The following is a 228969-nucleotide window of genomic DNA, read 5'->3' as shown; positions in this document are numbered from 1 at the left end:
CGAGTCCGTAGCGGCGGTCCCAGGTCCGCAGGGTGGCCGGCGCGACGCCGAGGCGGCGCGCGACGACGGCTACGGCGAGACCGGGAGACGTCGACCCGATTTCGGAGCCGTCGGCGGGCTCGTCGACTGGGCGCACATTCGTCATGCCTTGATTGTGCCGACCCGGCGGACGGAGTGCCACCTGGCCCCCCGTCGGGAGGGCTCCTTCTCCGTGCCGCGAGCAGTTCGACGGTTGTTCAGATAATCGCGGTACGTGCCGGATCGGGAGATCGCACCGTACGAGCTGGAGCGAAGCGATCGGCGGCTTCCGCGAAGAGCCGCGGATTGCTTGACCATTTGACGACTGCCGTCCAGTGAATCGCTCCAGGGCAACCGGTGCAGGACGAGGGTTGAACAACTGCTGAAACGGTTGTAGGTTAGCCACAGCGACGGACGCGGTCCCGGAAATCGGGTCTCACCTGCGGCCTCACAGTCTTGGAAGTACCTACGTGAAGATCAGCGGCGCTCCCCGCTCCGACCGAAGGATGGAACGACGATGACTGAACTCTCCCGACTCCCCGGCCCCGTCATGGACCTCTGGGAGTGGCAGTACCAGGGTGCGTGCCGCGACATCGACGACACCCTCTTCTTCCACCCCGAGGGCGAGCGTGGCGCAGCGCGTCGGCGCCGCGCGGAGGCCGCCAAGGCCATCTGCCAGTCCTGCCCCGTGATGATGGAGTGCCGCGAGCAGTCCCTCGCCGTCCGCGAGCCCTACGGCGTGTGGGGTGGACTGAGCGAGGACGAGCGCTCCGCGATCCTCGCGAACAGCGCCCGGTCCACGACCCGCAAGGTCGGCTGACACCCGAGCACCCGAACCGCCGACGAGGCCCCGCGCTGCGAGCGCGGGGCCTCGTCGCACGTCCGGCCCGGCTCCGCGGGGCCGACGAGGCCGGCCCTGCCGACGTCTTGGGAGGTCTCCGACAAGCCTCGAGTTCGGTACTTCCAGTCGAGTTCGGTACTTCGAGCAGCCGAACTCGACTGGAAGTACCGAACTCGACAAAGGGGGCGGGTCCCGAGTCGTGGAGAGGGAGCAGCGAGGTGCGGGGCACCGGGCTCCCGAGCGGGGCGACCGGCCTCGGGAGGTAGCGCCACGGAGCTGCCCGCCCGGAAGGACGACGAAGGCCCCGCACCCTTCCGGGTGCGGGGCCTTCGTCGAACGTGATCGGCTGGATCAGCCGATCACCGCGAGGACGTCGCGGGCGGAGAGGATGAGGTACTCCTCGCCGTCGTACTTGATCTCGGTGCCGCCGTACTTGCTGTAGATGACCTTGTCACCGACAGCGACGTCGACGGGGACGCGGTTGCCCTTGTCGTCGATGCGACCCGGGCCGACAGCCAGGACCTCGCCCTCCTGGGGCTTCTCCTTGGCGGTGTCAGGAATGACAAGACCGGACGGCGTCGTGAGCTCAGCATCGAGAGTCTTCACGACGATCCGGTCCTCGAGCGGCTTGATGGAGACCGACACGCGGACCTCCCCTTTCGCAGAGAGATGAAGGACAGTTCAGTGGTCTCGCGTCGCACGATCGCCGTCGCGGGGGTCGATCGAGTGCGGTGCGGAACCACCGCCAAATCTATGCCGTAGTTAGCACTCGGTCAAGGTGAGTGCCAGACGGCGGGCGGGTCGAGGCCTGCGGCACACTAGGGAGCGCACCGCTCCCCGTCGCTCCCGTGAGAAGAGACCGCACATGCCCGGCCCGTCCGACCCGCGCGTCGCCGTCTACATCGACTTCGACAACATCATCATCTCCCGCTACGACCAGCTCCACGGCCGGGGGTCCTTCCACAAGCACCGCGTCCGCAAGGCCGAGGTCACCGGTCCCGACGCCGACCGGGAGACACGCCAGCGGCTCGTCGACGCCACGGTCGACCTCGACGCCGTCCTCGACTTCGCCTCGTCCCTCGGGACCGTCGCCATCAGCCGTGCCTACGCCGACTGGTCGGTGCCCGTGAACGCGAGCTACCGCGGGCAGCTCGTCGACCGCGCCGTCGACCTCACGCAGATGTTCCCGACCGTGGCGTCCATGAAGAACGGTGCGGACATCCGGCTCGCCATCGACGTCGTCGAGGACCTCTTCAGCGTCCCGGACCTCACGCACGTGGTCATCGTCGCCGGCGACTCCGACTACATCGCGCTCGCCCAACGCAGCAAGCGCCTCGGCCGCTACGTCGTCGGCATCGGTGTCGCCGGGGCGACGAGCGCCTCGCTCGCCTCCGCGTGCGACGAGTTCGTCGACTACGACGCCCTCCCCGGCGTCATGACCGACGACCCCATCACCGAGGAGCCCACCGAGGCGCCGCGCACCTCGCGCCGCGCGGTCGCGCCACCGCGCGCACCCGAGCCCGCCCCGGCGCCGGTCACCGCCGGCACCACCGCCGGAGCCGACCAGAGCAGCACCGCCGACGACTCCCCCACCACCGCACAGGGGGCGACCGCGGCGGACACCGACGACGCCACCGCACCGGACGAGCCCACCGTCGTCGCCCCCAAGAAGGGACCCAGCGGGCTCCTCGTCCGGGCCCTGCGCCTCGGCCATGCGAAGGACGACGCCGAGTGGTTGCACAGCGCCGCGGTGAAGAACCACATGCTGCGCATGGACCCCACCTTCAACGAGAAGGCCCTCGGGTACCGGACTTTCACGGAGTTCGTGAAGTCGCGCGGCTCCTTCGTGGAGGTCGACGAGACCGGCCCCATCCGCAAGATCCGCCTGCGCTCGGCGTTCCACCCCGAGTGACCCGGCGAGGAGGCAGGTCCGTGCTGCCACCCACCCCACGCGCGACCGCCCGCCCGGCGGTCCGCGTGAAAGGATCGCGGCATGGACCACGCCTCGCTCGCCAAGCTCCTCACCCCTGACGGCTGGGCGCTGCTCAACGCCCTGCCGCCCTACGACGAGAAGCTCGCGATGGCCGTCTCGGAACGCCTGCGGGCCAAGGGCTTCGAGCAGGACATGGTCGCGGCCGCCCTCACCCAGTCGCGCCTGCGCGGCAAGGCGGCCGCGAAGTTCGGCCCGTTCGTCGAGGGCATGCTCTTCACGCAGGCCGGCCTCGAGCAGGCCACCCGCCTCGTCGTGGGAGCGCGGCACGCCCAGCGCTACCTCGCGGCCGGGGTGGACCGCGTCGTCGACCTCACGTGCGGCGTCGGGGCCGACGCCATGGCCTTCGCCGGCGTCGACCTGCGCGTCCTGGCCACCGAGATCGACGAGGTCACCGCGGCCGTCGCGACCGTCAACCTCCGGGCGTTCCCCGAGGCGACCGTCCGGCACGCCGACGGCCTCGCCCTCGACCTCGCCGCCGAGGGGTTCACCGGGCCCGGCGCCGGGATCTACGCCGACCCGGCCCGCCGCACCCGCTCTGGCAAGCGGATCGTCGACCCGAAGGCGTACGCACCTGCGCTCGACGACGTGTGGGACCTGCGGTCCCAGGTCCCCGCGGTCGGCATCAAGGTGGGACCCGGGATCTCCCACAACGGCCTGCCCGACGACTGCGAGGCGCAGTGGGTCTCCGTCGACGGCGACGTCGTCGAGGCGGGACTGTGGTTCGGACCCCTCGCCCCCGACGGCCACGGGCGCACCGCCCTCCTCCTGCGGACCGTCGACGAGCGCACCGACGCGAGGACGTTCCGCGCCGACGAGCACACCGAGGCGCCGCCGCGAGCGGTCGAGAGGGTCGCCGACATCGGTTCCTACCTCTACGAGCCCGACGGCGCCGTCATCCGCGCGGGTCTCGTCGCCGACGCGTCACGGCTCCTCGACGGCCGGCTCCTCGACCGCACCATCGCGTACGTGACGACTGACACACCACATGCCGAGACGTCCACCGTGCCGATCGCCACCGGCTACCGCATCCTGGACTCCATGCCGTTCGGCCTGAAGAAGCTCCGCGGGTACCTCCGCGAGCGCGACGTGGGGAGGGTGACCATCAAGAAGCGTGGCACCGCCGTCACCCCCGAGCACCTGCGCTCGCAGCTCGCGCTGCGCGGGTCGGCCGAGGCGACCATCGTCCTCACGAGGGTGGCGGGCTCGCAGCAGATCCTCGTCGTGGAGCCGCTGGACCGCACGGCACGGTCCCACCCCCCAGCACCTGACGTCACGGAGTGACCATGCACCTGCCCTTCGCCACGTCGGAGCGCTCGACCATCGGGATCGAGTGGGAGCTGGCGCTCGTCGACAAGGACTCCGGTGACCTGCGGCAGGTCGCGCAGACGGTCCTCGACGGCCTCGCCCCCGCGGACGGGTCGCAGCACCCGAACGTGCGGCAGGAGCTGCTGCTCAACACGGTGGAGATCGTCTCCGACGTGCGGCGGACGGTGCGGGACGCCGGTGCGGACCTCGAGCGGAGCATCGAGCAGATCCGTGAGCTCACCGACCCGTTGCGGGTGGAGCTCATGTGCGCCGGGACGCACCCGTTCGCCCGGTGGGCGCAGCAGAAGGTCACGGACAAGGAGCGGTACGCGACGCTCATCGACCGGACGCAGTGGTGGGGCCGGCAGATGCTCATCTACGGCGTCCACGTGCACGTGGGGATCGAGGACCGGGACAAGGTCCTGCCGATCTCGCGGGCCATGCTGGCGTACTTCGGGCACCTCCAGTCGCTCAGCGCGTCGTCCCCGTTCTGGGGCGGCAAGGACACCGGGTACGCGTCGAACCGTGCGCTGATGTTCCAGCAGCTGCCCACGGCGGGGCTGGGGTTCCAGTTCGAGCAGTGGGAGCAGCTCGAGGCGTACGTCGCGGACATGCTGCACACGGGGGTCATCGACCAGTTCGACGAGGTCCGCTGGGACCTGCGCCCCTCCCCCCGGTTCGGCACCCTGGAGACCCGGATCTGCGACGGTGCGTCGAACCTCACCGAGGTCATGGCGTTCGCGGCGCTCAACCACTGCCTCGTGGAGCACTTCTCGACCCTCCTCGACCAGGGCGCCGAGCTGCCCACCGTGCCGCCGTGGTTCGCCCAGGAGAACAAGTGGCGCTCGGCCCGGTACGGCATGGACGCGATCCTCATCCTCGACAAGGAGGGCAACGAGGAGCTCGTCACGGACGGCCTGTCCCGCCTCCTGGTCGAGCTCGAGCCGGTCGCCGACCGGCTGGGGTGCCTCGAGGAGCTCGACGGGGTGCGGACGATCCTGCGGCGTGGCGCCGGCTACCAGCGGCAGCGTGCCGTGGCGAGGCGCAACGGCGGTGAGCTGGACGCGGTGGTCGCGTCGCTCGTCGCGGAGATGCGCGCCGGCAAGCCGCTCTGACCTGCACCGCCCGGCGACACGACCGCGGTCGCGTGCCTGCTGAGCGCCTGGGTACCTCAGGGCATACGGTGGCATACATGGACATGACGGCCGCTTTCCCTTTCCGTGACCATGACCACCGCCGCGCGACGCCGACCGCACCCCGAGGCCGGACCGTGCCGGGCCGCGTCGTCTCGGGGGTCCTCGCCGGCACCCTCGTGCTCGCGGGGTGCGCGAGCACCGCCGACGACGAGCCTGCTGCCGCGACGACCGACCCGACGGTGCCCGCGACGTCGGCCCCGCCCACCGAGACCGCAGATCCCGCACCCGAACCGGAGCCGACGGCGTCCGCCCCGGCGCCCGACCCGGTCGCGGTCCTCACCGACGCCATGGCCGCGTCGGAGGCCGCCCCGACCGTCACGCTGGTCCGCCTCGACGAGACCCTTCCCGACGGCGGCTCCGACTTCACCGGCACCGGGTGGTGCCGGGTCACACGCGTCGACGGGCCGGACCACCGGGGCCGGTCGACGGGGCACGACGGTGGTACCGCCGCCCCCTCGGCCTGCACCGGCGGCACGGTCGTCGCGGACGCCGTCGCCCTCGGCACCGAGGTCCGCACGCTCCAGGACGGCGTCTACCTCGTGGCGCACGCCGCGCAGGAGGACGTCGACCAGGCGATCGGCTACTACCACCAGATGGGCATCCTGCGGTCGGTGCTCGACGTCGCGACGGAGGTCCGGGCCGTGGACGCCACCACCATCGAGATCACCGCACCGGGCACGAGGATCTCGCTCGCCACGAGCGAGGCGTCCCGGTTGACGCCCTTCGGCAGCGACCCGGAGTCGGAGGCGACCATCACCGTGCGCATCGACCCCGAGGGGCGCGTCTCGTCCTACGGGTACGAGGTCGTCGACTACGAGACGAGCCTCGAGCCCGGCGGGGAGAGCGAGTTCGAGGAGCCGTACACGTCGTACGACGGCACCTCGTGGTCCAAGCAGTGGGAGCTCACCTACGGGCCCGTCACCGTGGAGGCACCCGACGCCCCCACGCGACCGTGGGACGGGTACCCCCTGGGCGACGAGACGGCGGTCCGGAGCTTCTTCGGGTTCATCGTCTGACCGCGGGGGGCTTCATCGGTCCCGCGACCGCCTGGTGTCGGGTCAGCACCCGGTGCCGACGGGGTGCCTGCCGACCGCGACCGGCAGGCTCCCCTGCGCGGACTGCCGTCCGGTGAGGACGGCGAGCGTCGCGTCGAACGTCTGCCGCGTCCTGCCGTAGGTCGCGACCTGCACGGGTGCCGTCGACGAGGCGAGGACCGTGGGCCATCCCAGGGCCACGTCGACGTCGGCGCGCACGGTCGACTCCCCCGGCAGGAGGCGGACCGTCGTGTCGGCCGGCTCGGTGAGCGGCACGACGGCGAGCCCGGCCCGCCCTGCCGCAGCCGCGAACGCGTCCCAGTCCTCCTGGTTCCCGCCCCGGACGTGGAGCCGCTGACCCACGAGCGGAGCCGCGCACCGACCGGCCACCACCGTCACCGAGGCATCCCCGAGCGCCCGGGCGCTGTCGGACGCCGTCCCGACCGCGTCCGGCCCCGCGGCCAGGGTCATGTCCGCACGGTCGGCGAGCTTCTGCTGCCAGCGCATCATCGCGACGACACGACCGAGGGCCTCGTCGAGGCGCTCGCGTGGCAGCGTCCCGTCCTGGACGGCCGCGACGATGCCGTCGCGCGCGGCGACGACGTCCGTGGGGGTGAGCAGCAGGTCCGCGCCCGCCCCGAGGGCCTGGACCGCGACCTGCTCGGGCGTCCTCCCGTCGGCCACCCCGCCCATGTCGAGGCTGTCGGTGACAGCGACCCCGGTGAAGCCGAGGTCCGTGCGGAGGCGGTCGTACGCGGCTGCGGACAGCGACGCCGGCACGCCCGGGTCCCACGCCGTCACGGACACGTGGGAGACCATGATCATCGGGGCGCCCGAGTTCACGGCCTCGACGAACGGGACGAGGTCGCGCGCCGCGAGCTCCGCGGCCGTCGCCCCCTGGACGGGCAGCGCGACGTGGGAGTCCGTGGTCACGGACCCGTGGCCCGGGAAGTGCTTGACGCCGGGCAGCACACCTCCTTCGAGGAGCCCCTCGGCGGCCGCGGTCGCCGCCGTCGCGACGGTCTGCGGGTCGGACCCGGCGGAGCGCGTGCCCACGGTGACGTCGGCGGGCCCGACGGTGACGTCGGCGACCGGCGCGAAGTTCACCGTGAAGCCGCTGCCCCTCAGCTCGGCAGCACCCGCCCGGGCGGCGTCCCGCACGACGGCGGCGCCCGCCGCGGGATCGTCGGTGACCGCCGCACCCGCGGCGAGGAACGACGGCATCTGCGTCCACGGCTCGCCGAGCCGCTGCACCACGCCGCCCTCCTGGTCCACGCCGACCACGACGGGCCACGACCGCCCGTCGGACGCCCCCGCCTCCTTGACGAGGTCCGTGGACGCCCGGACCTGCTCGGGCGAGACGACGTTGTCCCCGAAGAGGAGCACGCCGGCGAGACCGAGCTCGGCGACCTGGGCGGCGGCCGCCGTCGCGTCGGAGCCCTGGTAGCGCGACACGAGGACGCCGCCGGCCGCCCTCTCGAGCGGGAGAGCGGCCGCCTCGGCCGTCGCCTCCCGGAGGTCGGCCACCGTCGGCCCCCAGGCGAGAGCCACGACGTCCGGGTCCTGTGCGGCCCCGGACGTCGCCGTGCCCGACGCGTCCTGCGAGGTCTCCGGCGTCCCCTGGTCCGTCGACGACGTCGCTCCCCCGACCGGCAGCACGGCGGAGCGAACCAGCACCACGCCCGTCACCACGAGGAGCGCCACGACGACGAGCCCCGCTGCCAACCTCCCGCGTCCTGCTCGTGCCACCACCGCTGCTCGCCCTCCGCTCAGACGGTCACGGTGGTCAGCGGCATGGACGAGTCCACCGGGATGTCGAGGCGGGAGGGCTGGACGCCTGCCGCGACGACGGCCGAGCCGAGCGCCGCGATCATCGCACCGTTGTCCGTGCAGTATCGGATCGGTGGGATGCGGAGCGTGATCCCCGCCTCCGCGCACCGCTGGGCGGCCAGCTCGCGCAGCTGGGAGTTCGCCGAGAAGCCGCCGCCGACGACGAGGGTGTCGATGCCGTGGCGCTCGCAGGCGGCGATGGTCTTGGCGGTGAGCACGTCGGCGACCGCCGCCGCGAACGACGCGGCGACGTCCGCCACGGGCACGGGCTCGCCCGCGTCACGCCGGGCCTCGATCCATCGCGCCACGGCGGTCTTCAGGCCGGAGAACGAGAAGTCGTCCTTGTGCGCGGCCTGGTCCTTGGCGGCGGTGAGCCCTCGGGGGAATCGGATGGCCCCCGGGTCGCCCTCGCGTGCGAGGCGGTCCACGTGCGGGCCGCCGGGGTACGGCAGCCCGAGGAGCCGCCCGACCTTGTCGAAGGCCTCTCCGGCGGCGTCGTCGAGGGTCGACCCGAGCTCGGTGACGTCGGTGGCGATGTCGTCGACGAGGAGCAGCGACGAGTGCCCGCCCGACACGACGAGCGCCAGGAGCCGCTCGGGGAACGGCCCGTGGACCAGCTGGTCGACGGCGGCGTGGCCCACCACGTGGTTGACGCCGTGGAGCGGCTTGCGCAGGGCGACCGCGAGCGCCTTCGCGGCCGACGCGCCGACGGTGAGGGGGCCGACGAGGCCGGGGCCTGCGGTGACCGCGACGGCGTCGATCTCCGAGAGGTCGACGTCCGCCTCGCCGAGGGCCCGCTCGAGGGTGGGGATCATCGCCTCGAGGTGGGCGCGGGACGCCACCTCGGGGATGATCCCGCCGAACCGGGCGTGCTCGTCGACGGAGCTCGCGACCGCGTCGACGAGGAGCTCGTCGCCCCGGACGAGCGCGACGCCCGTCTCGTCGCAGGAGCTCTCGATGCCGAGGACGAGTGGAGCAGACATGGCCCCAACCCTAGGGCACCGGGCGGGCGTCGTGGAGCCGCCCGGGTGCCCCGCCCAAGGCCGCCCTCGACGGTCCGGGGATCCCGCTCAGGGACCGACGACCACCGGGCGGTCGGGGTCGGCGGACCACTGCGACCAGGACCCGGGGTACAGGGCGGCATCGATCCCGAGGCTCGCGAGGACCGCCACCCCGAGCGACGCGGTGACGCCCGACCCGCAGTAGACGCCCGTGCGCGGAGCGGCGCGGGACGCGCGGGCGGCGACCACGTCCACCCCGGCGGCACGGAGCACCTCGACGAGCTCGGCGGCCGGACGCAGCCGACCGTCGGGGCCGAGGGTGTCCGCGGCCGGGACGCTCCGGGCACCCGGCACGTGCCCGGCGCGGGGGTCGACCGGCTCGACCTCCCCGCGGTACCGCTCGCCCGCACGGGCGTCGAGGAGGACACCGTCCTCCGCCAGCGCCGCGGCGCCGTCCGCGTCGACCACCGGGAGGCAGCCGCCACGCAGGACGACGTCACCCTCCGGGGCGACGACGTCGCCCCGGTCGAGGGACCCGCCGCGACGGACCCATCCGTCGAGCCCGCCGTCGAGGATCCGCACGTCCTCGTGACCGCCCCACCGCAGGAGCCACCAGGCGCGTGCCGCCGACAGACCACCGAGGGTGTCGTAGACCACCACGGGGACGCCCCGGCGCACCCCCCAGCTGCGGGCGGCGTCCTGGAGAGCGACGACGGACGGCAGCGGGTGTCGACCGGTGGCCGAGGTCGCCAGGCCGGAGAGCTCGGTCTCGAGGTCGACGTATACGGCACCGGGGAGGTGGCCCTCCTCGTACCGGGCCCGGCCGTCCGTCCTGCCGAGCGCCCAGCGCACGTCGAGGAGCGTGACGCCCTTGCCCGCGTCGAGGATGCCCTGCAGCTCCGCGGGGCCCGCGAGCACGCGGCCCCTGCGCTCACCCAGGTCGAGGTCGTGGTCGTTCATGCGGTCTCCGGTCCGTCGGTGGGCACGGCCTCCGGCGCGGAGGCGTGGGCCAGGTCCAGCCGCATGGTGTGCGCGTCCGTCCCCTCGGGCTGGTAGTAGCGGCGCCGGAGCCCGAACCGCACGAACCCGGACCGCTCGTAGAGCGCCACGGCGGCGTCGTTGTCGACGGCCACCTCGAGGAGGACCGACCGTGCGCCGAGCGCCAGCGCCCTGCCGACGAGCGCCCGGAGCATCAGCGCACCCACCCCGCGACGGCGCGCGCCCGGAGCGACGCCGAGGGTCATCACCTGGGCGTCGTCGCCGTCGAACCACAGACCGGCGTACCCCACGAGGACAGGCGGGTCCGACGCGTCGTCCACGGCCGCGACGTACCAGCGACCCGGCGCGCGGAGCTCCTCCTCGAGCATCGCCGGCGACCACGCTCCCCGACCGAAGAGCTCCACCTCGAGGCGTGCGACGACGTCGAGGTCCTCCGTGCTGAGCGGCCTGAGGAGGGCCGGCGCCCGTCCACCCGTGGTGGGTGCGGTCATCCCGAGGCCCGCTTGGCGCCGGCGGGGACCTGGGCGTCCGGGCGCCGCAGGTACAGCGGCTCGCTGGGGAGCACCTCGCCCGTGGCCGCGCGGGCGAGCGCGAGGCGCGCGAGGACGGCAGGGTCGGGCAGGGTCGGGGCGTCGTCGGGCACCTGGTCGTCCCGGAAGGCGTCCGGGTAGAGCGCGGTCCCCTGGCCGACGACGACCGCCTCCACCGCGTGGCCGGCGGCCACCACGTCCAGCGCTGCACCCACGTCGGGCCCGGACGTCGTCGTCACGGCCGTGGCGCCGAAGGCGCCCGTCTCCCCCACGGCGTAGCGCGCGTGGTAGACCTCGCGGCGCCGCGCGTCGGTGACGACGAGGACGCTCGACCCGGGGGGCAGGTCGAGACGGTCAGCTGCCTCGGACGCCACCGCGTCGAGGCTCGCCACCCCGTGGAGGGGGACGCCGAGCGCGAAGGCCAGCGTGCGCCCCGTGACGAGTCCCACGCGCAGCCCGGTGAACGGGGCCGGACCGGTGCCCACCACGACGGCCCCCAGGTCCTGGGGCGCGAGGCCCGCCTCGGCGAGCACCTCCTCGACCATGGGTGCGAGGAGCTCGGCGTGCCGCCGCTGCTCGACGACGCGGCGCGACGCGAGGAGCGTGCCGAGGTCGTCGAGGAGGGCGACGGCGACCGCCGCTGACGTATCGATCGCGAGGACTGCCACCGCGTCAGCCTACTGAACCCGGTCCGGCTGCGGCACCGCCGGACGCGAGCGCGACGACGTCGAGCCCGGCCCAGCGCTCGCCGTGGGCGGTCACCGTGACGGAGCGGACGCCCACCTCGGCGTTCTCGAGGAAGTCGCTGCCACCACTCTCCGACGCACCCCGGGGGCGTTCCAGGGTGATCTCGAGGCGTGCGCCCGCGATGGACTCCACGAGTCCCTGCCCCCACTCGACGACCGTCACGGACTCCTCGAGGCTCGCGTCGAGGTCGAGGGCGTCCACCTCGTCGAGCGTCCCGAGGCGGTAGGCGTCGACGTGGACGAGGGCCGGCCCGTCCGACAGGGACGGGTGGACACGGGCGATGACGAAGGTCGGCGACGCGACCTGCCCCCGGACCCCCAGGCCCGCACCGATGCCCTGGGTGAGGGTGGTCTTCCCCGCACCGAGGTCACCGGTGAGCATGACGAGGTCGCCCGCCCGGAGGCGGGCGGCGAGGGCGCGCCCGAAGGCCCGTGTCGCGTCCGCGTCGACGAGCTCGACCGTCACCGCACCCTGCACGTCGTCCTCCATGTCAGTCCTCCCCGTCCACGTACGCCCTGGGCACCCTGGCCCCGAGCCGCGTGGTGATCTCGTAGCTGATGGTCCCGGCGGCCCGGGCCCAGTCCTCGGCCGTCGGCCCGCCGTCCTCCCCCGACCCGAAGAGCACCACGCGGTCGCCCGCGGCCTCGCGCGCGTCCGGGCCGAGGTCGACCATCACCTGGTCCATGCAGACGCGCCCCGCGACGGCGAGCGTCCGGGCCGACGCGCCGCTCCCCACCTGGACCGGCCCTCCGGGGCGCTCGGGCAGGTCGCCGGAGGCGTGCCGCGGCAGGCCGTCGGAGTAGCCGATCGGCACCACGCCGAGCACCGTCGAGGTGGGCGTGCGGTAGGCGTGCGCGTACGACACACCGTGGTCCGCCGGCACGCGCTTGACGGTCGCCAACGACGCCTCGAGGGTCATGGCGGGCACGAGCCCGTAGTCGGCGGGGGCGCCGAGGTGCGGGACGGGTGAGAGCCCGTAGACCGCAAGTCCCGGGCGCACGAGGTCGTGGTGCACGCCCGGGGACGTGAGGGTCGCGGCCGAGTTGGCGAGGTGGCGCACCTCGAGGTGCGCACCGGCCTCCTCGACGAGACGCACCGCGTGCGCGAACACGTCGGCCTGCCCGACGACCGTGGGATGGTCCGGCTGGTCGGCGAGCGCCAGGTGCGACCAGACGCCCACGACCTCGACCGCGCCCGACGCCTGCGCCTCGACCGCGCGGGCGAGGAGCTCCGGGAGGTCGTCCGGCATGACGCCGTTGCGCCCGAGGCCGGTGTCGACCTTCACGTGGACACGTGCGGTGCGTCCGGTGGCGCGCGCGGCGACGACGACCTCGTCGAGCGCCCACCCGGCGGCGACGGACACGTCGACGTCGGCGGCGACCGCCTCCGCCAGGGGCGCCCCGGGCGCGTAGAGCCAGGTGAGGACGCGCCCACCGATGCCCGCCGCACGCAGAGCGAGCGCCTCGGCGACCTGTGCGGCGCCCAACCACGTCGCACCGCCCTCGACGGCCGCCCGGGCGCAGGGCACGAGCCCGTGGCCGTAGGCGTCGGCCTTGACCACGGCCATGACCTCCGCGCCGCCGCTCGCGTGCTCCCGCAACGCACGCACGTTCGACCGGACGGCACCGAGGTCGACCACGGCCCGGGCGGGGTAGTAGCTGTTCACGGGTGAGATTCTCTCACCGCCCACGGACCACGAGGTCGGCGCGTCCCCGCGTCCCGGCGACCACGCGGGCGTTCGCCTCGTCGGACCGCGCGACCCACGCCCGCGCCTCGTCGCGCGGACGACCGTGGGCGACGTGCCGGGCCACGAGCCGCTCGACCCGGAGCGCGTCGTCGACCTCGAGGAACCACGTCTCGTCGAGCAGGGCCCGGACCCCGGCCCAGGGACCGTGGTCGAGGAGAAGGTAGTTGCCCTCGGTGACGACCACCTCGACGTCCGGTCCGACGGGCACCGCCCCGGCGACGGGCTCCTCGACCTCGCGGCGGAACTCCGGCGCGTAGACGGTGCGCTGCCCCGGGGCGCGGAGCCGCCCGAGCAGCGCCACGAACCCGTCCGCGTCGAACGTGTCCGGCGCCCCCTTGCGGTCTGCCCGGCCGAGCCGCACGAGCTCACGGCCCGCCAGGTGGAACCCGTCCATCGGGACGAGCGCGGCCCGCACCCCGAGGCCCTCCAGCGCGACGAGGACCTCGCCGGCGAGCGTCGACTTCCCCGCACCCGGTGCGCCCGCGAGGCCCACGAGGGCGCGGCCGTCGCGCACCAGGTCCGCCGCGCGGCGGGCAAGTGCTCCGGGGTCGACGTCGACGGTGCGGGGCGCGCCACCCACGGGGGCCGGCCCGCGGGTCACGCGCGCCCTGCGAGGAGGTCGGCCACGACTCCCGGCACCGCCTCGGCGACGTCGAGGGCCGAGACCGGCCCCCCGGGGTTCGCCCGGTGCGCCGCCCGACCGTGGACGAGAGCCGCGGCAGCCGCCACGAGAGAAGGCACCGCCGGGTCCTTGAGGGCGGCCTCGGAGTGCGCGGCCAGGAGCGCACCGAGGATCCCCGTGAGCACGTCACCTGCACCTGCCGTCGACAACCACGCGGGCCCGTCCGCCTGGGACAGGACGGTGTCCGGGCCTGCCACGAGCGTGACACCCCCCTTGAGCAGCACGGTCGCGCCGGTGAGGTCACGGGCGCGACGCACCCAGCGGACAGGCTCCGCCTCGACGTCGGCCCGCTCCACACGCTCGCCTCTCGACCGCAGGAGCTCGGCGAGCTCGCCGGCGTGGGGCGTGAGGACCACCCACGGCGGGCACCGCTCCGGCAGGAGCGCCAACGCACCCGCGTCGACGACCGCGGGCACAGGCCCTCCCGCGACGTCGGACACCGCCTCTCCGACGGCCTGCGCCAGCGCGTGCCGCACCCGGTCCTGCTGCGAGCGCGTCGCGTCGTCGTCCGCCGTGGGGGCGCTCGCGACGCCCGGTCCCACCGCCCAGGCCTGGACCCTGCCCGACGCGGGCACGACCTCCGGCCGCGCGGCCAGCACCGACGCCGTCACGTCGCGCCCACCCAGGTACCGCACCATGCCGGTCCCCGTCCGTACGGCGGCCGAGACCGTGAGGACCGCGGCCCCCGGGTACTGGCGGGTCCCCGCCACCACCCCGAGGACACCGCGCGTGTACTTGTGCGCCGAGGCGTCCGGCGTCCGGAGGATCCCCAGGCCCACGACGTCGGCCGGGGTGAGGCGCTGCACGCTCGCGCGCCCGTGCCGCCCCTCCGAGAGCGGCAGCGCCAGCCCGAGGTCCACGACCTCGACGCGACCGGCGAGGTCTGCCGCGGGCGGCAGGAGCAGTCCGGGCTTCAGCGCACCGAAGGACACGGTGACGTCCGCGCGCAGCACCGGACCGCAGACCGTGCCGTCGTCCACGCCGATCCCGCTCGGCAGGTCGACGGCGACGACCACCGGGCCCCCGCCGTCGACGGACGCGGCCGCGCGCGCGACCTCCGTCACGAGGGACCGCGCCGGCTCCCGCAGGCCTCCCGAGGCGCCGTTCCCGAGGATCCCGTCGAGGACGACGTCCGCTCCCGCGACCGCACGGACCAGGCCCTGGTCCCACGGTCCGTCGGCGTCCCCGAGCGCTCGCCCACCTGCGGCGAGGACCGCCCTCAGCCCCTCCTCGTGGACCGCGCCCGCCGCACGGACGACCGCGACAGCCACTCCCCGCCCGGCCAGCCGGGCTCCCGCGAGGAGCGCGTCGCCCCCGTTGTTCCCCGCGCCCGCGAGGACCACGACACGACCTCCGGCGACCGCCCCGCGTCGGGCGCGCAGCTCGCGCGCGACGACCTCCGCGAGCGCGAACGCCGCCCGCTCCATCAAGGGCTCGCCCCGGGCGAGCAACGGCTCCTCGGCGGCACGGACGGACCTGGCGTCGTAGGCGTCGATCATGGGGCCATCATGCCGCGCGGGCCACCGCCCGCACCTTCTGCGCCCTCCCGCGGGGCGGACGTACTGTGGCACCATGCGATTCGGACTCTTCATCCCCCAGGGCTGGCGCCAGGACCTCACCGGCATCGACGCCGCTGACCACTGGTCCGTCATGAACGGCCTCCTCCAGCACGCCGACCAGGGCACCACCTTCGACTCCGTGTGGGTCTACGACCACTTCCACACCGTCCCCGAACCCACGCAGGAGGCGACCCACGAGGCGTGGGCGCTCATGGCCGCGTTCGCCGCCGCGAGCCACCGCGTCAAGCTCGGCCAGATGTGCACCTGCATGTCCTACCGCAACCCCGCGTACCTCGCGAAGGTCGCCGCGACCACCGACATCATCAGCGGCGGACGCGTGCAGATGGGCATCGGCGCCGGGTGGTACGAACACGAGTGGCGCGCCTACGGGTACGGGTTCCCCCGCGCCGGCGAGCGCCTCGCGATGCTCGACGAGGGCGTGCAGATCATGCGGCAGATGTGGTCCGAGGGCTCCGCGACCCTCGCCGGGACGCACTACCAGGTGGACGGCGCCCTCTGCTACCCGCTGCCCCTGCAGCACGGGGGGCCGCCTCTGTGGATCGCGGGTGGCGGTGAGAAGAAGACGCTGCGCATCGCCGCGGAGCACGCCCAGTACACGAACTTCGACGGCACGCCCGAGACGTTCGCCCACAAGTCGGCGATCCTCGCCGAGCACTGCGCCGCGGTCGGCCGCGACGTCGGCGCGATCACCCGGTCCGCGAACTACAACGTGGTCGTCGGCGAGACGGAGAAGGACGTCGCCGACCGTCTCGCGTGGATCGAGGACCACTACTCGAGGACCGTCCCGTCGAAGGCCGCGGAGGCGACGGAGCAGCTCCGCACCGGGCCCCTGGTCGGGACGCCCGAGCAGATCGTCGAGAGGCTCGAGCAGCTCGAGGGCATCGGCATGACGTACGCCATCACGTACTTCGCGGAGGCCGCCTACGACCGCACGGGGATCGAGCTCTTCGAGACGCAGGTGGCGCCCGCCTTCGGCTGACCCGTCAGCCCTCGGCGACGACCATCGCGGTGGCCATGCCGCCGTCGTGGGACAAGGACAGGTGGAACCGCTCGACACCGAGCTCGGCGGCCCGTGCCGCGACGGTCCCACGCACCTCGAGGACGGGTGGCGCCCCGGGGACCCTCGGCACCGTCACGTCGTGCCACCGCAGGTCTCCCGGGGCGCCGAGCGCCTTGGCGACGGCCTCCTTCGCCGCGAACCGGGCAGCGAGCGACGACGGTGGCAGGTCACGCTCGGGCTCGGTGAAGAGCTTCTCCCGCAGCCGCGGGGTCCGCTCGAGCGCCGCCATGAAGCGACCGATCTCGACGACGTCGACCCCGATGCCGACGATCACGCGTGCACGCCGCCGCGCGCGCGGGTCACTCGACCGTGACGGACTTCGCGAGGTTGCGCGGCTGGTCCACGTCCAGGCCGCGAGCCGTCGCGAGCTCGCACGCGAAGATCTGCAGCGGGACCACCGTGAGGAGCGGCGAGAGCAGCGTCGGGCACTGCGGCACCCAGAACACCTCGTCGGCGAACGGCAGCACCGCGTCGTCGCCGTCCTCCGCGATGACGAGCGTGCGCGCGCCACGGGCACGGATCTCCTGGATGTTCGAGATGACCTTGGAATGGAGGGAGTCGCGCCCGCGCGGCGACGGCACGACGACGAACACCGGCTGCCCGGGCTCGATGAGGGCGATGGGCCCGTGCTTGAGCTCGCCGGCCGCGAACCCCTCGGCGTGGATGTACGCGAGCTCCTTGAGCTTGAGCGCACCCTCCATGGCGACCGGGAAGCCGACGTGCCGTCCGAGGAACAGCACCGACGACGTGTCCGCCATCCAGCGGGCGATCTCCCGGACCCGCCCGCCCCGGTCGATGACCTCCTGGATCTTCGCCGGCATGGCCCGCAGGGCCTCGTAGATCTCCGCGATCTCGTCGGGGAACTTGTTCCCGCGCAGCTGCGCCAGGTAGAGGCCGAGGAGGTAGGCGGCGGTGATCTGCGAGAGGAACGCCTTGGTGGACGCCACCGCGATCTCCGGGCCGGCGTGCGTGTAGAGCACGGCGTCGGACTCGCGCGGGATGGTCGAGCCGTGCGTGTTGACGATGGAGATGACCTTGGCACCCTGCTCCCGCGCGTGGCGCACGGCCATGAGCGTGTCCATGGTCTCGCCGGACTGCGTGATCGCCACCACGAGGGTCTTCTCGTTGACCACGGGGTCCCGGTAGCGGAACTCGTGCGCCAGCTCGACCTCGACGGGGATGCGGCACCAGTGCTCGATGGCGTACTTCGCGACGTGACCGGCGTAGGCCGCCGTCCCGCAGGCGATGACGACGATCTTGTCGACCGTGCGCAGGACGGCCTCGTCGATCCTCAGGTCGTCCAGGACGAGGTCGCCCTGGAGGTCGGTGCGGCCCAGCAGCGTGTCGCCGACGGCCTGCGGCTGGTCGTGGATCTCCTTGTCCATGAAGGAGCCGAACCCGCCCTTCTCGGCGGCGGCGGCGTCCCAGTCGACGGTGAACCGCTTGGGCTCGACGGGGTTCCCGTCGAAGTCCATCACGGTCACCTCGTGCGGGGTGATCGTGGCGATCTGGTCCTGCCCGAGCTCGAGCGCCTCCTTGGTGTGCGCGATGAACGCGGCGACGTCGGAGCCGAGGAAGTTCTCCCCGTCGCCGAGGCCCACGACGAGCGGCGAGTCGTGGCGGGCGCCGACGACGGTCCCGGGAGAGTCCGCGTGGACCGCGAGCAGCGTGAACGTCCCGTCGAGACGCTGGGCGACCTGCCGCATGGCCTCCGTGAGGTCGCCCGTGGCGTCGTGGGCGCGGGCGAGCAGGTGCGCGGCGACCTCGGTGTCCGTCTCGGAGAGGAAGGTCACGCCCGCGGCGAGGAGCTCCTCCTTGAGGAGCGCGAAGTTCTCCACGATGCCGTTGTGGATGAGCGCCAGGCGCCCGTCCTCCGAGAGGTGCGGGTGCGCGTTGACGTCGTTGGGCGCCCCGTGGGTGGCCCACCGCGTGTGCCCGATCGCGGCGGTCGAGGCCGCCAGGGGGTGCGCCTCGAGCTCGTCGACGAGGTTGACGAGCTTGCCCGACTTCTTCGCGGCCGTCACGTGGTCCAGGTCCGGCGAGACGAGGGCCACCCCCGCCGAGTCGTACCCCCGGTACTCGAGGCGCCTCAGGCCCTCGACGACGACGTCCACGGGACGGGCTGACGGGGTCTGCGGGCCGACATAGCCAACGATTCCACACATGGTCGTGAGTCTAGTGGACGAACTCCGGGCGCAGATCAGGCAGAATCAGGCGGTGGCCGCCTCGCACATCGTCCCCTCCTCGCCGTACGTCGACCTCGACCGGTCGGCCTGGTACCGGCTCTCGGAGTCGACACCGCTGCCGCTCACCGACGCGGACGTCGCCCGGCTGCGCGGCCTCGGGGACCCCATCGACCTCGCCGAGGTCGACGCCGTCTACCGCCCGCTCTCCCGCCTCCTCAACCTCTACGTCGCGGCCGCGACCAAGCTGCACAGGGCGACGTCGACGTTCCTCCGCGAGGACTCCAGCCGGACCCCCTACGTCATCGGTGTCGCCGGATCCGTGGCCGTCGGGAAGTCGACGACCGCCCGCATCCTCCGCGAGATGATGGCCCGCTGGCCCGACACGCCCCGGGTGGAGCTCATCACGACCGACGGGTTCCTCCTGCCCAACGCCGAGCTCGAGCGGCGCGGGCTCATGGAGCGCAAGGGCTTCCCGGAGTCCTACGACCGCCGGGCCCTCATCCGCTTCCTCACGAAGATCAAGGCCGGGCGGCCCGAGGTCCGCGCCCCCGTCTACGACCACCTGACCTACGACATCGTCGCGGGCGCCGAGGCCGTGGTCCGCCGCCCCGACGTGCTCATCGTGGAAGGTCTCAACGTCCTCCAGCCCGCTCGGGCCACCGAGGCCGCCCGGACGTCCCCGACGACGTCGAACCTCGCGGTGAGCGACTTCTTCGACTTCTCGATCTACGTCGACGCGCGCACCTCCGACATCCGCCAGTGGTACGTCGACCGCTTCCTGTCGCTCCGGGAGACGGCGTTCGCCCAGCCGGAGTCGTTCTTCCACCGGTACGCGTCGTACTCAGACGACGACGCCGTCGCCCGCGCCGAGAGCATCTGGGACGCCATCAACGCCCCCAACCTCGAGGCGAACATCCTGCCGACCCGCAGCCGTGCCACGCTCGTCCTCACCAAGGGCGCGGACCACTCCGTCGAACGTGTGCGGCTCCGCAAGCTCTGACCCGCCGCGCCGCTCCCGGCAGACCGGTCAGGTCCGCTCGCGCACCGACTCGTGCGCCGCGTCCGCGGAGCCGGCGGTCAGCCCCACGGAGTGCTCCGGCAGTGCCGGGGGCGCCGACTCGCGCCGCGCGTCGTCACGCGCGGCCCTCGCCCGGACGAACCGGCCGAGGGCCCAGTCGATGACGAAGCCGATGGCGCTCCCGCCGACGACGCCGACGACCACCGCCAGGCCCGGCCGGCCCTCGAGCCACGCCCCCGCGGTGTAGCCGATGAGCGTCGAGTAGGCGGACCACGTGACGGCCGCGACGGCAGCGAGCCCGACGAACCTGCGCCACGGGTAGCCGAGGGACCCGGCCGTCATGTTCACGGCCACGCGCCCCACGGGGATGTAGCGCGCGGCGATGATGAACGGGGCGGGGCGCGACCGCAGGGCACGGTCCGCCCAGACGAACGCCGCCTGCGCGCGGCGCGCCCGGAAGATGCGGAGGCGGTGCACCTCGAACCTCCGACCGAGGGCATAGGCGATGAGGTCCCCCGTGAACGCCCCGAGCGCGGCGACGACGGCGAGCGGCCAGAGGTCGGGAGACCCGGTGGAGAGGGAGATCGCCGCCAGCGCGATGACCAGGGACTCGCTGGGCACCGGTGGGAAGAAGGCGTCGATCGTCACGAAGGCGAACAGCACGACGAAGACCCAGGGCGACGCCGCGAAACCCTCAGCCCACAACTCCAACCCGTCGAGCACGTCGTCCGTCCCTCTCCTCGGTGGTGGGACGCTCCTGCGGCCCGTCGACAGCCTACGTACCAACTCCCCCGGACGGCCATCGCCCGGGGTGTGTGCACCGTCCCTGCACGATGCCTGCACGGCGAGGACGACGATGCCCGTCCGGGCGACGGGTGCTGTGCGTCCCGTCAGTCCAGAGGGAAGCCCAGCCGTGCCGCGGCCTCACGGGGCACCGGGTCCGCGGCCCACAGTCGGGCGAGCGTGTCGTCGGAGGTCAGCGAGCGCGTGTGGGCGTGGTCGACGTAGAGCTCGCCCCGCAGGTGGTCGGTCTCGTGCTGGACGATCCGGGCCGGCCATCCCGTGACCACCTCGTCGAGCGGGCGTCCGGTCTCGTCCTCACCCGTGAGCCGCACGGAGCGCGCCCGTGGGACGACGGCCTGGTACCCGGGCACGCTCAGGCAGCCCTCGTAGAACGACACCGACGCGTCTCCGTGCCGCTCGTACGAGGGGTTGACGAGGACCCGGAAGTCGAGCGGGGAGCGCTCGCGCGGATCCGCGCCGCCCTCGGGCGAACCTGCGTCCTGGAGGACGGCGACGGCGATCCCGATGCCCACCTGCGGGGCGGCGAGCCCTACGCCTGGGGCAGCGATCATCGTGAGGCGCATCGCTTCCACGAGGCGAGGGAACAGGTCCCCCAGCTGCCCGTCGTACGGTGCGGCGACCTGCCGGAGGACCGGGTGACCGGCGCGGACGATCGGCAGGATCCCGTCGTCGTGCGCGCCGAGGAACGCCTCGACCGCGTCGCGGAGGGCCGGATCGGTGCTCACAGGGCGGCGCTCACTGTCCGGCGCTCACAGGGCGAGCCGCTCCTCGACCACCGTCGCGAGCGAGCGGGCCACGCTGTCGGCCTGCTCCTGCGTCACCGCCTCGACCATGACCCGCACGAGCGCCTCGGTGCCGGACGGGCGCAGGAGCACGCGCCCGGTCTCACCAAGGAGCGCCTCGGCGTCACGGACCGCAGCGAGGACACCCTCGTCGGTGCTCGCCCGGGCCTTGTCGACGCCCTTGACGTTGATCATGATCTGTGGGAGACGGACGATCCCCGAGGCGAGCTGCGACATCGCGACCTTGCTCTCCGCGAGCCGGCTCAGGAGGTGCAGCGCGGTGAGGACCCCGTCGCCCGTGGTCGCGAAGTCCGTGAGGAGCACGTGGCCGGACTGCTCGCCGCCCACGGAGTACCCGCCGCGATGCATCTCCTCGAGCACGTACCGGTCACCGACGCTCGTCTGAACGGTCCGGATGCCTGCCTTCTCCATCGCGAGCTTGAGGCCGAGGTTGGACATGACGGTCGTGACGAGGGTGCCGTTGGCCAGGGTGCCGCGGTCCGCGTGCGCCAGGGCGAGGATCCCCATGATCTGGTCCCCGTCGACGATCTGCCCGTCCTCGTCGGAGGCGATGCAGCGGTCGGCGTCACCGTCGAACGACACGCCGGCGTGCGCCCAGTGTCCCACCGTCGCTGCGGCCATGCGCCGCGGGCTCGTTGCCCCGTAGCCCTCGTTGATGTTCTCGCCGTCCGGGTACGAGCCGATGACGACGACCTCCGCGCCGGCGCGCCTGAGCGCCTCCGGGCCCACCTCGCTGGCAGAGCCGTTCGCGCTGTCGACGACCACCTTGAGGCCGTCGAGCCGGTGCGGCACCGTGGAGACGATGTGCTCGACGTAGCGCCAGACGGCGTCGTAGTCCTGGGACATGCGGCCGACCTCGGCGCCGACGGGCCGCTCCCAGTCCTCACGGAGCCGGGCCTCGATCTGGTCCTCGACGTCGTCGTCGAGCTTGAAGCCGGAGCGGTTGAAGAACTTGATGCCGTTGTCGGCCATCGGGTTGTGCGACGCGGAGATCATCACCCCGAGGTCGAGGTTCATGTCGCCCGTGAGATAGGCGACCGCGGGGGTGGGGACCACCCCGACGTCGATGACGTCGATGCCTGCGCTGGCGAGACCCGCGCAGACCGCGGCCGAGAGGAACTCGCCCGACGCGCGGGGGTCGCGCCCGACGACGGCGCGTGGCCGGTGGCCAGAGAACACGCCGCGCTGCCCGAGGACGTGGGCGGCCGCGACGGCGAGGTCGAGGGCGAGCTCGGCGGTGACGTCGCGGTTCGCGAGCCCTCTGACGCCGTCGGTTCCGAACAGTCGACCCATGGTCTGCCTAACTCTCCGTGCTGATGAGGACTTCTCCGAGGACAACGCGCACCGCACCCAACGAACGACGGCCCCGATGGCGAACCATCGGAGCCGTCGAACAGGGCTGGGATCAGCGCTTCGAGTACTGAGGCGCCTTGCGAGCCTTCTTGAGACCGGCCTTCTTGCGCTCCACCACGCGGGCGTCACGCGTGAGGAAGCCTGCCTTCTTCAGCGTCGCGCGGTTGTGCTCCTCGTCGATCTCGTTGAGGGCACGGGCGATGCCGAGGCGCAGGGCGCCTGCCTGACCCGAGGAACCGCCGCCGTTGATGCGCGCGACAACGTCGAAGCGACCCTCGACGTCCACGAGCTTCAGCGGGGAGTTCACGAGCTGCTGGTGGACCTTGTTGGGGAAGTACTCCTCGAGCGTGCGCCCGTTGATCTTCCACTGCCCGGTCCCGGGGACGAGGCGCACGCGCGCGATCGCCTCCTTGCGACGGCCCAGTGCCTGGCCCGGCGCGGTGATGCTCTGACCCTGCCCCGTGGGGGCGGAGGTCTCAGAGGTGTAGCTGCTGGGAGTCTCTTCGTCCAGCGTGTCGATGTCGACGGTGGTCTCGGCCACTGTGTCCTCGCGTCCTTGTATGTCGGCTCAGCAGGCGGGGCCTACTGGGCGACCTGGGTGATCTCGAACGGCTTCGGCTGCTGCGCAGCGTGGGGGTGCTCAGAGCCTGCGTAGACCTTGAGCTTTCCCAGCTGGTTGCGACCGAGGGTGGTCTTGGGGAGCATGCCGCGGACGGCCTTCTCCACTGCGCGCTCCGGGCGCTTCTCGAGCAGCTCGGAGTAGGCGACCGCACGGAGACCACCCGGGTAACCGGAGTGGGTGTACGCCAGCTTCTGCTCACGCTTGTTGCCGGTGAGGGCGACCTTGTCCGCGTTGATGACGATGACGAAGTCACCGCCGTCGACGTGCGGAGCGAAGGTGGCCTTGTGCTTTCCACGGAGCAGGGTAGCGACGTGGGTGGCGAGGCGGCCCAGGACGACGTCGGTCGCGTCGATGACGTACCAGTCGTTCTGAACGTCGCCGGGCTTCGGGGTATACGTGCGCACGGTCCTAGCCTTCGTTTCGTAATCGTGTCGTCTCCGGCGCAGGATTCTGCGGCCGGCGAGGTCGGTGAGCGCTTCGTCTTAGACCTAGCGAGTGGGCGCACCGGTCACGTGTGGAAGCACAACGACTCGCCACGATATCCGTTCAGGTACCACTCGGTCAAAGCGAGTGCGTCACAGCACCCGGGTGAGGTGAAGCTCCACGACCGGCCCGCTGGTGGGCGGCGTGGTCCTCGGGCGTCCGGGTGCGGCCCTGACGATGTCGTGCGCAAGCCGCCCGGCCACCCTACCCGACACCGCCCGCCGCCACCCGCGAGCCCTCGCACGCCGGGCAGACCGACACCCGTGCCGCAGGTGCGCAGCCCTCGCAGAAGAGCCGGAGGGTCGTGCACCCCGGGTCGCCGCAGTTCTCGTAGGAGGCGGTCACGGTCCCGCACGCCGTGCACCGCCCGAGGGGCGTGGTGCCTTCGTCGAACTCGACGTGCATCCGCTCGTCGAAGACGTACAACGACCCCTCCCACAGGCTCGTCGACCCGAAACGCTCCCCGTACCGGACGATCCCGCCGTCGAGCTGGTACACCTCCTCGAACCCGCGGGCCACCATGAGCGCGGACAGCACCTCGCAGCGCACCCCACCCGTGCAGTACGTGACCACGGGCCGCTTCTTCAGGTCGTCGTACCGTCCCGAGTCCAGCTCGGCGACGAACTCCCTCGTGGTCGTCACGTCGGGGACGATCGCACCACGAAACCGGCCGATCTCCGCCTCGAACGCGTTCCGTCCGTCGAAGAGGACGACCTCCTCGCCCCGTGCTGCGACGAGCGCGTCGACCTCCTCAGGCGACAGCCGCACCCCTCCTCCGACCACACCCCCCTCGTCCACGCGGACCTCGTCCGGCACACCGAAGCTCACCAGCTCGGGCCGCACCTTGACGCTGAGCCTCGGGAAGTCGTGCCCCGTGCCGTCCGACCACTTCACGTCGACCGACCGGAACGGCGGGTACCCGCGCGTCGTCTTCACGTACTGCTTGAGGTCCTCGACGGTGCCGCCCAGGGTGGCGTTGATCCCGTGCTCGGAGACGATCACCCGGCCCGTGAGGTTCCACCGTTCCGCGAGCGCGGACTGCCACAGGCGCACGGCCACGGGGTCGGCGAGCGGGGCGAAGGCGTAGAAGAGGACGATCTTGTGCACGGCCATGCCCACCAGGATATGGCTGCCCGCGCTACCCCTGGCGCACGCGATCCACCCGGCCGAGGTCCCACTCGGGCTCGTCCGTCCGGGCCACCGTCCCGTCGGCACGGAACACGAGGAACCGGTCGAACCCGCGCGCGAACCAGCGGTCGTGGGTGACCGCCACGACGGTCCCCTCGAACCGGGCCAGGCCCGCCTCGAGGGCCTCGGCCGAGTGCAGGTCGAGGTTGTCGGTCGGCTCGTCGAGGAGGAGCAGCGTCGCTCCCCCGAGCTCGAGCAGGAGGATCTGGAAGCGCGCCTGCTGCCCGCCCGACAACGTCTCGAAGCGTTGCTCGGCCTGTCCGGCGAGCTCGTACCGGTCGAGCGCCTTGCTCGCCGGCTCCCGGCTCATCCCGTCACGCGTCCCCTCGCCCCGGTGGAGGATGTCGAGGAGGGTGCGGCCCTCGAACTCCGGGTGCGCATGGTTCTGCGCGAACCATCCCGGGCGCACCCGCGACCCGAGGGTGACACGCCCGGAGTGCGCGACGGCCGCCGGCGTCCCGACGACGTCCGCGAGGGCGGGGTCGGGGTCGGAGCCGCCCGCGGCGAGCAGGCGCATGAAGTGCGACTTGCCCGAGCCGTTGGACCCGAGCACCGCCACCCGGTCGCCGAACCAGATCTCCGCGTCGAACGGCTTCATGAGGCCCGTGAGCTCGAGCCGCTCGGCGACGACGGCACGCTTGGCGGTCCGTCCGCCCGTGAGCCGGACCCGGACGTCCTGGTCCCTGGCCACGACCTCGGGAGGGCCCACGTCCTCGAACTTGCGGAGCCGCGTCTGGGCCGCCTGGTACCGGCTGGCCAACCCGTCGTTGAACGCAGCCTTGTTCTTCAGCGTGTTCACGAGGTCCTTGAGCTGGGCGTGCTCCTCGTCCCACCTGCGCCGCAGCTCCTCGAGCCGGCTCATCCTGTCCTCGCGCGCGGCGCCGTAGGACGCGAACCCGCCGCCATGGACCCAGATGCTGCCGCCCGCCGCACCCGGCTCCAGCGTCGCGACCTGGGTCGCCGTGCGGGCCAGGAGCTCCCGGTCGTGGCTGATGAAGAGCACCGTCTTGGGCGACGCCGCCAGCTGCTGCTCGAGCCACCGCTTGGTGGGGACGTCGAGGTAGTTGTCCGGCTCGTCCAGGAGGAGCACCTCCTCCGGCCCGCGCAGCAGGGCCGTGAGGACGAGCCGCTTCTGCTCGCCCCCGGACAACGTCCGCACCTCACGCCACTGCGCGGAGTCGAACGGCACCGAGAGGACCTCGTCGGTGACGTGGTCCCAGTCGTTCTCGGCCTCGTACCCGCGGGCGTCCGCCCAGTCGGCCAGCGCCTGGGCGTAGCGCATCTGCGTGGGCTCGTCGTCCGTGGTCATCATCGCGAGCTCGGCGGCCGCGAGCTCGCGCCCCGCTGCCCGGACCGCGGAAGGCGCGAGGTCGACGAGGAGGTCGCGGACGGTGCGCTCGTCGTCGATGCGCCCCACCATCTGCGGCATGACGCCCAGGCCCCCGCTCCGCGAGACCTTCCCGCCGTGCGGCGCCAGCTCGCCCGCGACGATCCGCACGAGGGTCGTCTTCCCGGCGCCGTTCGGGCCCACGAGGGCGACCTTCGCGCCTTCCCCCACCCGGAGGTCCACCCCCGCGAGGAGCGGCCTGCCGTCGGGCAGGAAGTAGCTGATGTCGTTGACGTCGATGTGACCCACAGGACCAGTGTGACGTGCTCCGCGCCTGATCGACGACCTCTTTACCCGTGCGGGTGCGCGACGCGGGCAGCGGTGCGACGGTAGGACGATGAGCGAAGACACACCCGCCACCAGCACCGACCCGGCCCTCGGCAGCGAGGGCGACTCGAACCAGATCCCCGGGGAGGACTCGATGTCCGGCGAGGACGTCGACGACCTCCTCGACCAGGGCTACTCACCCCCGGAGCGCCCGCGGCCCAACCACTACGGCGAGACGCCGTGGGAGGAGAGCCACGGGGAGCCGATGGACCTCAAGCTCGCGCAAGAGGAGCCCGAGGTCTGGGAGGCGCCGGAGAAGGGCCGGACCGAGCCCGACCGTGCGGGCCGCCTGACCGCCGACACGGACTCCACCCAGGGCAAGGACAACGACGTGTTCGCGGAGGACGTCGGCATCGACGGCGCCGCGGCGAGCGCCGAGGAGGCCGCAGTTCACGTCATCGACGAGCCCTGACCCTCCTGGGCGCCTGCAGGCTCCCACACGTCCTCGTCGGTCCGCCGGGCCCGGACGCGCTCCGCGCGCTCCGCGAGCTCGGCGTCCGGCGGGTAGACGACCTCCTCGAGGACCAGGGCGTGCGCCGCGACGACGCCCACCGCAGGGTCCCGCTCCCCACGAGCCAGGACCTCGGCGGGCCACGTCGTGCCCCGGCGCCCCTGGCCCACCGCGAGGGACGCACCGACGAGCGCACGCACCATGTTGTGGCAGAACGCGTCGGCCTGGACCCGGGCGACGACGAGGCCGGCGTCCGGACCGTGCGCCGGACGCTCCCAGGAGAGCTCCTGCAGGTGCCGGATGGTCGTGGCCCCCTCGCGCGGGCGGCAGAACGCCGCGAAGTCCCGCACCCCGAGCAGCGGCTGCGCCGCCGCATGCATGGCGTCCACGTCGAGCCGGTCCTTGACCCACAGCGTCCAGTCGTGCCGCAGCGGGTCGCGGAGCGCCGGAGCGTCGGCGACACGGTACGTGTACCGGCGAAGCAGCGCACCGAACCTCGCGTCGAACCCCGGAGGCGCGACGCGCGCGGAGCGGACGACGAGGTCGCCGGGCAGGATGCCCGCGAGGCGTGCGACGAGCGCGTCCTCCGGGGTCCGTGCGGACCGCCCGGACACACCTGACCACGCGTCCTCGGGGACGTCCACGTGGACCACCTGGCCCCGCGAGTGCACCCCGGCGTCGGTCCGGCCGGCGACGCTCACCCGCACCGGACCGCACCGCAGGACCGTGGCGAGCCCGTCCTCGAGAACTTCCTGCACCGTGCGAAGACCGGGTTGGGTGGCCCACCCGGAGAAGTCGGTACCGCGGTAGGACAGGTCGAGGCGGATCCGGATCACCGGTCCATCATCCCCCACGGCGACCGGTCCCCGCGGGTCCCACGGACCCCAGGGACCCCAGGGACGTCGCCTAGGGTGCTCCCTATGGCGCAGTCGACAGGTCACGGCCCCCTCACCCTCTCCGTCGACTGCGGTGGCGGCGGCATCAAGGCGTCCGTGCTCGACGCCGCCGGCACCGCGCACGCTCCTGCCGTGCGCGTGCCCACCCCGTACCCGCTGCCGCCCGAGCTCCTCGTCGACACCGTCGTCGCGCTCCGGGACGGTCTCCCCCGTCCTGACCGGGTCACCGTCGGCATGCCCGGGATGATCCGCCACGGCGTCGTCATCCACACCCCCCACTACATCACCCGTTCCGGGCCGCGCAGCCGCATCGACCCTGCGCTGCGCCTCGCGTGGTCGGGCTTCGACGTGCAGGCGGCGCTCTCGACGCGGCTGGGGATCCCCGCCCGCGTCCTCAACGACGCCGAGGTCCACGGCGCCGGGGTGATCGCCGGCTCCGGCCTCGAGCTCGTCCTCACCCTGGGGACGGGGCTCGGCTCCGCGCACTTCGACGGCGGCCGTGTCGCACCCCATCTCGAGCTCTCCCACGCGCCCGTGCGCCGATCCACCACGTACGACGAGTACGTCGGGGAGGTCGAGCGTCGCAGGCTCGGCGACGGCCTGTGGTCACGCCGCATAGGCCGCGTCGTGGAGGGACTCCGGCCCGTCTTCCTCTGGGACCGGCTCTACCTGGGTGGTGGGAACTCACGGCGCGTCAGCCAGGTGGTCCTCGACCGCCTCGGCGACGACGTGGTCGTCGTCCCGAACTCCGCGGCACTCGTGGGCGGCGTCCGCGCCTGGGACCTCCTCAGCTGAGACGACGCTCGGGAGGCGACGCCTCGGCGCCCGGGACCTGCACGTCCTCGAGCGCCTCGAGCACCACCCGGGAGAACGTGACCGGCGCGTCGAGGGCGACGAGGTGCTTCGCCCCGGGCACGACGACCAGCCGCACCGGACGCCCCGACGCGCGGGCGGCGCGCACGAACGCCCGCTCCTGGGTGCGGAAGTGGTCGAACCTGCCGTTCACGAGGTGGATCGGGCACCGGACGCGGGGCAGGAGCGCGATCGGGTCCACGGTGCCGATCTCCTCGAGCATCCCGGACACGACCGTCAGCGCGAACCCGCCCGCAGCGACGTCGTGCGCCGCCTGCACGTCGAGCGTCCTGCGCACCAGCTCCGCGTTGAGTCGCTCCCCCGAGTCCTCCCACGACTCGATCCACCGCGCGAGCCGACCCCACACGCCTCGCAGGGGCGTGGTCGGGGACGTGCAGCACCCGGCGGCCACGAGGACCGCCACCCGGTCTGGGCGGCGCGCGGCATACGCCACCGAGACGTACCCACCGAGCGAGAGGCCCACCAGGGCCGCGGTCCCGCCGAGGGACTCGACCGCCTCGTCGACCACCTCCAGGCACCTGTCGACCGTGAACGGCTCGTCGAGCCGCCGCCCGTGCCCGGGCAGGTCGACCGCGACGACGCGGTGCCCTGCCGCACGCAGCACCTCCTCCTGGGCCCGCCACATCGTCCGTGACGTCCGTACACCATGGACGAGCACCACCCCGGGAGTCTCCCACGCGTCACCCGCCCGGATCATCCGCACGCCTGGATCTCGTAGAGCGTCGCCGTCCCCGCGACGGCGACCACCTCGAACCCGTCGCTCGTGTCGACGTCGTGCAACCCCGGGGACTCCGGGTCCACCTTCGCCCCGTCCTCCACCGTCGCCGTGTCCTCGTAGAAGTGCGTCACCCCGCGCTCCCGGACGAGCTCGCACACCTTAGGGTCGACGTCGACGTCCCGGAAGTTCTCCCGGAGGTACGTCTGCGTGGCGTCCATGGCGCTCGTGCCCAGCTGGGGCAGCAGGACGTCCCGCCCGCCCACGCCGTAGAAGAACGCCGCACCGTTGTGCGGGTCACCGAGGACGAGCGCGTCCTCGGGCAGCAGGTCGCCCGCCGAGCGCACGAGCGCGAGCTCCTCGGCGCTGAGCATCGTGCCCCACATGATCTCCTCCGGGTCGTACGCCTCGGCGAACCTGTGCACCCGCTGCGGCGTCTGGAAGCCGGCCGACGTCACGAACGCGACGGCGAGGACCGCGACGACCGCGCTCCCCACCGGCCCGGGCGACGACCGGGCGGACCCGCCGCTCGGCCTCCGCCGCTCCCAGCGTGCGGCCGCCCTCTCGGCGATCGTCACCACGCCCACCGCACCGACCAGGCTCGCGACGACCGGGTAGAGGGCCTCGATCCTCGCCGCCTGCGTGTACCAGATCCCCGTGAGCGCACGGAGCGGGTTGTCCGGACCTGCCGCGAACGCCACGAACGCCACGACGAGGACGCCCGACGCCACGAGCCACCGCTCCTGCCTCCTCCGGAGGAGGACCACGGCGCCGACGACCACCGCGACGCTGAGGACGACGTTCCCCGGCGCAGGCCACAGCACCATGTCGAGCAGTGTGCGAGGCACCGACACCACGTAGGTCCGCTGCGGCAGCCTCTCGAAGTTCATCAGGACCTGGAGCACCGACGACCGCGAGAGGACGACGACGGCCACCACCATCACGGCTCCCAGGACGGCCGCCGGCACGACGACCCGGGCTCGCCTCCCCGAGGACCAGAGAGAACGCACACCGGTAGCGACCGCGGCCAGCACCAGCGGGCCCACGACCAGCAGACCCCCGAACACGCCGGAGCCGTGCGCTGCACCGACGCCCGCCACCGACGCGAGCGCTGCGGACGTGAGCAGCGCGCGGTGCGCAGCGGACCCGAGCCTCTGCCATCCGTGGACAGAAAGGACCACCAGCGCCGCCGCCCCCGGCACGAGCATCACGGACAGGCCGTTGGGCCACTGCGACAGCGTGCTCAGCTGGACCGTCGGGAACATCGAGAACGCCGAGCCCAGGGCGACGGCGACGAGGACGACACCCCTCCTCCCGGGGAAGACCGCCGTCGCGAACGCCCCGAGCCCGAGGAGCCACCCCACGGAGCCCATGACGAGCGTCGACGCGTTCGCGGCGACCACCGGGGGGGCGACGACCGGCGGGACGAGGGCGACCATCGAGTGCCACACGGCCGGGTAGTACACCGACCGCCCCTCGCCGTAGAGACCGTCCAACGAGCTCGCGACGCCCGTCTCCTGGACGAGCGCCACGCCGTTCAGGTGGAAGACGCCGTCCCACTGCTGGAGGGGCGCGTCGGGCGACCCCATCCCGAGGACGGTGGGGACCACGAAGACCGTCGTCGAGACCAGCACCGTCGCGACGAACGCCGTCCGCCAGGGCACTGTGCGACCGAGGATCGTCGCGGCGTGCGGAGTCAAGGCCTGCGGTGTCGGGACATGCAGCTCCCCGCGAGCCTGCACGCCGGTGCGACCTTCCGCGGCCGCGGCGGCATCCGAGGTGAGGCCGGTTTGCGGCAGGCGGTCGCGTCCTCCCGGTCGGCGCCTCAGCGTCACACACACCAGGGAGCCGATCGCGACGATCACCACGACCGCTGCCGTGACGGACACCAGGTTCCAAGGGACCCCCGAAGCAGCGAGGACAGGCGCGAGCACCGCGTAGACGAGGGCGGACAGGGGCGGTCCGGAACCGAGCGCGACGAGCCACCGCAGCCCCGCTGCGCGCAGCATGACGGCTCCCGGGACGATCAGCACGACGGCGAGGACGGCGCACGCGCACACCAGCTCGAGCCAGACCACTCCGGACCTCTTCCCCTGCTGTCGCCAGATGACCGGGACCGACGCTAGCAGGCCGGGTCGCGCCCCATCGTCACCGAGGGCCGGGTCTCGTCACGGACCTGGATCCCGACGAGCCGACACGGTCCAGGTCCAGACACGCGAGGGCCCGGACCGGGGATGTCCCACGGTCCGGGCCCTCGAGAGAGCGTCGCGCAGCGATCAGCCGCAGGTGCTCAGTCCTCCGAGGAGGACGACTTCTCGTCCGACGAGGTCTCGTCCACGGACGTCTCGTCCGCGGCGGTCTCGTCGGCGGGCTTCGCCTCGGCCTTCTCAACCTTCGGTGCGCTCTTCTTCGCTGCCTTCTCCGCCTCGCGGACAACAGCCTGCTTGGGGCTCACGGGCTCGAGGATGAGCTCGATGACGGCCATGGGGGCGTTGTCACCCTTGCGGTTCCCGACCTTCGTGATACGCGTGTAGCCACCCTGACGGTCGGCCATCGCCGGGGCGATCTCCGTGACGAGGCGGTGGAGGATGGTGTTGGCGTCACCGGGCTCGTCGGGGCGACGCGGCGTCTTGTTGTGGACGACCTTGGCGATCTGACGGACCGAGTGGAGGTCGCCACGCTTCGCCTTGCTGACGAGACGCTCGGCGAAGGGCTGGAGGCGCTTGGCCTTGGTCACCGTGGTGGTGATTCGGCCGTGCTCGAAAAGACTCGTGGCGAGGTTGCCGAGGATCAGGCGCTCGTGAGCCGGGCTGCCGCCGAGCCGCGCACCCTTGGGAGGGGTAGGCATTGTTCTTGCTCCTTAGAGGATTGGGCGGGGTCCCCGGACGTCCGGGGACCCCTGAAGATCAGTTGTACTGCTCGTCGTCCGTGTCTTCGCCGTCGTAGTAGTCGGCGGTCGACGGGTCGAAGTCGAGCGGTGAGTCCTTGAGCGACAGGCCGAGCTCCGCAAGCTTGTCCTTGACCTCGTTGATCGACTTCGCGCCGAAGTTACGGATGTCGAGGAGGTCCGCCTCGCTGCGCGCGACCAGCTCGCCGACCGCGTGGATGCCCTCACGCTTGAGGCAGTTGTAGGACCGGATCGTCAGCTGGAGCTCCTCGATCGGGAGAGCCAGGTCCGCCGCGAGAGCGGCGTCCGTCGGTGACGGGCCGATCTCGATGCCCTCGGCCTCGACGTTGAGCTCACGTGCGAGACCGAACAGCTCGACGAGCGTCTTTCCTGCCGAGGCGAGGGCGTCGCGCGGGCTGATGGCCTGCTTCGTCTCGACGTCGACGATGAGCTTGTCGAAGTCGGTGCGCTGCTCGACTCGCGTCGCCTCGACCTTATAGGTCACCTTGAGCACGGGCGAGTAGATGGAGTCGACGGGAACCCGACCGATCTCCGCGTCGAAGGCCTTGTTCTGCTGTGCGGAGACGTACCCGCGACCGCGCTCGACGGTGAGCTCGATCTCGAGCTTCCCCTTGTCGTTGAGGGTCGCGATGTGCAGATCGGGGTTGTGCACCTCGACGCCCGCCGGGGGCACGATGTCGGCTGCCGTGACCACGCCGGAACCCTGCTTGCGCAGGTACATCACGACGGGCTCGTCGTTCTCCGAGGAGACGACGAGGTTCTTGATGTTGAGGATGATCTCGGTGACGTCTTCCTTGACGCCCGGCACCGTCGTGAACTCGTGGAGGACACCGTCGATGCGGATGGACGTGACCGCTGCTCCGGGGATGGAGGACAGCAGGGTGCGGCGCAGCGAGTTGCCGAGCGTGTAACCGAAACCGGGCTCGAGCGGCTCGATGGAGAAGCGCGAACGGTTCTCCGAGATGACCTCTTCGGTCAGGGCGGGGCGTTGTGCAATGAGCACTGATGGTGTCCTTTCAGCATGCGTCCGCTATATGACGCATCACGAACCCGTCCGGTGTGTTCTCCCGGTCGGGACCTGCAGGTGGTACGTGCCGGACGCGGGCACACCCGCTCGAGGTGGGTGTGCCCGCGCCGGTGCGTCAGACGCGGCGGCGCTTCGGCGGACGGCAGCCGTTGTGGGCCTGCGGCGTCACGTCCTGGATCGATCCGACCTCGAGGCCGGCGGCCTGGAGCGAGCGGATGGCGGTCTCACGGCCGGAACCCGGACCCTTGACGAAGACGTCGACCTTCTTCATGCCGTGCTCCTGCGCACGGCGCGCTGCGGACTCCGCCGCGAGCTGCGCGGCGAAGGGCGTCGACTTGCGCGACCCCTTGAACCCGACCTGGCCGGACGACGCCCAGGAGATCACGGCACCGGAAGGGTCCGTGATCGAGACGATGGTGTTGTTGAACGTGCTCTTGATGTGCGCCTGGCCGACGGCGATGTTCTTCTTGTCCTTGCGGCGAGGCTTGCGGGCGCCCTGGGCACCGCGAGTCTTGGGAGGCATGTGCGTTTTCTCTCCTGGATTGAGGTCTTCGGATCGCTGGGGGTGCCGTCCGACCGCGTGGCGGTCCGGTCACGGCTCCCCCGCGAACTACTGCTGCTAGCGAGCCTTCTTCTTGCCGGCGACCGTACGCTTGGGACCCTTGCGGGTACGGGCGTTGGTCTTCGTGCGCTGTCCGCGCACGGGAAGGCCGCGGCGGTGGCGAAGGCCCTCGTAGCTGCCGATCTCAACCTTGCGGCGGATGTCCGCAGCGACCTCACGCCGGAGGTCACCCTCGAGCTTGAAGTTGCCTTCGAGGTAGTCACGCAGCGCGACGAGCTCGGCGTCGCCGAGGTCCTTGACGCGCAGGTCCGGGCTGATGCCGGTCGCGCCGAGGGTCTGCTGTGCACGGGTACGGCCGACGCCGTAGATGTAGGTGAGCGCAACCTCGAGCCGCTTGTCGCGGGGGAGGTCGACGCCGATAAGACGTGCCATGTGCCTTCCGGCTCCTGTACTGCCATCGGAGGTCTGCCGCGCCATCTCCCGCGTGTGCGAGCCCCGGCCTCCGACCGAGGGTTCACGTCCTGCGGTTGCCCGCTGGACGGTGATGGTGCGCTGGGGTGCTCGTCCGGTCAGTTCACCGGGCGGGCACGGGTCGATCTGTCCAACCTGTCGTGCAGATCGTCAGGGCTCAGCCCTGGCGCTGCTTGTGCCGCAGGTTCTCGCAGATGACCATGACGCGACCGTGCCGGCGGATCACCTTGCACTTGTCGCAGATCTTCTTGACGCTGGGCTTGACCTTCATCGTGGTTCCTCCGCCGCCGCGCGACGACACCGCGCGACACATGGGCCGGGCGGTGCGCAGGACGGCAGTTGATCGAGTGGTGGTTACTTGTAGCGGTAGACGATCCGGCCACGGGACAAGTCGTACGGGCTCAGCTCGACCACGACCCGGTCCTCGGGGAGGATCCGGATGTAGTGCTGCCGCATCTTGCCCGAGATGTGAGCGAGCACCTTGTGACCGTTGGCCAGCTCCACGCGGAACATCGCGTTCGGCAGTGCCTCGACCACGCTGCCCTCGATCTCGATGACACCGTCCTTCTTCGCCATATCCTCCGCTAACTCTCGTGACGAACTGCTGCCCACGATGACGCCGGCGCGACGGCTGACGCCGTGCGGCCGGTTCCTTCGCGGTTGTGATAGGAGCGAGCGACTGCGCACTACACACCCAACGAAGCATCCTACGGCATCCAGCGACTTCTGGTAAACCCGGGGTCGAGGTGGCCCTCCGGCAGGCACCGCCGACGGGCGGTCAGAGGGTCGCGATCCGGACGCCGAGCTCGCCGAGGCGCCGCTCGCCACCGTCGTCGGCGGTGAGGACGAACAGCCCGTCCTCGAGGACGGCGACGGTGTGCTCCCAGTGGGCTGCTCGGGATCCGTCGGCTGTGACGACCGTCCAGTCGTCCTCGCAGACACGGGTCGCCTGGTCGCCTCGCGTGAGCATCGGCTCCACCGCGACGCATAGACCTGGCCGCACCCGCGCACCGCGACCGTTGGTCCGGTAGTTCGGGACGTCGGGCGACTGATGCATCGCCGTGCCGATCCCGTGGCCGACGAAGTCCTCCACGATCCCGAAGGAGGAACCGCTCCGCCCCGCCTCCTGGTGGACCGCACGCTCGATGACCGTCCCGACCTCGTTGATCCTGCGGCTCTCGGCCAGAGCGGCGATGCCCGCCCACATCGCGCGCTCCGTCACGTCGACGAGAGCGCCGTCCTCCGCTGAGCCGCCTGGGACGACCACGGTGAACGCGGAGTCACCGTGCCATCCGTCGACGATCGCGCCGCAGTCGACCGACACCACGTCGCCCGCGTGGAGCACACGAGATCCGGGGATGCCGTGGACGACCTCGTCGTTCACGGACACGCAGATGGTCGCCGGGAAGCCGTCGTAGCCGAGGAAGGACGCACGCGCACCGGCATCCCCGATGGCACGCGCGGCGACGTCGTCGAGAGCTCGTGTGGTGACACCGGGCTGGATGGTCGCCCTCACCTCGGAGAGGGCTGCAGAGACGACCAGTCCCGCTCGACGCATGGCACGAACCTGCTCGATGGTCTTGTACTCGACCCGCTCGCGCCCGAACACGGGCTCTCAGCCGAGAGTGGTGGCGAGGGCGTCGAGCAGCCGCTCGGTGACCTCGTCGATCTCGCCGAGACCGTCGACGCGGACGAGCGCCTTCCGTTCCGCGTAGACAGCGGCGATCGGCGCGGTCTGCTGGGTGTAGACGTCGAGGCGGTGACGGATGACGTCCTCGGTGTCGTCGACCCGGCCCTCGATCTGCGCGCGCTTGAGCAACCGGTCCGCCACCACGTCGGCGTCGGCGGTGAGCTCGACGGCTCCGTCAAGAACCACGTCGAGCTCTTTGAGGATGACGTCGAGCTCCGTGACCTGGGCGACGTTGCGGGGGTAGCCGTCGAGGATGAACCCGATCGACGACCCCTCGTCGGCGAGCTTGGAGGTGAGCTTGTCGCGGACCATCGCGTTGGTGACCTCGTCGGGGACGAGCTCTCCCTTGTCGCTGTAGCCCTGGGCGATCTTCCCGAGCTCGGTACCGCCCTTGATGTTCGTCCTGAAGATGTCACCGGTGGAGATCGCCTCGACACCGAGACGAGTGGCGAGCCGGGCGGCCTGCGTGCCCTTGCCTGCACCGGGAGGACCGAGAAGGACGAGACGTGCGCTCATCGGAGGAACCCTTCGTAGTGGCGCTGCTGCAGCTGCGAGTCGATCTGCTTGACCGTCTCGAGACCCACGCCGACGATGATGAGGATCGACGTCCCTCCGAAGGGGACGTTCGCGCTGATGCCGAGCAGCAGGAACGCGATCGTCGGGATGAGTGCTACGAGCGCGAGGTAGATGGAGCCCGCTGACGTGATGCGGGTGATGACGTAGTCGAGGTACTCGGCCGTCGGTCGCCCGGCGCGGATACCGGGCACGAAGCCTCCGTACTTCTTCATGTTGTCGGCGACCTCGTCCGGGTTGAACGTGATGGCCGTGTAGAAGAAGCAGAAGAAGATGATCATGACGACGTAGATGGCGATGTGCAGGGGCGATGCCGGGTCGACGACGTTCCGCTGCACCCACTGGACCCACCCTGACTCGGGGCTCGCGAACTGGGCGATGAGGCCCGGCACGGCGAGCAGGGAGGACGCGAAGATCACGGGGATCACGCCGGCCATGTTGATCTTGATCGGGATGTAGGTGGTCGATCCCCCGTACATCTTCCGCCCGACCATGCGCTTGGCGTACTGGACGGGGATCCGTCGCTGCGACTGCTCGACGAACACGACGAGCCCGATCACGAGGAGCGTGATGAGGACGACGACGACGAATTTCTGGACGCCGTTGTTCCCGCCCGCCACCGACCACAGCGCGGGCGGGAAGCTCGCGGCGATCGACGTGAAGATGAGGAGCGACATGCCGTTGCCGACGCCGCGCTCGCTGATGAGCTCGCCCAGCCACATGATCAGACCGGCACCGGCGGTCATCGTGATGACGATGAGGAGCGAGGCCATGAAGCTGTCGTTCGGGATCACGTCGCAGTTGGGCAGCAACTGACCCGTCCGCGCCATCGTCACGTAGGTGGTGGACTGCAGCACCGCGAGGCCGACGGTGAGGTAACGCGTGTACTGGGTGAGTTTCGCGGTCCCCGACTGCCCCTCCTTGTGGAGAGCCTCGAACCGAGGGATGACCACCCGGAGCAGCTGCACGATGATGCTCGCCGTGATGTACGGCATGATCCCGAGCGCGAAGATCGAGAGCTGGAGGAGCGCGCCGCCGCTGAAGAGGTTGATGAGACCGACGAGGTCGCTCTGGCCTCCAGCCGCAAGGCACTGCTGGACGTTGCCGTAGTCGACGCCCGGGGACGGGATGAACGACCCGACGCGGAACAGCGCCATGATCGCGATAGTGAACAGCAGCTTGCGCCGCAGGTCAGGCGTACGGAACGCCCGAACGAATGCGCTGAGCACCTATTCCTCCTGCTCCGCCGAGGCGGCTTGGTCTGCACCGGTGGGCCGGCAGATGAGAAGGCGTCGGTTCGCCGACGCCTACCGAACACTATCCGTTGTCGTCGTCGACCGCGGAATCTGCCCGGGTAACGCTGTCGTGCCGTAGACGAGGACAGGGCCGGAGCGCGTTGCGCACCGGCCCTGCCGTTTCGATCTCAGGCCTCCGAGACGGAGCCGCCTGCTGCGAGGATCTTGTCCTTCGCGGAGCCCGAGAGCGCGTCGACCGCGACCTCGAGCTTGACGGTGATCTCGCCCGTGCCGAGGACCTTGACGAGCTGGCCCTTGCGGACCGCACCCTTTGCCACGAGATCGTCGACCGTGACCGAGCCACCCTCGGGGTAGAGCGCCGAGAGCTTGTCGAGGTTGACAACCTGGTACTCGGTCCGGAAGGGGTTCTTGAACCCACGCAGCTTCGGGAGCCGCATGTGGAGGGGCATCTGCCCACCCTCGAACCGCTCGGGCACCTGGTAGCGGGCCTTCTGGCCCTTCGTTCCACGCCCGGCAGTCTTACCCTTGGACGCCTCACCACGACCCACACGGGTCTTGGCGGTCTTGGCGCCGGGAGCAGGACGCAGGTGGTGGACCCGGAGGGTGCCACCCGCGCCGAGCTCGACGGGCTTGGCAGCAGCCTTGGCCGCCTTGGCCTTCGGGGCAGACTTGGGAGCGCTCGACTCGGTCTCGGTGGTCTCCGCAGACTTCTTCGCGGGGGCCTTCTTCGCCGGAGCCTTCTTCTTGGGAGCGTCAGCCGCCTCGACGGCTGCGTCCTTCTTCGCTGACTTCTCAGCCATGATCACTCGACCTCCTCAACGGTGACGAGGTGCGCCACCGTCGCGACCATGCCGCGGATCTCCGGACGGTCCTCCTTCACGGCGGTGTCGCCGATCCGCTTGAGGCCCAGAGTGCGCAGCGTGTCGCGCTGGTTCTGCTTGCCGCCGATGGCGGACTTGAGCTGGGTCACCTTGAGACGGGCCATCATGCACCTACCCCTGCAGCCGCTGCCTTGCCTGCGGCCTGCGCCCGCAGCAGCGCCGCGGGTGCGACGTGCTCGAGCGGCAGACCTCGGCGTGCTGCGACAGCCTCAGGCTGCTCGAGCCCGCGGAGCGCCGCGACGGTGGCGTGGACGATGTTGATCGCGTTCGAGGAACCGAGCGACTTCGAGAGGACGTCGTGGATACCGGCGCACTCGAGCACCGCGCGGACCGGTCCGCCGGCGATGACACCGGTACCGGGAGCCGCGGGGCGCAGGAACACGACCCCGGCAGCCGCCTCGCCCGTGATGGGGTGAGGAACCGTGCCCTGGATGCGGGGAACCTTGAAGAAGTTCTTCTTGGCCTCCTCGACGCCCTTGGCGATGGCCGCAGGAACTTCCTTGGCCTTGCCGTAGCCGACGCCGACGGTGCCGTCACCGTCGCCCACCACGACAAGCGCGGTGAAGCTGAAGCGACGTCCACCCTTGACGACCTTGGCGACGCGGTTGATGCTCACGACGCGCTCGACGAAGGCGTTCTTCTCGGCGGCGTCGCCACGACGGCCGTCGCCACGCCCGCCACCGCGGCGGTCGTTGCGGCGGTCGTTCTGCTCAGTGGTGGCGCCGCCCGTGGGGGCGCCGGTGTTGCTGCGCTGCCCTGCAGCCATCAGAGAGTCCTTTGCTTCGATGCGGAAGTGGTTCGCGTCATCACAGGGAGAGACCGCCTTCGCGGGCCCCGTCGGCGACTGCTGCCACTCGGCCGTGGTACTTGTTGCCCCCGCGGTCGAACACGACCGCGTCGACACCGGCGGCCTTCGCACGCTCGGCGATGAGCTCGCCGATCCGGCGGGCCTTCGCGCTCTTGTCGCCGTCCGAGCCGCGGAGGTCGGCCTCGAGCGTGGATGCTGACACCAGAGTCTTGCCGACGGTGTCGTCGACGACCTGGGCAGTCATGTGCCGGGCTGAGCGCGTAACCACGAGACGCGGCCGTGCGGCCGTGCCCGAGACCTTCTTGCGCAGGCGCAGGTGCCGGCGCTGACGAGCGACGGCCTTCCCCTTGCCCATGATCTTGAGAGCCATGGTTACTTACCAGCCTTTCCGGCCTTGCGGCGGACAACTTCGCCGGCGTAGCGCACGCCCTTGCCCTTGTATGGCTCGGGCTTGCGGATCTTGCGGATGTTCGCGGCGACCTCGCCCACCTGCTGCTTGCTGATACCGCTCACCGAGAACTTGGTGGGCGCCTCGACAGCGAAGCTGATGCCCTCGGGCGCCGAGATGACGACCGGGTGGCTGAAGCCGAGCGCGAACTCCAGGTCGGAGCCCTTCGCCGTGACGCGGTAACCGGTACCGACGATCTCGAGCTTCTTCTCGTAGCCCTCGGTCACACCGGTGATGATGTTCGCGAGGAGCGTGCGGGTGAGGCCGTGCAGCGCACGGGAGGCGCGCTCGTCGTTCGGACGAGTGACGACCAGCGCCCCGTCCTCCGAGCGAGCAACCTCGATGGGCGCGGGGACGACGTGCTCAAGAGACCCCTTGGGGCCCTTGACCGTCACCAGTGCGCCACTGATGGTGATGTCCACTCCGGAGGGAACCGGGACGGGGACTTTGCCGATACGGGACATGGCGTTCTCCTCTCCGTCTTCCGATTACCAGACGTAGGCGAGGACTTCCCCACCCACGCCCTTCTTTGCAGCCTGACGGTCCGTCAGGAGGCCAGAGGACGTGGACAGGATCGCCACGCCGAGGCCGCCGAGCACCTTGGGCAGGTTGGTGGACTTCGCGTAGACACGCAGTCCGGGCTTGGACACACGACGGACCCCGGCGAGCGACCGCTCGCGGTTGGGTCCGAACTTCAGCTCGATGGTGAGGTACTTGCCCACCGGGGCGTCCTCGACCTTCCAGCCGGAGATGTAGCCCTCCGCCTGAAGGATTTCAGCAATGTGCGACTTGAGCTTCGAGAACGGCATGGTGACCGTGTCGTGGTAAGCCGAGTTCGCGTTACGCAGACGCGTGAGCATGTCTGCGATCGGGTCGGTCATCGTCATTGGGCTTCTGCCCTTCCTCGCCGGGGTATCCGGATCACCGTCGTACGAACGACTGGTGCCGGACCTACGACGTAGTTGTTACCAGCTGCTCTTCGTGACGCCGGGAAGCTCGCCACGGTGTGCCATCTCGCGAACGCAGATACGGCAGAGTCCGAACTTGCGGTACACAGAGTGCGGGCGACCGCACTTCTGGCACCGGGTGTAGGCGCGCACCGCGAACTTCGGCTTTGCGGCTGCCTTGTTGACCAGGGCCTTCTTCGCCATGTCAGTTCTCCTTGAAGGGGAAGCCGAGACGCTTGAGGAGCGATCGGCCCTCGGCGTCGGTGGTGGCGGTGGTCACGACGGTGATGTCCATACCACGCACCCGGTCCACCTTGTCGGGGTCGATCTCGTGGAACATCGACTGCTCGGTCAGACCGAACGTGTAGTTCCCGTGCCCGTCGAACTGCTTGGGCGAGAGACCACGGAAGTCGCGGATACGCGGCAGCGCGATCGACAGGAGCCGGTCCGCGAACTCCCACATGCGGTCGCCGCGCAGCGTCACGTGGGCGCCGATCGGCATGCCCTCGCGCAGCTTGAACTGAGCGATGGACTTGCGGGCCTTGGTGACCTGAGGCTTCTGCCCCGTGATCGCGGTGAGGTCGCGGATGGCGCCCTCGATGAGCTTCGAGTCCTTCGCAGCGTCGCCCACACCCATGTTGACCACGATCTTGGTCAGGCGTGCGACCTGGTTGACGTTCTCGTGCGCGAACTCCTCACGCAGCCCGGGGAGGATCTCCTCCGCGTATCGCGCCTTGAGCCGCGGCTGTGCCTTGGCGTACGTCTCGGTGCTCATCAGATGTCCTTCTGCGCGTCGCCGTGGCCACGAGTGACCCGGACACGGACGGTGCGGGTGCGACCGTCACGCTCGACCTGCTCGGTGCGGGCACCGATGCGCTTGCCGCGCTTGGCCTCCGCGTCGTAGTACTGGACGTTGCTCACGTGGATGGGCGCCTCGACAGTCTCGATGCCCCCGGTCCGCGTGCCACGCTGGGTCTGGCCGACCTTGACGTGCTTGGTCACCCGCTGCACGCCCTCGACGATCACGCGGTCGGAGTCCGTGAGGACCTCGAGCACGCGGCCTGTCTTGCCCTTGTCACGACCGGCGATCACGATCACCGTGTCGCCCTTCTTGATCTTCGCCATGGTCAGAGCACCTCCATCGCCAGCGAGATGATCTTCATGAACTTCTTGTCGCGCAGCTCGCGGCCCACCGGGCCGAAGATGCGCGTCCCACGAGGCTCGCCGTCGTTCTTGAGGATGACGGCTGCGTTCTCGTCGAACTTGATGTAGGAACCGTCGGGACGACGGCGCTCCTTGGCGGTCCGGACGATGACGGCCTTGACCACATCGCCCTTCTTCACGTTGCCGCCCGGGATCGCGTCCTTGACGGTTGCGACGATGGTGTCGCCGATTCCGGCGTAGCGACGGCCCGAACCACCGAGAACGCGGATGCAGAGGATCTCCTTGGCACCCGTGTTGTCGGCGACACGAAGTCGCGACTCCTGCTGGATCATGTAATGAACTCCTGTCGTCGAGCTGGTTCTCGCAGGCTGCGAGCCTTGCCGAACGGATAACTGTCAAGCCTGCAGTAGCTGGCGGGGCTGCCGGGCCGTGGTTCGTGTGCGGACACACGACCGACGACCCGGCAGAGCTGAACTACTTGGCCTTCTCGAGGATCTCCACCAGACGCCACCGCTTGGTCGCGGACAGCGGGCGGGTCTCCATGATGAGGACGAGGTCACCGATACCAGCAGCGTTCTGCTCGTCGTGCGCCTTGACCTTGCTCGTACGCCGGATCACCTTACCGTAGAGCGGGTGCTTGACCCGGTCCTCGACCTCGATGACGACGGTCTTGTCCATCTTGTCGCTCACGACATAGCCACGCCGCGTCTTGCGGAGGGGCCGGTGTGCGGCGACTTCCTGCTCTGAAGCAGCTGCTCCAGCAACCTTCTCGCTCATATCAGCCTCACTCACTCACGCTCGGTGCGGTACGGATGCCGAGCTCGCGCTCGCGGAGGATCGTGTAGATCCTCGCGATGTCACGACGAACAGCCTTGAGCCGACCGTGGCTCTCCAGCTGGCCGGTGGCCGACTGGAAGCGGAGGTTGAAGAGCTCCTTCTTCGCCTTCTCGAGCTCCGCAACGAGCTTCTCGTTGTCGAACCCGTCCAGCTCGCTGGGAGCCAGGTCCTTGGTTCCGATAGCCATCAGTTGCCACCACCCTCGCGCACCACGAAACGGCACTTCATCGGGAGCTTGTGGATCGCACGGCGCATGGCCTCGCGAGCCAGCGGCTCCGGGACGCCGGCCAGCTCGAAGACGATCCGACCCGGCTTGACGTTGGCGATCCACCACTCGGGCGAACCCTTACCGGAACCCATGCGGGTCTCAGCCGGCTTCTTGGTCAGCGGACGGTCGGGGTAGATGTTGATCCACACCTTCCCGCCTCGCTTGATGTGACGCGTCATGGCGATACGAGCAGCCTCGATCTGACGGTTCGTCACGTATGCAGGCTCGAGGGCCTGGATGCCGTACTCACCGAACGCGATCGCGGTGCCACCCGTCGCGGCGCCGGAGCGCCCGGGGTGGTGCTGCTTGCGGTGCTTGAGCCTGCGCGGGATAAGCATCGCTCAGGCCTCCGTTCCGGTCTCGGCGGCCGGAGCGGCATCCTGTCCGACAGGAGCCTGCTCAGCCTGGGCGGGCGTCTCGGCTGCAGCCGGACGCTCGTTACGACGGCCACCGCGAGCGGGGCGCTCGCCGCGCGGACCACCACGAGGCGCGCGGGGCGCCTGGGTCGCCTGCTGTGCAGCGAACTCCTTCTCGGTCATGTCGCCCTTGTAGATCCACACCTTCACGCCGATGCGGCCGAAGGTGGTGCGGGCCTCGTAGAAGCCGTAGTCGATGTTCGCGCGGAGCGTGTGCAGCGGCACACGGCCTTCGCGGTAGAACTCGCTACGGCTCATCTCGGCGCCGCCGAGACGGCCGGCGCACTGCACGCGGATCCCCTTGGCGCCGGCACGCTGAGCGGACTGCATCCCCTTGCGCATGGCGCGACGGAACGACACACGGCTGGCGAGCTGCTCAGCGATGCCCTGAGCGACGAGCTGCGCGTCGATCTCGGCGTTTTTCACCTCGAGGATGTTCAGCTGGACCTGCTTGCCGGTGAGCTTCTCGAGCTCGCCGCGGATGCGGTCGGCCTCCGCACCACGACGACCGATCACGATGCCCGGGCGGGCGGTGTGGATATCGACGCGGACACGGTCGCGGGTGCGCTCGATCTCGACCTTCGAGATTCCTGCGCGCTCGAGGCCGGTGCTCATGAGCTTGCGGATCTGCACGTCCTCACGGACGTAGTCGCGGTAGCGCTGGCCGGGCTTGGTGCTGTCGGCGAACCACCGCGAACGGTGGTCTGTGGTGATGCCGAGGCGGTACCCGTGCGGGTGAACCTTCTGTCCCACTATCGGGCCCTTCCCTTCGTGTCTTCGCGCGGAGCGACGACCACGGTGATGTGGCTCGTCCGCTTGAGGATCTGGCTGGCACGTCCCTGCGCACGGGGGCGGAACCTCTTGAGGGTCGGCCCCTCGTCGATGAACGCCTCCGAGATGACGAGCTGCTGCTCGTCGAAAGCGACGCTCGCGCGGTCTGCCTTCACACGTGCGTTGGCGATCGCGCTCTGCACGACCTTGAGAATCGGCTCGCTCGCCGTTTGCGGTGCGAACTTCAGCACCGCGACGGCCTCAGTAGCCTGCTTGCCACGGATGAGATCCACGACGCGCCGGGCCTTCTGGGGCGTGACGCGGACGAACCGCGCCTGCGCCTTGGCTTCCATTGCTGTCCTGCCTTCTTGTCTCGTCATGACCGAGAGGTCCTGCCGCTGCTGACCCCGGGGGTCAGCGGCGACGGCCCTTCTTGTCGTCCTTCACGTGGCCGCGGAAGGTGCGTGTGGGTGCGAACTCGCCGAGCTTGTGGCCGACCATCGACTCCGTGACGAACACGGGGGTGTGCTTCCGACCGTCGTGCACGGCAAAGGTGTGTCCGAGGAAGTCGGGCGTGATCATCGACCGACGGGACCAGGTCTTGATGACGTTCTTGGTCCCCTTCTCGTTCTGCACGTCCACCTTCTTCTGGAGGTGGCCGTCGACGAAGGGGCCCTTCTTCAGGCTGCGTGGCATCAGTCAGGCTCCTATCAACGCTTCTTGTTCTTGCCGGAACGACGGCGACGGACGATGAGCTTGTCGCTCGCCTTGTTGGGGCGCCGGGTGCGACCCTCGGCCTGGCCCCAGGGGCTGACCGGGTGGCGACCACCGGACGTCTTGCCCTCACCACCACCGTGCGGGTGGTCGATCGGGTTCATGGCGACACCACGGACGGTGGGGCGCTTGCCCTTCCATCGCATGCGGCCGGCCTTGCCCCAGTTGATGTTCGACTGCTCGGCGTTGCCGACCTCGCCGATCGTCGCGCGGCAGCGCAGGTCGACGTTGCGGATCTCACCGGACGGCATACGCAGCTGGGCGTAGGGCCCGTCCTTGGCGACGAGCTGCACCGACGCACCGGCCGAACGGGCGATCTTCGCGCCGCCGCCGGGCTTGAGCTCGATGGCGTGGATGACGGTACCGGTCGGGATGTTGCGCAGAGGCAGGTTGTTGCCGGGCTTGATGTCCGCCCCGGCACCGTTCTCGATCATGTCGCCCTGGCTGAGCTTGTTCGGGGCGATGATGTAGCGCTTCTCGCCGTCCGCGTAGTGCAGGAGGGCGATGCGGGCGGTGCGGTTCGGGTCGTACTCGATGTGCGCGACCTTGGCCGGGACACCGTCCTTGTCGTGGCGACGGAAGTCGATGACGCGGTACGCGCGCTTGTGGCCGCCACCCTTGTGCCGGGTGGTGATCCGACCGGAGCTGTTACGCCCACCGGTCTTGTGGAGCGGGCGGATCAGCGACTTCTCCGGCTCCGAGCGCGTGATCTCGACGAAGTCGGCAACGCTGGAGCCGCGGCGTCCGGGCGTAGTCGGCTTGTACTTGCGGATTCCCATGGGGATCTGTCCTCAATCTGCTCTCGGCCGGCTCAGCCGACAGGGCCACCGAACATGTCAATCGATCCCTCACGGAGGGAGACGATTGCACGCTTGGTGTCCTTGCGCTTGCCGATACCGAAACGGGTCCGCCGGGACTTGCCCTTGCGGTTGATCGTGTTGACGGACGCGACCTTGACGTCGAAGATCTTCTCGACCGCGATCTTGATCTCCGTCTTGTTGGCCCGCGGGTCGACGAGGAACGTGTACTTGCCCTCGTCGAGCAGGCCGTAGCTCTTCTCCGAGAGGACCGGTGCGATCACGATGTCGCGGGGGTCCTTCTGAACGGTCGTGCTCACTTGGCGTCCTCCTTGGCGAGCTGTGCCGACTCGGACTCGGTCGCCACGGCCTTGGCCGAGGCGCCCGCAGCGGGGCCTGCGAGGAACGCGTCGAGCGCGCCCTGCGTGAAGACCACGTCGTCGGAGATGAGCACGTCGTAGGTGTTGAGCTGGTCCGCGACGAGGAGGTGGACACGCCCGGCGTTGCGCAGCGACTTCACGGTGAGCTCGTCGCCGCGCTCGAGAACCACGAGCACGTTCTTACGCGGTGAGAGGTTCGCGAGGGTGGTGATCGCCTGCTTGGTCGACGGCGTGCCGTCGATGCCAAAGCCGGTGACGACGTGCACGCGGCCGGCGCGAGCCCGGTCGGAGAGGGCACCGCGGAGAGCGGCAGCCTTCATCTTCTTGGGCGTGCGCTGCGAGTAGTCGCGAGGCGTGGGGCCGTGAACGACTCCACCACCAGCGAACTGCGGTGCACGGGTCGACCCCTGACGTGCGCGGCCGGTGCCCTTCTGCTTGTAGGGCTTGCGGCCACCACCGCGGACCTCGCCGCGGCTCTTGGTGTCGTGGGTGCCCTGGCGGGCTGCAGCGAGCTGCGCGACGACGACCTGGTGGATGAGCGGGATGTTCGTCTGGACGTCGAACACCTCGGGGGGAAGCTCGGCGGTGCCGGCCTTCTTGCCCTTGGCGTCGATGACGTCGACGGTGAGCGTCTCAGACATGCTGTCACGCACCCTTCGCGGCACTACGCACGAGGACGACGCCACCCTTGGGTCCGGGTACTGCGCCCTTGACGAGCAGTAGACCCTTCTCGGCGTCGACCGCGTGAACGGTCAGGTTCTGCGTGGTCTGACGGTCAACACCCATCCGACCAGCCATGCGCACACCCTTGAACACGCGCGACGGGGTCGAGGCCCCACCGATCGATCCGGGCTTGCGGTGGTTACGGTGCGAACCGTGGGAGGCGCCGACGCCGTGGAAGCCGTGGCGCTTCATGACACCCGCGGTGCCCTTTCCCTTGGTCGTCCCGATGACGTCGACGACGCTCCCGGCCTCGAAGGCCTCGGCGGTGAGCTCCTGGCCGAGGTTGTACTCGCCAGCGTCGGACGTACGGATCTCGGTCACGTGGCGGCGAGGGGTGACCCCTGCCTTCTCGAAGTGACCCTTCAGCGGCTGCGTCACCTTGCGCGGGTCGATCTGGCCGTACGCGAGCTGGACGGCGGCGTAGCCGTCGACGTCAGCGGTACGGACCTGGGTCACCACGTTGGTGCCGACCTCGACCACGGTCACGGGGACGAGGCGACCTGCTTCGTCCCAGACCTGGGTCATCCCGAGCTTGGTTCCGAGGACGGCCGTCACGGGCCGTTCGTTCTGCTGGGTAGTCATGTGTATGTCCTTCCCAGTCTCAGAGCTTGATCTCGATGTTCACGTCGGCGGGCAGGTCGAGTCGCATGAGCGAGTCCACCGCCTTCGGCGTGGGATCGATGATGTCGATAAGCCGCTTGTGCGTGCGCATCTCAAAGTGCTCGCGGCTGTCCTTGTACTTGTGAGGCGAACGGATCACGACAAACACGTTCTTCTCCGTCGGCAACGGCACCGGGCCCACGACCGTCGCACCAGCGCGTGTCACCGTGTCGACGATCTTGCGCGCCGAACTGTCGATGACCTCGTGGTCGTAGGACTTGAGCCGGATGCGGATCTTCTGTCCCGCCATGGCGTCGTCTGACTCTCTCTCTCGAACCGCTAGCTGTCCGACCCCCGCACTCGGGCGTGTCGCTCTGCGCGACGCACTTCTGTGCTGCACCACTCTGTGGTGCGGGATCGTTGGATATGTGAACCACACCGCTGTTCGTGGGCCCTCTTCAGTGCCCGACGACGCAGGAATGGATCGCAACGTCTGCTCGCCTGTGTGGAACGTGCTCCGCGGCGCCTCGATCTGTCCCGAACAGAGAGCTCAACACGCGGAACGACCCGAGGGGTCCGATGTTCAACACACTGTTCGATATATGAATGAGCGCGCCCGTAACAGGCAACCTGAACAGTCTGCCAGACGATCGGCGAAAAAGCCAACCGCTCTGCCAGACGCCTGTTGTGCGGTGGCTCACGGCTCTCGCGAGCGCGCACACCTTCCCGACACGCACGAGGGCCCGGTGACCGCTATCGGTCACCGGGCCCTCGTGGCTGGTGCAGGAGGCGCCTAGATCACTTGACGATCTTGGTGACCTGGCCCGAGCCGACGGTCCGGCCACCCTCGCGGATGGCGAAGCCGAGGCCCTCTTCCATGGCGATCGGCTGGATGAGCTCGACGCTCATCTCGGTGTTGTCGCCGGGCATGACCATCTCGGTGCCCTCGGGCAGCGTGATGACGCCGGTGACGTCCGTCGTACGGAAGTAGAACTGCGGACGGTAGTTCGAGTAGAACGGGTTGTGACGCCCGCCCTCGTCCTTGCCGAGGATGTAGACGCGAGCCTCGAAGTTCGTGTGCGGGGTGATCGAACCCGGCTTCACGACGACCTGGCCGCGCTCGACGTCCTCGCGCTTGATGCCTCGGAGGAGGAGACCGGTGTTGTCGCCGGCCTGCGCCTCGTCCATCGACTTGTGGAACGTCTCGATACCGGTGACCGTCGTCTTCTGAGCGGTCCGGATGCCGACGATCTCGACGTCGGAGTTCACCGAGAGGGTTCCGCGGTCGACCTTGCCGGTGACGACGGTTCCACGACCGGTGATCGTGAAGACGTCCTCGATCGGCATGAGGAAGGGCTTGTCGAGGTCACGCACCGGGTCGGGCACGTTCTCGTCGACAGCCTCGAGGAGGTCCTCGACGGACTTCACCCAGGTCGGGTCACCCTCGAGAGCCTTGAGGCCCGAGACGCGCACGACCGGAGCGTTGTCGCCGTCGAACTCCTGCGAGGTGAGGAGCTCACGGACCTCCATCTCGACGAGCTCGAGGATCTCCTCGTCGTCGACCATGTCGGACTTGTTCAGAGCCACGAGCAGGTAGGGCACGCCGACCTGGCGAGCGAGCAGGACGTGCTCGCGCGTCTGGGCCATCGGACCATCGGTCGCGGCGACCACGAGGATCGCGCCGTCCATCTGCGCGGCACCGGTGATCATGTTCTTGATGTAGTCAGCGTGACCCGGAGCGTCGACGTGAGCGTAGTGACGCTTCTCCGTCTCGTACTCGATGTGCGCGATGTTGATGGTGATACCGCGCTGCTTCTCTTCGGGTGCCTTGTCGATGTCGTCGAACTTGAACTCGGGGTTCAGGTCCGGGTACTTGTCGTGCAGCACCTTCGAGATCGCTGCCGTCAGCGTCGTCTTACCGTGGTCAACGTGACCGATGGTACCGATGTTGACGTGCGGCTTGGTCCGCTCGAACTTGGCCTTCGCCACTGGGGTCCTCCTGGGACTTGGGTAGTTGTGCCGAACGATGCAGATACTGCTCGTGAGCGGGGTATCTGCGGGGCGTGCGGGTCGCTACAGGTTGATGGTGTTGATACTACGGTTCGACCTGTGGGGACTCACTCGCCCCGGGTCTTCTTGATGATCTCTTCGGCAACGTTCCGAGGAACCTCGGAGTAGCTGTCGAACTGCATCGAGTACACGGCACGGCCCTGGGTCTTGGACCGCAGATCGCCGATGTACCCGAACATCTCGGACAACGGTACCTGAGCGCGAACAACCTTCACGCCCGTGGCATCCTCCATGGACTGGATCATGCCACGACGCGAGTTGATGTCGCCGATGACGTCGCCCATGTACTCCTCGGGCGTACGCACCTCGACCGCCATGACGGGCTCGAGGATAACCGGGTCAGCCCGCTTGATGCCCTCCTTGAGGACCATCGAGCCGGCAATCTTGAACGCCATCTCGGAGGAGTCGACGTCGTGGTAGGCGCCGTCGATGAGAGTGGCCTTGACGCCGACCAGCGGGAAGCCCGCGACGACGCCAGCCTGCATCGCGGACTGGATGCCCGCGTCCACGCTCGGGATGTACTCGCGCGGGATGCGACCGCCGGTCACGGCGTTGACGAACTCGTAGAGCTCGCCGTCCGCGGTGTCGAGGGGCTCGAAGGTGACCTGCACCTTGGCGAACTGACCCGATCCACCGGTCTGCTTCTTGTGCGTGTAGTCGATCTTCTCGGCTGCACGACGGATCGTCTCGCGGTAGGCCACCTGCGGCTTGCCGACGTTGGCCTCGACCTTGAACTCGCGACGCATACGGTCCACGAGGATGTCGAGGTGGAGCTCGCCCATCCCACCGATGACGGTCTGGCCGGTCTCGTCGTCGAGCTTGACGCGGAACGTGGGGTCCTCTTCGGCGAGCTTCTGGATGGCCGTGGAGAGCTTCTCCTGGTCGGCCTTCGTCTTGGGCTCGATGGCCACGTCGATGACGGGCTCCGGGAAGCTCATCGACTCGAGGACGACCGGGTTCGACGGGTCGCAGAGCGTGTCACCGGTGGTGACGTCCTTGAGCCCGATGAAGGCGTAGATGTGACCGGCCGTGGCGTCCTCGACCGGGTTCTCCTTGTTGGAGTGCATCTGGAAGAGCTTCCCGATGCGCTCCTTCTTGCCCTTCGTCGAGTTGAGCACCTGGGCGCCCTGCGCGACCTTGCCGGAGTACACCCGGACGTAGGTCAGCTTCCCGAAGAACGGGTGCGTGGCGACCTTGAAAGCCAGGGCCGAGAACGGCTCCGTGGAGTCGGGGTGACGCTCGATGGTGACCGACTCGTCCTTGACGTCGAGACCCTCGATCGACGGGACGTCGAGCGGCGACGGGAGGTAGTCGATGACGGCGTCGAGCATCGGCTGGACGCCCTTGTTCTTGAACGCGGAGCCGCACAGCACCGGGAACGCCTCGCCGGCGATGACGAGCTTGCGGATGCCGGACTTGATCTCCGCGATCGTCAGCTCCTCGCCACCGAGGTACTTCTCGAGGAGCTCCTCGTCGGCCTCGGCGACGGCCTCGACGAGCTGGGCGCGGTAGTCCGCAGCCTTCTCGACGAGATCGGCAGGGATGTCCTCGACGTCGTAGGCCTCGCCGAGCTTGGTCTCGCCGTGCCAGACGAGGGCCTTCTCCTCGATGAGGTCGACGACACCGGTGAAGTCGTTCTCCGAGCCGATGGGCAGCTGGATGACGAGCGGCTTCGCCTTGAGGCGGTTCACGATCGTGTCGACGGTGAAGTAGAAGTCCGCGCCGAGCTTGTCCATCTTGTTGACGAAGCAGATGCGGGGCACGTTGTACTTGTCGGCCTGGCGCCAGACGGTCTCGGACTGGGGCTCGACGCCCTCCTTGCCGTCGAACACCGCGACGGCGCCGTCGAGCACGCGCAGCGACCGCTCGACCTCGACGGTGAAGTCGACGTGCCCGGGGGTGTCGATGATGTTGATCTGGTTGTTCTTCCAGTAGCAGGTCGTCGCGGCCGACGTGATCGTGATGCCGCGCTCCTGCTCCTGCTCCATCCAGTCCATGGTCGACGCGCCGTCGTGCGTCTCACCGATCTTGTAGTTGACCCCGGTGTAGAACAGGATCCGCTCGGTGGTGGTGGTCTTTCCAGCATCGATGTGGGCCATGATGCCGATGTTGCGGACCTTGTTCAGGTCGGTCAGCACGTCAAGTGCCACGGTGGTTTACCTCTTACTGGTGGGGGATGGAGCGAAGGCAGAGGACTGCGGTGACACCCGCGGGCGTCGTGGGACGGGCGGTCACCTCGGGCACAGAGCCCGAGGTGACCGTCGCATCACCAGCGGTAGTGCGCGAAGGCCTTGTTCGACTCAGCCATCTTGTGCATGTCCTCGCGACGCTTCACCGCGGCACCGAGGCCGTTGCTCGCGTCGAGGATCTCGTTCATCAGGCGCTCCGTCATCGTCTTCTCGCGGCGAGCCCGCGAGTAGTCGGTGAGCCAGCGCAGCGCGAGGGTCGTGGACCGCACGGGGCGGACCTCGACGGGGACCTGGTAGGTCGCTCCACCGACACGGCGCGACCGGACCTCGAGGGCCGGTCGGACGTTCTCGAGCGCCCGCTTGAGGACGACGACGGGGTCGCCGGCCGTCTTCTCGCGAACACCCTCGAGGGCACCGTAGACGATGGCCTCGGCGGTCGACTTCTTGCCGTCCAGGAGAACCTTGTTGATCAGCTGGGTGACGACCGGGGATCCGTAGACCGGGTCGATGATGAGCGGCCGCTTCGGGGCCGGGCCCTTACGGGGCATCAGCTCTTCTCCTTCTTCGCGCCGTAGCGGCTGCGAGCCTGCTTGCGGTTCTTGACACCCTGCGTGTCGAGAGCCCCACGGATGACCTTGTAACGGACACCAGGGAGGTCCTTCACTCGACCACCGCGGACGAGCACGATGGAGTGCTCCTGCAGGTTGTGGCCGACGCCCGGGATGTAGGCGGTCACCTCGATGCCGCTCGAGAGCTTGACACGCGCGACCTTGCGGAGCGCGGAGTTCGGCTTCTTCGGGGTGGTGGTGTAGACGCGGGTGCACACACCGCGCCGCTGAGGGGAGCCCTTGAGAGCCGGGGTCTTGGACTTTCCGGCCTTCGATGTCCGCCCCTTGCGGACGAGCTGCTGAATCGTGGGCACTGCGTCTCCGTGTCTACTCGAGCCCGCCGGGTCTTCCCGGCGGTGGCTACTGCTGGCAAATGCTGCTGGTCTTGTGCGGGCTGGGTGCACGAGGCACCGCAGCTTCGCTGCACGCCACGTACCACCGGCTCGATGGTCCAGCCTGACGCCTGCGCGTCCTGCCGGAGAATGCCCATGGCTTCCGAGGTCCCCTGCCATCAGCCCCGGACGGGACAGGCCGCACGCCCTCCCCCACCCCTCCAGCCAGAGCTACGGAAGCTCGGCGAGCGGCAGGGATCGGACCACACGTACGGATATTGATGACGACTTGCAGGACCCGATATCACGGGCACGGTTTCCTAGCCTACTCGGCTACCGAGTGGGCGTCAAAGGGGCTGGCGGCAACACTCTCCGTCAGCGGCGAACGCCGTGGGGCGGTCCCTCGATGGGACCGCCCCACGGCGTTCGATCAGAGGTCGACGGGTCAGCGGAAGTCAGGACCGAAGTCGATGTCCTCGAGCGGGATCGCCTCTCCGGAGCCCATACCGAGCGCCGGGAAGTCGATCTCGTCGTAACCGAAGCTCGGGTAGAGCTCGGCCTTGGCCTCCTCGGTGGGCTCCACCTTGACGTTCCCGTACCGCGGCAGCCCGGTCCCGGCAGGGATGAGCTTACCGAGGATGACGTTCTCCTTGAGGCCGAGCAGCGGGTCACGCCGACCGCTCATCGCAGCCTCCGTGAGCACGCGGGTCGTCTCCTGGAAGGACGCTGCCGAGAGCCACGAGTCGGTCGCGAGCGACGCCTTCGTGATCCCCATGAGCTCGGGGCGACCGGAGGCCGGCTGACCACCCTCCGCCACGGCCCGCCGGTTGGCGTCCTCGAAGCGGCCACGCTCGGCGAGCTCGCCCGGCAGCAGGATCGAGTCGCCGGAGTCGAGCACCGTCACACGACGGAGCATCTGCCGGACGATGACCTCGATGTGCTTGTCGTGGATGTCCACGCCCTGCGAGCGGTAGACCTCCTGGACCTCGTCCACCAGGTGCTTCTGGGTGGCCCGCGGGCCGAGGATGCGGAGCACCTTCTTGGGGTCGACGGCACCCTGCACCAGCTGTGTGCCGACGACGACCTCCTGGCCGTCCTCGACGAGCAGCCGCGAACGCTTGGTCACGGGGTAAGCGATCTCCTCCGAGCCGTCCTCGGGGGTGAGGACGAGGCGGCGGGTGCGCTCCGAGTCGTCGATGGCGATCCGACCGGAGTACTCCGCGATGGGCGCCTCGCCCTTCGGCGTGCGTGCCTCGAAGAGCTCCGTCACACGGGGCAGACCCTGCGTGATGTCGTCTGCGGACGCCACACCACCGGTGTGGAAGGTACGCATCGTCAGCTGCGTCCCCGGCTCGCCGATGGACTGTGCCGCGATGATCCCGACGGCCTCTCCGATGTCCACGAGCTTGCCGGTCGCGAGCGAACGGCCGTAGCACTTGGCGCACGTACCGACGCGCGACTCGCAGGTGAGCACGGAGCGCACCTTGAGCGTCGCGACACCGGCGGCGACGAGGGCGTCGATGAGCACGTCCCCGACGTCGTCACCGGCGTGACCGATGACCTTGCCGTCGACCTCGACGGACGAGGCGAGCGTCCGTGAGTAGATGCTCTGCTCGACCTTGTCGTGCCGCACGAAGACACCGTTGCCGACGTCCTCGGTGACCGCGAGCGTCAGACCACGCTCGGTTCCGCAGTCCTCCTCGCGGACGATGACGTCCTGGGAGACGTCCACGAGACGACGCGTGAGGTATCCCGAGTCGGCCGTACGCAGCGCGGTGTCGGCGAGACCCTTCCGGGCGCCGTGCGTAGCGATGAAGTACTCGAGGACCGAGAGCCCTTCGCGGTAGTTCGACTTGATCGGGCGCGGGATGATGTCACCCTTCGGGTTGGCCACCAGACCACGCATACCGGCGATCTGACGCACCTGCATCCAGTTACCTCGAGCACCCGAGCCGACCATCCGGTACACCGTGTTGCGCGCAGGGAAGTTCTCCTGCATCGCCTTGGCGACCTTGTCGGTGGCCTGCGTCCAGATCTCGATGAGCTCCTGACGACGCTCGTCGTCGGTGATCAGACCCTTGTCGAACTGCTGCTGGACCTTGAGCGCCCGCTCCTCGTGAGCCGCGAGGATGTCCGCCTTGGCGTCCGGGGTCGCGACGTCCGAGATGGCGATGGTGACGCCCGAGCGCGTCGCCCAGCGGAAACCAGCCGCCTTGAGCGCGTCGAGAGACTCCGCGACCTCGACCTTGGGGTAGGTCTCGGCGAGCTCGTTGACGATCTGCGAGAGACGCTTCTTGTCGACGACGGAGTTCACGTACGGGTAGTCCACGGGAAGCAGCTCGTTGAACAGCGCCCGTCCGAGCGTCGTCCGGAAGAGCACCGGCTGCCCGGGCTCCCATCCCTCTGGGGCGTCGAAGCCCGCCGTCGGCGGGACCAGGTCCTCCATCCGGATGGTCACCTCGGCGTTGAGGTCGAGGGACCCACCGTCGAAGGCCATGATCGCCTCGGCCACGGAGCTGAACGAGCGGCCCTCTCCGAGCGGCTCGTCCTTCTCGGAGGTCAGGTGGTACAGGCCGATGATCATGTCCTGAGAGGGCATGGTCACCGGACGACCGTCCGACGGCTTGAGGATGTTGTTGCTCGAGAGCATGAGGATGCGCGCCTCGGCCTGGGCCTCCGCCGACAGCGGCAGGTGCACGGCCATCTGGTCGCCGTCGAAGTCCGCGTTGAACGCGGCACAGACGAGCGGGTGCAGGTGGATGGCCTTGCCCTCGACGAGCTGGGGCTCGAAGGCTTGGATCCCGAGGCGGTGCAGCGTGGGTGCACGGTTGAGCAGCACGGGGTGCTCGGTGATGACCTCTTCGAGGACGTCCCACACGACCGACTTGGCGCGCTCCACCATGCGCTTGGCGCTCTTGATGTTCTGGGCGTGGTTGAGGTCGACCAGACGCTTCATGACGAACGGCTTGAAGAGCTCGAGCGCCATCTGCTTCGGAAGGCCGCACTGGTGCAGCTTGAGCTGCGGGCCGACGACGATGACGGAACGTCCGGAGTAGTCGACGCGCTTGCCGAGGAGGTTCTGGCGGAAACGCCCCTGCTTGCCCTTGAGCATGTCCGAGATCGACTTCAGCGGCCGGTTCCCCGGGCCCGTCACGGGACGCCCACGGCGACCGTTGTCGAACAGCGAGTCGACGGCCTCCTGGAGCATCCGCTTCTCGTTGTTGACGATGATCTCGGGCGCGCCCAGGTCGAGGAGACGCTTGAGACGGTTGTTGCGGTTGATCACACGTCGGTACAGGTCGTTGAGGTCGGACGTCGCGAAGCGGCCACCGTCGAGCTGGACCATCGGACGGAGGTCCGGCGGGATGACCGGGACGGCGTCGAGAACCATGCCGGTGGGCGAGTTGGTCGTCGTGAGGAACGCGTTGACGACCTTCAGGCGCTTCAGCGCGCGCGTCTTGCGCTGACCCTTGCCGCTGCGGATGATCTCGCGGAGCGAGTCGGCCTCGGCGACAAGGTCGAAGTCCTGGAGACGCTTCTGGATCGCCGCAGCGCCCATCGACCCCTCGAAGTAGTTGCCGTACCGGTCCTGGAGGGCACGGTAGAGCATCTCGTCGCCCTCGAGGTCCGCGACCTTGAGGTTCTTGAACTTGTCCCAGACCTGCTCGAGGCGGTCGAGCTCGGCGTCGGCACGCTTGCGCAGCTGCGCCATCTCGCGCTCCGCGGAGTCACGGACCTTGCGGCGCGCGTCGGCGCGAGCACCCTCGGCCTCGAGGGCAGCGAGGTCCGCCTCGAGCTTCTGGGCGCGGTTCTCGATGTCGTTGTCGCGACGGTCGGTGATCTCCTTCTTCTCCAGGTCGATCTCGTTCTGGAGGTTCGGGAGGTCTTCCTGACGACCGTCCACGTCGACGGACGTGATCATGTACGCGGCGAAGTAGATGACCTTCTCGAGGTCCTTCGGCGCGAGGTCGAGCAGGTAACCCAGACGCGACGGCACACCCTTGAAGAACCAGATGTGCGTGACGGGTGCGGCGAGCTCGATGTGGCCCATCCGCTCACGGCGGACCTTCGAACGGGTGACCTCGACGCCGCACCGCTCGCAGATGATGCCCTTGAAACGGACGCGCTTGTACTTGCCGCAGTAGCACTCCCAGTCCCTCGTCGGACCGAAGATCTTCTCGCAGAAGAGTCCGTCCTTCTCGGGCTTGAGGGTGCGGTAGTTGATGGTCTCGGGCTTCTTGACCTCGCCATGCGACCAGGTGCGGATGTCGTCAGCCGTGGCCAGGCCGATACGCAGCTCGTCGAAGACATTGACGTCGAGCAAGGTGGTCCTACTTCCTTCGTCTGCCGGCCTGGTCGGGGTTCTTCCCGGCCGGCGCGGTGGAGGTGCTACAGGGTGTCGGTTCGTGACGGGGGTGCGGGGCTCTCTCGGAGCCGCGCACCCCCGTCAGTCCCGAGATCAGATCTCGTCGATGCTGGAGGCTGCGTTGGGGCGGCGGGACAGGTCGATCCCGAGCTCTTCGGCGGCGCGGTACACGTCGTCGTCGGACTCGCGCATCTCGATGGAGACGCCGTCGCTCGAGAGCACCTCGACGTTCAGGCACAGCGACTGCATCTCCTTGAGGAGGACCTTGAACGACTCCGGGATGCCCGAGTCGGGGATGTTCTCGCCCTTGACGATGGCCTCGTAGACCTTGACGCGCCCGGGGACGTCGTCGGACTTGATGGTCAGGAGCTCCTGGAGGGTGTACGCGGCGCCGTACGCCTCGAGAGCCCACACCTCCATCTCCCCGAAGCGCTGCCCGCCGAACTGGGCCTTACCACCGAGAGGCTGCTGCGTGATCATCGAGTACGGACCGGTCGAACGCGCGTGGATCTTGTCGTCGACCAGGTGGTGGAGCTTGAGGATGTACATGTAGCCCACCGCGACCGCCTCGGGGAACGGCTCGCCGGAGCGCCCGTCGAAGAGGCGGGCCTTGCCGTCGGGCTGGACCATGCGGTCGCCGTCACGGTTCGGCAGCGTGCTCTGCAGCAGACCGCTGAGCGCGTTCTCCTGGAGACCGTCGAACACCGGGGTCGCGACGGGCCTGCGCGGCGTGTTGGACGCCGCGATCTCCGGGACGTCCTCCTTCCACGACAGGTCGCCCTCGGTCGCGAGCTTGATGTCCCAGCCCTGGGCCGCGATCCACCCGAGGTGGACCTCGAGCACCTGACCGACGTTCATTCGTCCCGGGACACCCATGGGGTTGAGGACGATGTCGACCGGGGTGCCGTCCTCGAGGAACGGCATGTCCTCGACCGGGAGGATCGTCGAGATGACGCCCTTGTTCCCGTGGCGGCCGGCGAGCTTGTCGCCCGCCGTGATCTTGCGTCGCTGCGCGATGTACACGCGGACGAGCTCGTTGACCCCTGCGGGCAGCTCGTCGCCGTCCTCGCGACGGAACTCCTTGACACCGATGACGGTGCCGGACTCGCCGTGAGGCACCTTGAGGGACGTGTCACGGACCTCACGCGCCTTCTCGCCGAAGATGGCGCGCAGGAGACGCTCCTCCGGGGTCAGCTCGGTCTCGCCCTTCGGCGTGACCTTGCCGACGAGCACGTCGCCCGATCCGACCTCGGCACCGATGCGGATGATGCCGCGCTCGTCGAGGTCGGCGAGGACGTCCTCGGAGACGTTCGGGATGTCCCGCGTGATCTCCTCCGGGCCGAGCTTCGTGTCGCGGGCGTCGACCTCGTGCTCCTCGATGTGGATCGAGGAGAGGACGTCGTCCTGGACGAGGCGCTGCGACAGGATGATCGCGTCCTCGTAGTTGTGGCCCTCCCAGGACATGAACGCCACGAGGAGGTTGCGGCCGAGCGCGAGCTCGCCCTCGTCGGTGGCCGGACCGTCGGCGAGCACGGAGCCGACCTCGACGCGTGCGCCGTCCTCGACGAGGACGCGCTGGTTGTACGAGGTGCCCTGGTTGGAGCGACGGAACTTCGCGATGCGGTAGCTCGTCGTCGTGGCGTCGTCGTTGGCGACGACGACCATGTCGGCCGAGACCTCGGTGACGACACCGGGCTTGGTGGCCACGACCACGTCACCCGCGTCGATGGCGGCACGACGCTCCATGCCGGTCCCGACGAAGGGCGCCTCCGACCGGACCAGGGGCACGGCCTGCCGCTGCATGTTCGCACCCATGAGCGCGCGGTTCGCGTCGTCGTGCTCGAGGAACGGGATGAGCGCGGTCGCGACGGACACCATCTGGCGGGGCGAGACGTCCATGTAGTCGACCGCGGAGCCGAGGACGTCGTCCGTCTCGCCTCCCTTGGTCCGGACGAGGACGCGCTCCTGCTTGAAGGATCCGTCGGCGTTGAGCTCGGTGTTCGCCTGGGCGATGACGAAACGGTCCTCGTCGTCGGCCGTGAGGTAGACGACCTCGTCGCTGACCTTGCCGTTCTCCACCGTGCGGTACGGGGTCTCGATGAAGCCGAACGGGTTGATCCGTCCGAACGACGCGAGCGAGCCGATGAGGCCGATGTTCGGGCCCTCAGGGGTCTCGATGGGGCACATGCGTCCGTAGTGCGACGGGTGGACGTCACGGACCTCCATGCCGGCGCGGTCGCGGGACAGACCACCCGGGCCGAGGGCGGAGAGACGCCGCTTGTGCGTCAGGCCCGCGAGCGGGTTGTTCTGGTCCATGAACTGCGAGAGCTGGGACGTCCCGAAGAACTCCTTGATCGACGCCACGACAGGGCGGATGTTGATCAGGGTCTGCGGTGCGATGGCCTCGACGTCCTGCGTGGTCATGCGCTCACGGACGACGCGCTCCATGCGGGACAGGCCGGTGCGGACCTGGTTCTGGATGAGCTCGCCGACGGCGCGGATACGACGGTTGCCGAAGTGGTCGATGTCGTCGGTCTCGACACGGACCTCGACCGCCTCGCCGTTCTTGGTGCCGGGGAGCGTCGTGACGTCTGCGTGCAGCGCGGCGAGGTACTTGATCGTCGCGACGATGTCGGTGACCGTGAGCACGGAGTCGCTCAGTGCTGCATCGATGCCGAGCTTCTTGTTCGCCTTGTAGCGGCCGACCTTGGCGAGGTCGTAGCGCTTGGGGTTGAAGTAGAAGTTCTCGAGGAGCGAGCGGCCTGCCTCGACGGTGGGCGGCTCACCCGGGCGGATCTTCCGGTAGAGGTCGACGAGCGCCTCTTCCTCGGTGGTGACGTGGTCCTTCTCGAGCGTGTCGAGGATGGCCGGGAACGCGGCGAACTCCTCGCGGATCTCGGACTCCGTCAGGCCGAGGGCCTTGAGCAGCACGGTGACGGACTGCTTGCGCTTGCGGTCGACGCGGACGCCCACGGCGTCCCGCTTGTCGATCTCGAACTCGAGCCACGCGCCGCGCGACGGGATGATCTTCGCGGAGAAGATGTCCTTGTCGCTGGTCTTGTCGGCGGTCCGCTCGAAGTAGACGCCCGGGGAACGCACGAGCTGGGAGACGACCACGCGCTCGGTGCCGTTGATGATGAAGGTGCCGCGCTCCGTCATGAGGGGGAAGTCACCCATGAAGACGGTCTGGCTCTTGATCTCGCCGGTGTTGTAGTTGAAGAACTCCGCGGTCACGAAGAGCGGGGCCGCGTAGGTGAAGTCCTTCTCCTTGCACTCCTCGGCCGTGTGCTTCGGGGGCTCGAAGCGGTGGTTCGAGAAGGAGAGGGACATCGAGGACCCGAAGTCCTCGATGGGAGAGATCTCCTCGAAGATCTCCTCGAGGCCGGACGTCGCCGGGACGTCCTGGCGACCGTTCTCGTTGGCCGCGGCCACCCGGGCGCGCCACTTCTCGTTGCCGAGGAGCCAGTCGAAGCTCTCGGTCTGCAGCCCGAGGAGGTCAGGGACCTCCAGCGGCTCGAAGATCTTGGCGAAGGAGACACGCCTGGACGCGGTACGGTTGGCGATCGCATCGGCGGACGGAGCAGTAGGGATGCGCGAGGCAGCCAAAGGGGGTCCTTCCCTGCGGTTCGTGAAGACTGCAGCCGATCTGGCGATCACGACCCCCCGGCCTCGCGGGCCCGCCCATCGCTTAGGTACGATGTCGGGTGCCGCGGGTTATACGGGGTCGCAGGCACAGGCCAGCGCAAAGCGATAGCATAACCCAGGAGCGTCGGGGTAGCAACCCCCGCTCCTCCCCCACCAGGCTCGGTAGGTTCGCGCGAGAACGCCACGGAGGCCCGCACCCCCACAGGGGGGGGGGGCGCCCCAGGGAGGTAAGCAGGTGGCCCGCAGGGCACCCAAACCTGGAGGGTGACCGTTGCGCCGGCGCCCTCGAGGGCAGCCTTGGCCTTCTCGGCGGTCTCCTTGTTCGCGGCCTCGAGGACCGGCTTCGGAGCGCCGTCGACGAGGTCCTTCGCCTCCTTGAGGCCGAGGCTCGTGAGGGCGCGCACCTCCTTGATGACCTGGATCTTCTTGTCGCCGGCAGCCTCGAGGATGACGTCGAACTCGTCCTTCTCCTCCTCGGCCTCAGCGGCGCCGCCTGCGGCGGGCGCTGCGACGGCAACAGCGGCGGGGGCCGCTGCGGTGACCTCGAAGGTGTCCTCGAACGCCTTCACGAACTCGGAGAGCTCGATGAGGGTGAGTTCCTTGAAAGCCTCGATGAGCTCTTCGGTGCTGAGCTTCGCCATGGTCGGCGTCCTTCCTGGTTGTCCTGCGTGAAGCAGAGAGTGGGGTGGTGGCGTTGACCGAACGGTCCCGTGAGGGATCGGTCAGGCAGCGCTGTCCTGCGAAGCCTGCTTCTCGCGCAGGGCGTCGATGGTGCGCACGGCCTGCGAAGCGGGTGCCGTGAAGAGGTACGCCGCCTGGTAGAGCGACGCCTTGAGTGCGCCGGCCAGCTTGGCCAGGAGCACCTCACGGGACTCGAGGTCCGCGAGCTTGGTGATGTCCTCAGCGGTCAGCGGGCGTCCGTCGAGGACACCTGCCTTGATGACCAGCTGGGGGTTCGCCTTGGCGAAGTCACGCAGTCCCTTGGCGGCCTCGACCGGGTCCCCGGAGACGAAGGCGATCGCCGACGGCCCGGAGAGGTCGGCATCGAGTCCTTCGACACCGGCTTCCTTGGCCGCGATCGAGGTCAGCGTGTTCTTCACCACGGCGTAGGTTGCGTTGCCGCTGAGCGACCGACGCAGCTGCTTGAGCTGCGCGACGGTGAGCCCGCGGTACTCGGTCAGCACGGCAGCGTTGGACTCGCGGAACAGGTCCGTGAGCTCTGCGACTGCGGCTGCCTTGTCCGGCCTCGCCATGGCAATCCTTCCGATGGTGGTGCCGCACGACTCGCCGGGATCCCGGCTCCCACCCCGAACGACGAAAAGAGCCCCGCGCAGGCGCGGGGCTCACAGTGCACGAACACGACGGTCCGAAGCTGATTGCTCTCACCTGCGCCGGCCCCCGCGTCGTGCGGAGCTTCGGTCGACGCTTCCCGTCTCCGGGCAGCACCGACGACCTGCGGTCTTGGGTACGCACAAACAATACAGCCCATCCACGGCCGCGCCAAACCCGCAGGTCGGGGTATTGCAGGCGGACGACGGAGGCCGGGCCCCTCCCAGGGACCCGGCCTCCGTGCAGTGCTGCTCAGACGAGCCGATCAGGCTTCGTCGTCTCCGAGGAGCTTCGTCGTCTTCGACTGGTCCAGGGGGATGCCCGGGCCCATCGAGGTCGTGAGCGTCGCCTTGGTGATGTAGCGCCCCTTGGAGGAGGAGGGCTTCAGACGGAGGACCTCGTCGATCGCGGCGGCATAGTTCTCGACCAGCGCGACCTCGGAGAACGAGGTCTTGCCGATGATGAAGTGCAGGTTCGAGTGCTTGTCGACGCGGAACTCGATCTTCCCGCCCTTGATCTCCGTGACGGCCTTCGCCACGTCCATGGTCACCGTGCCGGTCTTCGGGTTCGGCATGAGGCCACGGGGACCGAGGACCTTTCCGAGGCGTCCGACCTTGCCCATGAGGTCCGGCGTCGCGACGGCGGAGTCGAAGTCGGTGAACCCGGCGGCGACCTGCTCGATGAGCTCGTCGCCACCGACGACGTCGGCGCCTGCGGCGCGGGCCTGCTCGGCACGCTCACCGGTGGCGAAGACCAGGACCCGGGCGGTCTTGCCGGTGCCGTGGGGCAGGTTGACCGTGCCACGGACCATCTGGTCCGCCTTGCGGGGGTCGACGCCGAGGCGGAAGGCGACCTCGACGGTCGCGTCCCACTTGGTCACCGACGTCTCCTTCGCGAGGCGCACGGCCTCGAGAGGGGTGTACAGGGTGTCGCGGTCGATCTTCTCGGCCGCTGTGCGATATGCCTTGCTGCGCGTTGCCATCTGCTTGTTCTCCTTGAGCAGTCGTGGTCTACGGGTCCGCGCGGACCCTGCCACTGTCCGGGAGGCCGAGCCTCCCGGAGCGATGAACGTACTGGGGGATGGAGCGGGTCAGCCCTCGACCTTGATGCCCATCGACCGGGCGGTGCCCGCGATGATCTTCGACGCTGCGTCGATGTCGTTGGCGTTGAGGTCCTCGAGCTTGGTCTGAGCGATCTCGCGGACCTGGTCCGCGGAGAGCGTGGCGACCTTCACCGTGTGCGGGGTGGGCGAGCCCTTGTCCACACCGGCGGCCTTCTTGATGAGCTCCGCTGCCGGGGGCGTCTTCGTGATGAACGTGAAGGAACGGTCCTCGTAGACCGTGATCTCCACGGGAACCACGTTGCCCCGCTGCGACTCGGTCGCGGCGTTGTAGGCCTTGCAGAACTCCATGATGTTGACGCCGTGCTGTCCGAGCGCGGGTCCGATCGGGGGCGCCGGCGTGGCAGCACCGGCCTGGATCTGGAGCTTGATCAGCCCAGATACCTTCTTCTTGGGAGGCATATCGGGTCCTTCGTGTTCTGACTCAGTAGGTGACGACGCGGTATGACGCCGTCGGGACGATCAGGTCAGATCTTGGCGACCTGGCTGAACGACAGCTCGACCGGGGTCTCCCGGCCGAAGATCGAGACCAGCACCTTGAGCTTCTGGCCCTCGGCGTTGATCTCGGAGATCGTGGCAGGCAGCGTGTCGAACGGGCCGTCCGTGACGGTGACCGACTCGCCGACCTGGAAGTCGACCTGGATGGCCGGGGCCGAGGCACCACCCTTGGTCGCCGTCTCGGCCTTGGGGGTGAGCACCGGTGCGAGCATGCCGAACACCTCGTTCTGGGTGAGCGGCACGGGCTGGTGGGTGTGACCGACGAAGCCGGTGACGCCCGGAGTGTGACGCACGGCACCCCACGACTCGTCGGTGAGGTCCATGCGCACGAGGACGTAGCCCGGGATCCGGACGCGGCGGACGACCTTCTTCTGCGCGTTCTTGATCTCGGTGACCTCTTCCATCGGCACCTCGATCTGGAAGATGTAGTCCTCCATGTTGAGGCTCTGGATGCGGTTCTCCAGGTTCGCCTTGACGCGGTTCTCGTAGCCCGCGTAGGAGTGGATGACGAACCAGTCGCCGGGCTTCGAGCGCAGCTCGCGCTTGAAGACCTCGACGGGGTCCTCGTCGCCCTCGGACTCGACGGCGTCCTCCGCCATCTCTGCCGCGTCGCCCGGCTCGTCAGGGCCTTCCGTCCCGGCGGCGTCGAGCGGCTCGTCCTGCACCGGCTCTGCCTGGTCGACGTCGACCGGCTCGGCTGCACCACCCTCGGGGGATTCCCCGGGCTCGGCCACGGTCGCGTCCGCGCTCTCGGCGTCGGGCACGGCGGCGTCGACGATCTCCTCCGTCGGCTCGATCGAGTCCTGAGACACGTGGCAACCTGCTTTCTACTGACTACCGAGACCGGCTCGGACTAGCTGCGATGGACTTGCGGGGCGGTGACCGTCCCGGAGACGTCTCCTCCTGGGGAGCGCCGACCGATGCTGTGCCGCGACGACGTCACGGGGTCGTTGGACGGCTAGCCGAACACCCAGAAGACGGCCTTGCCGATGAGGAAGTCGAGGAGCATCACGAACGCCATGGCGACGAGCACGAACACGATGACCACGAGGGTGTAGTTGAGGAGCTCGGAACGGGTCGGGGTGACGACCTTCTTCAGCTCGCCGACGACCTGGCGCACGAAGAGCGCGATCCGCGAGAAGATGTTCCCCTTCTTCGCGGGACTCGTGCTGCTCTTCTTCGCACCACTGACACCGGCGCCCTCGGCGCTGGCGGCACCGGATGCGGAATCGCTCACTAGTTCGTCCCTAACGTCGTGGCTCGTGTGATCACCTGCCGATGACTCGCCCCGGGTGACCGGGCCAGCACCACGAACGGCACGAACACCGTCGATGGCACTCAGCAGGGTAGACAGGACTCGAACCTGCAACCTGCGGTTTTGGAGACCGCTGCGCTACCAATTGCGCCACTACCCTTCGTGACGGACGCCTTCCCGGTCCTGCTCGCAGCCTCGCTGGGCGCGACCGAGCCTGGTAGACGTCAACCACCGAATGAATACTGTACGCGACAGCCGTGCCACGGTCTAACCGGGCTCGTCGGGCGTCAGCATCGGCGCGCGCGGAGCACCGCGCGCGAGGTCCTCAGCGCGCTGCGGAAGGTGCCGTGGCGAGCACGTCGGCGATCTCCTCGGCCCACCCCCGGACGGCGTCCATGTCGCGTGCGTCCCCGTACTTCCCGCGTGCCGCGAGGATCGCCGCGCGCTCCGCCAGGCTCAGCTGGAGCACGTCGAGCTTGCCGGAGAAGTGCCTGTGCCGCGCGTTCAGCCTCGAGATCCTCGACGTCGTCGTCGGAGCAGCGTTGGAGCGCTTGCTCGGCGAGTCGGACAGACCGGACGAGAACAGCCAGACCTGCTTGCCCTCGATCTGCGACTCGATCCGCTCCAGGAGGTCACGACCCTCCGGCAACCACTGCCCGATGTACACGGCAGACCCGAGGACGACGGCGTCGTAGTGCGACGCGTCGGAGATGTCGCCCGGGTCGATGTGGTCGACGTCGAACCCCGCCCGGTCCAGCGTCTGCGCGACGACGGCCGCGATCTCCCTCGTGGCCCCGTGCCTCGACGCCGCGCTCACCAGAACTCGCATGTCGGTCCCCTCCCTCGGCAGGCCCGGCCCGTCGCCGGCGGACCCGCCCTCCCTGTGTGATGTCCCCCCATCGTGTCTCCGGCGCGGCTCGCGCTCGTGGGCCGGAAGTCCCCCGGTCGCCGTGACGGCTGGCACAATCGCCGGATGCGCGACCTGACCACCCTCCCCAAGGCGCACCTGCACCTGCACTTCACCGGCTCGATGCGCCAGTCGACCCTCGTCGAGCTGGCCGCCGCGCACGGCGTGCGCCTTCCCGCGGCACTCCTCGACACCGACGCCGTGAGGGTTCCTGCCGACGCCCGGGGCTGGTTCCGCTTCCAGCGCCTCTACGACGCCGCCCGGGCGTGCGTCCGTTCGGAGGCCGACATGCGCCGCATCGTCCGGGAGGCCGCCGAGGACGACGCCACGGAGGGGTCCGGCCGGTTGGAGATCCAGGTGGACCCCACCTCGTACGCGCCGTTCGTCGGCGGGATCACACCCGCTCTCGAGATCGTGCTCGACGAGGCGCGCGAGGCCACGTCGGCCACCGGCGCCGAGGTCGCCGTCGTCGTCGCGTCGTCCCGGATGCGGCACCCTCTCGAGGCGAGGACCCTCGCACGACTCGCGGCCGGGTACGCCGGCGACGGGCCCGGCGACGTCGTCGGCTTCGGGCTGAGCAACGACGAGCGCCGCGGCGACACCCGGGAGTTCGCGGCCGCGTTCCGCATCGCGCGGCGGGCCGGCCTCGCGGCGGTCCCGCACGGCGGGGAGCTCCTGGGCCCCGCGCACCTGGCGGAGGTCCTCGACGAGCTCCGTCCCGACCGGCTGGGTCACGGCGTCCGCGCCGTCGAGGACCCTCGCCTCCTGGACCGCATCGTCTCGTCCGGCATCGCCCTCGAGGTGAACCCCGCGTCGAACGTGTCCCTCGGCATCTACGCCGACGACCACCGCGTGCCGCTGCGTACCCTCGTCGACGCCGGCGCCCGGGTCGCGCTCGGTGCTGACGACCCGCTCCTGTTCCGGTCCCGGCTCGTCGCACAGTACGAGACGGCGCGCACCGTCCACGCCTTCGACGACACGATGCTCGCGGACCTCGCCCGCTCGTCGATCAGGGCCAGCCGTGCGACATCCGCGACGACGGACCGTCTCCTCGCAGGCGTCGACGCGTGGCTCGCGGCGCCGGACCACGGGTCAGCACCGGACGGATCACCCCGATGACCGACGCTCCCCTCCGCACCTCCTCCGACGACCGCGCCCGGGCGGAGCGGCCCCTGCTCGCGGCCGGCGCCCCCACCCTGCGTGCCGTCGACGAGCTCGTGACCGGGTGCTTCGCCTGCCCGCGCCTGGTGGCCTGGCGCGAAGAGGTCGGACGGGTGCGACGCGCCGCCTTCCGGGACGAGGAGTACTGGGCGCGACCGGTCCCGAGCTTCGGCGACCCCGCCGCGCAGGTCGTCGTCGTCGGGCTCGCGCCCGCCGCGCACGGCGGGAACCGGACCGGCCGGATGTTCACCGGTGACCGCAGCGGTGACGTCCTCTTCGCGGCCCTCCACCGGACCGGGTTCGCCTCGAGCCCCGTGTCCGTCCGTGCGGACGACGGGCTCGAGCTGCGCGGGGTGCGCCTCGTCGCGCCCGTGCACTGCGCTCCCCCGGACAACCGCCCGACGCCCGACGAGCGGCGCCGCTGCGCCCCGTACCTCGCGCGGGAGCTCGAGCTGCTCTCGCCCACGGTGCGGGTCGCGGTCGTGCTCGGGGGCTTCGGGTGGCAGGCGCTCATGTCCACCCTCACCGAGCAGGGATGGGCGGTCCCGCGTCCCCGCCCGACCTTCGGGCACGGGGCAGCGGTCCGGCTCCTCCACACCGACGGACGGTCCCTCGTCGTCCTCGGCTGCTACCACGTGAGCCAGCAGAACACCTTCACCGGACGCCTCACCCCCGAGATGCTCGACGCCGTCCTCGTGGAGGCCCGCGACCTCGCCCACGCCTGAGACGGCACGATCTCGCGCTCGCGGGAACTGGTCGCGCCCCATCGACGTTGAGGAGTGGAGGAGAGCCGGCACCCGTCGGCTGCGGACCCGGAGGTTCACGTGTCAGAGGTATCAGGTCTCGTGTGGGGACTGACGATCGTCGGGATCGTCGGTCTTCTCGCCTTCGACTTCTTCTTCCACGTGCGCAAGGCGCACGTGCCCACCCTCGCCGAGGCGGCGAGGTGGTCGGCGTTCTACGTCGGGATCGCCATCGTGTTCGGCATCGGCGTGCTGGTCCTCGGTGGATCCCAGATGGGCTCCGAGTACTTCGCCGGGTACGTCACGGAGAAGGCGCTGTCCGTCGACAACCTCTTCGTGTTCCTCATCATCATGGCGAGCTTCCGGGTGCCTCGTGAGGACCAGCAGAAGGTCCTGCTCTTCGGGATCGTCTTCGCCCTCATCGCCCGCACCGGGTTCATCTTCGCCGGGGCGGCGCTCATCTCGATCTTCTCCTGGGTCTTCTACCTCTTCGGCCTCATCCTCCTCGTCACCGCCGTGAACATGCTCAAGCCGGAGGACGAGGACGCCAGCGCGGCGGACAACTTCGTCATCCGCACCGCCAAGAAGGTGTTCCACACGTCGGAGCACTACGACGGCGACAGGCTCTTCACGACGATCGACGGCAAGCGGGCCCTCACGCCGATGCTCCTCGTCATGGTCGCCATCGGCGGGACCGACATCCTCTTCGCGCTCGACTCGATCCCGGCGATCTTCGGCCTCACGCAGAACGTGTTCATCGTGTTCACCGCGACCGCCTTCTCGCTCATGGGTCTGCGCCAGCTGTTCTTCCTCATCGACGGCCTCCTCGACCGGCTCATCTACCTGTCGTACGGGCTCGCCGCGATCCTCGGGTTCATCGGCGTCAAGCTCGTCCTCCACGCGCTCCACGAGAACAACGTCCCGTTCATCAACGGTGGCGAGCACGTCGGGGTCGTCGAGATCAGCACCAGCCTCTCGCTGAGCGTCATCATCGGGGTGCTCACCGTCACCGTGATCGCGTCGCTGCTCAGCCCCAAGGGGCGTATGCAGAACACCGTCAACAAGACGCACGCGCTCGCCACCGCGTACGTCGGGCTCGACTCGTCCGTGGACGCCGAGGAGCGTCAGCGCGTGTACACCGAGCTCCTCGCCCAGGAGCAGGTCCTCGAGGGCACCGAGTCACGGCACCGCGAGTCCCTCGCCGAGGAGAAGGGCCTGCCCGAGCTGCTCGAGAGGGCCCACCGCGAGCACGCGGAGACCGCCGGGCGCGCCTGACCCCGGACCACGAGGCCCTCTCGACCACGGCACCGCCCTGCGCGCCGCTCGTGGCCGAGGGGGCCTCGTGGGTACCGCCCCGTAGGCTTCGGGCGTGATCATCGCAACCCACAACGGCAAGTTCCACGCGGACGACGTGCTCGGCGTCGCGCTCCTCAAGCACCTGCACCCGGACGCAGAGGTGGTCCGCACGCGCGACGCGGACCGGCTCGGGGAGGCGGACGTCGTCCTCGACGTCGGCGGCCTGTTCGACCCTGCGACCCGACGCTTCGACCACCACCAGCTGAGCTCCGGGGCGCGCGAGAGCGGCATCCTCTACTCGGCGTTCGGGCTGCTCTGGCAGCAGTACGGCAAGGAGTTCTGCGACGGCGACGAGGCCGTGTGGCAGAAGATCGACTCCCGCCTGGTGACAGCCGTCGACGCAGTCGACAACGGCCAGGACCTCTACACCGTCAACGACTACGGCACCTACCCCTTCGACGTCTCGGAGTATCTCGGGCTCTTCAACCCGCTCGTCGAGGGCGAGGACTTCGACTCGCAGTTCGAGGTGGCAGTCGGTCTCGCGACGCAGCTCCTCCTGCGTCTGCGGGCCCGCTACGCGGGGGCGATCGCCGCGGAGCGCGACTTCCTCACGGCGTACGCCGCGAGCCCCGACAAGCGCTACGTCGTCCTGGAGCGGTTCGTCCCGCACGGCGGCATCGCCACCAAGCAGCCCGACCTCCTCTTCACGCTCTTCCCCGGCGCCTCGGGCGGGTGGACCATCCAGACCGTCCGTCCGGAGGGGTCGCAGTACGGGTCGCGCAAGGAGCTGCCGCAGGCCTGGCGCGGGCTGACCGGGGGCGAGCTCGCCGCGGTCACCGGTGTGCCCGACTCCGTCTTCTGCCACAAGGCCGGGTTCATCGGTGCAGCGGAGTCCCGCGCCGGTGCGCTGCGACTCCTCGAGCTGGCGCTCGCCGACACGGTCTGACGCCCGGGAACCGCGGAGCCCTGCCGGTCGGTCCGGCGAGCGGCGCACGGCCCTCGTCGTGCACCACTCGCCGGGCACGCCCTCGTCGTCGCCCGTAGCGTGGAGGGGACCCGTCGACCGACCCGAGGGAGCCCCATGCCTGCACCTGCCGACACACCGCAGACCACCACCGACCAGCCGCTCCTCCTCGTCCTCCACGGAGCACGCGGCGACCTGGCACGCCGCATGGTCCTCCCCGGCCTCGCGGAGCTCGCGGGGCACGGCCTGCTGCCCCGCGACTGGGCGCTCGTGGGTACGGGCCGTCACCCCATCAGCGACGACGAGTTCGCGGACCTTGTGCGGGAGTCGCTCGAGGAGTTCGGTGACGCGGGGCTGCGCACCGCCCCGGCGGAGGAGCTCGTGCCCCACGTCGCCTTCGCGAAGGAGGTCACGGAGGACGACCCGGGCGACCTCACGGAGATCCTCCTGCGACTGCGGGACGAGCTCGGCGACGACGACCAGCAAGCCCTCGTCGTCCACTACCTCGCCGTCCCGCCGTCCGCCTTCGAGCCGCTGACCCTGGCGCTCGACGCCCACGGTCTCCTCGACGGTTCCCGCGTGGTCTACGAGAAGCCGTACGGCACGTCGCCCGAGTCCTTCCGCGACCTCGACGAGCTCGTGCGGTCCGTGCTCGAGGAGGACCAGATCTACCGGATCGACCACTTCCTCGGGAAGGAGGCCACGCAGAACCTCCACGTCCTGCGGTTCGCGAACGAGCTGTTCGGCGGGGTGTGGGACAGGACGCACGTCGAGCAGGTGCAGATCGACGTCCCCGAGGAGCTCGACGTCGCCCAGCGCGCAGAGTTCTACGACGCGACCGGGGCCGCGCTCGACATGATCGTCACCCACCTGTTCCAGGTGGCGGCAGAGGTCGCGATGGAGCCCCCGCACGGCCTGGACGCCGACCACGTGGGTCCCGCGCGCGAGGCCGTGATGCGTTGCTTCCGCCCGCTCGACCCCGAGAACGACGTCGTCCTGGGCCAGTTCGACGGCTACCGGGACATCGAGGAGGTCGACGACGAGTCCGGGACCGACACGTTCGTCGCGGCCCGTCTGTGGATCGACAACGACCGGTGGCGGGACGTCCCGTTCCTGCTGCGCACCGGCAAGCGCATGGCGGCGTCCGCGCAGCGCGTCACCCTGGTGCTGCGGACCCCGGAACAGCTGTTCGGCGAGCCCGTGGGGCCCGGGCGGATCAGCCTGTCGCTCAAGGGTGACGGCGCCATCGAGGTGACGACGACCGTGAAGCGTCCCGGGCCCGACCTCGCGCTGGGCACCGGCACGGCGCGGCTCGCGCTCGACGACGTGACTCCGGGCGACCCGCTGTCCCCCTACGCGTCCCTGCTGCACGACGTGGTGACCGGGGACCGCACCCTGTTCACGACGGCCGAGGGGCTCGCCGCCGCCTGGGACGCCTTCGAGCCGCTCCTCGGGGACCGGCGGCCCGCTCCCCTGCCCTACGCTCCCGGGTCCTGGGGGCCGGAAGACGCCCGACGGCTCGCAGAGCCCGTGGGGTGGGTCCTCGGCAGCTGACCGTCCCTCGTCCGGCGGGCGCCGGTCAGCGCCCGCCGGACGGTCTCAGCGGCTCGGGTCGAGCTCGCGGCCCACGGCCGCCACGAAGTCGTCCACGTGCTCCTCGGTGGTGTCGAAGGAGCACATCCAGCGCACCTCGCGGCGAGGTGCGTCCCAGTCGTAGAACGCGGCGTGCTCCCGGAGCCGGTCCGCGGCGCCTGCCGGGACCGTCGCGAAGACGACGTTCGCCTGCGTCGGCTGCGTGAGGGCGAGACCGGGCGCACGACCGTCCGTCACGAGCTCCTCGAGACCGCGGCGCAACCGCGCGGCCATGGCGTTGGCGTGCCCAGCGGAGCGCGACCACAGGTCGCCGTCGAGGACCGCGAGCAGCTGTGCGGAGACGAAGCGCATCTTCGAGGTGAGCTGCATGGTCATCTTGCGCACGTAGTCGACGCCGTCGACGGCGGCGGGGTCGAGGACGACGACGGCCTCCCCGAAGAGGAGCCCGTTCTTGGTGCCACCCAGGCTCAGGACGTCGACGCCCACGTCGGTGGTCAGGGCCCGCAGGGGGAGCCCGAGGGCCGCGGCCGCGTTGGCGACGCGCGCCCCGTCCATGTGGACGCGCATACCTGCGGCGTGGGCGTGCTCGGTGAGCACCGCGATCTCGTCGGGGGTGTAGACGGTGCCGAGCTCGGTGGACTGCGTGAGGGAGACGGCGAGCGGCTGCGCGCGGTGCTGGTCGCCCCAGCCCCACGCCTCCTCGTCGACGGCGTCGACGGTGAGCTTCCCGTCGGGCGCGTCGACGGGAAGGAGCTTGAGACCGCCGACGCGCTCGGGCGCAGCGTTCTCGTCGTTGTGGATGTGGGCGTGCCTGCTCGTGACGACGGCGCCCCAGCGGGGCAGCATCGATGTGAGGGCGACGACGTTGGCGCCCGTGCCGTTGAACACCGGGTAGGCGGTGGCCTGGTCACCGAAGTGCCCGCGGACGACGTCCTGGAGGCGTGCCGTCCACGGGTCGGCACCGTAGGCGCGGGCGTGGCCGGTGTTGGCCTCCACGAGCGCCGCAAGGACCTCGGGGTGGGTGCCGGCGTAGTTGTCGGAGGCGAAGGAGTGCTGCACGTGACTCACTCTAGGTGGCAGCGGCGGACGTGGTGCGCACCCCGCCGGGCCCGGTGGTTGGATGGTGGCGTGGCGACCTACATCGCACGGATCACCGTGCGCGACGACCTCGACGACGACACCGTGGCGGGGATGGCCGACGCCCTGCAGGCGCAGGGTGACCCGGAGGTCCTCCCGGACCGCGTGGTGTTCACCGTGCCCGGTGAGGCCCCGGACGGGACGACGGCGTCGGTCGCCGCGTCACAGCACGCGGGCGAGGTCCTCGACGGCTTCGTGTGGGACGTCGACGTCGTGGAGACGTGGGCCTGAGCGCCGCACCCGCCCGGCGTCCCGGGCGAGGCCGCGCCCGGGTGCGAGGATGACCCGGTGCTGGGGGTCCTGACAGGTTTCGCGATCATCGCGACGGTGATCGGTGTCGGGTACGCCGTCGGGCGCACGGACCTCCTCGGCGACCACGGTCGCCCGGTGCTCGCCCGGCTCGTGTTCTTCGTGCTCGCCCCGTGCCTGCTCTTCACGGTCCTCGCCGACGCGTCCGTCGGGGACCTCTTCTCCCCGCTCCTGGCCGTCTCCGCGGGAGCGGCGGTGCTCACCTTCGTGATCCACGCGCTCGTCGCGGGCCTGGCGTGGCGCCGCGGGGTCTCCGAGACCGTCGTGGGCGCGCTCTCCGCGGGCTACGTCAACGCGAACAACATCGGGATCCCGGTGGCGGTCTACGTGCTGGGCGACCCCGCCTACGCGGCCCCGGTGGTCCTCGTGCAGCTGCTCGTCTTCGCGCCGCTGGGGCTCGCCGTGCTCGACGCCCAGGCCCGGGGGCGGGTCTCCCTGGGGCGTCTCGTGACGCAACCTCTGCGCAACCCGATCATCGTCGGGTCGGCGCTCGGGCTCCTCGTGGCGCTCACGGGCGTCGTGGTGCCCGCGCCGGTGATGGAGCCCTTCCGCATCGTCGGCGCGGCCGCCGTGCCGCTCATGCTCATCGCCTACGGGATCTCGCTCCACGGGAAGCGCGTCCTGCAGCCCGGGTCGGGCCGACAGGACGTCGTCCTCGCGTCGGCCCTCAAGCTCGTCGTCATGCCGGTGCTCGCGTGGGCTGGGGGACATGCGCTGGGGCTGTCCGCGCACGATCTCTTCGTGGTGGTCGCCCTCGCCTCGCTGCCCACCGCCCAGAACGTCTTCGTCTACGCCCAGCGCTACGGACGCGGCGAGGTCCTCGCGCGGGACACGATCTTCGTCACGACGCTGGGCGCGGCCCCGGTGCTCGTCGCGGTGGCCGCGCTCCTGCGGTGAGCGGGGCGGGCGGCGCCCCGGCCGGACCGACGACGAGGGCCGCCCGCGTGGTGCGGACGGCCCTCGTGCGGGACCGGGCGTCGAGCCCGGCGGGGTGGTGCAGGATCAGCGGCGCGAGCTCTTGTTCGTCGCGCCCATGTAGATCGAGATGAAGACGATCGCCATGACGATGGAGATGATCCAGCGGATCCAGTCGATGCCGGCGGTGTCCTCGACGCCGATGAGGCCCGCGAGGAAGGACCCTGCGAGCGCACCGAGCGCGCCGAGCAGGATGGTCCAGAGGATGCCGATGGGCTGTGAGCCCTTCATGAACAGCCGTGCGAGGGCTCCGATGACAGCACCGAAGATGATCAGACCGATGAGCTCAACCATGTGAGGCCTCCTCGTAGTGTGGCGTCGCTTAGATCACGACGTCTTCGAATGTCAACCCCCAAAGCGTGACAGGTTCACCCGAGGTCCGCATGTCGAACGAGGGCTCTGTGACGCGCGCCACCTACCTGCGGTATGCGGGTAGGAAGTCCTGTCACCGGGGCCCGGTGGTGCGGACCGTCGGACGAGGTCGGACGAGGTCGGAACAGGTCGGAACAGCGGCGGCCACCCGTGCCGAGGACCTACCGCCCCTGGAGCGCGTCGAGCCCGACCGCCATCGCGGCCGCGACCCTCCCGTCGAGGCGTCCACCAGGGACCGTCACGGTGTAGCGGTCGCGCAGCGAGAACTGGCGCTCGACGGACAGGACGAGGTTCCCGGCCGGGTCGTGGAAGTCGAAGTGGTACGCGAACGGGAGGTTCACGACGCGCCGGACGACGGCGACGAGCGCGTTGCGCTCCTGACCCCGGGCGGTCACGCCCGCGGCCTCGAGGTTCCACGTGGACCGCAGCAGCGAGCTGCCGAAGTCCTTCTTGAACAGACCGACGGGCTGCCCTGCGGCATCCATGACGTCGTACGTGGCCGCCAGGTCGATCGCCTGCCGCGCCTTGAAGGAGAAGACGGGCGTCGACCGGGAGTCGTCGGTGAAGAACGTCACCTGCTCCTTGAACGCGAGCCGCTTCTGCTGCGCGACGGCGAGGAGCGGGCCGAGCTCGTCGTCCGGTCCCAGCGCGTGGACGGCGTAGCGGTTGACCATCATCGTGAGCTTCTGACGGACGGCGAAACGTTCGATGCGTGCGAGGCTCACGGTGGCTCCAGGGTGTCGAGGGTGCGTCGCACCCTACCCGGTCGTCAGTGGTGCTGGGGAGGGGTCCCGTCCACGCTGCGCAGCCGCGGCCCGCGCCTGGTCGGGTCGGTCGCGAGCGTCACGATCTGCGGTGCGACGTCGTCGGGCCCGCCGGACGGCTGCGCGAGGACCATGAGCCGGGTCACCGGTTCCGCGTGCTCGTCGCAGAGGTCGAGGGCGACGGAGCGGCCGTGGGCGCCGAGCACGACCGCCGTGGTGGACCGGTCGAGCGCGCTGCACACGTCGCACACCGTGATCTCCAGCTTGGCCATGTCGGTTCTCCCTGCATCGTCGCTCGTGCGCCCCCGCACGGAGCGATCGACTCGCTCACGTGAGGATGATCCTACGCACTCGCGGAACGGCAGGGCACGGGTTTCGTGCGACGTGCACGACACCCCCACGAGGCGCCGAGCACCGGGCGCTACCCCTCGTCCGTGAGCGCCGCGAGGACACCTGCGCCGAACTTCTCCAGCTTGGCCGCACCGACGCCGCTCACCGTGCCGAGCTCGTCGAGGGTCGACGGCTGTCGTGTCGCGATCTCCCGCAGGGTCGCGTCGTGGAAGACGACGTAGGCGGGGACGCCCTGCTCCTTGGCCGTGGCCGCCCGCCACGCACGCAACCGCTCGAAGATCGCAGCGGCACCCGGTGCGAGGTCCACGACGGCGGCCCCCCGGGAGGCGCGGGTCCTGGCGGCGCGCGACGGGCGCGCCGCCTCCCGGCGCAGCGCGACCGTGCGGGCGCCCGCCAGGACGTCGGCGCTCGCCGGGGTGAGGCAGAGCGTGCCGTACCCGTCGCCGTCGACCCCGAGGAGGCCGCGGGCGAGGAGCTGACGGACCACACCTCGCCACTCCGTGTCGGTGAGGTCCGACCCGATGCCGAAGGTGGTGAGCGACGTGTGCCCCAGCTGGGTCACGCGGGGCGTCTCCTTGCCGAGGAGGATGTCGACCAGGTGCCCCGCCCCGTACCTCTGCCCGCGGTCGCGCTCGAGGCGCACGACGGTGGAGAGGAGCTTCTGGGCGGGCACGGTCCCGTCCCACGTCTCGGGTGGCGCGAGGCACGTGTCGCAGTTGCCGCACGGCCCGGACTCCTGCCCGAAGTACGCGAGGAGCTGCACGCGGCGGCACTCGACGGTCTCGCACAGCGCGAGCATGGCGTCGAGGTGCGCGGACAGTGCCCGCCGGTGGGCGGCGTCGCCCTCGGAGGAGTCGATCATGCGTCGCTGCTGCACGACGTCCTGCAGGCCGTAGGCGAGCCACGCCGTCGAGGGCTGCCCGTCACGCCCGGCGCGCCCCGTCTCCTGGTAGTACCCCTCGACGGACTTGGGGAGGTCGAGGTGGGCGACGAACCGGACGTCGGGCTTGTCGATGCCCATCCCGAAGGCGATGGTCGCCACCATGACGATCCCGTCCTCCCGGAGGAAGCGGGACTGGTTCGCGGCGCGCACGCGGGCGTCCAGGCCTGCGTGGTACGGCAGCGCCGGGATCCCGTGCGCGACGAGGTGCTCGGCCGTCTGCTCCACGGAGCTGCGGGACAGGCAGTACACGATGCCTGCGTCGCCGGGGTGCTCCGTGCGCAGGAGCTCGAGGAGCTGGGCGCGCGGGTTCGCCTTGGCCACCACGCGGTACCGGATGTTGGGCCGGTCGAAGCTCGCGACGAAGTGGCGGGCCCGGGTGAGGTCCAGGCGCTCCGCGATCTCGGCGTGCGTGGTGCGGGTCGCGGTCGCGGTGAGGGCGATCCGCGGGACGTCGGGCCACCGCTCGTGGAGGACGGACAGCCGCAGGTAGTCGGGCCGGAAGTCGTGCCCCCACTGGGACACGCAGTGCGCCTCGTCGATGGCGAACAGCGACACGGTGCCCCGGTCGAGCAGCGCCAGGGTCTCCGGCACGCGCAGCCGCTCGGGTGCGAGGTACAGGAGGTCGAGGTCACCGTCGACGAACGCCTGCTCGACCGCGCGACGCTCCGGCGGGGACTGGGTCGAGTTGAGGAACCCGGCCCGCACGCCGAGCGCGGACAGGGCGTCCACCTGGTCCTGCATGAGCGCGATGAGCGGTGACACCACCACGCCCACCCCGGGGCGCACCAGCGCAGGCACCTGGTAGCACAGGGACTTGCCGCCACCGGTCGGCATGAGGACGAGGGCGTCCCCGCCCGCGACCACGGTGTCGATGATCTCCGCCTGGTCGCCGCGGAACGCGTCGTACCCGAACACCCGACCGAGGACCTCCAGGGCCTCCGGGGCCGCGGACGCGCCACCGCCCCGGGTCTCGGCGACGGCCGCGGCGACGTCGCCGACGGGAGGCGCTGGTGGGAGCACGGACGAGGCGGACGACGGAGAGGTCGAGGGAGGAGCCACGCCTCCACTGTAGGTGCGGGCGCGGACAGCGTCACCGATCCGACGTAGCCTGTGGAAGAAGACCGCCCGACCGAAGGAGAACCAGTGCCCTGGACCGTGAACGGCGTCGTCGCACGAACGAAGGGGGCGCCCGTCGAGCTCGTCGAGATCGTCGTCCCCGACCCCGGACCGGGCGAGGTGGTCGTCGACGTCGCGGCGTGCGGCGTCTGCCACACCGACCTCCACTACCGGGAGGGCGGCATCACCGACGACTACCCCTTCCTCCTCGGCCACGAGGCCGCCGGGACGGTCTCCGCCGTCGGACCCGACGTGACGAACGTCGCCGTGGGCGACACCGTCGTCCTCAACTGGCGCGCCGTGTGCGGCGAGTGCCGCGCATGCCGCCGCGGACGACCCCAGTACTGCTTCGACACGCACAACGCCGCCCAGCCCATGACGCTCACGGACGGCACCCCGCTCACCCCCGCCCTCGGGATCGGGGCCTTCGCGGAGAAGACGCTCGTCGCCGCCGGCCAGGCCACCAAGGTCGAGCCGGGCGTCGACCCGGCCGTCGCGGGCCTCCTCGGCTGCGGGGTCATGGCCGGCATCGGCGCCGCGGTGAACACCGCACCCGTGCAGCGCGGCGACACCGTCGCCGTCATCGGCTGCGGCGGCGTCGGGTGCGCCGCGGTCGCGGGCGCCGACCTCGCCGGGGCCCGCCGCATCATCGCGATCGACCTCGACGACGCGAAGCTCGAGCACGCCCGCACGGTCGGGGCCACCCACACGATCAGCTCCCGCGGGCTCGACCAGGACGCCGTCGTCGCGGCGATCGCCGAGCTCACCGACGGGTTCGGGGCCGACGTCGTCATCGACGCCGTCGGGCGCCCCGAGACCTGGAAGCAGGCGTTCTACGGACGGGACCTCGCCGGGACCGTCGTCCTCGTGGGGGTGCCCACCCCCGAGATGATGCTCGACATCCCGCTCGCCGACGTCTTCGGGCGCGGCGGCGCCCTCAAGTCGTCGTGGTACGGCGACTGCCTGCCGGAGCGGGACTTCCCCGCCCTGCTCGAGATGTACGGCCAGGGCAGGCTCCCGCTCGACGCGTTCGTCACCGAACGCATCCCGCTGACCGACGTCGAGGAGGCGTTCGAGACCATGAGCACCGGAACCGTCCTGCGATCGGTGGTCGTCCTGTGACCGCGCGCATCGACCACCTCGTCACGAGCGGCACGTTCTCCCTCGACGGCGAGACCTTCGACGTCGACAACAACGTCTGGCTCGTCGGGGACGACGAGGAGGTTCTCGTCGTCGACGCCCCGCACGACGTCGACGCCATCGTCGACGCTGTCGCCGGACGACGCGTCGTCGGCATCCTCGCCACCCACGCCCACGACGACCACGTGCGCCAGGCCCCCGCGCTCGCCGAGCGCCTGGGCGCCCCGGTCCTCCTCCACCCCGACGACGCCGAGTTGTGGCGCCTCACCCACGGGGACGACGCACCGCCCACCGAGGACCTCACCGACCGGCAGGTGATCACCGTCGCCGGGACCCCGCTCCACGTCCTGCACACGCCCGGCCACACGCCCGGGTCCGTGTGCCTCTACGCGCCGGAGCTCGAGACGGTCCTCACCGGTGACACCCTGTTCGCCGGCGGCCCCGGCGCCACGGGGCGCAGCTACAGCGACTTCCCGACGATCGTCGTCTCGATCCGCACCCGCGTGCTCACGCTCCCCAGCGGGACGCGCGTCCTCACGGGGCACGGTCCGTCGACGACGGTCGACGACGAGGCCCCGCACCTCCAGGAGTGGATCGCGCGCGGGCACTGACGCGCGGCGCCGCCCGCCGACGTCCCGGCCGAGCACGGTCAGCCGAGGAGCAGCCGGACGTCGGCGGCGGTGAGCCCCGCGCCGCCCGCCGCACCGGAGCCGTCGAGGACGCTCCCGACGAGCTCGGACTTGGCGGCCTTGAGCGCCATGACCTTCTCCTCGACGGTGTCCGCCGCCACCATCCGGTAGACCATGACGGTGCGGTCCTGGCCGATGCGGTGGGCACGGTCCACGGCCTGGGCCTCAGCGGCGGGGTTCCACCACGGGTCGAGCAGGAAGCAGTAGTCGGCCGCAGTGAGGTTCAGACCGAAGCCCCCGGCCTTGAGGCTGATGAGGAACACCTTCGTCTCGCCCGAGGTGAACCGCTCGATGGCCTCGGCGCGCCGACGGGTCCGCCCGTCCAGGTATGAGTGGTCCACGCCTCTCGCCTCGAGGTGGTCGCGCACCCGACCGAGGAAGCGCGTGAACTGGCTGAACACGAGCACGGTGTGCCCCTCGGCGAGGACGTCGTCGAGCATCTCGAAGAGCACCTCGAGCTTCGACGACGGCACCGAGACGTGCTCGTCGTCGACGAGGCTCACGTCGAGGGCGGCCTGGCGGAGCACGGTGAGGGACCGCAGGACCTCGAACCGGTGCTCACCGAACTCCTCCACGAGGCCGAGGACCTTGGTGCGCTCGCGCTGCAGGTACCGGTCGTAGAGCTCCCGGTGCCGGGAGCTCAGGGTCACCTCGAGCACCTGCTCCTGCTTGACGGGCAGCTCCGGCGCGACGTCCTCCTTGGTGCGCCGCAGGACGAACGGCGCCACCCGGCGGCGCAGCTGGGCCAGCCGGGGGCTGCTGCGCTCCTTCTCCACGGGGCGTGCGTAGTACTCGGCGAACCGCACCGGGCTGGGGAAGAGCCCCGGGCTGACGACCGAGAGGATGGACCACAGCTCCATGAGCGTGTTCTCCAGCGGCGTCCCGGTGAGCGCGAGCTTGAACGGGACGTCCAGGCGGCGGGCGCACCGGTAGACCACGGAGCGGTGGTTCTTGACGAACTGCGCCTCGTCGAGGACCAGACCGGCCCACGCGACCGCCTCGTACTCCGCGACGTCGAGCCGGAGGAGCGCGTAGGACGTCACGACGAGGTCGGCACCGGCCACCGACGCGGCGAGGGGTTCTCCGCGACGCGCCCGCGTGCCCGTGACGGTCCGCACCACGAGACCGGGCGTGAATCGCCGGGCCTCCGCAGCCCAGTTCTCGACGACGCTCGTCGGCGCCACGACGAGGAACGGTGTTCGCGGACCGGCCCCCGGGTCGTGCTGCTCGACCACGTGCTGCACGAGGGCGAGCGTCTGCAGGGTCTTCCCGAGACCCATGTCGTCCGCGAGCACCCCACCGAGGCGGTTGCCGTGGAGGAACGCGAGCCACTCGAACCCCTCCTGCTGGTAGGCGCGCAGCTCCGCGCGGAGACCGGACGGCGGCTCGACCCGCACGGGCCTCGCGCCGTCGGCGAGCGCCCCGAGGGACGCCCGCCAGGCGTCCGCCTGGGCGTCGACGATCCCCAGGGACTCAAGCTCCTCGAAGAGTCCCGCCTGGTACCGGTTCACCCGGAGGGTCGCACCCATGGTGTCCTGCAGGCCCTTGGCCTCGTCGATGAGGTCGCGCAGCCGCAGGAAGCGCTCGTCGTCGAGGGAGAAGTACGTCTTGTCGACGAGGAGGATCTTGGTCCTCCCGAGCGCGAGCGCGGTGAAGATGGTGGCGAGCGGCACCACCTGGCCGGCGACCCGGACGAGGATGGCGAGGTCGAACCAGTCGCGCGTGTCGGGCAGCGTGGAGGTCCGCACGGAGACCTCCACGTCCGTCTCGAGCCGGTACGTCGCACCCGCCACGTCGCCGTCGACGAGGACGTCGAAGCCGGGCACGGTGTCGGCGAGCGCGTGCAGGACGGGGAGCTCCTCGGTGAAGAGCTCCGCGGTCTCGATGCCCTGGAGCTCCTCGTCCCCGAGGCCCTCGGCGGCCTGCGCGAAGATCTCCCGCCCGCGGGCCCCGGGACGGGGTCGGCGGCCGGTGTGCGCCCGTCGCAGGCGCTGCAGGCGTGGGGAGGACGCGCTCACCTGGTCGAGGATCGCGGTCTCGGCCGCCTGGTCGCGCATGGGGTGGGCGAGGACGGAGCCGACGGCGAAGTCGGGGATCTGCTCCTCCGGGGTGTCGCTGTCGTAGCGCCACCGCCACCGGAGGCGTGCCCGGTCGCCGGGGAGGTGGGTCACGTCGAGCCAGAGGTGCGGGCGGGGTCGTTCGGGGAGGTGGACACGGGGGTCGAGGTGGACGGCGTCGACGGTCTCGTCGAGGGCGGGGACGACGTGGGCGAGGAACCGGCGCTCGTCGGCGACCGGGACGTGGAGGGGCTCGGCACGTGCGAGGAGTGAACGGGCCGGGTCCTGGGGCGGGGTCCGGAACCGCGCGAGCTCGATCCGGCTCTCCTTGGAGGGCGCTGCGGTCCCCGACCAGGTGACGATGCCGGTGACGGGGTCGCCGAGCATCGCGATCGAGGTGCGTTCGAGCGGCTCGTCGGTGCCGGCGGGGACGACGTCGACGTGGACGTCGAGCCCGGTCGCGGTGCGGACCACCACCAGCCGGGTGGTCGGTGGGGCGTGCGGGAGGACGACGGGCGTCTGGGCCTTGTCGGCGCACACGACCGGGAGCCCGACGCGCCGGGCCTCGTCGAGGAGCGCCCAGAGCGCGGCGCTCGGGAGCACGTCCGCGTGCACCCACCGGGACGGTGTGCCGGGGACGGCGTCGTCCGTCGCCCCGGCGAGCCCGCGCAGCGCCTTGAGGACGTCCACGTGCTCGTCCGGGTGGTCGACGCCGCGGTAGTTGAGGTACCGCACCGCGTCCCAGGAGACGCCGGTGCGGACCCAGCGCCCGCGGGCGCCCCGGACGACAGGACGCATGCCGAGACGCACCCGCGGGCCGCGGTTCGGGTCACCGGCCGTCCACCGGGTCCCGGTGCGGGGGGTGGTGGTCAGGAGCTCGAGCTGGAGGCCGATCTCCTCCGGCACACGCTGCCGGGCGCCGCCGGGAACGTGCCGCGTGTCCGACCCGGGCACCGGGTGGCCCTGGCCGATAAAGCCCGCGAAGGTCGTCTCCCACTCCGCGGCGCCCTGCCCGGGTGCGCCACCGTCCGTCCCGGTCGGGGTGACCGCCCCGCTCGCGACGAGCAGGACCGCGGCGACGTGCTTGCAGTCGACGCGGACCGGGCACGAGCACCGGCCGGCCACGGGGGCGGCATCATCTCCCGGCCCCGACATCTCGACGACCGCGACGTACTCCTTGCCGCCGGAGCCCCTCACGTGCCCGACGATGCTCGTGCCCGCCCGGTTGCGGGCCGTCGTCAGCACGTGCCCGGCCGTCGCGTAGGCGACGCCCCGTGCGAGGACCTCGGGTCCCACGAGGTCCGAGACGTCGGCCGGGGTGAGCATCGTGCCATTGAACCACCGCCCGGTGACGCCCCGACGCGTGCCCGGGGCGTCACCGGGCGGTGGGGCGTCACCGCTCAGGCGACGCCGAGGTAGGCGTCCTTGATGGCCGGGTCGGCGAGGAGCTCCTTGCCCGGACCGGTGCGCACCACGGACCCGGTCTCCAGGACGTACGCCCGGTCGGAGCGCGAGAGCGCCTGCTGGGCATTCTGCTCCACGAGGAGCACCGTGGTGCCCTGGGCGTTGATCTCCGAGACGATCCGGAAGATCTGCTGGATGATCATCGGCGCGAGCCCCATGGACGGCTCGTCGAGGAGCAGCACCCTGGGACGTGCCATGAGAGCGCGGCCGATCGCGAGCATCTGCTGCTCGCCGCCGGACATCGTCCCGCCCAGCTGGGTGCGTCTCTCCGCGAGCCGCGGGAAGAGCTCGAAGACGCGGTCCACCGTCGCGTCGTGCTCGGCCCGGGACGCGAACGTCCGGGCGTAGCACCCCATCTCGAGGTTCTCCATGACGGTCATCCCAGCGAAGACGCCACGCCCCTCGGGTGCCTGGACGATCCCTTCCGCGACCCGCACGTGGGCCTTCATCCGAGTGATGTCCTGACCGTCGAAGACGATGCTGCCGGACGACAGGGGGCGGATCCCCGACACGGCCCGCATCGTGGTGGTCTTGCCCGCCCCGTTGGCCCCGATGAGGGTGACGAGCTCCCCGTCGTCGACGTGCAGGGTCACGCCGTGCAGGGCCTCGATGCGCCCGTAGGCGACCGTCATGTCCGTGATCTCAAGCAGTGGCATCGTCAGGGACTCCCAGGTAGGCGGCGACGACCGCCGGGTCGGCGGTCACCTCTTCGGGGGTGCCCTCCGCGATGACGCGCCCGAACTCGAGCACGACGATCCGGTCGGTGACGCCCCGCACGAGCCTCATGTCGTGCTCGATGAGCAGCACCGTGTACCCGTCGTCGCGGATCTGCCGGATGAGACCCATGAGGGCCTCCTTCTCCGCGGGGTTGAACCCCGCGGCCGGCTCGTCGAGGCACAGGAGCTTGGGCTCCGTGGCGAGGGCCCGGGCGATCTCGAGCCGACGCTGGTGCCCGTACGACAGGTTCCGCGCCTTCTCCGTGGCCATGGCACCGACCCCGACCAGCTCGAGCAGCGCCATGGCCCGCTCGATCCCCTCGCGCTCCTCACGGCGGTGCCGCCGTGAGCGCAGGAGGGCACCAGGCACCGACGTGGCGTGCCGGGCGTCCGTGCCGACCACCACGTTCTCCAGCGCAGTCATCTCGCCGAAGAGCCGGATGTTCTGGAACGTCCGGGCGATGCCCAGCCGCGTGATCTCGTGACGACGGTGCCGCCTGAGGGCCTGCCCATCGAGCACGACGCGACCGGACGTCGGCCGGTAGACCCCCGTCATGGCGTTGAAGCACGTGGTCTTGCCCGCCCCGTTGGGGCCGATGAGCCCGAGGATCTCGCCGCGACGGATGTCGAACGACACGTCGTCCACGGCGGTCAGACCGCCGAACCGGACGGTCACCCCCTCCATGCGCAGCAGCGGGGCGCCGACCGGGACGCGGATGCCGCGTCGGGCGGCGACGCGCTCCGCGACGAGGTCCGGGTCGGCGAGCGACGGGTCGACGTCCGCGACGTCGACCACCGCCGGTTCCTCGAGGCCACCACCGGGCAGGTCCGCCTCTCGGCGCTCGATGTCGCTCACGACCCCTCCTTCACGACGGGCTGAGTCGACGCGCGTCGAGCCGCCAGGTACAACGTCCTGCCGTACGCGAGGAGCTTCTGCCGCACCGGCAGCAGGCCCTGCGGCCGGAAGATCATGAGCACCATGAGTGCGATCCCGAAGAACAGGTAGCGCAGCTCCGCGATCCGTGTCCCGTCGATCGGCAGGCCGAGGATCTCGGTGCGGCCGAGGAAGAAGTTCGGCAGGTACACGATGAGGAACGCCCCGAGGATCACGCCGAGCTTGTTGCCCTGGCCGCCGAGGACCACCGCGCAGAGGAAGAGGACGGAGTTGATGACGTTGAAGTTCGTGGGGCTCACGAACTGCACCTGCCCCGCGTAGAGGGCGCCAGACATACCCCCGATCGACGCACCGATGACGAAGGCCCACAGCTTGAAGCGGAACGTCGGGACGCCCATGATCTCGGCGGCGTCCTCGTCCTCACGGATGGCCACCCACGAGCGTCCCACCCGGGAGCGCTCGAGGTTCCCCACGAGCAGGAGGACCACGACGATGAGCACGAGGCTCGTCCAGTACCACCAGACGCCCGACGTGAGGACGCCCGACCCCGACCCGGCGGAGAACACGCCGTTGGGGTTCGCGTCGGACTCGCCCAGGCGCGGGTAGGCGACCTGCGCCAGGCCTCGGCCGCCCCCGGTGACCTCGTCGAGGTTGTCGGCGAGGAGACGGACGATCTCACCGAAACCCAGGGTGACGATAGCGAGGTAGTCGCCCCGCAGACGCAGGGTCGGGGACCCGAGGACCAGGCCCGACACCGCCGTGACGGCGACCGCCACCGGGAGCGCGGCGAGCCACGCCCAGTCCTGCGACAACCACCCGTCGACCCCCATCTGGTTCCAGGGGCTCGCTGGGCTCGTGAGAATGGCCACCGTGTAGGCGCCGATGGCGTAGAACCCGATATACCCGAGGTCGAGGAGACCCGCCTGCCCCACGACGACGTTGAGACCGATCGCGATGAGGGCGTACATCCCGAACTGCGCCAGGACGGCGCCGAAGCTCGTCCCCACGGTGGTGAGGACGGGGATCTGCAGGACGGGCAGGAGGGCGACGAGGAGGATGAAGGGAACCCCCAGGGCCCACTGGGTGGGCCGGGCCAGGGCGTCCCACCAGAGGCGGAGGGCGTCACCGACACCCCCGTGCGGGCGCCGCCCGGTGGGGGTGGACGTCGGGGTGCCGGTCCGGGAGCCGGTCGGTGCGTCGGTGCTCATGCGCGGGCCCTCCCGAGCGACTCGCCGAGGATCCCCGTCGGGCGGACCATGAGCACGCCGATGAGGAGCGCGAAGGCGACGACGTCGCGCCACTCCGTCCCGAGGAGCACCTGCCCGTAGTTCTCCATGACCCCGAGGAGGAGCCCACCGAGGAGGGCGCCGCGCAGGTTGCCGATGCCGCCGAGCACCGCGGCGCAGAAGGCCTTGATGCCGAGGATGAACCCGCCCGAGTAGATGATGCCGTTGGGGACGCGCAGCGTGTAGAGCAGCGCGGCGGCACCGGCGAGGAGCCCGCCGACGAGGAACGTCAGCATGATGATCCGTTCACGGGAGACACCCATGAGCGTCGCCGTCACCGGGTCCTGCGCGACGGCGCGGATCCCCCGACCGAACTTGGTCCGGTTGATGAAGGTGTCCGTCGCGAGGGCGAGCACGAGCGCGGAGACGATGATGATGATCGTCACGTTGGTCACCGTCGCGGAGCCGATGGTGAGCTGCGGCACCGGCTCGACGAGCCGGATGGGCTGCTGGGCGTTGACCCCGCCGAGCGACCCGCCCGTGACCTTCGGGAGCACGAAGTGGACGATCTCCTGGAGGACGAACGACGCCCCGATGGCGGTGATGAGGAAGACGAGCGGGCCTGCCCCCCGCGCCCGGAGCGGGCGGTAGGCCACGCGTTCGAGGCCCACCGCCACGCCGCCGGAGACGGCCATCCCGCCCACCATCGCCACCCCGAGGTACACGACGGTCATCGCGATACCCAGGTCGTAGGCGTTCCCGCTGGGCCCGAAGCCGAGGAGCATGAGCATCGCGTACTGGCCGAACATGCCGAGCATGAAGACCTCCGAGTGCGCGAAGTTGATGAGCCGCAGCACCCCGTAGACGAGGGTGTAGCCGACGGCCACGAGTGCGTACACGGACCCGTAGGTGAGCCCGTCCACGGTGAGCGCCCAGAAGTTGCGGGCCAGGGCGCCGGTGTCGAACCCGATGAGCGGCTCGGCGACGACGTCCGCCGCCAGGAGCGCGGCGTGGAGGTGTTCTCCGGTCACGAGGATGTCCTTCGACTGGGGGTCGGGCTCACTTGACGGAGTAGATCCAGATGAGCGCGTCGCTCAGCTCGCCCGTGTCGTCCCACATGTAGCTGCGTGCCAGCCCCTCACCCTCGTAGCCGGCGACGAACTCGAGGAGCGACGCGCGGTCGGTGGCCCCGGAGTCGACACCGCGGAGCAGGATGGTCATGAGGTCGTACCCCTCGGTGGAGTACACGCCCGGGGCCTGCCCGTGCATCTCCTCGTACTCGGCGGCGAACTCCTCGGGTGCGGGGCCGCACGGGCAGGACAGGACGGCGCCCTCGGACGAGGACCCCGCCTGGGAGACGAACTGCGGGTCGTTGACGCCGTCGGCAGACACTAAGGGCGTCTCGACACCGGCGTCGCGCAGCTGCTGGACGAACGGCGCGGCCTCCGCGTAGTAGCCCGCGAAGAACACGGCGTCCGCCTCGGAGCCGCTGATGAGCTGGACGCCCGCCGCGAAGTCCTTGTCCCCGGTCTTCACCTCGGTGCTGCACGACTCGTCGGCGGCGTCCCCGAGACCGCCGACGATCTCCTCGGCGAGCCCGATGCCGTAGTCGGAGTTGTCGGAGACGACGCACACGGCCTCGTAACCGAGGGTGTCGACCATGTACCGCGCCACGGCGGGACCCTGCACGGCGTCGTTGGCGAGGCCGCGGTAGAAGGTGTCCCACCCGTTGGTGGTGAGGTCGGGGTTGGTGGCCGACGCGGACAGGGACAGCAGGCCCGCCTGGTGGAACACGTCACCGGTGGCCTTGGTCTCCCCGGAGAACGCGGGACCGAGGAGCCCGATGACGCTCTCGTCCCCGACGATCTGCGGCGCCACCTGGGTCGCCTTCTGGGGGTCTCCCTCGGTGTCGAAGGGCGTGATCGCCACCTGGCAGTCGGCGTTGGCCTCGTTGTGCTTCTCGAGGGCGACCTGGGCCCCGTAGAGGATGTTCTGCCCGAGAGCGGCGTTGGGCCCGGTGAGGGCGCCCGCGAGCGCGATCGTCACCGGGTCGCACACGGCGCTGCCGTCCCCGGCGGGGTCGGCCGGCTCCCCCGCACCGTCGGCGGCGACCTCGGCGCCGGTGGTGTCGATCTGCACGTCGGCGACGATGGCGAGCTCGTCGGCGGTGCCGCCGGAGCTCGCGTCGGCGGCGGTGCCGCCGGCGGTCTTCTGGCTGCAGCCGGTGAGGGCGAGGGCCGCGGCGAGGGCGACTGCCGCGCCTGTCGTGGCGCGGTGGGACGGGAGACGCATGGGAACCTCCGACGTTGGGCGTCGTCCCTCCTGGGGACGGTGCGACCGGTGTGCCCGACGGGCCTCCAGGCCCGCGGTGCCCCGAACACTGTCAGCGGTGTGTTTCCCCGAAGGACGTGTGACGTTGCTCACCCGTTACGGGATCCTCACGGTTCGGGTGTCCCCTCCCGTCCCGTCCCCCGCGGCCCTTCGCGCGCGTGCTCAGCGCGGTCGCGGAGCGCCCCAGAACCGGTCGAGGACCTCAGCCGTCGCGGCAGGCTGCTCCTCGGCGGGGCAGTGCCCTGCCCCGGCGATGATCTCGTAGCCACCACCGAGGACCTCGGCCATCTGCGCCTGCCACTCCTGCGGCCAGGCGGTGTCGGTCTCACCGTGTGCGACGAGGGTCCGCAGACCGGTCGCCCGGAGGTCCTCCGTCCGGTCGTCGGCGTCCCACAGGACGTGGACGATGCCCCTCAGGGAGTCCGTCGACGTCCTCTCGGCACGGAGCCTGCGGTACGCGACGTACGGCTCGAGCTCTGCGGGGTCGGTGTCCACGTGGTCCGGGAAGTCCCGCGCCCACACCCCCAGCGACCCCTGGTCGTCGAGGAGGGCGAGCATCTGCTCGCGGCCGCTCCCCCACCCGCGCGGTCCCGAGCACAGGAGGACGACGTCGAGGAAGGCGTCGGGGCGTGCCAGGGCCGCCGCGCGCGCCACGAGACCACCGAAGCTGTGGCCGACGAGGTGCACGGGTTCCCCCGCGCCCACCACGGCCGCGACCTGGAGGACGTCGCCAGCGAAGTCCTCGAGCCGGTACGCGTCGACCCCCTCCGGGGCGACCGAGTCCGCCTGGCCGCGCTGGCTGTACGCCCACGTGTCCCACCCGGACGCGGCGAGGAGCGGGACGAGGGGCGCGAAGTCCTCCTTGGACCCGGTGAAGCCGGGCACGAGGAGCACCGTGCCTCGGGGCGCGCCGACCGGTGCGGCGTGCAGGGCGGTGAGCTCACCGGCCAGGGTCCGCACCGTCACCGGGTCCACGCCCGCGGGGAGCGGGACGGGTCCGAACGCCTCTCCGGCACGCACGAGGACACCGGGGTCGACCGGGCCGTCGGTGCTCACGGTCTCGGCCGGGGCGACGAGCGCGGCGGCCGGGTCGGTGGCAGCGAGGGCCTCGGAGACCTCGGACGGGGCCGGAGCGGCAGGGCGGGCCGGTCCGGACGGGTGTGGGTGCGTGCGGTTCGTGCTCATGGTCGTCGACCCTACGACCCGTGCCCGGGACACCCGTACCAGGACCTGCCGAGGTGGGGACTCCTCCCCATCCCGGGACGTGTGCCGCTCGGCACACCACCGGACCTAGGCTTGCCGGGTGGACCCCACCCAGATCACCGTCGACCCCGCCTCCGACGTGCCGCCGTACGAGCAGGTCCGCACCCGGGTCGTCGACCTCGTCGCGTCGCAGGAGCTGCGGGTGGGCGACCGCCTGCCACCCATCCGGGCGCTCGCCTCTGCGCTCGGCGTGGCGGCGGGCACCGTGGCACGCGCGTACCGGGAGCTCGAGGCCGCGGGCGTCGTCGAGACCCGGGGGCGCGCGGGCACCGTGGTCGCCGGGACTGCCGTCACCGCCCGCGCGCGCCTGGAGCAGGCCGCACGAGCCTTCGCCGACCAGGTGCGGGACACCGGCCTGCCGGAGGAGGAGCTCGTCGACGCCGTCCGGACCGCGCTGCAGGCCTGACCGTCCGCCGTGCGGGCGGTCAGCGCGTGAGCCCGAACCGTTCACCCACCCAGTCGGACACGGCCCGGAAGTACGCGGAGCGTGCGGGCTCGGCGGACAGCGCGAGGTCATGGATGCCGTCCTCCACCTGGACGACCGTGACGTCCCGCCCCAGGGCGGGCGCGCGGGCCACGATGTGCCGGACGTCGAGGACGGCGTCGACCCGCCCCAGGTCCGGGTTGTCGGGCCGGTTGACTCCGCTGCGCGTCGAGCAGCACACGAGGACCGGGCAGTCGAGGTCGAGCCCGGCGGCCAGCCGGGCGTGCCCCGCACGGATGGCCCGCAACCACCCGGCGAGCACCCCGAAACCCTCGGGAGGTTTGAGGGCGAGGTCGTACTCCCACTCGCCTCCCCCCTCCCGGTGCAGCGTCCGCGAGTACTCCGACGGCCCGGACTGCAGGACGACGTACCTGGCGCGCCGGCCGACGACGTCGAGCACCGCGGTGCTCACGACGCGGTCGAACCAGGGGCGGTTGAGGTCGAACCACGGGCTGTTGAGGACCAGGCCGTCGACCGTCGCGCGGCCCGTCGCGCTGTGCGCCCACAAGGACACGAGCAGGCCACCGGTCGAGTGCCCCATGAGCAGGAGGCGCGAGTACCCGAGCTCGTCGCGCAGGACCGCCGTCGCCGCCGCGAGGTCCTCCCCGTACTCGCGGAGGTCGTCGCAGTAGTTGGGCGTCTGGTGGTCCCGCAGCGAGCGCCCGTACGCGCGCAGGTCGATCGCGTAGAGGTCGACGCCGTGGTCCGCCCACTCCTGGGCGAGGTGGGCCTGGAAGAAGTAGTCGGCGAAGCCGTGGACGTAGAGCACGGCCGTGCGTCCGGCGGGGACCGGTGGGACGGGTGCTGCGTCGTCCCCGCGTCGCCGCGTGACGAGGGTCGCGACGACCGGTCCGCGCTCGTCGGGACGGAGCTCGAGGGTCCGGGCCACCCACGGGTCGCCGAGGACGTCGGGGAACCAGGGGGTGGCACTCATGCCATCGAGTCTGGCAGAAGGGCCGCGGCGTGGAGGGCCGGGCCGCTCGAGGGGTGCCGGGAGGCGCTGCGGCGGGCTCGTCAGGGCAGGAGGTCCGCGGGCGGTCGACGGTCGGCGCGGGGGTGGACGTCCCCGACCCGGACCGGCAGGAGGAGCACGAGCCCGAGGGCGAGGACCACGACGAGCCCGAGGATCCCCCAGTGCTGCTCCCCCAGCACTGCGATGCTCAGGGAGAAGGCGCCCGGTGCGAGGAAGCTCGCGGCCCGACCGGTCGTGGCGTACAGGCCGAACATCTCGCCCTCCCGCCCCGGGGGCGTCAGCCGGGCGAGCAGGGCGCGGCTCGCGGACTGGGCCGGCCCCACGAACACGCACAGGGCGAGCCCGAAGACCCAGAAGACCGTCGGTCCGCCGTCGTGGAGGACGAGGACGACGACCGCCGCCGCGATCATCCCGCAGAGGGAGGCGACGATGACGGGCTTGCCGCCCACCCGGTCCTCGACGTACCCGGTGACGACGGTGGCGAGCCCGGCGACGACGTTCGCCACGATCGCGAAGACGATGACGCCGCTCGCGGAGAAGCCGAACGTCACCGACGCGATGATCCCGCCGAACGTGAAGACCCCGGCGAGGCCGTCGCGGAACACGGCGCTCGCGAGGAGGAACCGGACGGTGCGGCGGTCGGTGCGCCACAGCACGGCGACGTCGCGCGCGAGCGCCCGGTAGGACTCGACGATGCTGCGGCGCGCCCGCTCGCGGCTCGCGGGGACCTCGGGGACGGCCCGCAGCACGGGGACGGCGAAGACCGCGAACCACACCGCGGAGAGCAGCACGCTCACCCGCACGTCGAGACCGTTCTCGCCGGTGACCCCGAACCACCCCACGTCGGGGTCGATGAACCCCACGAAGAGCACGAGCAGGAGGACGATCCCGCCGAGGTAGCCGGCGCCCCAGCCGATCCCGCTCACCTTGCCCAGCGTCGCCGGGGTGGAGACCTGGGAGATCATCGCGTTGTAGCCCACGGAGGCGAGCTCGAAGAAGATGTTGCCGAGGGACAGCAGGACGATCCCGAGGACGAGGTTCTGCTCGAGCGCGGCGGGGTCGGGGGTGACGAGGAACATCGCGGCGGTGAGGACCACCACGACGGCGGTGTTGATGCCGAGCCACAGGCGGCGCCGGCCCGTGTCGTCCGAACGCGACCCGAGGACCGGGGCGAGGAGGGCGATGAGGAGACCCGCGGCGGCGATCCCCCAGCCGAGCCATGCGGAGTGGTCGGCGAGGACGCCGTCGAGGACGGCCTGCGCCGCGGACCCGTCGCCCCCGGCCTCGGCCGCCCGGACGACGTCCGGGTCCACGAAGTCGCTGCTGGTGATCCACCGGGTGAACACGAAGGTGGTGACCACGGCGTTGAACGCCGCCGATCCCCAGTCCCATGCGGCCCAGGCGGCCACCGCTCGGCGGCCCGGACGGACGGAGGACTGGTCGCGGACGTCGTCGCGGAGGGTCGTCACGGGTCAAGTGTGGCTGGGCGGGACGGGTTTGTCTCCCCCCTCCAGGTCGCTCCCCGCACGTCCGGCGTGTCACGTCCGGCCTCTCTCCACCGTTCTGTCGGGATCGTCCGGGTGATCTGTCGGATACTTGTCGGATGACGACAGCCCGCCGCGTGCTCGGCGCCTCCTGCGCCGTCCTCGTCGTGTGGATCGCCGCGGCCGGCTCCTGGGAGCTGGTGACCCACGACCGGGGACCGGTCGACCTCGGGGCCGCGGTCTCGCTGGACCCTCCGCCGCCGGACCCGACCGCCTCCGCCCGGCCCAGCACCGGCCCGAGCACCCCCGGCGGCCCGGGACCGACCGTCGACCGCCCCCGCACGGTCTCGCCGGGACCACCCGCAGCCCGACCGACCCCGACACCCTCGACGCGTCCCCCGGCCGGGAACCCGCCCGGTCCGGCGCCCGACCCCGGTCCGCCCGTCCACGCACGACCCGCGGCACCACCGAGGGTGCCACCCCCGGTCGACGGCACCACCGGCCGCGACCCGGCCCCGCCCACCGGGCCACCGCCGACGAGCACCCCGACGCCCCAGCCCCCGGCGTCGACACCCACCGACCCTCCGGTGCCCCTGCGGCCCACCATGGTGGCCGCACCGGACCACGGTCTGCCCGACGCCCCACCGCGCCCGGCGGCCCTCCCCACCGAGCCACCTCCCACCCTGTGGTTCAGCCGGTGGATCCCGTCCCTCGAACCGGACGACGCCCCCGAGGGACCGGGCGGGACCGCCGACGAGCCGGACACGGAGGGCGCCGAGACGGTCGAGGACCTCCACGACCGCCCGTCCGAGGACGACACCGACACCACCGGCGGAAGCACCCGGTGAGGAGCACCGTCAGGGCACGCGTGCTCGCCGCCATGCTCGTCCTGTGCGCCCTCGGCCTCCTCATCGCAGGGATCACCGCCTACGCCCTCGAGCGTCGCAAGGTCGACACACGCATCGACGACTCGTTGTCCCGCTCGGTGACCTCCTTCCGGGACCTCGCCGCCGCCGGGCGCGACCCGGAGAGCGGCGAGCCCTTCGCCAGCGCCGCGGCGCTCGTCCACGTCGCCATCCAGCGCAGCATCCCCGCCCGCACCGAGGGCATGCTCGGCTACGCGCAGGGTGCGGTCCGCTGGTACGCGCCGAGCGCCGTGCGGGTCCGTCTCGAGGACGACCCCGAGCTCGTCCGGCAGATCGACGCGGTCCAGGCCGACCCGTCGGTGATGATCCGCACCGCGAGGACCTCGAAGGCCGAGTACCGCTACGTCGCGGTCCCGGTGGTCCTCGGGCCCGACGACTCGGGTGCCCTCGTCCTGGCGTTCGACCGCAGTGCCGAGCTCGACGCCCTGGGCGACACCTTCCGGACGTACGCGGCCGTGGCCGCCGTGTCCCTCGTGCTCATCGGCATCGCCGGGTGGCTCGTCGCCGGCCGCTTCCTCGCACCCATCCGGCGCCTGCGCGACACGGCACGCACCGTGTCCGAGTCTGACCTCACCGCGCGGATCCCCGTGCGGGGCAACGACGACCTCTCCGACCTGACACGGACGTTCAACGACATGGTGGAACGCCTCGAGGCCTCCTTCGTGTCCCAGCGTCGCCTCCTCGACGACGTGAGCCACGAGCTCCGCACCCCGCTGACCATCGTCGCCGGGCACCTGGAGGTCATGGACCCGGGCGACCCGGAGGACGTCGTGAGCACCCGGGAGATCGCCTTCGACGAGATCGCCCGCATGGACCGGCTGGTCCACGACCTCATGACGCTCGCCACGGCCGACCGACCCGACTTCGTCCGACGGGAGAGCACCCACCTGGGGCGCCTCACCGACGACGTCCTCGACAAGGCCCGCGCCCTCGGGGCGCGACGCTGGGTCGTCGAGGCGCGCGCCGAGGCCGTCCTCGACGTCGACCCGCAGCGCATCACCCAGGCGTGGCTCCAGCTCGCGTCCAACGCGGTGCGCCACTCGTCCGAGGGGTCGCGGATCGGGCTGGGGTCGTCCCTCGACGGGGACACCGCACGGTTCTGGGTGCGCGACGAGGGAGTCGGGGTCCCGCAGGACGAGGTCGGACGGATCTTCGACCGGTTCTCACGGGGCACGGCGGCGCCCGGTGCGGGTCGCACGGGCGGGGCCGGTCTCGGGCTCGCCATCGTCGCCGCGATCGCCTCCGCCCACGGGGGCGCCGCCTCCGTGCGGTCGACGGAGGGCAAGGGGTCCACCTTCACCATCACCGTGCGGGCACCGCAGCCCGTCGGCACCGAACGGACGAGAGGTACCGATGAGCAGGATCCTGATCGCTGAGGACGAAGGACGGATCGGCGAGTTCGTCAGCAAGGGGCTCCGCGCCGCCGGGCACGTCCCGTCCGTCGTCGGCACCGGTCGTGAGGCTCTCGACGGAGCCGCGAGCGGCACGTTCGACCTCCTCGTCCTCGACCTGGGGCTCCCCGACGAGGACGGCTTCACCGTCCTCCGGCGCCTGCGCCAGGGCGGCAGCTCGCTCCCCGTGATCATCCTCACGGCCCGCAGCTCCGTCGCCGACACCGTCGCGGGCCTCGAGGGCGGCGCCGACGACTACATGGCGAAGCCGTTCCGCTTCGAGGAGCTCCTCGCCCGGATCCGCCTACGCCTGCGCTCCGAGCCCGACACGTCCGCCGAGCCGACCGTCCTCACGCACGGCGGCCTCTCCCTCGACCTGCGCACACGTCGGGCCCACGTCGACGAAGGACGGGAGGTCGAGCTCTCGGCGCGGGAGTTCGGGCTCGCGGAGGCCTTCCTGCGCAACCCGGAGCAGGTGCTCAGCAGGGAGCAGCTGCTGTCCATGGTGTGGGGCTACGACTTCGATCCCGGCTCGAACGTCGTGGACGTGTACGTGCGCTACCTGCGCAACAAGCTCGGGGCGCACCGCTTCATGACGGTGCGCGGCATGGGATACCGGCTCGTCACGGGCGACGCGTCGTCACCGGCGCGACCGGGACCGTGACTTCTCCCCCACGGTCCCGGTCGCGGCCGGTCACGACCACCGCAGCGCAGCCCGGTGGCGGGGCCACGGGGCACGTCGCGCACAACGCCGGGCCCGCGTCGGGCGTGCTGCGCCCACAGCGTGCCGCCCGTTCATGAAGGCTCGAGGAGCCGACGATGAGAGAACTCTCAGAGAGCGGTGCCGACGAGCACGGGTTCGGGGACCAGCTCGATCCCGAACTCCTGCAGGACCCCGTCGCGGACCTGCCTGGCGAGCCGCACGACGTCGCTCGACGTCGCCGAGCCACGGTTCGTCAGGGCGAGGGTGTGCTTGGTCGAGAGCGTCGCCGGGCTGTCGGGGCCGTCCACCCCGTACCCCTTGGTGAACCCGGCGTGCTCGATGAGCCACGCCGCGGACGTCTTCACGAGGCCTTCGTCGACCGTGCCGAGGCTGGGCCCCGTGGTGGTGACGGGTGAGGCGGTGCGCACGGGGAACCGGGGGGCGCCCTCCGGCAGTGCGCCGGCGAGGTCCGCGGGCACGACGGGGTTGGTGAAGAAGGACCCTGCGCTCCACCGGTCGTGGTCGGGACGGTCGGGGTCGTCGAGGAGCATCCCCTTCCCGCCGCGCAGCTCGAGGACGGCCGCACGGACGTCGGCCGTGTCCGCGCGCGCCCCGACCTCGACGCCGAGCCGACGGGCGAGCTCCGGGTAGGCGACGGGGACGGAGAGGCTCCCGAGGCGCATCTGCAGGCTCACCTCGAGCACGACGTACCGGGGCGTCGGGTACCAGGGCGCCCGCGGGTCGTCGGTGTGGCCCGGCCCGTCGTCCGCGACGAGCTGGGTGGTGCGCTTGAGCATGGACGTCCGGTACCCGAAGGCGAGGTCCACGAGCGACAGGGTGCGGATCCGCGACTCCCCACGGTCCCAGGCGCGCACCGTGGCGACGGTGCCGGAGATCTCCTGCCCGTACGCGCCGATGTTCTGCACGGGTGCCGCGCCGACCGTCCCGGGGATGCCGGAGAGGGCCTCGATGCCGACCCACCCGTTGTCGACGGCCTCCGCCACGAGGTCGTCCATGACGTGCCCGGCCGGGACGGTGATGTTCGCACCCCCGCAGGCGTCGTCGCTCGAGACCTCCACGCCGCGACGCAGGTCGCGGACCACGACACCGCCGAAGCCCTCGTCGGCGACGAGGAGGTTGGACCCTCCGCCGAGGACGAGCACGGGATCGCCCGCGTCGTCCGCTGCGCGCAGAACGTCGACGAGCTCGGCCTCGGTGGTGGTCTCCACGTAGGTGTCGATCTCCCCGCCGACGCGCAGCGTCGTGAGGTCGGCGAACGTCGGCTCGGTGAGGGGGTCGTGTCGCGGTGCGGTGCGCGCGGTCGTCTCGTCGGTCACGCCGCCAGCCTAGTTGGCGACCGCGTCGAGCGAGCGCTCGGCGGGCGGGGCGGCCGCGGCGCGCGCGAAGAGCAGCCCGAGCACGACGGGGACCGCGATGGCGAGGAGGGCGTGCCGGTACCCGATGTGGTCGGCGAGCTCCCCGAGCACGGGCGGTCCGGCGAAGAACGCCGTGTACCCGATGGTGGAGACGACGCTCAGCCGGGCGGCGGCGTGCCGGGGGTCGTCGCTCGCGGCGCTCATCCCCACGGGGAACCCGAGAGCGGCCCCGCAGCCCCAGAGGACGACGCCCACGAGCGCGAGCGGGAGCCAGGGCACGAGCCCGAAGATGCCCAGACCGACGAGTGCGAGCGCCGCGGAGAGGCGCAGGACCGCGACCCGGCCGTACCGGTCGAGGAGGGCCGTCCCGAGCAGCCGCATCCCGGTCATGGCGGTGAGGAACACGCCGAGGCCGACGGCGCCGGCCGTGTGGGAGGCGTCGAAGCCGTCGACGACCGCGATGCTCAGCCAATCGTTCGCAGCGCCCTCCGTGAGCGCGGCGGCGAGGACCACGAGACCGATGAGCAGGGTGCGCGGCTCGAGCCACGCCCCGAACGGATTGGGTCGGCCGTCAGCGGCACCGACGGCTCCGACGGTGCCACCAGTGCCGGCGGCCCCGGCGGCCAGCGCCGGGTCGGCGGACGGTCCCGCGTCGTCCGCCGCGGTCTCGACCGCGGTCGCCTCCGCGTCGGGCAGGACGTGCCGGAGGGCGAGGAGGACGAGCACGAGCGCGACGAGGACCGCGGTGCCCACGTGCGCGACGAGGGAGACGTCGAGCGCGGAGGCGACGGCCCCGAGCCCGGCGCCGGCCATGGTCCCGAAGGAGAAGCTCGCGTGGAAGCGGGGCATGATCGAGCGACCGAGCCGCTGCTCGACGGCCGCGCCCTCGAGGTTCATGGCGGCGTCCCACACCCCGATCCCCACCCCCGAGAGGAAGAGCGCGACGAGGGTCACGGGGAGCGACCCCTCGGTGACGCCCCACGCCGCGCCCGCGAAGCCCACGACGTTCACCGCCGCGAACCCGCCGATCGCCCGGCGGGCACCGAAGCGCTGCACGATCCAGCCGGACAGGGGCAGCGAGAGGAGCGACCCGACGGCGGCGACGAGCATGAGCCGCCCCATCTCCGCGGGCGAGAACCCCAGGAGGTCGCGCACGAGGGGGATGCGGGACGCCCAGTTGGCGAAGTTGAACCCGCTGAGGAAGAAGATCGCGTAGACGGCGCGGACCGCGGCACGGAGCACGGGATCCCCGGCGGTCGTCTTCGGCGTGGTCATGGCTTCTCCGGGTCGGTGGGGTCGGTGAGGTCGGTGGGAACGGTGGGGACCGTCGTGGTCGCGACCGCGATCTCGACGTCGCGGACGGCCTCGGCCTCGTCGACCGCCTGTGCGTGCTCCGACGGGTGCGAGGCGGCCGCGGGCTCCGGCGTCTCCCTGGCGACGTGCCTGGAGAGCAGGACGCTGGCGACCATGGCGACCACGATCGACGTCAGGGCGAGCCGCTCGCCCACGTGCTCGGCGGCGAAGCCGAGGAGGGGCGGCGCGGCGAGCGAGGCCATGGACGCGAAGGCCGAGACGACGGACACGCGGGCGGCCGCCCGGAGCGGGTCGTCGGACGCGGCGGCGATCCCCAGGGGGACGGCGAGCGCAGCACCCGCTCCCCACATGAGCACCCCGGCGCAGGCGAGCGGGAAGCTGGGTGCGAACCCGAAGAGCAGGAGGCCGACGATGGACACCGCGCCGGAGAGGCGCAGGACGGCGACCCGTCCGAGGCTGTCGATGAGACGGGTGCCGAGGAGCCGTACGAGCGTCATCGCGGTGACGAACCCGCCGAAGACGAGCGCCCCGACGGACTCCGTGCGTCCGAAGTCGTTGACGACGGCGAGGTTGAGCCAGTTGTTCGCGGACCCCTCGGAGAGGGCGGCCGCGAGCACGACGACGCCGACGTAGAGGGTGCGCGGCTCGCGCCACGCGCCGAGCGCGGCACCGAGGCGGGCGGTCCGGGCGGACATGGCGGCGCGCGCGCCCGTGGTCCCGGGCTCGGGGACGACGACGCCGGCGCGGATCTCGGCCCGGCGGACGCGGGCGGTGCGTGCGTCGACGGCGCGGTCCCAGCGGACCTCGTCGGACAGGTGGGTGTCGAGGATGACGTGCGGGATGCTCAGGAGGCGCCACACGGTGGCGACCACGCCGGTGACGGTGAACTGGACGAGGAGGGAGACGTCGGCTGCGGCGCACGCGGCCCCGACGAGGGACCCGAGGACGGCTCCGATGGAGAACGCCGCGTGGAACTGCGAGAGCACCGCGCGGCCCATGCGTCGCTCGACGGCGGCGGTCTCGACGTTCTGGGGCACGTTGGTGATGGCGACCGAGGCGCCGTTGAGGAAGATGCCGACGGCGAGGACGGGCACTGACCCGATGGCGGGGCCGAGGCCCTCGAGGACGAACGAGACGAGGATGCCCAGGGCTCCGACGGTGAGGACGGCGCGGCCGCCGAACCGTTGGACGAGCCCGCCGGCGAGGGTGACGGCGATGAGGGAGCCGACGGCCCCGGCGAGGAGGACGAGGCCGAGCTCGCTGGAGGAGAGGCCGAGCGCCTCGCGGACGGACGGGAGCCGGGCGAGCCAGCTGGAGATGCTCATGCCGAGCAGGAGGAAGAGCCCGAGGAGTCCGACGCGCGCGCGGTGGACCTTCTGCTCGGGGGTGGTCGAGGCCGTGATGGGTGGTTCCTTCCGAGAGTCTTCGAATCGATTCGATACCCCGCGCTGATGCTCCGTCGAATCGATTCGAGGTTCGACGACGATTCTCCGGTACGCTGGCGGCGTCCGTCAATCACGGACGGGATGAAGAGTGAGGAGGTCCAGTGCCCGCACACCGACCCACCCTCGCCCACGTCGCCGAGGCCGCCGGGGTGTCGCTCTCGACGGCGTCCCTCGCGTTCTCCGCGTCCGGCCCCATCGCGGAGAAGACCCGTTCCAAGGTCCTCGCCGCGGCGCAGGACCTCGGGTACCGGGGCCCCAACCCGCTCGGACGCCAGCTGCGGTCCGGCCGCTCCGGGATCGTCGGCGTCGTCATCGGCGACCAGCTGCGACGCAGCTTCCGGGACCCCGTCTCCGTGCAGGTCCTCGACGGGCTCGCGAGCACCCTCGGGTCGCTCGGCCTCGGCGTCCTCCTCATCCCCGGCGCTCCTTCCGAGGAAGGCAAGCGCGTCGTCGACCCCCTCGTCGAGAGCGCCGCGATGGACGTCGCCATCCTCATCTGGGGCGTGCACGCCGAGGACCCCACGCTCACGGCTCTCCGACGCCGCGGGGTCCCCGTCGTCATCGGCGAGGGACGCCACGTCCCCGACGTCCCCCTCGTGGGGATCGACGACCGCGCGGGCACCGCCGAGCTCGCCCGGCACATCACCGGCCTCGGCCACGAGCGGGTGGCTGTCGTCACCCTGCCCTTCGGGACCCACAGGCGCTCCGGGGACGTCACCGGGGCCGTCCCCGACGAGGTGGACTGGACACCCACACGGCACCGCCTCCAGGGACTCGCCGACGCCGGGCTCGACCCCGTCACGGTGTGGGAGGCCGAGGCCTCGCTCGTCGAGCACGGCAAGGAGGCGGCCCTCGCGCTGCTCTCCCCCGCACGGCACCCCGGCCCGGCGACGCGCCCCACCGCGATCATCGCCCAGTCCGACCTCCTCGCCGCGGGTGCGATCCTCGGCGCTCGGGAGCTCGGGCTGCGGGTCCCCGAGGACGTCTCCGTCGCAGGATTCGACGGGCTCGACCTGCCGTGGCTCGGGACCGACCGCCTGACCACCGTGCGCCAACCCCTCGCCGAGAAGGGCGCGGCGCTCGGCCGAGCCGTCGCGGGCCTCCTCGCGGGGGACCCGCCCGAGGCCGTGCACCTCCCCGTCACCCTCGAGGTCGGGACCACGACGGGCCCGGCGCCCGCCTGACCCGCGGGACGGGACCTGACCCGCGGGTCAGATGCCGCCGCGCCGCATCGGGTTCACCCGACGGTCCGCCATGACGTACCAGGACGTCGCACCGACGTGCTGCACCTGGAAGTAGCCGAACCCGAACCCGGAGTCGATGAGGCTCGAGGCCGCGACGATCCCGCTGCGCTCCGGGAGCGGCGCACCTCCCATGGTCTGGCCCGCCCCGAGGCGGGCCTGCGCGACCTCGACCTCGGCGAGGAGCGCACGCACCTGCGCCCGCCCGCCTGCACGGCCGCCACGTCCCCGCGAGCGCGACCGTCCCCAGCCCTTGCCGCACCGGTCTCGGTCAGCGAGGGCGGTGGCCAGCTGCGCCGTGCCCTCCATCCACACACCGTCCGGGTTCACGGGGAGGTCGTTGTAGGACGCCGTCGACGTGAGGCTGCCCGTGCTGAACGTCACGCCCGAGACCGAGACGCCCTCGGGGACCTGCGAGTTCGGGCTGGCCGCCGTGTCCGTCACGGCCAGTGCGCTAGCGGCCCAGTCGAGGCTCTCCACGTACCGGTCCTCACGGAGCGTCAACCAGCTCCACGTCTGCGGGTCCAGAGGGAGGGGCTCGGGGTTGATGACCACGCCGTCGTTGGTCCCGGTGTAGAAGTAGCCCTCGACGTCGTTCCACATGCGGCCGAGGAACGCGTAGGCGTGGTCGGACGCGAGGCGCCACCGGTCGTCACGCGTCGCGCTGCGCAGCTGCGTGAAGAAGCTCACGCAGTCGATGTTGTGCTCCGTGGACCCGTTGGGCAGCGAGACGTCCTGCCCGTCCACACCCAGGGAGAAGCCACCCAGCGGCTGGGTGGACCAGGTGCGGTCCGTGATCCACTCCCCGATGCGGACGGCGGCGTGCAGGTAGGTGCGATCCCGGGTGGCCTCGTAGAGCTGGACGAGGGCGATGCCCGGCCATGCCATGTCCCCGACCGCGGTCCCGAGGAACCCGAACTGCCACCCGATGTTCGCGCTCCCGTCCGGCAGGACGAGCCCGTGATTCTGCGGGGTGCCGTCGTAGAAGACGTACGGCCCGACGTTGTAGGCCTGCCGCAGACGTCCGTCGGAGTACCCGGGGTCGTGCTCCATCGCGTAGACGAGGCCGTCACCGAGCGCCCGGGCGTCGGCCAGCCGGGACCGGCCGTCGGCGAGGTACGCGCAGACCGCCAGCGCGTTGTCGTAGACGAAGGCGGTGGAGAACAGGCCCAGCTGGTCGGCGTAGCTCTGGGCGAGCCGCGGCCCGGTGTTCGCCTCCGGGTAGGCACGGGATGCCGCATCGAGGAACGCGAGTGCCCCTCGCCTGCGGCCTGGACGTCCGTGCCCGGCGACGTCGCCGGCGGCGGGTGCGGCGTGCGCTCCCTGCGTGCCGACGGCCATGGCCGCCGCCGTGCCGGCGGTGAGGGTGAGGAACCCTCGGCGGCTGAGCGCTCGCGGGTGGGTGGTGCTCGGGCCTGTGCGTGGTTCGTCACCGATGCTCATGGGTGCGCTCCCTGAGGTGTGCCGGGCAGACGGCGGTGTCTGCTGCACCCCACCGTAGAGGGAACGCTCCCACGAGGGGAAGGCCTCGGGGGTCCCCGATCGGACCCGAGGTCCCGCGGCTGCACGGGCGGACCCTGGTGGACCTCCGACAGCGGAGCTCAGAGGCGGACGACGGCCTGCGACTTGCCGAGCACGCGGGCGCCCTCGCACGTGGCGGTGAGGTCGACCCGGACGGTCCCGGCATCGGGGTCGAGCGCGCCGACGACGGCCGAGACCTCGATGGTGGTGACACCGGTCGCCGGGACGGGGACGGGGCGCGTGAAGCGGGTCTGATAGTCGACGACCGCCCCCGGGTCCCCGGCCCAGTCCTCGACGAGCGCGACCGCCGCGGCCATCGTGAACATCCCGTGGGCGATGACCCCGGGCAGACCGACTCCGCGGGCGAGCTCGTCGTTCCAGTGGATGGGGTTGAAGTCCCCGCTCGCACCGGCGTACCGGACGAGCCGCGCGCGGTCCACCTCGACCGTGCGGGAGCCGACCGCGTCACCGACGGACAGGGATGCGAGGCTGGGGCGGCCGGGCCCCTGCTCCGTCACAGTCCCTCTCCTCGCACCGCGAGGGTGGACACCACGGTCGCGACCGGCTCCGTGGCGGCCTGCTCGGCAACCACCGCCGAGATCTCGCAGCGGGTGGTGACCATGGCCAGGCCCGCCCGCTCCGTGATCGAGTCGACGTGGAGCACCGTGACGAGCTCGTCGCCGGCGTGGATGGGCCGGTGGTGCGTGAACCGCTCGTCCGCGTGGACCACCCGCGTGAAGTCGACGCGGGCCGCGGGGTCCTCGATGTACTGGGCCTCCGCGCGCTGCGCGATGATCACCGCGAACGTCGGCGGGGCGACCAGGTCCGGATAGCCCAAACCCCGCGCAGTGACCACGTCGTGGTGCGCGGGGTGGGTCGAACCGACAGCGGAGGCGAACTCCCTGACCTTCTCACGGCCGACCGAGTACGGAGCGGCTGCCGGATACTCGCGCCCGACGTAGTCGAGGTTGACCGTGGAGGAAGTCATCGCTTCTGCGTGAACCTGTCCGAGAGGATCAGCGGGTCTCGCGGTGAGCGGTGTGCTTGCCGCAGCGCGGGCAGAACTTTGCCAGCTCGAGACGGTCGGGGTTGTTCCGACGGTTCTTCTTGGTGATGTAGTTGCGCTCCTTGCAGTCCACGCATGCCAGCGTGATCTTCGGGCGAACGTCTGCACTCTTGCTTGCCACGGTCTTGCCACCTCTCGCGCCGCCGGGGCGCAACGTGCTTCGTTGTCGCGCACCGCCGGCCGGCACGCGTTGTGTTCAGTACTGGTAGCGGGGGCGGGGCTCGAACCCGCGACCTCACGATTATGAGCCGTGCGCTCTGACCAACTGAGCTACCCCGCCGCATCGATGTCGCAACGCTCGACGAGGGAAAGATGTTCCCACGCCGAGCGCCTTCACACCAACAGAGCCCCCGATGGGAATCGGACCCATGACCTCAGTCTTACCAAGACTGCGCTCTACCACTGAGCTACGGGGGCAGCGCGGAAAACTGTACATGCACACGGCGCTCGGAGCGAAATCCGCTCGTGAGACGCACGCCCTAGGACGTGAACCCGGATGCTGAGAGGCGCCGTCCCTGGGGACGGCGCCTCTCAAGGGTGGCAGCTGAGGGATTCGAACCCCCGTAGCATGACGCGGCTGATTTACAGTCAGCTCCCTTTGGCCGCTCGGGCAAGCTGCCAGGCCAGTTCTCCAGCACTCCGTCGAGAGCGCACCGGCGAGCCGGTACGAACCTTCGGGAGCGAGCCCACAATACAAGAGCGAGGCCCCAGGCGGAAATCGGCTGCAGCACCGAGCGCTGTGCGCCGCCACCCGTAGGGTGAGCACGTGCGCGAACCCCTCGGCCGTCCCCTCCCGCAGGGCGGAGTCAGACCGCCCGCGGAGCGCTGGGGCCTGCTCCTCGGCGTCACCACCTACGCGATGTGGGGCGTCCTCCCCCTGTACTTCCCCCTGCTCCAGCCCGCGAGCGCCCTCGAGATCATCGCCCACCGCGTGGTGTGGAGCCTCGTCCTGTGCGCGCTGCTCCTCGCCGTCGTCCGTCAGTTCGGCGCCTACACGGCGGTCCTGCGCGACCGCCGCCTCCTGCTCACGCTGGCCCTCGCCGCGGTGCTCGTCGCCACCAACTGGATCGTCTACGTGTACGGCATCACCACGGACCAGGTGGTGGACGCCGCGCTCGGGTACTTCATCAACCCGCTCGTCACCGTCCTCCTCGCGGTCCTCGTCCTCAAGGAGCGGCTGCGGCCCGCGCAGTGGGTCGCGGTGGCTGTCGGCACGGTGGCCGTCGTGGTCATCACGGCCGGGCTCGGTCGGGTGCCCTGGATCTCCCTCGCCCTCGCCGGGTCCTTCGGGGTGTACGGGCTCATCAAGAACCGCGTGGGCCCGTCCGTCGCGGCGCTGCCCGGGCTCGCCGTCGAGACCACGGTCCTCTTCCCCGTCGCCCTGGGCTACCTGGTCTGGCTCACCGCCCAGGGGTCGAGCTCGCTCACCGGCGGCGGCGTCCCGCACGCCCTCCTGCTGGCCTCCACCGGCGTCGTGACCGCCCTGCCGCTCCTGACCTTCGGGGCGGCCGCCCGCGTGCTCCCCCTCCGCGTCATGGGGATGCTCCAGTACGTCGCCCCGCTCCTGCAGTTCCTCATCGGGGTGCTCGTCTTCCGTGAGGAGATGCCCGCCGTCCGCTGGGTGGGCTTCGGGCTCGTGTGGCTCGCGCTGGTCGTCCTCAGCACCGACGCGCTCCACGCGGTCCGCGCCTCGCGGCTGGCCGCGCGGGACCTCGCCCGCGAGCCGTAGGTCGCGGACGGCACCGCGTGCCGAGAGGTCACCGACGCGTGCCACGGCATCCGATACGGTGGGACCAGCCCACCGTCTCTACCCGTGAGGAGCCCCGTCATGGCCGACTCGTCGATGGACATCGTCAGCAAGGTCGACCGCCAGGAGGTCGACAACGCCCTGAACCAGGCGTCCAAGGAGATCGCGCAGCGGTACGACTTCAAGAACGTCGGCGCGTCGATCAGCTGGAGCGGCGAGAAGATCGTGCTCGTCGCCAACTCCTCCGAGCGCGTCCTCGCCGTCCTCGACGTCTTCCAGACGAAGCTCATCAAGCGCGGGATCTCGCTCAAGGCCTTCGACACCGGCGACGACGAGCCGCGCCCGTCGGGCAAGGAGTACCGCCTCGAGGGTGTCCTCAAGGAAGGGCTGGCCGGCGAGAACGCCAAGAAGATCACGAAGCTCATCCGTGACGAGGGCCCCAAGGGCGTGAAGACCCAGATCACCGGTGAGGAGGTCCGGGCGACGAGCAAGTCGCGCGACGACCTCCAGGCGGTCCAGACGCTCCTCAAGGGCGCCGACCTCGACTTCGCGGTGCAGTTCACCAACTACCGGTGACACGACCGCGCCTGGTCGCCACGGACCTCGACGGGACCCTCCTGACGTCGGCCGGCACGCTCTCCCCGTGCACACGCCGCGCCCTGCGCGACGTGGAGCGGGAGGGCATCGAGGTCGTCTTCGTCACCGCGCGCCCACCACGATGGCTCCCGGGGCTGGCGGACGCCGTCGGAGGGCACGGGCACATCATCTGTCTCAACGGTGCCTGCGTGTACGAGGTCGCCACGCGCGCCGTGAGCGCTGTCCACGGGTTCGACCCGTCCGGCCTGCGGGCCATCGTGGCGGACCTCCGGGGCGCAGCCCCCGGTGTCGCCCTCGGGCTCGAGGGTCCCGACGGCGCGGTCCTGGACCCGGGGTTCCTCGACGTCGACGACGCCGATGACATCCCCGGCAGCGAGGGCGTCCTCGTGTCCCCCGTCGAGAGCGCCCTGGACGCGCCCGGCGCGCCCACCGTCGGGAAGCTCCTCGCCCGCCACCCGGGGCTCCCCCGGGCCGCGTTCCTCGCCGACGTCCTCGCGACCGTCGGCGACCGCGCCCTGCTGGCGCACTCCGGTGCCGCCGGGCTCGCCGAGATGACCGCACCGGGCGTCACCAAGGCGGCGGCGCTCGCCCGCTGGTGCACCACGCACGACGTCCCCGCCGCGGACGTGTGGGCCTTCGGGGACATGCCCAACGACCTGCCGATGCTGCGGTGGGCAGGCCGCTCGTTCGCCGTCGCGAACGCCGACCCCGAGGTGCTCGCCGCCGCTACCGACACCACCTCGAGCAACGACGAGGACGGCGTCGCGCGCGTCCTGGAGGCCCTCCTCGCCCGCTGAGCCCGCACCACCTCCGTCAGGATCACACGGGTTGGCGCTCGGCACCCGGGGCAGGAACGCGCCTCAGGAGCGGGCCACCGGGCCGCGGGCGCCCGCCATCCGCTCCAGACGGGCGACCCGCTCGGTCATCGGCGGGTGCGTCGCGAAGAGGCGACCGACGCCCGCCCCACGGAACGGGTTGGCGATCATGAGGTGGGAGACGTCCACGAGGTCGGGGTTCTCGGGCAGCGGGGCGCGCTTGGTCCCGGAGTCGAGCTTGCGCAGCGCAGACGCGAGAGCGAGCGGGTCGCCGGTGAGGGTCGCGCCGTCCTCGTCGGCGTCGAACTCCCGGGTCCGGGAGATGGCGAGCTGGACGAGCGTCGCTGCGAGCGGCGCGAGGAGCGCCATCGCGAGGGCCGCCAACGGGTTGCCGCCGCGCTCACGGCTGCCGCCGAAGAACATGAGGAACTGGGCCAGGCCGGTGATGAGACCGGCGAACGCTGCCGCGACGGAGGACGTGAGGATGTCCCGGTTGTAGACGTGCATGAGCTCGTGGCCGAGGACCCCGCGCAGCTCTCGCGCGTCGAGGAGCTGCAGGATGCCCTCCGTGCAGCACACGGCGGCGTTCTGGGGGTTGCGGCCCGTCGCGAAGGCGTTGGGCGCCATGGTCGGCGACACGTAGAGGCGTGGCACGGGCTGCCGTGCGGCGATCGAGAGCTCGCGGACGATGCGGTACATCTCCGGCTGCTCGATCTCGCTCACGGGGCGCGCCCGCATGGCGCGGATGGCGAGCTTGTCCGAGTTCCAGTACGTGTACGCGGTCCCCGCGAGACCGATCCCGCAGAACAGCACGAGCATCGTGCCGTTGCCCTGCCCCACGGCGGCCCAGAGGCCGAGGAGGACCGCCCACATCACGCCGAACAGCGCAGCGGTCTTCAGGCCGTTGAAGTGCCGGTGGCCCACGAGCATCACTCCTCGTCACGCGCCGGGGCGCCCTGGACCGGCACCCTGGGACGACACGTGCCCACCTGGTTCAACGACAGGACCCCCGCGCTCGTTCCCTGTCGGGGCGAGCACGGGGGTCCGTGGCACTCGTCGGTCAGTCGCGACGGGCGCCGAGCGCGATGTCGATCATCTCCTCGCGGGGGACGACCTTGACGCGCTCGCGCCCCTCGGCCTCGCCGAGCGCGCGCTCGTGCGCGTCGAGCAGCTGCCACCCGGACCACTCGACGACCTGCACGCCGCGCTCCCGGAGGAAGTCCGTGACGGCCGCGGGCGCGGGCTGCGTGGCGGAGGCGAAGTCCGGCCTCTGGCTGTCCTCGACGAGGTTGCGGACCGTCTCGGACGCGTCGGACTTGGTGTGCCCGATGAGACCGACGGGGCCCCGCTTGATCCAGCCCGTGCAGTAGACGCCGTCGACGGGCCGGCCGTCGATGTCGATGACGCGCCCCTCGACATTGGGGATGACGCCCTTGTGGTCGTCGAAGGGCAGCTCCGGCAGCGGCGACCCGAAGTACCCGACGGCGCGGTAGACGGCCTGCACGGGCCACTCCTGGTACTCGCCGGTGCGGGTGACCGTCCCGTCGCCGTTGAGCTGGGTTCGCTCGGTGCGCAGCGCGTCGACCTTGCCGTCGCCGTCCGTGTCGAGGATCTCGGCGGGGGCGTGGAGGAAGTGGAGGTGGAGCCTGCGGGACGCCGTGAACGTCGACGGGTCGTTGAGAGTCCAGTCCGTGAGGGTCTTCACGACCTGCTTGGTCTGGTTGGACGAGCCGATGGCGGCGAGGGAGCCGTCGTCGAACTCGAAGTCCTCCGGGTAGACGATGACGTCGACGTCGGGGACGTGACCGAGCTCGCGGAGCTCGAGCGGGGAGAACTTCGCCTGGGCGGGACCGCGGCGCGCGAAGACGTGGACGTCCTTCACGGGGGACGCCTTGAGACCTTCGTAGACGTTCTTGGGGATCTCCGTGACGAGGAGGTCGTCGGCGTGCTTCGCGAGGATGCGGGCGACGTCGAGGGCGACGTTGCCGGCACCGACGACGGCGACCGACTCGGCCTCGAGCGGCCACGTCGTGGGGACGTAGGGATGCCCGTCGTACCAGGAGACGAAGTCGGCGGCTCCGTAGGAGCCGTCGAGCTCCACGCCCGGGACGTCGAGGCTCGCGTCGGCGATGGCGCCGGTGGAGAAGATCACGGCGTCGTAGAACTCGCGGAGCTCGTCGAGCTTGACGTCGATGCCGTAGTCGACGTTGGACAGCAGCCGGATGTCGCCGCGGTCGAGGACCTTGTGGAGCGCGGTGATGATCTGCTTGATGCGCGGATGGTCCGGCGCCACGCCGTAGCGGACGAGCCCGAACGGCGCGGGGAGGCGTTCGAAGAGGTCGATCGAGACGTCGAGATCCGTCTTGGTGAGGATGTCAGCGGCGTAGATGCCGGCCGGCCCCGCCCCGACGATGGCCACGCGCAGTTGACGGTCAGTGCTCACGGAATTTCGTGCCTTCCGGTTGGGATCATCGAGAACATCTCGGTGTAGGTGTCCGAGTGTAGGGTCACTCGCACCCGTACCAGACTGACAAAAATCTCGCCAGGTGGATACGGCGTCCCATCATGCGGACGCCGGTGGTGCGGGGTGGGTTCAGCGCAGGGTCAGGCTGTCCTGGATCCGCCGGATGTCCGCGAAGGCGCTCTCCACCTGCGACCCGGCGCAGGTACCGGTCGTCTCGACGACGTCGACCACCGGACCGTTCTCGAGCACGACCGTGCGGACCGCCTGGACGAGCGTCCCGCCCTTGCCGTCCGAGAAGTAGCCCTCGACGCGGAGCCCCGTGCTCCCGAGCATCTCCGCAGCGTCCTCACGGAGGGTCTCCGTGAACTTCGGCAGCGCCTTGAGCCGCTTCGCCAGAGCAGACCGGGAGTCCGCCACCGTGTGCCCCACACCGAACCGCTGGACCGTGACGAGGACGTTGGGCCGGAACTGCCCGGCAGGGACCTCCTGGGCGACGGCGAGCGGGAGCCCGACGCCCGCGAGCGCTACCCAGCCGACCGGGCGGACCATCGCCAGGCGGGGAGGTGCGGGGAAGGCGTCGGACGGGTACTCGAGCGTCTCGTCGCCCTCAGTCATCGGACTCGACGTCGAGCAGCGGGAGGTCGGCGGCGGTGACGAGGCGCGACGTCACCGCGTACTCGACGAGGCGCGCCCGACGGTTCGTGGCGAGCTGCTTGGGTCCGCCACGCAGCCCCTTGACGCCCATGCGGTCGAGCTTGTCGCACACGTTGTCGAGCTTCCGGTTGAACCGCGTGGTCGCCCACCCCAGCCGGCTCGCCGCCTCAGCCGTCGAGGGGATCTCGCTGAGGCCGGCGCCGTCACGCTTGAGCATCGGTTCGCACAGCGCGATGATGAGCTGCTTCTGGCTCGTCGTGAACGAGATGACGCCGATGGTGGTCTCCCCCACGAGCGGGTCGTCCGTGAGGACCTCCTCGTAGGGCGAGCCCTCGAGGTGCGCGAGGATCTCGTAGGTCGTGGGGCCCGCGGTGAAGACGATCGTCGTGAGCTTGAAGACGATGGGCAGACGGTTGCCCGGGGAGAGCCACGACTGGACCCCGCCGCTCGCGTCGCAGATGGTCACCGAGATGAGCGACCCCACGTTCGCGATCCACCAGATCCCGTCGCTGTGCGTGATGCGCAGCAGCCGTCGGTGGAGGTACGGGTTGTCGTCGACCGAGAGGTCGGCCTCCCGGCCGATGTCGAACGGTTCGTCGACGCTCGGGCGGAACCACTCCCCGCAGTAGTCGATCGCAAGTTCGGTCATCGCGTGCATGCTCCTCGGTCCGTGTCGTCCGTCGACGACGGTGCTCCTCCGCCTGTCCTGCTGCGGCTCCACCAGTCGTCACCGGCTCGACGCACTCTATCGGGCGCCACCGTCATCCGAGGCACTCCCGGGCGGGGACCTCGGAGGTGCGCCCGTCGCGCACCACCGTCACCTCGATGCACGGGGCACCGTCCCGGCCGGACGTGCTGATCGACGCCGTGAGGGCGGAGGTCTGCCTGAAGGGGGTGCTCTCGCCACCGTCACCCGACGCGTCGACGGGGCGGTACGCGTAGAAGTCGCCGTCCTGCGCGTCCGGGTTGGACCACGTGAAGACCGCGACGCTCCCGCTCGCGGCGCCCTCCAGACCGGCGGGCGTCGGGACGTCCGCATCCGGGACCCCGCCACCGATCAGCGCGTCGAGGAGGAGCGCTCCACCCAGGCCGCCGAGGACGACGGCGACGACCGCGAGGGCGGTGGCCCCCCGCCGCCTGCCCCGGGGACGGTCCGTGATCACCTCGGGGTGGGCGGCAGCTCCCGCAGGGACCCCGTACCCGATGCTCCGCGCACCCGAACCCGTCGCCGGAGCATCCGTCGAGGTCGTGGGGGACGAGGTCGTCGCCGTGGGGACGTACGGCACCCCGTGGAGGGACCCGTAGCTGGTCGACGCCGAGTCGGACCCGACGTCCTGGGACGTGGACACGCCGTCGACGAGGCGGGCGAGCGCTGCCGGCCTGGCGGGCTCGCTGCTGTGCGTCACGCCGTACGCGGGGTGCACCCGGTCGGTGGCCAGCCGCATCCTGGTGCCCCCGTCGACGTCGTCCGGGCGTGCAGGGAGGGCCACGACCTCCGAGCCGGCCGTCGCGGGGTCCTCGATGATGTCGATGGCGGTCGTGGCGAGCGACAGCTCTGTCTGCACCTGCTGGAGCGCGCGGCCGAGCTCGAGCACCGTCGGGTACCGCATGCCCGGGTGCTTGGCCATGGCCACGGCGAGCACTCGTTCGAGGGACCCGGGGACGTCGCCCCGGCCGATCGGCGGGAGTGGGTCGTGGGTGATGCGGTCGACGAGCGCGGACTGGGTGTTGGTGCCGCCGGGCACCTCGAAGGGGGACCGCCCGGCGAGGAGTGTGTAGACGGTGGCGGCGAGCGACCAGACGTCGCTGGTCACCCCGCTGCGCGGCACCGCCGCGAGGTTCTCCGGGGGGGACCACGGGACGGACATGCCGTCGGCGCCCGACTCGCTCTGCTCGATGGTCGCGGAGATCCCGAAGTCGGTGAGCGCGGGGTGTCCGTACGCGGTGACCAGGATGTTCGCAGGCTTGATGTCGCGGTGCACGATGCCGAGCCGGTGCGCCGTCTCCACGGCACCCGAGATCTGGACACCGATCCGCAGGGCCTCCGCGAGGCTCAGTCGTTCCTGCTTGTAGCGGGACGAGAGGTTGGGACGCGGGCAGTACTCCATGGCGAGGTAGAGCCTGCCGTCGACGGTGACGTCGCTGTCGAAGATCGTCACGATCGACGGGTGGCCGGACACCGAGGCCATGAGGTCCGCCTCCGCGGAGAACGCGTGCTTGGTGGCGTCGTCGGACCACTGCGGGAGGAGGACCTTGATGGCCACCAGCCGGCGTGGCCGGTGCTCCTGGTAGAGGAAGACGTCCGCGAAGCCGCCCGACCCGATGACTCGCCGATACTCGTACCCGTCGATCTGCGGTGGCACGGACGGTGGGCGGCGAGCCCTCATACGACGCCCTCGAAGGTGAGGACGACGCCGTCACCGAGGTCGACGACGTCCCCGTCGGCGACGAGCGTCGGCTCGAGCGGGTGCAGGCGACGCGGTGCCTGTCCGGCGCGGAGAAGAGTGGTCCCGTTCACGGTGTCGAGGTCGACGAGGAGCACGTGCCACCCCTCGAGCCGGATCTCCAGGTGGGAGCGCGAGACGTCCTGGCTCGGGCTCTCGACGGACACCAGGTGCGGACGGGCGCCGGACCCTGCCTGCTCCTGCGGGAATCGCCCGACGACGACGTGCCGGCCGAGCTCGACGACCTCGCCGTGGGAGAACCGCACCCTGCCGAGCGCCGGACGCTCCACGAGCTCGGCGTTGGGGCTGAGACCGCCGCCGCACCGCGCGCACGTCATCCGGACGGGCGGGTTCGGGTGGCCGAAGTAGCACGAGCGGGCGAGGATCTGCGGCCCCGGCCCGGCCGGGTCCGCAGGGGTCGGCGGTCCTGCGGGAGCGGCTGCAGGGGGCGGGAGAGCCCCCCGTGCGGCGGGGGGGTCGTACACGCCTGCCGTGAACCCGGGGCTGCCGGGCGGCACGACGACGCCGTACTCGACCGGAGGGGGTGGCGGCGGGGGGACCGGACCCGGGGAGCCCGAGGGGGCCGGCCGGCCGGCCGGCGGGGGGACCACGGGCGGCCCACCCGGCGAGAGGACGGTGCTGTCGTCGAGGTCGTCGAGGTCGTCGTCGGGCGGAGGCGCGCCGGGTGCGGCGACGGGGTCGTGATCGGCCGGGTCGAGGTCGTCGGGGAAGTCGGCGAGCGTCTTGCCGAACTCGAGCTCCGCCTGCTCGGCCGGGTCCAACCCGTCGGGGAGCCCCAGGTCGTCGTCCGGCGCCTCAGGTGCGTCCTGGACCTCAGGGGCCTCGGGGGCCTCGGGGACCTCGGGGACGTCCTCGACCTCGACCTCGAGCGTCTCGACCACGCCCTCGGCAGCCGGCACGTCCTCGGCGACCTCCTTCGACGCAGCCACCGGGACCGGAGTCACCTCGGTCGGCGCGTCGGTGACCGCGGTGCCGTCCAGGTCGCCCGCGGACCCCGCGCTTCCCCACGCGACGTGCGAGGCCGTGACGATCCCGCTCGCGAGCAGCAGTGCGTCGTCGCCGGCGGGCGCTCCGACCGCATCCGCCCCTCGGACGACGAGACCGTGGGGAGCCTCGTGGCGCTGCTCCGTCCATGTCGTCACGTCCTTGCCGGCGACCAGCGTCGGGGGTTCGTCGCCGAGGACCTCGACGACGAGGTCCCCACGGGCGGCGACGTGCACGAGACCCGCGTCGAGCACGTCGACGACCACCGCGAACGACGGCAGAGCGCGCCACGTGGGGTCGAGGCTCTCCGTGACGGCGTCGAGGACCTGAGCCATCCCACGGTCGGCGGGCAGCGCACCCAGCGCCGCCCAGAGGTCCCGGGCACGGGCGTGCCCGGCGCTCTCGTCGAGGACGACGACGAGGCCGGGATGGACCAGCGCGAACGCCCGCCCTGGGGCGTACCGGACCGACATCAGCACCTCGTCACTCTCTCGCAGGGGGTCTCGGAGCACTCCGGACGGTAGCGGTTACGCCGACAGAACGGAACTGTGGCGACCGAACCGTGACCCGTGCTCGCCCGTGCCGCGCGAGGGACCGCCGTCGACGTCCACGACGACCACCGTGATGTTGTCCCGCCCTCCGGCGAGCAGCGCATAGTTGACCAGCTGGTCGGCGGCGAGCTGCGGGTGGGGCTGCGTGCGCAGGACCTCGTCGATGCACCCGGGCGAGACCTCGTCCGTGAGCCCGTCCGAGCAGATCAGCAGCCGCTCCCCGGGCACCATGGGCAGGTACCAGCAGTCCACCTCGGGCTCCACGAGTCCGCCGAGCGCCCGGGTGATGACGTGACGCCGCGCGTAGGTGCGGGCCTCCTCGGCGGTGACCGCGCCGTCGGCGAGGAGCTCCTGCACGAGCGAGTGGTCGACGGTGAGCTGGGTGAGGACACCGTCGACGAACCGGTAGGTGCGGGAGTCGCCGACGTTCGTCACGAGCCAGGACGGGACCCCGTCGTGCTGGACGACCACCGCACCCGAGAGCGTGGTCCCCGCGCCCTTCCCCGGGCGGGTCGCGATCCGCGACACCGCGCGGTGCGCGTCGCTCACCGCGGCACGGACGTCGTCGGAGGTGGCGTTCTCGCTCTCGCCGAGGGCGCAGAGGATGGCGACGGCCGTGGCGCTCGCCCGAGCACCGGCCTCGTGCCCACCCATCCCGTCTGCCACGAAGTACACGCCTCGCGCGGCGTGGAAGGAGTCCTCGTTTGCCGACCTGCGTCGGCCGGCGTGAGTGGTGGCGCCCCAGCGCAGGGTGCTCACAGCGTGCATGACGTCCACTCGGTCGCTCACCTCCCCGCCTCTCCGGTCGACGCGAGGACTGCGCTGGGTGTCGAGCGCTCGACCACCGTCGTCCTCCGACCGTATGCTCTCCCGCTCGGGGACGGCGATGGGGAGTACTCCCCAGGGTGATTGACGCGGACCCCGGGAACCACGGTCACGCCGTCCGGTCGACGAGGGCCTCCGCGAACGAGACGAGCGCGTCCTTGACGGGGCCGGACGGCAGCGGCGCGAGCTCGGCGACGGCGTCCCTCGCCCACGCGACGGACTGCGCGCGCGTCTCCGCGACCACGTCGTGCCCGCGGAGCGCATCGACGGCCGTCGCGAGGTCCTCGTCCGACGTGAGGTCACCGTCGAGGAGCGCCACGAGCGCGGCGTCCGCGGGCGTCCCCGTCTCGGTGCCGTCGGGGGACGCCACCCGGCTGCGCAGCAGCAGCGCCGGCATGGTGGGGACCTTCTCGCGGAGGTCCGTGCCCGGCGTCTTGCCCGTGACGGTGCCGTCGGACGTGAGGTCGATGACGTCGTCCGCGAGCTGGAAGGCCACCCCGAGCTTCTCGCCGTAGTTCGCGACGATCTCCACGACGGCGGGCCGGCATCCCGCGAACTTCGCCCCGAAGCGTGCCGAGGTGGCGAGCAGCGACGCGGTCTTGTCCGAGAGGACCTGGAGGTAGTGCTGCACGGCGTCGGCGTCCCCGGTCGGGCCGACCGTCTCGTGGAGCTGCCCGAGGCAGAGCCTCTCGAAGGTCTCCGCCTGGAGCCGGACGGCGTCCGGGCCGAGGCCCGCGACGGTCACGGACGCGCGGGCGAAGAGGAGGTCGCCCGTGAGGATCGCGACCGAGTTGCCCCACACCTCGTGGGCCGCGGGAGCGCCCCGGCGCAGCGGCGCGGAGTCCATGACGTCGTCGTGGTACAGCGTCGCCAGGTGGGTGAGCTCGACGACGACGGCGGCGTCGATGACCTCGGGGCGCCCCGAGTCGCCGAGCTCCGCGCACAGCAGCGTGAGGAGAGGTCGGAGGCGCTTCCCGCCGGCGTTCACGAGGTGACGCGACGCCCGGTCCGCGAGCGCGTCGGTGTTGGTCACGGAGTCCCGGAGTCGTTCCTCGACCAGCGCGAGCCGGGTCGAGAGCCGCTCGGCGAGCTCGGGGTCCGGGAGAGGGAACCCGGCGGCAGCAGTAGTCACAGGAAGAACTTAGCCGCTGAGCGCGTCGGTCGTGGCACGGACACCCGGGGAGAGGCGTCCGTGTGACGAAGCCGCCGACGGGCGTGGTGCACCCCTCACCCGAGCCTGGTGAGGCCGTCGACGAGGTCGAGGACGGGCTGGGGGAAGACGCCGACGAGCAGGACCGTGACGACCGCCACGGCCACCGTCACCAGGCTCCCCCACTCGGAGCGGACGACGGTGACGGCCGGCGCGCCCTCCGCGACGACCACGGACGACCGCTGGGGCGTGCCCTGCTGGGTGGCGTGGGGCTCCGGCTCCTCGGCCGTCGCACCGCGGCCGTCGGCGTCCTCGGCGCTGCCCGCCCCCACGGCGACCGTGGACCCGTCGCCCTCGACGGTCCGGGAGAAGAACATGATGACCACGACGCGCACGTAGAAGAACACCGCGATGGCGGAGGCGATCACCCCGACGACGACGAGCGCCGTGGCGCTGCCCGTGTACGGCGTGCCGCGCACGGCGGCCTCGAACGCGGAGAACTTGGCGATGAACCCCGCGGTGAGGGGGATCCCGGCGAACGACAGGAGGAACAGCGAGAAGCTCGCGGCGAGCAGCGGGCTGCGTCGGCCGAGGCCGGCCCACTGCCCGAGGTGCGTGGCCTCCCCGACGACCTCTCCCCCGGGCCCGACCTCGCGGACGAGGGTGACGACGGCGAACGCGCCGACGGTGCTCACGCCGTACACGAGGAGGTACAGCACCACGGCGCGGACGCCCTGGGCGTTGAACCCGAGGAGCGCGACGAGCAGGAACCCGGCGTGGGCGATCGACGAGTAGCCGAGCATGCGCTTGACGTCCGTCTGCGTGGCGCCCACGACGGCGCCGACGAGCATGGTGGCGACCGCCACCGTCCACAGGGCGGCCTTGACGGCGTCGAACGCCTCGGGCGGCGCGTTGACGACGAGGAGGTAGACGACGCGCACGAGTGCACCGAACGCCGCGACCTTGGTGCAGGCCGCCATGAATCCCGTGATCGGGGTCGGGGCGCCCTGGTAGACGTCGGGCGTCCACGCCTGGAAGGGCACCGCGCCGACCTTGAAGAGCAGCCCCGCGAGGACGAGGAGGATGCCGACGAGCCACAGGAGCACCCAGCCCTCGGGCAGGCCCGGGGCGTCCTGCGCGACGGTGAGTGACATCCGCGCGATGCCGTCGAGACGCACGGACCCTGAGAACCCGTAGAGCAGGGCGGTCCCGAAGAGGAAGAGCGCGGACGCGAAGGCGCCGAGCACGAAGTACTTGAAGGACGCCTCCTGGGAGAGCAGGCGCCGCCGCCTGGCCATCCCCGCCAGGACGTACAGCGGCAGGGACAGGACCTCGAGGGCGACGAACATGGTCACGAGGTCCCCGGCGGCCGGGAACACGAGCATGCCGCCGACGGCGAAGAGCAGGAGGGGGTACACCTCGGTCTGCTCGAGCCCACGACGGCGGGCGAGCTCCTCGTACTCCGAGCCGGGGATGGCGGCCGCGCTGGGCGCGAAGGCGTCCTGGCGGGCGCTCGTGCGGTCGGTGACGACGAGCACCGCGAGGAACGCGCACAGGAGGATGGTGCCCTGGAGCGCCACCGAGAAGCCGTCGAGCACCATCGACCCGCCGAGGACGAGGACCTGACCGGTGCCCTCCGGCCCGAACCACTGCCAGCCCTGCACGACGAGGACGGCCAGCGCCCCGACGAGCGCACCCAGGGTGAGGACCGTCTGGACGGGACGCCGGGCACGGGCCGGCACGAAGGACTCGACGAGCACCCCCACGACGCCCGCGCCCAGGACGACCATGAGCGGCACGAGCGCGAACCACTGGACCTCTGGTGGCACGAACGTGCTGGCGGCTTGGGCGATCATGAGTCGCTCCCCTCGGTGGTCGGTTCGGCGGCGGTCCCGGCGACGTCGTCGACGCCGACGTCCTCGAGGGTGACGGCCGCGGGGTCACGGACGAGGTCGAGCAGGGGGCCGGGGAGGAACCCGAAGAGCAGCAGGGCCACGACGAGCGGGGCGGCGACCCAGCGTTCGCGGGCCGACAGGTCCGGGGCGTCGGCGAGCTCGGCACGGACCGGCCCGGTGAAGACGCGCTTGTACGTGAGGAGCACGTAGAGCGCGGCGAGGATGACACCCGTGGCGGCGACGATCGCTGCGGGGTGGTTCCGGCCGTAGGTCCCGACGAGGACCATGATCTCCGAGACGAAGGTGGACAGGCCGGGCAGCGACAGCGCGGAGAGGCCGGCCACGAGGAACACCCCGGCGAGGACGGGCGTGACGCGCTGCATGCCGCCGAACCCGTCGACGTCGCGGGACCGTCCCCCGCGGGACCTCAGCACGAGGAAGCCCGCGACGAGGAACAGCAGCCCCGTGGAGAGGCCGTGGTTGACCATGTAGAGCGACGCCCCGGAGACGCTCACCTGCGTGAACGCGAAGATCCCGAGGACGATGAACCCGAAGTGCGACACGGACGTGTACGCGACGAGCCGCATGAGGTCCTTCTGCCCGAGGGCGAGGAGCGCGCCGTAGAGGATGGACACCACGGCGAGCACGATGACGACGGGAGCGGCCCACCGCGACGCGGAGGGGAACAGCGGCAGGCACAGCGTGAGCATCCCGAAGGTGCCGACCTTGTCGAGGACGCCGACGAGGAGCACGGACGTCCCCGCGGGGGCGTGCTCGGCCGCGTCGGGAAGCCACGTGTGCACGGGGAACATCGGCGCCTTGATGGCGAACGCGAGGAAGAAGCCGAGGAACAGCCAGCGCTCCGTCGTCGGGTCGAGCGCGACCCCCGTGAGGGAGTCGGTGAGGAAGCCCTGCTCGCCGCCCGGCCCCTGGACGTACAGGGCGACGACGGCGGCGAGCATGACGAGCCCGCCCACGAGGGAGAACACGAGGAACTTGATGGCCGCGTAGCGACGGCGCGCACCGTCGCCGAACCCGCCGATCATGAAGTACACGGGGACGAGCATCGCCTCGAACACGACGTAGAAGAGGAACACGTCGCGCGCGGCGAAGACGAGGACCATGAAGGTCTCGAGGACGAGGACGAGCGCGAGGTAGTGCCGCAGGCGGTGGCCGCCGTCGGACCCGTCGCCCTGCTCGCGCCACGCGGCGCCGACGACGAGCGGGACGAGGCCGACGCTCAGCGCGACGAGGAGGAGGCCGACGCCGTCGACGCCCACCGCGTAGCTGGCGCCCAGCTGCGGGATCCACGCGTGGGTCTCGGCGAGCTGGTGCTCACCCGCCCGGGACGTGTCGAACGCGGCGACGGCGAGCGCGACGAGGACGACCTCGACGAGCGCCACCGCGAGGGCTACCGGCCTGGCCAGGCGGGCGGAGCCTCTGGGGAGCGCCCACAGCACGGCGGCGCCGACGAGCGGCACCACCGCGAGCACGGTGAGCCACGGGAAGTTCGGATCGATGGTCATGGTCCCGTCCCTCTCAGTTCCACACGGTCAGGACGACGACGAGAAGCACACCGAACCCCGCGAGCATCATGGCCGCGTACGACCGGACGTATCCGTTCTGCAGGCGTTGCACGCCTGCCCCGAGGACGGCGAGGAGACCGCCGACCCCCATCGCTCCCCCGTCGACGACCTTCTTGTCCCCGTAGACGAGCGACCGGGTGAGGTACTGCCCGGGGCGCATGACGAGGTTCTCGTTCACCGCGTCCTGGTGGAGGTCCGCGCGGGCGGCCCGCGTGAGGACGCTGCCGCGGGGCGCGACCACGGGCACGGGTGCGGCGGCGTACTGCCGCCAGGCGAGGAACGCCCCGACGAGGACGAGCACGATGGTCGCCACCATGATCACGGGGATCGGCAGGACCGGGTCGTGGTGCTCGACGTGGCCGGTGACGGGCTCGAGCCAGGTGGCGAAGCCGCCGCCGATCGCGAGGGCGCCACCGAGGCCGAGGGACCCGACCGCGAGGACGACCATGGGGGCCGTCATGAGGAGCGGCGACTCGTGCGGGTGGCGCTCGGGGACGCCCGCCTCGCGGTCGCCGGCGGTGAGCTCGGTGGCCCAGCGCCGCTCGCCGTGGAACGTCATGAAGAACAGGCGCGACATGTAGAACGCCGTGATGCCGGCACCCACGAGAGCGACCGTTCCGAACACCCAGGGCTGCCACCCGTGGCCGCCGTCGGCCGCGAACGCGGACTCGATGATCTTGTCCTTGCTCCAGAAGCCGGAGAACGGCGGGATGCCGAGGATGGCGAGCCAGCCGGCGCCGAACGTCAGCCAGGTGACGCGCATGGCGGTGGAGAGCGCGCCGTAGCGGCGCATGTCGACGTCGTCCTTCATGCCGTGCATGACGGACCCGGCGCCGAGGAACATCCCGGCCTTGAAGAAGCCGTGGGTGAGGAGGTGGAAGATCGCGAAGGCGTACCCGATGGGGCCGAGGCCCGCAGCGAGCATCATGTAGCCGATCTGCGACATCGTGGATGCCGCGAGGGCCTTCTTCACGTCGTCCTTGGCGCAACCGACGACCGCACCGAAGAGCAGCGTGACGGCACCGACGATCGCGGTGACGAGGAGCGCGACGGGCGCCTCGGTGAAGATCGGGCCGGACCGGACCACGAGGTAGACGCCGGCGGTGACCATGGTCGCCGCGTGGATGAGGGCGGACACGGGCGTGGGTCCGGCCATGGCGTCGCCGAGCCAGGACTGGAGGGGGAACTGGGCGCTCTTGCCGCACGCGGCGACGAGGAGCACGAGACCGAGCGCGGTGAGGAGCGCGGTGTCGGTGCTCGCGGCAGCCCCGGCGTGGACGGTGTCGAAGTCCACGGCGCCGAACGTCGCGAACATGAGCATGAGGGCCACGATCATGCCGACGTCGGCCACACGGTTGACGACGAACGCCTTGTTGGCGGCGCTCGCGTTCGCGGGGACGTGGTTCCAGAACCCGATGAGCAGGTAGGACGCCAGGCCCACGCCCTCCCACCCGACGAAGAGCAGGAGGTAGGAGTCGGCGAGCACGAGGGTGAGCATCGCGGCGACGAAGAGGTTGAGGTACGCGAAGAACCGCCGACGGTCCGCGTCGTGCTCCATGTACGCGACGGAGTACACGTGGATGAGGGTCCCCACGAACGTCACGAGGAGGACGAACGTCAGGCTCAACGGATCGACGCGCAGCCCCGCGTCGACGACGAGCGGCCCGGCGTCGATCCACCGGAACAGGTCGACGTCGACCACCCGGTCGGCGGCGTCGCGCCCCAGCAGGGAGACGAGGAGGGCGAGCCCGAGGACGAGGCTCGCCGCCGAGGCGAGGACCCCGACCCAGTGCCCCCACCCGTCGGCGCGGCGGCCGGCGAGCAGCAGGACGGCGGCCCCGGCCAGGGGGATGGCGACGAGCAACCAGGCAGCGTCGAACAGTGCGGTGTCCACTCCGACCGCTCCTCTCAGCTCTTCAGCAGGTTGGCGTCGTCGACCGACGCCGACCCGCGGGTGCGGAAGATGGACACGATGATGGCGAGGCCGACGACGACCTCGGCGGCCGCGACGACCATGACGAAGAACGCCACGACCTGCCCGGTGAGGTCGCCGTGCATGCGGGCGAACGTGACGAACGCGAGGTTCGACGCGTTGAGCATGAGCTCGATGCCCATGAAGACGATGATCGCGTTGCGCCGCAGCAGGACGGTGGCCGCCCCGATGGTGAACAGCACGGACGCGAGGACGAGGTAGTTGCTGAGGTCCATGTCAGCTCTCCTCCTCGGTGGTGCGTGCGGGCGGGTCGACGGCCGGACCTGCCGGTCCCGGGTCGTCGAGCCGGCGGATCTGCGGGTCGACGGGCGCGCTGCGCTCCTGTCCGCGGACCCGCAGGACGCGGGACACCGACGACTCGAGGGGCCTGCCCTGGGCGTCGAGCGCGGGGACGTCCATGGCGTTGCGCTGCGCGTAGACGCCGGGTGCCGGGAGCGGGGTGAGGGAGCCACCGCCGGCGACGCGGGCGTCGGCCATCTCCTTCTGTCCCACGCGGGCCGTGAGCCGCTGCTTGTGCGTGAGGGTCAGTGCCGCGATGGCCGCGGTGACGAGGAGGATGCCGACGATCTCGAGGGCGAACACGAAGTCGCTGAGGAGGATGCGGGCGAGCCCGACCGGGTTGGTCACCTCGTTCGCGACCTCGAGGCCGACGCCCTCGGGGAACGCCACCCGGCCGAGGACACCGACGAGCACGGCGCCGAGGCCGAGGCCGAGGAGCCATCCCACCAGGCGCTGCCCGCGGATGGTCTCCACGAGGGAGTCGGAGGCGTCGACGCCCACGAGCATGATGACGAAGAGGAAGAGCATCATCACGGCGCCCGTGTACACGACCACCTGGACGATGCCGAGGAACGGCGCCTCCTGGGCGACGTAGAGGACCGCGAGGCACACCATGACGAACACGACGCACAGCGTCGCGTGCACGGCCTTGCGGGCCAGGACGAGCCCGAGGGCCGCGATCACCATGAGCGGCGCGAGGCACCAGAAGAGGACGGCCTCCGCTCCGCTGGCCATCAGGCGACCGTCCCGTCGGTGGTGCCCGCCTGCGCCGCGGGTGCGGTGGCACCGCGGAGCGTCGGGTCCTCGGGGCGGTGCGACGCCACCCACTCGACCTGCTCGGCGACGGCGCCGCTCACCTCGCCCCGGTAGTACTGGGTGTCCTCCGTGCCGGGCACCATGGGGTGCGGTGCGGCGAGCATCCCCTCGCGCATCGGCGCCAGGAGGTCCTCCTTCTCCCAGATGAGACCCTCCCTGGTGGGGCCCGCGAGCTCGTACTCGTTCGTCATCGTCAGGGCCCGCGTCGGGCACGCCTCGATGCACAGCCCGCAGAAGATGCAGCGCAGGTAGTTGATCTGGTAGACCCGCCCGTACCGCTCCCCCGGCGACATGTGGCCACCGTCGGGGAGGTCGGCGTTGTCCGCGCCCTCGACGTAGATGGCGTCGGCGGGGCACGCCCACGCGCACAGCTCGCACCCGATGCACTTCTCGAGCCCGTCCGCGTACCGGTTGAGCTGGTGGCGCCCGTGGTAGCGGGGCTTGGTGGGGACCTTCTCGAACGGGTACTGCTCGGTGACCGTCGGGCGGAACATCGACGAGAACGTCACCCCGAACCCGGCGACGGGGGCGAAGAGCCCCTTGATGCCCGTCGGTGGTTCGACGAGCGGCTCGTACGGCGTCGGATCTTCACTCATCGTGGGCCTCCTTGCCTGCGTGTGCGGTGGGCTCGTCGGGTGCCGGTGCGGCACCGATGCCGGCGCGTGCGGGGCGCCCCGCACGCGGGGACGCCGGGAGCCGCTGGCCGGGCAGCGGCGGGACGGGGTAGCCGCCGGCGAAGGCGTCGAACGCCTCCGGCTCCGGCGGTGCGGTGGGCTCGGGCGTGCGCTCGGGGATCAGCTGGACGACGAGGAGCGTCACCGCGGCGACCACGAAGATCGCGATGCCGACGGCCTGCAGGTCCCAGCCCTGGAACTCGCGGACGCCGCGGACCACCGCGACGCACACGATCCACCCGAGCGCGAAGGGGATGAGGACCTTCCAGCCGAACTTCATGAACTGGTCGTAGCGCAGGCGCAGCAGGGTGCCTCGGATCCACACGAAGAGGAACATGAAGCCCCACATCTTCGCGAGGAACCACAGGATCGGCCACCAGCCCTCGTTGAGCATGCCGTCGCCGACCGCCGACAGCGGCCACGGGGCTCGCCACCCGCCGAGGAACAGCGTGGTCGCGATCGCGGAGACGTTGATCATGTTGATGTACTCCGCGAGGAAGAACCACGCGAACTTCATCGACGAGTACTCGGTCATGTACCCGGACACGAGCTCGCCCTCGGCCTCCGGGAGGTCGAACGGCAGGCGGTTGGTCTCGCCGATCATCGAGATGACGTAGATGACGAACGCCGGGAGCAGCGGCAGCATGAGCCAGTAGTCCTGCTGATGAGCCACGATCTCGCTCGTGGACATCGAGCCGACCATGATGAACACGCTCACGAGGGACAGCCCCATGGCCAGCTCGTAGCTGATGACCTGGGCCGTGGAGCGCACCGCACCGAGCAGGGGGTACGTGGAGCCCGACGCCCACCCGCCGAGGACGATGCCGTACACCCCGAGAGACGCGCAGGCGAGGATGTAGAGGACCGCGACGGGGAAGTCGGTGAGCTGCGCGGGGGTGGAGATGTCCGTGAACGGGATGGTCACCTGCGGTCCCAGCGGGATGACCGCGAAGACGAGCAGCGAGCAGAACACCGAGATCATGGGGGCCAGCAGGTAGACGAACTTGTCGGCCGCCCGGACGGTGATGTCCTCCTTGAGGAGCAGCTTCATCGCGTCGGCGAGGGACTGCAGCAGACCGAACGGCCCGTGGACGTTGGGTCCGGGCCGCACCTGCATCCGGGCCACGACCTTGCGCTCGAACCAGATGGCGACGAGCACGCTGGTGAGGAGGAAGACGATGATGAGCACGGCCTTGACGACGTACGTCCAGATCGTGTCGTTCGAGAAGTCGACCATCACGCGTCCTGCCCTTCGACGACGTCGGCGGACGGGCTGACGACCCCGGCGGCGAGCCGGACGAGGTCGCCCGGCGCGGCACCGAGGGTCCGGTGCACCGTCGAGCCCGGGGAGTTGAGCGGGAGCCACACCACGTGGTCGGGCATCGCGGTGAGGACCACCGGGAGCGTCACGGTCCCCTGCTCGGTGGAGACCGAGAGCAGGTCGCCGTCGCGCAGCGCACGACCGTCGGCACCGAGGACGGTGCCCGCCGTGCCGGAGGAGACGCGGGCGACGGGTCGCTTGGCGGTCCCGGCGAGGAAGGCCTCGCCGTCCTGGAGGCTCCCGCAGTCGAGGAGCATCCGCCACCCGGCGAGGACCGCCTGTCCGGGCGCGATGCGCGGCGGCTCGAGCGGCTCGACCTGCGGCGCGGGGACGCGCTCGCCGTCCCACCGGTCGAGCTGGTCGATCTCGGCCCGGACGGCGTCGAGCGTCCCGAGCCCGAGGTCCACACCCAGGGCGTCCGCGAGGGCGTCGATGACCCGGTGGTCCGCCATCGCGGTCGACTCCAGGGCCTGGCCGAAGGGCCGCACGCGCCCCTCCCAGCTCCAGTACGCCCCGGCCTTCTCCGACGGCGGCGCCACGGGCAGGACGACGTCGGCCAGGGCCGTCACGTCGCTCTCGCGGACCTCGAGGGACACGACGACGTCCGCGACCTCCAGGGCGGCGCGGGCCCCGACGGGGTCGGGGAGGTCGGCGAGCTCGAGCCCGCCGACGACGACGCCGCGCAGCTGCCCGGAGGACAACGCCTCGAGGATGCCCGCGGTGTCCCTGCCGGGAGCCTGCGGGAGCGACTCGACGCCCCACACGGCCGCCATGTCGACTCGGGCCGCGGCGTCGGCGACCGGTCGGCCCCCGGGGAGCAGCGTCGGGAGCGTGCCCGTCTCGACCCCTCCACGCTCACCCGCGCGGCGGGGCACCCATGCGACCCGGGCGCCGGTGCGCTCCGCGAGCCGCAGCGCGGCGGAGTACGCACCGTGCACGCCAGCGAGGCGCTCGCCGACGAGGACGACCGCGCGCCCGGGGTCGGCGGAGGTGAGGGCGTCGGCGAGGTCGGCGAGCTCGTCCTCGCTGCCCACAGCGTCGAGCACCTCGGCCTCGGTGCCCGGTGCGGCCGCGACGAGCGTGCCGCCGTGCTCCCCGAGACGCTGCAGCCCTCGTGTCGCGTAGGGGGCCACCGAGAAGGCGCGCAGGCCGTGCTCGAGGGCACCCTTGCGGAGGCGGAGGAACACGACGCCGGCCTCCTCCTCGGGCTCGAGCCCGACGAGGAGCACGACGCTCGCGTGCTCGATGTCGCCGAAGGTCACGCCCATGCCGGTCCCGGCGACGGCGTGCCCGAGGAACGCCTCCTCCTCCGCGGAGTGGACGCGGGCCCGGTGGTCGACGTCGTTGGTGCCGAGCGCGACGCGGGCGAGCTTGCCGTACGCGTAGGCGTCCTCGATGGTGAGCCGGCCCCCGGCGAGGACACCCACGCCGCCGTCGGAGTGGCGGTCGGCGGTGGCTGCGGCGCGCAGGCCGCGGGCCGCGACGTCGAGGGCCTCGAGCCAGCTGGCGGGACGCAGCTCACCGCGGAACCCGTCCTCCCCGCGCTCGCGGACCATGGGGGTGGTGAGGCGGTCTGCGGCGCGCTGCCAGGTGAACGCGAAGCGGTCCTTGTCGGTGATCCACTCCTCGTTGACCGCCGGGTCGTCGCCCGCGAGGCGCCGCATGACGGTGCCCCGGCGGTGGTCGACGCGGATGGCGGAGCCCGACGAGTCGTGCTCGGCGACGGCCGGGGTGCTCACGAGGTCGAAGGGCCGCGACCGGAACCGGTAGGCGGCGCCGGTGAGCGCGCCGACGGGGCAGATCTGCACGGTGTTGCCGGAGAAGTACGACGCGAACGGTGCGCCGGACTCGTCGGGCTCGGCGGCACCCACGGGGGCGTCGATGCCCGACGTGACCGGTCCTCCCGCGTGGACGTCCGACACGGCGAGCGGGTCGGGGGCACCTGTGGGGCTGGGGCCCGCGGCGTCGAGCGCCACGGCGTCGTCGGCGAAACCGAGGACCTCGGGGTCGAACCGCCCGATCTGCTGCATCGCCCCGCGCTTCTGGAGGTCGATGAAGGCGTCGCCGGCGATCTGCTTGGAGAAGCGCGTGCACCGCTGGCACAGGACGCAGCGTTCCCGGTCGAGAAGGATCTCGGTGGAGATCGCGATGGGCTTGGGGAAGGTGCGCTTGACGTCGACGAACCGGCTGGTCGGGCGCCCGTTGCTCATCGCCTGGTTCTGCAGGGGGCACTCGCCGCCCTTGTCGCAGACCGGGCAGTCGAGGGGGTGGTTGATGAGCAGGAGCTCCATGACGCCCTGCTGCGCCTTGTCCGCGACCTCCGACGTGTGCTGCGTCCGCACGACCATGCCGGGCGTGGCCTCGAGCGTGCACGACGCCTGGGGCTTGGGCATGGGGCGGACGTTGCCCTCGCGGTCGGGGGCGGAGACGTCCACGAGGCACTGGCGGCACGCGCCGGCGGGCTCGAGGAGGGGGTGGTCGCAGAACCTGGGGATCTGGATGCCGAGGTCCTCGGCGGCGCGGATGACGAGGGTGCCCTTGGGCACCGTCGTCTCGACCCCGTCGATCGTGAAGGTCACACCGTCCGTGGGGTCGCTCATCAGTGGCCTCCTGCGCCGGAGCCCGCGAGGGCCCCGGACCGCTCGCGCTGGGTGGGTGTGTACTCGAAGAGCGCCGACGCCTCGGGCGGGAACAGCTCGCTCGCGGGGGTGTGCATGCCGGCCTCGAACTCCTCGCGGAAGTACTTCACCGCGGACGTGATGCACGACGTCGCGCCGTCCCCGAGCGCGCAGAACGCACGGCCGAGGATGTTGTCGCACGTGTCGAGCAGCGTGTCGATGTCGCCCTGGGTGCCCTGCCCGGCCTCGATGCGGCGCAGGACCTGCTTGAGCCAGTAGGTGCCCTCGCGGCAGGGGGTGCACTTGCCGCACGACTCGTGGGCGTAGAACTCCGTCCACCGGGTCACGGCGCGCACCACCGACGTGGTCTCGTCGAAGATCTGCAGGGCGCGGGTGCCGAGCATCGACCCGGCGGCCGCCACGGACTCGTAGTCGAGGGGCGTGTCGAGGTGCTCCTCGGTGAAGATCGGCGTGGACGATCCGCCGGGCGTCCAGAACTTCAGCCGGCGGCCGCCGCGCACTCCGCCCGCCATGTCGAGGAGCTCGCGGAGCGTGATGCCCAGGGGGGCCTCGTACTGCCCGGGGCGGGTCACGTGGCCGGACAGCGAGAACAGGCCGTGGCCGGCCGAGCGCTCGGTGCCCATGGAGGTGAACCACTCGGCTCCGCGGGCGACGATCTGCGGGACGGACGCCACGGACTCGACGTTGTTCACGACGGTGGGCCGGGCGTAGAGGCCGGCGACCGCGGGGAACGGTGGCTTGAGGCGCGGCTGGCCGCGCAACCCCTCCAGGGAGTCGAGGAGAGCCGTCTCCTCGCCGCAGATGTAGGCCCCGGCGCCGGCGTGGACGGTGACGTCGAGGTCGAACCCCGACCCCTGGACGTCCTTGCCGAGGTACCCGGCGGCGTACGCCTCCTCGACCGCACGCAGGAGGCGACGGTAGACGTGGAGCACCTCGCCGCGGACGTAGATGAACGCGTGGTTGCACCCGATGGCGTACGACGTGATGGCGACGCCCTCGACGAGCAGCTGGGGCGAGGCCATCATGAGCGGGATGTCCTTGCACGTCCCGGGCTCGGACTCGTCGGCGTTGACGACGAGGTACCGCGGGCCGCCGTCGGGCGCGGGCAGGAAGCCCCACTTCATGCCCGTGGGGAACCCTGCGCCCCCGCGGCCGCGCAGGCCGGAGTCCTTGACGGTCTGGACGACCGTCGCGGGGTCCTGCGAGAGGGCGACGCGGAGGCCCTCGTACCCGCCGTGGGCGAGGTACGTGTCGAGGGTCCAGGACCGCTCGGCGTCCCAGAAGGCGCTGAGGACCGGTGCGAGTGGTGTGCTCACTTCTTCTCCTCCGGCTCGGACACGGGCTCGTCGGCGGGCTGCACCGGGGCGGTGTCGGGCTTGTCGGTGCTCGTGGGGGTGTCGCTCGACGAGTCGGCCCCCGTGGTGGGCGTGCGCTCGGCGCTCGACTGCTCGCCGCCGGTGGCGGGCGGGACCTCGGCCCCGGACCCTGCCGCGTCGGCGGTCGGCGACTCCTCGGGGCCGGAGTCCGCAGCGCTCGACGGTGCCTCCCAGCCCTTCTCACGGGCCAGGCGGGTCCCTTCCGTCGTGGCGGGGCCCGCACCGACGCCCTCGTCGGCGCGTCCGTCGGGGAAGCCCGCGAGGACGCGGGACATCGCCTTGAAGTCGCACACCGACAGGGCTCCGCGGGTGGGCACGACGTCCTTGCCGAGGCGGAGGTCGTCGACGACGGCCGTCGCGCTCTGCGGCGTCTGGTTGTCGAAGAACTCCCAGTTGACCATCATCACCGGGGCGTAGTCGCAGGCCGCGTTGCACTCGACCCGCTCGAGGGTGACCGCACCGTCCTCGGTGGTCTCGTCGTGCCCGATGCCCAGGTGGTCGGAGAGCTCGGCGAAGATCTCGTCGCCGCCCATGATCGCGCACAGCGTGTTGGTGCACACGCCCACCGTGTACCGCCCGTTGGGGCGACGCTTGTACTGCGAGTAGAACGTCGCGACGGCCGACACCTCCGACGGGGTGATGGCGAGCATCTGCGCGCAGAAGAGGATCCCGTCGCGCGAGACGTACCCGTCCTGCGACTGCACCAGGTGCAGCATCGGCAGGAGCGACGAGCGCGGGTCCGGGTAGCGGGACACGATCTCCCGGGCGTCCCGGGTGAGGCGCTCGAGGGTCTCCGCGTCGTACCGGGTGCCCGTCGGGCGCGGACCGCCGGGGGCGGTCGGCTGGGTTCCTGCGGTCATCGGTCCACTCCTCCGAGGACGGGGTCGAGGGACGCGACGGCGACGACGACGTCGGCCACCTGCCCGCCCTCGCACATGAGCGACACGGCCTGGAGGTTGTTGAACGACGGGTCCCGGAAGTGCGCCCGGTACGGGCGCGTCCCGCCGTCGGACACGAGGTGCACCCCGAGCTCGCCGCGCGGCGCCTCGACGGACTGCCACACCTGGCCCACGGGGACCCGGAAGCCCTCCGTGACGAGCTTGAAGTGGTGGATGAGCGACTCCATCGAGGTCCCCATGATCTCCCTGATGTGGTCGAGGGAGTTGCCCATGCCGTCCGTCCCGATGGCCAGCTGCGCGGGCCACGCGATCTTCTTGTCCGCCACCATGACGGGCTCCCCGACGGACGCGTCGAGGCGCTCCACGCACTGCGCCGCGATGCGCAGCGACTGGTAGCACTCCTCGAGGCGGAGCACGACGCGCGAGTACGCGTCGGCGTCGGTGGACGTCGGCACGTCGAAGTCGTACGTCTCGTAGCCGCAGTACGGCTTCGCCTTGCGGGCGTCGTAGGGCAGGCCCGCGGACCGCAGCACCGGTCCGGTGATGCCGAGCGCCATGCACCCGGCGAGGCTCAGGTGCCCGGTGCCCACGAGGCGCGAGCGGAAGATCGGGTTGGCGAGCATGAGGTCGGACAGCTGCGTGAGGTACTTGCGGACCTCGCCGTCCACGCGGCGGAACTCCTCCGTGAGGCCCGCCGGGACGTCCTGCGCCACGCCGCCCGGCCGGATGAACGCATGGTTCATGCGCAGCCCGGTGATCATCTCGAAGATCCGCAGGATCTCCTCGCGGGCCGTGAACGCGACGGTCATCACCGTCGTGGCGCCCATCTCGTTGCCACCCGTGCCGAGGCACACGAGGTGGGAGGCGACGCGGTTGAGCTCCATGAGGAGCACCCGGATCACCTGGGCGCGCTCGGGGACGTCGTCCGCCACCCCGAGGAGCCGCTCGACGCCGAGGCAGAACCCGGCCTCCTGGAAGAAGGGCGCCAGGTAGTCCATGCGGGTGCAGAACGTCACGCCCTGCGTCCAGCTGCGGAACTCCATGTTCTTCTCGATGCCCGTGTGCAGGTAGCCGATGCCGCACCGCGCCTCGGTGACCGTCTCCCCGTCGATCTCGAGCATGAGACGCAGCACCCCGTGGGTCGACGGGTGCTGCGGACCCATGTTCACGACGATGCGTTCCTCGCCGAGCTCGACCGCCTCCGCGGCGATCGCGTCCCAGTCCCCGCCGGAGGACTCGAACGACGGGACGCCCTGCTCGTCGAGCGGTGGCCGGGTGGCGTGCGGCGCACCCTGCGTCGTGGGGCTCATGAGTACGACCTCCTCTGGTCGGCCGGGGGCACCGTGGCGCCCTTGTACTCCACGGGGATCCCGCCGAGCGGGTAGTCCTTGCGCTGCGGGTGGCCCGGCCAGTCGTCGGGCATCTCGATGCGCGCGAGCGCCGGGTGCCCGTCGAAGACGATCCCGAAGAAGTCCCACGTCTCGCGCTCGTGCCAGTCGTTCGTCGGGTAGACGGTCGTGGTCGAGGGGATGTGCGGGTCCGCGTCGGGCACGGAGACCTCGACGCGCAGGCTCCGCCCGTGGGTCACCGACGTCAGGTGGTACACGGCGTGGAGCTCGCGGCCCTCGTCGTGCGGGTAGTGCACGCCGGAGACGCCCAGGCTCAGCTCGAACCGCAGGTCCTGGTCGTCGCGCAGCGCCCGGCAGACCTCCACGAGGTGCTCGCGCCGCACGTGCAGCGTGAGCTCCGTGGTGCTGCTCGTCCCGGCAGGCGGGTCGACGAGGACCGACTCGACGGCAGCGTCGAACGCGACGCCGGCCTCGTCGAGGACCTCCGCGAGCACGTCCACCGCGTCGTCGTACCAGCCGCCGTACGGGCGCGGGCTCGAGCGCGGCATCGTCACCTGGCGGGTGAGACCGCCGTACCCGGACGTGTCCCCCGACCCGTGGACCCCGAACATGCCGGTCCGCACCTCGACGACCTCGAGCGGCCTCTCCGGGCTGAACAGGCTGGTACGCCGCTCCTCCTCGGGCGTGGGCGTCGCCGCGACGTCGCCACCCGGCGTGACGTCGACCCTGGCGTCCTGCCGCCCGTCGAGCCCCGGCCCGGTGGTCCTGGCGTCGTCCCCGGGAGCTCCCCCGGTCCTCGTGCCGTCGCTCACCGCAGGAGCCCCTTCATCTGGTGGGTCGGGGTGGCCGCGAGCGCGGCGCGCTCGACCTCGCGGGCGGTGTTCTCGCGGTTGACACCCAGCGGCTCGTCCTGGATCTGCTTGTGCAGCTCGAGGATGGCGTTGATGAGCATCTCCGGGCGGGGCGGGCAGCCGGGGAGGTAGATGTCCACGGGCACGATGTGGTCGACGCCCTGGACGATCGCGTAGTTGTTGAACATGCCGCCGCTGGACGCGCAGACGCCCATGGAGAGCACCCACTTGGGCTCGGCCATCTGGTCGTAGACCTGGCGGACGACGGGTGCCATCTTCTGGCTCACCCGCCCGGCCACGATCATGAGGTCCGCCTGGCGCGGCGACGCCCGGAACACCTCCATCCCGAACCGGGAGAGGTCGAACCGGCTGGCGCCCGCCGCCATCATCTCGATGGCGCAGCACGCGAGGCCGAACGTCACGGGCCACAGCGAGCCCTTGCGGAAGTACCCGGCCAGGTCCTCGACGGTCGTCAGGAGGAATCCTGAGGGAGCGTCCTCGATCCCCATGGTGTCAGTCCCTTTCGTCGGTCCGGTCGGTCCGGTCGGCTGGTCGCGCCACCGTCACACCCATTCGAAACCACCTCGACGCCACTCGTAGACGAACGGCACCGTGATGAGCAGGAGGAACGCGAGCATCGCCACGAGCCCGAAGGTCGCGAGGTACGCGAAGTCCACCGCCCACGGGTAGAGGAACACGACCTCGATGTCGAAGATGATGAAGGTCATGGCGACCAGGTAGTACTTCACGGGGAAGCGGCCCCCGCCCAGGGCGTGCGGGGTGGGCTCGATGCCGCACTCGTACGCGTCGAGCTTGGCCCGGTTGTACCGCTTGGGCCCGATGACGGCGCTCGCGGCGACGCCGCCGAGGGCGAGCACCATCGCGATGCCCATGAGGACGAGGAGAGGGACGTACGGATTTGTCATGCTGACGGCACCATCCTGGAGAGTCCCGCGATGACGCGGTCGACGACGTCGCCACCGTGGGGTTCGTAGCAGTCGGACAGGAGCTTGACGACGAACTTCATGACGAGGGGGCGCGGCAGGCCGTAGGTGGTGCAGATCCGCATGACCTGCGGGTGCTCGATGAGCCGCACGAAGTACCGGCCGAGCGTGTAGTAGCCGCCGAGGTCGCGGCGCATGATCTCGGGGTAGGTGGCGAGGGCACGCTCGCGGGCGTGGTCGGTGGTGCGGGCGCGGGCCTGGGCGACGGCGTCGGCCGCGGTGCGTCCCGCCTGCATCGCGTAGGCGATGCCCTCGCCGTTGAAGGGGCTGACCATGCCGCCGGCGTCGCCGACGAGCATGAGGCCGCTGCGGTAGAGGGGCTTGCGGTTGAAGGCCATGGGCAGCGCGGCCCCGCGGACGGGTCCGACCTGGTTCTCGGGGGTGAAGCCCCACTCCTCGGGGACGTTCTCCATCCAGCGCGCGAAGAGGGCCTTGTAGTCGATCTTCGTGGCGGCGGCGGTGGAGGACACCGAGCCGAGGCCGACGTTCACGGTGCCGTCGCCGAGGGCGAAGATCCACCCGTAGCCGGGCAGGAGGGCGGACTTCCCGGGCGCGCCGTCCCAGAGCTCGAGCTGGGACTCCATCCACGGGTCGTCGTGGCGGGGGCTGCGGAAGTAGGTGCGGACGGCGACGCCCATGGGGCGCCGGTGGTCCTTCTCGAGGCCGAGGGACGTGGCGATGCGGGCGGACACCCCGTCGGCGGCGATGACGACGGGGGCCCGGTACGTGACCTCGTCGCCGGCACGGCGTCCGCGGTCGTCGACGGGGCGGGCGGTCACCCCGGCGACCCGGCCGGTGCGCTCGTCGACGACGGCCCCGGTGACCGAGGTGCGCTCGAGGAGCTTGGCGCCGGTGCTGCGGGCGTGCTCGGCGAGGGTCTGGTCGAGGTTCATGCGGGAGCGGGCGAGCCCGTAGGACGGGTAGGACCGGAGCTCGGGCCAGGGGAACTCGTAGGAGCGCCCGCCGGCGACGGCGCGGAGACCGATGTTGCGGATCCAGCCGTCCTCCTCGCGGACGGGGACGCCCATCCGGACGAGCTCGGCGACGGCGCGGGGCGTCAGCCCGTCGCCGCAGATCTTGTCCCGCGGGAAGGAGGACTTCTCGAGGAGGAGGACGTCGAGACCGGCGGCGGCGGCGTAGTGGGCGGCGGCGGAGCCGGCCGGCCCCGCACCCACGACGATGACGTCTGCGTCATCCGTGCCCCTGAGTCTCATCTCTCCGCTCTCTGTCGCGCTGCGCGTCGTCGACCGGAGACGGTGGTGCACGCACCACAGCCCCCCAGTTTGTGAACCCCGTCACAAACATCTCCGTCACTCTACCCACGCACACCCACCCTGTCTGCTTAGGCATCCCTTGCTTCGTGACCTGCGGCCTTCCCCGGCCGCACCGAGACCACCCACCGCTCCTCCCCGGCGCCTCTACCTCTCCTCCACGTCATGCACACATCGGTCGCGGACGATCGACACCGTGCCCGGAAGGTCCCGACCCTCCTGACACGTCCGGATCGTCAAGTGCGACCCGTTGGTCGCGAAAGGTTTCAGGGATCCCGTGCCTCTGCCGCGCCTCCCCCTGGCGTGGCACGATCCGACCCACGACGATCGACACCGACACACCTCAGAGTGGAGAACTCCCATGCTCAACAGAACGAGGCGAACCGCCTTGCTCTCGGCAGGCGCCGTCGCCCTCGCCGGCATCGGCGGCATCGCGACGTCGCAGTCCGCGACCGCCGCCCCCGGGTGCCAGGTCGACTACGTGGTCTCCGGCCAGTGGGGCGGCCAGTACCAGGGCAGCGTCACCGTGACGAACCTCGGCCCCGCCGTCACCTCGTGGACCGTCGGCTGGACGTTCGCCGACGGCCAGCAGGTCAACCAGCTGTGGAACGGCACCGCGAGCCAGTCCGGCGCAGCGGTCACCGTCACCAACGCCCCCTACAACGGCACGCTCGGCACCGACGCCAGCACGAGCTTCGGCTTCATCGGCACCTGGGGCACCCAGAACACCGTCCCCACGGCCTTCACGCTCAACGGAACCCCGTGCACCGGGTCGGTCACCACCCCCGAGCCCACGCCGGACCCCACCGACGAGCCGACCGCCGAGCCCACCGTGGAACCCACCGAGGAACCGACCACCGACCCCGGCCCCGTGGACCCGGCGCCCACCGGCGGGCTCTACGTGGACACCGACACCCAGGCGTACGACGCCTGGACGTCCGCCTCCGGCACCGACAAGCAGCTGCTCGAGAAGATCGCCCTCACGCCGCAGACCGTGTGGGTCGGCGACTGGGCGAGCGCCGACGAGACCCGCCAGATGGTCTCCGACCACACCGGCCGCGCCCTCGCGGCAGGTCAGACGACGTCGCTCGCGATCTACGCCATCCCCGGGCGCGACTGCGGCAACCACTCCGGCGGCGGCGTCGCCACCAGCGAGTACGCCCGGTGGATCGACACCGTGGCCTCCGGGATCCAGGGCTCGCCCCTCATCGTCCTCGAGCCCGACGGCCTCGCCATGCTCGGCGACTGCGACGGCCAGGGCGACCGCGTCGGATACCTCAAGCACGCCGCGCAGAAGCTCACCGAGGCCGGCGGCCGCGTGTTCATCGACATCGGGCACTCCGGGTGGCACTCCCCCGCCAAGGCCGCCGACCTGCTCAACCAGGTCGGGTTCGCCCACGCCGAGGGCTTCGCCCTGAACACGTCGAACTACCAGACCACGGCCGACTCGAAGGCCTACGGCGAGCAGATCTCGGCGCTCACCGGCGGCGCGTCGTACGTCATCGACACCTCGCGCAACGGCAACGGGTCCAACGGCGAGTGGTGCAACCCCCGCGGGCGCGCCCTCGGCGAGCAGCCCCGCCTCGTCGAGGACGGCTCCAACCTCGCCGCGCTCCTGTGGGTCAAGCTCCCCGGCGAGAGCGACGGCGCCTGCAACGGCGGTCCCGGCGCGGGCCAGTGGTGGCAGGACATGGCGCTGGAGCTCGCACGCAACGCGTCCTGGTGACGCGCAGCACGGTCCTGTGACCACGGTGGGCGAACGCACGACCGCCCGCTGACACGTACCGGCACGCACGACGACGGCCGCCTCCCGCACGGGAGGCGGCCGTCGTCGCGCCGGGCCGGGGACGTCGTCCGGGCCTGGTGCTGGCCTACGGGTTGGTGCCGCGGTGCAGCGCCACGATCCCGCCGGTGAGGTTGCGGTACCCCACCGACCGCCAGCCCGAGGCGAGCATGAGCCGCCCGAGGCCCTCCTGGTCGGGCCAGGCGCGGATGGACTCCGCGAGGTACTCGTACGACCCCGCGTCGCCGGTCACCGCGCCCGCGACCCTCGGGAGCGCACGCATGAGGTACTCCGAGTAGACGGTGCGGAACGGTGCCCACGTGGGCTGGGAGAACTCGCACACGACGATGCGCCCGCCCGGGCGCACCACGCGTCGCATCTCCGTGAGGGCCGCGGCGGTGTCCACGACGTTGCGCAGCCCGAACGAGATGGTCACGGCGTCGAACGACGCGTCCGCGAACGGCAGGCTCGTGGCGTCGCCCGCGGTGAACGCGAGGTCCGGACGGCGCTCCTTGCCGACGGCGAGCATCCCGAACGAGAAGTCGCACGGCACCACGCGTGCGCCGGCGTCCGCGAACGGCTCGCTCGACGTCCCGGTCCCGGCCGCGAGGTCGAGGACCCGCTCGCCCGGGCGCGCCCCCACGGCACGCACCGTCGCCCGGCGCCACCGCCGGTCCTGACCGAGCGACACCAGGTCGTTCGTGAGGTCGTAGCGCTGCGCGATGCCGTCGAACATCGAGGCGACCTCGGTGGGCTTCTTGTCCAGGCTGGCTCGTGACATGGCTCCATGCTCTCACCCGGGGGCCGCGCGACGTCACAGCGAGGACCGGCCAGCAGCGGCACGCTGCTGCCGCTGCCGGTCGTAGGCTTGGGAGCCATGAGCACGCAGCCCGACGCCGCACCCCCTCGCGGCACGACGCAGCCGGGACCGGCCACCCTCGTGGTCCGCACCACGGCCGTCGACGATCTCGACGCGGACCCGGGCGCCCTCGTCCGGCTGCTCCCCCGGGACGCGCCCCTCGCGTGGGTGCGGCGCGGGGACGGCCTCGTCGCCTGGGGCGAGGCGGCGCGCGTGGAGACCTCCGGACCCGACCGTTTCGCCGACGCGGAGAGGGCGTGGGCGGCGCTGCGCGAGCGGGCGATCGTCCGTGACGAGGTCTGGCTGCCCGGGTCGGGGCCCGTCGCGTTCGGGTCCTTCGCGTTCGACGACCGGTCGGCGGCCGGCGGCGTCCTCGTGGTGCCGCGCGTGGTGGTGGGCCGCCGCGGCGGCCGTGCGTGGGTGACGACGGTGAGCACCGTCGGGTCGGTGGCGACCCTGCCCGCGCACCGCACCCTGGAGGACGTCACGGCACACACCGCGGACGGCCCTGCGGAGCCGCCCGGCACGATCACCTACACGCAGGGGTCCGTCGCGGACGACGCCTGGATGGCGGCCGTCGAGGAAGCCGTCGCCCGGATCCGGCGCGGTGACCTCGAGAAGGTCGTCATGGCCCGCGACGTCGTCGCGCGGACCACCGAGCCGCTCGACCTGCGCTGGGTGCTCGGCCGCCTCGCCGACGAGTACTCCGGGTGCTGGACGTTCAGCGTCGACGGGCTCGTCGGGGCCACCCCGGAGCTCCTCGTGCGCAGCGAGAAGGGTCTCGTCACGTCGCGCGTGCTCGCCGGGACCATCCGCCGCACGGGTGGCCAGGAGGCGGACCTCGCCCGCGCGGCCGCCCTCGCGCACTCCTCCAAGGACCTCGAGGAGCACGAGTACGCGGTGGCGTCCGTCGCGCAGGCGCTCGAGCCGTTCTGCCAGTCGCTCAACGTGCCCGAGGTGCCCTTCGTGCTGCACCTGCCCAACGTGCTCCACCTCGCCACCGACGTCACCGGCGTCCTGTGCCCCGGGACCGACGGTGCACCGTCGAGCCTCGCGCTGGCGGCCGCCCTCCACCCGACGGCCGCCGTGTGCGGGACGCCCACCGCGGCCGCGGGCGCCGCCATCCGCGAGCTCGAGGGCATGGACCGGGCACGGTACGCGGGCCCGGTGGGATGGGTCGGTGGTGACGGGGACGGCGAGTGGGGCATCGCGCTGCGCTCGGCCGCCCTCGACCCCGAGGACCCGCACCGGCTGCGGCTGTTCGCCGGCTGCGGCGTCGTCGCCGCCTCCGACCCGGAGGCGGAGCTCGCCGAGACGGAGGCGAAGCTCGAACCGATGCGCCACGCCCTCGGCTGACCGCCGGGTGCACGACGACGGCCGACGCTCCCGGGGGTGGAGGAGCGTCGGCCGTCGGGACCCTCGCGCCGCACCTGGGGGGAGCGCCGCGCGAGGAGCTGTGGGGTCAGCCGCGGCCGGGCAGCAGCTGGCCGAGGTCGGGGATCGCGCCGGGGTCGTCCGAGCCGCTGCGGCCGGGGAACCCGCCGCTCGACCCGTCGTCGGTGGATCCCTCGTTCGAGGTGGCCTCCTCGACCTTGGTCGCGAGGGTCACGGGGACGTCGAGGGCCTCGTCGTCCCGCGTGATCGTCAGCGTCACCTCGGTGTCGGCGGACTGCGCACGGACGAAGCCGGTGAGCGACTCGGCACCCGTGACGACCTTCCCGTCGAGCGCGACGACCACGTCGCCCTCCTCGAGGCCCGCCTCGGCGGCCGGGGACCCGGCGCTCACCTGCTCGACGACGGCCCCCTGACGGGTGGTGCCGTCCGCGGTCCCGGTGCCGTCGCTGAGGGACACCCCGAGGAACGCGTGCTCCGCGGTGCCGTCCTCGACGAGCTGGGCCCCGATGCTCGTGGCGAGGTTCGAGGGGATCGCGAACCCGAGTCCGATCGAGCCGCCCTGGGACGACGCCCCGGACGACATGGTCGCGATGGACGACGAGATCCCGATGACCTCGCCGCTCGCGTTGAAGAGCGGACCACCGCTGTTGCCCGGGTTGATCGCGGCGTCGATCTGCACGGCGTTCGTCACGACGGGCGCGTCGCCGGACGTCGTGGCGGTGGAGACGGGGCGGTCGACCGCCGACACGATGCCCGTGGTCGCCGTGTTCGACAGCCCCAGCGGGTTGCCCATCGCCATGACGGGCTCACCGACCTCGACGGCGTCGGAGTCACCGAAGACGGCGGCCACCAGGTCGTCGGGGGCGTCCGTGAGCTGCACGACCGCGAGGTCCGTCGACGGGTCCAGCCCCGTGATGGTCGCGGAGTACACGCGCCCGTCGGCGAGGACCACCTGGACGGTGTCGTCGACGGCGCCCTCCACGACGTGGTTGTTGGTGAGGATCTGGCCGTCGTCCGAGAGGACGACGCCGGACCCGACCCCGGAGCCGGCGTCCGTGGTCACCTGGATGGACACGACGGCGGGGGCGACGGCGTCCGTGACGGCCTGCCAGTCGGGGTTCGTCACCGTGGACGAGGCGACGGGCACGGTGACGGTCGACCCGTCCTGCCCGAGGGTGGCGAAGGTCGACGACACGGCGGTCCCCTGCGCGCCGTCGGCGGTCGTGTCGAACGCCCCGGTCGCTGCCGCCGTCCCCAGGCTCGCGAGGAGCGCGGCGGTGAACGCGGTGGCGGTCACCGGAAGCAGCACGCCGCGGCGCCGGGGGCCGGTCGTGACGGGTGCGGCGGTCTCCGCGGTCGCGGTCGTCGCGGACCACGGGCCCGTCGTGTGCCCGACGCGGGGCAGCTGTGTCGTGGGGACGTCCTGGGGCGGTCGCGGGACCGGTCCGGGTCCGGTGTGGTGCGGTGTGGTCATCGGGGTTCACCCTCCTTCGGCTGGACCCCACTCAACACCGCCGGTCTGTGACAGGCCTTGGTCCTGCCTGGACGTTGCCTGCGAATCCGTCAGGGCACGTCGCGGAGCGCAGCGGCCACCCGGGCGCGCACCGCGTCCGCGAGGGGAAGCCCGCCGTCGTGCCTGGTGCTGCGGTCCACGCGGACCTCGACGACGCTCACGCCGTCGGCAGGGCGGGCCAGGACGTCGTGCAGCCGCCGGGCGTCGTCCACGCGTTCGTGGGGGACGCCGTAGCCGGCGCACAGGTGCGCGAGGTCGGCGCCGTGCGGGGTGGCGAACACGCGCTCGAAGAGCTCGCGGTCGGGGAGCCGCCCGTGCTCGAGGGTCGCGAAGATCGACCCGCCGTCGTCGTTGACGACGACGAGCTGCAGCCTGGCCTGGGGCTCTCCGGGCCCCCGGAGCAGTCCGCCGACGTCGTGGAGGAAGGTGAGGTCGCCCAGCAGCGCCCGCGTGGTGCGGCCCGGCACGTCGCGGGAGACGGCGAGCGCCACCCCCAGCGCCGTGGACACGGTGCCGTCGATGCCCGCGAGGCCGCGGTTGGCGACCACGGTGGGGGGCTCCGCCCACCGTGCTGCGAGGTCGAGGTCACGGACGGGGTTGCTCGACCCGAGGACGAGGACGTCGTCGGGTGTGCTGGCGTCGACGACGGCGGACGCGACGGCGAGGCCGTCGAGGGCAGACCGCCCTGCGAGGTGCTCGTCGACGGCGGCCCGGGCGGCTCGCGAGGCGGCCGCCCAGGTCGCGGCCCAGGCCCCGCCCGCAGCGCCCGGGTCCGTGTCGAGCCACTCCCGGGGGACGCCGGTGAGGACGACGTCGGCCGTGCGCGACGCGTCGACCCACTGCGGCCGGGCCGGTTCGACGACGACGACCCGCACGTCCGGTGCAGCGAGGAGCGCCTGGACCGGGCGGGACAGGGTGGGTCGACCCAGGACGACGACCTGCCGGACGCGGCCGGCCACCTCCGGCACCCCGAGGACGAGCCGGTGCGCGGCGACGAGCGCGGTGCCGCCGGCCGCACCGGACGACGCCTCCGCGAGGAGCGGCCAGCCGCGCGCCTCGGCGAGCGCACGGGCCGTGCGTCCCGCACCGTCGCCGGCGACGACGACGGTGGCGGGCTCATCGGCGAGGGCGACGACGTCCGCCGGCGCACCCGTGGTCACCACCGGGGCGCGATCGCGTGCGACGGCGTCTCCGGGCGGTGCTGCGGGGACGACGGTGGCGAGTCCGGTCGTCGTTCCCGGGGCGTGCCCCGACCGGTCCGTGGCGACCCAGCGTGCCAGCCCGTCGGCCGAGGGGGCGAGCGGGTCGCGGTACGCGAGGTTGAGGTGCACGGGCCCGGGGTCCGCGCTGCGGGTCCCGGAGGCCGCGGCGACGGCGCGGCTGGCCACGGCCCGCAGGTCGCGCAGCTCCCCGTCGCGGCCGGACGGGGCGGGGACGTCGACGGCGAGGCGCACGGCGTGGCCGAAGACGTCCACCTGGTCGGCGGTCTGGTTCGCCCCGGTGCCGCGGAGCTCGTGCGGGCGGTCCGCGGTGAGGAGCAGCAGCGGGACGCCTGCGTGGTGGGCCTCGAGCACGGCCGGGTGGAGGTTCACCACCGCCGTCCCGGACGTCGTGACGACCGCCACCGGCGGCGCGGGCCGCCCCGGCCTCGCCCCGGCGCCGTCGAGACCTGCCCGGGCGAGGCCGAGGGCGAGGAAGCCCGCGTCGCGCTCGTCGACGCGGACGTGGAGCCGCAGCCGGGCGTCGTCGCGGACGGCGAGCGCGAGCGCGTAGGCGAGCGGTGCGCTGCGCGACCCCGGAGCGAGGACGACCTCGCGCACGCCGAGGGTCACGAGCGACCGGACGAGCTCGCGGGCGTTCTCGAGCGACGGCGGGAGCGCAGGTGCCGGGGTGTCGGTCATGCTGCTCCCTCGGCGGCGAGCCGCTCGACGCGGGCCACCCGGTCGCGCCACGCCTGGGCCCGGGCGGGATCCACCGAGCCGGCGTCCGTCGCGGCGAGCGAGTCCGCGTCGGGTTCCGGTCGGCGGACCTCGAGGTGCCCGTCGACGGGCAGGAGGGGATCGGGGACGACGTCGCGGGCGAGGAGCTGGGACGTCGCCAGACCGCACGCGTGCGGCAGGTCCGGCAGGGCCGCGGCGAGCGCGACGCCGGCCGCGAGCCCCACGGAGCTCTCGAGGGCGGACGACACGACGACGGGCAGCCCGATCCGCTCGGCGAGCTCGAGGCAGGCCCGCACGCCGCCGAGGGGCTGGACCTTGAGGACGACGACGTCGGCGGCCTCGGCGCGGACCACCGCGTAGGGGTCCTCGGCGCGGCGGATCGACTCGTCGGCGGCCACCGGCACGTGGGTGGCACGCCGCACCGCGGCGAGGCCGGCGACGTCGGGGCAGGGCTGCTCGACGTACTCGAGGCCCCCGGCAGCACGGTCGAGGTGACGCAGCCGGTCGAGGGCGGTGGGCACGTCCCAGGCGCCGTTCGCGTCCACCCGGATGCGTCCGGCGGACCCCAGCGCATCACGGACAGCTTCGAGGCGGGCGATCTCCTCGCCCACGTCCTGGCCGCGCTCCGCGACCTTGACCTTCGCCGTCGTGCACCCGCCCGATGCGGTGACGATCGCGTGCGCCCGCTCGGGCGTGGTCGCGGGGACGGTGACGTTCACGGGGACACGAGTGCGCACGGGCGGCGGCCACCCGTCGTCGCAGGCCTCCCGCGCCGCCCGCCACCAGGCGAGCGCCTCGGCGTCGTCGTACTCCCAGAAGGGCGAGAACTCGCCCCACCCGGCCGGGCCGCGCAGCAGCACGCCCTCGCGGGAGTCGAGGCCACGGAACCGCGTGGTCAGGGGGCTGGAGTAGACGTGCACCCGACCACCCTAGGCGCTCCGCACGGGAGAGCCGAGGACCGCGCGCAGGAGGGACTGTGCGCGCTCGTGGACGTCGTGCCCCTCGCTCAGCGCGGTGACGGCGGCCCCGTCGACGACGGCGACGACGAGCTCGGCCGGGACCCTGAGCCCCAGCGTGCGCACCAGGGCGCCGACGACCGCGTCGAGCGAGGAGCGGGCGTCGGCGTACGCGGCGGCGAGCGCCGCGCTCCGACCGGCGGCGACGAGGTGCTCGTAGTGGCCGCGGACCGCGTGCTCGTCACCGTCGGGGAGGACGGCGGCAGCGAGCAGGCGCGCCTGGTCGGCGACGGGCACGGGCCCCTCGACGCCGGTGGCGACCGTCACCGCGTGGGCGGACCAGCGTGCGGCGAGGAGCGCCCCCGCCTCGGCGACGAGGTCGTCGAGCGAGCTGAAGTAGTACGTGGTCGAGGCGAGCGGCACTCCGGCCCGGGTCGCGATGGTCCGGTGCGTCAGGGCCCCGGGCCCGAGCTCGAGGACGAGGTCCGCAGCGGCGGAGGTGATGGCGTCCCGGCGGGCGAGCCCGCGGGACTGTCTGCGTGGGGCCGTGGTCACACCGCTGACGGTACCCACGACGTGTGGCGGCGGCGTTTCCGACGTGTCCGGAGTGTTACGCGGGGCGCGCGTCTAGGCTGGCGGGGTGAGCGACCTCCCCGAGACCGTGTCCGAGACCTTCGACCCGCGCCGGTGGCGCACCGTCAGCGGGTTCGAGGACCTCACCGACATCACGTACCACCGCGGCGTGGACCGCACGGGCGACGGGGTGGAGCGCGACCTGCCCGTCGTGCGCGTCGCGTTCGACCGGCCGGAGGTGCGCAACGCCTTCCGGCCCCACACGGTGGACGAGCTCTACCGCGTCCTCGACCACGCGCGCATGACGTCGGACGTCGCGACCGTCCTCCTCACGGGGAACGGCCCCAGCGCCAAGGACGGGGGCTGGGCGTTCTGCTCGGGCGGGGACCAGCGGATCCGCGGCCGCGACGGGTACCGGTACACGACCGGCGACCCGACGGCTCCGGAGGGGCAGGCGGCCGACGCGATCGACCCCGCGCAGGCCGGCCGGCTGCACATCCTCGAGGTGCAGCGCCTCATCCGCACCATGCCGAAGGTGGTGGTGGCGGTGGTCAACGGGTGGGCCGCCGGTGGAGGGCACTCGCTGCACGTCGTGGCGGACCTCTCGATCGCGTCGCGCGAGCACGGCCGGTTCAAGCAGACCGACGCGAACGTCGGCTCGTTCGACGGCGGCTACGGCTCCGCGCTGTTCGCCCGCCAGGTGGGGCAGAAGCGCGCCCGCGAGGTGTTCTTCCTCGCCCGCGAGTACTCCGCGCAGGACGCCTACGAGTGGGGCGCCGTGAACGAGGTCGCGGACCACGCCGACCTCGAGGACCTCGCCCTCGAGTACGCCCGGACCGTCGCGACCAAGTCGCCGCAGGCGATCCGGATGCTCAAGTTCGCCTTCAACCTCGCCGACGACGGTCTCGCGGGGCAGCAGGTGTTCGCCGGGGAGGCGACCCGTCTGGCGTACATGACGGACGAGGCCGTCGAGGGGCGTGACGCGTTCCTCGAGCGCCGGGACCCCGACTGGTCGCCCTTCCCCCGCTACTTCTGACGGGGCTCGGCCGGGGGCGGCTCCGATCACTCGCCGGCGAGGAGCCCTCCGACGAGCTCGACGACCTCGCGGCCGAAGACGGCCGCCCCGAGGGCGAGCGCGACGAGCGCGCCGAAGGCGATGAGGACGGGGACGACGGACGCGGCGCGGCTGGGCTCGGCCTGGGCGTCGTAGGACGTGACCTGCTGGGAGGTCACGCTGCGCGGGGTGGCCGGGCCGACGAGCCTGACCGGGGTGCTGTGGTGGATGACTGTTGCCATACCTCCAGGGTGCCTGGACATGCCCGTCCCGCACGTCGGGCCAGCGGTGGGTCCTGGCGGTGCGCGGCCTCCCCCCTGGGGTGGAGCCCCTCGTCATCGGGTCAGCCCTGCGGAGGAGGGCGCGTCGTGCCGGTCCTGGCAGGGACCCTTTTCACCCCGAGCCCGCCCAGATCGTTACCTTGCCGTGGTCGCCCCGTGACCTTCGTGTGATCTGGCGGGGCGGGCGCGTCACCGGGTCGTGTACGAGCCCGACCCCGTCGGTACGAGTTCCACCCACGTGTTGCCCGGCGCGAGCTTCACGGGCTGCCCCGCCGCATCCGTGAGCGCCACCGGGCTCGCCGCGTCGGGCTTGCTCCACGACACGGTCACGCCCTTGCCGCCCGAGAGCACCAGCGCCTCTCCCGACCCGATCATCTGGGTCTCCGGGACCCGCGCGCCCGCCGGGTCCGTGTACTGCGTGTCGTAGAGCTCGACGCGCAGCACCACGACGTTCGTCGCCGCCAGCCGCGTCCCGCTCGCGGCCACCGCCGGGGTGCCGCTCTCGCTGCGCTGGTAGGCGGCGGTCGCCTCGTCCCACGACCAGGAGGGCTTCGAGTACGACGACATCGAGATGTCGACGCCCGAGACCGGGCTCCCCGCCACAGCGGGCGTCGAGCGCGCCGCGTCCCGGGCGAAGACGAACTGCGCCCCTGGCGTGGCACGGCCCGCCTCGGCCTGCGACAGGAACGTCTGGGTGGTGCCGTAGACGTTGTGCGGGGCACGACGGGCGGAGACACGGTAGAACCCCGACGCCCCCTCGTCGTGGCTCACCACCTGCAGCCCGGCGTCGCGCACCGACTGCACGAAGGGCGGCGTCCCGCCCGAGAAGACGACGAGCCCACCGAGGGGGGCAGCGATCCCCGCGTCCATGGGCCGCACCGAGCGGATGGGCCCGACCGTCTCGGGGAGCTGCGAGTGGTAGACCGCCACGTACCGCGTGACTCCCCCCTCGACGATCTCCTCCCACACGACGTCCGCCTGCTCCAGCCCCGTCTGCGGGCGGGCCTCACGGGAGTTCTCCACCTTGACGGCCAGCGCGGGACGGTCGACGATCTCGCCGGACTGCACGCCGGTCAGCGCCCACGTGGGCGGCACGACCGGTTCCGGCGGCGCGACCTTGGCGGCCTGCGCCTCGGCGGTCACCGTCTCGGTGGGCGTCACCACGGGGTCGGGGTCGCCGGAGCACGCACCGAGCACCAGGGCCGGGGCGAGGACGAGCACGAGGGCGCCCGCTCGGCGGACCCCGCGTCGGGGGCGGGGGCGGCCGACGACCGGGCCACGGGTTCGGGGGTGCACGGCTGGTTCTCCTCGGGACGCGCTCGGACCACGGACGGACCGCGGCGGTGTCCCGATCACTGTAGGCACGCCCCTACCCTGGGGAGGTGAGCGGCACACCCACAGGACCGGATGAGATCGTGGCCCTCCTCCGTGGCGGTCGTCACGTCACCACCGGGGCGCACGTCGTGCTGCCCACCTCCGGCTCCACCGGGAAGGCTCGTCACGTCCGGCTCCCCGTCGAGGCCCTGCGCGCGTCCGGCGAGGCCACCGCCGCGCGCCTCGGCGGGCACGGTCGGTGGGTCCTCGCCCTCCCGACCACCCACGTCGCCGGACTCCAGGTGATCGCCCGCTGCGCGATCGCCGGGACCACGCCCGTCGTCGTGGACCTCGCGGAGGGCTTCCGGCCCGACGCGTTCGCCGCCGCCTGCGCGAGCCTCTCCGGGCGGCGCACCTACACGTCGCTGGTCCCGACACAGCTGCACCGTCTCCTCGACGACGCTGCCACGGGCACCGGCGCCGGTCTCGCCGCGGCGGGCCGGCTCGACGCCGTGCTCGTCGGCGGCGCGGCCGCGTCCTCCGCGCTCCTCGACGCCGCCCGGGCCGCGGGCGTCCGGGTCGTCACCACGTACGGGATGACCGAGACCGCCGGGGGCTGCGTCTACGACGGGGTCCCCCTCGACGGCGTCGACGTCCGGGTCCGCGACGGCCGGGTGGAGATCGCCGGCCCCGTCCTCGCCGACGGCTACGTCGACGACCCCGTCGCCACCGCCGCGGCGTTCGTGGTCGACGACGGGACACGGTGGTTGCGCACCCAGGACCTCGGTGAGGTCACCGTCACCGACGGGCGCCCTCACCTGCGCGTCCTCGGGCGCGCCGACGACGTGGTCGTCACCGGCGGCGTGAACGTCGCCCCGGCCGCCGTCGAACGCCTTCTCGGCGGGTGGGGCGGGCTCGCGGAGGTCTGCGTCGTCGGCCTCCCGAGCGAGCGGTGGGGCGCCGAGGTCGCGGCGGTCGCGACCCTCTCCCCCGGTGCGACGGCCCCCCTCCTCACCGACCTCCGGGACCACGTGACCACCCACCTCGGGCGCCCGGCGGCGCCCCGGGAGCTCGTCGTCGTCCCCGCCCTCCCGCTGCGCGGCCCCGGCAAGGTCGACCGCCGGGCGGCCGCGGACCTCGCGGCCGCGCGGCTCGGGCCGCGCCACTGAGCCGCCCGTCACGCTTCCCTGCCACGTCGAGCGCGTCGGCGCAGGGCTGGCAGACTGGTCCCCCGACCGACCACACCGAACGGAGCCCCATGGCCACGACGTCCGAGTGGGTGGCCGGGGCCCGCCCCCGCACCCTCCCCGCTGCCGCGACCCCCGTCCTCGTGGGCTCGGGCGCGGCCGCCCAGGTGGGCGGCTTCGAGCTCGTCCCCGCTCTCCTGGCGCTCGCCGTCGCGCTCGCCCTCCAGGTGGGCGTCAACTACGCCAACGACTACTCCGACGGGGTCCGCGGCACCGACCTCGACCGGGTGGGCCCCTTGCGTCTCACCGCGTCCGGGACCGCCCCCGCGCGCGCCGTCAAGGGCGCAGCGTTCGCCGCGTTCGGCGTCGGGTCGCTCGCCGGGCTCGTGCTCGTCCTCGTGAGCGGCCACTGGTGGCTGCTGGCCGTCGGGGTCCTCGCCGTCGTCGCCGCATGGACGTACACGGGCGGGTCTAACCCGTACGGCTACCGGGGCCTCGGCGAGGTCGGCGTCTTCGTCTTCTTCGGTCTCGTCGCGGTCCTCGGCACCACGTACACCCAGGTGGACCGCGTGACGTGGCCCGCCGTGCTGGGCGCGGTGGGTGTGGGCCTCATCGCGTGCGCCCTGCTCATGGTGAACAACATCCGTGACATCCCCACCGACGCCGAGGTCGGCAAGCGCACCCTCGCCGTCCGCCTGGGGGACCACAGGGCCCGACGGACCTTCCTCGCGCTCGTCTGGCTGCCCCTGCTCCTCGGGGCGCTGTGTGCGTTCTGGAACCCCTGGACGGTCATCGTCCTGGGGCTCGCGCTGCCGGCCGTGCTCCTGAGCATCCCGGTCGTCGCGGGGGCCCGGGGAAGGCTCCTCGTGCCGGTGCTCGCCGCGACCGGTCTCTACGAGCTGTCCTACGGCGCGCTACTCGCGCTCGGGCTCGCCATCTGACGACGCCGACGGGCCCCGCTTCCCCGAGACCGGGCCGGTCGGCTCCCGGTCGAACGCCGCGTCCTCCGCCGACTCGTCGGCGTCGACCGCGCGGGCACGCGCTCCCGCGCGCTGCTCCCGGCGCACCGCGAGGTACTCGGCGGCCGCGGCCCGAGGGCGGACCAGCAGGAGGTAGGACAGCATGAGCGCCACCAGGGCGGAGACGAGCACGAGCGGCCACGTCCGGAACCCCACCGCGTAGAGCACGGCTCCCACGAGCACGAGGAGGACGAGGCGGAGCGCGGAGTAGAGGACGAAGGGCACCTCCTCAGCGTAAACGCTTACGCTGTAGAGATGCTCCGCGTCCTCGCCGTCCTCACCGCCTTCGCCCTCCTCGTCTACGCGTTCTCGGACTTCGCGACCAGCGACTCGCGCGACCGCGGTGACATCCCCCGCTGGTTGTGGCTGGTGATCATCGTGCTGCTGCCCTACTTCGGGCCGATCGCCTGGATCGTCTTCTCGCGCTCACGCCGAGCCCAGGCCGCCGGCGGGACCGCCACCGGACCAGCGCGTCGCGGGATGCCGGGAGCAGGGAGGGCACGGCGTCGACCGAGCGGCCCCGTCGCCCCCGACGACGACCCCGACTTCCTGTGGCGGCTCGAGCGTGAGCAGCGACGCAACGGGACGCCGGGCGCCACGGGCGCGAAGCCGGGCGCGACCGGCCCCGCCGACCCGAGCACGCCGCCGGACGACACCGCTGGGACGACGGGCGACCAGGACGACCCTGAGGACGACGACCCCCGCCGTGATGGGGCGCCCGGCCGCGGGGACGGTGCGCCGCCGGTCTGACCGGTCAGATGCCCGGTCGGTCCGGGACGTCGGCGTACGAGTGCAACCCCTCGAAGAGGATGTTCACGGCCGTGAAGTTGAACAGGACGCACGCGTAGCCGGCGAGCACGAAGTACGCGGCACGACGCCCCGACCAGCCGCGCGTCGTGCGGGCGTGGAGGTAGGCGGCGTAGACGACCCACACGACGAAGCTCCAGACCTCCTTGGGGTCCCACCCCCACGGACGTCCCCAGGCGCCGTCGGCCCAGATCGCCCCGCCGATGATGGTGAAGGTCCACAGGACGAACCCGACCGCGTTGATGCGGAAGCTCAAGGCCTCGAGGGCCACCGGGTTGGGGATGGCGTCGAGGAACTTCCAGTCGAGCCACCGCCACGCGGCGACGGTGCGGCCGCGGACCACCGTGCCCTCGCCGTGCAGGAGGGTCGAGCCGCCGTCGCGGGAGTCGCGCAGCAGCTGCAGCGCGCTCACTGCGAACGCGATCGTGAAGACGCCCGTCGCGCCGACCGCGACGCCCACGTGGATCACGAGCCAGTAGCTGTTCAGGGCCGGCTGCACCCCGTCGGCGACGACGTGCAGCGACGTGATCGACACCATGAGGAACGTCACGACGAGGAACGAGACGAGCACGCCGAGGAACCGGACGTCCAGCCGGAGCTGGATGACGAGGAACACGGCGACGGCGACGAACGTGCCGGTGAGCCAGAACTCGTACATGTTGGCCCACGGGACGCGTCCCGCGGCCACCCCGCGCAGCACGACGGCGCCCAGGTGGATCAGGGCGCCCGCCCACATGGTCGCCATGGCGATGCCGAGGGGCGTCGTGCGTCGGCCGGTCCCGGCACGGGCCACGACGGGGCTCTGCCGCTCCGCCCTCGCGGGGCGCGCCGCGGGGGCGCCCGCACCCACGGCGAGCGCGGCCTCGGTGCGGCGGTCCGCGTTGCGGCGCCCCACCGCGTCGGACACGCGTGACAGGTCGATCGCGAACGCGATCATCGCGATCGTGTAGGCGGTCGCGGCCCCCCACACGAGGGTGTCGCTGATCTCACCGATGGTCATCGGTCGGCCTTTCCGGTGGAGGGTCCTGGGTGGTCCTGCGTGGGGTCGTGCGGTGGGGTGCCCTCGCTCTCGTCCTCGGGCGGCTCGGGCGGCGCGTCGTGCGCCGGCGCCCCCGGGAGCGCGGCGACGAGGGCGTCGACCTCTCCCTGCAGGCCGGAGTCGTCGCCCCGGGCGAGCCCGGCGACCTCGACGACGGTCCGTGGCGTCGCCCCGTCGTCGGCGGAGTCCGTACGGGCCCGCACCCAGACGCGGCGGCGCGGCGTGAAGAGGGACACGCTCACGCCGAGGAGCGCGCCGAGGGCGAAGACGAGGACCCAGACGAGCGTGGGGTCGTGCCGCAGGTCGAGCGCCACGAAGCGGGGCAGCGCGGAGAACTCGAGGGTGCCGAGGTCGTCGGGGAGGTCGACGGTCTCCCCGGGCGCGACGAGCAGGGTGACGGGGCTCCCGTCCTCCTCGACGGCCTGGGTCATGCCGTCGGTCTCCAGGCGGTACACGTTCTGCGGGACGCCGTCGTCGAGGCCGAGGTCGCCGGAGTAGACGGTGAGGACCAGCAACGGGTTGAACGGCTGGGGGAACACCGAGCGCGCCCCACCGTCGGAGACCTCCGCCGTCGGCAGGAAGTACCCGACGAGGCCGATCTGCTCGCCGGTGGACACGTCGGGGACCTTGATGACGCCCTGCGACGTGTACACGTCGTCCTCGGGGAGGAACGGGACGGGACCCGAGAACGCGATCTCCCCCGCGGCGTCACGGACGGTGACGTCCGGAGCGAACCCGTTGCCCTGGAGGTACACCTTGGCGCCCGCCTCGCTCAACGGGTGGTTCACCTTGATGGTCTCCTGGCGGGTGCTCCCGTCGCTCCCCCGGACGGTGACGTACGCCGCGAAGTCCTGCGCCTTGGCGTCGCTCACCCGGAACTCGGACTCGAAACGGTCGAGCGTCATGGAGAACGGTTCGAGGGCGCCGTCGTCGAAGAGCGCACCGCTCTCGAACGTGTCGTAGTCGACGACGGCGTTGGCGAACCCTCGCCCCTCCGTGACGATCGCCTGTCCGCGGTACTCGAGCAGCTGCCCGGTGCCGAAGGACACGAGCAGGCCCAGCAGCGACATGTGGAACAGGAGGTTCCCGGACTCGCGCAGGTACCCGCGCTCGGCACTCACCGTCCTGGCCCCGTCGGCCTCGGTGCCGGTGACGACGCGGAACCGCGGCAGGCCCGGGACGCGGCCGCGGAGCGTCCGGGCGGCCACGTCGACGATCTCGTCCGGGGAGGCGGCGTCGGTGGTCCAGCCGTCGACGACGGGGAAGCGGGCGAACCGGCGCGGCGTGCGCGGCGGCGCGGAGCGCAGCGCCCGCAGGTGCGCGGCGGTGCGCGGCAGGATGCAGCCGACGAGCGAGACGAAGAGGAGGATGTAGACCGCGGAGAACCACACCGACGCGTAGACGTCGAAGAAGCCGAGGCGCTCGAGCCACTCCCCCGCCGTGGGGTGGTCGGCGATGAGCTGGGCGACGTCGGCAGGGCTCTGGCTCTGCTGGGGGAAGACCGACCCGGGGACGGCCGCCACCGCGAGGAGCGTGAGGAGCATGAGCGCGACGCGCATCGAGGTGAGCTGCCGCCACGCGAAGCGCAGCAGCCCCACGGCACCGATCTGGGGTGCGGCGACCTGCCCGGAGGCGCCGTCGCGCGGGTCGGCCCCTCCCGGCTGGGCGTCGGTGAAGGAGTCGTCGATCCCGTCGGGCCGGTAGCCGCCGTCCCGTCGGCGGGCCATCAGATGACCGTCTCGGTGCTCGTCACCAGGCCCTGGAGCGCACGGCTCCACTCGCCCCAGAGACCGGAGACGAGGGCGAGACCGATGAGGACCAGCAGCGCCCCGCCCGCCCGCATGACGGCGAGGCGGTGCTTGCGGAGGACACCGAGCGCCCGTGCGGAGGACTGCAGCCCGAGCGCGATGAGGACGAACGGCAGGCCGAGGCCGAGGCAGTAGGCCGCCGCGAGCACACCGCCGCGGGCCGCGGATCCCTCGCCGAGCGCGAGAGCGTTGATCGCGACGAGGGTGGGACCGAGGCACGGCGTCCACCCGAGCCCGAAGACGACGCCGAGAACGGGCGCTCCCCAGATGCTGGCCGTCGGGCTCGCGTGGAGGCGACGCTCGCGCTGGAGGAACGGGACGGCGCCGATGAACGCGAAGCCCATGAGGACGACGACGACCCCGAGCACCCTCGTGATCGGGTCCTCCCACCGGGTGAGGACGGATCCGAGGCTGCCGCTGAGCACGCCGAGCGACACGAAGACGACCGTGAAGCCGAGGATGAAGAGGGACACCCCGAGGAGCACCCGTGCGCGGCCGGCGGACTTCCCGGGGGCGTTGCCCGACCGCCCTGCGCCCACGCCGCCGGCGTTCGCCGCGGACAGACCGCTGAGGTAACCCAGGTACCCGGGCACGAGCGGGAGCACGCACGGGGACGCGAACGACACGAGGCCGGCGAGGAGCGCGACGGGGATCGCGAGGAGCATGGAGCCGCTGAATGCCGTCGACGCGAAGGTCTCGCCGATCCCGGCGAGGACCTGGACGTCCCCGGGCGTGACGGGGGCGCTCCCTGCGAGGAGGGGTGCGGTGGAGAGGTGGGTCACGGGTCAGCCGTCGCTCTCGGCGAGGACGTCGGCGACGAGGCCGTCGAGCGTCGACGCGTCGACCTGCCCGAGCACCCGTGCGGCGACGCGACCCTCGAGGTCGAGGACGACGGTGGTGGGGACGGCCTGGACGGGCACGACACCCTGGAGGGTGGCCATGACGGAGCCGTCCGTGTCGGCGATGGACGGCCAGGTCACGTCGTGCTCGCGCTCGAAGGCGAGCGCGGCCCCGGCGTCGTCGGTGCCGTTGATGCCGACGAACCGCACGCCGTCGTCCGCACGGCCCGTCGCGACCTCGAGGAGGTCAGGGGCCTCGGCCCGGCAGGGCGGGCAGGCGGCGTACCAGGTGTTGAGGACGACGACGGAGCCGCCCGCCCCGGTGTCCACGGGGTTGCCCTCGAAGTCCTCGCCGACCAGGCGCACGGGCTCCCCGCGGTCGTCGACCGCCCAGGTGCGCAGGCTGCCGTCGCCCGACTGGTAGCCCTGCCCGACGACGTCGTCGGGCGAGGTGCTGCCGGACTCCGCGGCGCACCCGGCGAGCAGGAGCCCGCCGAGGACGAGCCCGACCAGGGGGCCCGAGGTGGAACGGGAGGCGCGGCGGGTGGAGGCAGGAGGCACGGCTCCACTATCCCCGATCGGACTGGGAGATGACTGGGAGGGCATGGTCCCGGCGTGTGTGACGTGCGCGACGCTCAGGCGCCGGAGACCTGGCTGGCTCCGGGCAGCAGGTCCGCGGCGGGCTCGGTGTAGTGGAGCCCGACGAGGCGTTCACCCACGAACCGCAGCGAGGTCAGCGACGCGAGCGAGCACTGGCGGTTGCGGGGGTCGTGCCACAGCCGCTTGTTCTCGAACGCCTGACGGGCGATCCAGATGGGCAGCTGGTGACTCACGAGGACGGCCTCGTGGCCCTCCGCCTGCTCGCGGGCCGAGTGCACGGCCGCGTGCATGCGGGCGACCTGCGCCGTGTACGCCTCGCCCCACGACGGGCGGAAGGGGTTGAGGAGGAAGGGCCAGTGCTGCGGGTGGCGCAGCGACCCGTCCCCCACCCCGAAGGTCTTGCCCTCGAAGTGGTTCCCGGCCTCGATGAGCCGCTCGTCGGTGCCGAGCTCGAGCCCGAGCCTGCCCGCCAGCGGGGTCGCGGTCTCCTGCGCCCGTTGGAGGGGCGAGGCCGTGACGACGGTGATGTCGTGGTCGCCCCCGGAGAGGTGCTCGGCGACCCGCTCGGCCATGCGGTGACCGAGCTCGGAGAGGTGGTACCCGGGGATCCGGCCGTAGAGGATCTTGTCAGGGTTGAAGACCTCGCCGTGGCGCACGAGGTGGACTGTGGTGGCGACCATGCGCCCAGTGTCGCAAACTTCTCCGCCCGTCCGGGCATCGGCGTGCCCGACGCGGCGCGTCCGCGCCCGTCAGCGGCAGGCGTCCGCGACCCTCTGCATGGCCTCGCCGAGGTTCTTCAGCTGCTGCGGGGTGAGGACGTCCACGAGGTGACGACGGACGGAGCGCACGTGGCTGGGTGCGGCCTCGACGAGGTGCGCGCGCCCGGTGTCGGTGAGGGTGCAGTTCACACCGCGGCCGTCGACGGCGCAGGACTCCCGGACGACGAGGCCGCGCTCCTCCATGCGGCGCACCGTGTGGGTGATCCTGCTGCGCGAGTGGGCCAGGCTGTCGGCGAGCTGCGACATGCGCAGGCTGTCCGTGGGGCTCTCGGAGAGGCGGACGAGAACCTCGTACTCGTTGAGCGAGAGCTCGGAGTCGATCTCGAGGTCCTTGTTGAGCGCCTCGCTGAGCCGTGCGGTGCCCTCGAGGAAGGCGCGCCAGCTGGCCTGCTCCTGGTCGGAGAGCCAGAGCGCCTCGGTCGTCTGTGCGGTCATCGTGCAGTTCCCCCCTGCGTGGGTGCCGTCCGTGCGCGTCACCCTGATAGACGGACCTTATCCTGCCGCCGCTCCCGGGGTGCGAGAAGAAGCCGGGAGATCCAGACTGTGGACGCCCCCTTGCGCTCTCCCACGAACCTATAGTAGAACATTCAACTATTGAAGGTGAGAACGCTTCGCCGGACCGCACCGACCACCCGACCCGAGGAGACACCATGACCGCACTGCCCACCGGCCTCGTCACCGGCACCTACACCGTCGACCCCACCCACACCTCCGCGAGCTTCACCGTCCGCCACGCGGGCATCTCGAAGGTCCGCGGCACCCTTGCCGTCGTCTCCGGCTCCCTCGTCGTCGGCGAGAGCATCGAGGACTCCTCCGTGAGCGCCGAGATCGACGCCGCCTCCGTGAGCACCGGGAACCCGGACCGCGACGCCCACCTCACCAGCGCCGACTTCTGGGACGCCGAGAAGAACCCGGTCTGGTCCTTCAGCTCGACCTCCGTCGCCGCCGACGGCGACGACTTCGCCGTCACGGGCGACCTCACCATCAACGGCGTCACCCGCTCCGTCGTCCTCCTCACCGAGTTCGCCGGCATCGCGACCGACCCGTTCGGCAACTCGCGCGCCGGCTTCGAGGCGTCCACCGAGATCTCCCGCAAGGACTTCGACCTCACGTGGAACGCGGCCCTGGAGACCGGCGGCGTGCTCGTCGGCGACAAGGTGAAGATCGAGCTCGACATCTCCGCCATCAAGGCCTGACACCGCAGCCGTCACGGGCCCGGGACGCCACCGCGTCCCGGGCCCGTCGCGCCCGTGGCCGGACGAGCCGCACGCGCCGCACGGGCCCTGGCGTGGAAGGCGAGGATCTGCAGCTCGGACGCCAGGTCCACGGACCGCAGCACCACCCCGGGCGGCACCTGCAGGGCGCACGGCGCGAAGCTGAGGATCTCCCGGACGCCCGCAGCCACCACCGCGTCGCACACGCCCTGCGCCGCCGCCGCCGGCGTCGCCACCACCGCGATCGACACCCCCCGGGCAGCGACCACGCGACCCAGGTCGGCCACGTCGTCCACCGCCACGCCACCCACGACGGTGCCCACCACGGCCGGGTCCGCGTCGAGCAGCGCCGACACCACGAAGCCTCGCGATGCGAACCCCGCCGACCGGGCCAGCGCACGCCCCAGGTTCCCCACGCCCACGATGGCCAGGGCAGAGCGCTCCCCCACCCCCAGCGCCGCACCCACGAGGTCGCGCAACCGCACCACGTCGTAGCCGACGCCCCGCGTGCCGTGCGAGCCCAGGTGGCTGAGGTCCTTGCGCAGCTGCGCCGGGCCCACGCCCGCGAGGTCCGCGAGCTCCGCCGACGACGCACCCCGCACCCCCGACGCGGCCAGGTCGTCCAGGACCCTCAGGTACACCGGGAGGCGAGCCACGCTCGCCGGGGGCATGTCCCTGCCGGTGCCGACCACGCCGTCCCCCGTCCGCGCTCAGCGCGCGAGCGCGCGCACCAGGCGCTCCCCGTCGATGCGCCAGAACCCCTGTTGTACACCGTCCACCTCGACCACGGGGACGTACTCGCCGTACCGTTCGCGCAACGCCTGCGTCGAGTCGACGTCCACCACGGCCCAGCTCTCCCCCACCGCCGCGCACACCCGCTCGACGACCGCCAGCGCCTCCTCGCACAGGTGGCACCCCTCGCGAGAGTAGAGGACGGTCCGCGCCGTCGCGTCGTCCTCCGTCACCTCGGCGTCTACCACCCGTCCGTCACCGTTCATGGGACCAACGGTAGGGGCTGGTTACAGTGGTGACCGTGCGCAACGACGAACCGGAGACAGGATCCCCCGAGGCCGTGGCGGATGTCGCCGCCGCGCGGCTCGCCACGGACGGACCGTCGGAGCGCCGGCCGGACGCCGCGACCGCCGGACCCGTCGAGCCCACGCCCGAGGAACCGGCTGCCGGCCTGTCCCCCGTCGCCGCGTTCTTCGACGTCGACAACACGATCATCCGCGGGGCCAGCTCCTTCCACCTCGCCATGGGCCTCTACCGGCGCGGCTTCTTCCGCAAGCGTGACATCGTCAACTTCTTCTTCCAGCAGGCCCGGTACCTCGCGTTCGGCGAGAGCCGCCAGCAGATCGACGAGGTGCGCTCACGCGCCCTGCACCTCATGACCGGCCACTCGGTCGCCGAGGTCGTCGCCATCGGCGAGGAGGTGTACGACCAGGTCCTCGCCCTCCGGATCTTCCCCGGGACCCAACGGCTCCTCGACGCGCACCTCTCCGCCGGCCACCAGGTGTGGCTCGTCACCGCCACGCCCGTCGAGATCGGTGACCTCATCGCCCGGCGACTCGGCGCCGACGGTGCTCTCGGGACGGTCGCGGAGCACGACGACGGCTTCTACACCGGACGCCTCGTGGGAGACATGATGCACGGGCAGGCGAAGGCGGACGCGGTCCTTGCGCTCGCGGAGCGGCTCGGGCTCGACCTCGCCGCGTCGTCCGCCTACGGCGACTCCATGAACGACGTGCCGCTCCTGTCCACGGTGGGCAACCCCTGCCCCATCAACCCCGACCCCAGGCTCCGGCGGCACGCGAAGACCGTGGGCTGGCCGGTGCGCGAGTTCCGCGGTCGTCGGCGTGCGGCCAAGCGCGGCCTGAAGACCGCGAGCTGGGCCGGCGTCGCCTGGGCGGGCGGTCTCGTCGCGCGGTCCGCGGCGCGGTCGGCGACCCGGACGCTGCGCCGGCGGTTCGGCGCCTGACACCTTGCGCCCGCTGACGCCTCAACCGCCCACGGCCCCCAGTGCGTGCGCGGCCAGCCCGCCCAGGACACCGCCGGCGACGGGCCCGACGACGGGCACCCAGGCGTAGGCCCAGTCGCTGGGCCCCTTGCCCGCGATGGGCAGCACCGCGTGGGCGAGACGGCCCGCGAGGTCGCGGGCCGGGTTGATCGCCCACCCCGTGGTCCCCCCGAGCCCCAACCCGACAGCGAGGACGACGAGCGCCGAGGCGAGCGGCCCCAGCTCGGTGGGCGTGCGGGCCAGGACGAGGAGCACGAGCACGAGCACGAACGTCGCGACCCCCTCGCCGAGGACGTTCGACGGACCGGACCGGACGGCAGGTGCTGTCGCCAGGGCACCGAGCGTCTCTCGCGGCTCGGGGTGCCGGTCGAAGTGCGGCCGGTACACCGCCCAGGCCGCGACCGCCCCGGCGAACGCTCCCCCGAGCTCGGCGACGAGATACGCCAGGACGGTCACGAGGCTCACCGGGATCCCGGGGGCGAGCTCGGTGGGCCCACCCGGCAGGAGGCTCTGCGCCGTGATGGCGAGCGTCACGGCCGGGTTGAGGTGCGCGCCCGACGGGTGCGCCACGTACACGCCGGCGAACACCCCGAGGCTCCACCCGAGGGCCACCATGAGGTAGCCACCACCTCGCCCGAACGTGTCGGTGAGCGTCGCGTTCGCGGACACCCCCACTCCGAGGAGGAGCAGGACGGCCGTCCCTGCCCCCTCGGAGGCGAGAACGGTGACGACGGGGTCCACGGTGGCGCTACGCGGTGGAGCCTGGGTGCACGACGGGAACCCAGACGCGCATCGGGCCGGTCTCCCGGTTCCCCCAGTCCGCGTAGGGGACGGCGGTCACGGTGACGTCATCGAGCAGCGGGGTCGCAGCGTCCTGCCCGACGAGGGTGTAGAGCGCCCCCGGACCGTCCGCCGGGGCGGCGATCGCGCCGGCAGCGCGCACCGTCGGCAGCCCGCCGGGGGCGGGCTCCCCGAGGTCGAGGGGTCCGTCGAGACGCAGTCGCAGGTCCTCGACCGGGACGTCCTCGTGGTCCGCCTGCTCGAGGCAGTACACGACCGGCCCGCGGGTGATGGCCACGCACCCGCGGACGGCGTCCACGCGGGGGTGCGCCACGACGAGGTCCACGGGCATGGGCAGGACGAGGCGGACCTCGCCGAACCCCGCGTCGACCGTGACGTAGCCGTCGGGCCCACGGACCGCGTCGGAGGGTGTGCCGTCGACGGTGAGCGTCCAGTCCCGGGCCCAGGCCGGCACGCGCAGCGCGAGGTGGGTGCCGGGGCGGAGCTCGCCGTCGAGGACGACGTGCACGTCGCCGTCCTGCGGGTAGGCGGTGCGCACGACGAGGTGACCGGTGCCGAGATGCGCGGGCACGTCGATCCGCGCGGCGCCGTAGAGGTGCACGGACAGCGTGTCCGCGGACGACGTCGCGACGTATTCCGCGAGGGACGCCACGAGCCGCGCGATGTTCGGCGGGCAGCACGCGCAGCGGTACCAGGGGGTCCGGCGCGAGGGGGCGTTCTCCTCCTCGCGGTGCCCGGCCCGCAGGTGCAGGGGGTTGGAGTAGAAGAAGGCCGTGCCGTCCTGGGAGAGCGAGGACCTGATGGAGTTGTGCAGGGCACGTTCCATCGCGTCCGCGTACCGGGCGTCCCGGTCCACGAGGAGCATCCGCCAGCTCCATTGCACGTCCGCGATCGACGCGCACGTCTCCGCGTACGCACGGTCCGGCGGGAGCTCGTACGCGTCGCCGAACGACTCGTCGAAGTGCCGCGAGCCCATGGCGCCAGTGACGTACATCTTCTCGTGGTGCGCGGTCTCCCACTGGCCGACCATCGCCTCGAGGAGCGTGCGGTCGCCGCGCTCGGTGTAGAGGTCGGTGACGCCCGCGTCGAGGTAGAGCTGGCGGACGGCGTGGCCCGTGGCCTCCGTGGAGTCGCGGACCGGGGCGTGGTCCTGAAAGTAGTGGGGACCGAGGCGGTCCGGCCCGAGGCCGCCCCGCCCGCGGGCCTCGATCATCTGCTCCGCGAGGTCGAGGTAGGCCTGCTCGCCCGTGTGCCGGTAGAGCTCGACGAGCGCGGTCTCCGCCTCCGGGTGCCCGTCGACGTCGGGCACGCCGCGCTCGGCGGCGCGCCGGACGAGGAGGTCGGCGGTGCGTCGGGCGATGACGAGGAGGTCGCCGCGTCCCGCGCGGCTCAGCGCGACCGCGGCCTGGATCATGTGCCCGGCGCAGTAGAGCTCGTGCCCCCAGCGCAGGTCGGCGAACCGCTCGCGGGGCTCACCGGGCCCGCCCGTCCCCTGGAAGTGGGAGTCGAGGTACCCGTCGTCGTCCTGGACCTCCTCGAGGAGGGCGACCGTCGCGGCGAGGAACTCGTCGAAGTCCCGGGTGCCGGTGCGGGCGATCTCCCACCCGATCGCCTCGAGGAGCTTGTGCACGTCGGAGTCGGCGAAGTGGTAGCCGGTGAAGTCGCCGTCGGCGCGTCCGACCACCCGGCGGAGGTTGTCGAGCGTCCCCGACTCCTCGAGCATGCGCATGCTGTGCGGGATGGTCGCGGTCGCGTTGAGGTCCTGCCAGCGGCCGAGGTACCCCTCGGGGTCGAGGCGCACCGACCTGCCGGGCAGGGGGACCTCGGCGAGGAGGTCCGTGCGTCGGGGTGCGACGGGGCCCGCCGCGGTGACGGGACGGGGGTCGGTGGTGTTCGTGGGACGCATGGGGGTTCTCGGCTTCCTCGCCTCGAGCGGATCGGGTGTGGAACGTGCAGGGCGCGGCGTCAGTCCTCGGCGGCGGCCGCGAGCTCTGTGGCGGTACGGGCGACGGGCCAGCCGTCGTCGGTCCACGCGAGCTCGCGGACGGCGAGCCGGAAGTCGCCGCCGAGCGCCTCGTCGTAGAAGTGGAACGCCAGGCGTCCCGCCGACACGGACTGACCGCCGGGACCGATCATGGCACCGTCCGTCGCCAGCAGCGACGTCCCGCCGTCCTCGAGGAGCGGCACGCCGTCGGCGTCCACGTACGGACCCGTGACGGACTCGGAGCGGCCGACCGCCATGTTGTACGTGCTGTCCGTGCCCTTGCAGCACGAGTCGCGCGAGAACAACAGGTAGTACCAGCCGTCCCGCTCGAGGACGTACGGGGCCTCGATGGCGTTGTCCCCGAACCCGCGGTCGGCGAGGTGGACCGGCTCGGCCGTCCCGGCCGGCTCCTCCGGCGTGCTCCCCACGGGCTTGCCCGACGGCCACTCGAGCTCGACCATGAACAACCCGTCCCAGAACGACCCGAAGGCCATCCACGGTGTGCCGTCCGCGTCCTCGACGATCCCCGGGTCGATGGCGTTGTAGGGAGAGGAACCGTCGGAGCGCCACACCTCGCCCTGGTCCTCCCAGCGGTAGTCGGGGTCGTCCGGGTCCAGGGTGGGGCTGGTGTAGAGCCCGATGACCGAGGTGTTCGACCCGAAGGTGGACGCCGAGAAGTAGAGGTAGTAGGTGCCGTCGTGCTCGTACACCTCGGGCGCCCAGAAGTTGTCGACCCCCTGGACCGCCTCGCGCGCCCAGTACGGCTCGTCCGCGGGCGTCCATACCTCGCCGACGTACTCCCAGGTGGCTCCGGCGTCCGTGGAGCGGCGCACCTGGGGCGCCCCGAGACCGACCCGCCCGTCGCCGGTCGAGTAGACGTACCAGACGTCGTCGGACTCGTCGTCCGTCCCCTGGCCGTCGACGACGAGCGCCGGGTCGTGGGTGCGGACGTCGCCGCCGACCTCGAGGGCCGTCGCGGCCGGGCCCACGTCGGCGTCGTCCGCGTCCGTCCCTCCTGCGCACCCCGCGAGGAGCGCGGTGAGGGCGAGCACGGACACCGCCCTGCGGGACGGGCGGGGCGACGCACCCCGGAGGGCGCTGCGGGTTGTGCTGGGGCGGGGCATGACGTCTCCTTCGACGACTACGCGGACGGCGGTCGGTCGGTGCGCGGGCCGGCTGCCCGCACACCGACCGGTGTGGTGGAGGATCAGGTCAGCCGAGCCGGACCATGGTCCAGGAGACGGGCGGGACCTCGACGGTGAGGATGCCGTCGACGACCTCCGCGGTGTCGTTGATCCGCGGCAGCACGGACGTGTCGTCGTCGGCGGTGGCGAACCACGTGTGGTCCGGGTTGGACAGGGTGGTGGACTCGACGACCTCGAGCGCCCCTCCCGCCGCGGTGAGCGCCCGCACGTCGACGGTGAGGCCGACCGTCTCGGTGAGCGACCGGTTCACCGCGAAGAGCGCGACCGCGCCGGTCTCCGGGTCACGGGTGGCGACGGCGTCCACCACGGGCACGTCGCCGAAGCGGGCGGTCCCGTAGGTGGGGGCGTCGATCCCCACCTGGAGGACGTCACCCACGGCGTGACGCGACGCCTGGGCGAACGGGTGGAAGGTCGTCTGCCGCCAGCTGCGCCCACCGGGCTCGGTCATGATCGGGGCGATGACGTTGACGAGCTGCGCGAGCGACGCCGCGTGCACGCGGTCGGTGTTGCGCAGCAGGGAGATGAGCAGGTTCCCCACGACGACGGCGTCGGCCACGTTGTACCGGTCCTCGAGGAGGACGGGCGCGACGGGCCAGTCGTCGCCCTTGGGCGGGACGGACTCGGCTCGCTTCTGGTACCAGACGTTCCACTCGTCGAAGGAGATGTTGATGCGCTTCGTGTGTTTGCCCGCGGCGCGCACGTAGTCGGCGGCCGCGGTGACGGACTCGATGAAGTGGTCCATGTCCACCGCGGACGCGAGGAACGACGCGAGGTCGCCGTCCTCCTCCCAGTAGTACGCGTGGGCGGAGATGTGGTCGACGAACTCGTAGGACTCCTGCAGCACCGTCGCCTCCCAGGACCCGAAGGTCGGCATGTCGGACGACGACGACCCGCAGACGACGAGCTCGATCGTCGGGTCGATCATCCGCATGGCGCGCGCGGTCTCGGTGGCGAGGCGCGCGTACTCCTCAGCGGTCTTGTGGCCGATCTGCCACGGGCCGTCCATCTCGTTGCCGAGGCACCACATCTTCACGCGGTAGGGCTCCTCGTGGCCGTTGGCCCGGCGCATGTCGGAGAAGTGGGTGCCGCCGGGCACGTTGCAGTACTCGAGGAGGTCGAGGGCCTCCTGGATGCCGCGGGTGCCGAGGTTCACGGCCATCATGGGCTCGACGCCCGCCTTGCGCGCCCAGTCCATGAACTCGTCGACGCCCACGAGGTTGGGGTCGGAGGAGTGCCAGGCGAGGTCCAGGCGGGTGGGGCGCTGGTCGCGGGGGCCGATGCCGTCCTCCCACCGGTACCCGGAGACGAAGTTCCCGCCCGGGTAGCGGACGGTGGAGATGCCGAGCTCGCGGGTCATGTCGATGACGTCGCCGCGGAACCCGTTCTCGTCGGCGGTGGGGTGCTCGGGGTCGTGGATGCCGGTGTACACGCACCGGCCGAGGTGCTCGACGAACGACCCGAAGGTGCGACGACGGACCGGACCGACGGTGAACGCGGGGTCGAGGGTGAGGGTGACGGGAAGCATGGTTCTCCTAGCGGTACGTGCTGGGTCGTCGGTGGTGGTCGGGACGTGTCAGTGCTGCGACGTCGTGCCCGGGTGGTCGGCGCGCACGAGGCGGACGCCGTGCGCCGGGACGTCGAGGACGAGCTCGGCCTGGCTGGTGGTGGGTCCCTGGGCGGGAGTCGTGGTGACGTCGTCCCCTGTCCACAGCTCGGTGCCGCGGCTCCCCGGGACGGTCGGGAGGCCGACGCTCGACGCCGGGAGGCGGACGGTGGTCGGCTCGTCACCCGTCCAGAAGACGGCGACGTACCGCGCGCCGTCGGCGCCACCGGACGTTCCACGGGCGGTCCAGACGACGAGGTCGCCCTCGCGGAGGACCTCCTGGCCGTCGGTGGAGTGCTGGAGGAGCTCGATCAGGTCGCGGTGCGTGAGCATCGCGATGGTCCCGGGGTCGGTGGTGGGAAGATCGCCGCCCATCATGAGCGGGGAGCGGGAGACGCACCACAGGGTGAGGAGGGTGCGCTGCTCGTCGCCGGTGAGCCGGGACGGGCGGTCCTCGCCGCGCTCGGCCCGGATGCCGATGCGTCCGAGGGGCAGCATGTCGGCGTCGGCCCACGCCCCGGGGCGCTGGTGGGGTGCCCAGCGGGCCATGCGCGTGAACTGCGCGCGGACGTCCTCCCACCGGTCCCAGAGGTCGTCGGAGACCCGCCACATGGTGGCGTTCTCCCGCAGGTGGGGCAGGTGCGCGGTGGACAGGTGCGTCCCTGGGGACAGACTGAGGACGACGGGTCGACCGCCGCGTGCCGGGCTCGCGACGGCCCGCTCGATCGCGCGGGCGTAGGCCGCGATCTCGGCGTCGTGGTACGGCGCGAGCATGTCGTCGGCCTTGATGAGGTCGACCCCCCACGCGACGAGCTGAGCCACCTGGGAGTCGTAGTACGCCTGGGCGCCGGGGTGGCTGTGGTCGAGACCGTAGTTGTCGGGGTTCCAGGAGCACACGGACGACGTGTCGGCGACGTCGCGGGCCGTCGAGGACGTGCCGAGGACGGGCAGGTCGAGCTCGACCGCGCGCCTGGGGATGCCGCGCATGACGTGCACGCCGAGCTTGAGACCCAGGGCGTGCACGGCGTCGGCGAGCGGCCCGAAGCCGGCACCGGCCGCGGCGGAGGGGAAGCGGTTGACGGCCGGGACCTGGCGGCCGTACCCGTCGAGCTCGACGGGCGGTGAGTCGTTGTACCCACCCGCGCGTGCGGTCGGTTCGTACCACTGGATGTCGACGACGACCGTGTCCCAGCCGGCGTGGAGCATGTGCTCCGCCATGAACTCGGCGTTGGCCAGCACCTCGGCCTCGGTCACCGTGGTGCCGTAGCAGTCCCAGGAGTTCCACCCCATGGGTGGTGTGGGGGCGACCTCGGGTCGGGTCGTCATGGCTCAGCTCCTTCGCCGGCATCTACAACGTTGTAGACGGATCATGCCCCAGCCCTGAGGGCGTCGTCAACACCTCGGACACGCTCTGCGGCGGCGAGGATCTCCGTCGTTGAACGTTCGTGACCTTGTCGCCTTGACCGAGCGACCTCCCGTGTGTCACCTTGTCTCCAACGATGTAAATCGGAGAGGTCAAGGACGACCCTGACGCCCTGTGTACCGTCCCCCGAGGACGGCATGAACTCCTCCCGACCGCAGCACTCCGTGGTGCTGCGCCGGGAACCGAGTGGCACGAAGGACCAGCCAGACCTCGCACATCCCACTGGGAATCGAGAGGATCCGTGATGAAGAAGTCACGTCTGACGTCCGCCGTAGCGGGCACCGTGATCGCCGCCAGCATGCTCGTGGCCGGCTGCTCCGGCAGCGCGAGCGACGACGGCACCAAGAAGCTCACCTTCATGTTCCGCGGTGGCGAGGACGAGAAGGCCGCCTACGAGAAGGCCGTGGCGGCGTTCGAGGAGGCCAACGACGTCGAGGTCGACATCATCGTCACCACCGCCGACGACTACAACACCAAGCTCAAGGCGGCGATCACCGGCCGCCAGGTCCCCGACGTCTTCTACATCGCCCCCGGTGACGTCCAGGGCTACGTGAACAACGGCGTCGTCAAGGACATCACCGAGTACGTCGAGAGCTCCGACACGATCGACCTCGAGAACATCTGGGAGTACGGCGTCGACAGCTACCGCTTCGACGGCACGCTCCAGGGCCAGGGCTCCATCTACGCCCTCCCCAAGGACGTCGGACCGTTCTCCTTCGGGTACAACAAGACGATGTTCGAGGAAGCCGGCATCCCGCTGCCCGACCCGGACCAGCCCTACACGCTCGACGAGTTCGTCGACGTCGCCAAGCAGCTCACCAAGGACACGAACGGCGACGGCAAGCTCGACCAGTGGGGCACCGGCCTCAACGTCCAGTGGAACCTCCAGCCCTTCGTGTGGGGCAACGGTGGCGACTGGCTCAACGAGGACCGCACCGAGGTCACCGTCGACACCCCCGAGTTCGCCGAGGCCCTCCAGTGGTTCGCGGACCTGCAGAACGTCGAGGGCGTGACGCCGTCCGTCGGCGAGGCCCAGACGCTCGACACCTACCAGCGGTGGATGAAGGGGGAGATCGGCTTCTTCCCCGTCGGCCCGTGGGACGTGAGCACCTACGAGGAGCTCGACTTCGACTGGGACCTCATCCCCTACCCCGTCGGTGACAACGGCGAGACCTCGACCTGGATCGGGACGCTCGGCATCGCCGTGTCGAACTCGACGAAGCACCCGGAGGAGGCCGTCGAGCTCGCGGAGTACCTCACCGCGGACGTCGACGCCCAGCAGACCCTCATCGACGCCGGGATCCAGATCCCGAACCTCAAGGACATGGCGCAGGAGTGGGTCGACGACTCCGAGACCAAGCCCGCGAACAAGCAGGAGTTCCTCCAGATCGTCGAGGAGTACGGGCGGGCGCTCCCCGCGAACAACACGTACAACGGCGAGTGGTACGACGAGCTCTTCACCAACATCCAGCCGGTCCTCGACGGCAAGGTGACCGCCGCCGAGTACCTCAAGGAGGCGCAGCCGAAGATGCAGGCCTTCCTGGACGACGCGAACGCCCAGGCAGAGCAGGCCGCTGCCGCCAACGGCAACTGATCCGCACCGGGCCGTCACGGCCCGGACCACCCGCACCACCCCGGTGCGCCCGGCCCGGCGCCCGGCGCACCGGGACCACCCCGCCGCCGCCCCCCCCCCGGTGGCCCCCCCCACCCCGCCGGCCCCACCGGTCCCACCGCTCGACGCACTCGAGGGAGACTGCGATGGCGCACCCCAGCGCTGAGACACGCGCACGAACCGCCGCACCGGCCACCGCGCCCGCCGGCACGAAGCCCACGGACACCGCGGGCACGACACCGCCCGCGCGCCCCAGGCGCTCCAGGCTCCACCGCCGTGAGCACCGGGTCGCGCTCGCCTTCGTGGCCGTGCCGCTCGTCGGCTTCCTCCTGTTCACCCTGTACCCGCTGGCCTACTCGATCTACGCGTCGATGACCAGCTGGAACGGGTTGAGCGACCCGCAGTTCATCGGGCTCGACAACTTCACACGCATGTTCGGCGACCCCTACTTCCTCAAGTCGCTGTACAACACGTTCTTCCTCATGATCGGCATCCCGATCGGGCTGGTGCTCGCCCTCACCCTCGCGCTGGCCCTCAACCGCAAGATGGCCGGCACCACGTTCTTCCGGACCGTCTACTACATCCCCGTGATCTCGTCGCTCGCCGCGATCGCCATCCTGTGGCAGTGGGCCTACAACGGCGACTTCGGCCTCGTGAACCAGGTCCTCGCGATCTTCGGGATCGACGGACCCAACTGGCTCATGGACAAGGACACCGTCAAGCCCGCCCTGATCATCATGGCCGTCTGGAAGGGCCTCGGGTACTCGATGCTCCTCTACCTCGCCGCGATCCAGTCGGTGCCCCGGTCCCTCTACGAGGCCGCCGCCCTCGACGGTGCCAACGCCTTCCAGCAGTTCCGCAGCATCACGCTCCCGATGGTGCGACCGGTGACCTTCTTCCTCGTCGTGACGAGCGTCATCGCCGGCTCGCAGATCTTCATCGAGATCAACATCATGACGCCCACCGGCGGACCGGAGTTCAGCTCCGCGACCATCGTCTGGTACATCTGGCAGAAGGCCTTCGAGAACCTGCAGATGGGGTACGCCTCCGCGATGTCGGTCGTCCTCGGACTGATCGTCTTCGTGATCACCGCCATCCAGTTCCGGGTGAACGCCCGCAACTCGTTCTCGATCGACTGAGCGGGGTACGGAAAATGACCACCAACATCACGCCCCAGGCCCAGACCGTGGCCCCCGTGAAGAAGATCCCCGGCGGCCTCTCCCGCGGGAAGGGCAACACCGCGCGAGGCGGGGGCATGAAGAGCCGCTACCGTCTCGGCAACATCCTCACGACGATCGCCCTGAGCATCGGGGCCGTCATCATGATCGCCCCCCTCCTGTGGACGCTCTCGTCCTCCCTCAAGACCCGCGAGGGCGTGTTCTCCCTGCCGCCGCAGTGGATCCCCGACCCCTTCGTCTGGGACACCTACGTGCGCATCTGGTCCGCGGGGCCGCTGCTCAGCGGTATCAAGAACAGCCTCATCGTCGCCGGTTCCGTGACGATCATCGGCACCGTCTTCTCCGCGCTGGCCGCATTCGCCTTCGCGAAGCTCCGCCTCCCCTTCAAGAACGCCCTGTTCCTCGGGCTCCTCGCGGGCCTCATGATCCCGTTCCCGACACTCATGATCCCGCAGTTCATGATGTTCTCGCGGATGGGCTGGGTGGACACCCTGCTCCCGCTCATCGTGCCGTTCGTCTTCGGCAACATCATCATGATCTTCTTCCTGCGGCAGTACCTGTCGAGCGTCCCGGACTCGATCATCGAGGCCGCGAAGATCGACGGCGCCGGGTACCTGCGGATCTTCGGCAAGCTCATCGTCCCGCTCATCAAGCCCGCCATCGCGGCCCAGTTCATCCTGTGGTTCATGGCCGTGTGGAACGACTACCTCGCGCCGATCATCTACCTCAACTCCCCGGAGAAGCAGACGCTCCAGCTGGTCATCGCGAGCTTCAACGCGCAGTACGCGATCCAGACCGACTACCCGCTCATCATGGCGGCGTCGTTCGTGGCACTGCTGCCCGTCCTCGTCATCTTCCTCATCTTCCAGCGTCAGATCATCGAGTCCGTCGCGCTCACCGGCGCCAAGGGCTGAGAGGCATCAGCATGACCACCACCTCCCAGGGCGGAGCCCTGCCCTCCACCGGTCCTCGACCGACCACCGACGCCCCGGGCTGGAGCGCCCGCCACGCGCACGACCCCACGGTCGTGCGGGCCGACGACGGCACCTACGTCATGTTCTGCACGGACGCCCTCGCCGGCGGCACACCCGAGGCCGGGGTGCACGTGCGCACCTCCACCGACCTCGTCACGTGGACGTGGCACGGCACCGCGCTCGGCTCCGTGCCTCCGGAGGCCCGCGAGTGGACCGGGGCGCCCGGGCTCTGGGCGCCCGAGGTCGTGCGCTGGAGCGACGGCCGGTTCCACATGTACTACTCGGCGTCGACGTTCGGCTCGAACACGTCGGCGATCGGCCTCGCGGTCGCCGACGACCTCCTCGGCCCCTGGGAGGTGCGTGACGTCGTCGTGCGCACCCGCGCCGGGCAGGACACCCAGAACGCCATCGACGCCGCCGTGACCTGGGACGCCGACGGCGCCCCGTGGTTCACGTACGGCTCGTTCTTCTCGGGGATCCACACCCTGCGCCTCGACCCCGTGACCGGCCTCGCGGCCGAGCCGGGCGACCTCGGCACCTGCATCGCCCGCCGCCCCGACAGCGTCGAGGCGGCCGTCGAAGGCGCCTTCGTCGTGCGCCGTCGGGGCGACGGCGACGGACCGGACCGCTACGCGCTCTTCGTGTCCTACGACTCGCTGTTCTCGACGTACAACGTCCGGGTCGCCGTCTCGGAGCACGTCACCGGGCCCTACGTCGACCGCGCGGGGAACGTCATGACGGACGTGGACCTCCCGCCCGACGAGGTCGGCACACGCGTGCTCGTGGGTCACCGGCTCACCGGTGGACCGACCTGGCTCGCGCCGGGGCACAACTCCGTGCTCAGCATCCCCACGGCCACCGGCACCGCGGACCTCATGGTCCACCACGTGCGCTCCGGCGACGACGCCACCCAGCACACCGCACAGCTGCGCCGCGTCGTGTGGACGCGCTCGGGCTGGCCCGCGGTCTCCCCCGAGCCGTACGCCGGCGAAGGCCTCTCCCCCGTGGCGCCCGGGATCGACCTCGGCCTGACCAGCGGGCCGCACCTCATCGGCACGTGGGACGTCCTCGACCTGCGCAGCACTCCGCAGGTCACCGCGGTGGGCCCCGTGACCGCCTCGCAGCTCGTGGAGCTCGCCTCCGGCGACCTCACGGACCTCGGTGCGGACGACGTGGTCGTGTTCCCCTCGCGGGACCAGGTGACGGGCGCGGACACCCTGTCGTTCGCGGGGTACACCGCCGACGGGACCGCCCTCTCCGGGACGCTGAGGACGGCCGCGCCGGGCGCGTAGCCTGACCCCGTGCGGTCCCGGCGCCCGGGGCCGCAGCCGTCGTCACGAGGAGGACCTGTGGACGAGCTCGGGTGGGCCGGACGCGTCATGATCATGCTGCGGTACGCCACGCAGCTCGTCGCGGTGAACCTCCTGTGGGTGCTCGGCACCCTCGCCGGCGGCGTCGTGCTCGGGGCGTTCCCCGCGAGCCGGGCCGCCACCCGGCTCCTCGAGGCGCTCCGTCGGCGCACGCCCTCGCAGTCGCTCCTGCGGGACTTCTGGGACGGCTACCGGACCGACTTCCTCCGCACCAACCTCCTCGGCGTCCCCTTCTGGGTCGTCGGGGCGCTGGCGGTCGTCGACCTCCAGGTGTTCCGTGCCGCGGCCGACGCGGGCGAGCGGGGCGCGACGCTGCTCCTCGTCCCGTTCGTCGTGGTCCTCGCCGTGACCGGGGTCGCCCTGGCGTTCCTCCTCGCGGTCCTGCTGCGGTTCCGCGACGGGGCCCGCGCCACGTGGCGGTTCGTCTTCGTCGCCCCGTTCCTCTCACCCGGCACGTCGGTCGCGATGGTCCTCTCGCTCCTCGCGTTCCTGGTGCTGACCTGGCAGTGGCCGGTGGTCGTCCCGCTCGTCGGATTCTCCGGCCCGCTCCTCATCGCCACGTGGCTCGCCGGGCGCCGTGTCGAGACGCTCACCGGCGACGGCGACCTGCTCGCCGACCCGCTGCTCGTCCCGGAGGAACCCGCGCAGGACGTGCCGTCGGCGAGCGACGACCCCCGCTGAGGACTGCGCCTAGCGAGCAGCCCCCGTCGTGGACTCGCGGACGACGATCTCGTAGCGTGCCACGACCTCGACGGGAGGGCGGGGCGACCTGCGGTTCTCGATCTGCTCCCCGAGGAGCCGCACCGCGGTCCGGGCGATCTCCTCGCGGCCGGGCGAGACCGTCGAGAGGGGTGGTGCCGCGTAGCGCGCCTCGTCGATGTCGTCGAAGCCGATGACGGCGATCTGGTCGGGGACGGCGATCCGACGTTCGTGCAGGGTGTGGAGGGCACCCAGCGCCAGGGCGTCGTTGAGAGCGAAGACGGCGTCGATCTCCGTCCCGGAGTCGAGCATGCGGCGCATGGCCTCCGCGCCGTTGGCCCGGTGCCACAGGCCGGACTCGCCGATGAGGTCGGGGTCGGACTCGATGCCCGCGTCCTCGAGGGCCATGAGGTACCCCTCGGTCCGCAGCCGCGCCGAGCCCACCTGCTCGCCCTCGTGGGCGCCGATGAGGGCGATGCGTCGGCGCCCGAGACCCACGAGGTGCGCGGTGGCAGCGCGGGACGCCTCGACGTTGTGCATGGTCACGTGGTCGTGCCCCGACCCGAAGATGCGCTCGCCCAGGAGCACGACGGGGAAGTCCACGTCGAACGCCGAGCGGTCCTCGGGCCCCAGCTCGAGGGGGGAGAAGATCAGGCCGTCCGTGAGGTGCTTGCGCTTGCCGGAGAGGACCTCGAGCTCGCGGTCTCGGTCGGCACCGGTCTGCTCGATGAGGACGGTGAGGCCCGCGTCCTCGGCGGCGCGGATCACGGAGTCGGCGAGCTCGGCGAAGTACGGGAGGCTGAGCTCCGGGACCGCGAGGCAGATCATGCCCGTCCGCCCGGACCTGAGGTTCCGTGCGGAGACGTTCATCTGGTAGTCGAGCTCTTTGATCGCCGCGAGGACGCGGTCCCGGGTGGTGTCGCGGATGTACGGGTACCCGTTGACGACGTTCGAGACCGTCTTGATGGAGACGCCCGCCAGCTTGGCGACGTCGTGCATCGTTGTAGACACGTGCGCTCTCCCCTTGCACCCTGGACCCCGGTGACCCTCAGCGCTGAGGATACCGCGGAATGGCCGCGCTCCCACGCTCCGCTCGGCCACGTCACCCGCTGGAGCCCGGCCTCTGCCCCGGAGACGACTCAGGCCCGGTCGAGACCGGGCCCGGAGGCGTTGCGTGTGGTGCTTACTTCTTGTTGCGACGCTGGTGACGCGTCTTGCGAAGCAGCTTGCGGTGCTTCTTCTTGGCCATACGCTTGCGGCGCTTCTTGATGACGGAGCCCATGGGTCCTCGCAATGTTGATCGGGTCTGCTCGCGCAGCACGCCGCAGGACCGCTCAGAACCCTATGACTGAATGCCGTAGAACTACGAAGAGGTACACGTGACGCCCGCGCTCGGGAAAGTCCGACCCCAGCCTACCGCCTCCCGGACCTCCACCGCGACGCGAGCGGCTCGCGCCCCACGCGTACCGCGCTCGCACCACGCGTGACCTGTCCGGAATGCCCTGCTAGCCTCACGACGTCGATCACACCGGACCACCGGTCCGCGCCCCCCCCCACCTCGGAGGTCCCCACGTGCCGAGCGCCACCCGCGTCCTCGTCAACCAGGTCGGATACCTGCCGCACGGACCCAAGAGGGCGACCGTCGTCACGGACTCCGCGCTCCCCGTGTCCTGGCAGCTCGTCGACGCGAGCGGGTCGCCCGTCACCGGAGGGCTCGCCTCGCCGCCCCGCCACGACGCCGCGTCGGGCCTCACCGTCCAGGTCGTCGACCTCACGGACGTCACCGAGCCGGGCTCCGGGTACACGATCGTCGTCGACGGCGCCACGAGCCACCCGTTCGCCATCGACCCCGGGCTCTACCAGCGGTTGCGCTACGACGCCCTCGACTTCTTCTACCTCGCGCGCAGCGGGACGCCCATCGACGCAGCCGTCGTCGGCGACCTCTACGCCCGTGCTGCCGGGCACGTGGGCGCCCACCCCAACGAGGGCGACACCGACGTCCCCTGCATCGGTCCGCGCGACTACTACGACGGCTGGACGGGCTCCTACCGGCTCGACGTCCACGGCGGCTGGTACGACGCGGGCGACCACGGGAAGTACGTCGTCAACGGCGGGATCGCGGTCGCCCAGCTCCTCGGCCTCTACGAGCGCGCCCTGCACGCACCGACGGGCGACCCCGACGCGCTCGACGACGGCACGCTGCGCATCCCCGAGCACGGCGACGGGGTGCCCGACGTCCTGTCGGAGGCCCGGTGGGAGCTCGAGTGGATGCTCCGCATGCAGGTGCCGGAGGGCGAGGCCCTCGCCGGCATGGTCCACCACAAGGTCCACGACGAGGGCTGGACGGGCCTCCCCATGCTTCCCGCCGACGACCCGCGCCCACGGTCGCTCCACCGCCCGTCGACGGCGGCGACCCTCAACGTCGCGGCCGTCGGCGCCCAGGGTGCCCGGCTCTTCCGTCCCTTCGACGCGGCCTTCGCCGACAGGCTCCTCGCCGCCGCGCGCAGGGCGTGGGACGCGGCCACGGAGCACCCCGACCTGTACGCGCCCGCCGCGGCCGGGCGCGACGGCGGCGGCCCCTACGACGACACGGACGTCACCGACGAGCGCTACTGGGCGGCCGCGGAGCTCTACCTCACCACCGGGGAGGACACCTTCCGGTCGGCCGTCCTCGACAGTCCCGGGCACACGGCGGACGTCTTCGGTGCCGCGGGCCCGGACTGGGGGTCGACGGGCGGCCTGGGCCGCATGGACCTCGCGACGATCCCCAACGATCTGCCCGGTCTCGACGACGTCCGTCGGTCCGTCGTCGAGGCGGCCGACCGCTACCTCGCCGTCCAGGCCGCGGAAGGCTTCGCGACCACCTACGCGGGCGTGGACGGGCACTACGGCTGGGGCTCGACCAGCATGGTCGCCAACACGCTCGTGGTGGTCGGCACGGCCTTCGACCTCACGGGAGACCCCGTGTACCGCGAGGCCGTCCTCGAGGGGATGGACCACCTGCTGGGTCGCAACGCCCTCGGCCGGTCCTACATCACCGGGTACGGCAGCGTCTCGTCGACCAACCAGCACAGCCGGTGGTTCGCCCGGTCCCTGGACCCGGCGCTCCCCCCACCGCCGCGCGGGTCCCTGGCCGGCGGACCGAACTCGCTCGTCGAGACGTGGGACCCGGTGATGCTCGCGGCGCTCGACCCCGAGGCCGCCCCGCAGACGTGCTACGTGGACCACGTCGAGTCGTGGGCGTCCAACGAGATCACCGTGAACTGGAACTCGGCGCTCGCGTGGGTGGCGTCCTTCGTGGCGGACCAGGGATCGGGCGCGGGCGCGCCCGCCTGGCCTACGAGCTGAGCTCGCCCCGGTCGATGACCGACGCCTCGAGGTACTGGTCGAGGGCGGCCTGGGGGACGCGGTAGGACTTGCCGACCCGGACCGCGGGCAGCTCACCGGCGTGGACGAGGCGGTACACGGTCATCTTCGACACGCGCATGGCGTCGGCCACCTCGGCCACGGTGAGGAACTGGACGCGCGGCGTCTCCGGAGTCATCGATGGAACCCTCTTGTCGATCCGAGTGCGAGCACCTCGCCCGTCCTGGGGGCCAGCCTAGGGCGTGGCGACGGCAGGGGGAACCGTCTCCACGGGCGAAGCGCCCGTCGCCGGCGGCCGGGACTCAGACGTCCAGGCTCACGTCCACGCCGAGGAGCGGGAAGGCCGCCTGCCGGGTCGCCCGGACCGCGCGGTCGACGTCGGAGCCGGGGTCGTAGCCCGCGCTCCACGGCCGGAACGTCACCCGTCCCTCGAGGTCGGAGAGACGGGCGGGAGGCTCGTGGTCGAGGACCTCCTCGACGTGGGCGCGCCAGTCCGCGGGCGTGGGGGCCAGGGGGTCCAACGGTCGGTGCTGCGCGATGGCGAGCACGTGGCACCACACGACGGGGACGACGTCGACGACCGCGTACCCTCCGCCCCCGAGGGCGACCCACCGCCCGTCGGCGACCTCGTGCGCGAGGTCGTGCACCCAGGCGGCGGCCTGCCGTTGCGCGTCGACCGCGACGTCGAGGTCGCTCAGCACGTCCTTGCCGTGGGCGTCGCAGCCGTGCTGGGACACGACCACCTGGGGCGCGAACGCCCGCAGCGCGTCCGGGACGACGGCGTCGACGGCGCGCAACCACCCGCCCGCACCGGTCCGAGCAGGGAGGGCCACGTTGACGGCCGTCCCGGGGGCGTGCGGTCCGCCGGTGTCCGTGGCGTGACCGGTCCCGGGGAAGAGCGTGGCGCCGCTCTGGTGGACGGACACCGTGAGGACCCTCGGGTCGTCCCAGAAGACGGCCTCGACGCCGTCGCCGTGGTGGGCGTCGAGGTCGACGTACGCGACGCGCTCGACGCCCGCCTCGAGCAGACCGCGGATGGCCACGGCGGCGTCGTTGTAGACGCAGAAGCCCGAGGCCGCCCCGGACATGGCGTGGTGCATGCCGCCCGCGACGTGCACGGCGTGCAGCGCGGTCCCGGCGCGGACCGCCTCTGCGGCCGCGACCGTCCCGCCGACGATGCGCGCCGCCGCGTCGTGCATCCCGCGGAAGACGGGGTTGTCGTCGGTCCCGAGCCCCAGGCGTGCGTTCTCCGTGCCGCGCTCGGACGCGTCGCGCACCGCGGCGACGTATGCCGGGTCGTGCACGGTGGCGAGGAGCGCGTCCGGTGCGGCGTCGGCCGCCGCCACGTCCACGTCGTCGTGGTCGAGAAGCCCCAGGGACCGGGCGAGACGGATGGTCAGGTCGAGCCGCAGGGGCGCCATGGGGTGCCCCGCTCCGAAGTCGTACCCGACGAGCTCAGGGCTCCACGCGACGTGAACTCGAAACGGCATGGTCCACCGTAACGCAGCAGGTCGCACGGCGCGGGGGCGACCGCGCCGGGGTGCGGTCGCGCTCCCACCCGCACCTCAGGTGCGGGGCGGGGCGGTGCTCTCACGGATGACGAGGCGCGGCGCGAGGGACGACGTCGTGCGCGCCGTCCCGGTGTCGACGAGCTCCATGAGCCGTCGCAGGAGCTGGTGCCCGAGCTCGGTGAAGTCCTGGTACACGGTGGTGAGGGCCGGGATGGTCACCGCGGCGAAGGGCTCGTCGTCGAAACCGACGACGCTCACGTCGTCGGGCACGGACCGCCCGGCCTCGTGAAGACCCCGGACGAGCCCGATGGCGAGCTCGTCGTTGCCGCACACGACGGCGGTGACGTCGTCACGCTCCGCGAGCACCAGCCCCACCTGCCGGCCGGACTCGGGCTCCCAGGACGCGGGGAAGATCTCGGGGACGTCGATGCCGGCCTCGCGCAGCGCGTCCTCCCAACCGAGCGTGCGTCCGAGCTGCGGCACGGCCTGCGGGAGCGACACGTGGTGGACGGTGCGGTGACCGAGGTCGAGGAGGTACCGCGTGGCGTCCCTGGCTGCGGTGCGGTCGTCGAGGAAGACGACGGGCGACGTCGCGGTCTCGTCGGCCATGGTCACGGCCGACACGACGGCGACGGTGTCGGGGAACGCGTGCCGGGCGCTCATGCCGGCCTCGTCGAACTCGAGGACGATCACGCCCGCGACGGGCTGCCCGAGCACGAGGTCCACCGCCGAGCGCACGGAGGCGTCGTCGGGGCCCTCGACGACGGTGATGACCGCGAGGTACCCGGCGGACCGGGCGGCCTCCTCGATGCCGTGGAGGGTCGCGGCGTACCCGTACCGCGTGGTGTTGCTCGCGACGATCGCGATCATCGACTGGCGCCCGCTCACGAGGGCGCGCGCGGCGGCGTTGGGCCGGTACCCGAGCTCGCGGATGGCGGCGAGGACGCGTTCGCGCTTCTCCTTGCTCACCGGGGTGGATCCGGTGAGGACGCGCGAGACGGTGGGGACGGACACGCCGGCCGCCCGTGCGACGTCGGCGATCACAGGGACCCGGGGCTGTGTGTGCTCGCTCACATACCCGAGGGTAGCGGGCGTCGCGTCCGACGGGTGCACCTTTCGTCCTGGTTCGCTGGGCCAGTGTCCTCGAAGCCCCTGCCGGCGGCATGCTCGCGTGCACCTCGAGGGCGTGGGCGGCCCGCACACCGGGAGGAGTCGTGGCAGAGTTCTGGGGTACGCGACGCCTGTCCGACGAGGGAGATCTGATGCCGTCACGGTTCTCCACACGCCTGTGGGCGGGTCGGGAGGTCGTCGACCGGATCGCCCGGCAGTCGCCGGCGCGCCTCGCGCTCGCCGTGTTCGCGAGCGTCATCGCGCTCTTCACAGGGCTGCTCTCCACCCCCTGGGCGACGGCCTCGGGCACCCGCGCGCCCTTCGTGGACGCCCTGTTCACCGCGACGTCCGCGGTGTGCGTCACCGGGCTCGTCACCGTCCCCACCGGGACGTACTGGTCAGGGTTCGGCCAGGTGATCATCCTCGTCGCCATCAAGGTGGGCGGACTGGGCGTCATGACCCTCGCATCGCTCCTCGGCATGGCGGTGTCGCGCCGCATCGGTCTCACGCAGCGCCTGCTCACCGCGTCGGAGACCAAGACGACGCGTCTCGGCGAGGTGGGATCGCTCGTCCGCGTCGTCATCATCACGTCGACCGCCCTCGAGGTGGCCATCGCGCTCCTCCTCTTCCCGCGCTTCCTCGTGCTCCACGAGGGGCCGGGAGAGGCGCTCTGGCACAGCGTGTTCTACGCCATCTCGGCGTTCAACAACGCCGGGTTCGTCCCGACTGCGGAGGGCCTCATGCCGCACGCGGGCGACTGGCTGCTCCTCATGCCGATCGTCGTCGGCGTGTTCGTCGGTGCCCTCGGGTTCCCCGTGATCCTCAACATCGCGCGCAACCGCACGCGCGTGAGCCGCTGGAGCCTGCACGCCAAGCTCACGGTCGTCACGAGCGGCATCCTCGTGGTGGTGGGCGGCGTCCTGTTCGCGGTGTTCGAGTGGGCGAACCCGGACACGATCGGTCCGATGTCGTGGTCGGAGAAGATCCTGTCGTCGATCTTCATGTCGGTGATGCCCCGGTCCGGCGGCTTCTCCACCGTGGACGTCGGCGAGATGCGCGAGTCGAGCTGGCTCATCACCGACGCACTCATGTTCGTCGGCGGCGGCAGCGCCTCCACGGCGGGCGGCATCAAGGTGACGACGCTCGCCGTCATGATGATCGCGATCGTCGCCGAGGCGCGCGGCGACCGGGACGTCGAGGCGTTCGGGCGGCGCATCCCCCGCGACACGCTGCGCCTCGCCGTGGCCGTGTCGTTCGTCGGTGCCACCGCGGTGCTCTCGTCGTCCCTGCTGCTCCTGGAGATCACCGGCTGGACGCTCGACGTCGTGCTGTTCGAGGTGATCTCCGCCTTCGCGACGGTGGGGCTCTCCACCGGGGTGACGCCGCTGCTGCCCGACGCCGGGAAGTACGTCCTCGTCGCGTTGATGTTCGTCGGCCGGACGGGCACCATGACCCTTGCAGCAGCCCTCGCGCTGCGCGACCGCCGCCGGGTCATCCGGCTGCCCGAGGAGAGGCCGATCATTGGTTGACAAGAGCGCACGCACCCCGGCGGAGACCAAGGACGCGGGTGTGCTCATCGTGGGTCTCGGCCGGTTCGGCTCGTCGATGGCCCTCACCCTCGACCGCCTCGGGCAGGACGTGCTCGCCGTCGAGCGCTCCCCCGGCCTCGTCGCCCACTACTCGGACCGGTTCCCCATCGTGGAGGCCGACGCGTCCAACCCGGAGGCCCTCGAGCAGCTCGGGGCGCGCGAGTTCTCCGTGGCCGTCGTGGGCGTCGGCACGTCCCTCGAGGCGTCCGTGCTCATCACCGGCAACCTCGTGGACATGGGCACGCCGCAGATCTGGGCGAAGGCGATCTCCGCGGAGCACGGCCGCATCCTCCAGCGCATCGGCGCGCACCACGTCGTCTTCCCCGAGGCCGATGCCGGGAACCGGGTGGCGCACCTCGTGTCGGGGAAGCTCCTCGACTACATCGAGGTGGAGGACGGCTTCACCATCGTCAAGATGCGACCCCCGCGCGAGACCCAGGGTTTCACCATCGAGCAGACGAAGGTCCGTGAGCGTTACGGCGTGACCATCATCGGTGTGAAGTCGCCGGGCCAGGAGTTCGTGTACGCGGAGCCGACGACGCGGATCTCGTCGAACGACCTCATCGTGGTGTCCGGCCACTCGGAGCTGCTCGAGCGGTTCGCCGCGCGTCCCTGACGCGTGCGGGGGCGGTGCCCGTGGCACCGTCCCCGCACGCGTCCGTCACCGGGCAGGGTCAGTCGTCTAGGCCCGCGAGGCCGTGGTCACCCCTTCCACCCGACCCACGGCGGCGGACGAGGACGGCGCCCCCGGCGACGAGGCCCCCGGCGAGCAGGAGGAGCAGGAGGACGTCGCTGCCCGTCCAGGCGAGGGCTCCCCTGCTGCCGGTGGATGCCCGGGCGGAGGGGTCCACCGCCGCGCCGCCGTCGCCGGTGCCTGCGGCGGGTGCCGCGACGGACGGGACGCCTGCGCCGCCCGCGGCGGGCGGGTCGACGGCGGGCGCCTCGGTGGGGGCCTCGCTGGGTGGTGCGGGCTCCTCGCCGGGCGGGTTCCCGGGCGCCTGCGCGGCGTCGGTGCCCAGACGCAGGATCGTGATGGAGCTCTCGGGGAACTCGTAGACGAACTCCGTGCCGGCGCCCGTGAAGGTGCGCTCGACGGGCACCACCCGATCGGGGTCGCTCATGGTGTTCTGCGCGGTGAGCTCCCCGGTCATCTCCGTGACGGCCGCCTCAGCAGCGACCTCGACGTCGCCGGTGATGCTCACGGGCGACGTGATGGCCGACGTGGACGCGTTGACGACCTTGAGGACGAGGTCCCCGGTGTCGTCGTCGCGCGTGACCACCTGGTAGAGGTCCTGCTGGACGGTGGTGTCGGTGTGCTCGGTGACGAGGACGTCGTCCAGGTACAGGCGGGTGGTACGGCCCTCGACGACGACCTTGACCCGGTACGTGCGGTCGGTGTCGACGGTGGTGGTGCTGCCCGCGAGCTCCACGGACGCACCCGAGGTGGTCTGCTGGATCGCGGACCGGGTGTTGCCCCACCCGCCGAGGTTCCACCACGAGAAGCTGCCGGGGCTCTGCGCGCCGTAGCCGACGAGGAAGCCCTCGGCGCCGCCGGTCTTGCGGGCGTCCATCTCGTACGTGTAGCTGCTCCAGCCCGACATGTCGACGGCAGGGGTGCTGCGTGCGTCCTCGACGGTGGTGCTCGCCTGCACGTACTCGCCGTCGACGACCTCCCAGGTGCCGCCCGTGGGGTTCCAGGCGGCGGCGCCGTCGGAGAAGTCGTCCTCGAAGAGGACGTCCCCGGTGTCGTTGGAGGTGACGCGGACGTTGTCGTACGCGGCGGAGGTGAGCCAGGTGGACAGGAACACACCGCCGGTGATGTCGTCGGCCGCGTTCGTCGGCTGGGTGACGGTGGAGGGGACGACGACGTCGCCGACGTTCTGCGCAAACATGGCCTGGACGTGATAGTTCGCGGACCCGTAGGCGTCGACGTTGTCGAACCACACCGCGTCGGGAGCCCACTGGACGTAGTCCTCGTTGGCGAAGAACGGGGCGTAGGAGGCGAGGTCGATGACGTCGGAGTTGCGCTCGATGCCCGTCATGAACGCCGCCTCGGCGAGGGCGTTGTAGAAGGTGTTGCCCTTCGAGGCGTACTCGCCGATGAAGACGTGCGGGCCCTCACGGTCGTAGGAGTCGTAACGGTTCGCGTTGGCGAGGAACCACTCGGGCGAGTTGTAGTAGTGCTCGTCGACGAGGTCCGCGTCCTGCTCGACGGCGAAGTCCCACAGCTCGTCGAACCACGCACCGGCGGACGTCTGGCCGGAGTTGGAGATGATCCGGATCTCCGGGTGCGCCGCCTTGATGGCGTCGGAGAAGAGCGGGTAGTTGTCGAGGAACTCGCGCTGGACCTCCTCGTTGCCGAGGCCGATGTACCGCAGCCCGAACGGCTCGGGGTGCCCCATCTCGGCCCGCACGGCTCCCCATTCGGTGGTGGGGGCACCGTTGGCGAACTCGATGAGGTCGAGCGTGTCCTGCACCCACCCGTCGAGGGCGTCGGGGTCGGTCAGGGGCGGCGGGCCACCGCACCCGTTGACACCGACGCTCACGACGGGCAACGGGGTGGAGCCGAGGTCCTCGGCGAGCTGGAAGTACTCGAAGTACCCGAGCCCGTAGGACTGGTTGTAGCCCCAGAAGTTGTAGTTGGTGGGTCGTTCCTCGACGGGCCCGACGGTCTCCTTCCAGCGGTAGGTGCGCCTGCGGTCGTACCCGGGCGCACCGTAGGCGTCGAAGGTGCCGACGTTCGTGACGCAACCACCGGGGAACCGCAGGAACTGCGGGTCCATGGCCTCCATCATCTCGGCGAGGTCCTTGCGGACGCCGTTCTCCCGGCCCTCGAAGGTGTCGACGGGGAAGAGGGAGACCATGTCGAGGCGGAGGGTCGCGGTGCTCTCCGCGAGGACCGCGAGGCGCGCGTCGGCCGTCGTGGCGGTCGCCGTGAGCGTCCCCTCGTAGCGGGTCCACGCGTCGCCGACGACGTCGACGGTCGTGGCGCCGTGGACGGCGTTCCCGCTGGGGTCCTCGAGCCGCACCGTGAGGGGCGTGGTCCCTGCGTCGGTCCGCGCGAACACGGAGAACCGGTACCCGGCGCCCTCGGTGAGGGCGATCCCGGAGTTGTAGCCGACGTTCCGGACGCCGGCGGGGGCACCCGGCGCGCCGTCGACGGGGAGGTGCAGGTAGTAGCGGTTGTTCGCGTTGAGCATCTCGGCGTTGGTGACGACCTCGGGGCTCGCCGTCCCTCCGCCGCGACCGACGGCCTCCCAGGAGGTGAGGCCGGTGTACGACGCGTTGTCCGCGGTGGAGTACTCGAAGGACCGGTTCTGGACGAGCTCGGCGTAGAGCCCGCCGTCGGCCGCCCGGTTGATGTCCTCGTAGAAGATCCCGTAGAGGTCGTCGCTGACCTCCGTGGTGGGGCCGTCGGCGTCGATGGTGATCGTGTGCCCCGCGCCGACCTGCGGCGGGACGGCGAGGGTGAAGCGCGCCGCGGCGGCGGCGTCGGCGAGGCGCAGCGTCCCGTCGACGGCACCGACGTGCTCGTCGCCGTGGCGCAGGTGGAGCCTGCCGCCACCTGCGTCCTGGAGACGGAGCACCGTTCCCGGTGCTCCGTCGGCCGCGAGGACGAGCCGACCGTCGGCCTCGACGGCGAGGACCCGGCCGCTCGCGGTGTCGGTGAGCACCGCACCACCCTCGGCGGCGCTCGCCTCGAGGACCACCGAGCGCGCGGGCCTGGTGGCCGCGAGCCCCAGCGAACCGTCGTCCGCGAGGACGACGTGCGGGGCGTCCCCGGTCGCCCGGAGCAGGAACGGGGCGTCGGGGACGACGTCGGCGCCTTCCGCCGCCTGGACGGCGACGTAGTCGAAGGTCGCCGTGTGACCGGTGCCGTCGGTCGCGGCGAGCGCGTAGAGGCCGATCTGCGTCATCGGGAACGTCACGGTCCGTGTGGACGCCTCCACCCAGCCGTCGTCATCACGGTAGCTCGTGGTCACCACGTCTCCGGTGCGCTGGATGCGGAGCGTCTCGGACGTCGACCCCGGCCGGGGTGCGAACTCGGACCCGTAGACGGCACCGGTCTCCGTGCCGGACTCGACGACCACGGGCCCACCCTCGGCGAAGCCCACGTGGGACAGGCCCACGCGGACGTAGTTGTCGATGTCCTGCCACGCGATGAGGCCCGCGCCCTGGAAGTCGAGGGAAGCGGGTGCCGTGACGTGCGTGACCGCGGTGAAGTCCCCGACGGGGACGTCCACGAGCACGATGTTCCGCGCCGTGTTCGACCCCTCCCAGGTGTCACCCGCGAGAGACCTGATCTCGAGGCCCTCGCCGGTGAGCCGCAGGTTCGCGGCCGACTCGGAGCGGACGGACCAGCGCGGGTCGAGGGTCTCGCCGTCGAGCTCGTCGACCCAGGCCCCGTCGGGCACGACCTCGGGCGGGGCCTGCGCCGCGAGCGAGGCCGGGCCGGAGCCGGGCACCGCGCTCGCCGGCACGGCCGTGCCGAGCGCACCGCCGAGCAGCGCGAGGGCGAGCGCGGACGCGACCGCGTGCGGCCGGCGCCGGGCAGGCCTCCGGGGGGTGGGTGGGGTGGTGGGTCTCATGGTTCTCCTGCCGCTGTCGGGCTGTCGTGACGACGCTGTCGGATGACGCGCGCGTCGATGTCGGACGGTGGACCTGGAGGGGGCTGAGGGGGCTGCTGGGGTCGCGACGGGCACGCCGAGGGAGCTCGACGCGGGGCGCGGGCCGTGCTGGGGTCATCTCCTGCGGAGCGTGATGACCCGCTGGAGGACCACGAACGCCAGGAGCACGACGCCGATGAACACGCGCGTCCACCAGGAGTCGAGCCCTTCGCGTGCGATGAGCACCTGGATGAGCCCGTAGACGAGCACACCCGCGCCGGTGCCGAGGACGTACCCGCCGCCTCCGGTGAGGATGGTGCCTCCGATGACGACCGCGGCGATCGCGTCGAGCTCCATCCCGATACCCGTGAGGTTGAACCCGGACTTCGTGTAGAGCGCGAAGAGGATCCCGGCGACGCCCGCGCACGTGCCGCTGATGACGTACACCCACAGGACGGTGCGCCCGCCCTTGAGGCCCATGAGCTGGACGGCGTTGCCGCCGTCGCCCACCCCGACGCCGTACACGGTGCGGCCGAAGCGCGTGTGGTGGAGGACGGCGTACGCGGCGAGGAGGACGAGGACGGCGACGATCATGCTCAGGTTGATCTTCGACATGTTGCGCCCCTCCCCGAGCTTCAGGCTCCACGACGCGAGCGCCGCGAAGCCCTCGTCCTTGATCGCGAGCGACTGCACGCTGACGACGTTGCAGAGTCCGCGGGCGAGGAACATGGCGGCGAGCGACGCGATGAAGGGTTGGATCGAGAAGTGGTGGACCAGCGTCCCGACGAGCAGCCCGGAGGTGGACCCCACGAGCACCCCGACGACGAGCACCACGGGCAGCGGGACCCCGAGCGGCAGGAGCGTAGCGACGACGAGGCCGACGAGCGCCACGACCGCACCGACGGACAGGTCGATGCCGCCCGTGAGGATGACGAACGTCATCCCGACCGCGAGCACGAGGAGGTAGGAGTTGTCGAGGAGCAGGTTGGAGAACAGCCTGGCGCTGACGAACCCGCGCTCCCCGCCGTACCGGGACTCCCCCACCGCGAGCATGATGACGAGCGTGAGCAGGGTCCCCGCGACGGGCAGGTACCGGGGCTGTACCGCACGGGACAGGGCCGCGCCGGCACGGGCGAGGGCGCCCGTCCTGCCGTCCGGTGGTGCGCCCGCGCCGCGCGAGGCGGGGGTCGCGGACCTCGTCGTCGTCGCCATCACAGGACCTTCTCGACCGTCGGAGCGGGTGCGGGGGTGGGCGCCGGCGTGGGCGGCCCCGCCGCGCGGCCGGACCGGCCCGGCACGCCGGAGCGGATCATCTCGCGCAGCCGGGGCGACTGGGCGACGCAGACCGCGATGATGACGAGCGCCTTGAACAGGGGCGTGATCTGGGACGGGACGTGGAAGATCACCACGGCCCGCTCGATGGTGCTGAGGATGAGCGCACCGACGACGGTCCCGCCGAGGTAGAACTTGCCACCGGCGAGCGTGGTGCCACCGAGGACGACGCACAGGATGGCGTCCATCTCCTTCATGAGCCCGATGTTGTTGGCGTCGGCCGCCATGGTGGGTGCGCCGTACACGATGCCCGCGACCCCCGCGAGGAGCGCGGCCACCACGTAGACGAGCCACGTGATGCGGCGGGACGGGACCCCGGCGAGCCTGCTCGCCTCACGGTTGATGCCCACGCTCTCGAGGAGCATCCCGAGCGCGGAGCCGCGCACGAGGAGCACGAGGAGGACGAGCACGACGGCCGCGACGACCACGGGCGTCGGCAGACCGAGGACGAACCCCGACCCGAGGAACTTGAAGGGCTCGCTCGTCACCGTGGTGATCTGCCCCTGCGTGATGAGCATCGCGATGCCGCGGCCCGCGACCATGAGGATCATCGTCGCGATGAACGGCTGGACTCCGAGTACGGAGACGAGGAACCCGTTGAAGGTCCCGATGACCACGGCGACCGCCAGGGCGACACCGATCGCGGCCGCGACGGTCGGCACGGCGCCGGCGGTGGGCGACGCGTCGAGGTAGGTCAGGGAGACGGCGAGGGAGATCGCCATGACCGCCCCCACGGACAGGTCGATGCCACCGGTGGCGATGACGAGGGCCATGCCGAGCCCCAGGAGCATGGGGGTCGCGCTGAAGCGCAGGATGTCGACGAGCTGACCGAAGAGGTGCCCGTCCTGCACGGAGACCGTGAGGAAGCCGGGGCTGCGCAGCCCGCAGGCGAGCAGGAGGAGCACGAGGGCGACCACGGGCCAGAAGAGGCGGTGGTGGACGACGCGCCCGACGGTGCCCGGCCTGCCGGGCGGGCGGGTGGTGGGTGAGCTCACGGGGTGCCTCCGTGGTTCTGCCGCGCGCGGCCCGTGGGCACTGGCGTGGCGGGCGAGGGGCCTGGTGTCTCGCGGGCGATGCTCGCGAGGACGGTGGCGGGCGTGACGTCCGGCCCGTTGACGATCTGCTCGACGATCACGCGGTCCCGCAGGACCTCCACGCGTTGGCTGACGCGCAGCACCTCCTCGAGCTCGGAGGAGACGAAGAGGACGGCCATGCCGTCGGCGGCGAGGTCGGCGACGAGCTTCTGGATCTCCGCCTTGGCCCCGACGTCGATGCCCCGGGTGGGTTCGTCGAGGACGAGGAGGCGCGGCGACGTCGCGAGCCAGCGGGCGAGGAGGACCTTCTGCTGGTTGCCTCCCGAGAGGTTCCGCACGAGCATGTCCGGGTCGGCGGGGTGGACGCCGAGGGCCGCCATGTACCTCTCGACCAGCTCGTCGAGCTCGCGGCGGGGCACCGGGCGCCACACGCCGCGTACGGCCTGCACCGCGAGGGCGATGTTCTCGCGCACCGTGAGGTCCCCGATGATGCCCTCCTTCTTGCGGTCCTCCGACGCGAAGGCGATGCCTGCCCGGAGCGCCGTGAGCGGGTCGGTGAGGCGCACGGGTGATCCGTCGAGGGAGAGGCTGCCGGTATCGGGCGTGTCGGCCCCCGTGAGCAGGCGCGCGAGCTCCGTCCGTCCGGACCCGAGGAGGCCGGCAAGCCCGACGACCTCCCCGGGGAACATCTCGAGGTCGAACGGCTCGATCCGTCCGTCCTTGCCGAGCCCGACCGCGGTGACGAGGGGGACGTCGTCGTCGTGGGCGACGCGCGCCCGGGCGCGCGCGCCCTCCTCGAGGCCGGCGAGCTCGTCACCGGAGCGCCCGATCATCTGCGACACGAGCTCGAGCCGCGGCAGGTCGGCCGTGAGGTAGGTACCGACGAGACGTCCGTTGCGCAGCACCGTCATGCGGTCGGAGATCTCGTACACCTGGTCGAGGAAGTGGGACACGAAGAGCACGGCCACCCCGGAGTCGCGCAGGCCACGGACCACGTCGAACAGCTGCTCGACCTCGGCCCGTTGCAGGCTGGACGTCGGCTCGTCGAGGACGAGGACCTTGGGGTCCACGACGGTGGCGCGCGCGATGGCGCACAGCTGCTGCACGGCGATGGAGTGGGCGGAGAGCGAGGACACGGGGTCGATGTCCACCCCGAGTCTCGCGAGGTAGCGCGCCGCCTCGCGCCGCATCGCCCGCCGGTCGATGAACGGTCCCTTGCGGGGCTCGTGCCCGAGCATGACGTTCTCGGCCACGGAGAGGTTCCCGCAGAGGTTGACCTCCTGGTAGACGGTCCGGATGCCGGCGGCCTGCGCGTCGCTCGGGCCACCGATGCGCACCTCCTCGCCGCCCACCACGATCCGTCCCGAGTCGACGGTGTGCACGCCGGTGAGCGCCTTGATGAGCGTGGACTTCCCTGCGCCGTTCTCGCCCATGAGGGCGTGCACCTCGCCGGGGCGGAGCGTGAGGTCCACCCCGTCGAGGGCCCGGACGCCGGGGAAGGTGATGGTGATGCCGGACATCTCCACGGCGGGCGTGGTCGTTGCTGCCTTCGTCGAGGACATCGTCGTCCCTCTCCGGTCCGGCCCTCAGAACGTGCGGGCGTCGATGACGTCCTGGGTGATGGTCTGGTCGAACGCCTGGTCGACGACGATCGTCTCGGCAGGGACGTCCTCCCCGGCGGCCACCTGCGTGATGAGCTCCGCGAGCTGGTCGCCGAACGCCGGGTTGCACTCGACCACGAAGTTGAACTTGCCCTCGAGGAGGGCGGTGAGACCGTCGTGGACGCCGTCGACGGTGACGATCCTGATGTCCTCGCCCGGGACCTTCCCCGCTGCCTCGATGGCCTCGATCGCACCCAGGCCCATGTCGTCGTTGTGGGCGAAGATGAGGTCCATGTCGGGGTAGGCCTGGAGCGCGGCCTCGACGGCCTCCTTGCCCTCGGTGCGCGTGAAGTTCCCGCTCGCCTCACCGATCACCTGGTCGCCGGCGACGGACCGGAAGCCCTCCTGCCGGTTGGTCTGGGCTCCGGAGCCCATGGTGCCCTGGAGCTCGAAGACCTTGGCGTCGGGGTGGTTCTCGGCCACCCACTCCCCCGCGGTGACGCCCTCTGCGGTGAAGTCGGCGCCGATCCACGAGACGAAGGGGTCCTCGACGGTGGTGTCGACGGTGCGGTCGACGAGGACCACGGGGATGCCCGCGTCCTTGATGTCCTGGAGCACCTCGTCCCAGCCGGTCTCGATCACGGGCGAGAAGGCGATGACGTCGACGTCCTGGTCGACGAAGTCACGCAGGGCCTTGATCTGGTTCTCCTGCTTCTGCTGGGCGTCGACGAAGGTGAGGTCGATGCCGTTCTCCTCCGTGAGGTGCTCCTTCACGGACTCGGTGTTAGCGGTGCGCCACCCGCTCTCGGCGCCCAGCTGGGAGAACCCGACCTTCACGAGGTCGCTGTCCGATGAACCGCCGCCGGAACCGCAGGCGGAGAGAGCGAGGATCGAGAGCGCTGCGACCAGTCCGGTCGCGGTGCGCGCGAGGGTGCTACGAGCCATGTCTCCTCCTTGAGATGCACCTGGACCCCGCGGTGGGCGGTCCTGGCAGGGTGCGCGTCGTCGTTGACGTTCCCGATGTTAGCGTTCACAGCATGTGGCCGAAAGGGGCAGACGTCACGATCCGGTAACAAGGGATCAACAGGAGCAGTCCTGACAAAAGACGGCGGTCACGGGCGCGTCCACGACGGATCTGCCCGGGACAGCACGACGGGTGCGGTACCGCTCCTCGCGGTACCGCACCCGTCAGGTCCTGCTGGTGGACGACCCGTCCGAGGTCAGAACCCCTGCGCCAGGCGGTAGTACGCCTGGTTCCAGCGCAGCTCCTGGGCGAAGCGGCGCGCCTCGGTGGACTCGTCGATGGTCACGAGCTCGGTCCGTGCCATGTCCGAGAAGTCCTGGAACGCCTCGAGGCCGACGGCCGTGCTCATCACCGTGTGGTGAGCGGCACCGGCGAGGAGCCACGCCTCGGCGGAGACCGCGAAGCTCGGCTCCGGCTTCCACACGGCGCGGGCGACGGGCAGGTTCGGCAGCTCGTGCTCGGGCTCGATGACCTCGACCACGTTCACCGTGAGACGGAAGCGCTCGCGCATGTCGGACATCGCGACGACGACGGCCGGCCCGGCGTCCGTGTCGAAGACGAGGCGGACCGGGTCCTCCTTGCCGCCGATACCCAGCGGGTGGACCTCGAGGGACGGCTTGGACGTGGTGAGCGTCGGGCAGATCTCGAGCATGTGGGCACCGAGGATCTTCTCGTCGCCCGGCGTCATGTCATAGGTGTAGTCCTCCATGAGCGAGGCGCCACCCGGGAGCCCGTGGCCCATGACCTTCGCGGCGCGGACGAGGACAGCGGTCTTCCAGTCGCCCTCGGCCCCGAAGCCGTAGCCGTCGGCCATGAGGCGCTGCACGGCGAGACCGGGGAGCTGGCGCAGGGCACCGAGGTCCTCGAAGTTCGTCGTGAAGGCCCCGAAGTCGCCGGCCTCGAGGAAGGAGCGCATCCCGGCCTCGAGGCGCGCGCCGTAGCGCAGCGACTCGTGGCGCTCGGCCCCGGCACGCAGCTCGGGAGCGACGTCGTAGAGCTCCTCGTACTCGGCCACGAGGGCGTCCACCACGGACTCCTCCACGGCGTCCACCGCGGCGACGAGGTCGTTCACGCCCCACGTGTTCACGGACACGCCGAGGCTGATCTCCGCCTCGGTCTTGTCACCCTCGGTGACGGCGACGTTGCGCATGTTGTCGCCGAAGCGCGCCAGGCGCAGGTTGCGCACGGCGTCGAAGCCGGCGGCGGCGCGCACCCAGGTGGCGATCTTCCCGATGACCGCGGCGTCGGACACGTGGCCGACGACGGTCTTGCGCGGGACGCCCATGCGCGTCTGGATGTACCCGAACTCCCGGTCGCCGTGCGCGGCCTGGTTGAGGTTCATGAAGTCCATGTCGATGTCCGCCCAGGGCAGCTCGACGTTGGCCTGCGTGTGCAGGTGCAGCAGCGGGGTGTCGAGCGCGTCGAGACCGCGGATCCACATCTTCGCGGGCGAGAACGTGTGCATCCACGCGACGAGCCCGATGCACGCCGGGTCCGCGTTCGCCTCGAGGGCGAGCGCCTTGATGGACTCGGAGTCCTTGAGCACGGGCTTCCAGACGACCTTGACGGGCACGGCGTCGGCGCCGTCGATGGCCGCGGCGATGGCCTGGGACTGCTCGGCGACCTGACGGAGGGTCTCCTCGCCGTAGAGGTTCTGGGACCCGGTGAGGAACCAGATCTCCTTGCCCTCGAAGGGGTTCTTCATGGTTGTCGGTCCTTTGCTGGCCGGGGTCATCGGCCGTAGACGTTCTGGTAGCGGTCGTAGAGCGAGTCGACGTGCTCCTGGGAGATACGGGTGGGCTCCCCGAGCTGGCGGGAGATGTGCACGGTGCGTGCGACCTCCTCGACCATGACGGCGGCCTTCACCGCGGCCTTCGCGTCCTTGCCGATGGTGAAGGGGCCGTGGTTGCGCATGAGGACGGCGGGCGAGCGGCTCGTGGAGAGCGTCTCGACGATCCCCTGGCCGATCGAGTCGTCACCGATGAGGGCGAAGGGTCCGACGGGGATGTCGCCGCCGAACTCGTCGGCCATCATCGTCAGGACGCAGGGCACGGGCTCGGCCCGTGCCGCCCACGCGGTCGCGTAGGTGGAGTGGGTGTGGACCACTCCACCGACGTGCGCCATGTGGCGGTACACGTACGCGTGCGCCGCGGTGTCGGACGACGGCGACCGCGTCCCGTCGACGAGGTTCCCGTCGAGGTCGCACACGACCATCGACTCCGGGGTGAGCTCGTCGTACGTCACGCCCGAGGGCTTGATGACGAAGAGGTCCGCCGTCCTCAGCCGCTGGGACACGTTGCCCGCGGTCCACACGACGAGCTCCCAGCGCGGCAGCTCTGCGTGCAGCCGCGCCACGGTCTCGCGGACCTCGGCGATCTCGGCGAGGACCTCGGGTCCGTGGCCGTCGAGCCCGGCGGCGCTCACGCGGTCACCTCCGTCGCGGACGCGACGCGGGCGGCCTTGGCCTCGCGGCGCATGGCCTTGAGGCGGTGCATGACCTCGTTGGCGCCACGACCGAAGTAGTCGTGGAGGGCGGTGTACTCGGCGAAGAGCGCGTCGTAGCGCACGGCGTTCTCCTCGATGGGCGTGTACGCGGCCACCGTGCGCTTGCCCATGACCTGGGCCGCCGTGCGGACGTCCGGGTAGGCCCCGGCCGCGACGGCGGCGTGGATCGCGGAACCCAGGGCGGGGCCCTGGTCGGACGCGATGGTCGACAGCGGCAGGCGCGTGACGTCCGCGTAGATCTGCATGAGGAGACGGTTCTTCAGCAGACCGCCGGCGACGACGAGCTCCGTCACGGGCACGCCGGCGTCACGGAACGTCTCGACGATGGTGCGGGTCCCGAAGGCGGTCGCCTCGAGGAGGGCACGGTAGGTGTCCTCCGGACGGGTGGCGAGCGTCTGCCCGACGACGGTCCCGGAGAGCTCGTGGTCGACGAGGACGGAACGGTTGCCGGAGTGCCAGTCGAGGGCGACGAGGCCGTGCTCGCCGATCTCCTGCTGGGCGGCGAGGTCGGTGAGGTACTGGTGGACGGAGACGCCCTCCGCCTCGGCGGACTCGACGTAGGCGGGCGGGACGGAACCGTTGACGAACCACCCGAAGATGTCGCCCACGCCCGACTGGCCGGCCTCGTAGCCCCACAGGCCCTCGACGATGCCGCCGTCGACGACGCCGCACATCCCGGGGACCTCGTGGAGCTCCTCGCCGTTCATGACGTGGCACGTGGAGGTGCCCATGATGGCGGTCATCTGGCCGGGCTCCACCGCGTTGGCGGCCGGTGCGCACACGTGCGCGTCGACGTTGCCGACCGCGACGGCGATGCCCTCGGGCAGACCCGTCCAGGCTGCGGCCTCGGCCGTGAGGTGGCCGGCCACGGCGCCGAGCTGGCCGATCTCGTGCTCGACCTTGTCGGCGACGAAGGAGCGGAAGTCGGGATTGAGCGCGGCGAGGAAGTCCTCGGAGGGGTACTCGCCGTCCTGGTAGATGCCCTTGTAACCCGCGGTGCACGCGTTGCGGACGTAGGCGCCGCCCAGCTGCCACACGATCCAGTCCGCGGCCTCGACCCAGTGGTCGATGCGGTCGTAGACCTCGCGGTCCTCCTCGAGGATCTGCAGGCCCTTGGCGAACTCCCACTCCGAGGAGATGAGCCCGCCGTACCGGCTGATCCAGGACTCTCCGCGGGCGTGCGCGAGCTCGTTGATGCGGTCGGCCTGACCCTGCGCGGCGTGGTGCTTCCAGAGCTTCACGTACGCGTGCGGGCGGTCGCCGAACCCGTCGAGCTCGCACAGCGGCGTGCCGTCGGTGGTGGTGGGCACCATGGTGCACGCCGTGAAGTCGGTACCGATCCCGACGATGTCGGCGACGTCGATCCCGTGGTCGGCCTGCGCCTGGGCGATGGCGGCCGGGACGGCGACCTTGAGGACGTCGACGTAGTCCTGCGGGACCTGCAGCGCCCACTCGGGCGGGAGGTGCACGGGCGAGCCGGTCTCGGAGGCCGGACCTGCGGTGAGGGTGTGGTCCATGACGGCGTGCGGGTACTCGTGCACACCGGTGCCGAGCTCGGCACCGTCGTGGACACGGACGACGACGGCACGCCCCGAGAGGGTGCCGTAGTCGACGCCGATGGTGAGGGCGCGCTGCGGGTCGGTCATTCGTAGCCCCATTGCTGTTGGGTGGTGCTGGTGGTCGGTTGGCGGCCCGGGCCTCGTGGTGCTTCGTCGCGGCCCGCGCTCCCCATGCTCGCAGGACTTGGCGTCGTCCTGCTGGCCGGGGCCGACCCGTCCGCCGGCCGGAGGCGGCAGCGGACGGGACGGTGCTCGATGTTAACGTTCACATAGGCCCGGGTGCAAGGATGAGGATTCCCGGTCCCGCGGTCAGCGGGGCGGCGCCGTGCTCGCACGCACCACCAGCTCCGGGACCATCGACGCAGGCTGGGCCGCGCCTTCCTGGAGGGCGGCGAGGATCGTCTCGATGATCAGGGCGCCGAGCAGCGCGAACCCGGGGCGCACCGTCGTCAGAGGGGGGATGAAGTTCGCCGCGCCCGTGATGTCGTCGAACCCGACCACGCTCACGTCGCGCGGCACCACGAGCCCCGCCTCGTGGAAGGCCCTGAGGAGGCCGAGCGCCAGCTGGTCGTTCGCCGCGAACACCGCGGTGGGGAGGTCGCCCTCCACGAGCCGGCGCCCCACGTCGTAGCCGCAGCCGGCGGTCCAGTCGCCCGCGACCGGCTCAGCGACGCGCAGCCCCAGCGCCCGGGACTCCTCGCGCCACCCCACGACGCGCCCCTCCGCGTCGAGCCAGTCCTGCGGACCCGACAGGTGCACGACCTCCTCGTGCCCGAGCGCCGCGAGGTGGCGCACCACGAGCCGGGCACCGAGCTCCTGGTCGACCGCGACCGTCGTCACCGACTCGGGCGGGTCCGGGATCGAGGCGACGACCACCATCGGCAGCGCGTCCTCGAACGCACGGACCGCGTCGACGACGTCGGCGTGCGGGGCGATGACGACGATCCCGTCGACCCCCTGACCCATGAAGTGCTCGAGCGCCTCCGTCATGGACGTGACGTCGACCGTCCGGAGCGTCGCGACGGAGATGTAGTACCCGGCCTCGCGGGCCGCCTCCTCGATGGCGACGAGCGTGCTCGACGGCCCGAAGAGGAACGACCCCGTCGTCACCACCCCGAGCGTGCCGGACCGACGCGTGACCAGGGCGCGTGCGGCGCTGTTGCGGCGGTACCCGAGCTCGGCGATGGCCACGAGCACCCGCTCCCGGGTCTCCGGGCGCACGTTGGGGTGCGCGTTGAGCACCCGGGAGACGGTCTGGTGCGAGACGCCCGCGGCGCGGGCGACGTCGTTCATCCCCGGGGGACGAGGAACGCCGGCCATCAGAAGGTGTAGGCGCGGTAGACGTTCTCGGCGTCCTCGGCCGGGCCTGTGGCCTGCAGCGCGAGGGTCCCGTTGGTCCACACGACGGTGGCGGTGCCGTCCCCGTGGTCGACGACGGAGTACGTGCCCACCGTCTCGTCCTCGACGAGGACGTCACCGGTGGACGTCGGCGCCCCGGCCGTCTCGAGGAGCAGCGCCGCGGAAGCGGCGGCCTCGGGGGCCGTGGCCCACTGGCCCACGAGGACCGAGAACGACGCGACCGCGTCGGGCCCGACGTACGTGAGCGCGTAGGACTCGAGGACGTCGCTCGCCACGAACGCCTCGGACGGGGCGACCTCCGCGAGCGCGTACTGGCGGACCGTGCCGGGCAGCGCCCCGAGGAGCGCCGACCCCTCGCCCCGGTCGACGGGCTCGACGGCCGGCGTCGGCTCCGGGGCGGTGACGGTGACCGTGGGCGCCGGGGCCGCCTGCTCGTCGTCCTCGGTCCCGGTGAGGGCGAGGACGACGCCGACGACCACCGCGAGGAGGATCACGACCAGGAGGACCCAGACGAGCCAGGGCGGGCCGGGGAGCCGCTCGCCGAAGCGGCTGACGGCCGCGGCCCACCGTGGTCCCGTGGTCGGGCGCCCGCGGCCGTGCTGATCGGTCATGCTCTCCTCGTTCCCGCACCCCGGCCGGGGTGACGTCGTCGGCTGGCGTCAGCCTACGGCGTGCGTCCGCCCGCGCGGCGGAGCCACGGCGGGACGTTGGGCCCACCGGCCGTGGGGGACGCGGAGGACACTGGGAGGACGTTCTCGACGAGGAGGATCAGATGAGCACGCAGCGTCCTGGCCCCGACGGCCACCACCGGCAGCACGGTTCTCGGGCCGAGGGACCGTGCGACGGGTACGGCGTCGTCGTGGGGAGCGACGGGTCGGCGAGCGCCGACGAGGCCGTCGAGTGGGCGTTCCAGCAGGCACGGGCACGTGGGGTGCCGCTGACGATCGTGCTCGCGTGGGAGTCCGGGTGGTCCTCGCGTGCCGCCGAGCACCACCAGCACCTCGTGGACGCCGTGGCGGCCCGGCTGCGCTCGGGCGCCGCCCGGTCGGCACCGGAGGTCGAGGTGCGGGCGGTGCAGCGTCGGGGCGCCCCGGCGACGGTGCTCCTCGAGGAGGCGGCCGGCGCCGAGCTCCTCGTGGTCGGCCGACGCAACCGGGGCCCGTTGCGGGAGCTCGTCCTCGGGTCGGTGTCGTCCGCCGTCCTGCACCGTGCGGACCGCCCGGTCACCGTCGTGCCCGCCATGCACCTCGAGCACGCGTCGTCCCGGACGCCCGTGACCCGGGAGACGGCGGGCTCCGCGGTCTGAGTCCGCCCCACCCGGACGATGCGCTCGGCAGTGGCCGTGCACGGGGTGTCGGAGGGGACGGCTAGCGTGACGCGCATGTCCTCCTCGTCCACGTCCCGCGCCTCCGCCCGTGCGGCACGCCCCGCCTACCACTGCACCGAGTGCGGGTGGACGACGGCCAAGTGGGCGGGGCGCTGCAGCGAGTGCCAGGCGTGGGGCACCGTCATGGAGGCCGCCGCGGCGGCCTCCGGTCCGCGCACCACGGCGTCGGCACCCACCCGGAACGTGGCGCGCCCCATCGGGGAGATCGACGTCGACGCGGCGCAGGCCACGCCCACGGGCATCAGCGAGTTCGACCGTGTGCTCGGTGGCGGCATCGTGCCGGGCGCCGTCGTCCTCCTCGCCGGGGAGCCCGGCGTGGGCAAGTCGACGCTGCTCCTCGACGTCGCCGCGACGTCGGCCCGCGGGGGACGTCGCGTGCTGTACATCACCGGCGAGGAGTCGGCGGGCCAGGTACGTCTGCGCGCGGAGCGGATCGGAGCGCTCGACCCTGGGCTCCTCCTCGCGGCCGAGACGGACCTGGGCCTGGTGCTCGGTCAGGTCGAGGCCGTCGAGCCCGACCTCCTCATCGTCGACTCCGTGCAGACGGTCGCGTCGGCCCAGGTCGAGGGGTCCCCGGGAGGAGTGAGCCAGGTGCGCGAGGTCGCCGCCGCCCTCATCGCCGCGGCCAAGGCCCGCAACATGCCGGTGATCCTCGTCGGGCACGTCACCAAGGACGGCGCGGTCGCCGGACCGCGCACCCTCGAGCACCTGGTCGACGTCGTCTGCCAGTTCGAGGGGGACCGCCACTCCCGCCTGCGCATGGTCCGTGCCGTGAAGAACCGCTACGGGCCCACCGACGAGGTGGGGTGCTTCGAGCTCACCGAGGACGGCATCACCGGGCTCGCCGACCCCAGCGGGCTCTTCCTGTCCCACATCAACCTCGCCGTCCCCGGGACGTGCGTGACCGTCACCCTCGAGGGCCGGCGCCCGCTGGCCCTCGAGATCCAGTCGCTCGTGGTCGCGAGCCCGCTCGCCAACCCACGCCGTACCACGAGCGGCATCGACTCGAGCCGTCTGGCGATGATCCTCGCCGTCGTGCACCGGCACCTCGGCGCCCGGCTCAGCGACGCGGACGTCTACGTGTCGACCATCGGCGGGGCCCGGGTCACGGAGCCCGCGGCCGACCTCGCCATCGCCCTCGCCACGCTGAGCGCCCTCGAGAACCGGTCCATGCCCGTGGGCACGATCGCCATCGGCGAGGTGGGGCTCGCCGGGGAGCTGCGGGCCGTCACCGGCATCGGGCGGCGCCTGAGCGAGGCCGCGCGGCTCGGCTTCACGCGCGCGGTCGTCCCGGCGGGGACGAGCGGCCCCGCCCCCGCGGGCATGACGCTCCTCCCGGCCGCGAACCTCGCCGAGGCCGTCCAGCGCACCCAGGAGATCTTCGCCGGCTCCCCCGCACGGACCGCGTGGGATTCTCCCCGTGGCAAACTCCCCCGCGCACATCGACGAGCTCCTCCGAGAGACCCTGGCCGCCGTCGCGCCGGGCACCGAGCTGCGGGACGGGCTCGAACGCATCCTCCGCGGACGCACCGGGGCGCTCATCGTGCTCGGGTTCGACGACACCGTGGAGACCATCAGCTCCGGCGGGTTCGTGCTCGACGTCGAGTTCTCCTCCACCCGCCTGCGCGAGCTCGCGAAGATGGACGGTGCCATCGTCCTCGACCGCGACGCGAACCGCGTGCTGCGCGCCGCCGTCCAGCTCCTCCCGGACCCGCTCATCGAGACCACGGAGTCCGGAACCCGGCACCGCACCGCCGAGCGCGTCGCCAAGCAGACCGGGTTCCCCGTGATCTCCGTGAGCCAGTCGATGCGCATCGTCGCCCTCTACGTCGGCGGGTCCCGGTACGTCCTCGAGGACCCCGACACGATCCTGTCCCGCGCCAACCAGGCCCTCGCCACCCTCGAGCGGTACAAGGCCCGACTCGACGAGGTGAGCGGCACCCTGTCCGCCCTCGAGATCGAGGACCTCGTCACCGTCCGCGACGTGTGCGCGGTGGTGCAGCGCCTCGAGATGGTCGGCCGCATCTCCGAGGAGATCGCCGGCTACGTCGTCGAGCTCGGCACCGACGGGCGGCTCCTCGCCCTCCAGCTCGACGAGCTCATCGGTGGCATCGGCTCCGACCGCGAGTTCGTCATCCGCGACTACGTCGAGGTGGGCCGCAAGGACCACTCCGTCGAGCAGGTCCTCTCCGCGCTCGCCCGGCTCGACTCCACCGAGCTCCTCGACCTCGGCCTCATCGGTCGCGTCCTCGGCCTTCCCGGCGGCGGCGAGGCCCTCGACGCCGCCGTCGCACCCCACGGGTACCGGCTCCTGTCCAAGGTGCCGCGCCTTCCCAACACCGTGGTCGCGCGCCTCGTGTCGCACTTCGGTGGTCTCCAGAAGCTCCTCGCCGCGACCATCGAGGACCTCATGATGGTCGACGGCGTGGGCGAGCAGCGCGCCCGCTCGGTCCGCGAGGGGCTCTCCCGCCTGGCCGAGTCGAGCATCCTCGAGCGCTACGTCTGAGACCGGTGATCAGCCGACGGTGACCTGGAGCACCACGGGCTCCGACGTCACATCCCCCACCGTCACCACCGCCTGGTAGGTCCCTGCCCCCGGCACCGGGAGGTCGGCCGGGCACTCAGGAGCCGAACGGTCGGTAGCCCAGGCGACGGACGAGACGTCCTCACCGCCGGGCGACAGCAGGAGCATCCGGGACTCCGGCGGCGTGCAGTCGCTGCTCGCCCACACCCGGTCCGACCCGGACGTCACCACCAGCTCACGTCCGGCAGGTCCCGCGTCGACCGTGCAGGGCGCCTCCCCCACGTGGACGAGCGTCACGGAGAAGTCCGCCGTCGACCCCACCGCGTACGTCGGCGCGTCCGCGGCGAGCGCCACACGCAGGTCGTCAGCCGTGCAGTCGGCCGGGCCCTCGGCCCCAGGCTCCGGTTCCGTGGCCTCCGCGGCGGGCGGCGCGGGCTCCTCGTCGGAACCACCGACGGTCCTGAGGAGGGCGGCGACCCCGAGGACCACACCCGTGACGACGGCGGCGAGCAGCGCGAGGACCACCACCCACCGCACGACGAGGACCTTCGCCGGAGGTCGGCCCGTCGAGCGGTCCGCGCGCGGCCGAGGCGCGGGCCGCGACCGGTCGGTCCGGCCGGAGGGGCGCGTCGGGGCGGGTCGCCGACCCGCGGCTCCGGGACGGTCGTCGTCCATGGCACCAGTCCTTCCCTCGGGCGGCAGCGCCGCCCACGTCCGGGTGCTCCCAACCTACGGTGACGGGACGGTCCCCAGGGGCAGGGCGCGCCGGTTCGTGCGCAGGCACGCCCGTCGGGCCACGCACAATGGGTGGGTGCGAACCGCCCGCCCCGCTCCCTTCCGTCCCCGGCCCGACGAGCACGGCACCCCGCTCGACGTCGACGAGCTGCGCTCCGTGACGGGCGAGTGGTTCGCGCGGACCGCCCGCCCGCTGCCGTGGCGCGCCGCGGACCGCACACCGTGGGGGGTGCTGGTGAGCGAGGTCATGTCGCAGCAGACGCCCGTGGCGCGTGTCGCCCCCGTGTGGGTCGAGTGGATGGAGCGCTGGCCGGACGCCGCAGCCCTCGCGGCCGCGCCGACGGCCGACGTCCTCCGTGCTTGGGGCTCGCTCGGGTACCCGAGGCGTGCGCTGCGCCTCCAGGAGTGCGCTCGTGTGGTCGCGGAGCAGCACGGCGGCGTGGTGCCCGAGGACGAGGCGGACCTGCTCGCCCTTCCGGGGGTGGGGACCTACACGGCGGCGGCGGTGGTCGCGTTCGCCTTCGGTCGCCGGTCCGTGGTGCTCGACACCAACGTCCGTCGGGTGCTCGCCCGGACCGTGTCCGGGGTCGCGCTGCCCGCTCCGTCGCCGACCGCCGCGGAGGCGGCCCTCGCGGCGGCCGCCGCCCCCGAGGACGACGACGCCGCGGCGCTGTGGGCGGCGTCCTCGATGGAGCTCGGTGCCGTGGTGTGCACGGCCCGTGCTCCGCGCTGCGACGCGTGCCCGGTCGCCGGGCTGTGCGCCTGGCGCCTGGCGGGGTACCCGGACGACGAGCACGCGTCGCGACGGCGCAGCCAGGGCTGGGCGGGGACCGACCGGCAGGTTCGCGGTCGTGTGATGGGTGCGCTCCGCGCGGCGGACGGGCACGTACCCAGGGCTCGGGTGCTCGACCTCTGGCCGGACCGGGCACAGCTGGACCGCTGCGTCGCGAGCCTGGTGGAGGACGGGCTCGTGGAGCAGACCGACGACGCGTACCACCTGCCTGCCTAGGGTCAGAGCTCGACGAGCATCCGCGTGTTGCCCAGGGTGTTCGGTTTGACCCGCGCGAGGTCGAGGAACTCGGCGACGCCGTCGTCGTGGGAGCGCAACAGCTCGACGTACACGTCCGGTTCCACGGGCGTGCCCTCGATGACCTCGAACCCGTGCCGCGAGAAGAAGTCGACCTCGAAGGTGAGGCAGAAGACCCTGGCCAGACCGAGGTCCCGGGCGCGGGAGAGGAGCGCGTCGACGATGCCGTGCCCCACCCCTGTGCCGACGAGGCCGGGGGCGACGGCGAGGGTGCGGATCTCCGCGAGGTCCTCCCACATGACGTGGAGCGCCCCGCAGCCGACGACGTCGGGCGCCACGGGCGTCCCCGCGTCGGCGACGACGAACTCCTGGACGGTCTCGTAGTACGCGACGGCTTCCTTGGCGACGAGGATCCGGCGCTCCGCGTAGGGCTCGACGAGCGCCCGGATCCCGCGCACGTCCCGCGGGAGCGCGGTGCGGAGGGTCACGGGGGCGCGCGACGGGCGCTGTGTGGTCGTCATCGTCGGACCATACTCCTTATGCACTCGGGTGCATATGTTCCCATCGCGTGGTGCGCGCGCCCCGACCCCAGGTCTCCGGCCGGGGCCGTTCCTCACATCACCGCGAGGAGCTCCTCGCACGCCGCCCGGCACGCCCGGCACACCTCGGCGCACACACGACAGTGCGCGTGCATCTCGGCGTGCGACCCGCACTCGTCGCCGCACGTCCGGCACGCGACGACGCACGCCTCGAGCAGGGCGCGGACGACGTTCCCGTCGTACGCCGTGTGCCGACCGAGGACCCTGGCGGTGGCACCGCAGACGTCCGCGCAGTCGAGGTTGGTCCGGATGCAGTCGCGCAGGTCGGCGACCATGTCCTCCGACAGGCAGGCGTCCGCGCAGGCCGTGCAGGTCTGCGCGCACTCGACCAACGAGTCGATGACGCGCGACAGCAGGGCCGTGTCGACCGTGATCCGGGCGGGGTGGGTCTCCATCATCTCGAGGGTGCGCATGGTTCCTCCTGAGCCGGGGTCGTGGACCCTCCCACCGTAGGCAGGGAGCGGAGCCCCCACATCTGGAGACGTCTCCGGCGCGGCGGACGGCTCGGCTGGTCCGTCAGTCGTCGACGAGCAGGTGCGCCGTGCGCTCGTCGACCACGAGGTCCGTGACGACCCCGGCCCGCAGCGCCGCCCGCAGCGGCACCACCTTGTTGTCCCCGGCGACGGCGCACACCCGCCGCGGGATGCGCGCGAGCTCCCGGGGCGAGGGGCCGGTGGCCCGCGCGTTGAGCTCGATATCGCTGTACGTGCCGTCCGCGCGGAGGAACACCGTGCAGACGTCGCCGACGACGCCCTCGACGTCGAGGGTCGCCACGTCGTCGGGCTCGAGGTACCCGGCCGAGTACACGTGGCTGGGCAGGCCGCCCGAGAGGGCGCCCACGGAGAACAGGGCGACGTCCGCCCTGCGCTGGACCTCGAGGACCCGGCGGACCGAGCGCTCGCGCCACATCGCCTCCTTGGTGTGGGCGTAGTCGAAGAACGCCGGCACTGGGAAATAGTGCACGTGAGCCCCGAACGCCCTCCCGAACCCGGCGATGAGGTCGCCGGCGTACTCCACCCCGCTGGTGCGCATGTTGGCCGCCCCGTTGAGCTGGACGACGGCGCTGCCGCGGGTCGGCTTCCTCGGCAGGTGCCGGCTGATCGCCCCCAGCGTGGTGCCCCATGCGAGGGCGAGCACCATGTCCGACTCGAACCAGTTCCCCATGAGCCGAGCCGTGGTGAGAGCCACCTGGTCGAGACGTTCCTCGTGGGTCGCCTCGTCGGGCACGGGCACCACGAACGCCTCGATCCCGTAGGTCGCGCGGATGACGTGCCCCAGCCCGGGCGCCCGCGACCGGGTGGGACGCAGGGTGATCTCGACGAGGCCGGTCTCCCGGGCCTCCTTGACGAGGCGCGAGACCGTCGAGCGCGAGGTCCCCAGGTGCTTGGCGATGGTCTCCATCTTGAGGTCCTGCAGGTAGTACATGGAGGCTGCCTTGAGGACGTCCTGCTCGCGTGGGCTCATCGCGCCATTGTGCACATACGTGCAGCCCGGTTGCGAGAACGTTCTGACAGTGTGACGTTAGGACGACGCACCGCGTCGAAAGGTTCACCCATGTCCACATCAGGCACGTCGTCCAGGCTCACCCCCACCACCCGGCAGGAGTCGCTCGACGCCCTCCGCGCCAGCACCGACGAACCGGTCGACGTCCTCGTCGTCGGCGGCGGCGTCACCGGTGCCGGGATCGCCCTCGACGCCGTGACCCGTGGCCTGACGACCGCGATCGTCGAGGCCCAGGACTGGTCCTCCGGCACGTCGAGCCGGTCCAGCAAGCTCGTCCACGGTGGCCTCCGGTACCTCCAGATGCTCGACTTCAGCCTCGTCCACGAGGCCCTCACCGAGCGCGACCTCCTCATCACCAAGCTCGCCCCCCACCTCGTCCGCCCCGTGTCGTTCCTCTACCCCCTCGAGCACCGGGTGTGGGAGCGCGGGTACGTCGGTGCCGGCGTCGCGCTCTACGACACCCTCGCGAGCATCGCCCCCGGCAAGCGCGCCCTGCCCCTCCACAAGCACGTGACCCGCAAGGGCATGGCGCGGCTCTTCCCCGACCTCCGCCACGACGCCGCCATCGGGGCGGTGCGCTACTGGGACGGGTCCGTCGACGATGCCCGCCTCGTCACCACGCTCATCCGCACCGCCGCCTCCTACGGCGCCCACGCGGCGAGCCGCACCCAGCTCGTCGAGCTCACCAAGGACGCGTCCGGACGCGTCGACGGAGCCGTCCTCGCGGACCTCGAGACCGGTGACCGGTTCCCCGTCAAGGCACGCAACGTCATCAACGCGACGGGCGTGTGGACCGAGGAGACCGAGAGCCTCGCCGGCACCGAGGGCGGGCTGCGCGTCCTCGCCTCCAAGGGCGTCCACATCGTCGTCCCCCGCGAACGCATCAAGGGCAAGGTCGGCCTGATCCTCCAGACCGAGAAGAGCGTCCTCTTCGTCATCCCCTGGTCGCGGTACTGGGTCATCGGCACCACCGACACCCCGTGGGAGCAGGAGCTCCAGCACCCCGTCGCCACCTCCGCGGACATCGAGTACGTCCTCGAGCGCGCCAACTCCGTGCTCGCCGACCCCATCACCCGTGACGACATCATCGGTACCTGGGCCGGGCTGCGCCCCCTCCTCCAGCCGGGCACCAAGGAGGGCACGTCCTCCGCGAAGGTGTCCCGCGAGCACACGGTCGCCTCCCCCACCCCGGGCCTCACCGTCATCGCCGGCGGGAAGCTCACCACCTACCGCGTCATGGCGCAGGACGCCGTCGACTTCGCCCTCGGCAAGGGCGCCAAGGCCCGGCCGTCCATCACCACCAACGTGCCGCTGCTCGGCGCGACCGGGCTCGAGGTCCAGCAGAACTGGGGCCGTCGCCACGCCGCCACCTACGGGTGGACCCCGGCCCTCGTCGACCACCTGCTCCACCGGTACGGAGCGCTCCTGTCGGACATCGTCGAGATGTGCGAGGCCGACCCCGGGATGGCCGCACCCCTCGCCCACGCACCCGCGTACCTGCGCGCCGAGATCGCGTACGCCGTGTCCCACGAAGGGGTCCTCCACCTCGAGGACATCATGCTCCACCGCACCCGCCTCAACTACGAGGTCGCCGACCGCGGCATCGCCGCCCTCGACGAGATCTCCCGCATCGCGGCCGACGGGCTCGGCTGGGACGAGGACACCCGCCTCGCGGAGGTCGCCGCATACACGGCGCGCGCCGAGGCCGAGGCCGCGGCCGAGCAGGACCCCGACGACGCGACGGCCGAGCGCACCCGCCTCGCCGCCGACGACGTCGCGCCGCTCGCGGAGCTCACCGCCGGTGGTACCGGCGGTGGTCACAAGCCAGGGTCGCCGACGGACTCCCGGGCAGCAGCCGGGCCCGCCGGGACCTGATCACGACGGTGCGCGCAGGGGGGCGCGCGCACCGCACACACGTCCCGGCCGCGCGATCGCGACCGGGAGGGAAAGACAACGAAGTCCACCCCCGAAAGAAGGAACATGATGGACATTTCCGCAGGCGAGGTCTTCATCGCCGAGGTCGTCGGCACGGCCCTCCTCATCCTCCTCGGTGCAGGAGTCGTCGCCAACGTCATCCTGCCGAGGACGAAGGGCTCCGGGGGTGGGACCCTGATGATCAACTTCGGCTGGGGGCTCGCCGTCTTCGCCGGTGTCTTCGCCTCCTGGAAGTCGGGCGCCCACATCAACCCCGCCGTGACCATCGGCATCATCACCAGCGGCGCCGAGGACTTCGGGGGCGCCGCCGCCCTCCCCGTCACCGTCGGGAACACCCTCCTCTACCTCGCGGCGAGCCTGCTCGGGGCGTTCATCGGCGCCGTCCTGGCGTTCGTCGCCTACAAGCCCCACTTCGACCTCGAGGCACCCGCCGCCATCAAGCTCGGCGTGTTCTCGACCGGTCCCGAGATCCGCTCCTACGGCTGGAACCTCGTCACCGAGGTCATCGCGACGTTCGTCCTCGTCTACGTCATCCTCGAGTTCGCGAACACCCCCTCCGACCTGGGCCCGCTGGCCGTCGCCCTCCTCGTGGTCGGTATCGGTGCGAGCCTCGGAGGCCCCACCGGATACGCCATCAACCCCGCGCGTGACCTCGGCCCGCGAATCGCCCACGCCCTCCTGCCCATCAAGGGCAAGGGCTCCAGCGACTGGTCGTACGCGTGGGTGCCGGTCGTCGGCCCCCTCGTCGGTGGAGCCATCGCAGGTCTCACCGCCGGAGCCCTCGCCTGACCAAGCCCTCGAGGGGCACCGGACGCCTCTCACCCACAACGACGTGAAGGAACCTCCTCATGACCACCAAGTACGTCCTCGCCATCGACCAGGGCACCACGAGCTCGCGCGCCATCGTGTTCACGCACGCCGGCACGATCCACTCCGTGGGCCAGCTCGAGCACGACCAGATCTTCCCGCGCGCCGGGTGGGTGGAGCACAACCCCGAGCAGATCTGGAACAACGTCCGTGAGGCCGTCGGCCTGGCCCTGACCCGCGGGAACCTCACGCACGAGGACCTCGCCGCAGTCGGCATCACCAACCAGCGCGAGACCGCCGTGGTGTGGGACAGGACCACCGGCAAGCCCGTGTACAACGCCATCGTGTGGCAGGACACCCGCACGCAGAAGATCGTCGACGAGCTCGGCGGGTCCGAGGGACCGGACAAGTACAAGGCCACCGTCGGCCTCCCCCTCGCCACCTACTTCTCCGGCCCCAAGGTCAAGTGGATCCTCGACAACGTCGACGGCGCCCGCGAGGCCGCCGAGCGCGGCGACCTCCTCTTCGGGAACACCGACACCTGGGTCCTGTGGAACATGACCGGCGGCACCGAGGGCGGTGTGCACATCACGGACGTGACGAACGCGTCGCGCACCATGCTCATGAACATCGACTCCCTCACGTGGAACGAGGACATCGCCAAGGACATGGGCATCCCCATGTCGATGCTCCCCGAGATCCGCTCCTCCTCCGAGGTGTACGGCCACGGGCGCAAGCGCGGCATGCTTCCCGACGTCCCGATCGCCGGGATCCTCGGTGACCAGCAGGCAGCGACGTTCGGGCAGGCGTGCTTCGAGGTCGGCACCGCGAAGAACACCTACGGCACCGGCAACTTCATGCTCCTCAACACCGGGACGGAGCCCATCGCCTCGAAGAACGGGCTCCTCACCACCGTCTGCTACAAGATCGGTGACGCCCCCCAGGTGTACGCGCTCGAGGGCTCGATCGCCGTGACGGGCTCGCTCATCCAGTGGCTCCGGGACAACCTCGGCCTCTTCGAGGAGTCCCCGGACGTCGAGTACTACGCCAACAAGGTGGAGGACAACGGCGGCGCGTACTTCGTGCCTGCGTTCTCCGGGCTCTTCGCCCCGCACTGGCGTCCCGACGCCCGCGGCGCGCTCGTCGGCCTCACGCGCTACGTCAACAAGAACCACATCGCGCGTGCCGCCCTCGAGTCCACGGCGTTCCAGACCCGCGAGGTCCTCGACGCCATGAACGCCGACTCCGGCGTGGACCTCACCGAGCTCAAGGTCGACGGCGGCATGGTCGCCAACGAGCTGCTCATGCAGTTCCAGGCCGACCAGCTGGGCGTCCCCGTGATCCGCCCCGAGGTCGCCGAGACCACGGCCCTGGGTGCGGCATACGCGGCCGGCATCGCCGTCGGGTTCTGGAACGGCGAGCAGGACGTGCGCGACAACTGGGCCGAGGGCAAGCGGTGGACCCCGCAGGCCGACTCCGACGAGCGCGACCGCCAGTACCGCCTGTGGAAGAAGGCCGTGACCAAGACGTTCGACTGGGTCGACGACGACGTGAGCTGACACCACGCCACAGGGACCCGGCAGCGCTCCTCCTCCAGGAGCGCTGCCGGGTCCTTGCCGTTTCCGGTCGAGGCGCCTGACGTCGCCGAGTTCGGCACTTTCAGTCGAGACCGGTATCTCGTGCCGCCGAAGTCGACTTGAAGTACCGAACTCGGCGTGACGCGAAGGTCGGAGCGGTGGTCGGGACCGAGGGCTCGGTCCGGGTAGGGCGGCTGGGAGGATGGGGCATGCGCTCCGACCACCCAGCACCCAGCTCCGCGTCCCCCGCCTCGGGCGGCTCCGGCCACGTCCCCTCCCGCTCGACCACGACGTCCACCGTGAGCTACACCGTCCCCGGGATGCACGTCACCGACCGTGAGGTCACCGTCCCCCTCGTCTGGTCCGACGAGTCCGACACCCGCACGCTCACCCTCTTCGTCCGTGAGCTCGTCGCCCCGGCCCGCCGCCACGAGGACCTCCCCCTGCTCGTCTTCCTCCAGGGCGGCCCCGGCGGCAAGGGCCCGCGCCCCACCGGGCCCGACGGCTGGGTCGGTCACATGCTCGCCACCCACCGCGTCGTGCTGCTCGACCAGCGCGGCACCGGACGGTCGTCCGCCGTCCGGGGCGACTCGCTCACGGCGCTGGGCACGCCCGCCGAGCAGGCGGAGCACCTCACCCACTTCCGGGCGGACTCGATCGTCGCCGACGCCGAGCACGTCCGCACCACCGTGTACGGCGGCCGCCGCTGGGAGTCCCTCGGCCAGTCCTACGGCGGGTTCATCACCCTCACCTACCTGTCGCAGGCACCGCAGGGCCTCTCGGCCTGCTACGTCACGGGCGGCCTCCCGGGCGTGATCCGTCCCGACGCCCACGAGGTGTACCGGCGGACCTACCCGCGCACGGCCGTGAAGAACGCCCTCTTCCGGGACCGGTTCCCCCAGGACGCGGACCGCCTGGCCGCGGTCGCGGACCGGATCTCGGCGGGCGACGTGCGCCTGCCCGACGGTGACCTCCTCACCGTCCGCCGCCTCCAGACCCTCGGGTCGGACTTCGGGATGAAGCACGGCTTCGAGCGCGTGCACTGGGCGCTCGACGAGGCCCTCGACCCCGGCTCCGAGGACCTCTCGGACACGTTCCTCGCGCACGTGGCCGCCGAGACGTCCTACCGGGCGAACCCGCTCTACGCGGTGCTCCAGGAGGCCATCTACGCGTCGGGCACGGCACGCCCCGGATGGGCGTGCGAGGAGGTCCGCGCCGAGCACCCCGGTTTCGCGCCCGACGCGCGGCCGCTGCTGCTCACCGGCGAGATGATCTACCCGTGGATGTTCGAGGAGATCGCGGCGCTGCGGCCGTTCCGTGCCGCGACGGAGGAGCTGCACCGCCGCACGGAGTGGTCCCCGCTGTACGACCTCGACGTGCTGGCCGCGAACGAGGTCCCGGTCGTGGCGGCCGTGTACCACGACGACATGTTCGTCCCCGCCGACCTCTCCCTGGAGACGGCCGAGCACGTGGGGAACACGTACGCGTGGGTGACGAACGAGCACGAGCACGACGGCCTGCGCGTCGGCGGCGCCCTGCGGCACCTCACCGAGCACCTCGCGGCGACGGGCGGTCCGCTCAGGGACGCCTGAGACACCTGAGGCGCACCGTCCACGGATGGTCGGTGCGCCTCAGGGCGGTTCTCGCCGGGCGGTGCGGGCTCAGCCCGCGGCGGGCCGCCCCTCCGCCTCGACGGCCGGCACGTCGGCCGAGCGCTCGAGCGACGTGCCCTCGATGTCGACCCGCGGCAGGGCCTTGTCCAACCAGCGTGGGAGCCACCAGGCGCTCCCGCCGAGCAGCGCCATCACGGCCGGGATCATGGTCATGCGGACGATCAGCGCGTCGAACGCGATGCCCACGCCCATGGCGAAGGCGATGGGGGCGATCGTCGTGTTGCCGGAGAACACGAAGCTGGCGAACACGGCGATCATGATGAGCGCGGCGGCGAGCACCACGCGAGCGCCGTGCGCGTACCCGGACCGGACCGCGGCGAGCGGCTCGGCGCCGTGGACGAAGTCCTCACGCATGCGCGACACGAGGAACACCTGGTAGTCCATGGCCAGACCGAAGAGGATCCCGACGAGCAGCACCGGCATGAAGCTCAGGAGCGGTGCGGGGCTCGACACGGAGAACACGTCGGCGAGCCAGCCCCACTGGTACACGGCGGTCGTGGCACCGAAGGCCGCCGCGACGGTGAGAAGGAAGCCGAGCACCGCGGTGACGGGGACGAGGATCGACCGGAACGCCACGAGGAGCAGCACGAGCGCGAGCCCCACGACGACCGCGAGGAACAGCGGGAGGGCTCCCGCGAGCTTCTCGGTGACGTCGATGTTGGCCGCTGCGGCCCCGGTCACGGCGTACTGCACGCCGGTGCTGGCCTCGAGGTCGGGGCGCAGGTCCCGGATGTCGTGGACGACGTCCGCGGTCTCCTCGGAGTTGGGCCCGGTCTCGGGGACGACGAGCACGAGCGCGGCGTCGGCGCCCTCGGCACCGTTGGGCATGGGTGGGGCGACGTACGCGACGTGGTCGACGGCGGCGACGGCCTCGGAGATCTCCGTGGCGGCCTCCATGAGCGCCGCGGGGTCGTCGGCTGCATCCACGAGGACGACGAGCGGGCCGTTGATGCCCGCACCGAAGCCGTCGGCGAGGAGGTCGTAGGCCTCGCGGCTGCTCGACTCGAGGGGCTCCTGCCCGGCGTCGGGCAGGCCGAGGCGCATGGACAGGGCGGGGATGGCGACGAGGCCGAGGAGCACCGTGCCGACGACGAGCGTGATCACGGGGTGCTTGGTGACGGTGGTGCCCCACCGGTTCTCGGCGTTCTGCGAGCGCTCCGCGCGGGCCTTGGCGCGGCCGCGCGGGACGAGGCGCGTGCCGGCGAAGCCCATGAGGGCGGGCAGGAGGGTGACGGCGATGAGGACGGCGACGGCGACGGTCGCGGCGGCGGCGTACCCCATGACGGAGAGGAACGGGATGCCGGTGACGGCGAGGCCGGAGAGGGCGATGACGACGGTGAGCCCGGCGAAGACGACGGCGCTGCCGGCGGTGCCGACGGCACGCCCGGCGGACTCGGCGGGGTCGAGGCCCTCGGCGAGCTGCTGGCGGTGCCGGGAGAGGAGGAAGAGCGCGTAGTCGATGCCGACGGCGAGGCCGAGCATGAGCGCGAGGGTGAGGGTCGCGGAGGAGATGTCGACGACGGCGGAGAGCGCGAGGACGCCGCCGACGCCGGTGGCGACGCCGAGGATGGCGGTGAGGATGGGCATCCCCGCGGCGAGGAGGGACCCGAAGGTGACGAGGAGGACGACGAGGGCGACGACGACGCCGACGAGCTCGGTGGCGGAGAGCAGCTCGAGGGGTTCGGTGAAGGGGCCGCCGGTGAGGGCGACGGTGTAGCCCTGGTCCTCGAGGGTGTCCTCGACGGCGACGATGGCGTCGTGGGTGGCGTCGGGGACGTCGTCGGTGGGGACGTCGTACTGGACGTCGACGTAGAGGACGGAGCCGTCGGGGGCGACGGTGCCGGTCTGGGTGGGGTCGGAGACGGAGACGACGCCGTCGGCCTCGGCGACGGGGGCGAGCGCTCCGAGCGCGACCTGGATGCCGCCGTCGTCGATGAGGCTCTCGCCCTCGGGGGCGGCGATGACGACGCGGGTGGACGCGGGGGCTTCCTCGTCGGCCTCGGCTGCGGCGCCGGTGCCTGCGCCGACGCCGGTGGCGGCCTCGCCGAAGCGTTCGACGAGGAGGTCCTGGGCGGTGGCGGACTCGGTGCCGGGGATGGTGAAGGTGTCCGACATGCGCAGGCCGGAGGTCACGGCGCCGATGCCGATGGCGGCGATGGCGAGGAGCCAGATGCCGAGGACGATCCACCGGTGGGTGAAGGAACCGCGTCCGACGCGGTAGAGGAACGAGGCCATGAGTGTCCTTGTGGTCGACCCGGGTGCCCGGGGATCTGTGGGGAGCCGAGGTGGTGATGGGGTGCAGGGCGGTCGCCGAGCCTCGTCGCACGACCTCCCCAGGCTAAGCAACGCCCGTCGGTTAGGCAACACGTGTCGGTTTGAGGGCGACGGCGCGCTCCGGCGCTGGCAGAATGACGGCCATGGACCCCCGGATCGCTCGGACGCGCGCGCTGCTGCAGGAGGCGCTGCTGTCCCTCGCCCGGGAGCGCGACCTCGACGCCATCAGCGTCGCCGACATCGCGGACCGGGCGACGGTGAACCGCTCGACGTTCTACCAGCACTACTCCGACAAGGAGACCCTCCTCGCCGACGCCCTGGACGCCCAGGTGGAGCGCGCGGGCGCGAACCTCTCGGAGATCGTGCCGATCACGTCCGCGGAGGACCCGCCGGACATCCTCGTGCGCTACATCGAGCACCTCGCGGAGAACGCCGCCCTCTACCGCAAGGCCCTCGGCGAGCACGGCTCCCCCATCACGATGACCCGGCTGCGCCGCCGGTTCACGGCCATCGTCACCGAGGGGATCGAGGCGCACGGATTCGACCACGACGCGAGCGACCTGCCGCTCGAGGTGGCGGCCGCGAGCATCACGGGCTCCCTCATGGGAGTGCTCACCACGTGGCTCGAGCTCGAGCCCATGCCTGACCCGGCACGGGCCGCGGACTGGGCGTGGCGGATGCTCGTGCCCGCCCAGAGCCACCTCGAGGGTAGCGACGGGCCCCACGACGCGTCGTGCACGGTGGGCCGCTAGCGCGGGACGCGGTCACCCGCGCGGGGCGTGCTTCTCGAGGAAGTCGAACACCTCCGTGGACTCCACCCCGGGGAACGGGCCTGCGGGCAGGGCCGACAGCACGTGCTGGTGCATGCGGGCGCTCGGCCACGACGCGTCCTCCCAGCGCGTGGAGAGCTCGGACGGCGGGCGGTGGCAGCACACCTCGTCGGGGCACGTGGACGTCTGCCGCAGCGTGGTCTCCCGGCCGCGGAACCACCGTGCGTCCCCGAAGGGCACGCCGACGGTGATGGAGAACTCGCCGGCCGTCGTCGTGCCCGTCTGGGTGGAGCACCAGTAGGTGCCCGCCGGGGTGTCGGTGTACTGGTAGAACTCCGTGGCGCGGTCGCGTCGGGCGAAGGCGCTGCGTGCCGCCCAGCGGCGGCACACGGGCTGGCCCTCGATCGCGCCGGTGACGTCGGCGGGCAGCGGCACCCCGTCGTTCTCGTAGCCGCGGTAGAGGGCGCCGTCGTCGCCGACGCGCAGGAAGTGCAGCCGGATGCCGAGGTGCGCGGTGGCCAGGTTGGTGAACCGCTGGGACGCGGCCTCGTGCGTCACCCCGAAGGCGTCCCGGAAGTCCTCGACGGCGAGGTCCCGGGCCTGCTTGCGGTCCTCGAGCCAGGCGACGGCGGTGCTGCGCGGGATGAGGCACGACGCGGCGAAGTAGCTGATCTCGAGGCGTTGGCGCAGGAAGTCCGCGTACGACGCGGGGCGCTCGTGCCCGAGGACGCGATGGGCGATGGCCTGCAGGGCCAGGGAGCGCAGTCCGTGACCGCCGGGGATGGACGCCGGCGGCAGGTAGATGCGCCCGTTCTCGAGGTCGGTGACGGTGCGCGTGGAGCGCGGGAGGTCGTCGACGTGGAGCAGCTGGAACCCGAGGAGCTCGGCCATGCGCGCGACGGTGCGGTGCGTCAGGGCTCCCACGGTGTACCCGGCGCGGCGCGCCAACTCCTCGCCGACCTCCTCGATGTGCGGCATCGCGTTGTCGCGCGCCTGCATCTCGAGGCGCAGCTGCGTGTTGGCCCGACGCGCCTCCTCCGGTGTGGCGATGGCCTCCGACGCGCGTCGGGCGAGCTCGCGGTGCAGGCCGACGAGGTTCTCGAGGACGGGGACGGGGAGCTTCTGGCTGGGCTTCACGGTGGGCAGGCCCAGGCGGGAGAACAGCGGGCCGCGCTGCGCCCGGTCGAGCTCGATCTCGAGGGCCGCCCGCCGCGACGGGGGCGCGTCGCTCAGGAGGTCGGGCACCGTGACGTCGAGCGCGGTGGCGATCTCCCCGAGGAGACTGACGCGGGGTTCGCGACGCCCGTTCTCCACGAGGGAGAGCTGGCTGGGCGCGGCGTTGGTGGCGGCGGAGAGCGCCTCCAGCGTCATCCCCCGCTCGGTGCGGAAGTGGCGGATGCGCCGCCCGAGGGTGATGAGGTCGAGGCTCATCTCTTGACGATAGGTGAAGATCTGCGATTCTTCACGGCTCCGGCGCCTGGAAGGTTCCCCGCTGGGGCGCAGGGTGGAATCACGGACGACGTTCCACCGCCCGCCGCAACCCACCCCGACCTGGAGGCCGCAATGACCGCACCGACCACCCACCCGTCGACCACCCTGCCTCCGGCCACGCTCCCCGCCCAGGAGTGGGTCGACGCCGTCGCGGCCCTCACCCGGCCCGACGAGGTCGTGTGGTGCGACGGGTCCGCTGAGGAGCGCGAGCGCCTCACGCGCCTCATGGTCGACGCGGGGACCCTCGTCCCCCTCGACCCGGCGCTGCGCCCGGGCAGCTACCTGGCACGCTCGGACCCGGACGACGTGGCTCGCGTCGAGTCGCGCACGTTCATCTGCTCCGAGGACCGGGCCGACGCGGGACCCACGAACAACTGGCAGGACCCCACGACCATGCGCGAGGAGCTGGGCGCCGTGTTCGCCGGGTGCATGCGCGGCCGCACCATGTACGTGGTGCCGTTCTCCATGGGTCCCGTCGGCGGCCCCCTGTCCCAGGTGGGCATCGAGGTCACCGACTCCCCCTACGTCGTGGTGAGCATGGGCGTCATGACGCGCACGGGGTCCGCGGTCCTCGACCTCGTCGACGCCGGTGCGCCGTTCGTCCCTGCCGTGCACTCGGTGGGCGCCCCGCTCGTCGCCCCCGAGGACGGGCCCGACGCCGGCCGCCTCCCCGCCGACGTCCCGTGGCCGTGCAACCCGACCAAGTACGTCGTGCACTTCCCGGAGACGCGGGAGATCTGGTCCTCCGGCTCGGGGTACGGGGGCAACGCGCTGCTCGGCAAGAAGTGCTTCGCGCTGCGCATCGCGTCCGTCATGGCGCGCGACGAGGGATGGTTGGCGGAGCACATGCTCGTGATCCGGGTGACGTCGCCCGAGGGGCGGGCGTACCACGTGGCGGCGGCGTTCCCGTCGGCGTGCGGCAAGACGAACCTCGCGATGCTGCGCCCCACCCTCCCGGGGTGGACGGTGGAGACCGTCGGGGACGACATCGCGTGGATGCGCCCCGGTCCCGACGGGCGGCTGCGGGCCATCAACCCCGAGGCCGGGTTCTTCGGGGTGGCGCCCGGCACGGGGCACCGCACCAACCCGACCGCCGTCGAGACGATCGCCCGCGACACGCTCTTCACGAACGTGGCCCTCACCGACGACGGCGACGTGTGGTGGGAGGGCCTCACCGACGAGGCGCCCGAGCACCTCGTCGACTGGCGCGGCGAGGACTGGACGCCGGCGACGGGCACCCCGGCGGCGCACCCCAACGCCCGGTTCACGGTCGCCGCCTCGCAGTGCCCGTCGATCGCGGACACCTGGGAGGACCCCGAGGGCGTGCCCATCGACGCGATCGTCTTCGGTGGGCGGCGCGCCACGAACGTGCCGCTCGTCGCGCAGGCGTACGGGTGGGAGCACGGGGTGCTCATGGGGGCGACCATCTCGTCGGAGCGGACCGCCGCCGCGGAGGGCACGGTCGGCGAGCTGCGTCGTGACCCCTTCGCGATGCTCCCCTTCTGCGGCTACACGATGGCCGACCACTGGACGCACTGGCTCGACGTCGGTGCGGGCATGGCCCCGGAGCACCGTCCGGCGGTGTTCCAGGTGAACTGGTTCCGCAAGGGGCCCGACGGGGAGCTCCTGTGGCCGGGCTTCGGGGAGAACTCCCGGGTGCTCGAGTGGGTGGTGCGCCGCGCCGCGGGCGAGCCGGCGGGCGCGGTGCCCACGCCCGTCGGGCTGGTCCCCGCGCCCGGCGCACTCGACCTCACCGGCCTGGACCTGCCCGACGGGACGATGGACGCCCTCCTCGACGTGGACCGGGCGTCGTGGCTCGCGGAGACCGACCTCACCGAGGACTTCTTCGCGACGTTCGGCGACCGCGTCCCCGACACGCTGCGCACCCAGCTCGACGACCTCCGGGCCCGCCTGCAGGGCTGAGGCCTACTCTGGGGAGGTGCCCTCGCACACCCCGCGAGGACCCGAAGACAACGACGTCGGAGGAGCAGCATGACCATCTACGCAGCACCAGGAGCACCTGACTCCCTGGTCACCTTCAAGTCCCGGTACGAGCACTGGATCGGGGGTGAATGGGTCGCCCCTGTGAAGGGCCAGTACTTCGAGGACGTGTCCCCCGTGAACGGCAAGCCGTTCGCCGAGGTGGGGCGCGGCACCGCCGAGGACATCGAGGCGGCGCTCGACGCCGCGCACCGGGCCGCGCCCGCCTGGGGCCGGACCACGGCGTCGGAGCGGGCCGCGGTCCTCAACGCCGTCGCCGACGTCATCACCGACAACCTCGAGATGCTCGCCGTCGCCGAGACGTGGGACAACGGCAAGCCCGTCCGGGAGACGCTCGGGGCCGACATCCCCCTGGCGGCCGACCACTTCCGGTACTTCGCGTCCCTCGTGCGCGCCCAGGAGGGTGAGTTCACCGAGGTGGACGGTGACACCATCGCCTACCACTACGCCGAGCCGTTGGGCGTCGTCGGGCAGATCATCCCCTGGAACTTCCCCATCCTCATGGCCACGTGGAAGCTCGCGCCCGCCCTCGCCGGCGGCAACACCGTCGTCCTCAAGCCCGCCGAGCAGACCCCTGTGTCCATCCTCGTGCTCATGGAGCTCCTCGCCGACGTCCTGCCGCCCGGGGTGGTGAACGTCGTCAACGGGTTCGGCCTCGAGGCCGGCAAGCCCCTCGCGTCCAGCTCCCGCATCCGGAAGATCGCGTTCACCGGGGAGACCACCACGGGGCGGCTCATCCTCCAGTACGCGTCCGCGAACATCATCCCGGCCACGGTGGAGCTGGGCGGCAAGAGCCCCAACCTGTTCTTCGAGGACGTGGCGTCCGCGCACGACGACTACTACGACAAGGCGCAGGAGGGATTCGTCCTCTTCGCGTTCAACCAGGGCGAGGTGTGCACCTGCCCCAGCCGGTCCCTCATCCAGGCCTCCATCTACGACTCGTTCCTCGGTGACGCCGTCGAGCGCACCCGCAAGGCCGTCCAGGGCAACCCCCTCGACACGGGCACACAGGTGGGGGCGCAGGCGTCGAACGACCAGCTGGAGAAGATCCTCAGCTACATCGACATCGGCAGGCAGGAGGGCGCGAACCTCCTCCTCGGCGGGGAGCGCGTGGACCTCGGCGGTGACCTCACCGACGGGTACTACGTGGCGCCCACGATCTTCGAGGGGAAGAACTCGATGCGGATCTTCCAGGAGGAGATCTTCGGTCCCGTGGTCGCGGTGACGAGCTTCGAGGACTACGACGACGCGATCTCCCTCGCCAACGACACCCTCTACGGGCTGGGCGCCGGGGTGTGGTCCCGCAACGGCACCCTCGCCTACCGGGCGGGGCGCGACATCAAGGCGGGGCGCGTGTGGGTGAACAACTACCACGCGTACCCGGCGGGGGCGGCGTTCGGCGGGTACAAGAGCTCCGGGATCGGGCGGGAGAACAGCAAGGCGGCGCTCGCCCACTACCAGCAGACCAAGAACCTGCTCGTGTCCTACTCGGAGAAGGCCCTCGGGTTCTTCTAGGCCGCGCCCGGGACGGGAGGAGCTCACCATGATCGAGGCCAGCGTCGTCCTCGACGACGAGACCACGTCACGCGTGGCGATGACGGACAGCGCCGTCACCCTGCTGCGCACCCTGTGGGAGCGGCACGGGCCGCTCATGTTCCACCAGTCGGGAGGGTGCTGCGACGGCAGCTCACCCATGTGCTACCCGGCAGGTGAGCTCCTCACGTCCGACGCCGACGTGCTGCTGGGCCGGTTCGACGTCGCCCCCGACGGCGGCCCGGCCCAGCCCGTCGACTTCTGGATGTCCCGCGAGCAGTTCGCCCTCTGGCGGCACACCCACCTCACCGTCGACGTGGTCCCCGGACGCGGGTCCGGGTTCTCCGTGGAGGCCCCGGAGGGCGTGCGGTTCCTCATCCGGTCGAGGCTCGTCGACGACGGGACTGACGCGGGCTGACAGAGGCGCTGACGACGCCCGCGGGCCGGCTCCCCTCTCCGGTCCGGGGCGCCCGGGGCTACGGCGGCCCAACCCGCTCCCCTCGGCACCGTCCTGGCCTCATGGGTCGACGAGTTCGTCACCTCCAGTCGAGTTCGTCACCTCCAACTGACGAACCCGACTGGAAGTGACGACCTCGAGCGGGCGACGGACCGGGTCGCGGCACGGGCTCCGGTACGGCACCGGCGGGGGCGTGTCTCCAGGACCGGGGCGGGCGACGGACCGGGCGGGAGGGAGAATGGGGGCGTGCAGGTCGTCGTGGTGCCATCGGGGGACGCGTCGGTGACTCTGCACGACGTCGAGGTGGCGTCGTCCACCGACGGGTCGCCCACCGACGGGTCGCCCGACGACGGCACGGTGCTGGTCCTCGACAGCACCCTGGTGCCGGAGGCCGACCTCCCTGACGTCGTCCGCGAGCGCGAGGCGGCGCACGACGCGCCCCGGTGGGTGTGGGCGGACACCGCGGCGGTGTACCCGTCGTTGCTCGCGGCCGGGGCACGGGTGGCGCGCTGCTGGGACCTGCGCCTGTGCCGGACGATCCTGCGGAACAGCGCCCTCACGGCCGGGACGTCGTACGCGTCGGCCCCGCGGGGGCCCTGGGACGAGGCCCGCGCGGTCGCCGTGCAGGACGGTCTCTTCGACCTCGCGCCGCGCGTCGCCCTCGACGCGGTGGCGGAGCTGCGTGCACAGCGCGCGGCCCTGGCGCAGGCAGTGGCCGACGACGGGAGTCCGGCGTCGGGTCGGCTCGGTCTGCTGCTGGCCGCGGAGTCCGCGGGTGCGTTGGTCGCGGCGGAGATGACATTCGCGGGCGTGCCGTGGGACGCGGCGGAGCACGACCGGATCCTCGCGGAGGTCCTGGGGCCTCGGCCGGTGGCCGGTTTCCGGCCCGCGCTGCTCGAGGCGAAGCTCGCGGAGGTCCGCGAGGCTCTCGGCGTGACGGACCTGAACCCGGACTCGCCGGCCGAGCTGTTGCGCCAGCTGCGCTCGGCGGGGCTGCCGGTGACGTCCACGCGGTCGTGGGAGCTGCGGGAGGTGGACCACCCGGCGGTCCGACCCCTGCTCGAGTACAAGAAGCTGTCGCGACTGCTCACCGCGAACGGGTGGCACTGGCTGGACACCTGGGTGAAGGACGGACGGTTCCGGCCCGTGTACGTCCCCGGCGGCGTGGTCACGGGCCGGTGGGCGTCCGACGGCGGTGGTGCCCTGCAGCTGCCGCACGCCGTCCGCGGTGCGGTGCGTGCCGACCCCGGGTGGTCGCTCGTCGTCGCGGACGCCGCCCAGCTGGAGCCGCGCGTCCTCGCGGCGATGTCCGGGGACGACGCCATGGCCCGGGCGGGGCAGGCGGCCGACATGTACGAGGGGATGGTGGCCGCAGGGGCGGTCGGGACCCGGGAGCAGGCGAAGTACGGGATGCTCGGCGCCATGTACGGGGGCACGAGCGGCGAGAGCGGGCGGATGCTCCCCCGGCTGACGCGCGCCTACCCGCGGGCCATCGGTCTCGTGGAGCACGCAGCGCGTGCGGGCGAGCACGGCGACGTGGTGAGCACGTGGCTGGGTCGCACGTCGCCCCGGCCCGCCACGATGGCGGAGCGGGCCGGGGAGGGTGGCGCGTCGGACGCCGACCAGGCCCGCGACGAGGACCGCGCCCGGGCGCACGCCCGCACCCAGGCGCGCACCTGGGGTCGTTTCACGAGGAACTTCGTGGTGCAGGGCTCGGCCGCCGAGTGGGCGCTGTGCTGGATGGCGACGCTCCGCGGGCGCCTCCACGCCCTCGGCGGCGACTCGGGGACCGTCACCGCCGGGCCGCACCTGGCGTTCTTCCTCCACGACGAGGTCATGGTCCACACCCCCACGCACCTGGCCACCGAGGTGACGCGAGCCGTCGAGGAGTCAGCCACCGAGGCCGGGCGCCTGCTCTTCGGGGACACGGCCGTCGAGTTCCGCGTGAGCGTCGCGACGGTCGACCGGTACTCCGACGCGAAGTGACGGCGCGGAGGTTCTCGCACTCCTCCACCTCACGCCGAGCGTCGCCCCCCTCTCCCGCCCGACCCAGACCCTAGGATCGACACATGCCATCCCGGGTGACCCTCAACGACGTCGCCCGCGAGGCCGGCGTGTCCCTCGCGACGGCGAGCCGGGCCATCAACGGCAACAAGAACCGCAAGGTGCGCGAGGACATCCGCGAGCGCGTCCTCGCCGCCGCGACGCGCCTGCACTACACGCCGGACGCCACGGCACAGGCCATGGCACGGGGCGCGACGACGACGCTGGGCCTGGTGGTGCACTCGATCACCGACCCGTACTTCTCGGCGATCGCGTCGGGCGTCATGGTCGCGGCCGAGCGCCGCGGCCTCGTGGTGACGCTGGCGAGCACGCAGTCGAACGCGAACCGTGAGGTGGAGCTCGTCGAGCTGCTCCACTCGCAGCGAGCGCGATCCGTCATCGTGGTGGGCGGGCGGCGCGACGACGACGTCGCGCTCGCCGCCATGACGGACGTGCTGGGGCGGTTCCGTCGCGCGGGGAACTCGACGGTGCTCGTCGGGCAGCCGCTCCTCGGCACCGACACCGTGACCATCGACAACACCGGTCCCGCGACGCAGCTCGCCCGCGACCTCCACGGGCGCGGGTACCAGGACGTCGTCGTCCTCGCCGGGCCGGCCGACCACCTCACGGCCCGCGAGCGTGCCGGCGCCTTCGCCGACGCGTTCCGGGAGCTGGGCGGCACCGTCGACGTGGCGCACTCGCGGTTCACGCGCGACGGGGGCCACCACGCGGTGCGCACGGTGCTGCGGCGGTACCGGCCGGAGCTCGTGTTCGCCGTGAACGACGTCATGGCCCTCGGTGCGCTGGCGGGCCTCACGGAGGCCGGGCTGTCCGTGCCGCACGACGTGGGTCTGGCGGGCTTCGACGACATCGACGGCCTGCAGGACGTCACGCCGCACCTGACGACCGTGCACCTGCCGTTGCACGACATCGGCATCGCGGCCACGGACCTGGCGTTCGCGGCCCCCGCCCCGGACCCCCGCGTGGTGCGTGTCAGCGGGACGGTGGCGCTGCGGGCGTCGACCCCGGGACCGCGTCGCGCGGTGTGATCCGCGTTACCAGCAGGGGCCCACGAGTCGTCGGACTCCGGGTGTTTTCGGGCCGGATGACCGCCATGCCCGGCCCTTCCTCCCTGAATCGCCACAACCTCTCCCCGCAGTGCTGTGCGACTCCCCAGGGCGTCCGCGGGGCGCGGGTGGCAGAATCGAGGTCGCTGTCGAGTGCCCTGGCGGCGCACGGGGGCGTTTCGGGATAACGGTGAAGAAGGACGTGAAGTGAACGGGAACGCAACATCGGTGCACCGCAACGTGGCGCTCTTGTCGCTCGCGACGACGCTCGCCGAGCGGGTGACCACCTCCGCACAGCTCGACGAGCGGCTCCGGCCGGTCCTCAAGCGGCTGCGCATGCCCACGGGTCTCCTGCAGCGCGTGGCCGGCGTGCACGAGCGCCGCAACTGGTCCGAGGGTCAGACCTTCGAGACCGCGGCCATCGCAGCCGGGGAGAAGGCCCTCGCCGAGGCCGGCATCGAGCCGGGCCAGGTGGGTCTGCTCATCAACACGTCGGTGACGCGCAAGCACCTCGAGCCGTCCGTGGCCGTGCGCATGCACCACGGGCTCGGTCTGCCGTCGTCGGCCATCAACTTCGACATCGCCAACGCGTGCCTGGGCTTCGTCAACGGCATGAGCCTCGCCGCGAACCTCATCGACTCCGGCCAGATCGAGTACGCCGTGATCATCAACGGCGAGGACGCCGACGAGATCCAGGACAACACGATCGAACGCCTGGGCCGTGAGGGCATCGACCGCAAGGCGTTCATGAGCGAGTTCGCGAGCCTCACCCTCGGGTCCGGTGCCGCGGCCGCGGTCCTCGGCCCGGCCGACCGCCACCCCGGCGGCCACCGCATCCTCGGGGGCGTCACCCGGGCGGCCACGCAGTTCAACGACCTGTGCGTGGGCAGCGTCGAGGGCATGTTCACCGACGCGAAGGCCCTCCTCAAGGGCGGCATGGAGCTCGTGGTCGCCGCCTGGCACGAGGCGAAGAAGGACTGGTCCTGGTCCGGCATGGACCGGTACATCCTCCACCAGGTGTCCGACGTGCACACCGACGCCATCGTCAAGGCCGCCGGTCTCGACCGCTCCAAGGTGCCCGTGACGTACTCGAAGTACGGCAACGTGGGCCCCGCGTCCATCCCCATCACCCTCTCCGAGGAGGCGTCGACCCTCTCCCCCGGTGACCGGGTGCTCCTCATGGGCGTCGGCTCGGGCCTCAACACGGCCATGATGGAGATCGCCTGGTGATGGACCGACTCCCCGCCGCCGCACGCGCGACGGCGCCCGCCAGCCTGCCCCCCGCCCACCTCGTCGGGCTCACGCCGGCGGACTCGCGGCTCGTCACCGCCACCGAGACGGGCGCACCCGACGGGTCGACGCACCCCGACGAGCGCACCGGCGGGACCGAGCGCACCTGGCACGTCCTGGACAACGGTGCGCGCCTGGACGCCCTGGGCGTCGCACCGGTCGGCACCATCCTCTGCGTCCACGGCAACCCCACGTGGTCCTACCTGTGGCGCGGCCTCGTCCAGGCAGCCACCGACGCGGCCGCCGCGGGCCACGACGCGTGGCGCGTGATCGCCGTCGACCAGCTCGACATGGGCTTCTCCGAACGCACCGGCGTGCCCCGGCCCCTCGCGCGCCGCGTCCGTGATCTCGCGGACCTCACCGAGGCCCTCGACCTCACCGGCCCGGTCGTCACCTACGGTCACGACTGGGGTGGCGTCGTCTCCCTCGGGTGGGCCGTGGACCACCCCGAGCTGCTCTCCGGCGTCATGCTCCTCAACACCGCCGTCCACCAGCCCGAGGACCAGCCCATCCCCGCGCCGCTGCGGCTCGCGCTCGGCCGCGGCGTCCTGGGCCGGGCGACGGTCACCACCCCCGCGTTCCTCGAGACGACGCTCGCGATCGCCCACCCGCCCCTGGCCCCCGCGGTGAAGGCCGGGTACCGGGCCCCGTACCTGGACGCCGCCCGACGCGGGGGCATCGGCGGGTTCGTCGCCGACATCCCCGTCGACGCCCAGCACCCCAGCACCCCCGAGCTCGACCGCATCGCCGAGGGCGTGCGCGCCCTCACCGTGCCCGCGCTCATGCTCTGGGGACCGCGCGACCCCATCTTCTCGGACCGCTACCTCGACGACCTCGTCGACCGGATGCCGCACGCCGACGTCCACCGCTTCGAGGGCGCCGGGCACCTCGTCGCCGAGGACGTCGACCACGCGTCCGCGGCCCTCACGTGGCTCGGCGACCAGCGCGCCGCCGCGTCCTTCACGGAGCACCCCGCCGCGACGGTCACCGCGACTGCGGCACCTGCGCCGGGCACGGACCGCGACGCGGATGCGGACAGCACCACCGGCCCGATGTGGCAGCACCTCGACGCCCTCGCGGACTCCCCTGACACCGCCCTCGTCGACATGGCCCCGGGCACCGGTCCGGCCCCGCGCATCGTGTCGTGGCGACTCCTCTCGCGTCGTGTCCGGGAGATCGCCGCAGGTCTGGTGCAGGTGGGGGTGGAGCCCGGCGACCGCGTGTCCCTCCTCGTGCCGCCGAGCGCCGACCTCACCGCCGTCGTCTACGCGTGCCTGCGCATCGGGGCCGTCGTGGTCGTCGCCGACGCCGGGCTCGGCGTCCGGGGCCTCACGCGTGCCGTCCGCGGCGCGTGGCCCGACCACGTCATCGGCGCCCTGCCCGGCCTCACCGCCGCCCGCGCCCTCGGGTGGCCCGGGCAGAAGATCTCCACCGTGCCCCTCGCCCCGGCCGCCGCGCGTGCCCTCGGTGTCGCGCACACGCTCCACGACCTCGTCGACCTCGGTGCCGAGGGTGACCTTCCCGCCCCGCCCGAGCCGTCGGCCACCGCCGCGGTGCTCTTCACCTCGGGGTCCACCGGGCCCGCCAAGGGCGTCGTCTACACGCACGCCCAGCTGTGCGCGGTCCGCGACGTCCTGTCCGCCCAGTACGGGATCGGCCCCGGCACCGGTCTCGTGGCCGGGTTCGCGCCCTTCGCGCTCCTCGGACCCGCCCTGGGCACGCGGTCGGTGACGCCCGACATGGACGTCACGTCCCCGCGCACCCTCACGGCCCCGGCCGTGGCCGCAGCGGCAGCGGCGGTCGACGCGACCGTCCTGTTCCTGTCCCCTGCGGCCCTCGCCAACGTCGTCGCCACGGCCGACGGTCTCGACGCCGCCGACCGCACCGCCCTCGCCGGTGTGCGGACGTTCCTCTCCGCCGGTGCGCCCGTCCCCGAGCCGCTCCTCGCCGCGGCCGGGCGGCTCATGCCGAACGCGACGCCGCACACGCCCTACGGCATGACCGAGGGCCTGCTCATGACCGACATCTCCCTCGCCGGCATCCACGACGCCGCCACGAGCGCCGCGGCGACCGCCAGGCCCGCCGGTGGGGTGTGCGTCGGCCGGCCCACCGGGCCGGTCCGCGTGCGCATCAGCGCACTGGACCCGACCGGCGCCGCGACCGGTGACCTCACGGACGACGCGGACGTGACCGGGGAGATCGTCGTGTCCGGCCCGCACGTCAAGGACCGCTACGACCGTCTGTGGCTCACGGAACGCGCCAGCAGGCGCACCGACGGGTCGTCCGACGGGGAGCGCTGGCACCGCACCGGTGACGTCGGGCACCTCGACACCGAGGGCCGGTTGTGGGTCGAGGGACGCCTGGCGCACGTGATCGTCACGGCCGACGGCGTCGTCACGCCGGTGGGCCTCGAGCAGCAGGTCGAGGCCCTCAGCGGTGTGGACCGTGCGGCCGTCGTGGGCGTCGGCCCGCGCGGTACGCAGCAGCTCGTGGTGGTCGTCGAGACCGTTCCGGGTGCGCGACGGGTGTCGCTCGCATCGGTGGGTCTCGCGGCACAGGTGCGGTCCGCGGTGGACCGGCCGGTCGCAGCCGTCCTCGTGGTGCCGCAGCTGCCCACGGACGTGCGGCACAACTCGAAGATCGACCGCGCGCACCTGTCGGCGTGGGCCGGCACAGTGCTCGCCGGTGGCCGGATGAGGCGCCCGTGAAGGTCCTCGTCACCGGCGCCAGCGGCCTCCTCGGCGGCGCCGTCGCCGCAGCGGTCCGCGACGCCGGCCACGACGTGCGGACGTTCCAGCGCAGGCCGTCGGGCGTGACGGGCGTCGAGGACGTCCTCGGGTCCGTGACGGACCGGGCCGACGTGGAGCGTGCCGTCGCGGATGTGGATGCCGCGATCCACCTCGCGGCGAAGGTGTCGTTCGCCGGGGACCCCGCCGACTTCGTGCGCGTCAACGTCGAGGGCACCCGCACCCTGCTCAGGGCGCTCCGGCGGGCCGGGGCGGGGCGCCTCGTGTTCGTGTCCTCCCCGTCCGTCGCGCACGCCGGGGAGTCGATCGTCGGGGACGACGCGTCGCCCGCGGACCCCGAGAACGCACGCGGCGACTACGCGCGCACCAAGGCCCAGGCGGAGGTCCTCGCCCTCGCGGCGGACTCACCGGAGCTCCGCGTCGTCGCGGTCCGCCCGCACATCGTGTGGGGGCCGGGCGACACCCAGCTCGTGGAGCGCGTCGTGGAGCGCGCCCGCGCCGGGCGGCTGCCGCTCCTCGACCACGGTGCCGCGCTCATCGACTCCACGTACGTGGACAACGCCGCGTCGGCGATCCTCGCGGCGCTGTACCGCGTGGACGCCGTGCACGGCAACGCGTACGTCGTGACCAACGGTGAACCGCGCCCGGTGGCCGAGCTCCTCGCGGGCATCTGCGCGGCGGCCGGGGTGCGGGCGCCCGCGTGGCGCGTCCCGGCCCGCGTGGCGCGGGCGGCGGGGAGCGCCATCGAGGGCGTGTGGCGCGTGCGCCCGGGCGAGGACGAGCCGCCCATGACACGGTTCCTCGCCGAGCAGCTCTCCACAGCCCACTGGTTCGACCAGCGCCGCACCCGCACCGACCTCGAGTGGGAGCCGTCGGTGAGCATCGACGACGGGCTCCGGAGGCTCGCGGCGCACTACCTTCCGTAGGGCCGCGCGCTACGGAAGGCTGTCTGCTACCGGTTCTGGGCGGCGCCGAGGACTGCCGGCGCCCACTCTCCGCCGCACACGGTGCACCGCACGCTCTCCTGCCCGGACCCGAGCGGGAAGACCGGGATCCAGAAGACGTGGGCCCAGGTGCGGGTGCGGGCGTGCTCGTACTCGCGGGGCTCGAGGCAGAAGGGGCAGGAGAACGTCCCGGCACCGATGGCCGAGCGGCGGCGACGCGTCCCGAAGAAGAAGATCATCCGCTCAGGCTCGCACGCACCACCCGGGTCAGCACGCGGGGACGTACTCGAAGCGCTCCACGTGGGCGACGGTGCTGGTCGGTGCACCGTTGCTCGTCGCGAACACCCCCACCCACAGGCCCACGAACCCGCCGACCGTCATGCTCTCCAACGCCCGGCCATCGACCACGGCCACCTCCACCGGTTCCACCCTTGGGGACCCGACGAGCAGCGCGTAGTCCTGGCCGCGCGCCCGCACCGCGAGCACCACCGCGTCGTCCGTGTCGTCCGCGTCACCGGAGTTGCCTGCATCGTTCCCGTCGACGGACCCGGACGACGCCTCGAGCGTCGCCTCGCCGACGAGCGTGTCGACACCACCACGACGATGGACGGCGACCACGCGCCGCCCACCCTCGGCTCCCTCGGGACCGTCCTCCGGTCCCCCGGTGAGGAACACCCGCACGTGGTCGTCCTCCGACTGCCGCACCATCAGCCCCACGTCCTCTCCGTCGGCGAGCGCCACGCGCACGGTGGCACGGACGTCGACGTCGGCGTGCTGCTGGCGCACCCCGAGGAACGCCGACGCCACGGGTTCGGTGGGCGCCGCGGGGAGGAGCCGGACGTCCCAGCCGTCGCCGCGGGGCGTCGCGAAGGCGCCGGGCAGGCCGCGCACGGACGTCCACCGGGGATCGCCCGGGGGGACCACGCCCGACGTCGCGCCCTGGGTCACCCCGAGAGGACCGGTGCTCGCGAAGGGCACCTCGACCTGCGTGGTGACGCGGCCGACGCCGGGCGCGAAGACGGGCCAGCCGTCCTGCCACTCGACGGGCACGAGGAACGTCTCGCGCCCCAGGTTCACGTGGAGACCGCCGTAGGGGCGCATCGCGAGGAGCAGCGCCCACCAGGAGCCGTCGGGCCCCTGGACGAGGTCGGCGTGCCCGACGCCGACGACGTCGCACCCCTGGCCGAGGTGACGGTGGGTGAGCACGGGGTTCCCCGCGTACCCGGTGTAGGGGCCGGTGACGGCGTCGGCTCGCGCCACGCACACGGCGTGGTGAAACTCGGTGCCGCCCTCGGCGGCGAGCAGGTAGTACGCGCCGTCGTGCCGGTAGATGTGCGGGCCCTCGGCCCACACGGCGCCGCGCACCGCACCGTTCCAGACGACGCGCTCCGGCCAGACGAGGGTCATGGTCGCGGGGTCGAGCTCGCGGACCCAGACCTCCGTCTGGTCGGGCCACTCCGGTGACGCGGGGCCGCGGGTGCCGTGCGCCCAGACCCGCCCGTCGTCGTCGAAGAACAGCGACGGGTCGATGCCGTCGACGTCGAGCCACACGGGGTCGGACCACGGCCCGGCGGGGTCGGTGGCGGTGACCACGAAGTTCCCGCCCCGTGCGCCCTCACGCTGCCCGAGGAAGGTGCACACGAGCCAGAACGTCCCGTCGTGATGACGGAGCGTCGGTGCGTAGAGACCGTCGGACGAGGGGACGCCGTCGTGGTCGAGCATCCCCGGGCGGTCGATGACGAACCCCACGTGCTCCCAGTGCACGAGGTCCCTGCTGCGGTGCACGGGCAGGCCGGGCACGTACTCGAACGTGGACGACACGAGGTAGTACTCGTCCCCCACCCGGCACACGCTCGGGTCCGGGTAGGTGCCCGGCAGGACCGGGTTGTGCACCGTGCTCACTGCTCCTCCGTGCTCACAGGGCCTCCGTGCGGACGTCGACGATCCGGGTGTCGGCCCCGGTGACGACGTGCGTCCCGCCCGTGACGGCGAGCGTCGTGCGCGCCGTCGCGTGACCCGGCAGGTGGGGCCTCGGCTCGAGGGTACCGGTCGGGATGGCCCCCTCGGTCGGGTTCGTCACCGGCGCGCCCGGTGCGCACGCCTCGGCGTGGGCACCGACCCAGACCTCGACGTCGCCCGGCTCCACGACCTTGACCATGCCGCGGTCCGTGAAAGCCAGCCGGGTGGTGGGCACGGTGAACGTCACGCGGACCGACGCCCCCGCCGGCACCGGGACGCGCGCGTACCCGAGGAGCTGCACCACGGGCCGCGGGACGGACCCCACGACGTCGTGCCCGTACAGCTGGACGACGTCGTCGCCCGTCACGGTCCCCGTGTTGGTGACCGTCACCGCCGCCGTGAAGGTGCCGTCCGCGGTGACCTCCGGGTCGACCACGAGGTCGGAGTACGTGAAGTCCGTGTAGGACAGCCCGAACCCGAAGGGACGCAGCGGCGTCGGGTCGGTGGCGGTGACGTCGGACGGGCCACCGAGGACAGGGTGGAGGTACGAGTAGGGCATGGCGCCCGACGACCGCGGCAGGGACACCGGCAGCCGGCCCGAGGGGACCACCCGCCCCGTGAGCACGTCGGCGACGGCCAGGCCGCCGCACTCGCCGGGGAAGAAGGCCTGGAGGACGGCCGCGGGGCGCGGCCCCTCGCCGTCGAGCGCCCACCCCACCGCGTAGGGACGCCCGGTGAGCATGACCATGACGACGGGTGTCCCCGTGGCGACGAGCGCCTCGACGAGCCGGCGCTGCACGCCGGGGAGCTCGAGCGACTCGGAGTCGTTGCCCTCCCCCACGGTCCCCCGGCCGAAGAGTCCGGCCTGGTCACCGACGACGACGACCGCGACGTCCGCGTCCGCAGCGGCAGCGACCGCGTCGGCGATGCCCGACGTGTCGTCACCCTCGACGGCGCACCCCTCGGCGTGGACGACGTCGGTCGCACCGCCCCCGGGACCGGTGAGCACCGACCGCAGCGCGTCGAGCACCGTCGGCATGTCCAGCCCCTGCTCTGTGCCGGGGTGGTGGGGAAGGACGTGGTTGACGAAGGAGTAGCACCCGAGGAGCGCCTCGGCGCGGTCGGCGTTGGGGCCGACGACCGCGACCCGCGCCGGGCCCGAGCCGCCCGTGACGAGAGGGAGGACCCCGTCGTTGGACAGGAGCACCACGGACTCCTCGGCGAGCCGACGGGCGAGCGCCCGGTGGTGCGGTGCGTCGAGGTCCACGTCCGTCGGCGGGCCGTCGTCGAAGGCGTCGGGCTCGAGGAGCCCGAGGTCCTCCTTCTGGGCGAGGACGCGCAGCACGGCCCGGTCCACGTACGCCTCGTCGAGCAGCCCGGCCCGGACGCGGTCGGCGAGGGGCTCGAGGTAGGCGTCGCCGGTGGGCAGCTCGACGTCGATGCCCGCCCGGAGGGCGAGCGCCGCCGCCTCGCCGCGGTCGGCGGCGACCTTGTGCATGACCTCGAGGAACGCGACGGCGAAGTAGTCGGCGACGACCACGCCGTCGAAACCCCACGTCTCGCGCAGGAGCGTCGTGAGGAGCTCGGCGCTGGACGCCACCGGGACCCCGTCGACCTGCGCGTAGGAGTTCATGACGGACCGGACACCGCCGTCGCGGACGGCCATCTCGAAGGGCGGGAGGTACGTGTCGGCGATCTCCCGCGGCCCGGCGCTCACCGGGGCGTGGTTGCGCCCGGCCGCGGAGCCCGAGTACCCCACGAAGTGCTTGAGCGTGGCGTGGACGCCCGCACCCTGCAGGCCCTGGACGAAGGCCGTCCCGACGGTCCCCACGAGGTAAGGGTCCTCACCGATGCACTCGTCGACCCGCCCCCAGCGGGGGTCGCGGACGACGTCCAGGACAGGGGCGAGCCCCTGGTGGACACCCAGCTCACGCATGGACGCACCGACGGCCTCGCCGACCTCTCGGACGAGGGACGGGTGGAACGCGGCCCCCCACGCGAGGGGCGTCGGGAACGTCGCAGCCCGCCACGCCGCGAGTCCCGTGAGGCACTCCTCGTGGACGAGCGCGGGGATGCCGAGGCGTGTCTCGCGGACCAACCTGCGCTGCTCGGACCACAACCACACCGCCCGCTCGGCGGGGTCGACGGGCCGCGTGCCGTAGACACGCGTGTAGTGGCCGATACCGTGCCGGGTGATCGCGGCGAGCGTCCCGCCGTCGTCCTGGCCCGCGGCCATCTCCGACTGCATGGGCGCGACCGTGCCGTTCTGGTCGAGCCAGTAGCCCACCACCTGGGCGAGCTTCTCCTCGAGGGTCATCCGTGCGTGGAGGGCGCGCACGCCCTCCGACACCACGGGCATGCCGGGGACGACGTCGGTCACGGGTAGCTCCTGGGAGGACGTGGGGGTGGCGGGCTCGGGCACGGCGCTCATCCCTTCACCGCCCCGGTGAGGCCACCGACGATCCGACGCTCGAAGAGCGAGAAGAAGATCAGGGCAGGGATCATGGACAGTGACGTGAAGGCGAGCACGGACGCGGTGTCCACGGAGTACTGCGACGCGAACGACTGCACGCCGAGCGGGACCGTGTACATCGACGAGTCGTTGAGGATGAACAGGGGCAGCATGTAGCTGTTCCAGCTCGCCACGAACGCGAGGATGCCGACGGTGACGACACCCGGCAGGGACAGCGGCACCACCATGCGGAAGAAGAACCCGAGCCGGCTCGCCCCGTCGATGGACGCGGCCTCCTCGAGCTCCTTGGGGATGGCCCGCAGGAACGGCACGAGGATGATGACGGTCGTCGGCAGGGAGAAGGCGATCTGCGGCAGGATGATGCCCCAGTGGGTGTTCATCAGCCCGAGCTCGCGCACGAGGATGTACAGCGGCGTGATCGCCACCGTCATGGGGAACATGAGGCCCGCGGCGAACAGCGAGTACATGGCGGAGCTGCCCCGGAAGTCGTACCGGGCGATGACGTAGCTCGCCATGACGCCCAGGACCACGACGCCGAGCGTCGTGAGGATCCCGACGAAGGCGGAGTTGCCCATCTGCTGCCAGAACGTGGAGTTGGCCAGCACGTCGGCGTAGTTGCCCAGCTGCCAGGGGCTCGGGAAGCCGGACGGGTCCAGGGTGATCTGCGAGTTGGACCGGAAGCCGCCCAGCACGATGAAGAGGACGGGCGCGATGCACACGCCGACGAAGACGTACGCGACGAGGTAGGTGTACCAGCGGGCGTGGCTGAGCCCCGAGCCCTTCTTCCGCGGCTTGACCGGTGTCGTCGTGGGTGGCGGGGAGACCGCGATGGCTGCCATCACTTGGTCCTCTCGGTGAGCGCGCCCGCCATGTCGCGGCGGAGCACGAATCGCTGGTAGACGAGCGCGATGACGAGCGAGATGAGGAACAGGACGACCGCGACAGCGTTGCCGTACCCGTAGTTCCCCGACATGCGGCCCTCGCTGACCATGTAGATGGCCATCGTCGAGGTCCCTGCGGTGGCGGAGACGTACTGGCCCCAGATGATGAAGACGAGGTCGAACAGCTGGAGGGAGCCGATGATCGACAGGAACGCCCAGATCCGGATGGTGGGGCCTAGGAGCGGGAGCGTGATGCTCCGCTGCATCTGCCAGTAGGACGCGCCGTCGATGGCCGCGGCCTCGAAGAGCTCCTCGGGGATGCTCTGCAGCCCGGCGAGGAAGAGGATCACCGCGAAGCCGATGTACTTCCACGAGATGATGAGCATGAGCGACCAGATGGCCACGTCCGGGTCGGACAACCACTCGACGGTGCTGTCCGCCAGCCCCATCTTGACGAGCAGGTCGTTCACGGCGCCGTTGGTCTGGAGCATGAGGCCCCACCCGGTCCCCACGATCACCTCGGAGATGACGTAGGGCACGAAGATGAGGACGCGGATGATCGACCGTCCGCGCATCTTCTGGTTGATGAGCAGTGCCAGCGCGATGGCCACGGGCCCCTGGATCACGAGGGACGCGACCACGATGAAGCCGTTGTTGAGGACCGCCTCGTGGAAGGCGGAGTCCTTGAAGATGATGAGGTAGTTGTCGAGGCCGACGAAGTCGGTGGGAGGCCCGAAGCCCTTCCACCGGTAGAAGCCGTAGTAGGCGGCCATGACGACGGGGAAGATGACGAACGCGAGGAAGACGATGATCGCCGGTCCGGAGAGGAGCGCGATCTCGAGGTGCTTGCGCCAGTCGGTCGGCCTGCGGCGCCGAGGCGCGGTGGTGGGGGACGGCGTCCGTGCGCCGTCCCCCACCACCGGACG

General features: G+C 71.7%; 214 protein-coding genes, 4 tRNA genes and 2 pseudogenes (1 of these 220 running past the window's edge). 59 read left to right on the top strand and 161 right to left on the bottom strand.

Annotated elements, in window-relative coordinates; genetic code table 11:
- Positions 1 to 145, bottom strand: the beginning of a protein-coding gene (locus JAV76_RS03590) for a MerR family transcriptional regulator (protein ID WP_198732638.1). 1001 nt of this gene lie to the left of the window's left edge; only the first 145 of its 1146 coding nucleotides appear in the window; the start codon lies at positions 143 to 145; the stop codon falls past the left edge of the window.
- 390 nt (positions 146 to 535) lie between these two features.
- Between JAV76_RS03590 and JAV76_RS03585 the strand changes: the two genes are divergently transcribed.
- Complete coding sequence (locus JAV76_RS03585) at positions 536 to 838, top strand: WhiB family transcriptional regulator (protein WP_198732637.1); 303 nt, start codon at positions 536 to 538, stop codon at positions 836 to 838.
- Between the two features lie 372 nt (positions 839 to 1210).
- On the opposite strand, the gene groES is transcribed toward JAV76_RS03585, so the two are convergent.
- Complete coding sequence (gene groES, locus JAV76_RS03580; protein ID WP_198732636.1) at positions 1211 to 1504, bottom strand: co-chaperone GroES; 294 nt, start codon at positions 1502 to 1504, stop codon at positions 1211 to 1213.
- Between the two features lie 220 nt (positions 1505 to 1724).
- Here groES and JAV76_RS03575 point away from each other — a divergent pair, with 220 nt between their 5' ends.
- From JAV76_RS03575 to JAV76_RS03560, 4 genes are all read left to right on the top strand, one after another.
- Positions 1725 to 2771 carry an NYN domain-containing protein gene (locus JAV76_RS03575; RefSeq protein ID WP_198732635.1) on the top strand — a complete coding sequence of 349 codons (1047 nt, stop codon included), beginning with the start codon at positions 1725 to 1727 and terminating at the stop codon, positions 2769 to 2771.
- A gap of 81 nt (positions 2772 to 2852) precedes the next feature.
- On the top strand, positions 2853 to 4133 hold the full coding sequence (locus JAV76_RS03570; RefSeq protein ID WP_198732634.1) for a THUMP-like domain-containing protein: 1281 nt from the start codon (positions 2853 to 2855) through the stop codon (positions 4131 to 4133).
- A gap of 2 nt (positions 4134 to 4135) precedes the next feature.
- Complete coding sequence (locus JAV76_RS03565; protein WP_198732633.1) at positions 4136 to 5272, top strand: glutamate--cysteine ligase; 1137 nt, start codon at positions 4136 to 4138, stop codon at positions 5270 to 5272.
- Positions 5273 to 5427: 155 nt separating this feature from the next.
- On the top strand, positions 5428 to 6369 hold the full coding sequence (locus tag JAV76_RS03560; RefSeq protein WP_198732632.1) for a hypothetical protein: 942 nt from the start codon (positions 5428 to 5430) through the stop codon (positions 6367 to 6369).
- Positions 6370 to 6411: 42 nt separating this feature from the next.
- On the opposite strand, the gene JAV76_RS03555 is transcribed toward JAV76_RS03560, so the two are convergent.
- From JAV76_RS03555 to JAV76_RS03515, 9 genes are all read right to left on the bottom strand, one after another.
- Positions 6412 to 8112 carry a glycoside hydrolase family 3 N-terminal domain-containing protein gene (locus JAV76_RS03555; RefSeq protein ID WP_230401782.1) on the bottom strand — a complete coding sequence of 567 codons (1701 nt, stop codon included), beginning with the start codon at positions 8110 to 8112 and terminating at the stop codon, positions 6412 to 6414.
- Positions 8113 to 8156: 44 nt separating this feature from the next.
- Positions 8157 to 9200, bottom strand: coding sequence for a tRNA (adenosine(37)-N6)-threonylcarbamoyltransferase complex transferase subunit TsaD (tsaD, locus tag JAV76_RS03550; protein WP_198732631.1), 1044 nt, complete (start codon positions 9198 to 9200; stop codon positions 8157 to 8159).
- A gap of 87 nt (positions 9201 to 9287) precedes the next feature.
- Entirely contained in the window at positions 9288 to 10178 is an 891-nt protein-coding gene (locus JAV76_RS03545) for a sulfurtransferase (RefSeq protein WP_198732630.1), read from the bottom strand.
- The gene (rimI, locus tag JAV76_RS03540) at positions 10175 to 10708 is read right to left on the bottom strand and encodes a ribosomal protein S18-alanine N-acetyltransferase (protein ID WP_198732629.1); all 534 of its coding nucleotides are present in this window, start codon (positions 10706 to 10708) and stop codon (positions 10175 to 10177) included. The genes JAV76_RS03545 and rimI overlap by 4 nt, the downstream gene beginning before the upstream one ends.
- Positions 10705 to 11415 carry a tRNA (adenosine(37)-N6)-threonylcarbamoyltransferase complex dimerization subunit type 1 TsaB gene (gene tsaB, locus JAV76_RS03535; protein WP_198732628.1) on the bottom strand — a complete coding sequence of 237 codons (711 nt, stop codon included), beginning with the start codon at positions 11413 to 11415 and terminating at the stop codon, positions 10705 to 10707. The genes rimI and tsaB overlap by 4 nt, the downstream gene beginning before the upstream one ends.
- A gap of 4 nt (positions 11416 to 11419) precedes the next feature.
- Complete coding sequence (gene tsaE / locus JAV76_RS03530) at positions 11420 to 11983, bottom strand: tRNA (adenosine(37)-N6)-threonylcarbamoyltransferase complex ATPase subunit type 1 TsaE (protein ID WP_198732627.1); 564 nt, start codon at positions 11981 to 11983, stop codon at positions 11420 to 11422.
- A 1-nt stretch (position 11984) separates the two neighbouring features.
- Positions 11985 to 13160 (bottom strand): alanine racemase, encoded by a 1176-nt coding sequence (alr, locus tag JAV76_RS03525; RefSeq protein WP_372403055.1) that lies wholly within the window; start codon positions 13158 to 13160, stop codon positions 11985 to 11987.
- A gap of 13 nt (positions 13161 to 13173) precedes the next feature.
- On the bottom strand, positions 13174 to 13842 hold the full coding sequence (locus JAV76_RS03520) for a nucleoside/nucleotide kinase family protein (protein WP_307843966.1): 669 nt from the start codon (positions 13840 to 13842) through the stop codon (positions 13174 to 13176).
- Positions 13839 to 15422, bottom strand: a complete 1584-nt coding sequence (locus tag JAV76_RS03515; protein ID WP_198732626.1) for an NAD(P)H-hydrate epimerase — start codon at positions 15420 to 15422, stop codon at positions 13839 to 13841. Before JAV76_RS03515 ends, JAV76_RS03520 begins: the two co-directional genes overlap by 4 nt.
- A gap of 73 nt (positions 15423 to 15495) precedes the next feature.
- On the opposite strand from JAV76_RS03515, the gene JAV76_RS03510 reads away from it, so the two are divergent.
- Positions 15496 to 16482: a TIGR03560 family F420-dependent LLM class oxidoreductase gene (locus tag JAV76_RS03510; RefSeq protein WP_198732625.1), complete on the top strand. Its 987-nt coding sequence runs from the start codon at positions 15496 to 15498 to the stop codon at positions 16480 to 16482.
- A gap of 4 nt (positions 16483 to 16486) precedes the next feature.
- Here the strand turns inward: JAV76_RS03510 and JAV76_RS03505 are convergent, their stop codons facing one another.
- Positions 16487 to 16837, bottom strand: coding sequence for a holo-ACP synthase (locus tag JAV76_RS03505; RefSeq protein WP_198732624.1), 351 nt, complete (start codon positions 16835 to 16837; stop codon positions 16487 to 16489).
- Between the two features lie 25 nt (positions 16838 to 16862).
- Positions 16863 to 18728 (bottom strand): glutamine--fructose-6-phosphate transaminase (isomerizing), encoded by a 1866-nt coding sequence (gene glmS / locus JAV76_RS03500; RefSeq protein WP_198732623.1) that lies wholly within the window; start codon positions 18726 to 18728, stop codon positions 16863 to 16865.
- Positions 18729 to 18780: 52 nt separating this feature from the next.
- On the opposite strand from glmS, the gene coaA reads away from it, so the two are divergent.
- Positions 18781 to 19749, top strand: coding sequence for a type I pantothenate kinase (gene coaA / locus JAV76_RS03495; RefSeq protein WP_307843965.1), 969 nt, complete (start codon positions 18781 to 18783; stop codon positions 19747 to 19749).
- Between the two features lie 27 nt (positions 19750 to 19776).
- On the opposite strand, the gene JAV76_RS03490 is transcribed toward coaA, so the two are convergent.
- The 7 genes from JAV76_RS03490 to JAV76_RS03460 all read right to left on the bottom strand — a co-directional run bounded on the left by JAV76_RS03490 (position 19777) and on the right by JAV76_RS03460 (position 26656).
- The gene (locus JAV76_RS03490) at positions 19777 to 20490 is read right to left on the bottom strand and encodes a DedA family protein (protein ID WP_307843964.1); all 714 of its coding nucleotides are present in this window, start codon (positions 20488 to 20490) and stop codon (positions 19777 to 19779) included.
- Positions 20491 to 20657: 167 nt separating this feature from the next.
- Entirely contained in the window at positions 20658 to 21296 is a 639-nt protein-coding gene (locus JAV76_RS03485) for a peptide deformylase (RefSeq protein WP_198732621.1), read from the bottom strand.
- Between the two features lie 24 nt (positions 21297 to 21320).
- Positions 21321 to 22667 carry a phosphoglucosamine mutase gene (gene glmM / locus JAV76_RS03480; RefSeq protein ID WP_198732620.1) on the bottom strand — a complete coding sequence of 449 codons (1347 nt, stop codon included), beginning with the start codon at positions 22665 to 22667 and terminating at the stop codon, positions 21321 to 21323.
- A 112-nt stretch (positions 22668 to 22779) separates the two neighbouring features.
- On the bottom strand, positions 22780 to 23268 hold the full coding sequence (rpsI, locus tag JAV76_RS03475; RefSeq protein ID WP_198732619.1) for a 30S ribosomal protein S9: 489 nt from the start codon (positions 23266 to 23268) through the stop codon (positions 22780 to 22782).
- A gap of 41 nt (positions 23269 to 23309) precedes the next feature.
- Positions 23310 to 23753, bottom strand: coding sequence for a 50S ribosomal protein L13 (gene rplM / locus JAV76_RS03470; RefSeq protein WP_198732618.1), 444 nt, complete (start codon positions 23751 to 23753; stop codon positions 23310 to 23312).
- A 283-nt stretch (positions 23754 to 24036) separates the two neighbouring features.
- On the bottom strand, positions 24037 to 24945 hold the full coding sequence (trhO, locus tag JAV76_RS03465) for an oxygen-dependent tRNA uridine(34) hydroxylase TrhO (protein ID WP_198732617.1): 909 nt from the start codon (positions 24943 to 24945) through the stop codon (positions 24037 to 24039).
- A 25-nt stretch (positions 24946 to 24970) separates the two neighbouring features.
- Positions 24971 to 26656, bottom strand: a complete 1686-nt coding sequence (locus tag JAV76_RS03460) for an ABC-F family ATP-binding cassette domain-containing protein (protein WP_198732616.1) — start codon at positions 26654 to 26656, stop codon at positions 24971 to 24973.
- Positions 26657 to 26744: 88 nt separating this feature from the next.
- Between JAV76_RS03460 and JAV76_RS03455 the strand changes: the two genes are divergently transcribed.
- Entirely contained in the window at positions 26745 to 27146 is a 402-nt protein-coding gene (locus tag JAV76_RS03455) for a DUF5709 domain-containing protein (RefSeq protein ID WP_198732615.1), read from the top strand.
- On the opposite strand, the gene JAV76_RS03450 is transcribed toward JAV76_RS03455, so the two are convergent.
- Positions 27125 to 28021, bottom strand: a complete 897-nt coding sequence (locus JAV76_RS03450) for a tRNA pseudouridine synthase A (RefSeq protein ID WP_198732614.1) — start codon at positions 28019 to 28021, stop codon at positions 27125 to 27127. The two genes, JAV76_RS03455 and JAV76_RS03450, sit on opposite strands and share 22 nt — an antisense overlap.
- Positions 28022 to 28105: 84 nt before the next feature.
- Here JAV76_RS03450 and JAV76_RS03445 point away from each other — a divergent pair, with 84 nt between their 5' ends.
- Positions 28106 to 28876, top strand: coding sequence for an ROK family protein (locus JAV76_RS03445; RefSeq protein ID WP_198732613.1), 771 nt, complete (start codon positions 28106 to 28108; stop codon positions 28874 to 28876).
- Here JAV76_RS03445 and JAV76_RS03440 read toward each other — a convergent pair.
- The 46 genes and pseudogenes from JAV76_RS03440 to JAV76_RS03215 all read right to left on the bottom strand — a co-directional run bounded on the left by JAV76_RS03440 (position 28869) and on the right by JAV76_RS03215 (position 66211).
- Positions 28869 to 29615 (bottom strand): alpha/beta fold hydrolase, encoded by a 747-nt coding sequence (locus JAV76_RS03440; RefSeq protein ID WP_307843963.1) that lies wholly within the window; start codon positions 29613 to 29615, stop codon positions 28869 to 28871. The genes JAV76_RS03445 and JAV76_RS03440 overlap by 8 nt on opposite strands.
- A 32-nt stretch (positions 29616 to 29647) precedes the next feature.
- On the bottom strand, positions 29648 to 31747 hold the full coding sequence (locus tag JAV76_RS03435) for a DUF6541 family protein (RefSeq protein ID WP_198732612.1): 2100 nt from the start codon (positions 31745 to 31747) through the stop codon (positions 29648 to 29650).
- Positions 31748 to 31959: 212 nt separating this feature from the next.
- On the bottom strand, positions 31960 to 32517 hold the full coding sequence (gene rplQ / locus JAV76_RS03430) for a 50S ribosomal protein L17 (protein ID WP_198732611.1): 558 nt from the start codon (positions 32515 to 32517) through the stop codon (positions 31960 to 31962).
- A 58-nt stretch (positions 32518 to 32575) separates the two neighbouring features.
- Entirely contained in the window at positions 32576 to 33580 is a 1005-nt protein-coding gene (locus JAV76_RS03425) for a DNA-directed RNA polymerase subunit alpha (protein WP_198732610.1), read from the bottom strand.
- Positions 33581 to 33719: 139 nt separating this feature from the next.
- The gene (rpsK, locus tag JAV76_RS03420; protein ID WP_198732609.1) at positions 33720 to 34127 is read right to left on the bottom strand and encodes a 30S ribosomal protein S11; all 408 of its coding nucleotides are present in this window, start codon (positions 34125 to 34127) and stop codon (positions 33720 to 33722) included.
- Between the two features lie 96 nt (positions 34128 to 34223).
- Positions 34224 to 34598 (bottom strand): 30S ribosomal protein S13, encoded by a 375-nt coding sequence (gene rpsM / locus JAV76_RS03415; RefSeq protein ID WP_198732608.1) that lies wholly within the window; start codon positions 34596 to 34598, stop codon positions 34224 to 34226.
- A gap of 196 nt (positions 34599 to 34794) precedes the next feature.
- Entirely contained in the window at positions 34795 to 34908 is a 114-nt protein-coding gene (gene rpmJ, locus JAV76_RS03410; protein ID WP_009740505.1) for a 50S ribosomal protein L36, read from the bottom strand.
- Positions 34909 to 34991: 83 nt separating this feature from the next.
- A complete protein-coding gene (gene infA / locus JAV76_RS03405; protein ID WP_012867920.1) occupies positions 34992 to 35213 on the bottom strand; it encodes a translation initiation factor IF-1 in 222 nt (73 codons plus the stop codon).
- A gap of 202 nt (positions 35214 to 35415) precedes the next feature.
- Positions 35416 to 36246: a type I methionyl aminopeptidase gene (gene map / locus JAV76_RS03400; protein ID WP_198732607.1), complete on the bottom strand. Its 831-nt coding sequence runs from the start codon at positions 36244 to 36246 to the stop codon at positions 35416 to 35418.
- Between the two features lie 6 nt (positions 36247 to 36252).
- The gene (locus tag JAV76_RS03395; RefSeq protein WP_198732606.1) at positions 36253 to 36843 is read right to left on the bottom strand and encodes an adenylate kinase; all 591 of its coding nucleotides are present in this window, start codon (positions 36841 to 36843) and stop codon (positions 36253 to 36255) included.
- The gene (secY, locus tag JAV76_RS03390; protein ID WP_198732605.1) at positions 36840 to 38129 is read right to left on the bottom strand and encodes a preprotein translocase subunit SecY; all 1290 of its coding nucleotides are present in this window, start codon (positions 38127 to 38129) and stop codon (positions 36840 to 36842) included. Before secY ends, JAV76_RS03395 begins: the two co-directional genes overlap by 4 nt.
- A gap of 194 nt (positions 38130 to 38323) precedes the next feature.
- Positions 38324 to 38956 (bottom strand): 50S ribosomal protein L15, encoded by a 633-nt coding sequence (gene rplO, locus JAV76_RS03385; protein WP_198732604.1) that lies wholly within the window; start codon positions 38954 to 38956, stop codon positions 38324 to 38326.
- Positions 38957 to 38958: 2 nt separating this feature from the next.
- Positions 38959 to 39141 (bottom strand): 50S ribosomal protein L30, encoded by a 183-nt coding sequence (rpmD, locus tag JAV76_RS03380; RefSeq protein ID WP_198732603.1) that lies wholly within the window; start codon positions 39139 to 39141, stop codon positions 38959 to 38961.
- Positions 39141 to 39803, bottom strand: coding sequence for a 30S ribosomal protein S5 (gene rpsE, locus JAV76_RS03375; RefSeq protein ID WP_198732602.1), 663 nt, complete (start codon positions 39801 to 39803; stop codon positions 39141 to 39143). Before rpsE ends, rpmD begins: the two co-directional genes overlap by 1 nt.
- Positions 39804 to 39843: 40 nt before the next feature.
- Entirely contained in the window at positions 39844 to 40215 is a 372-nt protein-coding gene (gene rplR / locus JAV76_RS03370; RefSeq protein WP_198732601.1) for a 50S ribosomal protein L18, read from the bottom strand.
- Between the two features lie 2 nt (positions 40216 to 40217).
- Entirely contained in the window at positions 40218 to 40757 is a 540-nt protein-coding gene (gene rplF, locus JAV76_RS03365; protein ID WP_198732600.1) for a 50S ribosomal protein L6, read from the bottom strand.
- Positions 40758 to 40781: 24 nt separating this feature from the next.
- Positions 40782 to 41180 carry a 30S ribosomal protein S8 gene (gene rpsH, locus JAV76_RS03360; RefSeq protein ID WP_198732599.1) on the bottom strand — a complete coding sequence of 133 codons (399 nt, stop codon included), beginning with the start codon at positions 41178 to 41180 and terminating at the stop codon, positions 40782 to 40784.
- 78 nt (positions 41181 to 41258) lie between these two features.
- Entirely contained in the window at positions 41259 to 41444 is a 186-nt protein-coding gene (locus JAV76_RS03355) for a type Z 30S ribosomal protein S14 (RefSeq protein WP_012867931.1), read from the bottom strand.
- A gap of 1 nt (position 41445) precedes the next feature.
- Entirely contained in the window at positions 41446 to 42015 is a 570-nt protein-coding gene (gene rplE / locus JAV76_RS03350; RefSeq protein ID WP_198732598.1) for a 50S ribosomal protein L5, read from the bottom strand.
- A complete protein-coding gene (rplX, locus tag JAV76_RS03345; RefSeq protein WP_198732597.1) occupies positions 42015 to 42365 on the bottom strand; it encodes a 50S ribosomal protein L24 in 351 nt (116 codons plus the stop codon). The genes rplE and rplX overlap by 1 nt, the downstream gene beginning before the upstream one ends.
- Before the next feature lie 2 nt (positions 42366 to 42367).
- Positions 42368 to 42736 (bottom strand): 50S ribosomal protein L14, encoded by a 369-nt coding sequence (rplN, locus tag JAV76_RS03340; RefSeq protein WP_198732596.1) that lies wholly within the window; start codon positions 42734 to 42736, stop codon positions 42368 to 42370.
- A 142-nt stretch (positions 42737 to 42878) separates the two neighbouring features.
- Positions 42879 to 43181, bottom strand: a complete 303-nt coding sequence (rpsQ, locus tag JAV76_RS03335) for a 30S ribosomal protein S17 (protein WP_198732747.1) — start codon at positions 43179 to 43181, stop codon at positions 42879 to 42881.
- A 7-nt stretch (positions 43182 to 43188) separates the two neighbouring features.
- Entirely contained in the window at positions 43189 to 43428 is a 240-nt protein-coding gene (gene rpmC, locus JAV76_RS03330) for a 50S ribosomal protein L29 (protein WP_198732595.1), read from the bottom strand.
- Complete coding sequence (gene rplP, locus JAV76_RS03325; RefSeq protein WP_198732594.1) at positions 43428 to 43847, bottom strand: 50S ribosomal protein L16; 420 nt, start codon at positions 43845 to 43847, stop codon at positions 43428 to 43430. Before rplP ends, rpmC begins: the two co-directional genes overlap by 1 nt.
- A gap of 3 nt (positions 43848 to 43850) precedes the next feature.
- Positions 43851 to 44678, bottom strand: a complete 828-nt coding sequence (gene rpsC, locus JAV76_RS03320) for a 30S ribosomal protein S3 (RefSeq protein ID WP_198732593.1) — start codon at positions 44676 to 44678, stop codon at positions 43851 to 43853.
- On the bottom strand, positions 44678 to 45049 hold the full coding sequence (gene rplV, locus JAV76_RS03315; RefSeq protein ID WP_066464670.1) for a 50S ribosomal protein L22: 372 nt from the start codon (positions 45047 to 45049) through the stop codon (positions 44678 to 44680). Before rplV ends, rpsC begins: the two co-directional genes overlap by 1 nt.
- Positions 45050 to 45110: 61 nt before the next feature.
- A complete protein-coding gene (gene rpsS / locus JAV76_RS03310; RefSeq protein ID WP_198732592.1) occupies positions 45111 to 45392 on the bottom strand; it encodes a 30S ribosomal protein S19 in 282 nt (93 codons plus the stop codon).
- A gap of 14 nt (positions 45393 to 45406) precedes the next feature.
- Positions 45407 to 46249 (bottom strand): 50S ribosomal protein L2, encoded by an 843-nt coding sequence (gene rplB, locus JAV76_RS03305; RefSeq protein ID WP_198732591.1) that lies wholly within the window; start codon positions 46247 to 46249, stop codon positions 45407 to 45409.
- A 32-nt stretch (positions 46250 to 46281) separates the two neighbouring features.
- Positions 46282 to 46587, bottom strand: coding sequence for a 50S ribosomal protein L23 (gene rplW / locus JAV76_RS03300; protein WP_198732590.1), 306 nt, complete (start codon positions 46585 to 46587; stop codon positions 46282 to 46284).
- On the bottom strand, positions 46584 to 47288 hold the full coding sequence (gene rplD / locus JAV76_RS03295; protein WP_198732589.1) for a 50S ribosomal protein L4: 705 nt from the start codon (positions 47286 to 47288) through the stop codon (positions 46584 to 46586). The genes rplW and rplD overlap by 4 nt, the downstream gene beginning before the upstream one ends.
- Before the next feature lie 4 nt (positions 47289 to 47292).
- Entirely contained in the window at positions 47293 to 47952 is a 660-nt protein-coding gene (gene rplC / locus JAV76_RS03290) for a 50S ribosomal protein L3 (protein WP_198732588.1), read from the bottom strand.
- A 19-nt stretch (positions 47953 to 47971) separates the two neighbouring features.
- Positions 47972 to 48280 carry a 30S ribosomal protein S10 gene (gene rpsJ, locus JAV76_RS03285; RefSeq protein ID WP_019146773.1) on the bottom strand — a complete coding sequence of 103 codons (309 nt, stop codon included), beginning with the start codon at positions 48278 to 48280 and terminating at the stop codon, positions 47972 to 47974.
- A 488-nt stretch (positions 48281 to 48768) separates the two neighbouring features.
- Positions 48769 to 49959: an elongation factor Tu gene (tuf, locus tag JAV76_RS03280; protein WP_198732587.1), complete on the bottom strand. Its 1191-nt coding sequence runs from the start codon at positions 49957 to 49959 to the stop codon at positions 48769 to 48771.
- A 128-nt stretch (positions 49960 to 50087) separates the two neighbouring features.
- Positions 50088 to 52190, bottom strand: coding sequence for an elongation factor G (gene fusA / locus JAV76_RS03275; protein WP_198732586.1), 2103 nt, complete (start codon positions 52188 to 52190; stop codon positions 50088 to 50090).
- A 116-nt stretch (positions 52191 to 52306) separates the two neighbouring features.
- Positions 52307 to 52777, bottom strand: coding sequence for a 30S ribosomal protein S7 (gene rpsG / locus JAV76_RS03270; protein ID WP_198732585.1), 471 nt, complete (start codon positions 52775 to 52777; stop codon positions 52307 to 52309).
- Positions 52777 to 53151, bottom strand: a complete 375-nt coding sequence (gene rpsL, locus JAV76_RS03265) for a 30S ribosomal protein S12 (protein WP_198732584.1) — start codon at positions 53149 to 53151, stop codon at positions 52777 to 52779. Before rpsL ends, rpsG begins: the two co-directional genes overlap by 1 nt.
- A gap of 463 nt (positions 53152 to 53614) precedes the next feature.
- Positions 53615 to 57493, bottom strand: a complete 3879-nt coding sequence (locus JAV76_RS03260; RefSeq protein WP_198732583.1) for a DNA-directed RNA polymerase subunit beta' — start codon at positions 57491 to 57493, stop codon at positions 53615 to 53617.
- 135 nt (positions 57494 to 57628) lie between these two features.
- Positions 57629 to 61141, bottom strand: coding sequence for a DNA-directed RNA polymerase subunit beta (gene rpoB / locus JAV76_RS03255; RefSeq protein WP_198732582.1), 3513 nt, complete (start codon positions 61139 to 61141; stop codon positions 57629 to 57631).
- A gap of 296 nt (positions 61142 to 61437) precedes the next feature.
- A pseudogene (gene rplL, locus JAV76_RS03250) lies at positions 61438 to 61821 on the bottom strand (50S ribosomal protein L7/L12); the annotation flags it as partial.
- 81 nt (positions 61822 to 61902) lie between these two features.
- Entirely contained in the window at positions 61903 to 62433 is a 531-nt protein-coding gene (gene rplJ, locus JAV76_RS03245; RefSeq protein WP_198732581.1) for a 50S ribosomal protein L10, read from the bottom strand.
- A gap of 341 nt (positions 62434 to 62774) precedes the next feature.
- Complete coding sequence (gene rplA, locus JAV76_RS03240) at positions 62775 to 63491, bottom strand: 50S ribosomal protein L1 (RefSeq protein WP_198732580.1); 717 nt, start codon at positions 63489 to 63491, stop codon at positions 62775 to 62777.
- A gap of 108 nt (positions 63492 to 63599) precedes the next feature.
- Entirely contained in the window at positions 63600 to 64031 is a 432-nt protein-coding gene (rplK, locus tag JAV76_RS03235; protein ID WP_198732579.1) for a 50S ribosomal protein L11, read from the bottom strand.
- 65 nt (positions 64032 to 64096) lie between these two features.
- The gene (nusG, locus tag JAV76_RS03230; protein ID WP_198732578.1) at positions 64097 to 64939 is read right to left on the bottom strand and encodes a transcription termination/antitermination protein NusG; all 843 of its coding nucleotides are present in this window, start codon (positions 64937 to 64939) and stop codon (positions 64097 to 64099) included.
- Positions 64940 to 65085: 146 nt separating this feature from the next.
- Positions 65086 to 65364, bottom strand: a complete 279-nt coding sequence (secE, locus tag JAV76_RS03225; protein WP_198732577.1) for a preprotein translocase subunit SecE — start codon at positions 65362 to 65364, stop codon at positions 65086 to 65088.
- Between the two features lie 105 nt (positions 65365 to 65469).
- A tRNA-Trp gene (locus JAV76_RS03220) sits at positions 65470 to 65542 on the bottom strand.
- 165 nt (positions 65543 to 65707) lie between these two features.
- Complete coding sequence (locus JAV76_RS03215; protein ID WP_230401780.1) at positions 65708 to 66211, bottom strand: flavodoxin domain-containing protein; 504 nt, start codon at positions 66209 to 66211, stop codon at positions 65708 to 65710.
- 144 nt (positions 66212 to 66355) lie between these two features.
- On the opposite strand from JAV76_RS03215, the gene JAV76_RS03210 reads away from it, so the two are divergent.
- The 5 genes from JAV76_RS03210 to JAV76_RS03190 all read left to right on the top strand — a co-directional run bounded on the left by JAV76_RS03210 (position 66356) and on the right by JAV76_RS03190 (position 72007).
- Positions 66356 to 67408 carry an adenosine deaminase gene (locus JAV76_RS03210; RefSeq protein ID WP_198732576.1) on the top strand — a complete coding sequence of 351 codons (1053 nt, stop codon included), beginning with the start codon at positions 66356 to 66358 and terminating at the stop codon, positions 67406 to 67408.
- Positions 67405 to 68175, top strand: coding sequence for a uracil-DNA glycosylase (locus tag JAV76_RS03205; RefSeq protein ID WP_198732575.1), 771 nt, complete (start codon positions 67405 to 67407; stop codon positions 68173 to 68175). The genes JAV76_RS03210 and JAV76_RS03205 overlap by 4 nt, the downstream gene beginning before the upstream one ends.
- 99 nt (positions 68176 to 68274) lie before the next feature.
- A complete protein-coding gene (locus JAV76_RS03200) occupies positions 68275 to 69468 on the top strand; it encodes a TerC family protein (RefSeq protein ID WP_198732574.1) in 1194 nt (397 codons plus the stop codon).
- 94 nt (positions 69469 to 69562) lie between these two features.
- Complete coding sequence (locus JAV76_RS03195; RefSeq protein ID WP_198732573.1) at positions 69563 to 70435, top strand: MYG1 family protein; 873 nt, start codon at positions 69563 to 69565, stop codon at positions 70433 to 70435.
- Between the two features lie 135 nt (positions 70436 to 70570).
- On the top strand, positions 70571 to 72007 hold the full coding sequence (locus JAV76_RS03190) for a glucose-6-phosphate dehydrogenase (protein ID WP_198732572.1): 1437 nt from the start codon (positions 70571 to 70573) through the stop codon (positions 72005 to 72007).
- Between the two features lie 45 nt (positions 72008 to 72052).
- Here JAV76_RS03190 and JAV76_RS03185 read toward each other — a convergent pair whose 3' ends face one another.
- A complete protein-coding gene (locus tag JAV76_RS03185; protein ID WP_198732571.1) occupies positions 72053 to 73105 on the bottom strand; it encodes a threonine aldolase family protein in 1053 nt (350 codons plus the stop codon).
- 69 nt (positions 73106 to 73174) lie between these two features.
- On the opposite strand from JAV76_RS03185, the gene JAV76_RS03180 reads away from it, so the two are divergent.
- A complete protein-coding gene (locus JAV76_RS03180; RefSeq protein ID WP_198732570.1) occupies positions 73175 to 73414 on the top strand; it encodes a hypothetical protein in 240 nt (79 codons plus the stop codon).
- 57 nt (positions 73415 to 73471) lie between these two features.
- Positions 73472 to 74389 carry an AEC family transporter gene (locus tag JAV76_RS03175; RefSeq protein WP_198732569.1) on the top strand — a complete coding sequence of 306 codons (918 nt, stop codon included), beginning with the start codon at positions 73472 to 73474 and terminating at the stop codon, positions 74387 to 74389.
- Between the two features lie 105 nt (positions 74390 to 74494).
- Here the strand turns inward: JAV76_RS03175 and JAV76_RS03170 are convergent, their stop codons facing one another.
- The 4 genes from JAV76_RS03170 to recQ all read right to left on the bottom strand — a co-directional run bounded on the left by JAV76_RS03170 (position 74495) and on the right by recQ (position 77917).
- Entirely contained in the window at positions 74495 to 74761 is a 267-nt protein-coding gene (locus JAV76_RS03170; protein ID WP_198732568.1) for a GlsB/YeaQ/YmgE family stress response membrane protein, read from the bottom strand.
- 239 nt (positions 74762 to 75000) lie between these two features.
- Complete coding sequence (locus JAV76_RS03165; protein WP_198732567.1) at positions 75001 to 75564, bottom strand: LURP-one-related family protein; 564 nt, start codon at positions 75562 to 75564, stop codon at positions 75001 to 75003.
- Positions 75565 to 75608: 44 nt separating this feature from the next.
- The gene (locus tag JAV76_RS03160; protein ID WP_198732566.1) at positions 75609 to 75875 is read right to left on the bottom strand and encodes a hypothetical protein; all 267 of its coding nucleotides are present in this window, start codon (positions 75873 to 75875) and stop codon (positions 75609 to 75611) included.
- Between the two features lie 149 nt (positions 75876 to 76024).
- Entirely contained in the window at positions 76025 to 77917 is a 1893-nt protein-coding gene (gene recQ / locus JAV76_RS03155; RefSeq protein WP_372403095.1) for a DNA helicase RecQ, read from the bottom strand.
- Between the two features lie 123 nt (positions 77918 to 78040).
- On the opposite strand from recQ, the gene JAV76_RS03150 reads away from it, so the two are divergent.
- The gene (locus JAV76_RS03150) at positions 78041 to 79135 is read left to right on the top strand and encodes an S-(hydroxymethyl)mycothiol dehydrogenase (RefSeq protein WP_198732564.1); all 1095 of its coding nucleotides are present in this window, start codon (positions 78041 to 78043) and stop codon (positions 79133 to 79135) included.
- Complete coding sequence (locus JAV76_RS03145) at positions 79132 to 79764, top strand: MBL fold metallo-hydrolase (protein ID WP_198732563.1); 633 nt, start codon at positions 79132 to 79134, stop codon at positions 79762 to 79764. Before JAV76_RS03150 ends, JAV76_RS03145 begins: the two co-directional genes overlap by 4 nt.
- Positions 79765 to 79802: 38 nt before the next feature.
- Here the strand turns inward: JAV76_RS03145 and JAV76_RS03140 are convergent, their stop codons facing one another.
- The 7 genes from JAV76_RS03140 to JAV76_RS03110 form a co-directional block, all read right to left on the bottom strand.
- A complete protein-coding gene (locus JAV76_RS03140; protein WP_198732562.1) occupies positions 79803 to 83225 on the bottom strand; it encodes a DEAD/DEAH box helicase in 3423 nt (1140 codons plus the stop codon).
- Between the two features lie 74 nt (positions 83226 to 83299).
- Positions 83300 to 84019, bottom strand: coding sequence for an ABC transporter ATP-binding protein (locus JAV76_RS03135; RefSeq protein WP_198732561.1), 720 nt, complete (start codon positions 84017 to 84019; stop codon positions 83300 to 83302).
- Complete coding sequence (locus JAV76_RS03130; RefSeq protein WP_198732560.1) at positions 84006 to 84935, bottom strand: ABC transporter ATP-binding protein; 930 nt, start codon at positions 84933 to 84935, stop codon at positions 84006 to 84008. The genes JAV76_RS03135 and JAV76_RS03130 overlap by 14 nt, the downstream gene beginning before the upstream one ends.
- Positions 84932 to 86182, bottom strand: a complete 1251-nt coding sequence (locus tag JAV76_RS03125) for a branched-chain amino acid ABC transporter permease (protein WP_198732559.1) — start codon at positions 86180 to 86182, stop codon at positions 84932 to 84934. Before JAV76_RS03125 ends, JAV76_RS03130 begins: the two co-directional genes overlap by 4 nt.
- On the bottom strand, positions 86179 to 87231 hold the full coding sequence (locus JAV76_RS03120; RefSeq protein WP_307843962.1) for a branched-chain amino acid ABC transporter permease: 1053 nt from the start codon (positions 87229 to 87231) through the stop codon (positions 86179 to 86181). Before JAV76_RS03120 ends, JAV76_RS03125 begins: the two co-directional genes overlap by 4 nt.
- A gap of 28 nt (positions 87232 to 87259) precedes the next feature.
- Complete coding sequence (locus JAV76_RS03115; protein WP_198732558.1) at positions 87260 to 88492, bottom strand: branched-chain amino acid ABC transporter substrate-binding protein; 1233 nt, start codon at positions 88490 to 88492, stop codon at positions 87260 to 87262.
- A 201-nt stretch (positions 88493 to 88693) separates the two neighbouring features.
- Positions 88694 to 89716, bottom strand: a complete 1023-nt coding sequence (locus JAV76_RS03110) for an alpha/beta fold hydrolase (protein ID WP_198732557.1) — start codon at positions 89714 to 89716, stop codon at positions 88694 to 88696.
- 118 nt (positions 89717 to 89834) lie between these two features.
- On the opposite strand from JAV76_RS03110, the gene JAV76_RS03105 reads away from it, so the two are divergent.
- Positions 89835 to 90200, top strand: a complete 366-nt coding sequence (locus JAV76_RS03105) for a GntR family transcriptional regulator (RefSeq protein ID WP_198732556.1) — start codon at positions 89835 to 89837, stop codon at positions 90198 to 90200.
- A gap of 19 nt (positions 90201 to 90219) precedes the next feature.
- Here JAV76_RS03105 and JAV76_RS03100 read toward each other — a convergent pair whose 3' ends face one another.
- Together JAV76_RS03100 and JAV76_RS03095 are read right to left on the bottom strand one after the other, a co-directional pair.
- Positions 90220 to 91212 (bottom strand): alpha/beta hydrolase, encoded by a 993-nt coding sequence (locus JAV76_RS03100; RefSeq protein ID WP_198732555.1) that lies wholly within the window; start codon positions 91210 to 91212, stop codon positions 90220 to 90222.
- Between the two features lie 80 nt (positions 91213 to 91292).
- On the bottom strand, positions 91293 to 92720 hold the full coding sequence (locus JAV76_RS03095; RefSeq protein ID WP_198732554.1) for an MFS transporter: 1428 nt from the start codon (positions 92718 to 92720) through the stop codon (positions 91293 to 91295).
- A 134-nt stretch (positions 92721 to 92854) separates the two neighbouring features.
- On the opposite strand from JAV76_RS03095, the gene JAV76_RS03090 reads away from it, so the two are divergent.
- The 3 genes from JAV76_RS03090 to JAV76_RS03080 are packed head-to-tail and all read left to right on the top strand — an operon-like array spanning position 92855 to position 95716.
- Positions 92855 to 93583, top strand: coding sequence for a hypothetical protein (locus tag JAV76_RS03090; protein WP_198732553.1), 729 nt, complete (start codon positions 92855 to 92857; stop codon positions 93581 to 93583).
- Complete coding sequence (locus JAV76_RS03085) at positions 93580 to 95037, top strand: sensor histidine kinase (protein ID WP_307843961.1); 1458 nt, start codon at positions 93580 to 93582, stop codon at positions 95035 to 95037. The genes JAV76_RS03090 and JAV76_RS03085 overlap by 4 nt, the downstream gene beginning before the upstream one ends.
- The gene (locus JAV76_RS03080; RefSeq protein ID WP_198732552.1) at positions 95015 to 95716 is read left to right on the top strand and encodes a response regulator transcription factor; all 702 of its coding nucleotides are present in this window, start codon (positions 95015 to 95017) and stop codon (positions 95714 to 95716) included. Before JAV76_RS03085 ends, JAV76_RS03080 begins: the two co-directional genes overlap by 23 nt.
- Positions 95717 to 95883: 167 nt before the next feature.
- Here the strand turns inward: JAV76_RS03080 and JAV76_RS03075 are convergent, their stop codons facing one another.
- Genes JAV76_RS03075 through JAV76_RS03065 form a run of 3 tightly spaced genes read right to left on the bottom strand, consistent with a single transcriptional unit; the run spans position 95884 to position 99848 of the window.
- Positions 95884 to 97092 (bottom strand): UDP-N-acetylmuramate dehydrogenase, encoded by a 1209-nt coding sequence (locus JAV76_RS03075; RefSeq protein WP_198732551.1) that lies wholly within the window; start codon positions 97090 to 97092, stop codon positions 95884 to 95886.
- 9 nt (positions 97093 to 97101) lie between these two features.
- The gene (locus tag JAV76_RS03070; protein WP_198732550.1) at positions 97102 to 98406 is read right to left on the bottom strand and encodes an MFS transporter; all 1305 of its coding nucleotides are present in this window, start codon (positions 98404 to 98406) and stop codon (positions 97102 to 97104) included.
- Entirely contained in the window at positions 98403 to 99848 is a 1446-nt protein-coding gene (locus tag JAV76_RS03065; RefSeq protein WP_198732743.1) for an MFS transporter, read from the bottom strand. The genes JAV76_RS03070 and JAV76_RS03065 overlap by 4 nt, the downstream gene beginning before the upstream one ends.
- A 143-nt stretch (positions 99849 to 99991) precedes the next feature.
- Here JAV76_RS03065 and JAV76_RS03060 point away from each other — a divergent pair, with 143 nt between their 5' ends.
- On the top strand, positions 99992 to 101074 hold the full coding sequence (locus tag JAV76_RS03060; RefSeq protein ID WP_198732549.1) for a LacI family DNA-binding transcriptional regulator: 1083 nt from the start codon (positions 99992 to 99994) through the stop codon (positions 101072 to 101074).
- A gap of 27 nt (positions 101075 to 101101) precedes the next feature.
- On the opposite strand, the gene JAV76_RS03055 is transcribed toward JAV76_RS03060, so the two are convergent.
- The 7 genes from JAV76_RS03055 to JAV76_RS03025 all read right to left on the bottom strand — a co-directional run bounded on the left by JAV76_RS03055 (position 101102) and on the right by JAV76_RS03025 (position 104338).
- On the bottom strand, positions 101102 to 102574 hold the full coding sequence (locus JAV76_RS03055) for a twin-arginine translocation signal domain-containing protein (protein ID WP_198732548.1): 1473 nt from the start codon (positions 102572 to 102574) through the stop codon (positions 101102 to 101104).
- A gap of 158 nt (positions 102575 to 102732) precedes the next feature.
- A complete protein-coding gene (locus JAV76_RS03050; RefSeq protein ID WP_198732547.1) occupies positions 102733 to 103170 on the bottom strand; it encodes a MaoC family dehydratase in 438 nt (145 codons plus the stop codon).
- Positions 103167 to 103640, bottom strand: coding sequence for an FAS1-like dehydratase domain-containing protein (locus JAV76_RS03045; protein ID WP_198732546.1), 474 nt, complete (start codon positions 103638 to 103640; stop codon positions 103167 to 103169). The genes JAV76_RS03050 and JAV76_RS03045 overlap by 4 nt, the downstream gene beginning before the upstream one ends.
- 28 nt (positions 103641 to 103668) lie before the next feature.
- Positions 103669 to 103839, bottom strand: coding sequence for a 50S ribosomal protein L33 (gene rpmG, locus JAV76_RS03040; RefSeq protein ID WP_040594352.1), 171 nt, complete (start codon positions 103837 to 103839; stop codon positions 103669 to 103671).
- 82 nt (positions 103840 to 103921) lie between these two features.
- A tRNA-Met gene (locus JAV76_RS03035) sits at positions 103922 to 103998 on the bottom strand.
- Between the two features lie 65 nt (positions 103999 to 104063).
- Positions 104064 to 104135: transfer RNA gene (locus tag JAV76_RS03030), tRNA-Thr, on the bottom strand.
- A gap of 121 nt (positions 104136 to 104256) precedes the next feature.
- Positions 104257 to 104338 (bottom strand) — tRNA-Tyr (locus JAV76_RS03025).
- A 146-nt stretch (positions 104339 to 104484) separates the two neighbouring features.
- Here JAV76_RS03025 and rarD point away from each other — a divergent pair.
- From rarD to JAV76_RS03010, 3 genes are all read left to right on the top strand, one after another.
- Positions 104485 to 105447 carry an EamA family transporter RarD gene (gene rarD, locus JAV76_RS03020; protein ID WP_307843960.1) on the top strand — a complete coding sequence of 321 codons (963 nt, stop codon included), beginning with the start codon at positions 104485 to 104487 and terminating at the stop codon, positions 105445 to 105447.
- 99 nt (positions 105448 to 105546) lie between these two features.
- Positions 105547 to 106041: a YajQ family cyclic di-GMP-binding protein gene (locus tag JAV76_RS03015; protein ID WP_198732545.1), complete on the top strand. Its 495-nt coding sequence runs from the start codon at positions 105547 to 105549 to the stop codon at positions 106039 to 106041.
- Positions 106038 to 106859, top strand: coding sequence for an HAD family hydrolase (locus tag JAV76_RS03010; RefSeq protein ID WP_198732544.1), 822 nt, complete (start codon positions 106038 to 106040; stop codon positions 106857 to 106859). Before JAV76_RS03015 ends, JAV76_RS03010 begins: the two co-directional genes overlap by 4 nt.
- A gap of 63 nt (positions 106860 to 106922) precedes the next feature.
- Here the strand turns inward: JAV76_RS03010 and htpX are convergent, their stop codons facing one another.
- The 23 genes from htpX to JAV76_RS02895 form a co-directional block, all read right to left on the bottom strand.
- The gene (htpX, locus tag JAV76_RS03005) at positions 106923 to 107807 is read right to left on the bottom strand and encodes a zinc metalloprotease HtpX (RefSeq protein WP_198732543.1); all 885 of its coding nucleotides are present in this window, start codon (positions 107805 to 107807) and stop codon (positions 106923 to 106925) included.
- Between the two features lie 130 nt (positions 107808 to 107937).
- Positions 107938 to 109320 carry an FAD-dependent oxidoreductase gene (locus JAV76_RS03000; RefSeq protein ID WP_198732542.1) on the bottom strand — a complete coding sequence of 461 codons (1383 nt, stop codon included), beginning with the start codon at positions 109318 to 109320 and terminating at the stop codon, positions 107938 to 107940.
- Positions 109321 to 109470: 150 nt separating this feature from the next.
- A complete protein-coding gene (locus tag JAV76_RS02995; protein WP_198732541.1) occupies positions 109471 to 109956 on the bottom strand; it encodes a hypothetical protein in 486 nt (161 codons plus the stop codon).
- Positions 109949 to 110644: an FHA domain-containing protein gene (locus tag JAV76_RS02990; protein WP_198732540.1), complete on the bottom strand. Its 696-nt coding sequence runs from the start codon at positions 110642 to 110644 to the stop codon at positions 109949 to 109951. Before JAV76_RS02990 ends, JAV76_RS02995 begins: the two co-directional genes overlap by 8 nt.
- 112 nt (positions 110645 to 110756) lie before the next feature.
- Positions 110757 to 112358: a serine/threonine-protein kinase gene (locus JAV76_RS02985; protein ID WP_307843959.1), complete on the bottom strand. Its 1602-nt coding sequence runs from the start codon at positions 112356 to 112358 to the stop codon at positions 110757 to 110759.
- A 20-nt stretch (positions 112359 to 112378) separates the two neighbouring features.
- Complete coding sequence (locus JAV76_RS02980; RefSeq protein ID WP_230401778.1) at positions 112379 to 113917, bottom strand: FHA domain-containing protein; 1539 nt, start codon at positions 113915 to 113917, stop codon at positions 112379 to 112381.
- Between the two features lie 54 nt (positions 113918 to 113971).
- Positions 113972 to 114784: a PP2C family protein-serine/threonine phosphatase gene (locus JAV76_RS02975; protein WP_307843958.1), complete on the bottom strand. Its 813-nt coding sequence runs from the start codon at positions 114782 to 114784 to the stop codon at positions 113972 to 113974.
- A 145-nt stretch (positions 114785 to 114929) separates the two neighbouring features.
- On the bottom strand, positions 114930 to 115952 hold the full coding sequence (locus JAV76_RS02970) for a polyprenyl synthetase family protein (protein WP_198732538.1): 1023 nt from the start codon (positions 115950 to 115952) through the stop codon (positions 114930 to 114932).
- 95 nt (positions 115953 to 116047) lie between these two features.
- Positions 116048 to 117826, bottom strand: a complete 1779-nt coding sequence (nuoN, locus tag JAV76_RS02965; protein ID WP_198732537.1) for an NADH-quinone oxidoreductase subunit NuoN — start codon at positions 117824 to 117826, stop codon at positions 116048 to 116050.
- Positions 117823 to 119391, bottom strand: a complete 1569-nt coding sequence (locus JAV76_RS02960) for an NADH-quinone oxidoreductase subunit M (RefSeq protein ID WP_198732536.1) — start codon at positions 119389 to 119391, stop codon at positions 117823 to 117825. The genes nuoN and JAV76_RS02960 overlap by 4 nt, the downstream gene beginning before the upstream one ends.
- Positions 119392 to 119404: 13 nt before the next feature.
- Entirely contained in the window at positions 119405 to 121345 is a 1941-nt protein-coding gene (nuoL, locus tag JAV76_RS02955) for an NADH-quinone oxidoreductase subunit L (RefSeq protein ID WP_307843957.1), read from the bottom strand.
- A 14-nt stretch (positions 121346 to 121359) separates the two neighbouring features.
- Positions 121360 to 121659 (bottom strand): NADH-quinone oxidoreductase subunit NuoK, encoded by a 300-nt coding sequence (gene nuoK / locus JAV76_RS02950; RefSeq protein WP_198732535.1) that lies wholly within the window; start codon positions 121657 to 121659, stop codon positions 121360 to 121362.
- Position 121660: 1 nt separating this feature from the next.
- Complete coding sequence (locus tag JAV76_RS02945; RefSeq protein WP_198732534.1) at positions 121661 to 122458, bottom strand: NADH-quinone oxidoreductase subunit J; 798 nt, start codon at positions 122456 to 122458, stop codon at positions 121661 to 121663.
- On the bottom strand, positions 122458 to 123135 hold the full coding sequence (nuoI, locus tag JAV76_RS02940) for an NADH-quinone oxidoreductase subunit NuoI (protein ID WP_198732533.1): 678 nt from the start codon (positions 123133 to 123135) through the stop codon (positions 122458 to 122460). Before nuoI ends, JAV76_RS02945 begins: the two co-directional genes overlap by 1 nt.
- A complete protein-coding gene (gene nuoH, locus JAV76_RS02935; RefSeq protein WP_198732532.1) occupies positions 123128 to 124450 on the bottom strand; it encodes an NADH-quinone oxidoreductase subunit NuoH in 1323 nt (440 codons plus the stop codon). Before nuoH ends, nuoI begins: the two co-directional genes overlap by 8 nt.
- Entirely contained in the window at positions 124450 to 127134 is a 2685-nt protein-coding gene (locus JAV76_RS02930; RefSeq protein WP_198732531.1) for an NADH-quinone oxidoreductase subunit G, read from the bottom strand. The genes nuoH and JAV76_RS02930 overlap by 1 nt, the downstream gene beginning before the upstream one ends.
- On the bottom strand, positions 127134 to 128489 hold the full coding sequence (gene nuoF, locus JAV76_RS02925) for an NADH-quinone oxidoreductase subunit NuoF (protein ID WP_198732530.1): 1356 nt from the start codon (positions 128487 to 128489) through the stop codon (positions 127134 to 127136). Before nuoF ends, JAV76_RS02930 begins: the two co-directional genes overlap by 1 nt.
- Positions 128486 to 129409, bottom strand: coding sequence for an NADH-quinone oxidoreductase subunit NuoE (gene nuoE / locus JAV76_RS02920; RefSeq protein WP_198732529.1), 924 nt, complete (start codon positions 129407 to 129409; stop codon positions 128486 to 128488). Before nuoE ends, nuoF begins: the two co-directional genes overlap by 4 nt.
- Positions 129406 to 130758, bottom strand: a complete 1353-nt coding sequence (locus tag JAV76_RS02915; protein ID WP_198732528.1) for an NADH-quinone oxidoreductase subunit D — start codon at positions 130756 to 130758, stop codon at positions 129406 to 129408. The genes nuoE and JAV76_RS02915 overlap by 4 nt, the downstream gene beginning before the upstream one ends.
- On the bottom strand, positions 130755 to 131609 hold the full coding sequence (locus JAV76_RS02910; protein WP_198732527.1) for an NADH-quinone oxidoreductase subunit C: 855 nt from the start codon (positions 131607 to 131609) through the stop codon (positions 130755 to 130757). Before JAV76_RS02910 ends, JAV76_RS02915 begins: the two co-directional genes overlap by 4 nt.
- The gene (locus JAV76_RS02905; RefSeq protein WP_198732526.1) at positions 131606 to 132157 is read right to left on the bottom strand and encodes a NuoB/complex I 20 kDa subunit family protein; all 552 of its coding nucleotides are present in this window, start codon (positions 132155 to 132157) and stop codon (positions 131606 to 131608) included. Before JAV76_RS02905 ends, JAV76_RS02910 begins: the two co-directional genes overlap by 4 nt.
- A gap of 54 nt (positions 132158 to 132211) precedes the next feature.
- Positions 132212 to 132574 carry an NADH-quinone oxidoreductase subunit A gene (locus tag JAV76_RS02900; RefSeq protein WP_198732525.1) on the bottom strand — a complete coding sequence of 121 codons (363 nt, stop codon included), beginning with the start codon at positions 132572 to 132574 and terminating at the stop codon, positions 132212 to 132214.
- Positions 132571 to 133866: a geranylgeranyl reductase family protein gene (locus tag JAV76_RS02895; RefSeq protein ID WP_198732524.1), complete on the bottom strand. Its 1296-nt coding sequence runs from the start codon at positions 133864 to 133866 to the stop codon at positions 132571 to 132573. Before JAV76_RS02895 ends, JAV76_RS02900 begins: the two co-directional genes overlap by 4 nt.
- 418 nt (positions 133867 to 134284) lie before the next feature.
- Here JAV76_RS02895 and JAV76_RS02890 point away from each other — a divergent pair, with 418 nt between their 5' ends.
- Positions 134285 to 135649, top strand: coding sequence for a glycoside hydrolase family 6 protein (locus JAV76_RS02890; RefSeq protein ID WP_198732523.1), 1365 nt, complete (start codon positions 134285 to 134287; stop codon positions 135647 to 135649).
- A gap of 145 nt (positions 135650 to 135794) precedes the next feature.
- On the opposite strand, the gene JAV76_RS02885 is transcribed toward JAV76_RS02890, so the two are convergent.
- A complete protein-coding gene (locus tag JAV76_RS02885; protein WP_198732522.1) occupies positions 135795 to 136487 on the bottom strand; it encodes a demethylmenaquinone methyltransferase in 693 nt (230 codons plus the stop codon).
- A 96-nt stretch (positions 136488 to 136583) separates the two neighbouring features.
- Here JAV76_RS02885 and JAV76_RS02880 point away from each other — a divergent pair, with 96 nt between their 5' ends.
- A complete protein-coding gene (locus JAV76_RS02880; RefSeq protein WP_198732521.1) occupies positions 136584 to 137921 on the top strand; it encodes an isochorismate synthase in 1338 nt (445 codons plus the stop codon).
- 106 nt (positions 137922 to 138027) lie between these two features.
- On the opposite strand, the gene JAV76_RS02875 is transcribed toward JAV76_RS02880, so the two are convergent.
- From JAV76_RS02875 to JAV76_RS02860, 4 genes are all read right to left on the bottom strand, one after another.
- Entirely contained in the window at positions 138028 to 139434 is a 1407-nt protein-coding gene (locus JAV76_RS02875; protein ID WP_198732520.1) for a S1C family serine protease, read from the bottom strand.
- Between the two features lie 89 nt (positions 139435 to 139523).
- Entirely contained in the window at positions 139524 to 141374 is a 1851-nt protein-coding gene (gene menD, locus JAV76_RS02870) for a 2-succinyl-5-enolpyruvyl-6-hydroxy-3-cyclohexene-1-carboxylic-acid synthase (protein ID WP_198732519.1), read from the bottom strand.
- Entirely contained in the window at positions 141371 to 142333 is a 963-nt protein-coding gene (locus JAV76_RS02865; protein ID WP_198732518.1) for an o-succinylbenzoate synthase, read from the bottom strand. The genes menD and JAV76_RS02865 overlap by 4 nt, the downstream gene beginning before the upstream one ends.
- Before the next feature lie 9 nt (positions 142334 to 142342).
- Positions 142343 to 142924, bottom strand: a complete 582-nt coding sequence (locus JAV76_RS02860) for a TetR/AcrR family transcriptional regulator (RefSeq protein WP_198732517.1) — start codon at positions 142922 to 142924, stop codon at positions 142343 to 142345.
- Positions 142925 to 143009: 85 nt separating this feature from the next.
- On the opposite strand from JAV76_RS02860, the gene JAV76_RS02855 reads away from it, so the two are divergent.
- Positions 143010 to 143978: a 1,4-dihydroxy-2-naphthoyl-CoA synthase gene (locus tag JAV76_RS02855; RefSeq protein WP_198732516.1), complete on the top strand. Its 969-nt coding sequence runs from the start codon at positions 143010 to 143012 to the stop codon at positions 143976 to 143978.
- 26 nt (positions 143979 to 144004) lie between these two features.
- On the opposite strand, the gene JAV76_RS02850 is transcribed toward JAV76_RS02855, so the two are convergent.
- The gene (locus JAV76_RS02850) at positions 144005 to 144238 is read right to left on the bottom strand and encodes a hypothetical protein (RefSeq protein WP_198732515.1); all 234 of its coding nucleotides are present in this window, start codon (positions 144236 to 144238) and stop codon (positions 144005 to 144007) included.
- A 228-nt stretch (positions 144239 to 144466) separates the two neighbouring features.
- On the bottom strand, positions 144467 to 145573 hold the full coding sequence (locus tag JAV76_RS02845) for a DUF3048 domain-containing protein (protein ID WP_307843956.1): 1107 nt from the start codon (positions 145571 to 145573) through the stop codon (positions 144467 to 144469).
- Between the two features lie 86 nt (positions 145574 to 145659).
- Here JAV76_RS02845 and menE point away from each other — a divergent pair, with 86 nt between their 5' ends.
- Complete coding sequence (gene menE / locus JAV76_RS02840) at positions 145660 to 146760, top strand: o-succinylbenzoate--CoA ligase (RefSeq protein ID WP_198732514.1); 1101 nt, start codon at positions 145660 to 145662, stop codon at positions 146758 to 146760.
- Positions 146761 to 146849: 89 nt separating this feature from the next.
- Positions 146850 to 147719, top strand: coding sequence for a 1,4-dihydroxy-2-naphthoate polyprenyltransferase (locus JAV76_RS02835; RefSeq protein ID WP_198732513.1), 870 nt, complete (start codon positions 146850 to 146852; stop codon positions 147717 to 147719).
- Here the strand turns inward: JAV76_RS02835 and JAV76_RS02830 are convergent.
- Positions 147693 to 148022, bottom strand: a complete 330-nt coding sequence (locus JAV76_RS02830; protein ID WP_198732512.1) for a DUF4229 domain-containing protein — start codon at positions 148020 to 148022, stop codon at positions 147693 to 147695. The genes JAV76_RS02835 and JAV76_RS02830 overlap by 27 nt on opposite strands.
- A 30-nt stretch (positions 148023 to 148052) precedes the next feature.
- Between JAV76_RS02830 and JAV76_RS02825 the strand changes: the two genes are divergently transcribed.
- A complete protein-coding gene (locus tag JAV76_RS02825; RefSeq protein ID WP_198732511.1) occupies positions 148053 to 148547 on the top strand; it encodes a PLD nuclease N-terminal domain-containing protein in 495 nt (164 codons plus the stop codon).
- A 4-nt stretch (positions 148548 to 148551) separates the two neighbouring features.
- On the opposite strand, the gene ccsB is transcribed toward JAV76_RS02825, so the two are convergent.
- The 6 genes from ccsB to JAV76_RS02795 all read right to left on the bottom strand — a co-directional run bounded on the left by ccsB (position 148552) and on the right by JAV76_RS02795 (position 154104).
- Positions 148552 to 149604, bottom strand: coding sequence for a c-type cytochrome biogenesis protein CcsB (gene ccsB, locus JAV76_RS02820; protein WP_198732510.1), 1053 nt, complete (start codon positions 149602 to 149604; stop codon positions 148552 to 148554).
- Complete coding sequence (gene resB / locus JAV76_RS02815; RefSeq protein ID WP_198732509.1) at positions 149601 to 151370, bottom strand: cytochrome c biogenesis protein ResB; 1770 nt, start codon at positions 151368 to 151370, stop codon at positions 149601 to 149603. Before resB ends, ccsB begins: the two co-directional genes overlap by 4 nt.
- On the bottom strand, positions 151370 to 152116 hold the full coding sequence (locus tag JAV76_RS02810) for a cytochrome c biogenesis CcdA family protein (RefSeq protein WP_198732737.1): 747 nt from the start codon (positions 152114 to 152116) through the stop codon (positions 151370 to 151372). Before JAV76_RS02810 ends, resB begins: the two co-directional genes overlap by 1 nt.
- Positions 152117 to 152236: 120 nt before the next feature.
- Positions 152237 to 152851, bottom strand: coding sequence for a TlpA family protein disulfide reductase (locus tag JAV76_RS02805; RefSeq protein ID WP_372403004.1), 615 nt, complete (start codon positions 152849 to 152851; stop codon positions 152237 to 152239).
- 74 nt (positions 152852 to 152925) lie between these two features.
- Positions 152926 to 153570 carry a histidine phosphatase family protein gene (locus tag JAV76_RS02800; RefSeq protein ID WP_198732507.1) on the bottom strand — a complete coding sequence of 215 codons (645 nt, stop codon included), beginning with the start codon at positions 153568 to 153570 and terminating at the stop codon, positions 152926 to 152928.
- Positions 153571 to 153639: 69 nt separating this feature from the next.
- Positions 153640 to 154104 carry a MarR family winged helix-turn-helix transcriptional regulator gene (locus JAV76_RS02795; RefSeq protein WP_198732506.1) on the bottom strand — a complete coding sequence of 155 codons (465 nt, stop codon included), beginning with the start codon at positions 154102 to 154104 and terminating at the stop codon, positions 153640 to 153642.
- Positions 154105 to 154319: 215 nt separating this feature from the next.
- On the opposite strand from JAV76_RS02795, the gene JAV76_RS02790 reads away from it, so the two are divergent.
- On the top strand, positions 154320 to 154865 hold the full coding sequence (locus JAV76_RS02790; RefSeq protein WP_198732505.1) for a YceI family protein: 546 nt from the start codon (positions 154320 to 154322) through the stop codon (positions 154863 to 154865).
- 11 nt (positions 154866 to 154876) lie between these two features.
- Here the strand turns inward: JAV76_RS02790 and JAV76_RS02785 are convergent, their stop codons facing one another.
- Together JAV76_RS02785 and JAV76_RS02780 are read right to left on the bottom strand one after the other, a co-directional pair.
- Positions 154877 to 155554 carry a redox-sensing transcriptional repressor Rex gene (locus tag JAV76_RS02785; RefSeq protein ID WP_198732736.1) on the bottom strand — a complete coding sequence of 226 codons (678 nt, stop codon included), beginning with the start codon at positions 155552 to 155554 and terminating at the stop codon, positions 154877 to 154879.
- A gap of 39 nt (positions 155555 to 155593) precedes the next feature.
- Positions 155594 to 155881 carry a glutaredoxin family protein gene (locus JAV76_RS02780; RefSeq protein ID WP_198732504.1) on the bottom strand — a complete coding sequence of 96 codons (288 nt, stop codon included), beginning with the start codon at positions 155879 to 155881 and terminating at the stop codon, positions 155594 to 155596.
- Positions 155882 to 155907: 26 nt separating this feature from the next.
- Between JAV76_RS02780 and JAV76_RS02775 the strand changes: the two genes are divergently transcribed.
- Positions 155908 to 156861: an HAD family hydrolase gene (locus tag JAV76_RS02775; RefSeq protein WP_372403001.1), complete on the top strand. Its 954-nt coding sequence runs from the start codon at positions 155908 to 155910 to the stop codon at positions 156859 to 156861.
- A gap of 21 nt (positions 156862 to 156882) precedes the next feature.
- Here JAV76_RS02775 and JAV76_RS02770 read toward each other — a convergent pair whose 3' ends face one another.
- The 5 genes from JAV76_RS02770 to JAV76_RS02750 form a co-directional block, all read right to left on the bottom strand.
- The gene (locus JAV76_RS02770; protein WP_198732503.1) at positions 156883 to 157641 is read right to left on the bottom strand and encodes an MIP/aquaporin family protein; all 759 of its coding nucleotides are present in this window, start codon (positions 157639 to 157641) and stop codon (positions 156883 to 156885) included.
- Between the two features lie 7 nt (positions 157642 to 157648).
- Positions 157649 to 159607, bottom strand: a complete 1959-nt coding sequence (locus JAV76_RS02765; RefSeq protein ID WP_230401777.1) for a glycoside hydrolase family 127 protein — start codon at positions 159605 to 159607, stop codon at positions 157649 to 157651.
- Between the two features lie 59 nt (positions 159608 to 159666).
- Positions 159667 to 160809, bottom strand: a complete 1143-nt coding sequence (locus JAV76_RS02760) for an arabinan endo-1,5-alpha-L-arabinosidase (protein WP_198732502.1) — start codon at positions 160807 to 160809, stop codon at positions 159667 to 159669.
- Between the two features lie 88 nt (positions 160810 to 160897).
- The gene (arfA, locus tag JAV76_RS02755; RefSeq protein WP_198732501.1) at positions 160898 to 162415 is read right to left on the bottom strand and encodes an arabinosylfuranosidase ArfA; all 1518 of its coding nucleotides are present in this window, start codon (positions 162413 to 162415) and stop codon (positions 160898 to 160900) included.
- Between the two features lie 48 nt (positions 162416 to 162463).
- Positions 162464 to 163819, bottom strand: a complete 1356-nt coding sequence (locus tag JAV76_RS02750; RefSeq protein WP_230401776.1) for a glycoside hydrolase family 27 protein — start codon at positions 163817 to 163819, stop codon at positions 162464 to 162466.
- Between the two features lie 341 nt (positions 163820 to 164160).
- Between JAV76_RS02750 and JAV76_RS02745 the strand changes: the two genes are divergently transcribed.
- The 5 genes from JAV76_RS02745 (at position 164161) to JAV76_RS02725 (ending at position 169731) form a co-directional block, all read left to right on the top strand.
- The gene (locus JAV76_RS02745) at positions 164161 to 165510 is read left to right on the top strand and encodes an ABC transporter substrate-binding protein (protein WP_198732500.1); all 1350 of its coding nucleotides are present in this window, start codon (positions 164161 to 164163) and stop codon (positions 165508 to 165510) included.
- Positions 165511 to 165674: 164 nt separating this feature from the next.
- On the top strand, positions 165675 to 166667 hold the full coding sequence (locus JAV76_RS02740) for a carbohydrate ABC transporter permease (RefSeq protein ID WP_198732499.1): 993 nt from the start codon (positions 165675 to 165677) through the stop codon (positions 166665 to 166667).
- A 14-nt stretch (positions 166668 to 166681) separates the two neighbouring features.
- On the top strand, positions 166682 to 167620 hold the full coding sequence (locus JAV76_RS02735) for a carbohydrate ABC transporter permease (RefSeq protein WP_198732498.1): 939 nt from the start codon (positions 166682 to 166684) through the stop codon (positions 167618 to 167620).
- An 11-nt stretch (positions 167621 to 167631) separates the two neighbouring features.
- Complete coding sequence (locus JAV76_RS02730; protein WP_198732497.1) at positions 167632 to 168972, top strand: arabinan endo-1,5-alpha-L-arabinosidase; 1341 nt, start codon at positions 167632 to 167634, stop codon at positions 168970 to 168972.
- Between the two features lie 57 nt (positions 168973 to 169029).
- The gene (locus tag JAV76_RS02725) at positions 169030 to 169731 is read left to right on the top strand and encodes a YesL family protein (RefSeq protein WP_198732496.1); all 702 of its coding nucleotides are present in this window, start codon (positions 169030 to 169032) and stop codon (positions 169729 to 169731) included.
- A gap of 9 nt (positions 169732 to 169740) precedes the next feature.
- Here the strand turns inward: JAV76_RS02725 and JAV76_RS02720 are convergent, their stop codons facing one another.
- Entirely contained in the window at positions 169741 to 170760 is a 1020-nt protein-coding gene (locus JAV76_RS02720) for a LacI family DNA-binding transcriptional regulator (protein WP_307843954.1), read from the bottom strand.
- Positions 170761 to 170932: 172 nt separating this feature from the next.
- The gene (locus JAV76_RS02715; RefSeq protein WP_003792170.1) at positions 170933 to 171031 is read right to left on the bottom strand and encodes a 30S ribosomal protein bS22; all 99 of its coding nucleotides are present in this window, start codon (positions 171029 to 171031) and stop codon (positions 170933 to 170935) included.
- Between the two features lie 290 nt (positions 171032 to 171321).
- Here JAV76_RS02715 and JAV76_RS02710 point away from each other — a divergent pair, with 290 nt between their 5' ends.
- Positions 171322 to 173097 carry a glycoside hydrolase family 9 protein gene (locus tag JAV76_RS02710; RefSeq protein WP_198732495.1) on the top strand — a complete coding sequence of 592 codons (1776 nt, stop codon included), beginning with the start codon at positions 171322 to 171324 and terminating at the stop codon, positions 173095 to 173097.
- On the opposite strand, the gene JAV76_RS02705 is transcribed toward JAV76_RS02710, so the two are convergent.
- The 3 genes from JAV76_RS02705 to JAV76_RS02695 all read right to left on the bottom strand — a co-directional run bounded on the left by JAV76_RS02705 (position 173087) and on the right by JAV76_RS02695 (position 175700).
- Positions 173087 to 173293 (bottom strand): helix-turn-helix domain-containing protein, encoded by a 207-nt coding sequence (locus JAV76_RS02705; RefSeq protein ID WP_198732494.1) that lies wholly within the window; start codon positions 173291 to 173293, stop codon positions 173087 to 173089. The genes JAV76_RS02710 and JAV76_RS02705 overlap by 11 nt on opposite strands.
- Before the next feature lie 124 nt (positions 173294 to 173417).
- Complete coding sequence (locus tag JAV76_RS02700; protein ID WP_198732493.1) at positions 173418 to 174605, bottom strand: acetoin utilization protein AcuC; 1188 nt, start codon at positions 174603 to 174605, stop codon at positions 173418 to 173420.
- Between the two features lie 75 nt (positions 174606 to 174680).
- Positions 174681 to 175700: a LacI family DNA-binding transcriptional regulator gene (locus JAV76_RS02695; RefSeq protein ID WP_198732492.1), complete on the bottom strand. Its 1020-nt coding sequence runs from the start codon at positions 175698 to 175700 to the stop codon at positions 174681 to 174683.
- 188 nt (positions 175701 to 175888) lie between these two features.
- Between JAV76_RS02695 and JAV76_RS02690 the strand changes: the two genes are divergently transcribed.
- Entirely contained in the window at positions 175889 to 177265 is a 1377-nt protein-coding gene (locus tag JAV76_RS02690; protein ID WP_198732731.1) for a TrkH family potassium uptake protein, read from the top strand.
- The gene (locus JAV76_RS02685) at positions 177258 to 177941 is read left to right on the top strand and encodes a potassium channel family protein (RefSeq protein WP_198732491.1); all 684 of its coding nucleotides are present in this window, start codon (positions 177258 to 177260) and stop codon (positions 177939 to 177941) included. The genes JAV76_RS02690 and JAV76_RS02685 overlap by 8 nt, the downstream gene beginning before the upstream one ends.
- Positions 177942 to 177999: 58 nt before the next feature.
- Here the strand turns inward: JAV76_RS02685 and JAV76_RS02680 are convergent, their stop codons facing one another.
- The 10 genes from JAV76_RS02680 to JAV76_RS02635 all read right to left on the bottom strand — a co-directional run bounded on the left by JAV76_RS02680 (position 178000) and on the right by JAV76_RS02635 (position 192957).
- Positions 178000 to 181914, bottom strand: coding sequence for an alpha-L-arabinofuranosidase family protein (locus tag JAV76_RS02680; RefSeq protein ID WP_230401775.1), 3915 nt, complete (start codon positions 181912 to 181914; stop codon positions 178000 to 178002).
- Positions 181915 to 182067: 153 nt separating this feature from the next.
- The gene (locus tag JAV76_RS02675; protein WP_198732490.1) at positions 182068 to 183144 is read right to left on the bottom strand and encodes an ABC transporter permease subunit; all 1077 of its coding nucleotides are present in this window, start codon (positions 183142 to 183144) and stop codon (positions 182068 to 182070) included.
- Positions 183144 to 184259 carry an ABC transporter permease gene (locus JAV76_RS02670; RefSeq protein WP_198732489.1) on the bottom strand — a complete coding sequence of 372 codons (1116 nt, stop codon included), beginning with the start codon at positions 184257 to 184259 and terminating at the stop codon, positions 183144 to 183146. Before JAV76_RS02670 ends, JAV76_RS02675 begins: the two co-directional genes overlap by 1 nt.
- A complete protein-coding gene (locus tag JAV76_RS02665; protein ID WP_198732488.1) occupies positions 184256 to 185860 on the bottom strand; it encodes a sugar ABC transporter ATP-binding protein in 1605 nt (534 codons plus the stop codon). The genes JAV76_RS02670 and JAV76_RS02665 overlap by 4 nt, the downstream gene beginning before the upstream one ends.
- Positions 185861 to 185884: 24 nt before the next feature.
- Complete coding sequence (locus tag JAV76_RS02660) at positions 185885 to 186844, bottom strand: ABC transporter substrate-binding protein (protein WP_198732487.1); 960 nt, start codon at positions 186842 to 186844, stop codon at positions 185885 to 185887.
- Positions 186845 to 187119: 275 nt separating this feature from the next.
- Complete coding sequence (araA, locus tag JAV76_RS02655) at positions 187120 to 188628, bottom strand: L-arabinose isomerase (RefSeq protein WP_198732486.1); 1509 nt, start codon at positions 188626 to 188628, stop codon at positions 187120 to 187122.
- A gap of 26 nt (positions 188629 to 188654) precedes the next feature.
- Entirely contained in the window at positions 188655 to 189347 is a 693-nt protein-coding gene (locus JAV76_RS02650) for an L-ribulose-5-phosphate 4-epimerase (protein ID WP_198732485.1), read from the bottom strand.
- Entirely contained in the window at positions 189344 to 191074 is a 1731-nt protein-coding gene (gene araB, locus JAV76_RS02645; protein WP_198732484.1) for a ribulokinase, read from the bottom strand. Before araB ends, JAV76_RS02650 begins: the two co-directional genes overlap by 4 nt.
- A gap of 222 nt (positions 191075 to 191296) precedes the next feature.
- On the bottom strand, positions 191297 to 192280 hold the full coding sequence (locus JAV76_RS02640) for a LacI family DNA-binding transcriptional regulator (RefSeq protein WP_198732483.1): 984 nt from the start codon (positions 192278 to 192280) through the stop codon (positions 191297 to 191299).
- A 26-nt stretch (positions 192281 to 192306) separates the two neighbouring features.
- Positions 192307 to 192957 carry a hypothetical protein gene (locus tag JAV76_RS02635; RefSeq protein WP_198732482.1) on the bottom strand — a complete coding sequence of 217 codons (651 nt, stop codon included), beginning with the start codon at positions 192955 to 192957 and terminating at the stop codon, positions 192307 to 192309.
- Between the two features lie 161 nt (positions 192958 to 193118).
- On the opposite strand from JAV76_RS02635, the gene JAV76_RS02630 reads away from it, so the two are divergent.
- From JAV76_RS02630 to disA, 3 genes and pseudogenes are all read left to right on the top strand, one after another.
- Entirely contained in the window at positions 193119 to 193652 is a 534-nt protein-coding gene (locus JAV76_RS02630; RefSeq protein ID WP_198732481.1) for a universal stress protein, read from the top strand.
- 75 nt (positions 193653 to 193727) lie between these two features.
- Positions 193728 to 195104, top strand: a pseudogene (radA, locus tag JAV76_RS02625) (DNA repair protein RadA); the annotation flags it as partial.
- 49 nt (positions 195105 to 195153) lie between these two features.
- Positions 195154 to 196239 (top strand): DNA integrity scanning diadenylate cyclase DisA, encoded by a 1086-nt coding sequence (disA, locus tag JAV76_RS02620; protein ID WP_198732480.1) that lies wholly within the window; start codon positions 195154 to 195156, stop codon positions 196237 to 196239.
- Positions 196240 to 196248: 9 nt separating this feature from the next.
- Here disA and JAV76_RS02615 read toward each other — a convergent pair whose 3' ends face one another.
- Positions 196249 to 196932, bottom strand: coding sequence for a hypothetical protein (locus tag JAV76_RS02615; RefSeq protein WP_198732479.1), 684 nt, complete (start codon positions 196930 to 196932; stop codon positions 196249 to 196251).
- A gap of 136 nt (positions 196933 to 197068) precedes the next feature.
- Here JAV76_RS02615 and JAV76_RS02610 point away from each other — a divergent pair, with 136 nt between their 5' ends.
- Positions 197069 to 198001 carry an iron-sulfur binding domain-containing protein gene (locus JAV76_RS02610; RefSeq protein WP_372402990.1) on the top strand — a complete coding sequence of 311 codons (933 nt, stop codon included), beginning with the start codon at positions 197069 to 197071 and terminating at the stop codon, positions 197999 to 198001.
- Between the two features lie 2 nt (positions 198002 to 198003).
- Here the strand turns inward: JAV76_RS02610 and JAV76_RS02605 are convergent, their stop codons facing one another.
- The 3 genes from JAV76_RS02605 to JAV76_RS02595 form a co-directional block, all read right to left on the bottom strand.
- Positions 198004 to 198540 (bottom strand): amino-acid N-acetyltransferase, encoded by a 537-nt coding sequence (locus JAV76_RS02605; protein ID WP_198732477.1) that lies wholly within the window; start codon positions 198538 to 198540, stop codon positions 198004 to 198006.
- Positions 198541 to 198632: 92 nt separating this feature from the next.
- Entirely contained in the window at positions 198633 to 199031 is a 399-nt protein-coding gene (locus JAV76_RS02600; RefSeq protein ID WP_198732476.1) for a four-helix bundle copper-binding protein, read from the bottom strand.
- A 103-nt stretch (positions 199032 to 199134) separates the two neighbouring features.
- Entirely contained in the window at positions 199135 to 200082 is a 948-nt protein-coding gene (locus JAV76_RS02595; RefSeq protein ID WP_198732475.1) for a sugar-binding transcriptional regulator, read from the bottom strand.
- A gap of 90 nt (positions 200083 to 200172) precedes the next feature.
- Between JAV76_RS02595 and JAV76_RS02590 the strand changes: the two genes are divergently transcribed.
- From JAV76_RS02590 to JAV76_RS02575, 4 genes are all read left to right on the top strand, one after another.
- Positions 200173 to 201996, top strand: coding sequence for a glycerol-3-phosphate dehydrogenase/oxidase (locus tag JAV76_RS02590; protein ID WP_198732474.1), 1824 nt, complete (start codon positions 200173 to 200175; stop codon positions 201994 to 201996).
- Positions 201997 to 202104: 108 nt separating this feature from the next.
- Positions 202105 to 202845, top strand: coding sequence for an MIP/aquaporin family protein (locus JAV76_RS02585; protein ID WP_198732473.1), 741 nt, complete (start codon positions 202105 to 202107; stop codon positions 202843 to 202845).
- A gap of 59 nt (positions 202846 to 202904) precedes the next feature.
- Positions 202905 to 204422, top strand: a complete 1518-nt coding sequence (glpK, locus tag JAV76_RS02580; RefSeq protein WP_198732472.1) for a glycerol kinase GlpK — start codon at positions 202905 to 202907, stop codon at positions 204420 to 204422.
- A 338-nt stretch (positions 204423 to 204760) separates the two neighbouring features.
- On the top strand, positions 204761 to 206032 hold the full coding sequence (locus JAV76_RS02575) for an alpha/beta fold hydrolase (RefSeq protein WP_230401791.1): 1272 nt from the start codon (positions 204761 to 204763) through the stop codon (positions 206030 to 206032).
- A gap of 69 nt (positions 206033 to 206101) precedes the next feature.
- On the opposite strand, the gene JAV76_RS02570 is transcribed toward JAV76_RS02575, so the two are convergent.
- Positions 206102 to 208348: an MMPL family transporter gene (locus tag JAV76_RS02570; RefSeq protein ID WP_198732470.1), complete on the bottom strand. Its 2247-nt coding sequence runs from the start codon at positions 208346 to 208348 to the stop codon at positions 206102 to 206104.
- A gap of 182 nt (positions 208349 to 208530) precedes the next feature.
- Here JAV76_RS02570 and JAV76_RS02565 point away from each other — a divergent pair, with 182 nt between their 5' ends.
- Complete coding sequence (locus JAV76_RS02565; protein ID WP_198732469.1) at positions 208531 to 209139, top strand: TetR/AcrR family transcriptional regulator; 609 nt, start codon at positions 208531 to 208533, stop codon at positions 209137 to 209139.
- Between the two features lie 12 nt (positions 209140 to 209151).
- Here the strand turns inward: JAV76_RS02565 and JAV76_RS02560 are convergent, their stop codons facing one another.
- Entirely contained in the window at positions 209152 to 210588 is a 1437-nt protein-coding gene (locus JAV76_RS02560; protein ID WP_198732468.1) for a helix-turn-helix domain-containing protein, read from the bottom strand.
- Positions 210589 to 210720: 132 nt separating this feature from the next.
- Here JAV76_RS02560 and JAV76_RS02555 point away from each other — a divergent pair, with 132 nt between their 5' ends.
- The 8 genes from JAV76_RS02555 (at position 210721) to JAV76_RS02520 (ending at position 222712) form a co-directional block, all read left to right on the top strand.
- A complete protein-coding gene (locus JAV76_RS02555) occupies positions 210721 to 212571 on the top strand; it encodes a phosphoenolpyruvate carboxykinase (GTP) (protein ID WP_198732467.1) in 1851 nt (616 codons plus the stop codon).
- A 69-nt stretch (positions 212572 to 212640) separates the two neighbouring features.
- Positions 212641 to 214164 (top strand): acetaldehyde dehydrogenase ExaC, encoded by a 1524-nt coding sequence (gene exaC, locus JAV76_RS02550; RefSeq protein ID WP_198732466.1) that lies wholly within the window; start codon positions 212641 to 212643, stop codon positions 214162 to 214164.
- 28 nt (positions 214165 to 214192) lie between these two features.
- The gene (locus JAV76_RS02545; RefSeq protein WP_198732465.1) at positions 214193 to 214600 is read left to right on the top strand and encodes a DUF779 domain-containing protein; all 408 of its coding nucleotides are present in this window, start codon (positions 214193 to 214195) and stop codon (positions 214598 to 214600) included.
- A gap of 327 nt (positions 214601 to 214927) precedes the next feature.
- A complete protein-coding gene (locus tag JAV76_RS02540) occupies positions 214928 to 216625 on the top strand; it encodes a bifunctional 3'-5' exonuclease/DNA polymerase (RefSeq protein WP_372403092.1) in 1698 nt (565 codons plus the stop codon).
- Between the two features lie 83 nt (positions 216626 to 216708).
- Complete coding sequence (locus JAV76_RS02535) at positions 216709 to 217731, top strand: LacI family DNA-binding transcriptional regulator (protein ID WP_198732463.1); 1023 nt, start codon at positions 216709 to 216711, stop codon at positions 217729 to 217731.
- Positions 217732 to 217956: 225 nt separating this feature from the next.
- Complete coding sequence (locus tag JAV76_RS02530) at positions 217957 to 218979, top strand: 3-oxoacyl-ACP synthase III (protein WP_198732462.1); 1023 nt, start codon at positions 217957 to 217959, stop codon at positions 218977 to 218979.
- Positions 218979 to 221747 carry an alpha/beta fold hydrolase gene (locus tag JAV76_RS02525; protein ID WP_198732461.1) on the top strand — a complete coding sequence of 923 codons (2769 nt, stop codon included), beginning with the start codon at positions 218979 to 218981 and terminating at the stop codon, positions 221745 to 221747. Before JAV76_RS02530 ends, JAV76_RS02525 begins: the two co-directional genes overlap by 1 nt.
- Positions 221744 to 222712, top strand: coding sequence for an NAD-dependent epimerase/dehydratase family protein (locus JAV76_RS02520; RefSeq protein ID WP_198732460.1), 969 nt, complete (start codon positions 221744 to 221746; stop codon positions 222710 to 222712). Before JAV76_RS02525 ends, JAV76_RS02520 begins: the two co-directional genes overlap by 4 nt.
- Before the next feature lie 26 nt (positions 222713 to 222738).
- Here JAV76_RS02520 and JAV76_RS02515 read toward each other — a convergent pair whose 3' ends face one another.
- The 5 genes from JAV76_RS02515 to JAV76_RS02495 all read right to left on the bottom strand — a co-directional run bounded on the left by JAV76_RS02515 (position 222739) and on the right by JAV76_RS02495 (position 228963).
- A complete protein-coding gene (locus tag JAV76_RS02515) occupies positions 222739 to 222969 on the bottom strand; it encodes a zinc ribbon domain-containing protein (protein ID WP_198732459.1) in 231 nt (76 codons plus the stop codon).
- A gap of 28 nt (positions 222970 to 222997) precedes the next feature.
- Positions 222998 to 224632 (bottom strand): glycoside hydrolase family 43 protein, encoded by a 1635-nt coding sequence (locus JAV76_RS02510; RefSeq protein WP_198732458.1) that lies wholly within the window; start codon positions 224630 to 224632, stop codon positions 222998 to 223000.
- A gap of 13 nt (positions 224633 to 224645) precedes the next feature.
- A complete protein-coding gene (locus tag JAV76_RS02505) occupies positions 224646 to 227048 on the bottom strand; it encodes a beta-xylosidase/alpha-l-arabinosidase (protein WP_230401787.1) in 2403 nt (800 codons plus the stop codon).
- A 68-nt stretch (positions 227049 to 227116) separates the two neighbouring features.
- Entirely contained in the window at positions 227117 to 228001 is an 885-nt protein-coding gene (locus JAV76_RS02500; RefSeq protein ID WP_198732456.1) for a carbohydrate ABC transporter permease, read from the bottom strand.
- Entirely contained in the window at positions 228001 to 228963 is a 963-nt protein-coding gene (locus tag JAV76_RS02495; RefSeq protein ID WP_198732729.1) for a carbohydrate ABC transporter permease, read from the bottom strand. Before JAV76_RS02495 ends, JAV76_RS02500 begins: the two co-directional genes overlap by 1 nt.
- Positions 228964 to 228969 lie beyond the last annotated feature (6 nt).

Source organism: Sanguibacter suaedae, from assembly GCF_016342785.1.
Taxonomy (GTDB): Bacteria; Actinomycetota; Actinomycetes; order Actinomycetales; family Cellulomonadaceae; genus Sanguibacter; species Sanguibacter suaedae.
This window is presented reverse-complemented; position numbering and strand designations above follow the sequence as displayed.

What these genes read in the sequence shown, in the direction of transcription:
- JAV76_RS03585 (WP_198732637.1), top strand. Translation starts at nt 536, where the DNA reads ATGACTGAACTCTCCCGACTCCCCGGCCCCGTCATGGACCTCTGGGAG.
- JAV76_RS03575 (WP_198732635.1), top strand. Translation starts at nt 1,725, where the DNA reads ATGCCCGGCCCGTCCGACCCGCGCGTCGCCGTCTACATCGACTTCGAC.
- JAV76_RS03570 (WP_198732634.1), top strand. Translation starts at nt 2,853, where the DNA reads ATGGACCACGCCTCGCTCGCCAAGCTCCTCACCCCTGACGGCTGGGCG.
- JAV76_RS03565 (WP_198732633.1), top strand. Translation starts at nt 4,136, where the DNA reads ATGCACCTGCCCTTCGCCACGTCGGAGCGCTCGACCATCGGGATCGAG.
- tsaD (WP_198732631.1), bottom strand. Translation starts at nt 9,200, where the DNA reads ATGTCTGCTCCACTCGTCCTCGGCATCGAGAGCTCCTGCGACGAGACG.
- JAV76_RS03545 (WP_198732630.1), bottom strand. Translation starts at nt 10,178, where the DNA reads ATGAACGACCACGACCTCGACCTGGGTGAGCGCAGGGGCCGCGTGCTC.
- rimI (WP_198732629.1), bottom strand. Translation starts at nt 10,708, where the DNA reads ATGACCGCACCCACCACGGGTGGACGGGCGCCGGCCCTCCTCAGGCCG.
- tsaE (WP_198732627.1), bottom strand. Translation starts at nt 11,983, where the DNA reads ATGGAGGACGACGTGCAGGGTGCGGTGACGGTCGAGCTCGTCGACGCG.
- JAV76_RS03515 (WP_198732626.1), bottom strand. Translation starts at nt 15,422, where the DNA reads ATGATCGACGCCTACGACGCCAGGTCCGTCCGTGCCGCCGAGGAGCCG.
- JAV76_RS03510 (WP_198732625.1), top strand. Translation starts at nt 15,496, where the DNA reads ATGCGATTCGGACTCTTCATCCCCCAGGGCTGGCGCCAGGACCTCACC.
- glmS (WP_198732623.1), bottom strand. Translation starts at nt 18,728, where the DNA reads ATGTGTGGAATCGTTGGCTATGTCGGCCCGCAGACCCCGTCAGCCCGT.
- glmM (WP_198732620.1), bottom strand. Translation starts at nt 22,667, where the DNA reads ATGGGTCGACTGTTCGGAACCGACGGCGTCAGAGGGCTCGCGAACCGC.
- trhO (WP_198732617.1), bottom strand. Translation starts at nt 24,945, where the DNA reads ATGGCCGTGCACAAGATCGTCCTCTTCTACGCCTTCGCCCCGCTCGCC.
- JAV76_RS03455 (WP_198732615.1), top strand. Translation starts at nt 26,745, where the DNA reads ATGAGCGAAGACACACCCGCCACCAGCACCGACCCGGCCCTCGGCAGC.
- JAV76_RS03445 (WP_198732613.1), top strand. Translation starts at nt 28,106, where the DNA reads ATGGCGCAGTCGACAGGTCACGGCCCCCTCACCCTCTCCGTCGACTGC.
- rplQ (WP_198732611.1), bottom strand. Translation starts at nt 32,517, where the DNA reads ATGCCTACCCCTCCCAAGGGTGCGCGGCTCGGCGGCAGCCCGGCTCAC.
- rpsK (WP_198732609.1), bottom strand. Translation starts at nt 34,127, where the DNA reads ATGCCTCCCAAGACTCGCGGTGCCCAGGGCGCCCGCAAGCCTCGCCGC.
- rpsM (WP_198732608.1), bottom strand. Translation starts at nt 34,598, where the DNA reads ATGGCACGTCTTATCGGCGTCGACCTCCCCCGCGACAAGCGGCTCGAG.
- rpmJ (WP_009740505.1), bottom strand. Translation starts at nt 34,908, where the DNA reads ATGAAGGTCAAGCCCAGCGTCAAGAAGATCTGCGACAAGTGCAAGGTG.
- infA (WP_012867920.1), bottom strand. Translation starts at nt 35,213, where the DNA reads ATGGCGAAGAAGGACGGTGTCATCGAGATCGAGGGCAGCGTGGTCGAG.
- JAV76_RS03395 (WP_198732606.1), bottom strand. Translation starts at nt 36,843, where the DNA reads ATGAGCGCACGTCTCGTCCTTCTCGGTCCTCCCGGTGCAGGCAAGGGC.
- rplO (WP_198732604.1), bottom strand. Translation starts at nt 38,956, where the DNA reads ATGGCTGAGAAGTCAGCGAAGAAGGACGCAGCCGTCGAGGCGGCTGAC.
- rpmD (WP_198732603.1), bottom strand. Translation starts at nt 39,141, where the DNA reads ATGGCCCGTCTCAAGGTGACCCAGCTCAAGTCCGCCATCGGCGGCAAG.
- rpsE (WP_198732602.1), bottom strand. Translation starts at nt 39,803, where the DNA reads ATGGCTGCAGGGCAGCGCAGCAACACCGGCGCCCCCACGGGCGGCGCC.
- rplR (WP_198732601.1), bottom strand. Translation starts at nt 40,215, where the DNA reads ATGGCTCTCAAGATCATGGGCAAGGGGAAGGCCGTCGCTCGTCAGCGC.
- rplF (WP_198732600.1), bottom strand. Translation starts at nt 40,757, where the DNA reads ATGTCCCGTATCGGCAAAGTCCCCGTCCCGGTTCCCTCCGGAGTGGAC.
- rpsH (WP_198732599.1), bottom strand. Translation starts at nt 41,180, where the DNA reads ATGACGATGACCGACCCGATCGCAGACATGCTCACGCGTCTGCGTAAC.
- JAV76_RS03355 (WP_012867931.1), bottom strand. Translation starts at nt 41,444, where the DNA reads ATGGCGAAGAAGGCCCTGGTCAACAAGGCAGCCGCAAAGCCGAAGTTC.
- rplE (WP_198732598.1), bottom strand. Translation starts at nt 42,015, where the DNA reads ATGAGCACCGAGACGTACGCCAAGGCACAGCCGCGGCTCAAGGCGCGA.
- rplX (WP_198732597.1), bottom strand. Translation starts at nt 42,365, where the DNA reads ATGGCGAAGATCAAGAAGGGCGACACGGTGATCGTGATCGCCGGTCGT.
- rplN (WP_198732596.1), bottom strand. Translation starts at nt 42,736, where the DNA reads ATGATCCAGCAGGAGTCGCGACTTCGTGTCGCCGACAACACGGGTGCC.
- rpsQ (WP_198732747.1), bottom strand. Translation starts at nt 43,181, where the DNA reads ATGAGCGAGAAGGTTGCTGGAGCAGCTGCTTCAGAGCAGGAAGTCGCC.
- rpmC (WP_198732595.1), bottom strand. Translation starts at nt 43,428, where the DNA reads ATGGCTATCGGAACCAAGGACCTGGCTCCCAGCGAGCTGGACGGGTTC.
- rplP (WP_198732594.1), bottom strand. Translation starts at nt 43,847, where the DNA reads ATGCTTATCCCGCGCAGGCTCAAGCACCGCAAGCAGCACCACCCCGGG.
- rplV (WP_066464670.1), bottom strand. Translation starts at nt 45,049, where the DNA reads ATGGAAGCCAAGGCGCAGGCGCGGTTCGTCCGCGTCACGCCCCAGAAG.
- rpsS (WP_198732592.1), bottom strand. Translation starts at nt 45,392, where the DNA reads ATGCCACGCAGCCTGAAGAAGGGCCCCTTCGTCGACGGCCACCTCCAG.
- rplB (WP_198732591.1), bottom strand. Translation starts at nt 46,249, where the DNA reads ATGGGAATCCGCAAGTACAAGCCGACTACGCCCGGACGCCGCGGCTCC.
- rplD (WP_198732589.1), bottom strand. Translation starts at nt 47,288, where the DNA reads ATGTCTGAGACGCTCACCGTCGACGTCATCGACGCCAAGGGCAAGAAG.
- rplC (WP_198732588.1), bottom strand. Translation starts at nt 47,952, where the DNA reads ATGACTACCCAGCAGAACGAACGGCCCGTGACGGCCGTCCTCGGAACC.
- rpsJ (WP_019146773.1), bottom strand. Translation starts at nt 48,280, where the DNA reads ATGGCGGGACAGAAGATCCGCATCCGGCTCAAGTCCTACGACCACGAG.
- rpsG (WP_198732585.1), bottom strand. Translation starts at nt 52,777, where the DNA reads ATGCCCCGTAAGGGCCCGGCCCCGAAGCGGCCGCTCATCATCGACCCG.
- rplJ (WP_198732581.1), bottom strand. Translation starts at nt 62,433, where the DNA reads ATGGCGAGGCCGGACAAGGCAGCCGCAGTCGCAGAGCTCACGGACCTG.
- rplA (WP_198732580.1), bottom strand. Translation starts at nt 63,491, where the DNA reads ATGGCAACGCGCAGCAAGGCATATCGCACAGCGGCCGAGAAGATCGAC.
- rplK (WP_198732579.1), bottom strand. Translation starts at nt 64,031, where the DNA reads ATGCCTCCCAAGAAGAAGGTATCTGGGCTGATCAAGCTCCAGATCCAG.
- JAV76_RS03215 (WP_230401780.1), bottom strand. Translation starts at nt 66,211, where the DNA reads ATGCGAGTTCTGGTGAGCGCGGCGTCGAGGCACGGGGCCACGAGGGAG.
- JAV76_RS03210 (WP_198732576.1), top strand. Translation starts at nt 66,356, where the DNA reads ATGCGCGACCTGACCACCCTCCCCAAGGCGCACCTGCACCTGCACTTC.
- JAV76_RS03205 (WP_198732575.1), top strand. Translation starts at nt 67,405, where the DNA reads ATGACCGACGCTCCCCTCCGCACCTCCTCCGACGACCGCGCCCGGGCG.
- JAV76_RS03190 (WP_198732572.1), top strand. Translation starts at nt 70,571, where the DNA reads ATGCCTGCACCTGCCGACACACCGCAGACCACCACCGACCAGCCGCTC.
- JAV76_RS03170 (WP_198732568.1), bottom strand. Translation starts at nt 74,761, where the DNA reads ATGGTTGAGCTCATCGGTCTGATCATCTTCGGTGCTGTCATCGGAGCC.
- JAV76_RS03160 (WP_198732566.1), bottom strand. Translation starts at nt 75,875, where the DNA reads ATGGCCAAGCTGGAGATCACGGTGTGCGACGTGTGCAGCGCGCTCGAC.
- JAV76_RS03140 (WP_198732562.1), bottom strand. Translation starts at nt 83,225, where the DNA reads ATGCTCACCCCGGCCGACGTCTCGGACCTCGTGGGACCCGAGGTCCTC.
- JAV76_RS03135 (WP_198732561.1), bottom strand. Translation starts at nt 84,019, where the DNA reads ATGCCACTGCTTGAGATCACGGACATGACGGTCGCCTACGGGCGCATC.
- JAV76_RS03125 (WP_198732559.1), bottom strand. Translation starts at nt 86,182, where the DNA reads ATGAGCACCGACGCACCGACCGGCTCCCGGACCGGCACCCCGACGTCC.
- JAV76_RS03115 (WP_198732558.1), bottom strand. Translation starts at nt 88,492, where the DNA reads ATGCGTCTCCCGTCCCACCGCGCCACGACAGGCGCGGCAGTCGCCCTC.
- JAV76_RS03110 (WP_198732557.1), bottom strand. Translation starts at nt 89,716, where the DNA reads ATGAGCACGAACCGCACGCACCCACACCCGTCCGGACCGGCCCGCCCT.
- JAV76_RS03100 (WP_198732555.1), bottom strand. Translation starts at nt 91,212, where the DNA reads ATGAGTGCCACCCCCTGGTTCCCCGACGTCCTCGGCGACCCGTGGGTG.
- JAV76_RS03090 (WP_198732553.1), top strand. Translation starts at nt 92,855, where the DNA reads ATGACGACAGCCCGCCGCGTGCTCGGCGCCTCCTGCGCCGTCCTCGTC.
- JAV76_RS03080 (WP_198732552.1), top strand. Translation starts at nt 95,015, where the DNA reads ATGAGCAGGATCCTGATCGCTGAGGACGAAGGACGGATCGGCGAGTTC.
- JAV76_RS03070 (WP_198732550.1), bottom strand. Translation starts at nt 98,406, where the DNA reads ATGACCACGCCGAAGACGACCGCCGGGGATCCCGTGCTCCGTGCCGCG.
- JAV76_RS03055 (WP_198732548.1), bottom strand. Translation starts at nt 102,574, where the DNA reads ATGAGCATCGGTGACGAACCACGCACAGGCCCGAGCACCACCCACCCG.
- JAV76_RS03045 (WP_198732546.1), bottom strand. Translation starts at nt 103,640, where the DNA reads ATGACTTCCTCCACGGTCAACCTCGACTACGTCGGGCGCGAGTATCCG.
- JAV76_RS03015 (WP_198732545.1), top strand. Translation starts at nt 105,547, where the DNA reads ATGGCCGACTCGTCGATGGACATCGTCAGCAAGGTCGACCGCCAGGAG.
- htpX (WP_198732543.1), bottom strand. Translation starts at nt 107,807, where the DNA reads ATGCTCGTGGGCCACCGGCACTTCAACGGCCTGAAGACCGCTGCGCTG.
- JAV76_RS02995 (WP_198732541.1), bottom strand. Translation starts at nt 109,956, where the DNA reads ATGACTGAGGGCGACGAGACGCTCGAGTACCCGTCCGACGCCTTCCCC.
- JAV76_RS02990 (WP_198732540.1), bottom strand. Translation starts at nt 110,644, where the DNA reads ATGACCGAACTTGCGATCGACTACTGCGGGGAGTGGTTCCGCCCGAGC.
- JAV76_RS02980 (WP_230401778.1), bottom strand. Translation starts at nt 113,917, where the DNA reads ATGTCGGTCCGGTACGCCCCAGGGCGGGCGTTCGCGCTGGTCCATCCC.
- nuoN (WP_198732537.1), bottom strand. Translation starts at nt 117,826, where the DNA reads ATGATCGCCCAAGCCGCCAGCACGTTCGTGCCACCAGAGGTCCAGTGG.
- JAV76_RS02960 (WP_198732536.1), bottom strand. Translation starts at nt 119,391, where the DNA reads ATGACCATCGATCCGAACTTCCCGTGGCTCACCGTGCTCGCGGTGGTG.
- nuoK (WP_198732535.1), bottom strand. Translation starts at nt 121,659, where the DNA reads ATGGACCTCAGCAACTACCTCGTCCTCGCGTCCGTGCTGTTCACCATC.
- JAV76_RS02945 (WP_198732534.1), bottom strand. Translation starts at nt 122,458, where the DNA reads ATGGCCAGCGGAGCGGAGGCCGTCCTCTTCTGGTGCCTCGCGCCGCTC.
- nuoI (WP_198732533.1), bottom strand. Translation starts at nt 123,135, where the DNA reads ATGAGTGAAGATCCGACGCCGTACGAGCCGCTCGTCGAACCACCGACG.
- nuoH (WP_198732532.1), bottom strand. Translation starts at nt 124,450, where the DNA reads ATGGTCGACTTCTCGAACGACACGATCTGGACGTACGTCGTCAAGGCC.
- JAV76_RS02930 (WP_198732531.1), bottom strand. Translation starts at nt 127,134, where the DNA reads ATGAGCGACCCCACGGACGGTGTGACCTTCACGATCGACGGGGTCGAG.
- nuoE (WP_198732529.1), bottom strand. Translation starts at nt 129,409, where the DNA reads ATGACCGCAGGAACCCAGCCGACCGCCCCCGGCGGTCCGCGCCCGACG.
- JAV76_RS02915 (WP_198732528.1), bottom strand. Translation starts at nt 130,758, where the DNA reads ATGAGCCCCACGACGCAGGGTGCGCCGCACGCCACCCGGCCACCGCTC.
- JAV76_RS02905 (WP_198732526.1), bottom strand. Translation starts at nt 132,157, where the DNA reads ATGGGGATCGAGGACGCTCCCTCAGGATTCCTCCTGACGACCGTCGAG.
- JAV76_RS02900 (WP_198732525.1), bottom strand. Translation starts at nt 132,574, where the DNA reads ATGACAAATCCGTACGTCCCTCTCCTCGTCCTCATGGGCATCGCGATG.
- JAV76_RS02895 (WP_198732524.1), bottom strand. Translation starts at nt 133,866, where the DNA reads ATGAGACTCAGGGGCACGGATGACGCAGACGTCATCGTCGTGGGTGCG.
- JAV76_RS02890 (WP_198732523.1), top strand. Translation starts at nt 134,285, where the DNA reads ATGCTCAACAGAACGAGGCGAACCGCCTTGCTCTCGGCAGGCGCCGTC.
- JAV76_RS02885 (WP_198732522.1), bottom strand. Translation starts at nt 136,487, where the DNA reads ATGTCACGAGCCAGCCTGGACAAGAAGCCCACCGAGGTCGCCTCGATG.
- JAV76_RS02880 (WP_198732521.1), top strand. Translation starts at nt 136,584, where the DNA reads ATGAGCACGCAGCCCGACGCCGCACCCCCTCGCGGCACGACGCAGCCG.
- JAV76_RS02875 (WP_198732520.1), bottom strand. Translation starts at nt 139,434, where the DNA reads ATGACCACACCGCACCACACCGGACCCGGACCGGTCCCGCGACCGCCC.
- menD (WP_198732519.1), bottom strand. Translation starts at nt 141,374, where the DNA reads ATGACCGACACCCCGGCACCTGCGCTCCCGCCGTCGCTCGAGAACGCC.
- JAV76_RS02850 (WP_198732515.1), bottom strand. Translation starts at nt 144,238, where the DNA reads ATGGCAACAGTCATCCACCACAGCACCCCGGTCAGGCTCGTCGGCCCG.
- JAV76_RS02835 (WP_198732513.1), top strand. Translation starts at nt 146,850, where the DNA reads ATGGCCACGACGTCCGAGTGGGTGGCCGGGGCCCGCCCCCGCACCCTC.
- JAV76_RS02825 (WP_198732511.1), top strand. Translation starts at nt 148,053, where the DNA reads ATGCTCCGCGTCCTCGCCGTCCTCACCGCCTTCGCCCTCCTCGTCTAC.
- ccsB (WP_198732510.1), bottom strand. Translation starts at nt 149,604, where the DNA reads ATGACCATCGGTGAGATCAGCGACACCCTCGTGTGGGGGGCCGCGACC.
- resB (WP_198732509.1), bottom strand. Translation starts at nt 151,370, where the DNA reads ATGGCCCGCCGACGGGACGGCGGCTACCGGCCCGACGGGATCGACGAC.
- JAV76_RS02810 (WP_198732737.1), bottom strand. Translation starts at nt 152,116, where the DNA reads ATGCTCCTCGCGATCCCCGTCGCGCTCCTCGCCGGCCTCGTGTCGTTC.
- JAV76_RS02800 (WP_198732507.1), bottom strand. Translation starts at nt 153,570, where the DNA reads ATGGTCGCCACCACAGTCCACCTCGTGCGCCACGGCGAGGTCTTCAAC.
- JAV76_RS02795 (WP_198732506.1), bottom strand. Translation starts at nt 154,104, where the DNA reads ATGACCGCACAGACGACCGAGGCGCTCTGGCTCTCCGACCAGGAGCAG.
- JAV76_RS02790 (WP_198732505.1), top strand. Translation starts at nt 154,320, where the DNA reads ATGACCGCACTGCCCACCGGCCTCGTCACCGGCACCTACACCGTCGAC.
- JAV76_RS02785 (WP_198732736.1), bottom strand. Translation starts at nt 155,554, where the DNA reads ATGCCCCCGGCGAGCGTGGCTCGCCTCCCGGTGTACCTGAGGGTCCTG.
- JAV76_RS02780 (WP_198732504.1), bottom strand. Translation starts at nt 155,881, where the DNA reads ATGAACGGTGACGGACGGGTGGTAGACGCCGAGGTGACGGAGGACGAC.
- JAV76_RS02765 (WP_230401777.1), bottom strand. Translation starts at nt 159,607, where the DNA reads ATGCGTCCCACGAACACCACCGACCCCCGTCCCGTCACCGCGGCGGGC.
- JAV76_RS02760 (WP_198732502.1), bottom strand. Translation starts at nt 160,809, where the DNA reads ATGCCCCGCCCCAGCACAACCCGCAGCGCCCTCCGGGGTGCGTCGCCC.
- arfA (WP_198732501.1), bottom strand. Translation starts at nt 162,415, where the DNA reads ATGCTTCCCGTCACCCTCACCCTCGACCCCGCGTTCACCGTCGGTCCG.
- JAV76_RS02750 (WP_230401776.1), bottom strand. Translation starts at nt 163,819, where the DNA reads ATGACGACCCGACCCGAGGTCGCCCCCACACCACCCATGGGGTGGAAC.
- JAV76_RS02745 (WP_198732500.1), top strand. Translation starts at nt 164,161, where the DNA reads ATGAAGAAGTCACGTCTGACGTCCGCCGTAGCGGGCACCGTGATCGCC.
- JAV76_RS02740 (WP_198732499.1), top strand. Translation starts at nt 165,675, where the DNA reads ATGGCGCACCCCAGCGCTGAGACACGCGCACGAACCGCCGCACCGGCC.
- JAV76_RS02735 (WP_198732498.1), top strand. Translation starts at nt 166,682, where the DNA reads ATGACCACCAACATCACGCCCCAGGCCCAGACCGTGGCCCCCGTGAAG.
- JAV76_RS02730 (WP_198732497.1), top strand. Translation starts at nt 167,632, where the DNA reads ATGACCACCACCTCCCAGGGCGGAGCCCTGCCCTCCACCGGTCCTCGA.
- JAV76_RS02715 (WP_003792170.1), bottom strand. Translation starts at nt 171,031, where the DNA reads ATGGGCTCCGTCATCAAGAAGCGCCGCAAGCGTATGGCCAAGAAGAAG.
- JAV76_RS02705 (WP_198732494.1), bottom strand. Translation starts at nt 173,293, where the DNA reads ATGACTCCGGAGACGCCGCGCGTCCAGTTCCTCACCGTGGCCGAGGTG.
- JAV76_RS02700 (WP_198732493.1), bottom strand. Translation starts at nt 174,605, where the DNA reads ATGCCGTTTCGAGTTCACGTCGCGTGGAGCCCTGAGCTCGTCGGGTAC.
- JAV76_RS02690 (WP_198732731.1), top strand. Translation starts at nt 175,889, where the DNA reads ATGCCGTCACGGTTCTCCACACGCCTGTGGGCGGGTCGGGAGGTCGTC.
- JAV76_RS02680 (WP_230401775.1), bottom strand. Translation starts at nt 181,914, where the DNA reads ATGAGACCCACCACCCCACCCACCCCCCGGAGGCCTGCCCGGCGCCGG.
- JAV76_RS02675 (WP_198732490.1), bottom strand. Translation starts at nt 183,144, where the DNA reads ATGGCGACGACGACGAGGTCCGCGACCCCCGCCTCGCGCGGCGCGGGC.
- JAV76_RS02665 (WP_198732488.1), bottom strand. Translation starts at nt 185,860, where the DNA reads ATGTCCTCGACGAAGGCAGCAACGACCACGCCCGCCGTGGAGATGTCC.
- JAV76_RS02660 (WP_198732487.1), bottom strand. Translation starts at nt 186,844, where the DNA reads ATGGCTCGTAGCACCCTCGCGCGCACCGCGACCGGACTGGTCGCAGCG.
- araA (WP_198732486.1), bottom strand. Translation starts at nt 188,628, where the DNA reads ATGAAGAACCCCTTCGAGGGCAAGGAGATCTGGTTCCTCACCGGGTCC.
- araB (WP_198732484.1), bottom strand. Translation starts at nt 191,074, where the DNA reads ATGACCGACCCGCAGCGCGCCCTCACCATCGGCGTCGACTACGGCACC.
- JAV76_RS02640 (WP_198732483.1), bottom strand. Translation starts at nt 192,280, where the DNA reads ATGAACGACGTCGCCCGCGCCGCGGGCGTCTCGCACCAGACCGTCTCC.
- JAV76_RS02635 (WP_198732482.1), bottom strand. Translation starts at nt 192,957, where the DNA reads ATGACCGATCAGCACGGCCGCGGGCGCCCGACCACGGGACCACGGTGG.
- JAV76_RS02630 (WP_198732481.1), top strand. Translation starts at nt 193,119, where the DNA reads ATGAGCACGCAGCGTCCTGGCCCCGACGGCCACCACCGGCAGCACGGT.
- JAV76_RS02615 (WP_198732479.1), bottom strand. Translation starts at nt 196,932, where the DNA reads ATGGACGACGACCGTCCCGGAGCCGCGGGTCGGCGACCCGCCCCGACG.
- JAV76_RS02605 (WP_198732477.1), bottom strand. Translation starts at nt 198,540, where the DNA reads ATGACGACCACACAGCGCCCGTCGCGCGCCCCCGTGACCCTCCGCACC.
- JAV76_RS02600 (WP_198732476.1), bottom strand. Translation starts at nt 199,031, where the DNA reads ATGCGCACCCTCGAGATGATGGAGACCCACCCCGCCCGGATCACGGTC.
- JAV76_RS02595 (WP_198732475.1), bottom strand. Translation starts at nt 200,082, where the DNA reads ATGAGCCCACGCGAGCAGGACGTCCTCAAGGCAGCCTCCATGTACTAC.
- JAV76_RS02590 (WP_198732474.1), top strand. Translation starts at nt 200,173, where the DNA reads ATGTCCACATCAGGCACGTCGTCCAGGCTCACCCCCACCACCCGGCAG.
- JAV76_RS02585 (WP_198732473.1), top strand. Translation starts at nt 202,105, where the DNA reads ATGGACATTTCCGCAGGCGAGGTCTTCATCGCCGAGGTCGTCGGCACG.
- glpK (WP_198732472.1), top strand. Translation starts at nt 202,905, where the DNA reads ATGACCACCAAGTACGTCCTCGCCATCGACCAGGGCACCACGAGCTCG.
- JAV76_RS02575 (WP_230401791.1), top strand. Translation starts at nt 204,761, where the DNA reads ATGCACGTCACCGACCGTGAGGTCACCGTCCCCCTCGTCTGGTCCGAC.
- JAV76_RS02570 (WP_198732470.1), bottom strand. Translation starts at nt 208,348, where the DNA reads ATGGCCTCGTTCCTCTACCGCGTCGGACGCGGTTCCTTCACCCACCGG.
- JAV76_RS02565 (WP_198732469.1), top strand. Translation starts at nt 208,531, where the DNA reads ATGGACCCCCGGATCGCTCGGACGCGCGCGCTGCTGCAGGAGGCGCTG.
- JAV76_RS02560 (WP_198732468.1), bottom strand. Translation starts at nt 210,588, where the DNA reads ATGAGCCTCGACCTCATCACCCTCGGGCGGCGCATCCGCCACTTCCGC.
- JAV76_RS02555 (WP_198732467.1), top strand. Translation starts at nt 210,721, where the DNA reads ATGACCGCACCGACCACCCACCCGTCGACCACCCTGCCTCCGGCCACG.
- exaC (WP_198732466.1), top strand. Translation starts at nt 212,641, where the DNA reads ATGACCATCTACGCAGCACCAGGAGCACCTGACTCCCTGGTCACCTTC.
- JAV76_RS02545 (WP_198732465.1), top strand. Translation starts at nt 214,193, where the DNA reads ATGATCGAGGCCAGCGTCGTCCTCGACGACGAGACCACGTCACGCGTG.
- JAV76_RS02535 (WP_198732463.1), top strand. Translation starts at nt 216,709, where the DNA reads ATGCCATCCCGGGTGACCCTCAACGACGTCGCCCGCGAGGCCGGCGTG.
- JAV76_RS02525 (WP_198732461.1), top strand. Translation starts at nt 218,979, where the DNA reads ATGGACCGACTCCCCGCCGCCGCACGCGCGACGGCGCCCGCCAGCCTG.
- JAV76_RS02515 (WP_198732459.1), bottom strand. Translation starts at nt 222,969, where the DNA reads ATGATCTTCTTCTTCGGGACGCGTCGCCGCCGCTCGGCCATCGGTGCC.
- JAV76_RS02505 (WP_230401787.1), bottom strand. Translation starts at nt 227,048, where the DNA reads ATGCCCGTGGTGTCGGAGGGCGTGCGCGCCCTCCACGCACGGATGACC.
- JAV76_RS02500 (WP_198732456.1), bottom strand. Translation starts at nt 228,001, where the DNA reads ATGGCAGCCATCGCGGTCTCCCCGCCACCCACGACGACACCGGTCAAG.